The sequence below is a fragment of the Ruegeria sp. AM5 genome (assembly GCF_056540645.1).
Genome location: NZ_JBQFXC010000001.1, coordinates 618,841 through 843,494 on the forward strand (window position 1 = coordinate 618,841; position 224,654 = coordinate 843,494).

General features: G+C 55.9%; 235 protein-coding genes, 5 tRNA genes, 1 other RNA gene and 2 pseudogenes (2 of these 243 only partly in view). 106 read left to right on the forward strand and 137 right to left on the reverse strand.

From position 1 onward, the window contains the following. The 8 genes from sufB to ACR0AH_RS03145 form a co-directional block, all read left to right on the forward strand. Positions 1-277: the 3' portion of a Fe-S cluster assembly protein SufB gene (gene sufB, locus ACR0AH_RS03110; protein ID WP_170393033.1), read on the forward strand. The gene continues 1,244 nt to the left of window position 1, outside the view; the window shows 277 of its 1,521 coding nt (coding positions 1,245-1,521); its start codon lies beyond the left edge, outside the window; it ends in the stop codon at positions 275-277. Beyond that, positions 277-480, forward strand: a complete 204-nt coding sequence (locus ACR0AH_RS03115; RefSeq protein WP_170405842.1) for a hypothetical protein — start codon at positions 277-279, stop codon at positions 478-480. The genes sufB and ACR0AH_RS03115 overlap by 1 nt, the downstream gene beginning before the upstream one ends. 51 nt (positions 481-531) lie before the next feature. Beyond that, positions 532-1,287 carry a Fe-S cluster assembly ATPase SufC gene (gene sufC / locus ACR0AH_RS03120; RefSeq protein WP_170393035.1) on the forward strand — a complete coding sequence of 252 codons (756 nt, stop codon included), beginning with the start codon at positions 532-534 and terminating at the stop codon, positions 1,285-1,287. Beyond that, entirely contained in the window at positions 1,287-2,567 is a 1,281-nt protein-coding gene (gene sufD, locus ACR0AH_RS03125; protein ID WP_170393036.1) for a Fe-S cluster assembly protein SufD, read from the forward strand. Before sufC ends, sufD begins: the two co-directional genes overlap by 1 nt. Then, positions 2,567-3,052, forward strand: a complete 486-nt coding sequence (locus ACR0AH_RS03130; RefSeq protein ID WP_170393037.1) for a YIP1 family protein — start codon at positions 2,567-2,569, stop codon at positions 3,050-3,052. Before sufD ends, ACR0AH_RS03130 begins: the two co-directional genes overlap by 1 nt. After that, positions 3,049-3,615: a Yip1 family protein gene (locus ACR0AH_RS03135; protein WP_170393038.1), complete on the forward strand. Its 567-nt coding sequence runs from the start codon at positions 3,049-3,051 to the stop codon at positions 3,613-3,615. The genes ACR0AH_RS03130 and ACR0AH_RS03135 overlap by 4 nt, the downstream gene beginning before the upstream one ends. Positions 3,616-3,628: 13 nt before the next feature. Beyond that, positions 3,629-4,849: a cysteine desulfurase gene (locus ACR0AH_RS03140; protein ID WP_480590302.1), complete on the forward strand. Its 1,221-nt coding sequence runs from the start codon at positions 3,629-3,631 to the stop codon at positions 4,847-4,849. Between the two features lie 57 nt (positions 4,850-4,906). Further along, positions 4,907-4,983 (forward strand) — tRNA-Arg (locus tag ACR0AH_RS03145). A 128-nt stretch (positions 4,984-5,111) separates the two neighbouring features. On the opposite strand, the gene mepK is transcribed toward ACR0AH_RS03145, so the two are convergent. Further along, positions 5,112-5,681 (reverse strand): peptidoglycan L,D-endopeptidase MepK, encoded by a 570-nt coding sequence (gene mepK, locus ACR0AH_RS03150; protein ID WP_170509840.1) that lies wholly within the window; start codon positions 5,679-5,681, stop codon positions 5,112-5,114. Positions 5,682-6,026: 345 nt separating this feature from the next. On the opposite strand from mepK, the gene ACR0AH_RS03155 reads away from it, so the two are divergent. From ACR0AH_RS03155 to ACR0AH_RS03170, 4 genes are read left to right on the forward strand one after another with little or no spacing between them, the layout of a single operon-like run. After that, a complete protein-coding gene (locus ACR0AH_RS03155; protein WP_480590305.1) occupies positions 6,027-7,628 on the forward strand; it encodes a L,D-transpeptidase family protein in 1,602 nt (533 codons plus the stop codon). Between the two features lie 34 nt (positions 7,629-7,662). Then, positions 7,663-8,754: a UDP-3-O-(3-hydroxymyristoyl)glucosamine N-acyltransferase gene (gene lpxD, locus ACR0AH_RS03160; RefSeq protein WP_170732232.1), complete on the forward strand. Its 1,092-nt coding sequence runs from the start codon at positions 7,663-7,665 to the stop codon at positions 8,752-8,754. A gap of 32 nt (positions 8,755-8,786) precedes the next feature. Further along, on the forward strand, positions 8,787-9,044 hold the full coding sequence (locus tag ACR0AH_RS03165) for an acyl carrier protein (protein ID WP_170732231.1): 258 nt from the start codon (positions 8,787-8,789) through the stop codon (positions 9,042-9,044). Between the two features lie 8 nt (positions 9,045-9,052). Further along, positions 9,053-10,261, forward strand: a complete 1,209-nt coding sequence (locus tag ACR0AH_RS03170; RefSeq protein ID WP_170732230.1) for a beta-ketoacyl-[acyl-carrier-protein] synthase family protein — start codon at positions 9,053-9,055, stop codon at positions 10,259-10,261. Positions 10,262-10,313: 52 nt separating this feature from the next. Here ACR0AH_RS03170 and ACR0AH_RS03175 read toward each other — a convergent pair whose 3' ends face one another. Next, entirely contained in the window at positions 10,314-10,913 is a 600-nt protein-coding gene (locus tag ACR0AH_RS03175) for an invasion associated locus B family protein (protein ID WP_480590307.1), read from the reverse strand. A 440-nt stretch (positions 10,914-11,353) separates the two neighbouring features. Here ACR0AH_RS03175 and ACR0AH_RS03180 point away from each other — a divergent pair, with 440 nt between their 5' ends. Next, positions 11,354-12,901, forward strand: coding sequence for a helicase HerA-like domain-containing protein (locus tag ACR0AH_RS03180; RefSeq protein WP_480590310.1), 1,548 nt, complete (start codon positions 11,354-11,356; stop codon positions 12,899-12,901). Between the two features lie 45 nt (positions 12,902-12,946). On the opposite strand, the gene ACR0AH_RS03185 is transcribed toward ACR0AH_RS03180, so the two are convergent. The 6 genes from ACR0AH_RS03185 to ACR0AH_RS03210 all read right to left on the reverse strand — a co-directional run bounded on the left by ACR0AH_RS03185 (position 12,947) and on the right by ACR0AH_RS03210 (position 18,715). Further along, positions 12,947-13,159, reverse strand: a complete 213-nt coding sequence (locus ACR0AH_RS03185; protein WP_480438555.1) for a hypothetical protein — start codon at positions 13,157-13,159, stop codon at positions 12,947-12,949. Between the two features lie 227 nt (positions 13,160-13,386). Further along, positions 13,387-14,700 (reverse strand): branched-chain amino acid ABC transporter permease, encoded by a 1,314-nt coding sequence (locus ACR0AH_RS03190; RefSeq protein ID WP_480590312.1) that lies wholly within the window; start codon positions 14,698-14,700, stop codon positions 13,387-13,389. Then, complete coding sequence (locus ACR0AH_RS03195) at positions 14,697-15,707, reverse strand: branched-chain amino acid ABC transporter permease (protein WP_170393049.1); 1,011 nt, start codon at positions 15,705-15,707, stop codon at positions 14,697-14,699. Before ACR0AH_RS03195 ends, ACR0AH_RS03190 begins: the two co-directional genes overlap by 4 nt. Positions 15,708-15,792: 85 nt before the next feature. After that, entirely contained in the window at positions 15,793-16,623 is an 831-nt protein-coding gene (locus tag ACR0AH_RS03200; protein ID WP_170393050.1) for an ABC transporter ATP-binding protein, read from the reverse strand. Then, on the reverse strand, positions 16,620-17,408 hold the full coding sequence (locus ACR0AH_RS03205; RefSeq protein ID WP_170393051.1) for an ABC transporter ATP-binding protein: 789 nt from the start codon (positions 17,406-17,408) through the stop codon (positions 16,620-16,622). The genes ACR0AH_RS03200 and ACR0AH_RS03205 overlap by 4 nt, the downstream gene beginning before the upstream one ends. A gap of 125 nt (positions 17,409-17,533) precedes the next feature. Next, entirely contained in the window at positions 17,534-18,715 is a 1,182-nt protein-coding gene (locus ACR0AH_RS03210; protein WP_170393052.1) for an ABC transporter substrate-binding protein, read from the reverse strand. 170 nt (positions 18,716-18,885) lie between these two features. Between ACR0AH_RS03210 and ACR0AH_RS03215 the strand changes: the two genes are divergently transcribed. Further along, entirely contained in the window at positions 18,886-19,980 is a 1,095-nt protein-coding gene (locus ACR0AH_RS03215; protein ID WP_170636118.1) for a PQQ-dependent sugar dehydrogenase, read from the forward strand. 88 nt (positions 19,981-20,068) lie between these two features. Next, the gene (locus tag ACR0AH_RS03220; RefSeq protein WP_170562711.1) at positions 20,069-20,596 is read left to right on the forward strand and encodes a GNAT family N-acetyltransferase; all 528 of its coding nucleotides are present in this window, start codon (positions 20,069-20,071) and stop codon (positions 20,594-20,596) included. A gap of 20 nt (positions 20,597-20,616) precedes the next feature. Here ACR0AH_RS03220 and ACR0AH_RS03225 read toward each other — a convergent pair whose 3' ends face one another. Continuing rightward, entirely contained in the window at positions 20,617-21,621 is a 1,005-nt protein-coding gene (locus ACR0AH_RS03225; RefSeq protein ID WP_170393055.1) for a GlxA family transcriptional regulator, read from the reverse strand. A 169-nt stretch (positions 21,622-21,790) separates the two neighbouring features. Here ACR0AH_RS03225 and ACR0AH_RS03230 point away from each other — a divergent pair, with 169 nt between their 5' ends. Further along, positions 21,791-23,161, forward strand: a complete 1,371-nt coding sequence (locus ACR0AH_RS03230; protein ID WP_170393056.1) for a class II 3-deoxy-7-phosphoheptulonate synthase — start codon at positions 21,791-21,793, stop codon at positions 23,159-23,161. A 55-nt stretch (positions 23,162-23,216) separates the two neighbouring features. On the opposite strand, the gene ACR0AH_RS03235 is transcribed toward ACR0AH_RS03230, so the two are convergent. Then, complete coding sequence (locus ACR0AH_RS03235) at positions 23,217-23,888, reverse strand: PAS domain-containing protein (RefSeq protein WP_480590316.1); 672 nt, start codon at positions 23,886-23,888, stop codon at positions 23,217-23,219. 232 nt (positions 23,889-24,120) lie between these two features. Here ACR0AH_RS03235 and ACR0AH_RS03240 point away from each other — a divergent pair, with 232 nt between their 5' ends. The 10 genes from ACR0AH_RS03240 to phoB all read left to right on the forward strand — a co-directional run bounded on the left by ACR0AH_RS03240 (position 24,121) and on the right by phoB (position 33,550). Continuing rightward, the gene (locus ACR0AH_RS03240; RefSeq protein ID WP_480585057.1) at positions 24,121-25,011 is read left to right on the forward strand and encodes a YicC/YloC family endoribonuclease; all 891 of its coding nucleotides are present in this window, start codon (positions 24,121-24,123) and stop codon (positions 25,009-25,011) included. Between the two features lie 15 nt (positions 25,012-25,026). Beyond that, positions 25,027-25,668 carry a guanylate kinase gene (gene gmk / locus ACR0AH_RS03245; protein ID WP_480590319.1) on the forward strand — a complete coding sequence of 214 codons (642 nt, stop codon included), beginning with the start codon at positions 25,027-25,029 and terminating at the stop codon, positions 25,666-25,668. After that, positions 25,665-26,186, forward strand: a complete 522-nt coding sequence (locus ACR0AH_RS03250; protein WP_480590322.1) for a gamma carbonic anhydrase family protein — start codon at positions 25,665-25,667, stop codon at positions 26,184-26,186. The genes gmk and ACR0AH_RS03250 overlap by 4 nt, the downstream gene beginning before the upstream one ends. Positions 26,187-26,192: 6 nt before the next feature. Next, positions 26,193-27,224 carry an ATP-binding protein gene (locus tag ACR0AH_RS03255; protein WP_170393060.1) on the forward strand — a complete coding sequence of 344 codons (1,032 nt, stop codon included), beginning with the start codon at positions 26,193-26,195 and terminating at the stop codon, positions 27,222-27,224. A 181-nt stretch (positions 27,225-27,405) separates the two neighbouring features. Beyond that, the gene (locus ACR0AH_RS03260) at positions 27,406-28,446 is read left to right on the forward strand and encodes a substrate-binding domain-containing protein (RefSeq protein ID WP_170393061.1); all 1,041 of its coding nucleotides are present in this window, start codon (positions 27,406-27,408) and stop codon (positions 28,444-28,446) included. Positions 28,447-28,534: 88 nt separating this feature from the next. Further along, the gene (gene pstC, locus ACR0AH_RS03265; protein WP_170732224.1) at positions 28,535-30,007 is read left to right on the forward strand and encodes a phosphate ABC transporter permease subunit PstC; all 1,473 of its coding nucleotides are present in this window, start codon (positions 28,535-28,537) and stop codon (positions 30,005-30,007) included. Further along, positions 30,004-31,320, forward strand: coding sequence for a phosphate ABC transporter permease PstA (gene pstA, locus ACR0AH_RS03270; protein WP_480590325.1), 1,317 nt, complete (start codon positions 30,004-30,006; stop codon positions 31,318-31,320). Before pstC ends, pstA begins: the two co-directional genes overlap by 4 nt. A gap of 12 nt (positions 31,321-31,332) precedes the next feature. Continuing rightward, positions 31,333-32,130 carry a phosphate ABC transporter ATP-binding protein PstB gene (gene pstB, locus ACR0AH_RS03275; RefSeq protein ID WP_170393064.1) on the forward strand — a complete coding sequence of 266 codons (798 nt, stop codon included), beginning with the start codon at positions 31,333-31,335 and terminating at the stop codon, positions 32,128-32,130. A 16-nt stretch (positions 32,131-32,146) separates the two neighbouring features. Continuing rightward, positions 32,147-32,848 carry a phosphate signaling complex protein PhoU gene (phoU, locus tag ACR0AH_RS03280; protein ID WP_170393065.1) on the forward strand — a complete coding sequence of 234 codons (702 nt, stop codon included), beginning with the start codon at positions 32,147-32,149 and terminating at the stop codon, positions 32,846-32,848. Between the two features lie 12 nt (positions 32,849-32,860). Further along, positions 32,861-33,550, forward strand: a complete 690-nt coding sequence (phoB, locus tag ACR0AH_RS03285) for a phosphate regulon transcriptional regulator PhoB (protein WP_480590328.1) — start codon at positions 32,861-32,863, stop codon at positions 33,548-33,550. Here phoB and ACR0AH_RS03290 read toward each other — a convergent pair. After that, entirely contained in the window at positions 33,547-34,458 is a 912-nt protein-coding gene (locus ACR0AH_RS03290) for a LysR family transcriptional regulator (protein WP_170636113.1), read from the reverse strand. The genes phoB and ACR0AH_RS03290 overlap by 4 nt on opposite strands. A 98-nt stretch (positions 34,459-34,556) precedes the next feature. Between ACR0AH_RS03290 and ACR0AH_RS03295 the strand changes: the two genes are divergently transcribed. Continuing rightward, the gene (locus ACR0AH_RS03295) at positions 34,557-35,786 is read left to right on the forward strand and encodes an acyl-CoA dehydrogenase (protein ID WP_170393068.1); all 1,230 of its coding nucleotides are present in this window, start codon (positions 34,557-34,559) and stop codon (positions 35,784-35,786) included. A gap of 133 nt (positions 35,787-35,919) precedes the next feature. After that, positions 35,920-36,687, forward strand: coding sequence for an SDR family oxidoreductase (locus ACR0AH_RS03300; RefSeq protein ID WP_480590331.1), 768 nt, complete (start codon positions 35,920-35,922; stop codon positions 36,685-36,687). On the opposite strand, the gene ACR0AH_RS03305 is transcribed toward ACR0AH_RS03300, so the two are convergent. The 4 genes from ACR0AH_RS03305 to ACR0AH_RS03320 form a co-directional block, all read right to left on the reverse strand. Next, complete coding sequence (locus ACR0AH_RS03305; RefSeq protein ID WP_170405779.1) at positions 36,684-37,550, reverse strand: acyl-CoA thioesterase; 867 nt, start codon at positions 37,548-37,550, stop codon at positions 36,684-36,686. The genes ACR0AH_RS03300 and ACR0AH_RS03305 overlap by 4 nt on opposite strands. A gap of 49 nt (positions 37,551-37,599) precedes the next feature. Beyond that, positions 37,600-38,817 (reverse strand): serine hydrolase domain-containing protein, encoded by a 1,218-nt coding sequence (locus ACR0AH_RS03310; protein WP_480590335.1) that lies wholly within the window; start codon positions 38,815-38,817, stop codon positions 37,600-37,602. Between the two features lie 107 nt (positions 38,818-38,924). After that, positions 38,925-39,956 (reverse strand): phosphotransferase family protein, encoded by a 1,032-nt coding sequence (locus ACR0AH_RS03315; protein ID WP_480590338.1) that lies wholly within the window; start codon positions 39,954-39,956, stop codon positions 38,925-38,927. 27 nt (positions 39,957-39,983) lie between these two features. Further along, the gene (locus tag ACR0AH_RS03320; protein WP_170732219.1) at positions 39,984-40,802 is read right to left on the reverse strand and encodes an SDR family NAD(P)-dependent oxidoreductase; all 819 of its coding nucleotides are present in this window, start codon (positions 40,800-40,802) and stop codon (positions 39,984-39,986) included. Positions 40,803-40,910: 108 nt separating this feature from the next. Here ACR0AH_RS03320 and ACR0AH_RS03325 point away from each other — a divergent pair, with 108 nt between their 5' ends. The 3 genes from ACR0AH_RS03325 to ACR0AH_RS03335 all read left to right on the forward strand — a co-directional run bounded on the left by ACR0AH_RS03325 (position 40,911) and on the right by ACR0AH_RS03335 (position 43,240). Continuing rightward, entirely contained in the window at positions 40,911-41,912 is a 1,002-nt protein-coding gene (locus tag ACR0AH_RS03325; protein WP_480590340.1) for an NADPH:quinone oxidoreductase family protein, read from the forward strand. 129 nt (positions 41,913-42,041) lie between these two features. Continuing rightward, entirely contained in the window at positions 42,042-42,491 is a 450-nt protein-coding gene (gene aroQ / locus ACR0AH_RS03330; RefSeq protein ID WP_480590342.1) for a type II 3-dehydroquinate dehydratase, read from the forward strand. Next, complete coding sequence (locus tag ACR0AH_RS03335; RefSeq protein WP_170393076.1) at positions 42,488-43,240, forward strand: autoinducer binding domain-containing protein; 753 nt, start codon at positions 42,488-42,490, stop codon at positions 43,238-43,240. Before aroQ ends, ACR0AH_RS03335 begins: the two co-directional genes overlap by 4 nt. A gap of 363 nt (positions 43,241-43,603) precedes the next feature. On the opposite strand, the gene tsf is transcribed toward ACR0AH_RS03335, so the two are convergent. The 5 genes from tsf to ACR0AH_RS03360 form a co-directional block, all read right to left on the reverse strand. Further along, on the reverse strand, positions 43,604-44,479 hold the full coding sequence (tsf, locus tag ACR0AH_RS03340; RefSeq protein WP_170393077.1) for a translation elongation factor Ts: 876 nt from the start codon (positions 44,477-44,479) through the stop codon (positions 43,604-43,606). Positions 44,480-44,555: 76 nt separating this feature from the next. Continuing rightward, positions 44,556-45,356 (reverse strand): 30S ribosomal protein S2, encoded by an 801-nt coding sequence (gene rpsB / locus ACR0AH_RS03345; protein WP_170393078.1) that lies wholly within the window; start codon positions 45,354-45,356, stop codon positions 44,556-44,558. Positions 45,357-45,524: 168 nt separating this feature from the next. Then, the gene (olsA, locus tag ACR0AH_RS03350) at positions 45,525-46,379 is read right to left on the reverse strand and encodes a lyso-ornithine lipid O-acyltransferase (RefSeq protein ID WP_480590857.1); all 855 of its coding nucleotides are present in this window, start codon (positions 46,377-46,379) and stop codon (positions 45,525-45,527) included. Next, positions 46,366-47,121, reverse strand: coding sequence for an L-ornithine N(alpha)-acyltransferase (gene olsB, locus ACR0AH_RS03355; protein ID WP_170646046.1), 756 nt, complete (start codon positions 47,119-47,121; stop codon positions 46,366-46,368). Before olsB ends, olsA begins: the two co-directional genes overlap by 14 nt. A gap of 105 nt (positions 47,122-47,226) precedes the next feature. Next, positions 47,227-47,409, reverse strand: coding sequence for a DUF3553 domain-containing protein (locus tag ACR0AH_RS03360; RefSeq protein ID WP_170393080.1), 183 nt, complete (start codon positions 47,407-47,409; stop codon positions 47,227-47,229). A 42-nt stretch (positions 47,410-47,451) separates the two neighbouring features. On the opposite strand from ACR0AH_RS03360, the gene ACR0AH_RS03365 reads away from it, so the two are divergent. Beyond that, positions 47,452-48,048: a histidine phosphotransferase family protein gene (locus tag ACR0AH_RS03365; RefSeq protein ID WP_480590344.1), complete on the forward strand. Its 597-nt coding sequence runs from the start codon at positions 47,452-47,454 to the stop codon at positions 48,046-48,048. Here ACR0AH_RS03365 and ACR0AH_RS03370 read toward each other — a convergent pair. The 10 genes from ACR0AH_RS03370 to ACR0AH_RS03415 form a co-directional block, all read right to left on the reverse strand. After that, complete coding sequence (locus ACR0AH_RS03370) at positions 48,045-49,307, reverse strand: glutamate-5-semialdehyde dehydrogenase (RefSeq protein WP_480590347.1); 1,263 nt, start codon at positions 49,305-49,307, stop codon at positions 48,045-48,047. The two genes, ACR0AH_RS03365 and ACR0AH_RS03370, sit on opposite strands and share 4 nt — an antisense overlap. A 39-nt stretch (positions 49,308-49,346) precedes the next feature. Beyond that, the gene (gene proB, locus ACR0AH_RS03375; protein WP_170393083.1) at positions 49,347-50,453 is read right to left on the reverse strand and encodes a glutamate 5-kinase; all 1,107 of its coding nucleotides are present in this window, start codon (positions 50,451-50,453) and stop codon (positions 49,347-49,349) included. Further along, entirely contained in the window at positions 50,441-51,475 is a 1,035-nt protein-coding gene (obgE, locus tag ACR0AH_RS03380; RefSeq protein ID WP_170595639.1) for a GTPase ObgE, read from the reverse strand. The genes proB and obgE overlap by 13 nt, the downstream gene beginning before the upstream one ends. A 37-nt stretch (positions 51,476-51,512) precedes the next feature. Continuing rightward, positions 51,513-52,049, reverse strand: coding sequence for a GNAT family N-acetyltransferase (locus tag ACR0AH_RS03385; RefSeq protein WP_170509932.1), 537 nt, complete (start codon positions 52,047-52,049; stop codon positions 51,513-51,515). Next, on the reverse strand, positions 52,046-52,654 hold the full coding sequence (locus ACR0AH_RS03390) for a LysE family translocator (RefSeq protein ID WP_480590349.1): 609 nt from the start codon (positions 52,652-52,654) through the stop codon (positions 52,046-52,048). The genes ACR0AH_RS03385 and ACR0AH_RS03390 overlap by 4 nt, the downstream gene beginning before the upstream one ends. Before the next feature lie 95 nt (positions 52,655-52,749). Beyond that, positions 52,750-53,019, reverse strand: a complete 270-nt coding sequence (gene rpmA / locus ACR0AH_RS03395; protein WP_480590351.1) for a 50S ribosomal protein L27 — start codon at positions 53,017-53,019, stop codon at positions 52,750-52,752. Positions 53,020-53,030: 11 nt separating this feature from the next. Beyond that, positions 53,031-53,648, reverse strand: a complete 618-nt coding sequence (locus ACR0AH_RS03400) for a 50S ribosomal protein L21 (RefSeq protein ID WP_480590354.1) — start codon at positions 53,646-53,648, stop codon at positions 53,031-53,033. 233 nt (positions 53,649-53,881) lie between these two features. Next, the gene (locus tag ACR0AH_RS03405; protein WP_480590356.1) at positions 53,882-54,214 is read right to left on the reverse strand and encodes a hypothetical protein; all 333 of its coding nucleotides are present in this window, start codon (positions 54,212-54,214) and stop codon (positions 53,882-53,884) included. A 3-nt stretch (positions 54,215-54,217) separates the two neighbouring features. Beyond that, positions 54,218-54,661: a DUF2059 domain-containing protein gene (locus tag ACR0AH_RS03410; RefSeq protein ID WP_480590358.1), complete on the reverse strand. Its 444-nt coding sequence runs from the start codon at positions 54,659-54,661 to the stop codon at positions 54,218-54,220. 26 nt (positions 54,662-54,687) lie between these two features. Next, positions 54,688-55,530, reverse strand: coding sequence for a DUF2059 domain-containing protein (locus ACR0AH_RS03415; RefSeq protein ID WP_480590361.1), 843 nt, complete (start codon positions 55,528-55,530; stop codon positions 54,688-54,690). Between the two features lie 123 nt (positions 55,531-55,653). On the opposite strand from ACR0AH_RS03415, the gene ACR0AH_RS03420 reads away from it, so the two are divergent. Then, a tRNA-Ser gene (locus tag ACR0AH_RS03420) sits at positions 55,654-55,743 on the forward strand. Between the two features lie 289 nt (positions 55,744-56,032). Here the strand turns inward: ACR0AH_RS03420 and ACR0AH_RS03425 are convergent. Next, positions 56,033-56,251 (reverse strand): GDCCVxC domain-containing (seleno)protein, encoded by a 219-nt coding sequence (locus ACR0AH_RS03425; protein ID WP_480438545.1) that lies wholly within the window; start codon positions 56,249-56,251, stop codon positions 56,033-56,035. A gap of 4 nt (positions 56,252-56,255) precedes the next feature. Then, a complete protein-coding gene (locus tag ACR0AH_RS03430; protein WP_170776185.1) occupies positions 56,256-56,579 on the reverse strand; it encodes a hypothetical protein in 324 nt (107 codons plus the stop codon). Positions 56,580-56,678: 99 nt separating this feature from the next. Between ACR0AH_RS03430 and ACR0AH_RS03435 the strand changes: the two genes are divergently transcribed. From ACR0AH_RS03435 to ACR0AH_RS03445, 3 genes are all read left to right on the forward strand, one after another. Next, a complete protein-coding gene (locus tag ACR0AH_RS03435; protein ID WP_170392759.1) occupies positions 56,679-57,077 on the forward strand; it encodes a MerR family transcriptional regulator in 399 nt (132 codons plus the stop codon). A 103-nt stretch (positions 57,078-57,180) separates the two neighbouring features. Continuing rightward, entirely contained in the window at positions 57,181-58,584 is a 1,404-nt protein-coding gene (locus tag ACR0AH_RS03440) for a sensor histidine kinase (protein WP_480590364.1), read from the forward strand. Then, positions 58,581-59,228, forward strand: coding sequence for a response regulator transcription factor (locus ACR0AH_RS03445; RefSeq protein WP_170732199.1), 648 nt, complete (start codon positions 58,581-58,583; stop codon positions 59,226-59,228). Before ACR0AH_RS03440 ends, ACR0AH_RS03445 begins: the two co-directional genes overlap by 4 nt. A gap of 75 nt (positions 59,229-59,303) precedes the next feature. Here the strand turns inward: ACR0AH_RS03445 and ACR0AH_RS03450 are convergent, their stop codons facing one another. The 4 genes from ACR0AH_RS03450 to ACR0AH_RS03465 form a co-directional block, all read right to left on the reverse strand. Continuing rightward, the gene (locus ACR0AH_RS03450; RefSeq protein WP_480590367.1) at positions 59,304-60,167 is read right to left on the reverse strand and encodes a hypothetical protein; all 864 of its coding nucleotides are present in this window, start codon (positions 60,165-60,167) and stop codon (positions 59,304-59,306) included. A gap of 159 nt (positions 60,168-60,326) precedes the next feature. Beyond that, positions 60,327-61,208, reverse strand: coding sequence for a cation diffusion facilitator family transporter (locus ACR0AH_RS03455; RefSeq protein ID WP_480590369.1), 882 nt, complete (start codon positions 61,206-61,208; stop codon positions 60,327-60,329). 158 nt (positions 61,209-61,366) lie between these two features. Further along, positions 61,367-62,275: a c-type cytochrome gene (locus ACR0AH_RS03460; RefSeq protein WP_480590372.1), complete on the reverse strand. Its 909-nt coding sequence runs from the start codon at positions 62,273-62,275 to the stop codon at positions 61,367-61,369. A 13-nt stretch (positions 62,276-62,288) separates the two neighbouring features. After that, positions 62,289-62,756, reverse strand: a complete 468-nt coding sequence (locus ACR0AH_RS03465) for a cytochrome c (protein WP_170646040.1) — start codon at positions 62,754-62,756, stop codon at positions 62,289-62,291. Positions 62,757-62,842: 86 nt separating this feature from the next. On the opposite strand from ACR0AH_RS03465, the pseudogene ACR0AH_RS03470 reads away from it, so the two are divergent. Continuing rightward, positions 62,843-63,010, forward strand: a pseudogene (locus tag ACR0AH_RS03470) (helix-turn-helix domain-containing protein); the annotation flags it as partial. Between the two features lie 42 nt (positions 63,011-63,052). After that, positions 63,053-63,688 carry a LysR substrate-binding domain-containing protein gene (locus ACR0AH_RS03475; RefSeq protein WP_480590859.1) on the forward strand — a complete coding sequence of 212 codons (636 nt, stop codon included), beginning with the start codon at positions 63,053-63,055 and terminating at the stop codon, positions 63,686-63,688. A gap of 437 nt (positions 63,689-64,125) precedes the next feature. Here ACR0AH_RS03475 and cueR read toward each other — a convergent pair whose 3' ends face one another. The 10 genes from cueR to ACR0AH_RS03525 all read right to left on the reverse strand — a co-directional run bounded on the left by cueR (position 64,126) and on the right by ACR0AH_RS03525 (position 72,977). Then, positions 64,126-64,512, reverse strand: coding sequence for a Cu(I)-responsive transcriptional regulator (gene cueR, locus ACR0AH_RS03480; protein WP_170564201.1), 387 nt, complete (start codon positions 64,510-64,512; stop codon positions 64,126-64,128). Positions 64,513-64,527: 15 nt separating this feature from the next. Beyond that, complete coding sequence (locus ACR0AH_RS03485; protein WP_480590374.1) at positions 64,528-67,038, reverse strand: heavy metal translocating P-type ATPase; 2,511 nt, start codon at positions 67,036-67,038, stop codon at positions 64,528-64,530. A gap of 324 nt (positions 67,039-67,362) precedes the next feature. Further along, positions 67,363-68,091, reverse strand: coding sequence for a DsbA family protein (locus tag ACR0AH_RS03490; RefSeq protein ID WP_480590376.1), 729 nt, complete (start codon positions 68,089-68,091; stop codon positions 67,363-67,365). Position 68,092: 1 nt separating this feature from the next. After that, on the reverse strand, positions 68,093-68,566 hold the full coding sequence (locus ACR0AH_RS03495; protein ID WP_480590378.1) for a c-type cytochrome: 474 nt from the start codon (positions 68,564-68,566) through the stop codon (positions 68,093-68,095). Further along, complete coding sequence (locus ACR0AH_RS03500) at positions 68,566-68,907, reverse strand: multicopper oxidase domain-containing protein (protein WP_480590380.1); 342 nt, start codon at positions 68,905-68,907, stop codon at positions 68,566-68,568. The genes ACR0AH_RS03495 and ACR0AH_RS03500 overlap by 1 nt, the downstream gene beginning before the upstream one ends. Continuing rightward, positions 68,904-69,935, reverse strand: a complete 1,032-nt coding sequence (locus tag ACR0AH_RS03505) for a multicopper oxidase family protein (protein ID WP_480590383.1) — start codon at positions 69,933-69,935, stop codon at positions 68,904-68,906. Before ACR0AH_RS03505 ends, ACR0AH_RS03500 begins: the two co-directional genes overlap by 4 nt. A 39-nt stretch (positions 69,936-69,974) precedes the next feature. After that, positions 69,975-70,874: a c-type cytochrome gene (locus ACR0AH_RS03510; protein WP_480590385.1), complete on the reverse strand. Its 900-nt coding sequence runs from the start codon at positions 70,872-70,874 to the stop codon at positions 69,975-69,977. A gap of 9 nt (positions 70,875-70,883) precedes the next feature. Next, positions 70,884-71,471 (reverse strand): c-type cytochrome, encoded by a 588-nt coding sequence (locus ACR0AH_RS03515; RefSeq protein ID WP_480590388.1) that lies wholly within the window; start codon positions 71,469-71,471, stop codon positions 70,884-70,886. Between the two features lie 396 nt (positions 71,472-71,867). Further along, a complete protein-coding gene (locus tag ACR0AH_RS03520; RefSeq protein WP_170610614.1) occupies positions 71,868-72,317 on the reverse strand; it encodes a c-type cytochrome in 450 nt (149 codons plus the stop codon). A gap of 69 nt (positions 72,318-72,386) precedes the next feature. Next, entirely contained in the window at positions 72,387-72,977 is a 591-nt protein-coding gene (locus ACR0AH_RS03525) for a L,D-transpeptidase (protein ID WP_170625179.1), read from the reverse strand. Between the two features lie 1,100 nt (positions 72,978-74,077). Between ACR0AH_RS03525 and ACR0AH_RS03530 the strand changes: the two genes are divergently transcribed. The 8 genes from ACR0AH_RS03530 (at position 74,078) to ACR0AH_RS03565 (ending at position 82,505) form a co-directional block, all read left to right on the forward strand. Further along, the gene (locus ACR0AH_RS03530; RefSeq protein WP_170421572.1) at positions 74,078-74,632 is read left to right on the forward strand and encodes a hypothetical protein; all 555 of its coding nucleotides are present in this window, start codon (positions 74,078-74,080) and stop codon (positions 74,630-74,632) included. Positions 74,633-74,842: 210 nt separating this feature from the next. Then, entirely contained in the window at positions 74,843-75,871 is a 1,029-nt protein-coding gene (locus ACR0AH_RS03535) for a zinc-binding dehydrogenase (protein ID WP_480590391.1), read from the forward strand. A gap of 42 nt (positions 75,872-75,913) precedes the next feature. Beyond that, on the forward strand, positions 75,914-76,789 hold the full coding sequence (locus ACR0AH_RS03540) for a branched-chain amino acid ABC transporter permease (protein ID WP_170393104.1): 876 nt from the start codon (positions 75,914-75,916) through the stop codon (positions 76,787-76,789). A 4-nt stretch (positions 76,790-76,793) separates the two neighbouring features. Further along, on the forward strand, positions 76,794-77,891 hold the full coding sequence (locus ACR0AH_RS03545) for a branched-chain amino acid ABC transporter permease (protein ID WP_170509987.1): 1,098 nt from the start codon (positions 76,794-76,796) through the stop codon (positions 77,889-77,891). After that, positions 77,888-78,652, forward strand: a complete 765-nt coding sequence (locus ACR0AH_RS03550) for an ABC transporter ATP-binding protein (RefSeq protein ID WP_480590393.1) — start codon at positions 77,888-77,890, stop codon at positions 78,650-78,652. The genes ACR0AH_RS03545 and ACR0AH_RS03550 overlap by 4 nt, the downstream gene beginning before the upstream one ends. Then, complete coding sequence (locus tag ACR0AH_RS03555; RefSeq protein ID WP_480590395.1) at positions 78,649-79,422, forward strand: ABC transporter ATP-binding protein; 774 nt, start codon at positions 78,649-78,651, stop codon at positions 79,420-79,422. Before ACR0AH_RS03550 ends, ACR0AH_RS03555 begins: the two co-directional genes overlap by 4 nt. A 5-nt stretch (positions 79,423-79,427) precedes the next feature. After that, on the forward strand, positions 79,428-81,314 hold the full coding sequence (locus tag ACR0AH_RS03560; RefSeq protein ID WP_480590397.1) for an AMP-dependent synthetase/ligase: 1,887 nt from the start codon (positions 79,428-79,430) through the stop codon (positions 81,312-81,314). 30 nt (positions 81,315-81,344) lie between these two features. After that, complete coding sequence (locus tag ACR0AH_RS03565) at positions 81,345-82,505, forward strand: ABC transporter substrate-binding protein (RefSeq protein WP_480590400.1); 1,161 nt, start codon at positions 81,345-81,347, stop codon at positions 82,503-82,505. Between the two features lie 60 nt (positions 82,506-82,565). Here the strand turns inward: ACR0AH_RS03565 and rpsI are convergent, their stop codons facing one another. Beyond that, positions 82,566-83,051, reverse strand: coding sequence for a 30S ribosomal protein S9 (gene rpsI / locus ACR0AH_RS03570; protein WP_010440030.1), 486 nt, complete (start codon positions 83,049-83,051; stop codon positions 82,566-82,568). 6 nt (positions 83,052-83,057) lie between these two features. Beyond that, a complete protein-coding gene (rplM, locus tag ACR0AH_RS03575) occupies positions 83,058-83,516 on the reverse strand; it encodes a 50S ribosomal protein L13 (protein ID WP_039536983.1) in 459 nt (152 codons plus the stop codon). A gap of 239 nt (positions 83,517-83,755) precedes the next feature. Between rplM and ACR0AH_RS03580 the strand changes: the two genes are divergently transcribed. Further along, a complete protein-coding gene (locus ACR0AH_RS03580) occupies positions 83,756-84,121 on the forward strand; it encodes a nuclear transport factor 2 family protein (protein WP_170732173.1) in 366 nt (121 codons plus the stop codon). 3 nt (positions 84,122-84,124) lie between these two features. Here the strand turns inward: ACR0AH_RS03580 and ACR0AH_RS03585 are convergent, their stop codons facing one another. Then, positions 84,125-85,528 carry an aminotransferase-like domain-containing protein gene (locus ACR0AH_RS03585; protein ID WP_480590403.1) on the reverse strand — a complete coding sequence of 468 codons (1,404 nt, stop codon included), beginning with the start codon at positions 85,526-85,528 and terminating at the stop codon, positions 84,125-84,127. A 99-nt stretch (positions 85,529-85,627) separates the two neighbouring features. On the opposite strand from ACR0AH_RS03585, the gene ACR0AH_RS03590 reads away from it, so the two are divergent. Further along, the gene (locus ACR0AH_RS03590) at positions 85,628-85,855 is read left to right on the forward strand and encodes a YjiS-like domain-containing protein (RefSeq protein WP_170393113.1); all 228 of its coding nucleotides are present in this window, start codon (positions 85,628-85,630) and stop codon (positions 85,853-85,855) included. A 59-nt stretch (positions 85,856-85,914) separates the two neighbouring features. On the opposite strand, the gene ACR0AH_RS03595 is transcribed toward ACR0AH_RS03590, so the two are convergent. Then, positions 85,915-86,358, reverse strand: coding sequence for a PaaI family thioesterase (locus ACR0AH_RS03595; RefSeq protein ID WP_480590406.1), 444 nt, complete (start codon positions 86,356-86,358; stop codon positions 85,915-85,917). Positions 86,359-86,407: 49 nt separating this feature from the next. On the opposite strand from ACR0AH_RS03595, the pseudogene ACR0AH_RS03600 reads away from it, so the two are divergent. The 4 genes and pseudogenes from ACR0AH_RS03600 to gluQRS all read left to right on the forward strand — a co-directional run. Then, positions 86,408-87,202, forward strand: a pseudogene (locus ACR0AH_RS03600) (enoyl-CoA hydratase); the annotation flags it as partial. 250 nt (positions 87,203-87,452) lie between these two features. Further along, complete coding sequence (trmFO, locus tag ACR0AH_RS03605; protein ID WP_170732168.1) at positions 87,453-88,793, forward strand: methylenetetrahydrofolate--tRNA-(uracil(54)-C(5))-methyltransferase (FADH(2)-oxidizing) TrmFO; 1,341 nt, start codon at positions 87,453-87,455, stop codon at positions 88,791-88,793. A 38-nt stretch (positions 88,794-88,831) separates the two neighbouring features. After that, complete coding sequence (locus ACR0AH_RS03610) at positions 88,832-89,446, forward strand: class I SAM-dependent methyltransferase (protein WP_170595665.1); 615 nt, start codon at positions 88,832-88,834, stop codon at positions 89,444-89,446. Further along, positions 89,443-90,288: a tRNA glutamyl-Q(34) synthetase GluQRS gene (gluQRS, locus tag ACR0AH_RS03615; RefSeq protein WP_480590410.1), complete on the forward strand. Its 846-nt coding sequence runs from the start codon at positions 89,443-89,445 to the stop codon at positions 90,286-90,288. Before ACR0AH_RS03610 ends, gluQRS begins: the two co-directional genes overlap by 4 nt. A 23-nt stretch (positions 90,289-90,311) precedes the next feature. Here the strand turns inward: gluQRS and hisI are convergent, their stop codons facing one another. Beyond that, a complete protein-coding gene (gene hisI, locus ACR0AH_RS03620) occupies positions 90,312-90,701 on the reverse strand; it encodes a phosphoribosyl-AMP cyclohydrolase (RefSeq protein WP_480590413.1) in 390 nt (129 codons plus the stop codon). A 48-nt stretch (positions 90,702-90,749) separates the two neighbouring features. On the opposite strand from hisI, the gene ACR0AH_RS03625 reads away from it, so the two are divergent. Both ACR0AH_RS03625 and ACR0AH_RS03630 read left to right on the forward strand, forming a co-directional pair. After that, complete coding sequence (locus tag ACR0AH_RS03625) at positions 90,750-91,202, forward strand: iron-sulfur cluster assembly scaffold protein (RefSeq protein ID WP_170625929.1); 453 nt, start codon at positions 90,750-90,752, stop codon at positions 91,200-91,202. A gap of 54 nt (positions 91,203-91,256) precedes the next feature. Then, positions 91,257-91,895 carry a MarC family protein gene (locus ACR0AH_RS03630; protein WP_480590415.1) on the forward strand — a complete coding sequence of 213 codons (639 nt, stop codon included), beginning with the start codon at positions 91,257-91,259 and terminating at the stop codon, positions 91,893-91,895. Between the two features lie 185 nt (positions 91,896-92,080). On the opposite strand, the gene ACR0AH_RS03635 is transcribed toward ACR0AH_RS03630, so the two are convergent. From ACR0AH_RS03635 to sciP, 5 genes are all read right to left on the reverse strand, one after another. Then, entirely contained in the window at positions 92,081-92,203 is a 123-nt protein-coding gene (locus ACR0AH_RS03635) for a hypothetical protein (RefSeq protein ID WP_255612104.1), read from the reverse strand. Between the two features lie 110 nt (positions 92,204-92,313). After that, entirely contained in the window at positions 92,314-94,404 is a 2,091-nt protein-coding gene (gene recG / locus ACR0AH_RS03640; RefSeq protein ID WP_170646021.1) for an ATP-dependent DNA helicase RecG, read from the reverse strand. Continuing rightward, entirely contained in the window at positions 94,401-96,653 is a 2,253-nt protein-coding gene (gene ligA / locus ACR0AH_RS03645; RefSeq protein WP_480590418.1) for an NAD-dependent DNA ligase LigA, read from the reverse strand. The genes recG and ligA overlap by 4 nt, the downstream gene beginning before the upstream one ends. Before the next feature lie 125 nt (positions 96,654-96,778). Continuing rightward, a complete protein-coding gene (ctrA, locus tag ACR0AH_RS03650; protein ID WP_170393124.1) occupies positions 96,779-97,495 on the reverse strand; it encodes a response regulator transcription factor CtrA in 717 nt (238 codons plus the stop codon). An 84-nt stretch (positions 97,496-97,579) separates the two neighbouring features. Next, positions 97,580-97,873, reverse strand: a complete 294-nt coding sequence (gene sciP, locus ACR0AH_RS03655; RefSeq protein WP_170393125.1) for a CtrA inhibitor SciP — start codon at positions 97,871-97,873, stop codon at positions 97,580-97,582. Positions 97,874-98,003: 130 nt separating this feature from the next. On the opposite strand from sciP, the gene mnmA reads away from it, so the two are divergent. Next, positions 98,004-99,149, forward strand: a complete 1,146-nt coding sequence (mnmA, locus tag ACR0AH_RS03660; protein WP_170646018.1) for a tRNA 2-thiouridine(34) synthase MnmA — start codon at positions 98,004-98,006, stop codon at positions 99,147-99,149. Here mnmA and ACR0AH_RS03665 read toward each other — a convergent pair. The 18 genes from ACR0AH_RS03665 to ACR0AH_RS03750 form a co-directional block, all read right to left on the reverse strand. Further along, positions 99,146-99,727, reverse strand: a complete 582-nt coding sequence (locus ACR0AH_RS03665) for a cadmium resistance transporter (protein WP_170646017.1) — start codon at positions 99,725-99,727, stop codon at positions 99,146-99,148. The two genes, mnmA and ACR0AH_RS03665, sit on opposite strands and share 4 nt — an antisense overlap. Further along, positions 99,727-100,884: a lipid-A-disaccharide synthase gene (gene lpxB, locus ACR0AH_RS03670; protein WP_480590422.1), complete on the reverse strand. Its 1,158-nt coding sequence runs from the start codon at positions 100,882-100,884 to the stop codon at positions 99,727-99,729. The genes ACR0AH_RS03665 and lpxB overlap by 1 nt, the downstream gene beginning before the upstream one ends. Further along, positions 100,884-101,678 carry an LpxI family protein gene (locus ACR0AH_RS03675; RefSeq protein WP_480590425.1) on the reverse strand — a complete coding sequence of 265 codons (795 nt, stop codon included), beginning with the start codon at positions 101,676-101,678 and terminating at the stop codon, positions 100,884-100,886. Before ACR0AH_RS03675 ends, lpxB begins: the two co-directional genes overlap by 1 nt. Before the next feature lie 4 nt (positions 101,679-101,682). Next, positions 101,683-102,468, reverse strand: coding sequence for an acyl-ACP--UDP-N-acetylglucosamine O-acyltransferase (gene lpxA, locus ACR0AH_RS03680; protein WP_170405636.1), 786 nt, complete (start codon positions 102,466-102,468; stop codon positions 101,683-101,685). Continuing rightward, the gene (gene fabZ / locus ACR0AH_RS03685; protein WP_170393131.1) at positions 102,465-102,938 is read right to left on the reverse strand and encodes a 3-hydroxyacyl-ACP dehydratase FabZ; all 474 of its coding nucleotides are present in this window, start codon (positions 102,936-102,938) and stop codon (positions 102,465-102,467) included. Before fabZ ends, lpxA begins: the two co-directional genes overlap by 4 nt. A 72-nt stretch (positions 102,939-103,010) precedes the next feature. Beyond that, a complete protein-coding gene (locus ACR0AH_RS03690; RefSeq protein WP_170732144.1) occupies positions 103,011-103,595 on the reverse strand; it encodes an OmpH family outer membrane protein in 585 nt (194 codons plus the stop codon). A gap of 6 nt (positions 103,596-103,601) precedes the next feature. Next, positions 103,602-105,962: an outer membrane protein assembly factor BamA gene (bamA, locus tag ACR0AH_RS03695; RefSeq protein ID WP_170393133.1), complete on the reverse strand. Its 2,361-nt coding sequence runs from the start codon at positions 105,960-105,962 to the stop codon at positions 103,602-103,604. Positions 105,963-106,090: 128 nt separating this feature from the next. Beyond that, a complete protein-coding gene (locus ACR0AH_RS03700) occupies positions 106,091-106,219 on the reverse strand; it encodes a hypothetical protein (protein WP_255612105.1) in 129 nt (42 codons plus the stop codon). A gap of 91 nt (positions 106,220-106,310) precedes the next feature. After that, positions 106,311-107,663, reverse strand: a complete 1,353-nt coding sequence (rseP, locus tag ACR0AH_RS03705) for an RIP metalloprotease RseP (RefSeq protein ID WP_480590428.1) — start codon at positions 107,661-107,663, stop codon at positions 106,311-106,313. A 5-nt stretch (positions 107,664-107,668) separates the two neighbouring features. After that, a complete protein-coding gene (gene dxr / locus ACR0AH_RS03710) occupies positions 107,669-108,841 on the reverse strand; it encodes a 1-deoxy-D-xylulose-5-phosphate reductoisomerase (protein WP_480590431.1) in 1,173 nt (390 codons plus the stop codon). Then, positions 108,841-109,623, reverse strand: coding sequence for a phosphatidate cytidylyltransferase (locus tag ACR0AH_RS03715; protein WP_170646011.1), 783 nt, complete (start codon positions 109,621-109,623; stop codon positions 108,841-108,843). Before ACR0AH_RS03715 ends, dxr begins: the two co-directional genes overlap by 1 nt. Continuing rightward, the gene (locus tag ACR0AH_RS03720; RefSeq protein ID WP_480590435.1) at positions 109,620-110,351 is read right to left on the reverse strand and encodes an isoprenyl transferase; all 732 of its coding nucleotides are present in this window, start codon (positions 110,349-110,351) and stop codon (positions 109,620-109,622) included. Before ACR0AH_RS03720 ends, ACR0AH_RS03715 begins: the two co-directional genes overlap by 4 nt. Positions 110,352-110,360: 9 nt before the next feature. Next, on the reverse strand, positions 110,361-110,924 hold the full coding sequence (gene frr, locus ACR0AH_RS03725) for a ribosome recycling factor (protein WP_170393138.1): 564 nt from the start codon (positions 110,922-110,924) through the stop codon (positions 110,361-110,363). A gap of 184 nt (positions 110,925-111,108) precedes the next feature. Next, positions 111,109-112,104, reverse strand: a complete 996-nt coding sequence (gene acuI / locus ACR0AH_RS03730) for an acryloyl-CoA reductase (protein ID WP_480590439.1) — start codon at positions 112,102-112,104, stop codon at positions 111,109-111,111. Positions 112,105-112,154: 50 nt separating this feature from the next. Beyond that, entirely contained in the window at positions 112,155-113,249 is a 1,095-nt protein-coding gene (locus ACR0AH_RS03735; RefSeq protein ID WP_480584996.1) for a dimethylsulfoniopropionate demethylase, read from the reverse strand. 1 nt (position 113,250) lies between these two features. After that, on the reverse strand, positions 113,251-113,757 hold the full coding sequence (locus tag ACR0AH_RS03740) for a DinB family protein (protein WP_480590442.1): 507 nt from the start codon (positions 113,755-113,757) through the stop codon (positions 113,251-113,253). Continuing rightward, positions 113,757-114,461: a DUF1326 domain-containing protein gene (locus ACR0AH_RS03745; RefSeq protein WP_170393142.1), complete on the reverse strand. Its 705-nt coding sequence runs from the start codon at positions 114,459-114,461 to the stop codon at positions 113,757-113,759. Before ACR0AH_RS03745 ends, ACR0AH_RS03740 begins: the two co-directional genes overlap by 1 nt. Before the next feature lie 4 nt (positions 114,462-114,465). Next, entirely contained in the window at positions 114,466-115,257 is a 792-nt protein-coding gene (locus ACR0AH_RS03750; protein ID WP_170562820.1) for a DUF2182 domain-containing protein, read from the reverse strand. An 89-nt stretch (positions 115,258-115,346) separates the two neighbouring features. On the opposite strand from ACR0AH_RS03750, the gene ACR0AH_RS03755 reads away from it, so the two are divergent. From ACR0AH_RS03755 to ACR0AH_RS03795, 9 genes are all read left to right on the forward strand, one after another. Further along, positions 115,347-116,078 carry a FadR/GntR family transcriptional regulator gene (locus ACR0AH_RS03755; protein WP_480590445.1) on the forward strand — a complete coding sequence of 244 codons (732 nt, stop codon included), beginning with the start codon at positions 115,347-115,349 and terminating at the stop codon, positions 116,076-116,078. Positions 116,079-116,194: 116 nt separating this feature from the next. Then, on the forward strand, positions 116,195-117,595 hold the full coding sequence (locus ACR0AH_RS03760) for a selenium-binding protein SBP56-related protein (RefSeq protein ID WP_170393145.1): 1,401 nt from the start codon (positions 116,195-116,197) through the stop codon (positions 117,593-117,595). A gap of 13 nt (positions 117,596-117,608) precedes the next feature. Next, positions 117,609-118,259 carry a hypothetical protein gene (locus tag ACR0AH_RS03765; RefSeq protein ID WP_480590448.1) on the forward strand — a complete coding sequence of 217 codons (651 nt, stop codon included), beginning with the start codon at positions 117,609-117,611 and terminating at the stop codon, positions 118,257-118,259. A gap of 62 nt (positions 118,260-118,321) precedes the next feature. Continuing rightward, the gene (locus ACR0AH_RS03770; protein WP_170510034.1) at positions 118,322-118,684 is read left to right on the forward strand and encodes a DUF4345 family protein; all 363 of its coding nucleotides are present in this window, start codon (positions 118,322-118,324) and stop codon (positions 118,682-118,684) included. 36 nt (positions 118,685-118,720) lie between these two features. Beyond that, positions 118,721-119,067, forward strand: a transfer-messenger RNA (tmRNA) gene (ssrA, locus tag ACR0AH_RS03775). A 99-nt stretch (positions 119,068-119,166) separates the two neighbouring features. Next, positions 119,167-119,598, forward strand: a complete 432-nt coding sequence (locus tag ACR0AH_RS03780) for an ester cyclase (protein ID WP_480590451.1) — start codon at positions 119,167-119,169, stop codon at positions 119,596-119,598. 129 nt (positions 119,599-119,727) lie between these two features. Continuing rightward, the gene (locus tag ACR0AH_RS03785; RefSeq protein ID WP_480590454.1) at positions 119,728-120,543 is read left to right on the forward strand and encodes a chromate resistance protein ChrB domain-containing protein; all 816 of its coding nucleotides are present in this window, start codon (positions 119,728-119,730) and stop codon (positions 120,541-120,543) included. Continuing rightward, on the forward strand, positions 120,540-121,790 hold the full coding sequence (gene chrA, locus ACR0AH_RS03790; RefSeq protein WP_480590457.1) for a chromate efflux transporter: 1,251 nt from the start codon (positions 120,540-120,542) through the stop codon (positions 121,788-121,790). The genes ACR0AH_RS03785 and chrA overlap by 4 nt, the downstream gene beginning before the upstream one ends. Positions 121,791-121,866: 76 nt before the next feature. Further along, on the forward strand, positions 121,867-122,334 hold the full coding sequence (locus tag ACR0AH_RS03795; protein WP_170405597.1) for a ClpXP protease specificity-enhancing factor SspB: 468 nt from the start codon (positions 121,867-121,869) through the stop codon (positions 122,332-122,334). A 27-nt stretch (positions 122,335-122,361) separates the two neighbouring features. Here the strand turns inward: ACR0AH_RS03795 and ACR0AH_RS03800 are convergent, their stop codons facing one another. Next, entirely contained in the window at positions 122,362-122,925 is a 564-nt protein-coding gene (locus ACR0AH_RS03800; protein WP_480590460.1) for a hypothetical protein, read from the reverse strand. Positions 122,926-123,132: 207 nt separating this feature from the next. On the opposite strand from ACR0AH_RS03800, the gene fumC reads away from it, so the two are divergent. Genes fumC through ACR0AH_RS03820 form a run of 4 tightly spaced genes read left to right on the forward strand, consistent with a single transcriptional unit; the run spans position 123,133 to position 125,583 of the window. Continuing rightward, positions 123,133-124,527, forward strand: a complete 1,395-nt coding sequence (gene fumC / locus ACR0AH_RS03805; protein WP_170421467.1) for a class II fumarate hydratase — start codon at positions 123,133-123,135, stop codon at positions 124,525-124,527. Next, entirely contained in the window at positions 124,527-124,703 is a 177-nt protein-coding gene (locus ACR0AH_RS03810; protein WP_170393154.1) for a DUF4169 family protein, read from the forward strand. The genes fumC and ACR0AH_RS03810 overlap by 1 nt, the downstream gene beginning before the upstream one ends. Next, positions 124,700-124,921 carry a ribbon-helix-helix domain-containing protein gene (locus tag ACR0AH_RS03815; RefSeq protein ID WP_480590463.1) on the forward strand — a complete coding sequence of 74 codons (222 nt, stop codon included), beginning with the start codon at positions 124,700-124,702 and terminating at the stop codon, positions 124,919-124,921. The genes ACR0AH_RS03810 and ACR0AH_RS03815 overlap by 4 nt, the downstream gene beginning before the upstream one ends. A 59-nt stretch (positions 124,922-124,980) precedes the next feature. After that, a complete protein-coding gene (locus ACR0AH_RS03820; protein WP_223118083.1) occupies positions 124,981-125,583 on the forward strand; it encodes a DNA-3-methyladenine glycosylase I in 603 nt (200 codons plus the stop codon). A 12-nt stretch (positions 125,584-125,595) separates the two neighbouring features. Here the strand turns inward: ACR0AH_RS03820 and ACR0AH_RS03825 are convergent, their stop codons facing one another. From ACR0AH_RS03825 to ACR0AH_RS03840, 4 genes are all read right to left on the reverse strand, one after another. Then, positions 125,596-126,477: a fructose bisphosphate aldolase gene (locus ACR0AH_RS03825; RefSeq protein ID WP_480590467.1), complete on the reverse strand. Its 882-nt coding sequence runs from the start codon at positions 126,475-126,477 to the stop codon at positions 125,596-125,598. Positions 126,478-126,549: 72 nt separating this feature from the next. Continuing rightward, positions 126,550-127,899 carry a cytochrome P450 gene (locus tag ACR0AH_RS03830; protein ID WP_480590470.1) on the reverse strand — a complete coding sequence of 450 codons (1,350 nt, stop codon included), beginning with the start codon at positions 127,897-127,899 and terminating at the stop codon, positions 126,550-126,552. Next, entirely contained in the window at positions 127,896-129,110 is a 1,215-nt protein-coding gene (locus ACR0AH_RS03835; RefSeq protein ID WP_480590473.1) for a hypothetical protein, read from the reverse strand. Before ACR0AH_RS03835 ends, ACR0AH_RS03830 begins: the two co-directional genes overlap by 4 nt. Before the next feature lie 87 nt (positions 129,111-129,197). Continuing rightward, positions 129,198-129,950 (reverse strand): cytochrome c biogenesis CcdA family protein, encoded by a 753-nt coding sequence (locus tag ACR0AH_RS03840; RefSeq protein WP_170393160.1) that lies wholly within the window; start codon positions 129,948-129,950, stop codon positions 129,198-129,200. Positions 129,951-130,055: 105 nt separating this feature from the next. Here ACR0AH_RS03840 and ACR0AH_RS03845 point away from each other — a divergent pair, with 105 nt between their 5' ends. Then, positions 130,056-130,289 (forward strand): sulfurtransferase TusA family protein, encoded by a 234-nt coding sequence (locus ACR0AH_RS03845; RefSeq protein WP_170393161.1) that lies wholly within the window; start codon positions 130,056-130,058, stop codon positions 130,287-130,289. Positions 130,290-130,346: 57 nt separating this feature from the next. Here ACR0AH_RS03845 and ACR0AH_RS03850 read toward each other — a convergent pair whose 3' ends face one another. From ACR0AH_RS03850 to purC, 6 genes are all read right to left on the reverse strand, one after another. Further along, positions 130,347-133,178: an Rne/Rng family ribonuclease gene (locus ACR0AH_RS03850; RefSeq protein ID WP_480590861.1), complete on the reverse strand. Its 2,832-nt coding sequence runs from the start codon at positions 133,176-133,178 to the stop codon at positions 130,347-130,349. A 508-nt stretch (positions 133,179-133,686) separates the two neighbouring features. Further along, positions 133,687-135,021: a sigma-54-dependent transcriptional regulator gene (locus ACR0AH_RS03855; protein ID WP_170393162.1), complete on the reverse strand. Its 1,335-nt coding sequence runs from the start codon at positions 135,019-135,021 to the stop codon at positions 133,687-133,689. An 11-nt stretch (positions 135,022-135,032) separates the two neighbouring features. After that, the gene (locus ACR0AH_RS03860; protein ID WP_370644429.1) at positions 135,033-136,811 is read right to left on the reverse strand and encodes a sensor histidine kinase; all 1,779 of its coding nucleotides are present in this window, start codon (positions 136,809-136,811) and stop codon (positions 135,033-135,035) included. Between the two features lie 36 nt (positions 136,812-136,847). Further along, entirely contained in the window at positions 136,848-137,516 is a 669-nt protein-coding gene (gene purQ, locus ACR0AH_RS03865) for a phosphoribosylformylglycinamidine synthase subunit PurQ (RefSeq protein ID WP_480590476.1), read from the reverse strand. 26 nt (positions 137,517-137,542) lie between these two features. After that, on the reverse strand, positions 137,543-137,773 hold the full coding sequence (gene purS / locus ACR0AH_RS03870; RefSeq protein WP_010439914.1) for a phosphoribosylformylglycinamidine synthase subunit PurS: 231 nt from the start codon (positions 137,771-137,773) through the stop codon (positions 137,543-137,545). 100 nt (positions 137,774-137,873) lie between these two features. Next, complete coding sequence (gene purC / locus ACR0AH_RS03875) at positions 137,874-138,629, reverse strand: phosphoribosylaminoimidazolesuccinocarboxamide synthase (protein ID WP_170393164.1); 756 nt, start codon at positions 138,627-138,629, stop codon at positions 137,874-137,876. Positions 138,630-138,816: 187 nt separating this feature from the next. Between purC and ACR0AH_RS03880 the strand changes: the two genes are divergently transcribed. Next, positions 138,817-139,137, forward strand: coding sequence for a DUF1476 domain-containing protein (locus ACR0AH_RS03880; protein WP_170393165.1), 321 nt, complete (start codon positions 138,817-138,819; stop codon positions 139,135-139,137). 121 nt (positions 139,138-139,258) lie between these two features. Next, complete coding sequence (bmt, locus tag ACR0AH_RS03885; protein WP_480590479.1) at positions 139,259-140,272, forward strand: betaine--homocysteine S-methyltransferase; 1,014 nt, start codon at positions 139,259-139,261, stop codon at positions 140,270-140,272. Positions 140,273-140,280: 8 nt separating this feature from the next. Here the strand turns inward: bmt and ACR0AH_RS03890 are convergent, their stop codons facing one another. The 10 genes from ACR0AH_RS03890 to ACR0AH_RS03935 form a co-directional block, all read right to left on the reverse strand. Next, the gene (locus ACR0AH_RS03890) at positions 140,281-141,057 is read right to left on the reverse strand and encodes an enoyl-CoA hydratase-related protein (RefSeq protein WP_480590482.1); all 777 of its coding nucleotides are present in this window, start codon (positions 141,055-141,057) and stop codon (positions 140,281-140,283) included. 73 nt (positions 141,058-141,130) lie between these two features. Continuing rightward, a complete protein-coding gene (locus ACR0AH_RS03895; protein WP_170405571.1) occupies positions 141,131-141,586 on the reverse strand; it encodes a cytochrome c-type biogenesis protein in 456 nt (151 codons plus the stop codon). Beyond that, positions 141,583-143,547, reverse strand: a complete 1,965-nt coding sequence (locus tag ACR0AH_RS03900) for a heme lyase CcmF/NrfE family subunit (protein ID WP_480590863.1) — start codon at positions 143,545-143,547, stop codon at positions 141,583-141,585. The genes ACR0AH_RS03895 and ACR0AH_RS03900 overlap by 4 nt, the downstream gene beginning before the upstream one ends. Before the next feature lie 74 nt (positions 143,548-143,621). Beyond that, positions 143,622-144,200, reverse strand: coding sequence for a holin family protein (locus tag ACR0AH_RS03905; protein WP_170595715.1), 579 nt, complete (start codon positions 144,198-144,200; stop codon positions 143,622-143,624). Next, positions 144,191-144,802 (reverse strand): holin-associated N-acetylmuramidase, encoded by a 612-nt coding sequence (locus tag ACR0AH_RS03910; protein WP_480590486.1) that lies wholly within the window; start codon positions 144,800-144,802, stop codon positions 144,191-144,193. The genes ACR0AH_RS03905 and ACR0AH_RS03910 overlap by 10 nt, the downstream gene beginning before the upstream one ends. 148 nt (positions 144,803-144,950) lie before the next feature. Further along, the gene (gene ccmE, locus ACR0AH_RS03915) at positions 144,951-145,397 is read right to left on the reverse strand and encodes a cytochrome c maturation protein CcmE (RefSeq protein ID WP_170405562.1); all 447 of its coding nucleotides are present in this window, start codon (positions 145,395-145,397) and stop codon (positions 144,951-144,953) included. A 7-nt stretch (positions 145,398-145,404) separates the two neighbouring features. Beyond that, positions 145,405-146,433 (reverse strand): N-acetyl-gamma-glutamyl-phosphate reductase, encoded by a 1,029-nt coding sequence (argC, locus tag ACR0AH_RS03920; protein WP_170732103.1) that lies wholly within the window; start codon positions 146,431-146,433, stop codon positions 145,405-145,407. Between the two features lie 94 nt (positions 146,434-146,527). Then, the gene (murI, locus tag ACR0AH_RS03925; protein WP_170405556.1) at positions 146,528-147,337 is read right to left on the reverse strand and encodes a glutamate racemase; all 810 of its coding nucleotides are present in this window, start codon (positions 147,335-147,337) and stop codon (positions 146,528-146,530) included. A gap of 8 nt (positions 147,338-147,345) precedes the next feature. Further along, positions 147,346-148,224, reverse strand: coding sequence for a lysophospholipid acyltransferase family protein (locus tag ACR0AH_RS03930; protein WP_480590491.1), 879 nt, complete (start codon positions 148,222-148,224; stop codon positions 147,346-147,348). Between the two features lie 78 nt (positions 148,225-148,302). Beyond that, a complete protein-coding gene (locus ACR0AH_RS03935) occupies positions 148,303-151,722 on the reverse strand; it encodes an indolepyruvate ferredoxin oxidoreductase family protein (RefSeq protein ID WP_480590494.1) in 3,420 nt (1,139 codons plus the stop codon). Between the two features lie 169 nt (positions 151,723-151,891). Between ACR0AH_RS03935 and ACR0AH_RS03940 the strand changes: the two genes are divergently transcribed. From ACR0AH_RS03940 to grxD, 6 genes are all read left to right on the forward strand, one after another. Then, on the forward strand, positions 151,892-152,800 hold the full coding sequence (locus ACR0AH_RS03940; RefSeq protein WP_170393176.1) for a LysR family transcriptional regulator: 909 nt from the start codon (positions 151,892-151,894) through the stop codon (positions 152,798-152,800). 269 nt (positions 152,801-153,069) lie between these two features. Next, entirely contained in the window at positions 153,070-155,316 is a 2,247-nt protein-coding gene (locus ACR0AH_RS03945; protein ID WP_480590497.1) for a mechanosensitive ion channel family protein, read from the forward strand. Positions 155,317-155,505: 189 nt separating this feature from the next. Further along, positions 155,506-157,665, forward strand: coding sequence for a phosphoribosylformylglycinamidine synthase subunit PurL (gene purL, locus ACR0AH_RS03950; protein WP_480590500.1), 2,160 nt, complete (start codon positions 155,506-155,508; stop codon positions 157,663-157,665). Positions 157,666-157,803: 138 nt separating this feature from the next. Then, positions 157,804-158,040 carry a BolA/IbaG family iron-sulfur metabolism protein gene (locus ACR0AH_RS03955; RefSeq protein ID WP_170393179.1) on the forward strand — a complete coding sequence of 79 codons (237 nt, stop codon included), beginning with the start codon at positions 157,804-157,806 and terminating at the stop codon, positions 158,038-158,040. Between the two features lie 43 nt (positions 158,041-158,083). Then, entirely contained in the window at positions 158,084-158,374 is a 291-nt protein-coding gene (locus ACR0AH_RS03960; protein ID WP_170393180.1) for a hypothetical protein, read from the forward strand. Next, positions 158,361-158,723, forward strand: coding sequence for a Grx4 family monothiol glutaredoxin (gene grxD / locus ACR0AH_RS03965; RefSeq protein ID WP_170393181.1), 363 nt, complete (start codon positions 158,361-158,363; stop codon positions 158,721-158,723). The genes ACR0AH_RS03960 and grxD overlap by 14 nt, the downstream gene beginning before the upstream one ends. 1 nt (position 158,724) lies before the next feature. Here the strand turns inward: grxD and ACR0AH_RS03970 are convergent, their stop codons facing one another. From ACR0AH_RS03970 to ACR0AH_RS03980, 3 genes are read right to left on the reverse strand one after another with little or no spacing between them, the layout of a single operon-like run. After that, positions 158,725-159,075 carry an MliC family protein gene (locus tag ACR0AH_RS03970; protein ID WP_170405544.1) on the reverse strand — a complete coding sequence of 117 codons (351 nt, stop codon included), beginning with the start codon at positions 159,073-159,075 and terminating at the stop codon, positions 158,725-158,727. Continuing rightward, entirely contained in the window at positions 159,075-159,467 is a 393-nt protein-coding gene (locus tag ACR0AH_RS03975; protein WP_170393183.1) for a cell division protein ZapA, read from the reverse strand. The genes ACR0AH_RS03970 and ACR0AH_RS03975 overlap by 1 nt, the downstream gene beginning before the upstream one ends. Further along, a complete protein-coding gene (locus ACR0AH_RS03980) occupies positions 159,467-160,300 on the reverse strand; it encodes a coiled-coil domain-containing protein (protein ID WP_170393184.1) in 834 nt (277 codons plus the stop codon). The genes ACR0AH_RS03975 and ACR0AH_RS03980 overlap by 1 nt, the downstream gene beginning before the upstream one ends. 234 nt (positions 160,301-160,534) lie before the next feature. On the opposite strand from ACR0AH_RS03980, the gene tkt reads away from it, so the two are divergent. Next, positions 160,535-162,556, forward strand: coding sequence for a transketolase (gene tkt, locus ACR0AH_RS03985; protein WP_170732096.1), 2,022 nt, complete (start codon positions 160,535-160,537; stop codon positions 162,554-162,556). A gap of 50 nt (positions 162,557-162,606) precedes the next feature. Here the strand turns inward: tkt and ACR0AH_RS03990 are convergent, their stop codons facing one another. Further along, positions 162,607-163,407, reverse strand: a complete 801-nt coding sequence (locus ACR0AH_RS03990; protein ID WP_170510103.1) for a thioesterase family protein — start codon at positions 163,405-163,407, stop codon at positions 162,607-162,609. A gap of 87 nt (positions 163,408-163,494) precedes the next feature. Further along, on the reverse strand, positions 163,495-164,466 hold the full coding sequence (locus ACR0AH_RS03995) for a DUF808 domain-containing protein (RefSeq protein ID WP_170732093.1): 972 nt from the start codon (positions 164,464-164,466) through the stop codon (positions 163,495-163,497). Positions 164,467-164,648: 182 nt separating this feature from the next. Between ACR0AH_RS03995 and gap (ACR0AH_RS04000) the strand changes: the two genes are divergently transcribed. The 3 genes from gap (ACR0AH_RS04000) to gap (ACR0AH_RS04010) all read left to right on the forward strand — a co-directional run bounded on the left by gap (ACR0AH_RS04000) (position 164,649) and on the right by gap (ACR0AH_RS04010) (position 166,953). Continuing rightward, a complete protein-coding gene (gene gap, locus ACR0AH_RS04000; protein WP_170393188.1) occupies positions 164,649-165,650 on the forward strand; it encodes a type I glyceraldehyde-3-phosphate dehydrogenase in 1,002 nt (333 codons plus the stop codon). A 73-nt stretch (positions 165,651-165,723) separates the two neighbouring features. Further along, a complete protein-coding gene (locus ACR0AH_RS04005; protein ID WP_010439846.1) occupies positions 165,724-165,867 on the forward strand; it encodes a hypothetical protein in 144 nt (47 codons plus the stop codon). An 81-nt stretch (positions 165,868-165,948) separates the two neighbouring features. Further along, positions 165,949-166,953: a type I glyceraldehyde-3-phosphate dehydrogenase gene (gene gap, locus ACR0AH_RS04010; protein ID WP_480590505.1), complete on the forward strand. Its 1,005-nt coding sequence runs from the start codon at positions 165,949-165,951 to the stop codon at positions 166,951-166,953. On the opposite strand, the gene coaD is transcribed toward gap (ACR0AH_RS04010), so the two are convergent. The 3 genes from coaD to ACR0AH_RS04025 all read right to left on the reverse strand — a co-directional run bounded on the left by coaD (position 166,945) and on the right by ACR0AH_RS04025 (position 168,920). Next, a complete protein-coding gene (gene coaD, locus ACR0AH_RS04015) occupies positions 166,945-167,436 on the reverse strand; it encodes a pantetheine-phosphate adenylyltransferase (protein ID WP_170393190.1) in 492 nt (163 codons plus the stop codon). The genes gap (ACR0AH_RS04010) and coaD overlap by 9 nt on opposite strands. An 82-nt stretch (positions 167,437-167,518) precedes the next feature. Next, a complete protein-coding gene (locus ACR0AH_RS04020) occupies positions 167,519-167,956 on the reverse strand; it encodes a CBS domain-containing protein (protein ID WP_170405529.1) in 438 nt (145 codons plus the stop codon). Between the two features lie 61 nt (positions 167,957-168,017). Next, positions 168,018-168,920 carry a LysR family transcriptional regulator gene (locus ACR0AH_RS04025; protein WP_170405527.1) on the reverse strand — a complete coding sequence of 301 codons (903 nt, stop codon included), beginning with the start codon at positions 168,918-168,920 and terminating at the stop codon, positions 168,018-168,020. Between the two features lie 104 nt (positions 168,921-169,024). Here ACR0AH_RS04025 and ACR0AH_RS04030 point away from each other — a divergent pair, with 104 nt between their 5' ends. Together ACR0AH_RS04030 and ACR0AH_RS04035 are read left to right on the forward strand one after the other, a co-directional pair. Next, positions 169,025-170,524 (forward strand): CoA-acylating methylmalonate-semialdehyde dehydrogenase, encoded by a 1,500-nt coding sequence (locus tag ACR0AH_RS04030; RefSeq protein WP_170405524.1) that lies wholly within the window; start codon positions 169,025-169,027, stop codon positions 170,522-170,524. 188 nt (positions 170,525-170,712) lie between these two features. Further along, positions 170,713-171,312 carry a L,D-transpeptidase gene (locus tag ACR0AH_RS04035; RefSeq protein WP_170610467.1) on the forward strand — a complete coding sequence of 200 codons (600 nt, stop codon included), beginning with the start codon at positions 170,713-170,715 and terminating at the stop codon, positions 171,310-171,312. Between the two features lie 78 nt (positions 171,313-171,390). Here the strand turns inward: ACR0AH_RS04035 and ACR0AH_RS04040 are convergent, their stop codons facing one another. Next, a complete protein-coding gene (locus tag ACR0AH_RS04040; protein ID WP_170393195.1) occupies positions 171,391-171,867 on the reverse strand; it encodes a fasciclin domain-containing protein in 477 nt (158 codons plus the stop codon). Between the two features lie 71 nt (positions 171,868-171,938). Beyond that, on the reverse strand, positions 171,939-172,790 hold the full coding sequence (locus ACR0AH_RS04045) for a class I SAM-dependent methyltransferase (RefSeq protein WP_480590508.1): 852 nt from the start codon (positions 172,788-172,790) through the stop codon (positions 171,939-171,941). A gap of 135 nt (positions 172,791-172,925) precedes the next feature. Between ACR0AH_RS04045 and ACR0AH_RS04050 the strand changes: the two genes are divergently transcribed. After that, positions 172,926-174,041 carry a carboxylate-amine ligase gene (locus ACR0AH_RS04050; protein WP_480590511.1) on the forward strand — a complete coding sequence of 372 codons (1,116 nt, stop codon included), beginning with the start codon at positions 172,926-172,928 and terminating at the stop codon, positions 174,039-174,041. Positions 174,042-174,043: 2 nt separating this feature from the next. Here ACR0AH_RS04050 and ACR0AH_RS04055 read toward each other — a convergent pair whose 3' ends face one another. Next, positions 174,044-174,904, reverse strand: coding sequence for a hypothetical protein (locus ACR0AH_RS04055; RefSeq protein WP_480590514.1), 861 nt, complete (start codon positions 174,902-174,904; stop codon positions 174,044-174,046). 159 nt (positions 174,905-175,063) lie between these two features. Here ACR0AH_RS04055 and ACR0AH_RS04060 point away from each other — a divergent pair, with 159 nt between their 5' ends. The 3 genes from ACR0AH_RS04060 to mmsB are packed head-to-tail and all read left to right on the forward strand — an operon-like array spanning position 175,064 to position 178,131. Beyond that, positions 175,064-176,206: an acyl-CoA dehydrogenase family protein gene (locus tag ACR0AH_RS04060; RefSeq protein WP_480590517.1), complete on the forward strand. Its 1,143-nt coding sequence runs from the start codon at positions 175,064-175,066 to the stop codon at positions 176,204-176,206. An 8-nt stretch (positions 176,207-176,214) separates the two neighbouring features. Beyond that, positions 176,215-177,255 (forward strand): enoyl-CoA hydratase/isomerase family protein, encoded by a 1,041-nt coding sequence (locus tag ACR0AH_RS04065; RefSeq protein WP_480590520.1) that lies wholly within the window; start codon positions 176,215-176,217, stop codon positions 177,253-177,255. Positions 177,256-177,258: 3 nt separating this feature from the next. Next, entirely contained in the window at positions 177,259-178,131 is an 873-nt protein-coding gene (gene mmsB / locus ACR0AH_RS04070; RefSeq protein WP_480590523.1) for a 3-hydroxyisobutyrate dehydrogenase, read from the forward strand. A 74-nt stretch (positions 178,132-178,205) separates the two neighbouring features. Here mmsB and uvrA read toward each other — a convergent pair whose 3' ends face one another. The 4 genes from uvrA to ACR0AH_RS04090 all read right to left on the reverse strand — a co-directional run bounded on the left by uvrA (position 178,206) and on the right by ACR0AH_RS04090 (position 182,045). Next, positions 178,206-181,064 (reverse strand): excinuclease ABC subunit UvrA, encoded by a 2,859-nt coding sequence (gene uvrA / locus ACR0AH_RS04075; RefSeq protein ID WP_223118103.1) that lies wholly within the window; start codon positions 181,062-181,064, stop codon positions 178,206-178,208. Positions 181,065-181,169: 105 nt separating this feature from the next. Continuing rightward, a complete protein-coding gene (locus ACR0AH_RS04080) occupies positions 181,170-181,712 on the reverse strand; it encodes a methyltransferase domain-containing protein (RefSeq protein ID WP_480590526.1) in 543 nt (180 codons plus the stop codon). A 127-nt stretch (positions 181,713-181,839) separates the two neighbouring features. Then, positions 181,840-181,916: transfer RNA gene (locus ACR0AH_RS04085), tRNA-Asp, on the reverse strand. Between the two features lie 52 nt (positions 181,917-181,968). Further along, positions 181,969-182,045 (reverse strand) — tRNA-Asp (locus ACR0AH_RS04090). Positions 182,046-182,258: 213 nt separating this feature from the next. Here ACR0AH_RS04090 and ACR0AH_RS04095 point away from each other — a divergent pair. Beyond that, positions 182,259-182,333, forward strand: a tRNA-Val gene (locus tag ACR0AH_RS04095). 75 nt (positions 182,334-182,408) lie between these two features. On the opposite strand, the gene ACR0AH_RS04100 is transcribed toward ACR0AH_RS04095, so the two are convergent. Continuing rightward, positions 182,409-182,636 (reverse strand): hypothetical protein, encoded by a 228-nt coding sequence (locus ACR0AH_RS04100; RefSeq protein WP_170405503.1) that lies wholly within the window; start codon positions 182,634-182,636, stop codon positions 182,409-182,411. Between the two features lie 248 nt (positions 182,637-182,884). On the opposite strand from ACR0AH_RS04100, the gene ACR0AH_RS04105 reads away from it, so the two are divergent. Continuing rightward, positions 182,885-184,471, forward strand: a complete 1,587-nt coding sequence (locus ACR0AH_RS04105; protein WP_170635659.1) for an APC family permease — start codon at positions 182,885-182,887, stop codon at positions 184,469-184,471. Between the two features lie 51 nt (positions 184,472-184,522). Here ACR0AH_RS04105 and lon read toward each other — a convergent pair whose 3' ends face one another. From lon to ACR0AH_RS04125, 4 genes are all read right to left on the reverse strand, one after another. Next, on the reverse strand, positions 184,523-186,931 hold the full coding sequence (gene lon / locus ACR0AH_RS04110) for an endopeptidase La (RefSeq protein ID WP_480590529.1): 2,409 nt from the start codon (positions 186,929-186,931) through the stop codon (positions 184,523-184,525). Positions 186,932-187,164: 233 nt separating this feature from the next. After that, a complete protein-coding gene (locus ACR0AH_RS04115; protein WP_170405494.1) occupies positions 187,165-187,575 on the reverse strand; it encodes a DUF6636 domain-containing protein in 411 nt (136 codons plus the stop codon). Positions 187,576-187,667: 92 nt separating this feature from the next. Then, on the reverse strand, positions 187,668-188,798 hold the full coding sequence (gene tgt / locus ACR0AH_RS04120) for a tRNA guanosine(34) transglycosylase Tgt (protein ID WP_480590865.1): 1,131 nt from the start codon (positions 188,796-188,798) through the stop codon (positions 187,668-187,670). Between the two features lie 63 nt (positions 188,799-188,861). Next, entirely contained in the window at positions 188,862-189,773 is a 912-nt protein-coding gene (locus tag ACR0AH_RS04125) for a nucleoside hydrolase (RefSeq protein WP_170562904.1), read from the reverse strand. A 175-nt stretch (positions 189,774-189,948) separates the two neighbouring features. On the opposite strand from ACR0AH_RS04125, the gene ACR0AH_RS04130 reads away from it, so the two are divergent. The 3 genes from ACR0AH_RS04130 (at position 189,949) to ACR0AH_RS04140 (ending at position 191,575) form a co-directional block, all read left to right on the forward strand. Then, complete coding sequence (locus ACR0AH_RS04130) at positions 189,949-190,839, forward strand: SPFH domain-containing protein (RefSeq protein WP_480590532.1); 891 nt, start codon at positions 189,949-189,951, stop codon at positions 190,837-190,839. Continuing rightward, the gene (locus ACR0AH_RS04135) at positions 190,839-191,117 is read left to right on the forward strand and encodes an NfeD family protein (protein WP_170421372.1); all 279 of its coding nucleotides are present in this window, start codon (positions 190,839-190,841) and stop codon (positions 191,115-191,117) included. The genes ACR0AH_RS04130 and ACR0AH_RS04135 overlap by 1 nt, the downstream gene beginning before the upstream one ends. Positions 191,118-191,212: 95 nt before the next feature. Continuing rightward, positions 191,213-191,575: an SUF system Fe-S cluster assembly protein gene (locus tag ACR0AH_RS04140; RefSeq protein ID WP_170393211.1), complete on the forward strand. Its 363-nt coding sequence runs from the start codon at positions 191,213-191,215 to the stop codon at positions 191,573-191,575. Positions 191,576-191,878: 303 nt separating this feature from the next. Here ACR0AH_RS04140 and ACR0AH_RS04145 read toward each other — a convergent pair whose 3' ends face one another. Next, positions 191,879-192,202, reverse strand: coding sequence for a hypothetical protein (locus ACR0AH_RS04145; RefSeq protein ID WP_170732077.1), 324 nt, complete (start codon positions 192,200-192,202; stop codon positions 191,879-191,881). Between the two features lie 164 nt (positions 192,203-192,366). Here ACR0AH_RS04145 and ACR0AH_RS04150 point away from each other — a divergent pair, with 164 nt between their 5' ends. Next, a complete protein-coding gene (locus tag ACR0AH_RS04150) occupies positions 192,367-192,732 on the forward strand; it encodes a HesB/IscA family protein (protein WP_170465407.1) in 366 nt (121 codons plus the stop codon). Here ACR0AH_RS04150 and ACR0AH_RS04155 read toward each other — a convergent pair. Continuing rightward, positions 192,729-193,643, reverse strand: a complete 915-nt coding sequence (locus tag ACR0AH_RS04155) for an isopenicillin N synthase family dioxygenase (protein WP_480590535.1) — start codon at positions 193,641-193,643, stop codon at positions 192,729-192,731. The two genes, ACR0AH_RS04150 and ACR0AH_RS04155, sit on opposite strands and share 4 nt — an antisense overlap. Before the next feature lie 120 nt (positions 193,644-193,763). Between ACR0AH_RS04155 and tpiA the strand changes: the two genes are divergently transcribed. Next, positions 193,764-194,513, forward strand: coding sequence for a triose-phosphate isomerase (gene tpiA, locus ACR0AH_RS04160; RefSeq protein ID WP_170732074.1), 750 nt, complete (start codon positions 193,764-193,766; stop codon positions 194,511-194,513). 9 nt (positions 194,514-194,522) lie between these two features. On the opposite strand, the gene ACR0AH_RS04165 is transcribed toward tpiA, so the two are convergent. From ACR0AH_RS04165 to ACR0AH_RS04195, 7 genes are all read right to left on the reverse strand, one after another. After that, a complete protein-coding gene (locus ACR0AH_RS04165; RefSeq protein WP_170817714.1) occupies positions 194,523-194,969 on the reverse strand; it encodes a nucleoside deaminase in 447 nt (148 codons plus the stop codon). 65 nt (positions 194,970-195,034) lie between these two features. Further along, on the reverse strand, positions 195,035-195,346 hold the full coding sequence (locus ACR0AH_RS04170; RefSeq protein WP_170510169.1) for a DMT family transporter: 312 nt from the start codon (positions 195,344-195,346) through the stop codon (positions 195,035-195,037). A 156-nt stretch (positions 195,347-195,502) separates the two neighbouring features. Further along, positions 195,503-196,879, reverse strand: a complete 1,377-nt coding sequence (locus ACR0AH_RS04175) for a TRAP transporter large permease (RefSeq protein WP_480590540.1) — start codon at positions 196,877-196,879, stop codon at positions 195,503-195,505. After that, the gene (locus ACR0AH_RS04180; RefSeq protein WP_170393219.1) at positions 196,879-197,556 is read right to left on the reverse strand and encodes a TRAP transporter small permease; all 678 of its coding nucleotides are present in this window, start codon (positions 197,554-197,556) and stop codon (positions 196,879-196,881) included. Before ACR0AH_RS04180 ends, ACR0AH_RS04175 begins: the two co-directional genes overlap by 1 nt. A gap of 116 nt (positions 197,557-197,672) precedes the next feature. Continuing rightward, positions 197,673-198,674 (reverse strand): DctP family TRAP transporter solute-binding subunit, encoded by a 1,002-nt coding sequence (locus tag ACR0AH_RS04185; RefSeq protein WP_480438504.1) that lies wholly within the window; start codon positions 198,672-198,674, stop codon positions 197,673-197,675. A gap of 318 nt (positions 198,675-198,992) precedes the next feature. After that, on the reverse strand, positions 198,993-200,222 hold the full coding sequence (locus ACR0AH_RS04190) for a sigma-54-dependent transcriptional regulator (RefSeq protein WP_170393221.1): 1,230 nt from the start codon (positions 200,220-200,222) through the stop codon (positions 198,993-198,995). Then, positions 200,219-201,952 carry a sensor histidine kinase gene (locus ACR0AH_RS04195; RefSeq protein WP_480590543.1) on the reverse strand — a complete coding sequence of 578 codons (1,734 nt, stop codon included), beginning with the start codon at positions 201,950-201,952 and terminating at the stop codon, positions 200,219-200,221. Before ACR0AH_RS04195 ends, ACR0AH_RS04190 begins: the two co-directional genes overlap by 4 nt. Before the next feature lie 46 nt (positions 201,953-201,998). On the opposite strand from ACR0AH_RS04195, the gene ACR0AH_RS04200 reads away from it, so the two are divergent. Continuing rightward, entirely contained in the window at positions 201,999-203,180 is a 1,182-nt protein-coding gene (locus ACR0AH_RS04200; RefSeq protein ID WP_480590546.1) for a cytochrome P450, read from the forward strand. 99 nt (positions 203,181-203,279) lie between these two features. Here the strand turns inward: ACR0AH_RS04200 and ACR0AH_RS04205 are convergent, their stop codons facing one another. After that, complete coding sequence (locus ACR0AH_RS04205; protein WP_480590550.1) at positions 203,280-203,753, reverse strand: Lrp/AsnC family transcriptional regulator; 474 nt, start codon at positions 203,751-203,753, stop codon at positions 203,280-203,282. A gap of 245 nt (positions 203,754-203,998) precedes the next feature. Between ACR0AH_RS04205 and ACR0AH_RS04210 the strand changes: the two genes are divergently transcribed. The 6 genes from ACR0AH_RS04210 to infC all read left to right on the forward strand — a co-directional run bounded on the left by ACR0AH_RS04210 (position 203,999) and on the right by infC (position 208,844). Further along, entirely contained in the window at positions 203,999-204,313 is a 315-nt protein-coding gene (locus ACR0AH_RS04210) for a DUF2849 domain-containing protein (protein WP_170393224.1), read from the forward strand. Positions 204,314-204,378: 65 nt separating this feature from the next. Further along, on the forward strand, positions 204,379-206,043 hold the full coding sequence (locus ACR0AH_RS04215) for a nitrite/sulfite reductase (protein ID WP_170405457.1): 1,665 nt from the start codon (positions 204,379-204,381) through the stop codon (positions 206,041-206,043). Further along, a complete protein-coding gene (locus tag ACR0AH_RS04220) occupies positions 206,033-206,794 on the forward strand; it encodes a phosphoadenylyl-sulfate reductase (protein ID WP_480590553.1) in 762 nt (253 codons plus the stop codon). The genes ACR0AH_RS04215 and ACR0AH_RS04220 overlap by 11 nt, the downstream gene beginning before the upstream one ends. Next, positions 206,791-207,198 (forward strand): DUF934 domain-containing protein, encoded by a 408-nt coding sequence (locus ACR0AH_RS04225; RefSeq protein ID WP_170393227.1) that lies wholly within the window; start codon positions 206,791-206,793, stop codon positions 207,196-207,198. The genes ACR0AH_RS04220 and ACR0AH_RS04225 overlap by 4 nt, the downstream gene beginning before the upstream one ends. Before the next feature lie 105 nt (positions 207,199-207,303). After that, positions 207,304-208,137, forward strand: a complete 834-nt coding sequence (locus ACR0AH_RS04230) for a ferredoxin--NADP reductase (RefSeq protein WP_170405452.1) — start codon at positions 207,304-207,306, stop codon at positions 208,135-208,137. A gap of 245 nt (positions 208,138-208,382) precedes the next feature. Further along, positions 208,383-208,844 (forward strand): translation initiation factor IF-3, encoded by a 462-nt coding sequence (infC, locus tag ACR0AH_RS04235; protein WP_238528775.1) that lies wholly within the window; start codon positions 208,383-208,385, stop codon positions 208,842-208,844. A gap of 75 nt (positions 208,845-208,919) precedes the next feature. Here the strand turns inward: infC and ACR0AH_RS04240 are convergent, their stop codons facing one another. Together ACR0AH_RS04240 and ACR0AH_RS04245 are read right to left on the reverse strand one after the other, a co-directional pair. Then, positions 208,920-210,236 carry an aspartate aminotransferase family protein gene (locus ACR0AH_RS04240; RefSeq protein ID WP_170732058.1) on the reverse strand — a complete coding sequence of 439 codons (1,317 nt, stop codon included), beginning with the start codon at positions 210,234-210,236 and terminating at the stop codon, positions 208,920-208,922. Continuing rightward, the gene (locus ACR0AH_RS04245) at positions 210,233-210,985 is read right to left on the reverse strand and encodes a beta-keto acid cleavage family enzyme (protein ID WP_480438499.1); all 753 of its coding nucleotides are present in this window, start codon (positions 210,983-210,985) and stop codon (positions 210,233-210,235) included. Before ACR0AH_RS04245 ends, ACR0AH_RS04240 begins: the two co-directional genes overlap by 4 nt. Positions 210,986-211,095: 110 nt before the next feature. On the opposite strand from ACR0AH_RS04245, the gene ACR0AH_RS04250 reads away from it, so the two are divergent. Further along, on the forward strand, positions 211,096-211,995 hold the full coding sequence (locus ACR0AH_RS04250; protein ID WP_170645974.1) for a MurR/RpiR family transcriptional regulator: 900 nt from the start codon (positions 211,096-211,098) through the stop codon (positions 211,993-211,995). A gap of 47 nt (positions 211,996-212,042) precedes the next feature. Here ACR0AH_RS04250 and ACR0AH_RS04255 read toward each other — a convergent pair whose 3' ends face one another. From ACR0AH_RS04255 to ACR0AH_RS04275, 5 genes are all read right to left on the reverse strand, one after another. Next, the gene (locus ACR0AH_RS04255) at positions 212,043-212,834 is read right to left on the reverse strand and encodes an FAD binding domain-containing protein (RefSeq protein ID WP_170732054.1); all 792 of its coding nucleotides are present in this window, start codon (positions 212,832-212,834) and stop codon (positions 212,043-212,045) included. A 95-nt stretch (positions 212,835-212,929) separates the two neighbouring features. After that, complete coding sequence (locus ACR0AH_RS04260; protein WP_170510619.1) at positions 212,930-215,290, reverse strand: xanthine dehydrogenase family protein molybdopterin-binding subunit; 2,361 nt, start codon at positions 215,288-215,290, stop codon at positions 212,930-212,932. A gap of 51 nt (positions 215,291-215,341) precedes the next feature. Beyond that, entirely contained in the window at positions 215,342-215,827 is a 486-nt protein-coding gene (locus ACR0AH_RS04265; RefSeq protein ID WP_170393234.1) for a (2Fe-2S)-binding protein, read from the reverse strand. A gap of 156 nt (positions 215,828-215,983) precedes the next feature. Beyond that, entirely contained in the window at positions 215,984-216,985 is a 1,002-nt protein-coding gene (locus ACR0AH_RS04270; protein ID WP_480590557.1) for a molybdopterin-binding protein, read from the reverse strand. Then, positions 216,982-217,950 carry an XdhC family protein gene (locus ACR0AH_RS04275; protein WP_480590560.1) on the reverse strand — a complete coding sequence of 323 codons (969 nt, stop codon included), beginning with the start codon at positions 217,948-217,950 and terminating at the stop codon, positions 216,982-216,984. The genes ACR0AH_RS04270 and ACR0AH_RS04275 overlap by 4 nt, the downstream gene beginning before the upstream one ends. 206 nt (positions 217,951-218,156) lie before the next feature. Here ACR0AH_RS04275 and ACR0AH_RS04280 point away from each other — a divergent pair, with 206 nt between their 5' ends. Next, complete coding sequence (locus ACR0AH_RS04280; RefSeq protein ID WP_170510628.1) at positions 218,157-218,657, forward strand: hypothetical protein; 501 nt, start codon at positions 218,157-218,159, stop codon at positions 218,655-218,657. Positions 218,658-218,660: 3 nt separating this feature from the next. On the opposite strand, the gene ACR0AH_RS04285 is transcribed toward ACR0AH_RS04280, so the two are convergent. Both ACR0AH_RS04285 and ACR0AH_RS04290 read right to left on the reverse strand, forming a co-directional pair. Further along, the gene (locus ACR0AH_RS04285) at positions 218,661-219,917 is read right to left on the reverse strand and encodes a vWA domain-containing protein (protein ID WP_480590563.1); all 1,257 of its coding nucleotides are present in this window, start codon (positions 219,915-219,917) and stop codon (positions 218,661-218,663) included. 34 nt (positions 219,918-219,951) lie between these two features. Next, positions 219,952-220,860, reverse strand: a complete 909-nt coding sequence (locus ACR0AH_RS04290) for an AAA family ATPase (protein ID WP_170510219.1) — start codon at positions 220,858-220,860, stop codon at positions 219,952-219,954. A 146-nt stretch (positions 220,861-221,006) separates the two neighbouring features. Here ACR0AH_RS04290 and pyrC point away from each other — a divergent pair, with 146 nt between their 5' ends. After that, a complete protein-coding gene (pyrC, locus tag ACR0AH_RS04295; protein ID WP_480590566.1) occupies positions 221,007-222,044 on the forward strand; it encodes a dihydroorotase in 1,038 nt (345 codons plus the stop codon). Here pyrC and ACR0AH_RS04300 read toward each other — a convergent pair. Further along, the gene (locus ACR0AH_RS04300) at positions 222,041-223,336 is read right to left on the reverse strand and encodes an MmgE/PrpD family protein (protein ID WP_480590569.1); all 1,296 of its coding nucleotides are present in this window, start codon (positions 223,334-223,336) and stop codon (positions 222,041-222,043) included. The genes pyrC and ACR0AH_RS04300 overlap by 4 nt on opposite strands. Before the next feature lie 38 nt (positions 223,337-223,374). After that, positions 223,375-223,818, reverse strand: coding sequence for a type II toxin-antitoxin system RatA family toxin (locus ACR0AH_RS04305; protein WP_170801000.1), 444 nt, complete (start codon positions 223,816-223,818; stop codon positions 223,375-223,377). A gap of 72 nt (positions 223,819-223,890) precedes the next feature. On the opposite strand from ACR0AH_RS04305, the gene hpt reads away from it, so the two are divergent. Together hpt and ACR0AH_RS04315 are read left to right on the forward strand one after the other, a co-directional pair. After that, positions 223,891-224,439, forward strand: coding sequence for a hypoxanthine phosphoribosyltransferase (gene hpt, locus ACR0AH_RS04310; RefSeq protein WP_010439696.1), 549 nt, complete (start codon positions 223,891-223,893; stop codon positions 224,437-224,439). Further along, positions 224,439-224,612, forward strand: a complete 174-nt coding sequence (locus ACR0AH_RS04315; RefSeq protein ID WP_170421327.1) for a hypothetical protein — start codon at positions 224,439-224,441, stop codon at positions 224,610-224,612. The genes hpt and ACR0AH_RS04315 overlap by 1 nt, the downstream gene beginning before the upstream one ends. Here ACR0AH_RS04315 and ACR0AH_RS04320 read toward each other — a convergent pair. Next, positions 224,602-224,654, reverse strand: the 3' portion of a protein-coding gene (locus ACR0AH_RS04320) for an amidohydrolase (protein WP_480590572.1). It continues 1,093 nt past the right edge of the window; the window shows 53 of its 1,146 coding nt (coding positions 1,094-1,146); the start codon falls outside the window, past its right edge; the stop codon is at positions 224,602-224,604. The genes ACR0AH_RS04315 and ACR0AH_RS04320 overlap by 11 nt on opposite strands.

Consider the following 224,654-nt stretch of genomic DNA (forward strand, 5'->3'; position numbering starts at 1 on the left):
GTGCGACAGCTTGCTGATTGGCGACAAATGCGGGGCGCATACTGTTCCGTATATCGAGGTGAAGAACAACTCATCTCGGGTCGAGCACGAGGCGACTACCTCGAAGGTAGACGACGATCAGCTGTTCTATTGCCGTCAGCGTGGCATGGACGAGGAAGAAGCCGTGGCCTTGGTCGTCAACGGGTTCTGCAAGGACGTTCTGCAGGCGCTGCCGATGGAATTTGCGATGGAAGCGCAACAGCTTGTGGCAATCAGCCTTGAGGGATCAGTCGGCTGATGACACCAAAACCCCAACAGCGAATCCGAAAGGACGATGTCCTGACCGTGCTTGGCTATGCGTTGCCGGTGCTCGGCGGCCTGTTGGGGGTTGCTTACGTCAATACCAAGTACATGGACTTCATAAACCCGGTTTGGGCAGTGGGCGCAGGCGCGTTGCTTGGATGGATCATCGCCCGCGTGATCCGCAAGGTGCTGGGATAAGAACTTATCGGGGTCACAATGCGCCCCTTGCGAGATGCTAAAGGACAGAAAATGCTGGAAATCAATAACCTGCACGTCAAACTTGAGGAAGAAGACAAGCAAATTCTGAAAGGGGTCGACCTGACGGTCGAGCCTGGCAAGGTGCATGCGATCATGGGGCCCAATGGCTCGGGCAAATCAACGCTCAGCTACGTGTTGTCTGGTCGTGATGGCTATGAGGTGACCGAGGGCGGCGCGACGCTTGATGGCGAGGATCTGCTTGAGATGGAACCGGAAGAACGTGCAGCCGCAGGTGTGTTTCTGGCGTTCCAGTACCCGGTCGAGATTCCCGGTGTGGGCAACATGACCTTCCTGCGCACCGCCGTGAATGCGCAGCGCAAAGCACGTGGCGAGGAAGAGCTGTCGGCGACGGATTTTTTGAAAGAGGTTCGTGCCAAGGCCAAGGCGCTGAAAATCGACGCTGAAATGTTGAAACGTCCGGTCAATGTTGGCTTTTCGGGTGGTGAGAAAAAGCGCAACGAAATCCTGCAAATGGCGATGCTAGAGCCGAAGATGTGTATCCTGGACGAAACGGACTCGGGCCTTGACGTAGACGCGATGAAGCTGGTGGCCGAGGGTGTGAACGCCCTGCGCGATGAAGGGCGGGGTTTCCTTGTTATCACGCACTATCAGCGGCTTCTCGATCACATCAAACCTGACGTGGTTCACATCATGGCGGATGGTCGTATCGTGAAATCCGGTGGCCCCGAACTCGCGCTGGAAGTGGAAAACAACGGCTATGCCGACATCCTGGCCGAGGTGAACTGATGGCATTACCCCAAGCGAAACAAACGGCGACCGAGGAACGGCTGGCAGCGCTGACCATGCCGGATGCGGGATGCACACGCAAAGCGCGCGAAGCCGCAATTGCACGTGTACGCGCGATGGGTTTGCCCAGTCGTCGAGATGAATACTGGAAATATACCCGTCCAGACACTCTGGTCTCTGCGGAAGCTCCCAGTGCTGCTTTGTTCAAAACGGATGAACCGGCTCTGTTCCACGCGCTCGACCGACTGAAGATCGTTTTCATTGATGGCGTATTCAGCCCGGAAGAGTCTGATGATCTGTCTCTGGAGGGTGTAACGATCGATCGGCTGGAAGATATCTGTTGCAAAGATATCCATTGGGCCAAAGAGTTATACGGCGTTCTTGAAGCAAAAGGCCAAGATCCAGTGGCGCGTCCCTTGGCGGCGCTGAACACGGCCTATGCGTCAGATGGAGTTGCCATTCATGTATCCGGCAAGCCGAGCAAACCGATTAACCTGATTTATCGCCATGAATCTGAAACGTCGGATGCGATCCTGCATCACGTCGTTCGGGTTGAAAGCGGTGCCGAAGTCACGATCCTTGAAAACGGACCCGCAGCTTCGCGCTTCAACAAATGTATGGAGATCGATATCGCCGACAATGGCACACTGCATCATATCCGTGCGCAGGGCAGGGATCATCAACGCCGTGCGGCGACTCATATGTTCTCGCGGCTTGGCAAAGAATCCGTCTATAAATCCTTCACGCTGACCGTGAACGGAGTTTTAACGCGAAACGAGCAAGTCGTCGAACTGACGGGTGATGATGCGGTCGCGCACGTGGCGGGTGCGTGTGTTGGAGACGGTGATTTTCTCCATGATGACACGGTCTTTGTCACCCATGATGCGGTGAATTGCGAGAGCCGCCAAGTGTTCAAGAAGGTGCTTCGCAACGGTGCGACGGGTGTTTTTCAGGGCAAGATCTTGGTGAAGGAAGGTGCTCAGAAAACCGACGGTTACCAGATCAGCCAGTCGCTGCTTCTGGACGATGACAGTCAGTTCCTCGCAAAGCCCGAGCTCGAGATTTACGCCGATGACGTTGCGTGTTCGCATGGTTCGACCTCGGGCGCCATTGATGAAACGGCTTTGTTCTACCTGCGCTCGCGTGGAGTACCGACTGCGGAAGCAACCGACATGTTGACACTGGCCTTCCTGGCTGAAGCCGTCGATGAAATCGAGGACGAGGATCTGGCAGCTGATATCGTGTCCCGATTGCAAGATTGGCTGGCACGCCGACGCTGATGCCTGTCACAACTGATATCGTGGCCACGTATCGCGGACCGGGGCGTGTGGTGCGTCGGCTGCTTGATATGGGGCCGCGCGAAGATCGCGCATTGGCGTTTGTGATGGCGTTCTGTGTAATAGGCTTTATCGCACAATTGCCCGGCCTTGCACGGAGAGCTCATCTGGAAGGAATAGAGCTGAACATGCTGATGGGCGGGGCCCTGTTGGGCTCGGTCTTTATTCTGCCATTGTGCTTTTATCTTCTTGCTTGGCTCACCCATTTCATCGCGCGAATGATGGGGGGCGTTGGCACCAGCTATGGTGCGCGGCTAGCCTTGTTCTGGGCGCTTCTCGCGTCAGCGCCTTTGGTGTTGCTGAATGGGCTGGTGTCCGGTTTCATCGGCCCCGGGTCAGCGCAAACACTTGTGGGGCTGTTATGGGTTGCGGTTTTTCTCTGGTTCTGGTTGTCGGGCCTCAAGCAATCGCAAAAGGCTGCTAAATGAATTCCACCGCACTGCTCAACCTGGTCGTTCTGACCCTGTCCAATCCAGCCGAAGCCGCAAGACGATTGCTCGCGTTGCGGCTGGGTACGGATGTACTGTGGCTCGCCTTCTCTCTCGCGGTGATCCTGAACGCTCTGGTCCAGTCTGCGTCCAGCTTCGTCCTGCCGCTTATCAGTCCGGATGTTCAGCAATTGGCTGAGCCACTATCGAGGACGCTTTTTGTTTCTGTTGCGGCAATCATGATCAGCGTCGTGACGTTCCTGTTAGTGGGCCGCGTCCTAGGTGGAACGGGAACGTTCAATGACTTCATGACGCTGATTGTCTGGTTGCAAATCCTGCAAATTGCGGGGCAAGCAATCATTCTAGCGCTGGTTGCGGCGCTGCCGTTTCTATTCTTACCGGCCAGTCTGGCGATGCTGGGTCTTAGCCTTTATATCACTCTGCATTTTCTCAACGAGGCGCATCGATTTAAGTCGTTGGGAAAGTCGTTTGTTGTGATCCTGATCTCTGGTCTTGTGGCCGTCCCGTTTGTTCTTTGGCTGATCCCCGCTGGGTCTGTATAGGGAAGTCCTGTCTATGTATGACGTACAAAAAATCCGCGCAGATTTTCCGATCCTGTCACGTCAGGTCAACGGAAAGCCGCTGACTTATCTAGACAATGGGGCCTCCGCGCAGAAACCCCAGGTAGTGATCGACGCGATCACGCAGGCCTATGCGCACGAATATTCGAACGTGCATCGAGGGCTTCACTATCTGTCAAATCTCGCGACCGAGAAATATGAGGCCGTCCGTGGCACGGTTGCGCGGTTTCTGGGCGTATCAAACGAGAATGAGATTGTCCTGAATTCGGGTACGACCGAAGGAATCAATTTGGTCGCCTACGGTTGGGCAATGCCACGCCTGCAGGCGGGGGACGAGATTGTCCTCAGCGTGATGGAACATCACGCCAACATCGTACCGTGGCACTTCCTGCGCGAACGGCAGGGCGTGGTGCTGAAATGGGTCGATGTCGATGCGACCGGCCATCTTGACCCTCAGGCGGTAATCGACGCCATTGGCCCCAAGACAAAGCTGGTTGCTGTGACCCAATGCTCGAACGTGCTGGGCACTGTGGTTGATGTCAAAGCAATCACGCAAGGCGCCCACGCCAAAGGCGTTCCGGTTCTGGTGGATGGCAGCCAGGGCGCGGTTCATATGCCCGTCAATGTCGATGACATCGGATGTGACTTCTATGCCATCACGGGTCATAAACTGTACGGCCCGTCCAGTTCTGGCGCAATTTTTATCAAATCGGACCGCATGGCTGAAATGCGCCCCTTTATTGGTGGCGGTGACATGATCAAAGAGGTTTCAAAAGATCAGGTGATCTACAACGATCCGCCAATGAAGTTCGAGGCCGGAACCCCCGGCATCGTGCAGACCATCGGGTTGGGGGTGGCGCTTGACTATATGATGGACCTTGGCATGGAGAGCATCGCATCGCATGAGGCCGGCTTGCGCGACTATGCAATGCAACGGTTGAATGGATTGAACTGGCTGCAGGTTCAAGGCACCACAGCGAACAAAGCCGCGATATTCAGCTTTACTTTGGATGGGGCAGGGCATGCCCATGATGTTTCAACCATTCTGGACAAAAAGGGTGTCGCCGTGCGCGCAGGCCACCACTGCGCCGGGCCGCTGATGGATCATTTGGGGGTCACTGCTACCTGTCGTGCCAGCTTTGGGCTCTATAACACGACGGATGAGGTCGACACTCTGATCGATGCGTTGGAGCTTGCCCACGATCTGTTTGCCTGATCGTACTGCGGATTTGCAGTTGCACCCGGATTGGAACGAGGGTAGCTAACGGCCAAGGCACCTGTAGCTCAGCTGGATAGAGCGCTGCCCTCCGAAGGCAGAGGCCAGAGGTTCGAATCCTCTCAGGTGCGCCATTTCACCCTTGCTAGTCGTCATATTACGCAGAACTGACGGTGCACGAACCTGTTTTTCCAGGCAAAACAAAACCCCCGCCAGAACTATCTGATGGGGGTTGTGCAACAGCGAAAGATGAAATGCTCGATTAGCCGCGCCACGAGCGGATGACACCGCAATCCATGTGAACGAAATTCGAACGATAGTACTGTCCAACGCCACCGGCACGACAGGCCATCGCTGCCTTGCCCATTTGCGAGACCGAGCGTGATGACAGTCGCAGATCAGCAGCCTGACCCTTCATATGAAGCGAATTCTTGGCAACACCCCGCGAGCGGCGGCGCAGCATTGCGTTGGTTTGCGGTGAGCGGTAACCCGACAGCAGCATGTATGGCTCGCTGACATCCAGAAGGTTATGAGTGGCCGCCATGATGTCGACGGTCCTCAGGTCCACGGACTTGACTTGATCGCTGCGCCAGTCGCGCATGAAGTGGTTGACCTCTTTCACCGCGTCTTTGATGTATTTGCCATCAACCCAATAGACCATATCGATACGTTCACCGGTACGGCCGGAATACATGCGGATACGGCGAATATCACCTCCGCCGCGAAGGAAACCTGCTGCGTTGGAATATGTGGGAGCTGCAACAACTGCGGTTGCGGCGAATGCGCCCAATAGGGCACGCCGGGTCAGGCCCGAGGTACTGCTCTTGGTCATTTTTTGTTTCGTCCCGTACTGTTCCTGCCTGCACACGATGTTACGCGCGCCGTATTAATTTTTTCCCATCCCAGATGCGGGATTTATGGCACAGTAGGATTCAACAGCCAAGAAATCTTTGGTCGCAGTCAAATCAAGGGGGAAATTTCGGCAGTTTTTTGCGCAACTGATGCAAGTATGCTTGCTTTTGGCGCAGTTCGCGCGTCGGCGATGCAATCGCGCACCAGGGGTCAAAGAAGCGGTCTGGTGATGAATTTGTGAATAGACATCAGGCGCTCAGCAAAACATTATTTTCAGACGCCGCTTATAGGGCGTGACAAGTCATTGAAGAAACAGGGCCATCCTATGTCATTTGTTACCCGTGCTCGTTCAAGTGTTTTTATCGCCGCTTTCCTTGTGGCTTCGGCCTCAGTCGCGCAGGCGGGGACGGATGGCACAGCGTTTCAAATGGCCGTTGCTGAAAGTGTGTCCAACAGCCCGGCAATTGCTGAGTTTTATCGCACAAACGGGTTTGATCCGGTTTGGGTTGGCGATACGCCCGAACATGCTGCACGACGCAAAGCCCTGATCGAAGCGCTTTCGACGACCGATCTGCATGGATTGCCTGGGGCACGTTACGACGTCCAGACTTTGAAGACAAAGATGCAGGACGCGCGTAACACCCGTGATCTGGGCATGCTCGAGGCCGAGCTGACTCGGGTTTTTGTCAAATATGCCAGAGACTTGCACTCTGGTTCTGTAACGCCTTCACAGATTGATCCCGGCCTAGTGCGGGCGGTGGAACGACGCAGCGCCGCAGAGCATCTTGAACTGCTCGTTTCCAGCCAGGGTGATACCTATTTCAGGGATATGATGCCTCAATCGCGCCAGTATCTTGCGCTGTTGAAACAGAAGAAGGCGCTGGAAGCGCTGATGACACAAGGTGGCTGGGGCGAGACCGTTCCTGTCTCCAAGCTTGAGCTTGGGGACACAGGGAGCAATGTCATCAGGCTGCGCAATCGACTTGTCGCGATGGGTTATCTGAAGCCTACTGCCAGCCCAAACTATGATGATGCGCTGTTTGCGGCGGTGCAATCCTTTCAGGCTGCTCATGGTCTTGAGGCGGATGGCGTAGCTGGCAAAGGCACTATTTCCGAGATCAATCGCCCAGTTTCAGACCGCTTGAAAGCTGTTTACGTTGCGCTTGAACGGGAGCGCTGGTTACCCAAAGACCGTGGTGAGCGGCATATTCTGGTGAATCTGGCCGATTTTTCTGCCAAGATCGTCGATGACGGGCAGGTCACGTTTGAGACTCGTGCCGTGATCGGCAAAAACACACATGATCGCCGTAGCCCAGAGTTCTCGGATGAGATGGAGCATATGGTGATCAACCCAAGTTGGTATGTGCCACGCTCGATCATCACGAAGGAATATCTGCCGCAATTACGGGCCAATCCAAATGCTGTCGGCCATATCCAGATCACCGACCGCCGTGGCCGTCAGGTAAATCGTGGAGCGGTTGACTTTACCCAGTTCACTGCGCGTAATTTCCCGTTTTCCATGCGTCAGCCCCCGAGCAAAAGCAACGCACTTGGGCTGGTGAAGTTCATGTTCCCTAATAAGTACAACATCTATCTGCATGATACGCCTCAGAAATCTCTGTTCGCACGCGAGGTTCGGGCATTCTCTCATGGATGCATCCGTTTGGCGCAACCGTTCGAGTTTGCCTATAAGCTGCTGGCCAAGCAGGAAGAGGATCCTAAGGCGTTTTTCCACCGCGTTCTGAACACGGGCAAAGAAACGAAGGTTGAACTGGATAAAAAAATTCCGGTGCATCTGATTTACCGCACGGCCTATATTGGCCCCAAAGGCGAGGTGCAGTATCGCCGCGACGTGTATGACCGGGATCGCAAGATCTGGGAAGCGCTGCAAAAGGCAGGGGTGGTCCTGCCGGACGTTCAAGGGTAATCACGAGGCAAATCCCGCCACGAGGACGCCCGACATGCAGTTTACCGTTCAACAAATCGCCGATTCCCTGGGGGTCGTCGCAGAAGGCCAGACTGGTCTGACCATCTTGCGGGCAGCCGAGCCGGGAGATGCCGGGCCAACCGATCTGGCCATGGCGATGTCGCCAAAATATGCTGAAGCCTTGGAGACCGGTACAGCACGGGCCGCGGTTTTGTGGGATGGCGCGGACTGGAAAGCACTGGGGCTTGAGGCCGCCATTTTTGTGCAACGCCCCCGCATGGCGATGGCAGGGATCACCGCGATGCTGGATCGCGGGCAGGGGATTGCGCCGGGAATTCATCCATCGGCTGTCATTGATGAAACCGCCGAGATCGGGGTTGACGTAACGGTCGGCCCGCTTGCTGTTATCGGTGCGCGCGCGCGCGTCGGCGCGGGTTCGGTTATCGGCCCACATTGCGTGATCGGTATGGATGCGTCGCTTGGTGAAAACGCTCTGCTGCGCGAAATGGTCAGCATCGGTGCGCGGGCTCAAATCGGTGATCGCTTTATCGCGCAGCCGGGTGCCCGTATCGGCGGGGACGGTTTCAGCTATGTCACACCAGAAGTCTCGGGTGCCGAAAATGCGCGGAAAACTCTGGGTGATCAGGGGGATGCAAAGGCGCAAAGCTGGTTGCGCATCCATTCGCTGGGTGCGGTCGAGATTGGCGACGATGTCGAAGTCGGCTCGAACTGCACTGTCGACAACGGGACCATACGCAATACTGTAATCGGTAGTGGATCGAAACTGGATAATCTTGTCCACGTGGGACACAACACCCGAGTCGGGCAGGATTGTTTGTTATGTGGGCAAACCGGCGTTTCTGGTTCGGTCGAGATTGGTAATAACGTAGTACTGGGTGGTCAGACTGGTGTTGTCGATAATATTTTCATCGGTGATGGCGTGATTGCCGGTGGCGGCACCAAGATTCTGTCAAATGTTCCTGCTGGTCGCGTGATCATGGGCTACCCGGGCATTAAAATGGAAAGCCATACCGAGATATATAAAGCCCAACGTCGTCTGCCCCGATTGTCGCGCGACGTCGAGGCGTTGAAAAAGGCTGTTTTCAAACAGCCTTCAAGTGATTAAATCATCCCCAAGGCGAAAATCAGGGGATCGAGATGAGCATCAGCGACCGCGTCATAGCAATCATTGCCGAACAGGCCGTGCTTGAGCCTTCGGATGTGACGCCCGACAGTACGCTCGAAGAATTGGGCATCGATAGCCTGGGTCTTGTTGAGAGTATCTTTGCCATCGAGGAAGAGTTCGATATCACCGTGCCCTTCAACGCAAACGAGCCCACATCTAGCGATTTCGACATTTCGAATGTGACAGCGATCATTGCGGGTATCGAAAAACTCGTATCGGAAAAGGTCTGACCGCCGGTATGAAACGCGTCGTCATTACGGGTGCTGGCACCATTAATGCGTTGGGCCATTCCGTCCCCGACACTCTGGAAGCCATGCGCGAGGGTCGTTGTGGTATCTCCGAGCTTGAGTTTCGTGATGTGGATCGCCTGTCGATCAAGATCGGCGGTCAAGTCCGGGGTTTTGAGGCCGAGGGCCGTTTCAACCGCCAACAGATGACGCTGTATGATCGGTTCACGCAGTTCACGTTAACCGCCGCCAAAGAAGCGATCGATCAATCCGGCATTGTATTCTCGGGTGACACAGCCGCGCGGTCGGGGGTGGTTCTGGGAACGGCCGGTGGTGGCGTCTCCACCTGGGATGACAACTACCGCTCGGTTTACGAGGATGGCAAAAATCGCGTGCATCCTTTTGTCGTGCCCAAGCTGATGAACAACGCGGCGGCCAGCCACGTTTCAATGGAGCACAACCTCAAAGGCCCTAGCTTTACAGTATCAACAGCGTGTGCGTCCTCGAACCATGCAATGGCGCAGGCATTTCAGATGGTGCGCAGCGGTGCAGCGCCCACCATGGTGACCGGTGGTTCGGAGTCGATGCTGTGCTTTGGGGGCGTCAAGGCATGGGAAGGGCTTCGCGTCATGTCAAAAGATGCCTGTCGGCCCTTTAGCGCAAACCGAAACGGGATGGTGCAAGGCGAAGGTGCGGGTGTTTTTGTGTTCGAAGAATACGAACACGCGCGCGCGCGCGGAGCAGATATCCTGTGCGAGGTCGTGGGATTCGCCATGTCCTCGGACGCGGCCGACATAGTTATGCCCAGCAAACAAGGGGCAGCACGGGCCATGGCCGGGGCGTTATCGGATGCACGGCTGAATGCAAGCGATGTGGGTTACATAAATGCCCATGGGACCGGCACGGCTGCAAATGACAAAACCGAATGTGCAGCCGTTGCTGGTGTGTTTGGTCCGCACGCCGACGATCTGATGATTTCGTCAACAAAGTCCATGCACGGACACCTGATCGGCGGTACCGGCGCAGTTGAGCTATTAGCATGTATCATGGCCCTGCGCGACGGGGTGATCGCCCCGACCATTGGCTATGAAGAGCCCGACCCCGAATGCGCGCTGGATGTGGTGCCAAACGAGTCGCGTGAGGCGAAAGTTAATGTCGCCCTTAGCAATGCTTTCGCCTTTGGTGGGCTGAACGCCGTTCTTGCGTTGAAGCGTATATGAAGAAACCGCCGTGTTATCACGGCGGCTTTCTTATTCGATGTTTTTGCGGGGCTTAGTTTATGGAATCATTCAGCCCGTCAAAGCCTGCTGTGAAGCCAGACAAAGACATGTCCATATTCAGAACCTGATCTGGCAGGCGCGCAGGAACCAGCGACAGCACCGCCTTTTGGCCTGATTTCATCGCGTCGATATCACCCTGAGTCAAACCCAGTTGCGCCACGCAGCCAACCGGAATGCAGTGGTGATAATTGTAAAGCTTGCGCGGTGCCCCATCGATCGACATAGCCAATTGCGCCTGCAGCAGGGTTTCGAGCGGTACAACAACATTCGCCCAAGCAACAGCGGCACCGCCTTCGGGCAGTTTTCCGATCGAAACTTCGGCAATCGGATCACCCTGTTGGTTATTCAGGATCTGAACCATCGCGCAGGGATCGTCTTCGCCTTCGGTTTTGATGCAGGAAATATTCCATTCACCCGTTTGTTCTTTGACGTATTGCTCGCCAACACGGGGACCGGATTCACCCAGATCCAGATCGCTGCCAACTTCGGCTTCAGCACCGGCTTCAGGTTGCTGTGTGGTTTCCTGCGCAAATGCTGTTCCGCATAAAAGTGCTGCGGCCGCCACATTAAAAGGGACAAGTTTCCTGATCATGAATGCCTCATCTAACTGATCCAGTTTTTTGTTTCCTCTATCACCGCAATTCAGTGGTGTCAGGGTAAATCCGAATTCCAGACCGGGAATTGATCGTTTTTTGCCGAAATGCGTGGGAAACACCGCGATCTGCAACGAAAAAGGGAGCCGGTGGAGCGGCTCCCTTCCTGAATATTTTCTCCCCGTCGGACTGGCCGACTTAGTTATGCGCAGACGTTACGAAAGGGGAACCCGTTGGTCAACTCCTAACCCTAAAAAACTATTCTTGCGTCTTTCGGTTCTTGTAGAATTTAAAAAAAGCCGTGCCCAAAGGCACGGCCAGTCGACAGGGAGGAAGTTTGCCCCCGCAGCCAAGCCACGAGAAGCAACATTTACCCTCGCAGCGAAAGGTTAACTTTGTATGCTTGCAGCAGATCGGTAGAATTCGGGACAGATTTTCAATGGACAACAAGATCTTCGTAGGCGGTGGTGGCGACGGCTATTCAGTGGCACAGGGGCTGTCGCTGAAATATGCGAACCGCCATGGCCTGATTGCTGGTGCGACCGGTACGGGCAAAACGGTTACGCTGCAAATTCTGGCTGAAGGCTTCTCACAGGCGGGGGTTCCAGTGTTTCTGGCCGATGTGAAAGGTGACTTGTCGGGGCTGGCGCTGCCTGGAAGCGAAACCCACAAATTACACCAGGCTTTTTTGGATCGGGCCGAGAAGATCGGGTTCGGCACATTCTCTTACGCCGCGTGTCCAGTCACGTTCTGGGATCTGTTTGGCGAGCAGGGGCACCCGGTCCGAACCACAGTGACCGAGATGGGCCCACTGCTACTATCGCGACTGATGGAGCTGAGCGAGGCGCAGGAAGGCATTCTGAACATCGCCTTTCGGGTCGCAGACGAAGAAGGCATGCCGCTGCTTGACCTGAAAGACCTGCAGGCATTGCTGGTCTGGATAGGCGAGAAACGTGCCCAACTATCGCTGCGCTATGGCAATGTCTCGACATCTTCGATCGGTGCTATTCAACGCCGCTTGCTGGTTCTGGAAAATCAGGGCGGTACCAATCTGTTTGGCGAGCCTGCGTTGGACCTGGCCGACCTGATGCGGACAGATGCGAACGGGCAGGGGATGGTGAACATTCTGGCCTCTGACAAGCTGATGGGCTCTCCGCGTCTGTACGCGACTTTCCTGTTGTGGCTGCTTAGCGAATTGTTTGAAGAACTGCCCGAAGTGGGGGACCCTGAAAAACCGAAACTGGTGTTCTTCTTTGATGAAGCGCACTTGCTGTTCGAGGACGCCCCCAAGGTGCTGGTGGATAAGGTCGAGCAGGTGGCGCGCCTGATCCGATCAAAGGGCGTTGGAGTTTATTTCATCTCGCAGAATCCGGCGGACATCCCGGAAGATATTCTGGGTCAGCTGGGCAACCGGGTCCAACATGCGCTGCGGGCCTTCACCGCGCGCGACCGCAAGAATCTGCGACTTGCTGCTGAGACCTATCGTGAAAACCCAGCTTTCGATACTGAGACCGCAATCCGAGAGGTGGGCGTGGGCGAGGCCGTGACCTCGATGTTGCAAAAGAAAGGTGTTCCGGGCGTGGTCGAGCGCACTTTGATCCGGCCACCGGGCTCTCAACTTGGTCCGATTACCAAAGCTGAGCGTCAGTCGGTGATCAAAGCTTCGCCGATGGATGCAAAATACGGCAAGCGTATCGACCGCAAATCGGCGTTTGAGATTCTGCAGGCGCGCGCGGATGCCGCTGCGAATGCGGCGGAACAGGCGGAATCCGACGAAGTTCTGGAACAGCAGAGCCCGGCAGAACGCGAATACGCCTCGGCCCGAAGGTATTCGGGCAACCGCGTTGGGCGATCGTCATCTCGTCTTTCGCGCAAAAAGGATACCTTCGCCACGGCCTTGAGCGAGGCCGTGATCAAAGAGCTGAAAGGAACAACTGGCCGCCGCATCGTCAGGGGCATTCTGGGCGGCTTGTTCCGCAATCGCTAGAAGCCGGAGTGCGGCGCGCGCCGAACCAGTCGCGCGCCCATATTGTTATCGATTAAGCCGGCGCAGGCCTTCCTGTCTGCAATAATTATCCGCCTCGGGCACCGACATTTTGGTGGCCGGAAAATCGATTGCGCGGTCCCAGGTGACGCGGTCCTGGCGGTAAAGCTGACAGGTCACAACACCTTTGGGCGTCTGGACCTTGACCGGGGTGGTCTCTAATTGTTCGGGTGAGGGAATACACGCTGATAGCGTTGCCATCAGCGGGATCCCGATTGCGAAAACTCTGAGTGGTTTAATCATTGCGACTACGGTGCTCTCATCTTGGTTAACTGTCAGATCGTTACAACTCCGCACCAAACAAACATGGTATGGGGCACAGCGCGATGTGGTGGATCACGATACACCGATTTAGAGCGTTCTGACTCGCCGCACAATAAAACGCACCGATTAACGGTGCGTTAGGGGAATTTCGCAGGAAATTTTGCTTATTTCTCGGGGATCAGCCCTCTTGGACTGAATCTGAGAACAATCAAAAGAATCAGCCCCATGGTGAACAGGCGCATATGTGCGGCGCTATCGATCAGATGCGTCTTAAGTGCGCTGCCGTCAGGCATACCTGAGGTTATCAGGTTCATAAGCCACAGGCCCATGGGTTCAACCTGAACCCACAGGAACCAGATCAGGAACGCTCCCAGTACGGCACCGAAATTGTTGCCCGACCCGCCGACGATCACCATGACCCAGACAAGGAAGGTAAAGCGAAGCGGGTTGTAAGTGCCCGGCGTCAGCTGCCCGTCCAAAGTGGTCATCATCGCACCGGCGATGCCGCAGATGGCCGAGCCCAGCACGAAGATCTGCAGATGGCGGCGGGTGACATCCTTGCCCATCGCCTCGGCGGCAACCTCATTGTCGCGGATAGCGCGCATCATGCGGCCCCACGGGCTTTTCAGCGCCATCTGCGCCATCCAGAGCAGCACCAGTAGCACGATCAGGAACAGCAAAGAGTAGCCCAGCTTGACGGAAAGCGTCGAGGCAGTAACCGGATCCAGCCCTAACCACTCGGCCCTTGCAAGGAAAGATGGGTCTTGCTGCAATTCAACTTCGTAGCCAACCACCGGTGAGGGACGTGGAATGCCGTAGACGTTCTTGACACCACGTGCCAGCCAGTCCTCGTTTTTCATGACGGCGATGATGATCTCGGCGATACCAAGTGTGGCAATTGCCAAATAGTCCGAGCGCAGGCCCAGCGCCGTTTTTCCGATCAGCCATGCTGCGCCCGCCGCCAAAAGTCCCCCGGCAGGCCAAGCGAATAGGACAGGAAGGTTCAAACCGCCGATATTACCTGCGACAGCAGGATCAATCGCTTCGATCGCAGCTACGTTGGGATCAAAAATTGCGCGGTAAACAAAAAAACCTACGACCAGAATACCGATGATTGCAAAGGTTTGTGTGCGTCCCTTGGGCATTTTTTGGGCCACCATCACAGCTGCAACCACGGTTGCCGCGCCCATCAAAAGCGACAGGATGACGCCATATCCTCCACCAGACCAGGCGCCGGGGGTTGGGGGTGTCGAGACCAGCACAACCGCCAGCCCGCCCAGCGCGACAAAGCCCATGACACCAACGTTGAAGAGGCCAGCAAAGCCCCATTGCAGATTCACGCCAATCGACATGATGGCCGAGATCAAGCCCATGTTCAGGATCAGGATTGCGGCGTTCCAGCTTTGGGTGAATCCGGTCAACAGGATGAGTGCGCCGACGACCACGAAAAGCAGCGTGTTTTTGACGGGCTCGCTCATATCACTTTTCCTTTGAACAAGCCGGTTGGCTTAAACAGAAGTACGATCAGCAAAATGGCAAAGCTGACAGCGAATTTGTAATCGGTGGACAGGAACTGCACCAAACCTGACGGCTCCAGATTTTCAGGTGCCAGATAAGTCAGCACTTTCTTCCACGCGTAGGTGATCGTCACCTCAGAAAACGCGATGATGAAACCGCCTGCGATGGCTCCCAGAGGGTTTCCGAGGCCACCCACGATAGCCGAGGCAAAGATCGGCAGCAAAAGCTGGAAATAGACAAATGGCTTGAAGCTTTTGTCGAGGCCGTAAAGCACGCCCGCAGTGGTCGCCAGCGCGGCAACGATGATCCATGTGATCATCACCACGCGCTCGGGGTTGATACCGGACAGCAACGCAAGATCCTCATTGTCAGAATAGGCCCGCATTGATTTGCCGGTGCGCGTTTTGTTCAGGAACCAGAACAACAGCGCCACGGCGACAACCGCCACGATCACCGTGATGCCCTGGGAGGTCTTGATTGCCAGCCCCTCACGCAGCCCAGTCATCGCCTTGAAATCTCGCGCCGAGACGATGAAACGCGCTCCGTCCGAGAACCTTTGGTCATCCGGACCGATGATGAAACGAACCAGCCCGTTCATGATGAACATCACACCCATCGAGACGATCACCAGAATGACAGGTTTGGCCTTCTGTTCCCGATAGAAGCGATAGACCAACCGGTCGGTGATCAGCACCAGAACGATACAGCCCAGAATGGCAAAGGGCAGGGCGAGCAGAGCCGTTGGCAACGGCCCGAAACTGACGCCTGCGGCTTGCAGGCCCCAAGTGACCAGCACCGCGATCATCGCGCCAAAGGCCATCGTATCGCCATGGGCAAAGTTCGAAAACCGCAGGATGCCGTAAATCAGCGTCACCCCCAAAGCGCCCAGCGCCAACTGACTGCCATAGGCGATTGCGGGAACAAGAACGAAGTTGGAGAGCGCCACAAGGGCGTTGAGGAAGTCCATTAGTTCGTTACCTCATTTTCCAAGTTCGTACGTCTTTTTGACCTGATTTCAGAGTGATCAAACACGAGAGTAGCTGTCACTGGCGTCATCCCCCCAAGAAACTCTTGCGAACTTCTGGATCGGCCAACAGCTCCTTGCCTGTCCCGGTATAGGCATTGCGACCCTGGACCAGTACATATCCCTTGTCCGCAATCTCCAGCGCCTGACGGGCATTCTGTTCGACCATCAGGATCGGTAACCCGGTGCGCGAGACCTCGATGATCCGGTCGAACAGCTCATCCATCACGATTGGTGAGACACCGGCGGTGGGTTCGTCCAGCATCAACACCTTGGGCTGGGTCATTAGCGCACGGCCCACGGCGACCTGTTGACGTTGACCACCTGACAGCTCTCCGGCGGCCTGATTGCGTTTGTCGCGGAGAATGGGGAAGAGGTCATAGACCTGTTCCATCGTCTGGCTGATGTCGTCGCGCCGGATGAAAGCACCCATCTCTAGGTTCTCTTCCACTGTCATCGACGTAAAAATGTTCGAGGTCTGCGGGACAAAGCCCATGCCGCGTACCACGCGGTCTTGCGGGCTGAGATTGGTGATATCTTCGCCATCCAGCCGCACAGACCCTTGGCGTACGTCCAGCATACCAAACACAGCCTTCATTGCGGTGGATTTGCCCGCGCCGTTGGGGCCGACGATCACCGCGATCTCGCCCTTGTCAACGGCGATGGTGCAGTCATGCAGGATGTCCGGCCCTTTGCCATAGCCACCAGTCATGGTGTCGCCAATCAGGAAAGGACCGCCCTCGACCCGATGCGTTTCACCGCTTTTGCGATGTGCTGGAGTCATGGTGCCGACGCCATGCGTATTGGTGATCGAGGCGTCCTTGTTGCCCTTGTCGTCCTGGTAGGGGTTGTCGCTCATGCGCCCGCCTCCAGCTTGTCTTTGTTCTTAAGGCCGGTGCCTAGGTAGGCTTCGATCACGTGTTCATTGGCCTTGATCTCGTCCAGAGTGCCTTCGGCCAGCACCTTTCCCTCGGCCATACAGATGACCGGGTCGCAAATCTTGCCGATGAAATCCATGTCGTGCTCGATAACGACGAAGGTATAGCCGCGCTCCTTGTTCAGGCGCAGGATCGTGTCGGCGATGGTCATCAGGAGGGTGCGGTTCACACCAGCGCCGACCTCGTCCAAAAACACGATCTTGGCGTCGACCATCATGGTACGGCCAAGTTCCAGCAGCTTCTTCTGACCGCCCGAGACCTGACCGGCCTTGTGATCGGCCAGATGTTCGATTGTCAGGAACTCCAGCACCTCATCGGCTTTCGCCCTAAGTGCGCGTTCCTCATCCGCGATACGCTTACGCCCGAACCATGTGTTCCACAGCGATTCCCCGGATTGTGCGCCGGGCACCATCATCAGGTTTTCACGGCAGCTCATCGACGAAAACTCATGCGCGATCTGGAAGGTGCGCAGCAGGCCTTTATGAAACAGCTCATGCGGGGGCAGGCCAGTGATATCCTCACCGTCCATGTGTACCTTACCGCTAGTCGGTGGAAGTACGCCCGCGATCACGTTGAATAGCGTGGTTTTTCCGGCCCCGTTCGGTCCGATCAGACCGGTGATCGAGCCCTTTTGGATTTCCAGCGATGCCCCGTCCACCGCATGAAACCCGCCGAAATGCTTGTGCACGTCATCGACGACGATCATCTTTTCCCCTAGCCGCCGTTTTCGGCGTTTTTACCATCCCCGTTAACCGGAGTGCGGCCTTTTTTCATTGAAACAGCCCGGACACAAGGGCCGGGCTGCTTGTTTTTATGACTTTTAACCTTGGATCAACGGAAGTTGACGGTCTTGTTTTCGCCGTCGGTCACCTCGATCTCGCGATAGGAACCTGCGCTTTCACCAGGGCCGATCAGCTCAACGCCCGATGCGCCGACATAATCGATGTCCTGACCGGCAGCCAACAGCTCCAGACCTTTAGCCAGTTCTCCGGGGAAGATTTGCTCACCCGGAGCGTTGGCGACATCCATGATTTTCGCGCCGTATTCAGCGGGGTTGGTCGAACCTGCGGCCTGCATCGCCAGCATGAACAGCGCGGCGGCGTCATAGCTTTCCGGCGAGTAGGGCGACGAACCGTCAAAGCCCGCAGCTTCAGCCATGGCAAAGTACTTCTCGGCACCTTCACCGCCCGAGCCAGCGATCTGACCGAACGAGCCGTTCAGGTCGGGACCAACGTTTGCCGGCAGCGAGTCACCGATCATGCCGCCTGGCAGACCGAATGTATCAAACGCGCCGCTGTCCAGCGCCGACTGGATGATGCCCAGACCACCCTGATCCAGATAGCCGGCAACGACCAGAATATCGCCACCGGCCGAGGCCAGCGCGCCCACTTCAGCCGAGTAGTCGGCTTTGCCGTCTTCGTGCGCGGCAACGATGGTCACCTCGCCACCCGATGCCTCGAACGAGGACTGGATCGCATCCGCCAGACCCTTGCCATAGTCGTTGTTGGTGTATGTCAGAGCAATCGAGCTGATGCCACGGTCATTCAGGATGTCTGCCATTACCTGACCTTCACGCGCATCCGACGGCGCGGTGCGGAAGAACAGGCCGTTGTCTTCCATGGTCGACAGACCCGGAGACGTGGCCGACGGCGAGATCATGACCATGCCGTTCGGGATTGCGACGTTTTGCAGGATCGCGCCAGTGACGCCCGAGCAGTCGCCGCCGATGATACCGGCAACGCCATCGGCAATCATACGTTCGCCGTTCGAGGTGGCCAGACCATTGTCGATACAGCCGGTATCGGCGCGGGTTCCGGTCACGCTTGCGCCGTCGAGCAGTTTGCCGGATTCGGTGACCTCGGCCATCGCCATTTCAGCGCCCGAACCCATGGCCGGGGCCAGCGATTCAATCGGGCCTGTAAAGCCGAACAGCACGCCCAGCTTCACGTCCTCGGCCATAGCGGTACCCGCCAGCAGAGCGGTTGCTGCAGTAGCGGTAAGCAGCTTTTTCATTAGGTTACTCCCTATTTATCGTTTGAACGTCGTCGTTCTGGGCATGACCCTAGGCAAGCTGTCCGAAAAAGAAAAGTCCTAACAAAAAAGTGCTTTTGAAAGCAGCAATCCTATCTGTTTTGTTAGGCTAGGTCAGTTTGTTGCGGAGCACCACTAGGGATTGGGTCGGTATGATCAGAACTTTTGCGATTCTCATTCTGTCGTGCTGGTCGATTGCAGGCTGGTCCGATGTCATCAACACAACCGGCGGGCCGGTTCAGGTTACTCAGGTGGTTAGAGGCCTTGATACACCTTGGGCGATTGGCATTCTTCCGGATGGCAGCTTTGTTGTCACTGAGCGAGATGGCGAGCTTTTGTACGTTGCCCGAGGTGAGGCGAAGCGCATCAAGGGTCTGCCAAAAGTGGTCGCGAACGGGCAGGGCGGTCTGTTAGATGTCACCATCGCGCGTGACTTTAATCAGACCCGCGAGCTTTTTCTGACTTTCTCCAAATCGCAACGAGGCGGTGCAGGCACCGCTGTCGCTGTCGCTCGTTTATCGGAAAACGGAGAACGTCTAACCAATCTGCGCGTGATATTCGAGGCCTCTCCCGGTGGCTCCGGCGGGCGCCACTTTGGCTCTCGTGTCGTTGAAGCGAATGATGGCACGTTGTTCGTCACTATCGGTGACCGAGGTGATCGCCCGGCTGCGCAGGATCGTTCGAACCACATGGGAACGGTCATTCGGATCAACCGTGATGGTTCAGTTCCCAGTGATAACCCGTTTGTGGGCAATCCCGGTGTCCGCCCCGAGATCTGGTCGTTTGGTCACAGAAACCCTCAGGGTGCCAATTTGGATCAGCAGGGCCGGCTTTGGGTTTCGGAACACGGGGCAAAAGGCGGGGATGAGGTTAATCTGATCAGACCCGGTGCCAATTATGGCTGGCCAGTGATTTCGTATGGCGTTCATTATTCGGGTCAGAAGATCGGTGAAGGCACGTCGAAGCAAGGAATGGAACAGCCCGAGTATTATTGGGATCCTTCCATCGCACCCTCTGGCTTGATGGTCTATTCCGGGAAACTTTGGCCGGAATGGAAGGGGAATCTATTCGTTGGCTCTTTGAAATTCGACTACATTGCACGTTTGGCGGGCGATCCACTGCGTGAGGTTGAGCAGATCGAAGGCCCCGAGACCGAACGTGTTCGCGACATCGCCGAAGCACCAGATGGGTCGATCTGGTTCATTTCCGTCGGGCAAGGCGCGGTTTACCGAATGACGCCCCTCTGACGGTTTTAAACGGGGTTAGGGCGTTTGCTTCTATGCCATTCGGTCACGGTGTATCTGTTCCGGGCTTCAGGGTGATCAGGAGATTTGAATGAGTGATTTTGTAATCGAGCTTTGTGAAACAATGCCGCCAAAGCGCGAACTGAATACGATCCTGGCACAATATTACGCGCTTATCGTGCAACGAATGCAGGATATGGGCTTTGAGATTGATCCAGCGGCCCCCGAAAGCGCATTGGCGGAGTTTTGGGCGCATACAGAGGATTACCTACCCCCGAATGGATGTCTTGTGGTGGCGCGAAACGATGCCGGAGACATCATTGGATGTGGGATGCTGAAACGATTTGATCACCAAACCGGTGAACTTAAACGGGTTTTTGTGACCGAGGAGGCACGGGGGACCGGTGCCGGGCGTGCCTTGATCGAAGCCCGGGAACAGGCCGCGCGTGATATGGGTTTGAAACGCCTCATCGCCGATACGCTTACACCGAATGTCGAAATGCGCGACCTGTACCCCAAACTTGGTTTTGTTGAACTGGACTCACCAATCGAAACCACGACCTATCTGGATCAACCGATGTTACGGCCGCACCTGCACTACTTTGCGAAAGATTTGTAAGGTTTCCCTGCGGCTTTGGATTAAACAGACAACCGACCGCTCTGTGCACCGCGTTCGCGATAAGGCGTGGTGTTGTAATGCGCCCGGTAGCATTTAGAGAAATGCGACGGGCTGGCAAAGCCGCAAGCCAGCGCCACATTGATGACGCTCATATCGGTCTGCATCAGCAAGTTCCGCGCTTTATGTAGGCGCAACTCCATGTAGTAGCGCTTGGGCGAGCGGCTGAGATAGCGGCGGAACAGACGTTCTAGCTGGCGCGTCGACATGCCTACGTCCTTGGCTAGAATAGAAGGCGAGATTGGCTCTTCTATGTTCTTTTCCATCATCAGGATAACCTGACTGAGCTTGGGGTGGCGCACGCCGATCCGTGTAGGTGTCGACAAACGTTGCGTGTCCTGATCCGTACGTATCGAAGAATAGATCATCTGATCAGCGACCGCGTTGGCCAGATCTTCTCCGTAATCTTCGGCAATCAGCTTGAGCATCAGGTCAATCGAGGATGTGCCGCCTGCAGTTGTCATTCGGTTGCCATCAACCAAAAACACCGACTTGGTCAGCTCTACAGTGTCGAATTCTTCGGCAAAACTGTCTGAGTTTTCCCAATGGATCGTAGCGCGCTTGCCTTCCAGCAAACCGGCTTTGGCCAGCGTATAGGCCGCGGTGCAAAGACCGCCGATTTTCAACCCTTTACGCGCTTCGCGGCGTACCCAGTTCAGGATGCGTTTGGTGGTTGCCGCTTGTACATCGACCCCCCCGCAGATCAGGACGACGTCGTCACGCTGCAATTCGGTCAGATCAGAATCAAGATTGAAAGAAGTACCGGCTGAACAAGTCACTGTTTCACCGCCTTCGCCCGTCAAGGTCCAGGTATAAAGCTCTCGGTTGGCCATTCGATTGGCGATCCGCAGACTGTCCAAAGCCGAAGCGAATGACAGAAGGGAAAACTTGTCCAAAAGCACAAATACAAAGTTATGCGGCTTGCCTGTGCTATGATCCACAGTGACAACTTGGCGTTGCTCTTGCATGGCGAACTGTCCTTGATTCGGCGCGCACCGGGATTTCCACGGTGGCGGATATGCCAGTCACCATGCTCAAAGCTTGATTATGGCGTCAAGAGGCGCAAAAGGGATATGGCCTCTCATTCATGCATTTTGTATAGAGGCCACCTGAAATACTTCAGCGGAGATAAAAGCTATGACTGAATGGCAAAAAACGAACTGGCGCAACAAGCCCCGGGTTCAGATGCCAGACTATACCGACGCGGCCGCGCTGGCCAAAGTCGAGGCGCAGCTTTCGCAGTATCCCCCGCTGGTTTTTGCGGGTGAAGCGCGACGGCTGAAGCAGCATCTGGGAGCCGCGGGTCGTGGCGAAGCGTTCCTGTTGCAAGGCGGGGATTGCGCTGAAAGCTTTGAGCAGTTCAGCGCGGATGCGATCCGTGACACGTTCAAGGTTATGCTGCAGATGGCAATGGTGCTAACCTACGGCGCCAAGGTTCCCGTGGTTAAAGTTGGCCGCATGGCGGGCCAGTTCGCAAAACCGCGCAGTGCACCGACTGAGGTTGTGGACGGTGTGGAGCTGCCCAGCTACCGCGGTGACATCATCAATGAGCTGGCCTTTACACCCGAGGCACGCATTCCGAATCCCGACAAGATGCTTCAGGCCTATACACAGGCGGCGGCAACACTGAACCTGCTGCGGGCGTTCTCGACCGGTGGTTTTGCGGATATGAGCCACGTGCATTCGTGGACGCTGGGTTTTGCCGACGGGCAAGACGTTCAGAAATACTCTGAGATCGCCGACCGCATTCAGGATTCGATTGACTTCATGGGGGCTGCTGGCATCACCGCCGACACCACCCACGAATTCTCATCGGTGGAGTTTTACACCAGCCACGAGAGCCTGTTGCTTGAGTACGAAGAGGCGTTGACCCGTCTGGATTCGACCTCGGGCAATTGGTTGGCCGGTTCTGGGCACATGATCTGGATCGGCGATCGGACCCGTCAGCCCGACGGTGCGCATGTCGAGTTCTGCCGGGGTGTTCTGAACCCGATTGGTCTGAAATGTGGCCCGACAACCAGTGCCGAAGACCTCAAGGTTCTGATGTCCAAGTTGAATCCCGAAAACGAAGAGGGGCGTCTGACTCTGATCGCGCGCTTTGGTGCAGGTAAAGCGGGTGAGCATCTGCCGCGTCTGGTCAAAGCCGTAAAGGAAGAGGGCGCACAGGTTACTTGGGTCTGCGATCCGATGCATGGCAACACGATCAAATCCGCGACCGGCTACAAGACCCGGCCGTTTGATTCCGTGCTGCGCGAAGTACGCGATTTCTTCGGTGTACATCAGGCTGAAGGCACGATCCCCGGTGGTGTTCATTTCGAGATGACAGGGCTGGATGTCACCGAATGCACCGGAGGTGTGCGCGCGGTGACAGAAGAGGATCTTTCGGATCGCTATCACACAGCTTGCGACCCGCGCCTGAACGCCTCGCAGTCGCTGGAACTTGCATTCCTTGTCGCGGAAGAACTGACCAACCTACGTCGTGACCGCAGCAAGCGCGCTGCAAGCTGACTTCGAATACATCCTGAATTAGTAAGACGGCGGGCCTCATGCCCGCCGTTTTCATTTAGTCGTCACGTGATGATACCAACCTTAGGTGCGGTGCCCCTTTGAACGTGGTCTGGTCTTCAGCGAACCCCTCTGCTTGCTGTTGGACAGGCCTCGGAGGCTGTTGCAAATCAGAGATCGTGTTGACGCGGCGATCCGAGACGATGAAGCGACGCGGTGTTGCCCCGATGGTTCCGTCGCTGATCATGACCCCAAGAATGCGGCTGACGTCGCCCAGATCGCTTTTAAGCGGCAGCAGGATCATGCGGGCCTGAAGGCTGGTTCGTCCCAGCTTGCCTTTCGAAAGCAAGCCCAGTTCGGCAACTGCGGGGCGGGTGAGGACTTGGTCCAGAATGGATTTGACATCATCGCGGGCGCTCGGTTCGAAAAAAGCCGTTAGAGGCATACCGCGAACTTCCATGCCCGCCAGATTGTTCAGGTGACTTCCCGCCAGCCGAAACCGGGCCAAACCCGGCGCGATGCGTTCCAGTATGAATGTGTATTCGAGAATATTCTCCAGGCCGCGCGGATCGATCTGCGAGCGCATCGGAACGCCTTCACCTGTCAGCAAGGCGGTCCAATAGGCTTCGGCCTGACGGATGGGAGAAAGGCTTCGCCCGCTGTCAAATCGGTCCATTGCGATGATCTTTCCAAGTTCTGAGCCGGAACCAGTCCCGAAAAAGGTTTTCATTTCATCACCCTACCGTCAATCACTCGCGATTTTCCTAAAATGCCATCTAATGGGCAAAGCTGCGATCCGCCAGCTTTTCTGACTGTCAGATTGACACGGGTTAATACAATTTTGGAGCAATTCTTTAACGAATGGTTAACCTCTTGGCATTGATTGGGGAATGAGCAAGGTCTTGCCCCTTGCTGGTCAATGGCATTAGGTGCGACCAGTGAATTTGACGGAAAGGGCAGGCATGATCAAATCCATGACCGGTTTCGCCTCGGGCAAGGGGGCGTTTGGTCCCCATAGCTGGACTTGGGAATTGCGCAGCGTCAATGGCAAGGGGCTGGATCTACGTCTGCGGCTTCCCGATTGGTTGACAGGGTTAGAGGCCGCGCTGAGAGGCGATCTGTCGAAGCAGGTCAACCGAGGGAACATCACGCTGTCCCTTCGGATGGGACGGGAAGAATCCGCCGCGGATGTCCGGTTGAATACCCCAGCGATGGAAGCTGCGCTGGATGCACTGGCCCAGACCGAAGCGCTTGCTGGCGCGCGGGGCGTATTGTTGGCTCCCTCCAAAGCCAGTGATCTTCTTGCGTTGAAAGGGATGTTGGAAGCCGGAGCTGACGCGGATGATCCAGCCCAACTTGTCGAGCACCTGAAATCTGAGTTCGGTGGCTTGCTTGCTTCATTCATTGAGATGCGCGGTTCCGAAGGTGAAGCTCTGTCAGGCATTCTTGCGGGACAACTCGTCCAAGTCGCAAAGCTGACGGATCAGGCCGCTGATCTGGCCGAGCGTCGCCGCGAGGAAATGGCGCAAAACATGCGCGAAAATCTGACGCGCGTTCTCGACAATACGCAAGGTGCGGACCCTGATCGCGTTGCACAAGAACTGGCCCTGATCGCGGTCAAGGCCGATATTACCGAAGAAATTGACCGGTTGAAGGCCCATGTCACTGCGGCGCGTTCCCTTTTAACGCAAGACGGCCCGGTTGGGCGTAAGCTGGATTTCCTGATGCAGGAGTTCAACCGTGAGGCCAACACGCTCTGCTCGAAATCGCAGAATGCCGAACTGACGGCGGTTGGGTTGGAGCTGAAAGCGGTCATCGATCAGATGCGCGAGCAAGTGCAGAACGTGGAATAAGGACGGGAACATCACATGGCGGATCGCCGCGGTCTATTAATCATACTGTCCTCGCCTTCGGGTGCAGGTAAATCCACTCTGGCCCGCCGTTTGATGCGGTGGGATGTCGGTTTGGAATTCTCGATCTCGTCCACCACCCGCGCTCCGCGCCCGGGTGAGGAGCATGGCCGGGAGTATTACTTCCTATCCGAGGACGAGTTCAAACAGCAGGTGGCGGATGGGCAGATGCTGGAACACGCGCATGTGTTCGGCAACTTCTACGGCTCTCCTGCTGGACCGGTCCGCGAGTCCATCACACAGGGGCGCGATGTGCTGTTTGATGTTGATTGGCAGGGTGAAGTGCAGATCCGCAATTCAGATTTGGGCAAGCATGCGTTGTCGATTTTCATTCTCCCGCCCTCGATCCGCGAGCTTCGGCGCAGGCTGGAAGGGCGTGGGCAGGACAGTGAGGATGTGATCGCCAAGCGCATGTTGAAAAGCTGGGATGAGATCAGCCATTGGGGCTACTACGACTATGTTCTGATCAACGATGATTTGGATACCACCGAGGAAAAGCTAAAAACCATCGTCAGCGCAGAACGCATGCGTCGCATCCAACAGCCCAGCCTGCAGAACCACATCCGCTCGTTGCAGACCGAGTTCGAGGGCTTGTCATGACCATCTATGCCTTGGGCGATCACTCGCCGCAAATTCACGAAGACACCTGGGTAGCCCCCGACGCCAACCTGATCGGCAAAGTAGTCCTGGAACAAGGCGCTTCGGTCTGGTTCGGGTGCACCATCCGGGCCGATCACGAAGAAGTCCGTGTGGGCGCAGGCAGCAATGTGCAGGAAAACTGCGTGATGCACATCGATGCGGGCTATCCGCTGACCATTGGGAAGAACTGCACAATTGGTCACAAGGTCATGCTGCATGGTTGCACGATCGGAGACAATACGCTGATCGGTATGGGGGCTATCGTTCTAAACGGGGCGAATATCGGAAAGAACTGTCTGATCGGGGCGGGGGCGCTGATCACCGAAGGCAAAGAAATCCCCGATAATTCGCTGGTTATGGGATCGCCCGGCAAAGTTGTGCGGCAGCTTGATGAGGCGGCGGCCCAGAAACTAACGCTGAGTGCGCTGCACTATCAGGACAACATGCGCAAGTTTCGCCAAACATTGCGTCCGGTCTAAACGCGCATGACGGATACCCTGCTTGCCGAATTGGTTTCAGCCATTCCGATGCCCGCGGTGCTGGTCGGTCAGACCGAGCGTATTGTCGCCGCAAATAGCGAGGCGCGGACGCTTTTGGGGCACGCAATCGAAGGCAGGCATTTTGCCACGATCCTGCGCCAGCCTCAGGTCATCGATGCCGTCGAACAATGCCTGCGCTCGAAGCAACCCGGCAAAGCGCGGCATCTTTCCAATGATGGTGCTCAGGATACGACGTTTGAGGTGCAGTGCAGATTCGTCGGTGGGACCGAGGCGGTATTGGCGGTATTTCAAGATATCACGCATCTGGAACAGGCAGGTCAGATGCGGCGCGATTTTGTGGCCAATGTCAGCCATGAATTGCGCACGCCGCTAACGGCCTTGATGGGGTTTATCGAAACATTGCGAGGCCCCGCCCGCGATGACACCGCCGCCCGCGACCGCTTTCTTCAGATCATGGCGGATGAGGCCAATCGGATGAACCGGCTTGTGGGGGATTTGCTGTCGCTGAATCGAGTGGAAAGTGAAGAACGGGTCAGACCCAAAGAGCCATTGGAACTGACAGGTCTGATTCAATCGACCTTAAACACTCTGCGACCGCTGGCGGATGATGCCAGTGTTGTTGTTTCGTTGGATGCCCCAAACGAGTCGATCGAGATGGTCGGAGACAGCGATCAGCTTCGTCAGGTGATAACCAATCTCGTTGAAAACGCGATCAAATACGGGGGCAGCGGTGGCAAGGTCGGTGTGGTCGTAACCCTGTCTGAGCGGGATACGGCGATGCGCGGTCCTGCGGTACGTATCAAGATCATTGATCAAGGGCCCGGTATTGATGCCAAACACCTGCCCAGGTTGACCGAACGGTTCTACCGCGCAGACAGTCACCGCTCGCGCGAGTTGGGCGGAACCGGACTGGGGCTTGCGATCGTGAAGCATATCGTCAATCGCCATCGGGGCAGGTTGCGGGTGGAAAGTGAACCGGGGCAGGGAGCGACGTTTACGGTCATTCTACCACGCTGAGGGCGTGCCAAACGCGGGCTTTACTGGGGTGACGCTTCGTCAAGTTAAGAATTTCTGAGAAATTCATGAGTTGTCATGAAACCGTTACATACCTGTCACAAAAGACTTACGCAGGCGTCATAGTGCTGCGCTCAGATCATCATGGGGATGATCAGTACCCATCCTTTTCAAGGAGACTGAAATGTCCTTTGTAAAACTGTCGGCTTCTGCGCTGGCTATCGCTGCCGTCTCGGCAACCACTGCTGCTGCGCGTGACAACGTTCAAGTTGCTGGCTCTTCCACCGTTCTGCCTTATGCGTCAATCGTTGCAGAACTATTCGGTGAAAATACCGACTTCCCCACACCGGTTGTTGAATCAGGCGGCTCGTCCGCCGGTCTGAAACGCTTCTGCGAAGGCGTCGGTGAAAACACGATCGACGTTGCAAACGCATCGCGTGCCATCCGTGAAAAAGAGATTAAAGCATGCGCCGAAAACGGTGTGACCGACATCATGGAAGTCCGCATCGGTTATGACGGCATCGTATTTGCAAGCCAGCAGTCGGGTCCTGCCTTCACGGCGTTTGAGCCTGCGGATATTTACAATGCCATCGGATCGAAAGTGATGAAAGATGGCGCGCTGGTCGACAACAGCTTCAACAGCTGGGCCGAGTTCAACGCTGACCTGCCGGATGTGGAAATCGCAATGTTCATCCCGGGCACCAAGCACGGCACCCGCGAAGTGTTCGAAGACAAAGTTCTGCTGGCAGGTTGTGAAGCGACGGGCGCGATGGAAGCCATGGTCGCGGGCGGCCTAAGCGAAGATGACGCCGAAGATGCATGCCTGGACGTGCGCACCGACGGCAAATCGGTCGATATCGACGGTGACTACACCGAAACTCTGGCCCGCATCGACACCAACACCAATGGTATCGGCGTGTTTGGTCTGGCGTTCTACGAGAACAACACCGACAAGCTGAAAGTGGCTACGATGGGTGGTATCGCACCGTCGACCGAGAGCATCGCGTCGGGTGAATACCCCGTCTCGCGTCCGCTGTTTTTCTACGTCAAGAAAGCGCATATCGGCGTGATCCCCGGTCTGAAAGAATACGCCCAGTTCTTCACTCATGAAGAAATTGCTGGTCCCTCGGGCCCGCTGGCCAACTACGGTCTGGTTGCCGATCCTGAACTGGCAAAAACGCAGGACGCGATTGCCAACGAAGTAACCTTGGGTTCGGGCAGCTAATCCCTCACCCCGATCGAATTGACTGGGGGCGGCGTTTTCTGTCGCCCCCAATTTTTCCCTAATCCCGATCAAGACCTATGGGGGCGTCATGCCAATACTTTGGCTCATTCTGATCGTGCTTGCGATCGCGGCAGTCGGATATGTTTTGGGGCGAATGCGCGCCTTGCAAAGTGCCGGAGGGGACAGCCGCAATCTGCATTCTCTTCCCTCGTTTTATGGCGCGAACGTCGCACTGAAAGTCATAGTTCCCGCCTTAGGTTTGTTGATCGTCTGGCTGCTGGTTCAGCCGCTCTACGTTAACTCTCAGATCTCGGAGATGGTTCCCGAAACGGCTATCAAGGAAGGATCGTCGCGCAGTCTTGTTATGGCCGAGGTGCGTCGGACCGCAAATGGTCTGGACAGTGCCGTTGCGCAGGGACATCTCACCGAAACGCTCGCACAGGATGCGCGGGCAGATATTTCCGAGATGACCCAAAAGTTGAAGGACGCGGGTCAAGTCGTAACCTCGGACATCACGCAGACGGTTTTGCATGCAGCTCAAGCCTATCGGGCGATAAATTCAACCGGTTACGCGATCATGTCCGTCGCTGTGATACTGGTCGCCTTGGCCGGTGCTGCGTTCAGTTGGTTACAGACGCATTCTGAATATCGTGCCCGCAATGTGGTTGAGCAGGGAATTCGTGTGATGCTGCTGGCGGCTGCGTCGATTGCGATCCTGACAACGGTCGGCATCGTCCTTTCGCTGGTTTTCAATACGTGGGAGTTCTTCAAGCTTTACCCGGCATCAGAGTTCTTTTTCGGTACCACCTGGGCGCCCAGTTTCTCGGGCCGTGGCGGGGCATCAGATCTGGGTATCATCCCTTTGCTGTGGGGCACGTTCTATATCTCGTTGGTGGCGTTGTTGGTGGCCGTGCCAATCGGTCTTTTCGCTGCGATTTATCTCAGTGAGTACGCTTCTTCACGCGTGCGCTCGATCGCCAAACCGATGCTTGAGGTGCTGGCCGGTATCCCGACCATCGTTTACGGCCTTTTCGCCCTGCTGACCGTTGGCCCGCTGTTGCTGAGCGTGTTCGGGGATGATGGTTTGGGCTGGATGAAAGCCGGTACGGCGGTGATGACCGCCGGTCTTGTCATGGGCATCATGCTGATCCCGTTCGTTTCGTCGCTTTCCGACGACATCATCAACGCGGTGCCTCAGGCCATGCGTGATGGCTCTTACGGGCTGGGGGCCACACAATCCGAGACCATCCGGCAGGTCGTTTTGCCCGCAGCCTTGCCCGGGATCGTGGGAGCGATCCTGCTGGCGGCATCGCGCGCCATCGGTGAGACCATGATCGTGGTTCTGGGGGCAGGGGCCGCCGCGCGTCTGGACCTGAACCCGTTCGAGGCCATGACCACCGTCACCGCCAAGATCGTCAGCCAGCTGACAGGCGACGCCGATTTCGCCTCGCCCGAGGCCCTCGTCGCCTTCGCGCTTGGCATGACGCTGTTCATCCTCACGCTGGGGCTGAACGTTTTCGCCCTTTATATCGTGCGCAAGTATCGGGAGCAGTACGAATGACCGACGCCAGCATGCAAAATACCTCGACCTCGCTGACTGCATCCGATGCCCGGACCAAAAAACGCGCGGCTGCCGAAAAGCGTTTTCGCGCCTACGGGATCGTCGCTATCGCGACCGGACTGTTCTTTCTGATTGTGCTGTTTGCCTCAATCCTGTCGCAGGGCATCCCGGCCTTCCAGCGCACAGTGATCAGTTTAGAATTCACGCTGAGCGAAGCGCAGCGCGATGAAGCCGAAGGCACGATGTTCAAGACAAAGGCCTACTCCAATCTGTTCATTGCGGAACTGAATGAACAACTAGCCGAAAGTGGCATCACCGTGGATTTCGATCAGGATGCCATCGAGCGTCTGTTGGGCAAAATTGGGGGTACGATCCGAACCATCTATGCCGATAATCCTAGCAAGCTGGGTGAGCCGATCATGTTCGATCTGGCGGCTTCAAGCCGTGTGGATGGCTACTTCAAGGGTCGGGTGTCTCGTGACACACTGCAGGACAGCCGCTTCCTGCAACTCAGCGATCTGGATCTGGTGGACGCGCTGAAAGAAGCGGGGATCATTAAACAGGCTTTCAACTGGCCGTTCATCACTGGTGCGGACTCGGGCGTGGATAACCCCGGTGGCGCGGGTATTGGTGCCTCGGTCGTCGGTTCGTTCTTCATGATGTTGGTGGTGCTGTGCCTGTCGCTGCCCATTGGGGTCGCCGCCTCGATCTATCTGGAAGAGTTTGCGCCGCAGAATAAATTCACCGATCTGATTGAGGTAAATATTTCGAACCTGGCCGCCGTTCCGTCTATCGTGTTCGGTATCCTGGGTCTGGCCGTGTTCATCCAATTTATGCACCTGCCGCAATCGGCGCCGCTGGTGGGTGGTCTGGTGCTGACGCTGATGACCCTGCCAACGATCATCATCTCAACCCGCGCCTCGCTAAAGGCGGTTCCCCCGTCTATCCGCGACGCGGCGTTGGGGGTAGGGGCCTCGAAGATGCAGGCCGTCTTCCACCACGTGCTGCCGTTGGCCGCGCCCGGTATCCTGACTGGTACCATCATTGGTCTGGCGCAGGCGCTGGGTGAAACTGCTCCGTTGCTGTTGATCGGCATGGTGGGCTTTGTCGCCCGAGGCTATCCCGATGGCTTTTTGGCGGGCTTCACCGAGCCGAACTCGGCCATGCCGGCACAGATCTACACATGGGCCGCGCGTGCCGATGTGGGTTTTTACGAGAAAGCCTGGGGCGGCATCATCATCCTTTTGATGTTCCTGCTGACCATGAATATCATCGCTATCATCCTGCGCCGCCGCTTTGAACGCCGCTGGTAGGAGGGGTTTAAAATGAACGATATGACACGAGTGGAGAGAACCGTGGACTCCAAAGACATCAAGATCAACGCCAAGCAGGTTCAGGTCTACTACGGTGAGACCCACGCCATTAAGGACGTGAGCGTCGATATCGAAGACAAGACTGTGACGGCTTTCATCGGTCCCTCTGGCTGCGGTAAATCCACCTTCCTACGCTGTCTGAACCGGATGAACGACACAATCGACATTTGCCGGGTGCAGGGTGATATCCTGCTGGACGGTGAAGACATTTACGACAAGCGCGTCGATCCGGTACAGTTGCGTGCCAAGGTCGGCATGGTTTTTCAAAAACCGAACCCGTTCCCCAAATCGATCTATGACAACGTGGCTTACGGTCCGCGTATCCACGGCCTTGCCAAGAATAAGGCAGAACTGGATGAAATCGTAGAGAAATCTCTGCGTCGTGGTGCGATCTGGGATGAGGTCAAGGACCGTCTGGATGCCCCCGGTACCGGCCTTTCTGGTGGTCAGCAACAGCGTCTTTGCATCGCGCGCGCCGTAGCCACCGAGCCTGAGGTGCTATTGATGGACGAACCCTGTTCGGCGCTCGACCCAATCGCAACCGCGCAGGTCGAGGAACTGATTGACGAACTGCGTTCACGCTATTCAGTGGTGATCGTAACCCATTCGATGCAACAGGCCGCGCGGGTCAGTCAGAAGACAGCGTTTTTCCATCTGGGGAACTTGGTTGAGTTCGGCGAAACCGGGCAGATCTTCACCAACCCCGAAGATCCCCGAACCGAAAGTTACATCACCGGCCGGATTGGCTGAGCACAGGATAACTGCAATGAGCGAACAACATATTGCATCCGCGTTCGACCGCGACCTTGAGGCCATCCAAGCACACATCATGAAGATGGGTGGACTGGTCGAAGCCGCCATTATGGGCGCGGCCCGGTCGCTGGAGACCCGCGACGAAGAACTGGCAAATGAAGTGCGTCAAGGCGACAAGGCCATCGACGCACTGGAAGAACTGATTGACGAAGAGACCGCGCGCCTGATTGCCTTGCGTGCACCGACGGCCAGCGATTTGCGGCTGGTGCTGTCCGTGCTGAAGGTTGCGACCAACCTTGAACGGATTGGAGATTACTCCAAGAACATCGCCAAGCGAACGACCGTTCTGGTGAATGCCGGCGAAATCAACGGCAGTGCCGCCGCTCTGCGCCGAATGGCGCGCGAGGTCGAGCGGATGCTGCGCGACGCGCTGGATGCCTATATCCAGCGTGATGCTGAGCTGGCGCAGGACGTGATCGAACGGGATCTGGAAGTGGACCAGATGTATAACGGCCTGTTTCGCGAGTTCCTGACCTTCATGGCGGAGGATCCGCGCAATATCTCATCGTGCATGCACCTGCATTTCATCGCAAAAAATATCGAACGCATGGGCGATCACGTCACCGCCATTGCCGAGCAGGTCGTCTATCTCGTCACCGGCGAGAGACCCAGCGAAGCGCGCCCCAAAGCCGACAACACGTCGCAAACGATCTAGGAGATCTAAGTCATGTCCGCTTATCAACCGACGGTACTGGTTGTTGAGGATGAGTTGGCCCAAAGAGAGGTACTGGCCTATAATCTGGACGCCGAAGGGTTCCGGGTAATCCGTGCCGCTAATGGCGACGAAGCTTTGTTGCTGGTCGAAGAAGACCGCCCGGATATCATCGTTCTGGATTGGATGATGCCCAATCTCAGCGGTATCGAGGTCTGCCGCCGCCTGAAAACGCGGCCGGACACCCGATCAATTCCGATCATCATGCTGTCGGCGCGCTCAGAAGAGGTTGATAAAGTGCGCGGCCTTGAAACCGGTGCCGATGATTATGTGGTTAAGCCTTACTCGGTTGTCGAATTGATGGCGCGTGTACGGACACAATTGCGCAGAGTGCGTCCAGCGACCGTGGGCATCCGGTTGGAGTTTGACGATATCATATTGGACTCTGAGACCCACAAGGTAAGCCGCGACAACAAGCTGTTAAAACTGGGCCCGACCGAGTTCCGGTTGCTGAGCACATTCATGGAAAAGCCCGGCCGGGTCTGGAGCCGAGAGCAGTTGCTTGACCGCGTCTGGGGCCGCGATATCTACGTCGACACGCGTACTGTTGATGTTCATATCGGTCGTCTGCGCAAAGCGTTGACCCAACATGGCGGTGAAGATCCGGTGCGCACGGTGCGCGGGGCAGGATACGCGCTCGGCTAACGTGGCAGTGCTTCTTCGGTCTGGGCCTGAGAAGCAAGCCAGTGTCGAAACTCTCGCAATGATGCGTCATCCGATTTTTCGCGCGGCCAAACCAGATAATATGCCCCCATCGTCTCTATCGCGTCAGGGAAGGCTGCAACCAGCCTACCTGTCGCAAGGTCTAGTTCCACCAGATAGTTTGGCAACAGGGCAACACCCAGGCCGTGCAGCGCGGCTTGGTTGATGGTGTTGAACTGGTCGTGGACGGTGCCGGGCAGGGGATGCGGGTGCGTGACACCCATCTGTTGAAACCAGTCCTGCCAGGCGCGCGGTCTTGTCTGGATATGCAGCAGCGGCAGTTTTAGCAGATCGCGGGGTGACGTCGGAGTGCCTTTGGGTAAAAGCTCGGGCGCGCAGACGGGCAAAACCCGCTCGACACTTAATAACAAGCGATCAGTTCCCGGCCAATCAGGTTCCCCAAAATGTAAAGCCGCATCAAAGGGTTCCGAAGCAAAACTAAACGGTCGCAACCGCGTGGTCATGTTGATTGTGATATCCGGATGGCGGCGGGCGAAATCCGGCAGACGCGGTACCAGCCAGCGCATTCCGAATGTCGGCAGAATCGCCAGATTCAATGTCCCACCGACAGGGGAAATGTGCAGTTTCAGCGCCGCCTGCGCGATCTGAGACAAGGCTGGCCGAATTTCTTGTACATAGTCTTGTCCAGCCTTTGTCAGTGACAATCGCTTGCGATCACGGCTGACCAATTCTGCGTCCAAATGCGCTTCAAGCGTCTGCAGTTGCCGACTGACCGCGCTCTGCGTCAGTGCCATTTCGTCCGCGACTGCCGAGGCTGATCCAAGGCGATCCAAAGCCTCAAGCGCGCGCAGCGCGGATATAGGCGGCAGGATAGGGCGCTTGGTGTCCATCTATGCGTTTTGATCATGAAACAATGCAAATGTCTCGCTGTTTTTTGAATATTACTCAGATTATAGTTGCGCAAACCTAGTCAAGTCGGAGAAGCAAAATGAACGCTCCAGATACAAAGCCTGTCCTGCGCGCAAAAGATGCGCCTGACCTTGGACGTTTCAACTGGGACGACCCGTTTCGCTTGTCGGACCAGTTGGAAGAGGATGAACGCCTGATTGCCGACAGCGCGCGCGCTTACGCCCAGGAGAAATTGCAGCCGCGTGTCACTAAGGCTTTTGCAAACGAAGAAACCGATCCCGAGATCTTTCGTGAAATGGGTGAAATGGGGCTGTTGGGCACGACAATCCCGGAAGAATATGGTGGGATCGGTGCGAGCTACGTATCTTATGGACTGGTGGCGCGGGAAGTTGAACGGGTGGACTCCGGCTATCGCTCGATGATGTCGGTGCAAAGCTCGTTGGTGATGTACCCGATTTTCGCCTATGGCAGCGAAGAACAGCGTCGCAAATATCTGCCGAAACTGGCAAGTGGCGAATGGATTGGGTGTTTTGGCCTGACAGAGCCGGATGCGGGTTCGGACCCGGCGGCGATGAAGACCCGTGCCGAGAAGATTGATGGCGGGTATCGTCTGACCGGCAGCAAGATGTGGATTTCAAACGCACCGATCGCAGATGTCTATGTGGTCTGGGCCAAGTCAGATGCGCATGACGGCAAGATTCGTGGATTCGTGCTGGATAAAGGCACCAAGGGCCTGAGCGCACCGAAGATCGAGAACAAGCTGAGCCTGCGTACTTCGATCACAGGTGAAATTGTCATGGATGGCGTTGAGGTGGACGAGGGCGCTTTGCTTCCACATGTTCAGGGTCTCAAGGGACCGTTCGGCTGCCTGAACCGCGCACGCTATGGTATCAGCTGGGGTGCGATGGGGGCCGCGGAATGCTGCTGGCACGCAGCGCGTCAATACGGCTTGGATCGTAAACAGTTCAATCGACCACTTGCGCAGACCCAGTTGTTTCAACGCAAACTGGCAGAGATGCAGACCGAAATCTCTTTGGGACTGCAAGCAAGCTTGCGCGTCGGCCGACTGATGGATCAGGCTGAAGCTGCGCCCGAGATGATCTCGATCATCAAACGTAACAATTGCGGCAAGGCATTGGACATTGCGCGGATGTCGCGTGACATGCACGGCGGCAACGGTATCTCACTTGAGTTCCAGGTGGTGCGTCACATGATCAATCTTGAGACAGTCAACACCTATGAGGGCACGCACGACGTTCATGCATTGATCCTGGGGCGGGCGCAAACCGGACTACAGGCATTTTACTGAGGCTGCACCTATTACTCGCATAATCGGTATTATGTAAAATACGTAGCAAGCGAGCCACGACTATAGAACACACATTGGTCGTGGCTTGCCAATATGTTACGCTGTGTTTGAGAAGTAAGACACGAGCTATGCAATGGTTCTGATTGGGAAGACCGTCGTCATCACTGGCGCTGCAAATGGCATAGGTAAAGGTCTTGCCAAGCGGTTCTCAGAAGAAGGTGCGCATGTAGTCTGCGCCGATATCGACCTTGCCGGCGCGCAGGCCGTGGCGGCGCAAATTGGCGGTGATGCACTCAGCTGTGATGTGTCCAAGGAAAGTGATATTCGAACTCTGATTGAGACTGTCGAGGATACGATCGCTCCGATTGATTTATTCTGTGCCAATGCGGGAATACTCACCTTAGGTGGATTTGAAGTGCCGGATGCTGAATGGGACCGCATCTGGCAGATCAACGTGATGTCTCATGTCTGGACCGCGCGGCACCTGGTCCCAAGGATGGTTGCGCGTGGTGGTGGTTATTTGATGATCACAGCATCAGCGGCTGGATTGCTCAATCAACCCGGCGCAGCCCCTTATGGCGTAACCAAACATGCGGCTGTGGGTTTTGCTGAATGGGTCGCGATGACCTATGGCGACAAAGGTCTCAGGGTCTCAGTTCTGTGTCCACAGGCCGTTCGGTCCGAGATGATACTTGGACATGAGGATTCGGTCGCCGCGATTGACGGAATAATTGAACCTGATGAGGTCGCCCAAGCCTGTGTCGAGGCGCTGGCGGATGAACGTTTCTTGATTCTTCCGCATCCACAAGTGCTTGACTATATGCGTTTAAAAACAGAAGACTACGACCGATGGTTAGGTGGAATGATGAAGCTTAATCAAAGGTTTGCTGGCAGTACTTAGCGTTGCTTCCGTCGTCTGAGTAGGCCTTCCTGCGCGACGGACGCAACCAGTTTGCCATCCTGCGAAAAGATCGAACCCCGATTGAAGCTGCGCCCCTGCCCTGTCCACGGCGACTCCATCGAATACAGATGCCAGTTTTGAAACTGCACGGGTGCATGAAACCAGATTGCATGGTCCAGACTGGCCCCATCAATTTCACCAGTGAACCAGCTCAGCCCATGGGGCCGCATTCCGGAACTGAGCAAGCTCATATCCGAGGCATAGGCCAATAGAAGATGTTGTGTAACGGTGTCCGCGTGGTTCGCTGCGCCCATGCGAAACCAGACGTGGTTCTTGTCATCTGCCTTTGCGGGTGCAAACAGGTCCAGCGGATCGATTTCGCGCACTTCGATCGGGCGCTCGCGCAGCAATTCAGCTTTCAGCTTTTCGGGAACGCGATCCAGGTATTTTTCGCGCAATTCGTCACGCGATGGATGGTGCTCGGGCGCTTGAACGTCCGGAATCGGATGCTGATGTTCCCATCCGTCATCCTGCTTGTGAAACGAGGCCGACATGTTCAAAATTTGCTTGCCATGCTGGATCGCAACCACGCGGCGGGTTGTAAAAGAACCTCCATCGCGCGCGCGATCCACTTGATATATAACCGGAATTGACGGATCTCCGGGCCTTATGAAATAGGCGTGCAAGGAATGGCATAAACGATCCTCGACCGTCCTGTACGCTGCGGCAAGCGCTTGCGCGATCACCTGCCCGCCGAAGATACGCGTTGGTGTCTCGCCACCAGAACCGGTTCCGCGAAACAAATCGACCTCAAGCGGTTCGATATTCAGCAGATCAAGCAATATGCGTTCGGCTTCGGTCATTCGGGGCTCTCCGGCGTCTTGGCCTTTTCCGGTATCACTCAAACACCGATCATTCAACGAGCGCCGCGTGAACAAGCGCCTTTAACTCGGCTCGGGATGGATAAGAGCTGGATGGAGAGAGCTGTGTAAAAAACACTGTTGAAAGCGCGTTGACCGGATCGATCCAAAAATAGGTGGAGGCCATCCCGCCCCAGCCATAGTCGCCAACCGAGCTTGGGGCTCGGGTGGGCGCCGGGTTCAGTACAACCGCGCCTCCGATGCCAAAGCCTGTGCCTTCCATGGGTTGCTCGGCAAAGCTTTGTGGACCCATTGAGGCGATATCGCTCGGTAAGTGGTTACGATACATAAATTCTACGGTCTTCGGTCCGAGCAATCGCGCGCCATTTGCGGTTCCTTTGTTTCGCAACATCTCGGCGAACTTGCTGTAATCGTCGATGGTACTGATCAATCCGCCACCGCCAGAAAAGGTCGTTGCCGCCTCAAACGGGGACTCTCCGGCCCGATCCACCAACCGCAATGTTTCTCCACCCGATTTTGCGGCATTCAGCGCCATGGCATCGCCTTCGAGCGGGGTGTAGAGCGAGGCAAATCGGTCCCCTGCCCCATCAGGCACTGAAAACGCGGTTTCACTCATCCCAAGTGGTCGAAAGATGTGTTCTGTCAGAAACACGTCCAGCGGTTTGCCTGATACAACTTCTATCACGCGGCCAATCACGTCGATCCCGACCGAGTACTCCCAGCGACTGCCTGGCTGAAAAGCCAGCGGCAACCCTGCCAGCACTTTAACCCGATCCGCCAGCGGGCCTTGTTTCGGGGAAAAGATCAGATCGAGCTCATCCATGGCCATTGGCAAAAGGCCGGGATTGAACGGGTAGCTCAGCCCGCTGGTGTGCGTCAGCAATTGATGCAAGCTGGGTGTTGGCGCGTCCTCGGTCTGGTTCAACTGCGTTGCGCCCGGGACCAAGGCTTGCATCGTTGCAAACTCTGGCAGGAAATCGGAAACCGGGGCATCTAGATGAAACAACCCTTGTTCCACCAACATCATCAAAGCAACGGACGTCACAGGCTTAGTCATCGAATAGATCCGAACCAGGCTATCGCGCTGGAACGCGAGGTCGGTTTCAATGCAGCGGCGGCCACATGCGTGAAAGAATGCCTCTTGCCTGTTCTGGTGGATCAGAAGGGCGCTGCCTGCGTATTTCTTCTGCTCAACATATCTGTGCATCCATTGGCGGATGTGGGTCTGCGCGGTCGGATCAAATCCCATGAGGCAACTCCATCTTGATCAGGCCGATCTTGCCTTCGTAAGACCCTAGGCAACAGCGAATTCTGCCGATTTTTGCTGGATTTGTTGAAGGGCGCCGAGAATACTGCCTACGTTTTTTGCAGCGCAGATAATCCGTGTTGGGCGAAGACCGGCACATAGGCACCGAAAGCCTTAGCGCGTGCCGGGTCTGATGCGTTTCCATCCAAGGCCCGCTTGTAGACACCTTGCAGAATGCCGGCCATCCGAAAGAAGTTGAAAGCAAGGTAGAAGCCAAAATTCTCAATCCCCGTTAGGCCGCGGCGCGCGCAATACTCGGCGATGAAGTCCTGATCTGACGGTAGCCCAAGTCTTAACCGATCTACGCCAGCCAACCCCCGACCCTCCTTGCCCGGCGGCAGTTGCCACTGCATGATGACGGCCGCCAGGTCGGCATATGGATGGCCGATGGTCGATAGCTCCCAATCCAGCACTCCAATGCAGGCGCTTCCATCCGCCTCGAACATCAGATTGTCGATGCGGTAATCCCCATGAACCAGTGTTCTTTGATTATCATCCTCGGGGATCTGGCGCTCAAGCCCGGCGATCAGCTGATCCATCTCGGCGATTTTTTCGGTCTCAGAGGCGCGATATTGTTTGGTCCAGCGAGCAATTTGCCGCTCGAAATAGTTGCCTGGAGGTCCGAAATCCGAAAGACCCACCGCATCGATATCGACCATGTGCAGTTCGGCCAGTACGCGGTTCATCTCTTTCAGCACACCCGTGCGCGTCGCATTGTTTTCGCCTTTCATGACAGGGTCGACAAATGTGCGCCCTTTCAGATGCTCCATCACGTAAAAGGCAGAGCCTATGACGCTGTCATCTTCACAAAGCAGATGTACTTGCGGGACGGGCACTTTGCTACCAGCCAGCGCCGCTTGTACGCGAAATTCCCGATCCACTGCATGTGCGGATTTCAGCAATATGCCCGGCGGCTTGCGTCTCAGAACATAGGATTTGGCCGGCGTACGCAGCAGATAGGTTGGGTTCGACTGACCCACGGTGAATTTTGTAGCCTCAAGAGGGCCATGATACCCAACAAGATGCGTGTTTAGATAAGCGTCGACGGACTTGATATCCAAAGTGTTTTCAGTGTGTGTCATATATTCAGCCTGCGTATGAACCCACGGCTAAAGGGCATCGGCAAAGATATTGCCACCGGTCTGCACATTTATCCCACCGGAGACAGGGATGACCGCGCCAGTGACATAGCTGCCTCCGCGACCGCATAGAAACAACATGCAACCAGCGATATCCTCGGCCTGGCCAACCCGGCCCAGTGGAACACCTTTGCCGACGCGCGCGCGCTTGGTTTCGTCTTCGGTGGCAAAGGCCGTCATGCGCGATACGAATGGTCCCGGGGCCAGCGCATTCACCGTGACTCTGTATGGTGCCAATTCCTTAGCCATGATTTTGGACAGGTGAATAACCGCCGCTTTGGACGCGGAATAGCTGTAGGCCCCGTCACCCATCGGGACCTCACCCATGACTGAACCTACATTGACGACCCGCGCAGGATCCTCGTCGGTTGCGGATTTCATCAGAAGTGGCAGCAATTTTTGGGTCAGATCAAATACGCCTGCGACATTAACCGACATGACTTTGTCCCAAGCGAAATGAGGGAACTGCCCCATCGGCGCGCCCCAAGACACACCTGCATTATTCATCAATATATCAATCGCTTGAGTGCGACTTTTGACTTCATCCACCAACGCATCTACACCCGCCTCACTGCTGATGTCGCCAGCAAACCCTTCGGCCGAGCCTGACGCGTCCAGAGCGTTCAACTCTGTTGCAACCTCCTCGCATGCCTCGCCTTTGCGAGAAGCGATCAGTACATGCGCCCCGGCACGTACCAACGCCTCGGCCGCCATTCGGCCGATACCGGTGGCACCCCCAGTTACCAGTGCCGTCTTTCCACTGAGCGAAAACAAAGTCTCGGGCGTCATGTGCACTCCATTCAGGCGATCTGGGATTCTGGCGTGAGGTCTTCTTGACAATACGTGCTGACAATCCAACGATTTCAAAACAGGTGAAGCAAGAGGCAATTGAAAAACATGCAGGCATTACTCAGCGTCACACCAGGCGGCCCCGAGAGTTTGGAACTGACCACCCTGCCCGATCCAACCCCTGAGCCAGATGAAATTGTATTGCGTATCCGCGCCGCTGGGGTGAACTTCCCTGATACGCTGATGATCCGGGACCTCTATCAGATAAAACCACCCCGCCCCTTTGCGCCAGGTGGTGAAATCGCCGGAGAAGTTGTCTCGGTCGGAGAAGGCGTCACAGACTTCGCGCCTGGTGATCGGGTTCTGGCGCTGACAGGGCACGGAGGGTTCGCTACGCATCTGAAGCTCAAACCAGCGACTGCCGTCAAGATACCCGACGTGATGCCGTTTGAGGATGCGGCTAGCATTGTCTTCACCTACGGCACTTCATACCACGCCCTCAAGGACCGTGCGCTACTTAAGCCCGGCGAAAAAGTACTTGTACTGGGGGCCGCCGGTGGCGTTGGGTCTGCGGCGATCGAGCTAGCCAAAGCGATGGGGGCACATGTGATCGCGGCAGTCTCGTCTGAAGACAAAGCATTGTTTTGCGGAGATGTTGGCGCAGACCAGACGCTGATCTATCCACGCGATCTGGACCGCGAAGCGCAAAAGGCCCTAGCCGCCGAGATAAAGGCGCTGGCCGGGGGCGAAGGTGTGGATGTGGTCTATGATGCGGTTGGCGGAGACTACGCGGAGCCCGCCTTGCGAAGTATGGCATGGGGCGGGCGTTATCTGGTTGTTGGCTTTCCTGCCGGCATCCCGAGCATTCCGCTGAACCTGACTTTGCTCAAGGGCTGTCAGATCGTCGGGGTGTTCTGGGGCGCGTCCGTATTTCGCGACCCGAAAGGGCACGCACAGAACCTGGCCGAGTTGTTCCGCCTATATGGTTCGGGAGTGATTTCACCCCGTATCAGTGCACGATTTCCGCTAACCCAGGCGGCAGAGGCAATTGGCATGCTCGAACGGCGCGAGGCTCTCGGTAAAGTTGTGGTCACGATGGAAGATAATTGAATAGGGGATGGGATTGAGCCGATCCAGCAACCTGCGTGCGTCAATGAAGCTCTACCCATAAGAGCGAAGGTCGCTGGACGACCTTTAAATTCATGTTTATGAAAAAGGGAAGATGGGGACAGTTTGAATATGCACAATATCCTGGTTCTGAATGGTCCGAACCTGAATTTGCTTGGTACACGGCAACCCGAGGTCTACGGCGCAACGACGTTGCAGATGATCGAGTACCTGTGCGTTGCGCATGGTGAAACGCTGGGTCAAAACATAACCCATCTCCAATCCAATCACGAAGGCGCGCTAATTGATGCGATCCACGCGGCACGCGGCGCTCAGGATGGTATCGTGCTGAATGCAGGCGCATTCACGCATACATCGATTGCGCTGATGGATGCGATATCTTCGGCCGAAGTACCCGTGGTCGAAGTTCATTTATCTAACATCCACGCGCGCGAGGCGTTTCGTCACAAATCACATATCGCACCAGTCGCGATTGGACAGATCTGTGGTTTTGGCGCGCAAAGCTATGTTCTTGCACTGAACGCGATTGCCGCGCATCTGGCTGAGAGGGACACAGGATGACCCTCAAAGAGTATCTGAATTTTCTGAGCTACACGAAAACTCTGGAAGAGCTTTGGGATGCACATTGCCGCCAGATGGAAAAGTATGGCTTCGACCGGCTGTTGTATGGGTATACGCAATACCGAACGGCGACTTCGCTCGGCGATCCAGAAGACTTTGTAATCCTGACCAATCACTGCTCAGATTACTTGGAAGGGTTCCTTCAATCCGGCCTGTATTTTCACGCCCCCATGCTGAAATGGGCGCTGAACAACGAAGGCGCTGCAAGTTGGAGCATGATACAGGACATGATGTCCAGCGGGGTCATGTCGAACGAAGAGCTTCGGGTTTTTGAGTTCAATAAGTCGCGTGATATTACAGTAGGTTATACGGTCAGCTTCAACTCAGTATCGATGCGTTCCAAAGGGGCGATTTCGCTTGCGGCACGTAATCACAGCCAGGAGGAGATGGACGAGGTCTGGAACGAGCACGGCGACGACATCCTTCTGATGAACAATGTTGCCCATCTCAAAATCCTGACCTTGCCATATCATGCCCCGAACCGCGCGCTGACCAAACGCCAGCGCGAAGCTTTGCAATGGGTCGGCGACGGAAAGACCACGCAGGACATCGCGCTATTGATGGGTTTGACTTCGGCAACGGTGGAAAAACACCTGAGACTCGCGCGTGAGGCGCTTTCGGTTGAAACAACGGCACAGGCCGTGTTGAAGGCCGCGTTGCAGAATCAGATGTTTGTGATGGAAGCATGACCCTATTTTGATGCTAATTAGCATCAAATTGACCTAGGGTAAGGAATACATGACTTTCCGAATCTCCCGATAAAATTGCAAATTGATATTGTTCCGTGAGTGGTGGCTTTAGCCAGGGAACGTTTTGATCGGATCTTTGTAATACCAAAGCTCTCTGATCGCTCTGACACCGAGGCGTCTATTCGTCCACGTCTCTTTGTCGGGATTATTGAGGGGCCCTTCCATCCCCATCATGCAGGGCCCCTCAATTCACCAATCTTCGCAAGCATCGGTTCACAGGCTTTTGACATGAAAAAAACCCGGCTGCGCTATGCAACCGGGCTCGGTATTTGTTGCAGCCTCTAACCGAAGCTGCAAAAGATTTTAGCCTTGGGCTGCCTTTGCAACTTCGGCAGCGAAGTCTTCTTTTTCGACCACGATGCCTTCGCCTACTTCCATGCGGACAAAACCGGTGATGGTCGCACCCGCTTCTTTGGCGGCCGCTTCGACGGTCAGGTCAGGATTCACAACGAAGTCCTGGTTCAGAAGGGTCGCTTCGGCAACGAATTTCTTCATGCGACCGACGATCATCTTTTCGATCACCTGCTCCGGCTTGCCGGATTCGCGAGCGATGTCCATCTGGACCTGCTTCTCTTTCTCGACAACTTCCGGATCCATGTCCGCCTCGGACAGGGCCGCCGGGTTCACAGCCGCAATGTGCATTGCAACCTGCTTGCCGAAGGCTTCATCGCCGCCGGACAGAGCAACCAGAACGCCGATTTTGCCCATGCCGGTTGTCGCCGCGTTGTGAACGTATGACACGACGGTATCGCCCGACAGTTTCGACATGCGGCGGACCGACATGTTTTCACCAATGGTGGCGATCTTGTCGGTCAGGGTATCTGCAACAGACTTGCCGCCCAGATCAGCAGCCAGCAGCGCATCGACGTCATCAACACCCTCGGCTGCGTAGGTGATCTTGCCGACCATCTCCTGGAATTCACTGTTTTTCGCAACGAAGTCGGTTTCCGAGTTCACTTCGACAGCAACACCGTTGCCGCCGTTGACGTGAACAGCAACCAGACCTTCGGCTGCGGTACGGCCCGATTTCTTGGCCGCCTTGGCCAGGCCTTTGGTGCGCAGCCAGTCAACGGCTTCGTCCATGTTGCCGCCGGTTTCGGTCAGCGCTTTTTTTGCGTCCATCATGCCTGCGCCGGTCGAGTCGCGCAGTTCTTTTACCATTGCTGCTGTGATTGCCATCTTTTGGCTCTCCTCAATTCAAACGGAATTGGGGCAGGTCTACCCTGCCCCATATGTCATTTACGTGACGGGCAGCTTACGCTTCGGCTTTGGCTTCCGGCGCGGCTTCTTCAGCGGGTGCTTCTTCGGCTACGACTTCTTCAACCGGAGCTTCTTCGAATGCACCCAGGTCAACGCCAGCAGCACCCATCTGAGCGGTCATGCCGTCCAGAGCGGCACGTGCGGCCAGATCGCAATACAGAGCGATTGCGCGCGCTGCGTCGTCGTTGCCGGGGATGATGTAGTCAACACCATCGGGCGAGCAGTTGGTGTCGACAACAGCCACAACCGGGATACCCAGCTTGTTGGCTTCGGCGATGGCCAGTGCTTCTTTCTTGACGTCGATGACGAACAGCAGATCCGGAACGCCACCCATCTCGCGGATACCGCCCAGTGAAGCCTGCAGCTTGGCCTGGTCACGTTCCATGCCCAGACGCTCTTTCTTGGTCAGGCCTTCGGCACCCGATTCCATGGCTTCGTCGATCTGGTTCAGACGGTTGATCGACTGGGAAACGGTTTTCCAGTTGGTCAGCGTGCCGCCCAGCCAGCGGTGGTTCATGTAGTACTGAGCCGACTTTTCAGCGGCATCTGCGATCGGCTGAGCTGCCTGACGCTTGGTGCCTACGAACAGAACGCGGCCACCTTTTGCGACGGTGTCACGAACAGCCTGCAGAGCCTGATCCAGCATCGGAACGGTCTGAGTCAGGTCCATGATGTGGATGCCATTGCGCGAGCCGTAGATGAACGGGCCCATACGGGGATTCCAACGCTGTGTCTGGTGACCAAAGTGAACGCCAGCTTCCAGCAGCTGACGCATGGTGAACTCGGGAAGAGCCATGCTTTACTTTCCTTTTCCGGTTTACGCCTCGGCGGGGGTGAAAGAAGCGGATGCTCCAACCGGCGGGCCAGATAAGGATGTCTCCCTCAAAAAGCCCAAACCCCGCCTGCGGGTTTGAATGGCGCGCGTATACGGCAGGTTTAGCATCAGTGCAAGGGCCAAATGCCCCTATTTTTCAAGCCGCGCCAGTGAATGCGCATGACGTACCGCGTCTTCGCAATGGGCTGCCAGAGCTTTGCGGTTTTCAAAGTCGCTAACCTTAGCTGGCGCGTGGTAGATCAATTCCACGGTGCCTTGTCGACGTGACCCCAAAGTCTTAAGCAAATGCGGTCCGAAATCCATGTCGCCCCACCAGCCATAAAACCTATCGGGCTGACCTTGGGGAGCGTGAAAGATGACCGAAACCGGTTGAACATACATGAATTCCCGCAGCCCTTCAGTGAAGAACGCGGCAAAGAGTGTTGTTTTAAAAGGTAAAACTCGCTGTCCGTCGGTCGAAGTGCCTTCTGGAAAGAACAACAGCTTGTGCCCGGCTTTCAGACGTTCCTCGAAAATCCGGGTCTGCTCGCGGGCTTTCTTGCGATCACGTTCGATAAAGACCGTACCCGTCGCGCGTGCCAGCCAGCCGATGCCGGGCCATTTTGCGACTTCGGCTTTCGATACGAAATACACGCGCTTACGGGCATTCAGCGCAAAGATATCCAGCCACGACGTATGGTTTGCAACCACAGCGCCGCGTTCCTGCATGAGCGCGCCAGAGGTGCGAAATCTGATCCCGAGAATTCGAAATGCATTGCGACAAACGAACTGAGAAATGAACGGTGTCACCGGCCGTTGAACGCCATAAAGCGGTCGTTCGATGAGACGTATGGCCAATAAGACGAACAGCCCCCCAAAAACCAAAAGGGCCAGCGGCAGACCGCGAAGTATCACCAGGACCCAACCTAAGAAACCAAGCTCAATTGGATCAGGAGCGTCTTCACTTTGCCACGATGGGTCGCTCACAGGGTTATGCTCCACCATAAATACGCCGCTGACGCTCATTCATGCGGGCTGTGTCAAGGATCAGACACACATCGGTTGTGTTGAAGGCATGATCGATAAATGCCCCCTCGCCCACGAATCCACCGAGGCGAAGGTAGGCCTTGATGAGAGACGGCACTTGAACCATCGCCGCGCGCCGATCCAGCGCGTCGGGTGCCAAAAGGTCCATTGATTGAAATACCTCTGGCTGGGCCCGAACCCGCAAATCCAGCGGGGCAAGATGGTTGTGATGCAGCATCGACAGCGGCTGCGCCAATTTGCTCACGTCGGTTCCGTGGAAACTCGCGACCCCGAACAAGATCTCAATACCACGCTCAGTGACGTATGCAGCCAGACCATTCCACAGATGATACATCGCCGTGCCACCACGATAATCCGGATGCACGCACGAGCGTCCAAGCTCCAACAGCTTGCGCCCGCTTTGTTTCAGGACGGTGAGATCGTATTCATCCTCGGAGTAGAATTGCCCCAGTTCGGCAGCTCGCTCACCAGGAAGCAGACGATAGACGCCGATCACCTCTCCAGATGAATCGTCGATGGCGAGCATATGATCGAAGTATGGATCGAACTGATCCTTCTCGAGCCCCTCCTCATGATCCACCATCTCGCCGCCACCGCCCAATTCCTGAACAAACACGTCATAGCGCAGACGTTGGGCCGCCCGCAGTTCAACCTCGGTATTGGCCAATTTGACAGTGAATGAGGGGCCTTCGTCTGGCATCAAGAAAATTCCATCGATCGCGGTTGCGCGCTGATAACGCGATTGCTCGGCCAAAGGCAACAAGCCCGCGTTTTGCCCGAGTTGTTAACCTTTCCTAAACCAGTTTCACGGATCAAAGACCGGCATCAGGGCTATGCGTGTCCCGTCGATCACCACTTTCCCCTGCTCGCGAAAGTTAACGGTGATCTTGCCTCCGATATTGGACTGCACCTGTCCAACGCCCCAATCGGGGAAATCGGGGTGGCGGACAAACATGCCCGGTGCAAGAATGGCATTCAGATCTGTCATATCGGGCCTCCGGGTCCAAGGCAGATGCAGCAGGAGGTACGCATGGGCGCGTCAGACGTCAACCTGGCCGAATTGATCGGCTCTCGGATCTGTCATGATCTGATCAGCCCCATTGGGGCAATTACCAACGGGCTTGAGCTGTTGGAGATGGTTGGCGCAGTCCAAGGCCCTGAAATGGAGCTGATTTCGGGCAGCGTTGGCAGTGCAGGCGCCCGTATCCGGTTTTTCCGCGTTGCCTTTGGATCAGCAAGCGATCAGCCATTGGGTCGCACCGAAGTGGTCGAGCTTTTTAAAGATGTGGAAAAGGCCGGGCGTCTGAGGATCAGTTGGAACCTGACCGAACCTGTCCCGCGCAATCAGGTTAAACTCGCGTTTCTGGCTGTGATGTGCTGTGAAAGTGCGATGCCCTTCGGCGGCGAAGTGGAAATCGAAACTCAGGGCGACGCATGGACGGTGACTGGCGTTGCTGACAAGCTGAACCTCAATACGGGACTGTGGAAAGGGATTGGCTCGGGGCGATTTACCGAAAAACTAAGCCCGGCGCAGGTTCAATTTGCCCTGCTGCCGGACACGGCCTCGACGATGGGGCGCAGGATCACGGTAGAAACGACCGCAACCCGGGTGACACTGCGGTTTTAGTGCCGAGTGGTCCCGTTTCCGCGCACCAGATACTTAAAACTGGTCAACTGAGCGGCACCGACAGGACCGCGCGCGTGCATCTTGCCGGTGGCGATACCAATCTCAGCACCCATGCCAAACTCACCGCCATCCGCGAATTGGGTCGAGGCGTTATGCATCAGGATAGCGCTGTCGAGCCGCTCGAAGAAGTGCTCGGCGGCCGCGGAATCCTCGGTCATGATGCAATCGGTGTGGCTTGAGCCAAACTGCCGGATATGCGCAATCGCGGCGTCGATATCTGCTACGGTCCGTGCAGCGATGATACTATCTAAGTACTCTTTGCCCCAGTCATCATCCGACGCAGGAATGGTGTTCTCATTGGCCAAAACGCCTTCGGCATGCACTTCAACACCCGCAGCTTGAAGAGCAGCGATCAGATCACGGCCCAGTGTTTCTGCAACGTCTTGATGGATCAGCAAGCATTCTGCCGCGCCACAGATACCGGTGCGCCGGGTTTTGGCGTTCAACACAACATCCAGCGTCTTCTGGGGATCGGCGGCTTTATCTACATAAATATGAACGATGCCTTCGAGATGCGCAAAGACGGGCACGCGCGCCTCGCGTTGCACAAGGCCTACCAATCCTTTGCCACCTCGGGGAACGATGACGTCGACATAATCAGTCATGGTCAAAAGCTCTTGCACCGCAGCCCGGTCGCGAGTCGGCACCAGTTGAATGGCGTCTTCGGGCAAGCTTGCAGCTGCTAGCCCCTCAACCAGACAGGCATGGATCGCGGTTGACGAATGAAAACTCTCAGACCCGCCTCGCAAGATCACGGCGTTTCCGGATTTCAGGCACAATGCACCCGCATCCGCCGTCACGTTGGGACGGCTTTCGTAGATCACGCCGATCACACCCAAAGGCGTGCGCACACGCTGAATGTTGAGGCCCGAGGCCATGTCCCATTCGGCCAACACCTCACCCACAGGATCGGTCTGATCGGCGACGGTGCGCAGCCCGTCAACCATGCCCTGAACGCGTGCTTCATCCAGCATCAAGCGGTCCATCATCGCGGGGCTCAAACCCTTTTCTCGCCCGAACTCCAAATCCTTCTTGTTCGCTTCGATAATGTCGGCACGTTTGTGCCAAACGGCGTCTGCGGCTGCGATCAGCGCGGCGTGCTTGCGTTCGGCGGTGGCAAAGGCAAGCTCTTGCGAGGCTGCTTTGGCGCGCGCACCAAGGTCGGCCATCATTGCGGGAATGTTGTCGAAATCCTTCATCTCATGCGCCTTTCGGTCTCAGTTTATCAAATCACGCCCTCATAGCGCCAGATCGTCCCGGTGGATCAGGGCCGCGCGGCCTGGATAGCCTAGCGTCGCCTCGATTTCAGACGATTTACGTCCTTTGATCGCATCCGCCTCTTGCGCGGTATAGCGACTTAGCCCCTGTGCCAGCCTCCGCGCCTGCGCATCCAGAACAGCGACGGGATCGCCGCGACCGAAATCACCCGTGACCTCGACAATGCCAGCGGGCAACAGGCTTTTGCCATTGGAAAGCGCCCTTGCCGCGCCGTCATCGATCACGATCTCTCCGCGCGGTTTCATCGCCGAAATCCAGCGTTTCCGGGCTGCATGCGGATCGAGCGTGGCCGTGAACCAAGTGCAGCTCGCTCCATTTTCAAGCGTTTTCAGCGGGTTCAGGGGTGATCCTTCAGTTATCGCCATATCGCAGCCAGCAGCGGTTGCCATCTTGGCAGCCAACAGCTTGGTCTTCATGCCGCCCTTTGACAGCCCCGATCCCGCGTCACCTGCCATGGCCTCGATCTCGGGCGTGATCTGTTTGATCACGTCATATCGAGTGGCTGTCGTGTCCTCGTTGGGATTGCCCGAATAGAACCCGTCGACATCTGAAAGCAGGATCAACTGATCCGCGCCGATGGTCACGGCGATTTGCGCTGCCAGCCGGTCATTGTCGCCATACCGTATCTCATCCGTGGCGACTGTATCGTTTTCGTTGACAATCGGAACAACACCCAGGCTCAGCAGCGTTTCCAGCGTTGCACGGGAATTCAGATAACGCCGCCGATCCGCGCTGTCTTCCAACGTGACCAGCACCTGAGCGGTTTTGATCTCATGCGGCGTCAACGCTTCTTCATACGCACGGGCCAGCCGGATTTGTCCAACCGCCGCAGCGGCCTGTGACTGTTCCAGCGGCAGATTCTGCATCGGCAGGCCAAGTACACCTCGACCCAACGCGATTGACCCGGACGAGACCAGAACAACATCTGTCCCCTGCCCTTTCAGCCAAGCTACGTCCTGCGCCAGCGATTTCAGCCAATCCGACCTGAGCAATCCCGTATCCCGGTCGACCAACAAGGCCGATCCGATCTTGACCACCAGGCGGCGGGCATGGGTCAGGGTTGCCAAGGCGTGGCCTCCTCGGCGGGTTTCTGGCGCAGGCGGTTTTCATCGATCTGAGCCCGCAAGGACCGCAGCACCTCGGTCACGCCCAAATGCGCAACGCCTGACATGGTCATGACCGGGCCGCGAACGGCATCTTCCAGTTCGGCCTTGATCAGTTCGCGTTCCTCATCGTCCAGAGCGTCGATCTTGTTCAATACGGTGATACGCGGCTTATCCGCCAGCTCTCCGCCATAGGCCTCAAGCTCGGTGATGATTGTGCGATAGTCTTCGACCACAGTTTCCGAGGTGCCGTCGACCAGATGCAACAGTACCGCGCAGCGTTCTACGTGGCCAAGAAACCGGTCACCGATTCCACGCCCCTCATGTGCGCCTTCGATCAGACCTGGAATGTCGGCAACGACGAACTCCACGTTATCGACACCGACAACGCCCAGATTGGGGTGCAGCGTAGTAAAGGGATAGTCGGCGATTTTGGGCCGTGCATTGGATGTGGCAGCCAAGAAAGTTGATTTCCCGGCGTTGGGCATGCCCAAAAGACCCACATCCGCAATCAGCTTCAGCCGCAGCCAGATGGTGCGGTCGATCCCCGCCTGCCCCGGATTGGCGCGGCGCGGGGCCTGATTGGTCGCGGATTTGAAATGCAGGTTGCCAAAGCCGCCGTTGCCGCCTTTTGCCAGCAAAAATCTCTGACCAACCTCGGTCAGGTCACAAATCACGGTCTCTTCGTCTTCGTCCAGAATCTCGGTTCCGACGGGAACGCGCAGGATGATGTCGTCACCATCCTTACCGGTGCGTTGCTGACCGCGACCGGGTTGGCCGTTCTTGGCGAAGAAATGCTGTTGATAGCGAAAGTCGATCAGGGTGTTCAGCCCGTCCACAACCTCGGCCCAAACAGACCCACCCTTACCGCCGTCCCCACCATCGGGTCCGCCGTATTCGATGTACTTTTCACGTCTAAAGCTGACGCAGCCGCCACCTCCGGCCCCGGACCGGATGTAGACCTTTGCAAGATCGAGAAATTTCATAGCTGTCCCCTACTGCAAAGGCCCCATCGGCCACAAGTCAGAGTTTCTTTGTATAGGTCCAGGTGGGCACATTCGCATCGCGCGACACCGAATAGGTTTCCGCATCGCCAAGATACTGGAACCCGCAATGGGTCAGAACCCGGGCCGAGGCCGGGTTGTCCTGGAACACGCTGGCGAACATGGTCGCGTTTTCCAGCGGATTGGCGTTGACCAGCGTTTCAACGGCCAGCGATGCAATGCCGGTGTTCCAATACACCGGGGCGACCCAATAGCCGACCTCGGACTGGTTGCGATCCAGCCGGGTCAATGAAATCAGTCCGATCAGCTCCGGGCCACCATCCTTTGTGGCATCCATTGCCCAGACATCCTCGTCCCGGTCTTCGGCCATCGCGCGCATCACAAACGCTTCAATCGAGCCGGGCGGCAATGGATGCGGGATCGATGTCGTCATGCGCGCCACACGCTCATCGCCTGCATAGTGCTCAATGAGACCCAAATCCGACCGACGCAGAGGGCGAAGGTCGAACCGCTCGGTTTCAATGACCGGCTGATTTATTATTGCCTCAATTTTCATGAGTGCGTTCCTCCTCCGAACAACACAAAAAGTACGGACGCAACTGTCAAACTGGCTAACGTCCACATCAGATATTTTTCCGCAGGCCGACCTTCAAGCGCATGGGCGATCCGATCTCCTGCAAATGTCCAGATCGGGTGCAATACGATCTGGCAAGTTAACAAACAGAGAGCGATCGTGAGGGTCGCCTCAAAACTGGGTGTTCCTGTTGCCACAAACCCGGTGAAGCCTGCGATAATCATTGCCCAAGCCTTAGGGTTAAGCGGATGCACTATTAACCCCGCCAGAAAACCGGGCACTTGCTTATCCGATTGACCTCGGGAAAGCCGCAGATTGGCAATTTTCCACGCGAGCCAGCAAATATATGCAGCAGAAGCATACTTGAGTGTCTCGAACACCAACGGCGCCTGATCGGCAACTTGCATCAGGCCAAAACCAACCGGCCAGATGATCAGCTGTTTGCCCAGAATGACTCCGCCCACAAAGGGCAGCGCCGACCGAAAGCCAAAACGCGCACCTGTTCCCAGCAGGACCATATTGGCCGGTCCCGGCGTGCCGACCTGTGAGGCGGCGAAAATCAGGAAACTGGTGGTTGCGACTGTCATCGGTTCTGGTGATCACGACTGCGTTAAAACGAAAAAGGGACCGGCACTTTGTGCCGGTCCCCCATGAATTTTTCTTAAACCTTCTGGGTTTCGGCTTACTCTGCGGCCTCCGCCACTGGCAGGACCGAAATAAAGGTGCGGTTTTTAAGTCCCTTATGGAACTTCACGGCGCCATCGACAGTTGCAAAGATGGTATGGTCTTTGCCCATGCCTACGCCATCGCCCGGCCAGAACTTGGTGCCGCGCTGACGCACGATGATGTTGCCTGCGATGGCGGCCTGGCCACCATACAGTTTCACGCCAAGGCGGCGACCAGCTGAGTCGCGACCGTTACGGGAGGAACCGCCAGCTTTCTTATGTGCCATTCTCTCTCTCCTTAGCCCTGAGCCAGCTCTTTGGCTTGCTCAACCCATTCGGGTTTCACTTTGATGGTGTCGATAGCAGCAATCTGCTCGTCCGACAAGGCGGCCAGAGCGGCAAAGCTGTCGATACCGGCTTCAACCAGCTTTTTGGCAGCGGCAGGGCCGACACCATTAAGAGCAGTCAGATCGTCAGCGGCAGCAGCTGCGGCGGGTGCCTCTGCTTTGGCTTCAGCTTTCTTGGCAGGCTTTTTTGCCACCGGAGCAGCTTCGCCAGCCGGTGCCGAACCGGTTGCAGCTTTGATGCCCGACTTGTCAGCGCCCGACGACAGGATGTCGGTGATTTTGACCAGAGTCAGTTTCTGACGGTGACCAACGGTACGCTTCGAGCTGTGCTTACGACGGCGCTTGACGAACTTGATGACCTTGTCACCTTTGATCTGTTCGATCACTTCGGCCTGTACGCCTGCGCCTTCAACGAAAGGTGCACCAACAACCGGTGCGTCGCCGCCCAGCATCAGAACATCGTTGAATTGAACTTTTTCACCTGCGTCGGCAGCCAGCTTTTCAACACGGAGCACATCGCCCGCCTGAACCTTGTACTGCTTGCCGCCAGTCTTGAGGACCGCAAACATGCGTCTTTCCTTTGTATAACCGCGTTCTGTGGTCCCCGATTGGGAGTTTCCGGCTTTCGCCACCTCGAACAGCGCGCCCTTTTCGGGCTGTGTGAATGACCTTTGGCACATGCCATCAGGTCAAAGAATAACGATACCCGGCGCGGAAAGCCGGCCGGGATGCGCGCTTATCGAAGCATTCATGAAGAAAGTCAACCAAAAATCCGCAGCTTTGAGATCCGAAAATCTGCGGCTCAGAGATCCGACGCTTTCATGGCTTGCGCAACGGATTGCCCAAGCTGGTAAGAGATGCCGTTTAGCATCTCATCAAAACCCATGAACAAGGCGGAATTCAAGGCCCGACCCGCATCGGTGCGGGAAAAGGCGATGTTCTCTCGCATCTGAGACTCATTCAACGGCTGATAGGCCAATAAAAGGAACGAGTACATCCATTCAGTAGTCTCCGCCCTGGTGTTCTCATGCTGAGATAGCAGTTCCTGCAACACGGATGCATCGTCGAACAGGGCACTTTGCCCGGAGGCAAGTCCTTGGTAAAAACTATAATCGGCGCTGATGGTGCCTTGCACATTTTACTCGATCAGGTCGTTGACCTGCACATATTCATCTACAAGACGAAAAAACATGCCCTCGCGATCAGCCTGTTCGTAAGCGCTGCGTGCCATCTCTTCGATCGCGTCATCTGCAATGGCCCGGCGCGCCGAGTTTTCCAGAGAAACGATGCTTTGCCCCAGTTCGCTTTCAAAAAAGATCGAAGCTTGTTCTAGCTGCACATCGGACATCATCTCGCCAACCGACAGCGAAAGTTGTTGGTGCATCGTGCTCGGATCGTACAAATCCTCAACTTGCGCCAAAAAATAGGCTCCTCCTGAGCTGCCCAGCATCGACTCGTTGATTGCATGCCCTTGCGCCACACCTTCTTCACTAAGAATTCTCATAAAATCCAAAATATGCATCGCCTGCATCAGTCTTTCAGCACGTTCGCTTGCGGTCAGAGGCAGCGCCCAGATCGTCAAATAGAGTGCCGTAGCTAAAACTCGCATCAGATATCCTGCGCCGGGCGCAATTCGGCCATGCGGGCGGCCAATACTTCAAACCGCATCGCCATGATTTCATATTGGATCGCATTCAACAGCTCATAGACCTCCTGCATCAGAGGCTGTTCCAGAGCTTCAACATAGGCGTCGACATCCTCATCCGAGAAATCCTGGTAGGTGTAAGCCGCCCCTGCCAAAGCTGACAGTTGGAGAGATCGACGCAACTCACCTTCATTGCGTTGGATCATCGTACGCAGTTCATCTCCGCTCAGTTGCATGTCGATAATGCCAGACGCACTTGCGGCCAGTAAAAACCGCACCTGAATCTCTTGCAGCGCGCGCAGCGAGGTTCCGCTGGCGTCCACCGCACGGTTCATGCGCTTCAGGCTTTCAACACGAGATGAGCCTTCTTTTATCAACTTCGAGACGATTTCTTGCCCGGCCAGTTGTTTGGCATCATCATCGTCATCCATATGAGCGGCGTTTTCAGCAACGACCAGTCTTTGCCCCAACTCCGAGGCGTAAAACGAGACCGCGTGCACCAGCGCCTCTTCGCTAAGCGTCTGTTCAAGGATCGAGACGGCCGTTTCGTGCATCAAAGCGGTATCAAACACCTCTTCGGTCAGACGCGCCCAATCCGATCCGAAGCCGTCAGGGTCGATACCCAGCATCTGCGGGGCCGAAGCAGAGGCCTGCGCTATGCTTTCCAAGGCAACGTCAAACCCTGTCGTGGTCAGAAACGCCTCAATCTGATCCTGACTGGCGGCCTGAGATGGCGAGGCCATGACACCAAGTGAGAAAATTGGAAGGATGAGGCTGATTGCGAACTGGCGTATAAAGTAAGTCATACATATCAGCCTAGGTGTTTTCTTACCTCTGGCAATGGAAAATCCCACTATCGTCAAAATCCGGAACTTTCTGCTTGCACCCCTGCCCGTTCACCACTAAATCCCCCCCTCACAGACCCCCGCGGAGAGGTGCCGGAGTGGTCGAACGGGGCGGTCTCGAAAACCGTTGTGGGTGCAAGCCCACCCAGGGTTCGAATCCCTGTCTCTCCGCCACTATTTTGCTACCAGCAACATTCCTGAATACAGTCTCGATGCCCTACTCACGACCGAGTGCACTTGTCGTTGAGCATCGGATGGGTCCGTTTTCAAATAGATTGAAGTAGTTTTTCATTTGCCTTGCCCCAAAAAAGCTACTGTGCCCGGCGCCCTCTTTCCAATTTGTTATTTTCGGCCGAGCAGTCGTTCAAGAACCATTGCCCAACGGCTGGATCGGGCCAAAAGTATTAGATCTTTTACTCCTTCGGTATTGTCCGCAGTCAATCAATCCGACCCGTAGTAAGACCTATCCACAACAGCTATCCCCCAACTGAATTGGCGGACACGGTACAGTTGCGTAGGAACAAAAGACACAGCAATCGCCTTCTAACGGTTTCAAGACTGCCTTGCATGATTTGCATTCATAAAACCACTGGCACGAGTCAGTTGGCATTCTTTCGGTTTCAATGTGCCCACACTTTGGGCAGGTCAAAGTGCTATCGAGCACCACAGTTTGATTTGTCATTGTCTCACATCTGCATGATTAGATAGTCGTTGATTTGAGCCTCATTGAACACGATGACCCATGCCAACGCGGTAGTCGCCGTGCTTCCGACAAGCCACCATTTCAGATTTGCCAACGCCCCGTTTAGATGCGCTAAGAACCACGAAACCGCGGCCAGCGCTGTTGAGACGGCGAGAACACAGTAGCTTGCCGCCGCTATTTTTCCGAATACTGCCAACCAACTGCCGCCCAAGCCTAACAACATCATGGCCATTGGAAGAACACAGCATGTTGCGACGCCCAGAGCTGAAACCGATCCCAAGTAGCTGAGGTTCACGTATTTCTTCATCTTTTGCTCCCGAGATGCTCGATTTGATTGTGTTGAAGCACCGGTATTCAGAGCGTATAACTCCTGTAGTAACTACAGGATCAAGTGGAGGCACTTCACATGATTGCGATAGGTGAGGCTTCCCGGCAATCCGGGGTTGGCATAGAAACCATCCGCTACTACGAACGCGAAGGTATCGTACCAAGACCTGTGCGAGCTCTGAACAATCGTCGCCTCTTTTCAGCAAGCGATGTGGGAAGACTTCGATTTTTGAAGAGGTGCCGCGACCTGGGATTTCCTCTCCCAGACGCAAAGGCGCTTTTAGAGCTGTCAGAAGGAAGTGCCGAAGACTGCTGGTCAGTGAAAGAATTGGCCGAGGCGCATATTGCCAGCGTTCGAAGCAAGATTGATGAGCTCAGACGTCTGGAGCGTGCCTTGAGTGAGCTTACCGCCAATTGTGATAGTGGTAACGTTCACTGCCCGATGCTGCAAAGTCTGCGAACGATGGATGATATCTGACTCTGGACACAGGGCGGAAACTCAGGGTCTGAGATTTAGCCAGATCACCTCAGACCAAGGTCTGTGGTGCGGTAACAGATTGTAGTTCATAGTCGATTTCACGATGAGAGCGAAAGTAACTGACCTGACGATTGGCAATTGGTCGTTGTCGCGAGTCTTTCTTGCGGCAAGTATCTTCGTGATGGGTACTGCTACCGCAATCGTTGGGGTCTGGGTGTCTAATCGAATTCAGAACGCAGTCGTGCAAAACTCCGCCAACTCCGCAGCGCTGTATATGGAAAGCGTAGTTTCCCCGCTCAGCCAGGAATTGGCACATGGCGACCGCCTTTCTGAGCAGGCGAGCCTGGCGCTGGATGAGATTTTCATGACCCAGCCAATGCTTGACCGTATCGTTTCCTACAAATTCTGGAAGCAAGGCGGTGTGATTGCGCATGCCTCGGATACAGACATCATAGGAAACCGTTTCAAGCCAACGGATGATTTAAGGCGAGCGTGGAGCGGAGATATCTCCGGCTCTTTCGAAGAGCTTGATCATGCCGAGAGCGCCGCCGAGGCGGCATTGGGGATACCACTGCTTGAAGTTTACAGCCCCATCCGCGAACTCTGGTCCGGCGAAATCATCGCAGTTGCGGAGTTCTACGAAAGAGCTGACCAGCTTGAGTTAGACTTAGCCAAGGCTAGGCGAACAAGTTGGTTGGTCGTCGGCTCCGCATTTCTGGCAAGTACAATTGTTTTGTATTCCATCGTCGCAATTGGCGACAAAACAATTCGACGACAGGGGTCTCTTCTTAAACAGCGGTTGAAAGAAAGTGAGAAGATGGCTGAGCAGAATGCGCTGCTGCGGTCGCGTGTGGTCGAGGCGTCAGAAAGATATACCACGCAAACAGATCGGTTCCTCAAGAATCTTGGAGCTGAGCTACATGATGGCCCTGCGCAATACCTGTCGCTCGCCGCCCTTAGACTGGAGGCGGCGTTTTCCAAAGAGTCGGAAAGGCCTAAAGAGGCAGTGGAAATTCAGCAGTCTTTGCAAAAATCGCTGGCTGAAATTCGTGCAATTTCGCGAGGGCTGTCCGCGCCAGATATCGATAGCCTGTCACTCGTCGATGTTGTGAAGAGAGCCGTAGAGGATCACGCCGAACACAGCCCGTTGCGACCGGATATTTCATTCCTGGGTAGCCAGGCTCCGGAGTTGTCATTGTCCGACAAACTGTGCGTTTTTCGGTTCCTCCAGGAAACGCTTTCCAATGCGGCGAGATATGCTCCAGCTTCCAAGTGCACTGTTATCGCTGAGGCGCAGAACGACCGCATAGTTATAAAGGTCACAGACGACGGACCAGGATTTGACAGGTCAGAAGAAACCGCGTTGCGAGATGATGGTGGCCAAGGGCTTATGGGCTTGCGAGATCGGGTCGAGAGTATTGGTGGCAGGTTCGACGTCGCATCGAGACCGGGCGAAGGCGCCACCATAGCTATGACACTATTTCCCAGAAAGTTAGGCACATCATGACTACATCTGTCGTAATAGCCGATGATCACCCGATATTCAGGGATGGTTTGCAGCGCACGTTGGATGAAGCTGATGGCTTCGAAGTTTTAGCCGCTGGGTCCAGTGCTGAAGAGGCAGTATCGCTGGTCGGCACGCATCAGCCGGACATAGCTATTCTTGACCTCTCGATGCCCGGTGGCGGGATAAGCGCGACACGTAAAATCGCGGCAATGGCAAATCCACCCGTCATTGCAATCTTGACGGTCTCAGAGAACAGCGGCGATGTCGCGGACGCCTTGGAGGCGGGTGCGATTGGGTACATTGTGAAGGGAGTAACCGCGAGCGAACTAACCGCTTCTTTACGCAGCATCGCCGCAGGTGAAGGGTTCGTTTCTCCTGGCTTGGCCTCGCGGGTACTTCTTCAAATCAACGCTGACACCGGCATGTCTGTTAACAGCAGCATTCTAGATGACCTTACACATCGTGAGGAAGAAATACTGAGACGTGTGGCCAAAGGACTGAGTAATCGTGAAATCGCTGACGAGTTAGACCTCCAGGAAAAGACCGTGAAGCACTACATGACCGCAGTTCTGTCCAAGCTTCATGCGCGAAATCGGGTAGAGGCCGCGCTCATTGCACATGATGTTTGGAACAAGGAAGAATAGCTGCGGTCTCTTTGACGACGATGGCGACCTCTCACTAAGAGAAGCCGCCAACGGATTATCGACTGGAATTGCAGCTCAGTTGGCGACCGACTGTAACCTCCGGCGATCAGAGGCCGTTGCGTTTCTTGCAACAACAGTCCGGTTGTAAGGGTCTTTCAACTCGTAACGCCCAAACTCGATCTCCTCTTTCCAACCATTGGCATAATTTACTTCGATATTGTTGCCTTGGCGTTCGATTTTCGTGGGTCGACTTCCAGCAGTGCCGCCTTGCCCAGATGAGCGTACATTGTCGATTGAGATACCATTCGCCAAGGACCGAAGCCTTGAAACGTCAGCGCCTGTCGCGGGGCGTTCCTCAACAGTTCGGTTCTGAGCATTCTTTCTCTCATACCGCCCGTTTTCGATCTCTTCCTTGGTTCCGTCGGCGTAACGCACTTCAATGCCGTTGGCGTTTGTTTCGACCTTTGTTATCCCAGCCGAACCCGACGATTTACCCCCTGATTGAGACCGATCCTTCTTTCCGCTGCCCTTATTGGAGCGTTTGGAGTCATCGTCGTCATTATCGTCATCGTCGTCGCGACCACTTTTTCCTGATCCCGAATTGTCATCCCGGTCATCATCTCTGTCGTCGTCTCGATCATCGTCTGTATCGTCATCACGATCATCATCTCGGTCGCCACCACGGCCGCGATTACCCGACCCCGAGTTATCATCCCGATCGTCGTCGCGATCATCATCCCTGTCATCGTCACGATCATCATCCCGGTCATCGTCACGATCATCCCCGTCTTTCCCTTTGCCGCTTTTGGCAAAGGCATATGACGGTTCAAAATGTAGGCGGCCATCGTCATCAAAGGTTGGCACATAAGGCGTCGCGGCAATCAACGAAGCCAACGCCGCGGTACTTAGAAGTTGACCCAGCTTTCTTTGAATTTTCATTTTCGCCTCCAATTTTGATCGTCACGCTTCATGGCATTGGAGACAGGCTACTACCGGCCCGACTTTCCCACATCGGGCTTAGGTCTGACATATTTCAAGCCGAACGTCTTAACCAGATCAGTCAAACCAATAGATTCTTTGCAGAACCAAATGAGCAGTTCAGTGGGGATTAACCCCGTCGCCTTTCAACTCGTCATCAGGTTCGAGGTGAATGACAAAGACGGAACCCGGGTACAGACACTCTAGTTCTTCCTCTATGTCGTTACATATATCGTGCGCTGCGCTGACTGGCATTGTGCCGTCCACAACAAGGTGAAACTCTACAAAGATAACATTCGCGGATCTGCGCCCTTTGAGGTCATGATACTCTAAGGCTGCACCGAGGTTTGCTTCGATTGCATTAGAAACAGTCTGCAAGTCATGTTCCGACAGGCTTACATCCATCAGGCCATCGACGGATGCCCGAATAACTTTCCAACCCTCCCACAAGATGTTCAGCGCAACAAGAATTGCCAGGATCGGGTCAAGGATCAACCAGCCGGTGACAAGCGCTAGTATCAGTCCTGCGACGACACCAACAGAAGTCATAACATCCGTAAAAATGTGGCGGGAGCTCGCTTGCAAGGCGGGCGATCCCTCGCGCCTACCTGTCCTAAGCAAGAGGTAGGCCCATGCACCGTTCACACCCGTTGCAACGATATTGACGGCAATTCCAAGCAGCGGCGCATCCTCAAGATGCGGGTTCGGGAGCACCAGTACAGCTTCTTTGATGATCAAGAACGCCGCCAACACAATCAGCGCGCCCTCAACCACGGCTGAAAGATACTCCGCTTTTTTATGACCAAAGGGGTGGTTTTGGTCAGGAGGCTTATTGGCAACCCGAACTGCGAAATACGCCAACAAAGCCGCGACAACATTCACGGTTGATTCCATTGCGTCTGACAACAAAGCCAACGAACCTGTCAGCCACCAAGCCAACAGTTTCAGGGCCAGTACCGCAATGGATATCGGGATAGACCAAAGAGCGATTTTTTGTGTCATTTGGCCGCGACCCTCAGTCAATCATGAACAGAAACTCGGGTGATTGGTGAGCTCCGATGTTCAAAACGTAAAACAGGTGTTTGGCGAAAAGGGAATAGGTCTTACGGCATCCTATTGGCGACAGCATCTGGTCGCCGCTGCGTGGCGCCAAACGACTGTTATTCGGATGAAAGCCCGGTCGACGAAACAGGAACAGCCTTGAGGTAGGCGGCAATCGCCAAACGGTCCTCATCCGTCAGCCGTGAGGTGTTCTCGATGACCTCCACCATCTCACCACCCGCACTGTCATAGTCTGGTGTAAAGCCAGATTTTAGGTATTCGGCAATGTCTGCCTCTGACCAATCAAGCTGGTCTGAGGTTAAGCCGGGGATACGACCTTTCCCGTTTGGATTTGGTGCACCCGTCAGCCAAAGGTCTCGTTTCAGGCCCCCTAAACCATTTCGCGGGGTATGGCATTCAGCGCAATGACCCAGCGCCTCGACCAAATACCTGCCATGTTTTTGTTGGTCGGTCAGATCACCTTCAACCACCCAGCCTGATGACATGAACAAGAGCTTCCATCCCCCCAATCCGCGCCGAACGCTGAAAGGAAAACCTACGTCATGCGCAACACTTTCCGTTGCGGCCGCTGGCAGCGTGCCGAGGAATGCGTGTAGCGAAACCACGTCTTCGGCCGACATGTTGGCGTAAGAGGTATAGGGAAACGCTGGGAAATAGTGCTGCCCTTCGGGTCCGGTTCCATGGATCAAGGCACTGGCCAGATCCAGGGCAGACCAGGATCCGATACCAGTTTCCGGGTCACTGGAAATGTTGGGGGCAATGAACGTACCGAATTCCGTCTCAAACCGGCGACCACCAGCGAGCACGAGCTTGTCTTCACCGACCGCATCCGGCGATGAATGACAGGATGCGCATCCCCCCGCGTGGAACACGATTTCACCTCGGGCAAGATCTGGGTTCAAACCGTCGAGTCGTGATTGCTCCATTCGTTGAGGTCGGGTCAGCACCAAACCGGCCAACCCGACCAACACAATGACGATTGCGACAAAGAAAAGAAAGCGCCGCACCGTCAGTGCCCAATCAGTTCTTTGGAGCTCTGTATGCTTTGTGACATGCCGAACAGCTTCCGCCCAGATCGCCCATCGCTGCTTTTAGGGCATCAACATCTTGACCTGCCGCAGCCTGCATCGCAACAGCGGCGTCTGCCATGGCCTGCCCTTTTGCACCCACGTCAGGGAAGCTCTCCCAGATCGCAGGCAATGCACGGGTGGTCGGATCGGACACATTGTCAGATCCCTGGGGCCACATCGCGGATTGATCGATTTGTGTCAGCACAACAAGATTATTCGCGGCCCGAGTTGCGGCCTCGGCATCATAATCGACCTCTCCCTTAGCCATTCCGCCAAGTGTACCAAGATTGAAGGCATAGAGTTGCATGATTGAGGTGCGAGCTTTCACAGCCGGATTTTCACTTTCATGGGCGATGGCTGTGCCAATGGCGGCCAATGATAAAAGACCTGCCGCGAATACTGAGAACTTCTTCTTCATGATGTGTCTCCCTGTTTAATGCTCCGAATATTAACTTGAACGATTTTTCTTGTAATTGTTTGTTATTGGTCGTCACTTGTTAATTTATGAACAACGCAAACTGGGATGATATTCGGTACGCGCTCGCCGTAAGCAAATACGGCTCACTCAATGCAGCGGCAGCGGCACTGGGCGTCACGCATGCGACCGTGTTGCGAAGGGTGGCCGCATTCGAAGAGCGCAATAGCTGTGTGATTTTCCAGAAAAGCCCTTCGGGATACTCTGCCCTGCCCGAGGCCAGAACCGTTCTGTCGGCTATGGAAAGCGTCGAAGATGCGGTGCTATCGGTCGAACGCGCGATTGTCGGTGCAAATCAGTCCCCTACGGGCCATGTGCGAATTACATCTACAGACAGTCTTTGCCAGATTGTTCTACCTTCAATACTAAATGAGATCGCACGGCTTTACCCCGGCCTGAAGCTGACTTTGCTAAGCGGGAATAGTCACCATGATTTGTCCCGGTTAAGCGCAGACATCGCCGTGCGCCCATCGATAAAGCTCGGGGAGGGTCTGGTCGGGCAGCGTGCCGGAACACTGTCTTTCGGAGTCTTTGACGACGGCTCCCCCAATCGCAAATGGTTGAGGCTAGATGGCGCGTTAAGCCGTTCACTTCCTGCCAAATGGTTAAAAGCGAATGTCAGTGCTGACCAAATGACCAACGGGGCAGACAGTTTTTTGGTGCTTCAGCAGATGGCAGCCGCAGGAGTCGGCAAAACGTTTTTGCCTACTTTTTTTGGCGACGCGGATTCCAGACTTCGAAAGTCTCACGACATCACTCCAGAAATTCAGGTTCCGCTCTGGGTTGCGGCACTGGACGAAATTGCGAACACACCAAGATTTGCAATCGTTCAACGAGTGTTGGTTGAACGCTTAGCCACTGTTCTTACTGGATGACGCTGTTTTTTTGAAATCAAATGCGAGCATTAGGATGGAGCTTCAAGCCGATACACGACGCAGACATTTCAAACCAAAGTCTTACTAACAAGCTGTTAGGACAATGACCTCTTGATGCAGTTTGCCGGTCACTACGATAACCGAATTTGCTATCGTCTAGTTTGCGCTGTGCGGACTTGAGGTAAGGAGTGCTTTCCGCCCTAAGGGACCTAAATTCGCCTTCGATAACTGCCGGCAAAGGTTACTCGACTTTAATCACTATGACGCTTTCCTATGACACCCCCCCCACCCGCTTTTTGTGCCGAAGCCGTCCCTAGTGCTGACCCGAAGCCAACAAAACTACAATTGATAGCGCGGCACGCACTAGAGAAGAGCGGATTGCCACGTCTGAAGAAAAAGATTGCCAAACTTAGAGGCAGATCAAACAACAAGGTCAACTACGCTTGGCCCAAGTTTTTTAGAATTGGACAGTCTGGGCGGTGGTCGCCGGCGCATTCTTCGATCAGATGAGACAGTGTTTCATGCATCGCCTTCAGATCGGAAATCTTATCTTCGATCTCTTTCAGATTCTGTTTTGCAATTTCTTTCACGTCCGCGCTTGCGCGTTCTTTGTCCTCGTAAAGCGCCAGTAGCGAACGACAATCCTCAATAGTAAAGCCCAATGAGCGGGCCCGCCCGATGAAGGCCAGCTTGTGCAGTTCCTTTTCGTCGAAATGGCGATACCCATTGAGGCTCCGCTTGGGTTTGATGAACCCGATATCCTCGTAATAGCGGATGGTTTTGGCAGGCAGACCGGAACGTTCTGCTACATCTCCGATATTCACAGCGGTTCTCCTATTCTATCCAGCAGGCGCTGAACGCAGCGTCTGCTCGGTGTTCTGCGAGATCTGTTCTCGCCCAACTTTGATCGGCTTTACCCAGCGCAACCGCAGCGCATTGGTCAGGACAAATACACTGGAGAGAGCCATGGCACCTGCGGCCAAAACCGGCGATAGCAGCGGGCCGCCAAACGGATAAAGCACCCCTGCCGCAACCGGTATGAGCAGTGTGTTGTAGCCGAACGCCCAGAACAGGTTTTGGCGGATGTTACGCATGGTGCGCTGACTAATATCGAAGGCATTGACCACGCCCGTCAGGTCGCCTGACATCAGAACGACGTCAGCCGCTTCGATGGCAATGTCAGTGCCTGTCCCGATCGCAATTCCTACCTCAGCTGCCGCCAAAGCAGGCGCATCATTGATGCCATCACCCACAAAGGCCAGTTTTCCGCCATTTGAACGCAAATCCTGTAACGCGGATACTTTACCCTCGGGCAGAACTTCAGCCACGACATGATCGATGCCAAGCTGCGCCGCAATGGATTTGGCAGTAGCGGCATTGTCACCGGTGATCATCGCTACTTTCAGGCCCAGCCCGTGCAGAGCTTCGATTGCGTCCGGCGTGGTGGTTTTGATTGGGTCCGCCACAGCGATTACGGCCGCGAGAGCCCCGTCTACGGCAGCATAAAGTGGAGTCTTTCCGTTGATTGCGAGTTCAGCGCCCCGATCAGACAACGCGCCCATTTCTACCCCTTCGCGACTCATCAAGCGGTCGGCCCCGATCAGGATTTTATGGCCTTCAACTGAGGCGCTTACCCCGTAACCGGTGATCGACGTGAAGTCTTCTGGCTTGGAAAGCTCCAGACCACGGGTTTCTGCCGCGCGCACGATGGCTGTGGCGATTGGATGTTCTGAAGTGACCTCAACGGCAGCAACAAGGTGCAGAACCTCGTCTTCGGTCATTCCTTCGGCCACAATCAGGTCGGTCAGCTCCGGACGCCCTTCGGTCAGGGTGCCCGTCTTGTCCACCGCAACAACGGTGGTTTCCTGCAGCATTTGCAAGGCATCGCCCTTTCGGAACAGGACGCCCATCTCGGCAGCGCGGCCAGTGCCGACCATGATGGAAGTAGGTGTCGCCAACCCCATGGCGCAGGGGCAAGCAATGATCAGTACCGCAACCCCGGCCACCAACGCCAGGCTAAGCGCGGGATCGGGTCCGAACAACATCCATACCAGCACTGTAACAACGGCCACTGCGATCACTACCGGCACAAACCACAGCGTGATGCGGTCGACCAGGCCTTGAATCGGAAGCTTGGCACCCTGTGCTTGTTCGACCATCTGAATGATCTGGGCCAACATAGTGTCTGCGCCGATCTTTTCAGCACGGTACGTCAATGCACCCGCGCCATTTACGGTCCCCCCAACCACAGTTGCGCCCTCGGTTTTTTCGACGGGAACCGGCTCTCCGGTGATCATGCTTTCATCGACATATGACGCGCCGGTCATTACGCCACCATCCACCGCGATTTTTTCGCCCGGTCGAACGTGCACAATATCACCTACAACAATCTGCTCAATCGGTAGCTCGACAACCGATCCGTCGCGCTCAACTCGCGCTGTTTTTGCCTGCAGACCGACCAGTTTTCGGATCGCTTCACCAGTTCGACCCTTGGCGCGCGCCTCGAGGAATCGCCCGAGCAATATGAGAACCACGATCACCGCTGCGGCCTCGTAGTAGACATTTGCGGTTCCGACCGGAAGAACACCCGGCGCAAAGGTCGAGATAAGCGAGAACCCATAGGCCGCCGAAGTGCCCAGAGCCACCAGAGAATTCATGTCCGGCGCGCCTCTGAACAAGGAAGGGAATCCCTTGGTGTAGAACTGCAAGCCTGGCCCAAAAAGAACGATCGTGGTCAGAAGGAATTGCAGGTAATAGCTGTTCTGGATGCCGATGGTGCTCGCTATCAGGTGGTGCATGCCCGGAATAACATGCGAGCCCATTTCGAGAATGAATACCGGCAATGCGAGCAAGGCGGCGAAGCTTGTTCGCCGCGCCAAATGGCTGATCTCTGCCGCTTTGCGGTCGTGTGGTTCGGTCTGCGTTGCGGATCGCAGGCTCGCCGGATAGCCAGCAGACGCCGCATGCGCCGCTATGGCTTCGGGTGTTGTGACTCCCTCAGCATAACGCACAGTTGCACTTTCAGTGGCCAGATTGACCGACGCGGACAAGACGCCGCCATCGGCTTCCAGGGCTCGTTCAACGCGCCCTACACAGGATGCGCAGGACATGTTCTGAATATCCAGCGTGACCTCTGCGGTCCGCGCCGGATATCCGGCGCGGTTTAACGCATCAGCAATGGCCGCTTTATCGGCTGGATCGCGGAAATCGACCTGAACGCTTTCACTGGCGAGATTAACCGAAGCGGCATCTACCCCTGGCACATCTTTCAATGCGCGCTCGACGCGCCCAACGCAGGAAGCACAGCTCATACCCTGAACCTGGAACCGCGCATGTGAATTTTCAGTCATATTGTCACCACGTATGTTCTGCTGACGGGCAACATAAGGGTTCCAGCAAGTGGAAGGTCAAGGGATGAGGCTGACTTTCTTTCTCATCATTCATGACGACGCTAAGTATCCCGGATAGAGCTGCGGGCACCGCAAGTCAGCTATAGACAAAGCCATTGACACAGTAAGTTCCTCCGCACAGTTGGACTTTGACATGAAAAACCGCAGGGTACGTGACTTAAGCACTAATCAACTTGATCATTTCCTTGCAGCTCAGAGTCCGAGGGATACGAAGCCACGTTCGCAACATTAGTTTAGGAGCGCACATGCTGTCGTCCCTTAGTTCTATCTTGCGTCTCTGACTGCCTCGATTAGCCGGGTCATTTCATCTTCGGCGATCAGACCCGGGGCAAGCGCATCTCCAATCACAAAAGAAGGGGTGCCACTGAAGCCAAGCTGCCGGGCCAATTCCATGGACACCTGAATATGCGCATCGACTTCCGGCGCCTCCATGTCTGCGCGCAATTGATCCTCGTCCAGGCCAAGTTCCCGAACAACTTTCAGGACACTGGCCTCAGTGGCACGACCGTTCAGAGCCATAAGCGCCCAATGAAATTCTTCATATTTTCCCTGATTACGTGAGGCAAGCGCGGCGCGTGCCGCGAAGTCGGAACCTTCTCCGAGTATGGGCCATTCTCGGTAAACAACTCGGACTTCGGAATCGCCTGCGATTAAGTTTTTCACGACCGGGGCCGCGCGTTTGCAATATGGGCAGTTATAGTCAAAAAACTCGACTACGGTTACATCACCTTCCGGGTTTCCGATGACAGGCGCATTCGGATCCTGTTCCAGCAATTCACGCTGATTTTCCAAGACGTTTCCAATGGCTTCGGCTTTTGCCTGATCTTCGCGCTGTTGAAGCAATTGAATCGCCTGCATGATGATTTCGGGGTTTTCCATAATGGCTTCCAGAGCCAGCCGTTTTACATCGGAGTCAGACAATTCGTCAGCACTCGCCATAGCAGCACCAATCGACATAGTGATGGCAATTAAGCCTGCAAAAAATCGTTTCACGTCAGTTTCCTTCCGTTTGTTCTGCCTCGGTGCGCTGCTCTTGCAGCTTGCGTTCCCGATCCGGCCAACTCTCCTTGATGAAGGCAAGGATGTCCCAGATTTCCTGATCCGACAGAGTGTCCTCGAAACCTGGCATACCGCTTTTGACATTAGCGACGCCCATCTGTTTTAGTGTTTGGTACCCGCCAAGCTTTGTATAATCGAATAACAGCTTGTCGCCGTGATGCCAGGTGTGCCCTGTTCGGTCATGCGGGGGAGCTCGCAAGACGCCATCTGGATCAGGTGTCTGCCAATCTGGTTGACCCTCCAAATCTGCCCCGTGGCATGACGCGCAGTTTTCGGCGTACAAAACTGCACCACGTGCCGAATCCGCTGATGCACCGTTTTGTGCGCGCCCGCTCAGGCCCCAGCCAGCGACCGCGACAATGATCACCACAGCAGCTAGTGACACCCATTTCGCCGCGCTCTTGTTCATCACGCCACGCTCAGCCAGGTCTTCATTCCAGCGGCCTGATGCGACAGCATATGGCAATGAAACAGCCAGTCCCCCGGGTTATTCGCAACGAACGCAATCTCCCGCGTTTCCATTCGGTGAACCAGTATCGTGTCTCGCAACGGTCCCAGGCTCCCGTTCGACAGAACTTCCTGAAAGTGCGTCCCGTGCAAGTGCATGGCGTGCGCAAAGACAGTGTCGTTCTGCATCTGAATAAGGACTATGTCGCCACGCGAAACAGAAGCGAGCGGGTCTTCGGGTAACCCTGCGACTCCGTTGAATGTCCAGATCTGTCCTTCCTGAACCAACTCATTAGCGCTCATGACTTGGCCGTGTAAGTACCTTGACGCAGTCCGCCCATCGCCCCGCCTTCCATCACCAATGGAACCTTTAAGGCGTCAGAAACATCTTCAAGAAAAGAAACAGGGTTGGGTGGCAGAGCTTCGATCTCACCGCGGCTGGCAGATGTACCGCTTCCCGAAACCGGGATCTCAGCGATAACAAATGATTCATCGCGTTCGTGAAGAGTTATTTGAACGGCTTCGTTCGATTCCGCTGTGACGTCGACGATCAAGTCTGCTCGCTGTGCAGGTCCGAAAACAAGTGTTTCGAAATCTTCTGGCTGCCTTGCAGGCATGCCATCATAAGCGACCAGTTTCCCGTTTGCGCCACCTACAGACACATACATGATCCGATCAGTTGCCACGTTGACCATTCGAATTCGCAATCGCTGGTTCGTCAAAACTTCGGTCATTGGCGATATGCGCGCGTGAACGTAGTTTCCCATCCGACCTGCATGGGTCCAATCATGCATTGCACCAAAATCATCTACTATTTGAGCGTCCTTACCCAACCGCCAATCATCCAGAAGGATCGTGATGTCATGGTCCGTGTCCGGCGGGTCCGTTTCGTCGACGATGAACGCGCCGTAAAGGCCCCTGGCCACTTGTTCCGTTGACTGGTTGTGAGAGTGATACCAGAAGGTCCCCGCGTCCTTCAGAGGCAAGTCATACTGAAATTTGCCGCCGGTTGGTACAGCCTCCTGCGTAAGGCCCGGCACCCCGTCCATATTGTTCGGAACCCGCAATCCGTGCCAATGGATTGCTGTAGGCTGAGGTAGCGAGTTCAGGAGTGTCCGGCGAACCGTTTCGCCTTGCCGAGCACGAATTTCAGGGCCTGGAACACCGCCATCATATCCCCATATCTCGGTTTCCGGATAGTTGTTGGGGGCAACACGCGCCAATCCCGAACGCGCCTCGATTATTCGGGGGGCGGTAGCCGACCTCCCAATAGTCGGCACTGCGATTAGTGCCGACGTGCCTGCAACGAATTGCCTGCGATTGAGCTTCATTAGGACTTCCTTCCAAAGAATACTTGATCTCGCACTGGATTATCCCCCGTCGTGCACATCCAGCAGATAGGTCGCCATTGCCTTCAGGTCTTCGTCTGTCAGAAAGCTGGTGCCATAGTTTACGACCTCTCCCATGGCGCCGCCGAAGACATCGCCATCAGGCATGACGCCGGTGCGCAACGCGTAGGCCAGATCATCAACTGTCCACCCACGCATTTGCAGGGTCTCAAAGTCGATGGCCGGTGCCTTGTCACCGCCCGGCAGAGAGTCACTTCCCTTGAAGTGTTCCGTGTCCGAATTTCTTGCGCCAGCCAGGTTCCTCCCGGTGTGACAGGCGGCACAATGCGTGGCACCTTCAACGAGTAACCGGCCCCGGTTCCATACATCATCATTGCCCGGTACGGGATCGGTCCGCGGCGGTTCCAAAAATGCCGCCCGCCACAGCTTCAGGCCCCATCTCTGATTGAAGGGGAACACCATTTCCTGCTCTTTTGATGGTTCCGCTACTGGCGGAACCGTTTGCCAGGCGGCCCAAAGATCGGCGATGTCCTGATCCGTGAAGTTGGCATAGAACGGATAAGGAAAGGCCGGGTAGTAGGGTTGTCCGTCGGGCGACACACCCTGACGTACTGCGCGGGCAAATTCCTCGATGGTCCAATCACCGATCCCGTGATCGGGATCTGTGGTCAGGTTCGGCGAAAAGAGCGAGCCGAACGGGGTATCCAACTCCACCCCACCGGCCAAGGGCGCACCTCCTTTGGCAAAGTCTGTGTGGCAGGCGATACAGCCGCTTGCCCTTGCCAGATACGCCCCGCGGTTAACGTCACCTTGAATGTCGAGAGCTTGTAAGGGCTGGCCAATCGGCCAAGCCATCACAGCAACAAACCCTGCTGACGCCGTAACGGCGGCAGCAAGACCCAACCGTATTGTCGGCTTCATGATGCATTCCTATTCCGACCGAAATCGCGTGTGACACGCCGAGCATGTCTGGCTCAGCATCATGAACACACCATCTGCCGGCATTCCAGACAGCTGTGCTAAGTTTGGACTGCCAGCCATCATCCCGCTGCCCATCATGGAACCACCTCCCATCATGGAACCACCTCCCATCATGGATTTGCCGCCCATCATGCCGGAACCATGACCCGATCCGGACGCCATCAGCCCGTTGTCTGCCGAAAGCGCAAGGCCTTCTGAGTAGATTTCCAACTGTCTGGCTATTTCTGTAAAGGAACCCCAATCCTGCCAGATTTGCGATTTGGCCTCCGAGGGTTTGCCATCAGATCCCTCTGGAAACAGCTTAGTCATGCTCTCACCGGCGTGGCTTCCGATTTTCTTGGCTTCGCTTCGTACCGTTTGCGCATTGTAGGGCGTTTTCCCCTGCATCATCGGTGTAAGGACCTTCATGCTGTCCTTCATCGCGGACATGCCGTCCATGCGTTCTTTGACGATGCCGGTTGCGCCACCATGCGCCAGGGCGGCCGCCGCAAATAGTGAAACCAGGGCCACGCTTGTAGTCATTTTTAGAATGTTCATTTCTTTGTCCTTTTCGTCTGCTTCGACGCGCCCATCTTGGGCGCAATTCGACTCGTCAGATCAGGACACGCGGCGGTGGTGGGTCAAACGCGATAATACTAAGAACCCGGTATTGAGCTCGCGAGATCGAGTATCTTCGTTCCGTGCCTTGGGGACCAGGCGGTGTTGGACCCATCAAAAATAGTCCAACAGCGTTGCAGATCGCTCCGCCATGACAATGCCCGGGATGACCCTGCTTGACATGTTCGACGTCCGCAGAGTCGGATTGGTCAATCACATGCTGTGAATCACCGCCATGTGCATGTGCAGAATCGGCCGTTACAAGTAACCCGCCAATGGCCAGCGCAATTGACAGGATGAAGTAACGAATTGCAGTGCCCACTCGACTCGTCACCTTCAGAAAATCCCGTTTTCCTGCTGCAACTCTCTTATATACGCTACGATGCCTTTCACATCCGCGCGGGTCAAGCCATCGACCGGCGGCATGTTACCGAACTTCCAATGATGGGCTCGAACACCATTCTGGACGGCCACGTAAAATGCCTCGTCCGAATGGTGGCCTGGTTCATAGATTTTATGCACCAAAGGTGGTGCAAGGCCTTCCAGACCTGTTGCATTCGCGCCATGGCACGCCGAGCATTTTGCGTCGAATGCCACTTTGCCGACTGATGCAAAATCGCTTAGATGGTCCGGTAGATTGACGTTTTGGATTGGGTCTCCCGACGCCAGCGTCGACGTATCAGGTGTCGTCATCGAATGGCCAGCTGGTTGCTGATTTAGATTGTAGACGATTGCGACGGCACCTGCGATCGCCACACCGCCTATCATGAGTGTAAGTTTATCCATTTTACTATTTCACGTCGTTGTCAGTTACCGAGCTTAAGCGCCCGTCCAGAGAAGCCGACTTGACCATGGTCAGATCAGTTTTACCTGCGTGCCCACGGTGGCCAGTTCGAACAAGTCCGCGATCTGCTCATTGTACAAGCCGATGCAGCCATTGGAGGATCTTCTTCCGATCTTGCGTGTGTCGTTGGTGCCGTGGATCCGGTAGTATTGCCAGCTCAAATAAAGTGCATGTGTCCCCAGAGGATTCTCCGGACCCGGGCCCACATAGTCGGGCCAAGCGGGGTTGCGCTTTTTCATTGCTGGTGTCGGTCGCCAAGATGGCCCCTCAACCTTGCGAGTTACTGTGGTGTAGCCCAGCCTTGTAAGGTCTTCCGTCAGCGGCACGCTGGTTGGATACATCCGATAGACGCTCTCGTCTTCTGACCAATATTGCAGGACCTTGGACTGTGTATCGGACAGGATCACACCATTCTTAAGCGTATCAAAGTGATCCTGCCATTTAGCAACGCGGAATGAAGAAACATTGCGGCGCGTCCCTTCGGTTGTCATCGATTGGGCCCAAACGGCCGGTGCTGGAAAAAGAGTTGTCGCAGCAAACGCGGCAATCACTCCGCGTCGCGTAACAGCCTTTCTATCCCTGTTCGGTTTCATGCCTGCCATCCCAAGCGTGTATTCTTGCTCTACGACTCATTTGGGCTGTATGCCCGGTTCCCGCGCTGGAAGGTCAACAAACAACAGGTTTTGCGTAAGGGATATTTCATCTGGAATGCCGCCGCCGTGGGCACATGGGGCGGTTTCAAAGGTGGCTTCAGATCGTCAAGCTATTGTGAAGAAGAAACTATTTTTGGGTACTCACACCAAAACAACGTCAATACAGGTAGATAGCAAGCATGGAGCGTTTTCCCGAGCTTCTATCGCCTTTGTTCAGATTGCTGCCCGTTGTCGGTCCAATAACGGTAAAGAGCGCAACACCTGCGAGAGCTTTGACCTGTGTCATGGCATCGATTTCCCAATAACCTGTATGGTCGTTGGCACGCGGCCCAGATTCACTGGACACTATACTCTCGCGTAACGGTCGCCATAATAGCTTTGTCTGGATGCACGGGCAGGCACCACCTCGTTGACTGGATTAGCCTCGGAGCGGAATACTGTTACCGTACTCACCATTAAGTTGATCGCGAGGTTCTTCGCGGAACATTTGATTGAAATGACACAAGAAACGTGTGCCGTCTGGAATGCTTTACTTTCCTAGCCTACTGTTTCGAGCGAAAAAGATTTGGTGTTAGAAAGTCACGCGGAGTGGTAACAAAAAATTCCGGTTCCGCCCTAAGGATCTTCAATGGGCGTTCGGCAACCGCTGACATAGGTCACTCACCATAAATCACTTTAATGCTTTCTTGTGACACCCCTGCCCGCTTTCTGTGCCGAACCTGCCCATCTTGACGCCACAAAGCCCTTGTCTCTTAATGCAAGGACTTCTGTTTTGATGTAGAACACGGTCTCGGAAATCGTTGTGAGTGCAAGCCCACCCAGGGTTCGAATCCCTGTCTCTCCGCCATAAATCAATTCATCCTTCAAGGCTGTTTCTTTGCTTGTGTTGCGATTCCTGCAATGGATGGCATGATGTTGCCACTGCCTGCAGTGTCAATCAGCGCAGTGTGGCTCAAACCCGCAATATGCTGCAAACTCACGTGTTTTCCCCTTTGCTTTAACGTACCTTAACCCCATCTGAGCGACACATCATTTGAAGGAGACATCCAATGTCGCGTCTTTTACTTATCGTAGCCATCGCCGTTATCGGCGGAGGCGCTTACTATTTCGCCACAAAACCTGAACCAACCCCTGCCGAGCAGTTGCAATCGGCGGCTGAAGATGCCTCAGAGGCGGTTGGTGAAGCAGCCTCGGCAATACAAGAGGGCGCTGCTAATGCCGTTGAGGCGGCGACTGAACAAGCATCCGAGGCTGCGTCCTCGATTGCGGATCAGGCCTCGGAAGCTGCATCTTCGGTATCGGAACAGGCCAGCGACGCTGCTACATCTTTGACCGAGCAGGCCAATGATGCAGCCTCAGCAGCTGGCGATCAGGTCGCAGCGCTTGCCGGTCAGGGACAGGAACTGTTCAACTCGTGGGTTCAGGACGGCATGCTGACCGCGCAGAATTTCGACTATGACGCAATCGTCACGTCAGTTCAGGAAAGCGCCTTGTCTCAGGACATCAAAACACAGGTTATGAAGATCCTCGACGAGATCAAAGCGTCGCCTGAGCTGGTTGTCGCGAAGATACAGGATCTGCGCAATCTGATGACGCAGCAGTGATCAATTCTAGAACCAGCCCCAAGAGGGCTGGTTCACCCGGTCGGGATGCGACTTAATTTGCGTCACTTTACGGCATTACCCAATTGACATAGCTCACCGTGTTTGATTGCTTTCTTGAGATTGTTTTGAAAAAATAAAACCTTTTGTCAGTGTGTTACATTGTGACGATGAAGGCCTCGTGCTGAACTCGCATCAAAGAAGGATCGAACGATGACCACCCTGCCCGACACCATGTTTGCCGTTGTTCAGACGCAGGACGGATATTCCGGCACAGCCACGGGACCGACGCTGGAGAATGCCTCGGACTGGTTAGCGGAGGCTGAACTGCCTGTACCTGTCCCAAAGGCGGGACAAGTGTTGATCAAAGTGCGCACTGCCTCGGTGAATCCTTCAGATATCCATTTTATCAAAGGGGAATATGGTCAGCCGCGGGTCAAAGGCGCCGCAGCAGGGTTCGAGGGGTGCGGAGATGTTGTTGCCACCGGTACCGGCGCTGACGCCCTGCTGGATCAGCGCGTGGCCTTTGTGGCAGCAGGCTCTGGTGCCTGGGCCGAGTATGTTGTGACGCAGGCCCAGATGTGTATCCCCTTGCGCCCCGAAATCTCGGATGAAGACGGGGCGGCGCAGATCGTAAACCCGCTAACCGCAATGGCGATGGTGGATATCGCACGGGCTGAGGGCGAGGCTTTTGTGGTCTCTGCCGCCACCAGCCAGCTTGGTAAGTTGATGTGCAGCCTTGGACGGGATCTTGGGTTGAAACCGATCGCTTTGGTGCGGCGCGCCGAAACGGTCGAGATGTTAAAAGGCCTGGGTGCGGCAGAGGTGGTCGTGACCAGCGATACGGATGCGCCGACGCGGTTTGCCACGATCAGTGCAGATCTGAAACCTCGTGTTTTTCTCGACGCGGTTGCCGACCAACTGTCAGAGCAGGTGTTCTGCGCGATGCCCAATGGCGCGCGGTGGGTTTGCTATGGGAAACTCAGTACGGAAATGCCGAAGTTGACTCAGATGGGCCAGTTGATCTTCATGAGCAAACGGATCGAGGGTTTCTGGCTGACCCGCTGGATGATGGACACCCCCCCGGCTGATCAAATGCGAGTTGTCAGCGAAGTGCAGGCGCGATTTTCAGATGGGCGCTGGCGCACAGATGTTTCCGCGCGGCTTTCGCTACGGGAAGTGCTGCCAAATCTGGCGGATGCTCTGAAAAAGAGTGACGGGAAGGTGATAATCACTCCATAGTAGAACAAAGCGACGGACTTAACCGGCTTAGGGAGGGTGAGATTGGATAACGCACAGCTGCTGATTAGCGGGCTGGCGAATGGTTGTGTCTACGGCCTGATCGCCCTTGGCTTTGTACTGATTTACAAAGCCACCGAGGCAGTGAATTTTGCGCAGGGCGATTTCATGATGCTGGGTGCGTTTGTCACCATTGGCCTTACGAATACGGAATATATGGGGCTGCCCTTCTGGCTGGCGCTTCCGATTTCACTGGGGATTATGGGCGCACTTGGGTATCTGATCGATCGGCTGATCATCCGCCGCGTCTTTGGCGAAAGTCAGACTGCCGTGGTGATCCTAACCATCGCCTTGGGCTTTGTGATCAGGTTTGCAGCTGGTCTGATCTGGGGGCACGAGCCGCAAACGCTGCAGAACCCATTGGCTGGTAAGGAAATCCGGTTCGGTGGTCTTGTGCTGGGGATGGAGGACGTGGCCGTTATTGTTGTCACCGTCCTACTGACCTGGGGTCTTTATGTGTTCTTCAGCAAGACCAAGCTGGGGCTTGCCATGCAAGGTGCGTCTCAAAACCAGTTGGCGGCATATTACATGGGGATCCCGGTCAAGCGGGTTCAGGGCTTAATCTGGGCATTGGCCGGAGTTGTCGCCGGGATTGCCGGAATTTTGTTCGCGGCCAAAGGCTCGGTCGATCCCACAACTGGGCTTCTGGGGATCAAGGCATTTGCAGCAGCTGTGATCGGCGGGTTCGGCAGCTTGCCCGGCGCATTGGCCGGCGGGTTAATCGTCGGCGTAATCGAGCCCTTCGCTAGCCGCTATATCGCAGCCGGGTACAGTCAGATCGCGCCTTATGCGCTGTTGCTGGCAGTTCTGATCTTTCGACCGCATGGGCTGTTCAGCCAGGTGCGGGTCAAGAAGGTCTGATCGCATGCGGATTGTTTTCAAAACAAACTATATGCAGGACATTCGCCCTTGGAAGGATGGCTATCAGCTTAGCCTCTATCTGATCCTGTTGGCGGTCGTAGCCGCTGCGCCGTGGTGGCTGGATGATTTCTATCTTGGGGAACTGACTAATGTCCTGATCTGGGCCATCGCGGGTTTGGGCTTGATGATCCTAACCGGCCATACCGGGCAGGCCAGCCTTGGCCATGCCGCCTTTCTGGCCGTTGGGTGCTATGCCAATGTCATCCTGATTGAGGCTGGGGTGCCCTTTCTGCTGGCGTTCCCGTTGGCGGGCCTGTTGACCGGCATCGTCGGAGCAACCGTCGCTATTCCTGCCCTGCGCCTGCATGGCATCTATCTTGCGATCTTCACCCTGGCTCTGTCTGTGCTCATGGACGACATCATCGTTCTGGCCGAACCCGTCACCGGAGGTGTCGCGGGTAAATATCTGGGTGGTGTCGAAATCTTCGGACATCTGGTCGATCGTTGGGCCACCCCGGCCCCGTTTTTCTGGCTGGTGCTGGCCGTCGCCGTTATCGTGACACTGGGCTATATCAACCTATTGCGCGCGCCCTTGGGCCGCAGCTTCATCGCCGTACGAGACTCTGAGATCTCAGCGCAGGCGATGGGTGTGGATATCGCGCGCACCAAGACAATCTCTTTCGCCCTCTCCTGCGCCGTCACCGGACTAGCAGGCGCATTGATGGGTATGTTCTCTGGGGCGTTCAATAACGAGACATTCAGCGTCGTAATTTCCATCCAATTGCTGATGATGATCGTTATCGGAGGTCTGGGTTCGATCCATGGCGCGTTTTTGGGCGCAGTTGTGATCGGTTTCCTGCCGCAGTTTCTGTCGATTTCAAAGGAATACGCGGCAGCCCTGTTTGGCGGCAATACGGTCGCCATTCCGGGGCTCGAATTCGGCATCTTCGGCATGATCCTGATCGCCTTCATCCTGTTCGAACCGATGGGTCTGTATGGTCGATGGCTAAAAATCCGGACGTGGTTCGAACTGTTCCCCTTCTACCGCAAGGACATGTTCAAACGACAAAAGTCCTATCTCAAGACGGAGCGTCTGAGATGAGCTTGCTGGAGTTTGAAAACGTTACCCTGAAATTCGGCGGTCTGACTGCTGTGGATGATCTGTCCTTCAACGTGCAAGAAGGTGAGGTGTTCGCCATCGTCGGTCCCAACGGCGCCGGCAAATCAACGGTCTTCAACCTGATTTCGCGCTTCTATGATCCTTATGCAGGGGCGATCCACTTTGACGGGCATGATCTGCTGCGTATCAAGCCCTCGGGTGTCGCGGCCTATGGCGTCGCGCGGACATTCCAGAACATTGAACTGTTCGAATATGCGACCGTTTTGCAGAACCTTCTGGTCGGGCGCCACCGGCACCGCAAAACCAATCTGATCTCGGAAATTCTGTTCTCGCCCTCAGCTCGCAGGCAGGAGATCGAGAACCGAGAAAAGGTTGAAGAGATCATCGACTTCCTCGACCTCCAGGCCTTTCGTGACAAGATGATCTCGGGCTTACCCTATGGCGTGCGTAAGGTGGTCGAAGTCGCTCGAGCGTTGGCCACCGATCCAAAACTCCTGCTGTTGGACGAACCCGCCTCGGGCTTATCGGTGGAAGAGACCACAGATATGCGTTGGTGGATCGATGACATCCGGCGTCAGATGGGCATTACCGTGCTTATGGTAGAGCATGATATGGGTCTGGTCTCGGGCGTATCCGACCGGGTTCTTGCCATGGCCGACGGAGCGAAGCTTGCCCTTGGAACCCCAGCCGAAGTTCAATCTCATCCTGCTGTGGTAGAGGCCTATTTGGGCAAAGCTTCATGAACCAACCGATCCTTAGCATTCGCAATGTTGAAAGCTTTTATGGCCCGATCATGGCCATTCGTGGCGTGTCATTGGACGTGCATCGAGGGCAGGTCGTTTCAATCCTGGGCGCAAATGGCGCGGGCAAGACAACGCTGATGAAAACAATCTCAGGCGTGATGGATCCCGAAAAAGGTTCAATCACATTTGACGGTCAGCAAATACAGGGATCGGAACCTCACAAGGTCGTGCAAAATGGCATCGTCCATGTGCCCGAGGGACGCGAGGTCTTTCCACTTTTGACCGTCGACGAGAACCTGAACCTTGGGGCTTATACCCTGTCGGATAAAGGACAGATCGATCATGACCGCGATCTGGTGTTTTCCTACTTTCCTGTGCTGAAAGACCGCCGCAATCAAGAGGCTGGCACTCTGTCCGGCGGGCAACAGCAGATGCTGGCGATTGGGCGCGGCCTGATGGCTAACCCGCGTATCATGCTGCTGGATGAGCCCTCGCTGGGCCTATCGCCGCTGCTGGTGCAAGAGATTTTTGGCATTCTCAAACGCCTGAATGACGAACAGAGCATGACAATGATGCTGGTCGAGCAGAACGCCAATGCGGCACTGGAACTCGCCCATCATGGCTATGTAATGGAGATCGGACGGATCGTTATGGATGGTGCGGCTGAAACCTTGCTGCAATCCGAGGACATTCAGAACTTCTATCTGGGCGTTCAGGAAGAAGGCGCGCGAGAAAACCGACGCTGGAAACGCAAAAAGACGTGGAGGTGAGCTGGATGGACGCAAGCCCCCTGCCCCCTCAGACCAGTATCAACGGTGTGCAGTTCAACGCTACGCCAGGTCAGAGACCCCTGCGAGTCGATGGCTGTGTCACGATATGCGAGTTATTCCAGAAACGCTGTGCCGAACTGGGACCGCGTACGGCGCATCGCGAGAAGGACTTCGGCATCTGGAAATCCTACTCATGGGCCGACTACTGGCAACACGCCAAATGGATCGGGCTGGCCCTGCGCAAGCTGGGTCTGCAACGTGGCGAGGTTGTCTCGATCCTGTCCGAAGACCGCAAGGAATGGGCGTGGTTCGACATGGGCATCCAGTGTGTCGGAGGGATTGCTTCGGGCGTCTACACCACAGATTCGACCAGCCAGTTAAAATACCTGATCAATGACAGTGGCAGCCGGTTTCTGATCGTTGAAGATGAAGAGCAGTTGGACAAGTTCCTCGAAGTCGAGGCGGATCTGTCCGATCTGCTCAAGGTCATTATCCTTGAGGATGAAGGCCTGCACGACCTGGATCATCCGCGTTGCATGATGATCGAGGACTTGTATGCTCTGGGGCAGCAGGCTGAGGTCGATGAACCCGGCGCATTCGAAGCAGAAATCGCTGAAACCACGTCACAAGACACCGCCCTGCTCATATATACGTCAGGTACCACCGGTAATCCCAAAGGCGCCATGCTGAGCCATGAGAACATCATGGCCGCGATAGAGGCAGGGGCGCATTCCCTGCCCTCCCAATCAACCGACGAACAGCTATGCTTTCTGCCGCTCTGTCATATCCTCGAACGCGACGTGTCGATCTACTACCCGCTTGCGATGAAGACTACTGTGAATTTCGCTGAAAGCCCCGAGACAGTGTTCTCCAACCTGCAAGAGGTCTCTCCCGCCACCTTCACTGCCGTCCCGCGCGTGTGGGAGAAGATCTACTCGCAGGTCATGTTCATGGCGAAGGAAGCAACGCCCACAGGACGCTTCGCCTTTGCACAGGCGCTCAAGTCTGGAATGGCGCGCGCCGAATTTATCCTTGCAGGCAAACCTGTTCCAGCACCGATCGCTATGCAGTTCTGGCTTTGGGATCGGCTTGTTCTGCGCAACCTGCGCCGGATGCTGGGCTTAGATCGTCTCCGCCGAGGTGGCTCTGGTGCAGCGCCGATCTCTCCCGATTTGCTCAGGTGGTATTGGGCAATTGGCGTGCCCATTGTCGAGGGCTTCGGTATGACTGAAACCGCCGGCATAGCAGCGCTGAACACGCTTGAGGCCAACAAGATCGGCACCATTGGGAAACCTGTTCCTGGCAACGACCTGCGCATCTCGGAAGACGGAGAAATTCAGGTCAAAGGCCTCAACGTCTTTCAGGGCTACTGGCGCAACAATGCCAAAACAGCCGAAAGCTTCACCTGCGACGGCTGGCTGCGCACCGGGGATATGGGGCATATCGACGAAGAAGGTTTTCTTACCATCACAGGGCGCCTCAAGGACATCATCATCACTGCGGGCGGTAAGAACGTCACGCCCGCAGAGATCGAGAGCGGGTTGAAGTTCAGCCAGTATATCTCGGACGCGGTGATCATCGGGGATCGGCGCAAGCATCTGACGGCGCTAATCATGATCGATCAGGAAAATGTCGAGAAATTCGCACAAGAGCGCAAGATCCCCTTTTCGAACTTTTCTTCCCTTTGTGCTGCTTCCGAAGTGACGGAGCTGATCGGCGAGGAAATCGCAGCGGTCAATAAGGAATTTGCGCGGGTCGAACAGATCAAGGATTTCCGGCTGATCGACGTGTTGCTCACTGCCGAAGATGAGGAGCTGACGGCGACTATGAAACTCAAACGTGGTCTGGTGGAAAAGAAACACGCACATCTCATTGAAGATATGTACAATTAGTTAAGGGGCGACCCAACAGGGAGGAGAAGTATGAAACACTTGTTTAAGGGCCTTGCCGCAGCGACGGCATTGACTGCATCTGCCACGATCTGCTGGGCGCAAACACAAGGCGTGACAGATGACGAGATCGTCATTGGCTCAGTCAACGACCTCAGCGGCATCTTCGCTGCTGTGGGCGTTCCGGCCACCAAAGGCGCAAATGTGGTCTTTGATCGCGTCAACGCCGAGGGTGGCGTGCATGGCCGCAAGATCCGCTTTGTGGTCGAGGATAACGGCTATCAGATGCCACGCGCGATGCAGGGCTATAACAAGCTGCTGAACCGCGACAAGGTTTTCGCGATGTTGCAGTCGCTGGGTACGCCGATGAATGTTGCTGGGTTCAAGCTTCTGGACCCGAAAGGTATTCCTAATGTCGCCCCCTTGACCGCCGCGCGGCAAATGCTGCAAGAGCCGATGAAGAACAAGTTCACCTCATTCTCGACCTATTACGATCAAGCTCGGATTGGGGTGAAGTATCTGAACGGTGAATTTGGATCGCAAACCGTTTGCACCATGTACCTGCCTACTGATTTCGGTGAGGAAATTCTGGAAGGCAGCAAAGCGGGAGCCGAAGAGGCTGGCATCACTTTCGGCGCTGAGACCACCCACAAACCGGACGAGACGGATTTCGTGGGGTCCTTGAGCAAGCTTAAAGAAGAAGGTTGTGACATCGTCACGATGGCGCTCGGCGTGCGTCAGGCAATCACTGTTGTTGGAACGGCCAAGAAAATGGGCCTGACCGACATGAAGTTTCTCGGCACCTCGGCCAGCTTCCTAACCGTGGTCGCACAGGTGCCCGGTGGTGTGACCGACGGTTTCTATGCGGCGGCCTCGTGGCTGGATCTCTGGGCGCGCGCCGAAGAGCCTGCCCCGGCAGCATTTATTGCTGAATACAAAGAGGCTACGGGCGAAGACCCGGTCGGATTTTCAATGCTGGGCTATTCAGCGGCCGAGATGATGGTCAAAGCGCTTGAAGCTGCAGGTCCTGATCTGACGCATGATAGCTTCATTGCCGCGATGGAATCTCTGGATTACATGGATGAGTTGGTCGGCAACCAGATCACATATGGGCCCGATGACCATCAGGGTGCTGACACTGTATTTGTCAGCGTCGTCGAAAATGGTGCGTGGAAACTGGTTTACGAAGAATAAACCGACCAAGAAAAAAGGGCTCGCAGTTGCGAGCCCTTTCCAATTCGGTATCCGTAGCGATTAACGCTTCGAGAACTGGAACGAACGACGCGCTTTGCGCTTACCGTATTTCTTACGTTCCACAACGCGGCTGTCGCGGGTCAGGAAGCCAGCGGCTTTCAGAGCGCCACGCAGGTTGGGATCGTACAGTTGCAGCGCTTTCGAGATGCCGTGCTTGACCGCACCGGCCTGACCGGTCAGGCCACCGCCTTTGACGGTTGCAACAACGTCGAACTCACCTTCCACACCAGCAACCTGGAACGGCTGGCGCAGGATCAGCTGCAGAACGGGACGCGCAAAATACTTGTCCTGATCCTTGCCGTTTACGGTGACCTTGCCGGAACCCGGCTTGATCCAGACGCGGGCAACAGCGTCTTTACGCTTGCCGGTGGCGTAGGAACGACCCAGCTCGTCACGTACGGGTTCACGTACGATAACTTCTTCGGCCACGGTTTCAACGCCTGCGACGGCGCTCAGCTCTTCGAGAGTATTGATCTGATCAGCCATCGGTCATTAGCTCCGGGTGTTTTTCTTGTTCATGGACTTTACGTCCAGAACTTCGGGCGCTTGCGCCTCATGAGGATGCTCGGCACCAGCATAAACGCGCAGGTTGGTCATCTGCTGACGCGCCAGACGGTTGCCCGGCAGCATGCGCTTGACCGCTTGGGTCACGACGCGCTCGGGGTGTGCACCCTCAAGGATCTGCTGCTTGGTGCGCGACTTGATGCCGCCCGGGTGGCCAGTGTGCCAGTAGAAGTTCTCTTCGCGCTTCTTGCCGGTCATCTGGATTTTGTCAGCGTTGATCACGATGACATTGTCGCCCATGTCCATATTGGGTGTGAACGACGCTTTGTGCTTGCCACGCAGGCGCATGGCGACGATCGAGGCAAGACGGCCCAGAACAACGCCCTCGGCGTCGATCAGGATCCATTTCTTGTCGATGTCTGCAGGTGTTGCAGAAAAGGTTTTCATGGCAGGATAGTCCTGTTTGATGTGAAAGACCGCCCCTTGGCGGAGCGGCCCGAATTCGATGGAGGGGGTTTAGACCTACTAGTTATGCAGGTCAATACAGGCAAAGTATAATATATCTATCAATAACAATAACTTATAAAATAGGTATTATTTTACCCCAAAATTTCTTCGGCATATCCAATTTTGCGTAGCTTAGTTAAGCTAGACTCAACCAAGATCATCCAATGTCGGAGGTGGCTATGCAAGAATTGGAACAGGTTATCGCTGCCTATGGTGCGGCATGGCAGTCGACCGATCCCGAAAGGCGACTGAGCCTTCTTGAGCAGTGTTTTGCACAAACTGGTCGTTACGTCGATCCAACTGCAGAAGTTTCCGGCAGAGATCAACTCAATGCCCATATCGGAGCGGTTCTGAGTGATACAAAGGGCCGAGTTGAGCTGACCAGTGAGCCGAATTCACACCATGATGTGGTCCACTTCACCTGGCATATGATTGCTTCCGATGGGTCCATTATGGTTACCGGGCATGATTTCATTCGTCTCGATGTCGATGGCAAGATTGCACATTTGGCGGGCTTTTTTGGCGACCCTGCCCCATTGCAATAGGTACTAGACGCTTATTTGCTCGGGCGGGTTGTCCAGCAATGCGCGCAGACGCAGCATGGCGTCTTCGAACTTCTCAAGCGAGACATGCCCATTCACCGCTATACGAACGGCATTTGGCGCGCGACCATCCCGCAGCGCGAATTCATCGGCCGATCGCAGCTGAATACCTTCCCGCTCGGCCGCCCGGCTGAACGCAGCAGACCGCCAACCGGAAGGCAGATGAAGCCAGACGAAGGGAATCTCAGAATCCCAGTTTAGATCGAAGCCACCCAGGGCGTTTACCGCCACACGTACATATTCGCCCATCTTGGAGCGAACGTTTTTTGCAAGTTGCCTCGCCTCTGGATGTCCCAACAGCAACCGCGTCAACTCAGCCAAAGGCTGGGCGAGCCCGAAATACCCGTATTCTGCAGAACGCCGCAGATCGACGCTCTGCTCTTTCGGTGCGATGGCGAAACCTACCCGTAATGCTGGTGTGAGAGTTTTCGAAATTGACGAAACATGCCAGCCCCGTTCGGGTGCCAAAGCACGATAGCTGGGCGCGCGGGCCTCGCCCATGCGATAGCAATCGTCTTCGATGATCTGTAATTCATGCTTTCGCGCAATCTCGACAACTTCTTTGCGCCGCTCCAACGGTGAATGCCCGCCCGTTGGGTTCTGCACTTCGGGTGAGACGCAGATCGCCTGCGCCTTCGTTTGCCTGAGAATGTGGTCCAGCGCTTCGGGGCTTATGCCCCATTTGTCCATTTTTACCCCGACAACCTCGGCGCGCATCAACTCACCTGCCCGTCTGAACCCGGCATAAGACAAGTCCTCAACCAACACGATGGGTTTCGGATCTTTCAGAACGGTCTGGAACACAACGCAAATGCCACTTTGCCCACCATGTGTCAGTACAATGTCATCTGCATTAATTGAGCCCAGAGGAAGATCTGACAACCAGTCGGCCACAACCTGGCGCACGGGTAGGTAGGCATCTCGGGTCGGATAGTTCATAAACATCCGCGGATCGCCTTTTGCAACCTTTTCAAGGCATTCGCGGATTAATGTCACCTGCCCCACATCCGGCAAGCGTGGGCTGAACAGGCTGACATTGGATTCATATTTGTCGTCCCTCAGATGTAGCTGCCGCGACCAGACATCATCCAGAATGGGCGATCTCGGCGGGGCTACAAATGTACCACGCCCGACCTCGGCTTGTAGCAAACCTTCATCGGTCAGGATCGTATAGGCGCGCGCGACAGTGCCTGGTGTAATCTTTAATCGATACGCTAACTCACGCACCGGAGGCAGTTTCTTTCCAACCTCCAGTGTTTTGTTTTCTATCGCTTTTCGGATCGTGTCAGCGACCAGAGTATATTTTGGACCTTTGGATTTCGGTAACGCCTCTGGCCAAATTGTATCCATTACAATTCTTCCTTTGATTTCGACACAATGCTGAATGTATCAAAGCAGTGTACCGAATATTTTTACTTTGTGTCAATACAATATGAAAGGATACCCAAGATGACACGCGCAATGCACAACCCCGCCCTCTTGCTGCTGAACGACAGCCCCCGGCTGCCGCTGATCGCCGCGCTGGCCGTGCGGTTTGCGGCGTCGGTCACACAATGGGAACAACGCCGCCGCAGCCGGGTAAACTTAGGTAAGCTGGATGACAGGCTGCTCCGCGATGTCGGGCTGACCCGCCATCGGGCAGATGCAGAAGTCAGCCGCTATTTCTGGATGAAATAGACTATCCCCAGTCCCATCTAAGGGACCTCTTCCTGGCCGGGGTTTATCCCCGGCCCTTTTTACCCAAAGGCAGCAGCGGCTGAGCCTTCTGGAGGAAGCGAATAGGTCATGCTGGCCCGCGCGACGGGCTTGTCAGAGCCTTCCGAGTAAATCAGCACATCCCCGACAGCTAGTGTTCGACCTAATTTCAACAACCTACACTCAGCAATCAGGTCCGCCCCGCCTTCGGGCTTGCGCAAGAAATCCAGAGAACTGTTGGTCGTGACAGCCAGAGATTGCCGACCTTTCCGCGCCAAAACCATTGCATATACACTGACATCGGCCAGCCCGAACATGGATGGACCAGATACTGTGCCTCCGGGGCGCAGGTGACGGTCTTCGACCCTCAGGCGCATGGTGATGTTGGCTTCAGTCAGATCCTCGACGACAAAGTCATTATGAACCTGTGGAAACACCTGCGCCAGGTATTCCGTCAATTCTTGTTTATTCATTGCTAATGACATGCTTCCCCTCGTCGCTCTGCCCGCCTAGAGTTGGCCTGAACGCCAGCGGGAGGGCAAGATGGCAATTCTGGAACGTAACGATACAGGTGCGATTGCACGGCTTCGAATGAACGCGCCTGAGCGGTTGAACGCCCTCAGCGATGAAATGCTGGCGGCCCTGCAGGCAGAGTTCGATGCGCTGCGCGAAGACAAGTCGATTCGTGTTGTTGTTCTTTCCGGTGCGGGGAAAGCGTTTTGCGCGGGGCACGATCTGAAACAGATGACCCAGGGGCGGCAGGCACCCGATGGTGGGCTTTCCTATTTTCAGGATCTGTTCGACCGATGTGCCAAGATGATGATGTCCATTCAGTCCCTGCCCCAACCCGTGATCGCCCAAGCGCACGGGATCGCCACTGCCGCAGGGTGTCAGCTTGTAGCAACCTGTGACCTGGCAATCGCGGCCGAGGGTACACGGTTCGGCGTAAATGGTGTCAATATCGGCTTGTTCTGCTCCACTCCGATGGTGGCTCTCAGCCGGAATATACCGCGGAAACAGGCGTTTGAAATGCTCACGACCGGTGATTTTATCACCGCCGAACGCGCGGCTGAGCTAGGTCTGATCAATCGAGCGGTTCCCGAGAACTTGTTGGAAGATGAAACCAATGCGTTGGCCGAGAAGTTGGCAGGCAAGCTCAGCAGTGCGGTGAAAGTCGGTAAAACCGCTTTTTATCAACAGATTACAATGCGGACTGATCAGGCGTACGATTATACCGCCGAGGTAATGGCACAGAATATGATGGACCGGAATACTGAGGAAGGAATTAGTGCCTTTATCGAAAAGCGCCCGCCTGATTGGCACCAGTAACGCAATTATTTAATACATTTTTGCCGACTGTTCGCATTTTTTCACTTTTCAAAAGGGCGACACTGTGGCAAAGCTGGGTCAAGGCCAAGGCCTGACCATACTTTTGGGTCGCCGTGGGCGGAGGGTCCCTCCAGCTGGTTTCTCTCACCGGCGTTGACATTCCCGCAGCGGCGACCCCAAGAATCCCCCTCAGAACTAAAGCGATTACTGCGCATTGCGCATGGCGCTGCTCTGCCCTATTTGGCAGCACATGACAGAGACATTGCATATCGTGGGCGGCGGCATGGCCGGGTCCGAGGCCGCCTGGCAGGCAGCGGAAATGGGCGTGGATGTTGTGATCCACGAAATGCGTCCTAATGTGGGCACGTTTGCACACCAGACCGGCAATCTGGCCGAGATGGTGTGTTCGAACTCATTCCGATCGGATGATGATGAACAGAACGCAGTCGGCTTGCTGCATTGGGAAATGCGCGCGGCAAACGGGTTGATCATGACGACCGCAGATAGCCATCGCCTGCCTGCGGGTGGCGCGCTTGCGGTTGACCGTGATCCTTTTGCCGAAGCCGTAACTGCCAAGCTGAAGGCCCATCCACGGGTCTCGGTCTCAGCGGAAGAAGTAACCAGTCTACCCCAAGACGGAAAGTGGATCTTTGCAACCGGGCCGTTGACCTCGCCCGCATTGGGGGAAGCCATTCGCGCAGAGACTGGTGCCGAGGCGCTGGCCTTTTTCGACGCGATCGCCCCCATCGTCTATGCAGACAGCATTGATATGAGCAAAGCCTGGATGCAGTCACGCTACGACAAGGGCGAGACTGAGGAAGAGCGCACCGCTTACCTCAACTGTCCGATGGATCGTGACCAGCACGAAGCCTTCATTGATGCGCTGCTGGCTGCAGATAAGACCGAATTCCACGAGGGAGAGACCGCTGGTTATTTCGACGGTTGTCTGCCGATCGAGGTTATGGCCGAGCGCGGTCGTGAAACTTTACGCCATGGCCCGATGAAACCTGTTGGCCTGACAAATCCGCATCAACCGGACGTAAAACCTTATGCCGTCGTCCAATTGCGGCGCGACAATGTCTTGGGCACGTTGTTCAATATCGTCGGTTTTCAAACCAAGATGAAATACGGAGCGCAGACCGAGGTATTTCGTATGATACCGGGTCTGGAAAATGCCAGCTTTGCGCGATTGGGTGGCATTCACCGCAACACTTTCATCAACTCTCCGACTTTGCTGGACGCGCAGATGCGGCTCAAGTCTAGGCCAAATATTCGTTTTGCGGGGCAAATCACGGGGGTGGAAGGGTATGTGGAAAGCGCAGCGATGGGCCTTTTGGCAGGCCGTTTGGCCGCTGCCGAAATACTAGGCCGATCCCTTCCCGACGTACCGCAAGACAGTGCGATGGGCGCATTGATCCACCACATCACGGGCGGCGCCGAAGCCAAGACCTTCCAGCCGATGAACGTGAATTTCGGTCTGTTTCGTCCGGTCGACGGCCTGAAGGGGGGGCGCCGAGGCCGCAAGGACCGCTACAAGGCCTATACCGATCGCGCAAAAGAAGTCTGGAGCGATTGGGTAAAGCAGTGTTGACTGGACGTCGCCCCCAGCCTGCGCCTAACATGTAAGGTATGAGCGATAAGTTTCTGAAAGACACATACAATCTGAATTCTGCCCAGGAAACGCACGATCACTACCAGAAATGGGCGGCCTCATACGATGATGAAGTCGGTGAGCACGGATATGTCACCCCGGACCGTGTTGCGGCAGCATTGAAATCCTTTGTCTCAGATGCTGATGTGCCGGTGCTGGACTACGGATGCGGTACCGGGTTGTCGGGTTTAGCACTTCGCAAGGCGGGTTTTCGTGTCATCGATGGGATGGATCCAACACCAAAGATGCTGGAAGGTGCCGCTGCCAAGGGGGTTTATCGCAACTTGATAAACTTCGAAGTTACTGATCCCAACCCCATTGAGGCCGAGGCTTACTCAGCCATAACGTGCATTGGCGTCATCGGCGTTGGTGCCGCGCCGCCTGAAACCTTTGATCTACTTATGAACGCGCTGCCACGTGGCGGATATCTGGCGTTTTCCTTCAACGATCACACTTTGGCTGACCGCACTTACACCGGGCGGCTGAACGACTGGCTAGACATGGGTCACGCAAGGCTGTTATTCCGCGAATACGGTCCGCATCTACCGGGTATGGACATGAAATCAGACGTTTATGTTGTTGAAAAAACGTGACATTCACAACGCGTTTTGCGCCATCGCCAACAGGTCCGCTGCATTTGGGGCATGCCTATTCCGCGCTTCTTGCGTTTGATCAGGCACGGGCTGCGGGTGGATCATTTCTTTTACGGATCGAAGATATTGATCAATCGCGATCCAGGTCCCATTGGGAAACCCAGATCTACGACGACCTGCACTGGCTTGGACTGCGCTGGCCGCACCCGGTGATGCGCCAGTCGGACAGGCTGCCGCGATACAGAGAGGCATTGGAGATTCTCAAAAACACGGGCCTGGTCTACCCTTGCAGCTGCAATCGTGCCGATATCGAATCTGCGGCCGGTGCTCCGCAGGAAGGTGTACCCCAGTTCGGACCTGACGGGCGCATCTATCCAGGCACGTGCCGCGACCGCCCTTTGTCGGATGCTTCAGCTGGTGATGTTCTGCGCCTGAACATGCACAAGGCAATCAAGGCATCCGAACTTCGTGGATTTTGTGAAACTGGTGCGAAGTATTTGGGAACGCATGAGCTTGATGCGCACAACCTCCTGAACGCGGTTGGCGATATCATTCTCGTTCGGCGCAATATGGGCAGTTCGTATCACCTGTCCGTCGTGGTTGATGATGCGGATCAGAACATCTCACATGTGATCCGGGGCGAGGATTTGTTCGATGCCACGCAGATACATGTCCTTTTACAAGGGCTGCTTGGTTTGCCGACACCTGTTTATCATCATCACCGTCTGATCCGGGACAACAACGGCAAACGCCTCGCAAAACGTGACGACGCACGCGCCATCTCGCTTTATCGCGAACAAGGAGCATCTCCTGCTGAAATCAGAAAGATGGTGGACATTTGACCTGACCACCATCAGAGGCCCCACTATTCCATCGGCTTCATGAGTTCGACTTCGGTCCCATCGCGGACGGCCGTGTAGAAACAACTTCGCCGATTGGTGTGACAGGCTGGCCCCGTTTGGTTCACCACGACCAGCAGGCAATCCCTGTCGCAATCGACGCGAAGATCCACCAGGGCCTGCAAGTGGCCTGAGCTTTCGCCCTTGATCCAGAACGCCTGTCGTGACCGCGACCAATACGTAACCCGTCCGGTTTCCAACGTGTGCTCGATGGATTGGGCATTCATCCAGGCCATCATCAGAACCTCACCCGTCGCTTCGTCCTGTGCGATCGCGGGGATCAAACCCGCCTCGTTGAATTTCAGTGTCGACGGATCGAACAAGACTGCGTCAGCCATCGCAAAAACCTTTTGCATCCCAGAATCCCGCCATTATGTATGGGGAATGGACAACGAGGGAAAGCCATGAGCGGCGAAACCGATCTGATCAAGCTCTATTCCGGACGCATCTTGGCGCTAGCTGCGGATATTCCGCATCTGGATCGCTTGGATAATCCCGATGCGACGGTAAAGAAACGAGCCCCTTTGTGTGGATCGACCGTGACTGTAGACGTCAAGCTCGAAGATGGGCGGATCGTGGACTTTGGGCAAGACGTCAAGGCCTGTGCGTTGGGGCAGGCCTCGGCTTCGGTCGTAGGCAGCGCCGTGATCGGGGCGACGCGGGCGCAGGTCGAAACTGCACGTGATCAGCTTTCCGCAATGCTGAAGAAAGACGGCCCTGCCCCCGAGGCGCCCTTTAACGGGCTCGAAGTTCTGATGCCCGCGCGGGACTACAAGAACCGCCACGCGTCAATCCTGCTGGCGCTTGACGCGACCGCCGAGGCGATGGAGCAGGCCGAACAGGCCAACTGCGCCTGATTGGCTTTTCCATACAAAGCCGTATAGGGTGCCCCCAATGATTGGGGGGCTAACGTGAACAATTTGCTGGAACATTTTGTGACGCTCTGGGTCGTGATCGACCCGATCGGCACCATCCCCGTCTTTATCGCTGTCACTGCTGGGATCGCGACGGGTGCGCGTCGTAAAACCGCTTTACTGGCCGCGTTGGTCAGCGCAGGCATTCTGCTGTTCTTTCTGATTTTCGGGCAACTTGTGATCGAGGCTTTGGATATCGGCCTAAACTCGTTTCAGGTTGCAGGCGGAATTATTCTGTTTCTCTTCGCTCTGACCATGATCTTTGGCGAAAGCAAACAGGTGATCGAGCAGCGCCAGGCCGAAGAAGACTTGGACGACAAAATGCACAAGACCAATCCGGCCATATTCCCTTTGGCCGTCCCTTCGCTTGCGTCACCGGGCGCGATGCTGGCGATAGTGGTTCTAACGGACAACAACCGATACAGCGTCGCCGATCAGAGCATCACTGCACTGGTTATGTTGGTCGTTATTGCCATAGCGTTTATGCTGATGCTGCTGGCCGAGCCGATCATCCGGTTGATCGGGCATTCCGGCGCGGCGATCATCAGCCGCGTGATGGGGATGATCCTTGCATCTGTCGCCGTAAATTCAGTTCTATCCGCCACGATCGAAATCATCAAAACCGGACAGCTGTAAAAAGAACCGCCGCACCTTCCGGGCGGAAAGGGCGGCGGCAAGTCATGCGTTTCTCATGTAGGGTCCGGATCACCGCACGGGGCCGAGGCAGGCCCCTTCAAGGGAAATGGGACAGGCAGGTCACCCTTGACTATGACGGGGAGACAAGCGCGGTGTGATCGGCACGAGATCGCAGGCAGAAAGGCTTAGAACCCGGTTGGCAGGTGAAGGGCAACCACCAGCATCACAACCAGTGAAACCGCGCCCGCTGCATCCTGCAAAATCGTGGATTGTGAACGGGTAAAGGCAGTTTTGATCTGGCTCAGCATGGTCTCACCTCCGGTCAGGTTTAATCCTTTGTTGACCTTTTGTTCTCATATTTTAACGAGTCGGTAAAGAACTTTTTGAGAACATTTGTGGACTTAGTGGGATTTTCGGTCTAACCCACTGATATCAAACGGATCGCCTGATCCTGCTTCATAAGCCACAGAAGAACACGCGCAGCCTGCCCCCGATCCGACGTCAATTTGGGGTCTGCGGACAGCAAAGCGCGCGCATCTGATTGCGCCACCGCCATCAGCCCAGCTTGCCTTTCAAGATCAGCTATCCGGAACTTTGGCAGGCCAGATTGTGCGGTTCCGATCAAGTCACCCGCACCGCGCATCTGCAGATCGGTCTCGGCAATGCGGAAGCCGTCTTCAGTTTCTCGGAGTACCTCCAGCCGTTTGCGACCACCCTCGCTAAGCGGTGGCTGATACATCAACAAACAGGTTGAGGCATCTTCACCACGTCCAACTCGGCCCCTAAGCTGATGCAACTGCGCCAGACCAAAAATCTCTGCCCGCTCAATCACCATGATCGTGGCGTTCGGCACGTTCACCCCAACCTCGATCACCGTAGTAGCGACAAGGACTTTGGTCTTACCACTCTGAAACGCCGCCATTGCCGCGTCTTTATCGGCGGGCGGCATTTGGCCGTGTACCAGACCCACCACATCGTCCCCCAAGATCGCGCGCAACCTTTTGAAACGCTCTTCAGCTGCAGTCAGGTCCGAGACCTCGGATTCATCGACTAATGGGCACACCCAATAGCATTGTTTGCCTGCATCAATCGCACCGCGCAGATGGGCCACAACTTCGTCCATGCGTTGCGTGCTGACGACTGCGGTCTTGATCGGTTTACGACCCGGCGGCTTTTCATCCAGCACCGAGACGTCCATATCGCCGTACTGCGCAAGCGCCAAACTGCGCGGGATGGGCGTAGCGGTCATCACCAGCACATCAGCGCGTTGGCCCTTTTCGGACAGCTCCATGCGTTGGCGGACGCCAAAACGGTGCTGCTCATCAACGATGGCCAGCCTTAGGGCTTTGAATTCAACATCGTCCTGAAACACCGCGTGGGTACCGACCAATATCTGAATATCTCCCTGCTTCAGCGCGGCCAGCTTCGCTCGACGCTCAGCCCCCTTGTCGCGCCCGGTCAGGATTTCCAGTACAACTCCGGCTTCTTCTGCCAATGGACGCAGCCCTTCAAGATGCTGCCGGGCAAGGATTTCGGTAGGGGCCATCATTACCCCCTGCCCGCCAGCTTCAACGGCTATGAGCAGCGAAACAAATGCTACTAGAGTTTTTCCTGCCCCCACATCGCCCTGAAGCAACCGGTTCATCCGCGTCTCAGCGGCCATATCTGCCGAGATTTCCTCGATCGCGCGTGTCTGCGCTCCGGTTGGTCGATATGGAAGGCTTGCAAGCACCTTGGATTGCAAAGCACCGGTGCCGAGACTGACGATCCCCCGCGCTTTACGCTCACGCTGTCGTGCCAGGGCCAGCGTCAGTTGATGTGCGAGCAGCTCATCGTAAGCCAGACGTTCCCGCGCAGGCGCAAAAGGTGCTACGTCGTCCGCCCCTTGTGGGTAATGCGCCGCGTGAATAGCAGTTGTCCAATCTGGCCAATTCTGTTGTGCCACCTGAGCGGGGTCGGCCCATTCGGCCAATGCAGGTACTCGCGCCAACGCACTTTGAGCAGCTTTATAGGCAGTTTTTTGCGTCACACCCTGCGTCAGATGATAAACCGGTTCAAACTCGGGCAATTCGCCTGCGTTTTCAGGCGCGACCATATGATCGGGGTGTACCATCTGAGCCATGCCATCGAACAGCTCAAGCTTTCCCGATACCACCCGGCGTGCGCCCTCCGGCAACAGCTTCTTCAGATAGTCCCCTCGGGCATGAAAAAACACCAGTTGGAAATCCGCCTGACTGTCTTCAACATGAATGCGATATGCGCCCCCTTTGTTCCGCGGTGGTCGATGGGCGCCGATCGTCACCTCAACAGTCAGAGTCGTCGGAAGGTCGGCGCCCTGAATCGTATCGCGTCGCCGCCGGTCAATCACCGCATAGGGTAGCGAAAACAATACATCGCGCGGTGAATCGATCCCCAATTGGCCCAGAAGCTGCGCGGTCTTCGGCCCCACACCATCTAGTGTTTCAAGACCCGCAAACAGCGGAAAGAGCTGTTCAGGCCTACCGCTCATAGATCGCCAATCAGTTGAAGCCAGCTATCTTCATCCAAGGTTTCGATGCCCAGATCAGCCGCTTTTTTCGCCTTGGACCCTGCACCCGGGCCCGCCACGAGCAAATCAGTTTTCTGGCTGACTGAGCCGGACACTTTGGCTCCCAACGCTTCGGCGCGGGCCTTGGCCTCGGCGCGTGTCATCTTTTCAAGCGTTCCCGTAAACACGACGGTTTTTCCTGCGACCGGACTGTCCGACGCAGGAGCCTCTGGTGGAACAACCGTCAGATGTTTACGCAGATCATCAAATGCTTGGCGCTCCTCCGAATTGGCAAACGCATCAGATAGTGACAACCCGAGCGTGGCGCCGATTCCGTCGATACCAATCAGATCAGCCCAGGCGCTGGCGGCATCTGTCGAAACATCCATTCGCGCGAAAGCCGCGCCCCGAACTTCTTTAACTTTCGCACGCCTCGCTTCTGCAGTAGCCGCGATCCTCTCGGCGTCTTCCGCTTCATCGGCTGCACGCTGCGCAAGCGCGGCAGGCCGGGCCGTATCAATGGAGGCCGCCATTACATCCCATTCCCGATAAAACAACGCCAAATCTCGTGCACCAACTTCGCCCACATGACGAATCCCCAGAGCGAACAACAGACGGGCAAACGGTATGGTTCGCTTGTCATCGATCGCTGCAAACAGGTTGCTTGCCGATGTCTCGCCCCAGCCGTCGCGGTTTTTCAACCGGGCCAGGTTTTCGGTGTCGCGATCTTTCAACGTAAATATATCAGCGGGTGTGTTTATTGGCAGAACAGGATCGCCATAAAACATCTCGATTTGTTTTGCGCCAAGCCCTTCGATATCGAACGCCTTGCGCGATACGAAATGTTTGAGTTTTTCAACCGCCTGAGCGGGACATATCAGCCCCCCTGTGCAGCGGCGGACCGCATCCCCCTCTTCCCGGATCGCGTCGCTGTCACATTCCGGGCATTTCGTCGGGAAAGCGAAGGGCCGCGCATCATCGGGTCGTTTCGACAGATCAACATCCGAGATTTTCGGGATCACATCCCCGGCCCGATAGACCTGAACCCAATCTCCAACGCGAATATCCTTGCCTTCACGAATGACTCCGCCTTTGGCGTCCCGCCCAGCAATATAATCTTCATTGTGTAGGGTCGCGTTCGAGACAACTACCCCGCCAACGGTTACCGGATGCAGCCGCGCTACCGGGCTAAGCGCGCCCGTACGACCCACCTGAATGTCGATGGCTTCAAGCCGCGTCCAAGCCAGTTCGGCAGGAAACTTGTGCGCAATTGCCCAGCGGGGCGTGGTAGATCGGAAACCCAGCCGGGCCTGCAGACTCAGATCATCGACCTTGTATACGACCCCATCAATGTCATAGCCCAAGGTCGCGCGCTGAGCTTCAATCAGACGGTAATGTTCCAACATCTCATTAGTCGTTGAGCAACGCCTTGTCAGCGCATTTACCTGGAACCCCAAGGTTTTGAGGCGATCAATTGCGCTCATCTGAGTCTCAGCCAGCGGTGCAGACAGTTCACCCCAGGCGTAGGCAAAGAATTTCAGCGGGCGAGATCGTGTTATTTCGGAATCCAGTTGACGGAGCGAACCAGCCGCAGCGTTGCGCGGATTTGCAAAGGTCTTTCCACCTGTTTCGTCCTGACGTGCGTTCAAAGCCTCGAAATCATGGTGAGACATGTAGACCTCGCCGCGAACCTCAAGAACGTCTGGTGCACCGTCAATTCGGTGTGGAATATCGGAAAGCGTACGCGCATTTGCGGTAACGTTTTCACCGGTCTCACCATCACCACGTGTTGCAGCCTGCATCAGTTCACCCTGCTCATACCGCAGGGATAATGACAGGCCGTCGATTTTGGGCTCAGCTGTATAGGCGAGCGGTGCCTCATCTCCCAGTCCCAGATATTTGCGGATCGAGCGGTCAAAATCGGCAACATCCGTGTCATCAAACGCATTGCCCAGTGACATCATACGCACGGCGTGGGTCACTTTTGCAAACCCGTCTGAAACGCGTGCACCCACTCGTTCAGTAGGGCTGTCGGAGCGTTTCAGTTCGGGGAAACGCGCCTCGATCTCGGCATTGCGACGCTTGAGAGCATCATAGTCGGCATCCGAAATTTCTGGAGCATCTTCAGTGTGATAAAGCTGGTTTGCCCGCAGCAATTCCTTGGCGAGCCGGGCCAATTCTTCCCGTGCTTCATCTTCTGTCAGATCTGCGATTGCTGTGGTATCGCTCATGGCCCCGCCCTGTCACATCGTCTTGAAAACCAGTGATAGGACGAGGCAATGGTCAGGTCCAGTGTTGTGCTGACACGCGAGTGGATTTACCGCCCCGGACCATTGACGGTAGCAATCATATAAGATCAGGCACCTACGGCCATGCGGGTTTCACCCATGTTGTTTGCTTGCGGATCACGCAGGACGTATCCACGACCCCAGACCGTCTCGATATAATTCTCACCGCCGGTCGCATTGCTGAGTTTCTTGCGTAACTTGCAGATGAAGACGTCGATAATCTTGAGCTCGGGCTCATCCATGCCGCCGTAGAGATGGTTCAGGAACATTTCTTTGGTCAGTGTTGTCCCTTTCCGCAGGCTCAGAAGTTCCAGCATCTGATATTCCTTGCCTGTCAGGTGTACGGTTTTTCCGTTCACCTCTACGGTTTTGGCATCCAGATTTACGGCGACCTGCCCGGTGTGAATCACGGATTGAGAATGCCCCTTAGAGCGGCGGATAATCGCATGAATGCGCGCCACCAGCTCTTCGCGATGGAAAGGCTTGGTCAGATAATCGTCTGCTCCAAATCCGAATCCCTTGATCTTGCTTTCGGTGTCATCAGCGCCCGACAGAATCAGGATCGGTGTCTCTACCCGTGCTATGCGCAGTTGGCGCAGCACTTCATGGCCGTTCATATCCGGCAGATTCAAGTCCAACAGGATGAGGTCGTAATCATATAGCTTGGCCAGATCGATGCCTTCTTCGCCAAGGTCCGTCGCATACACGTTGAGATTGGCGTGTGTCAGCATCAGTTCGATGCTTTTGGACGTGGTTGGATCATCCTCGACAAGAAGTATGCGCATGTTCACTGCTCCAATTTAGGTCAAATTCTTCAACTGATTTGAGCCTGAATAAAAATGGTTAATCTGACGTTATCGTTGAATCATTTATTCACTTTCACCTTTAAGTTGTCGATATTTTTTTAAGGCCGTTACCTTCAACGCATCGATCCCGTGCTCAGCAACTGCTGAGACCCACGAGTTGAACTCTTCATCGCTGATGCCATAGCGCTTTTTGGCTTCGGACAACGAAATCAACCCATAAAGTACACCACGCACGACGATCACCTTGCGCGACGCCACCCAGCGCCGCGTATCCGCAGGAGGCAAATCGGCGCGTGTCAGCACGCTCCCGTCCGGTAGGGTGACCGACCTTGGACCTTCCACTTTGTGCAAATACATCTCTCATACCTTCTGCTGCTGCGACAAAGCTGCACCCAGCCTACTTAAAAGGGCGTGAAACCGCCCCTTGAGAGTGTCTAGAATTTTCTTATATTCTGCCGGTCTTTCTTAACCCGGACAGGAACCGCCTATGGCCCTCGATACCGAGACCCCGCTGAACTCGCTTGGCTTTGCCAAACCACCCTCGGAAACGCGGGTAGTCGTGGCCATGTCCGGCGGTGTGGACAGCTCTGTTGTGGCGGCCCATCTCGCTGATCAAGGCTATGATGTCGTAGGTGTTACTCTGCAGCTTTACGATCACGGTGCGGCGTTGGCCAAGAAAGGCGCGTGCTGTGCGGGGATCGACATCCATGATGCGCGTCGCGTGGCGGAAGAACGCGGGTTCCCTCACTACGTCTTGGACTATGAAAATATCTTCAAGGACGCTGTAATCGACGAATTCGCCGACAGCTATCTTGCCGGCGCGACTCCGGTGCCCTGCATCCGTTGCAATGAACGGGTGAAGTTCAAGGACTTGCTTGAGACCGCCAAGGACCTTGAGGCCGACTGCATGGCCACAGGCCATTACATCCAGCGAAAGATGGGCCCCAATGGCGCCGAGCTTCATAGCGCTGAGGATGCAAATCGCGATCAGTCCTATTTCCTATTTTCGACCACACCGGAACAGTTGGATTTCCTGCGTTTCCCGCTAGGCCACCTGCCCTCCAAGGACGCCACGCGCGAAATGGCCGCGCAATACGGGTTGGCGGTGGCGGACAAGCCGGACAGCCAGGACATCTGTTTTGTGCCCAACGGAAACTATGCCAGCGTGATCGAAAAACTGCGCCCCGGAGCCGCAGAACCTGGTGAGATCGTACACGCCGATGGCCGCGTTCTGGCGCAGCATAACGGGGTGATTCACTATACGATCGGTCAGCGTCGTGGGCTCGGTATCGGTGGTCTCAGCGAACCTTTGTATGTGGTCAAGCTGGATGTGGACAAGAAACAGGTTGTTGTCGGCCCCAAAGAGATGTTGGCCACAAGAACCGTTCCCGTGCGCGAGATCAATTGGCTGGGTGACGAACCGTTCACGTCAAAGAACGAATGGCATGTTTCGGTCAAAGTCCGCTCGACCCGCCCGCCGCGTGAGGCGATTATTCGCCCCCTTTCGGACACAACAGCCGAGGTTGAATTGCTGACGCCCGAGGAAGGTATCTCTCCGGGTCAGGCTTGTGTGTTCTACGAAACCGATGGCAGCCGTATCTTTGGCGGCGGCTGGATCTGGCGCGGTTACTAAATCGCGTCAGTCCACGAGTTGCTGAGGATATAGATCCCGGCACAAATCATTACGTAAGGCACCAGTTTCTCAAGCCGACGTGCGAAACCGCCAGTCATGATTGGGGATTGTGCACCCCAAAGCCCCAGCATGGTCAGCGTCAGCGCTGCTGCCACCGCGCCGGTGACACCCGCAATCCGATAGCTGGGGGCTGAGTCGGCCAATAGCGGCGCAAGCACAGCGAACGTGTCCATCGACAGACTTATGAACAGCAGCATGGTGACGAATGTCGAAGCACCCGTGGATATTTGAGGGGCCTCCTCGGTCTCCGATCCGCGGAACTGACGGATAACTCCGATCAGCCCGAGGCCAAGTGGTATCACGCCCAGATATCCAGCCCAATGTGGCACCACATCATCGACACCCAAGGCCAACAATAAGGCGGCAGCGATGATTAACATTTGCGCCAGCAGGAACCCCGCAACGGTCCGGCGCGGACCAGACACCATCATCAACGCTACAAGAGCTGCAAGGTTGTCGAGATTGGTCAAAACCTGCGCCATGAAGGCCGAAGCAGCGAAGATCGTGTGATCCAGCATCACGATTTCATTCTGTCCAAAACGGCCCTTGCCGCACGCCGACCCGGTGCTTCGCCACCGCGACCAAGACGCTCCATCGTCGTCGCCATGGCTTGATGTTGGGCGTCGGGGGTGGCGGCCACCTGTTCCAACGCCGAAGCGATCTTGTCCGGTTGGCATTCATCCAGCAGACATTCGGGTACTGTGTGTGTCTCCGAGACCAGATTGACCAGTGTGACGGTGTCCAGCTTAACCATTCGTTTTGCGATCAGCGTGGTCAGCCAGTTGAGGTTATAGGCGATCACCATCGGTGTTGCCTGCGCGGCCAGTTCCAATGAGACCGTGCCGGATGCAGCCAATGCAAGATCAGCTGCGGCAAACGCTGCCTGTTTCTGCGCTTGCGCGTCGTCCGAGGGCAATTCCCGCGGATCGACAACTATCGGATTCCCCGGCCAGTTCCGAACCTGTTCGACGACCGCATCAACCATATGTGCAACTGCGGGCACGACCACGCGCATACCGGGACGGTCTTTCAGAAATTCCTGCAAAGCAGCGCCAAAGATCGGAGCCAGCCGCTCGACCTCACCCCGTCGAGAGCCGGGCAAAGCCAGCACGATGGGCGCGTCGCCCAGATCGTGAGCCGCGCGGAATCGCTGGATATCCTGATCGGACGCAATGGGTTCGTTCACAACCGGATGGCCGACAAAGTCACACTCCATCCCTGCCCGCTCCATATAAGGCGGTTCAAAGGGTAACAGCGCAAGGACGTGATCGATTACTTTCGCCATCTTGTCTGCGCGCCCCGGTCTCCAGGCCCAGACGCTGGGGGCAACGTAGTGGACAGTGCGAATCTCGCTGGAGGCCTTTACCAGCTTAGCCACACGCAACGAGAAATCCGGGCTGTCGACAGTGATCAGTACATCAGGCTTCGTGTCTAGAACTGCCTGAGCAGTCTCAGCGATACGGCGTTTCAGGTGAAAGAACTTGGGCAGAACCTCGACCAACCCCATAATGCTGAGTTCGGACATGGGAAATCGGCTGGTCAGCCCCTGCGCCTGCATTAGCGGCCCGCCAACCCCATCAAACTGCACCTCTGGCAAAAGGGTACGCAGACCTTCCATCAACGCGGCCCCCAAACGGTCGCCCGAGGGTTCACCGGCGACCAGAAATACGCGCATCAGACCGTGCGCTCGCGGACATAAAGAAACAAACCAAGGCGATTGCATTCATCAATCACGCGGTCGCGCTGCAAAACAATGACGCCGCCCTTTTCGATGACAATGCCCGACAGGCCCGCCGCGACAGCCCCCGAAACGGTGTCGGGTCCGATGGCAGGCATATCTGCGCGGCGATCCTGATCTCGTTTTGGACCCTTGTACAGAATGCCACCGCCCGCGTCGGGGCGCTGAGTCAAGGATTGCAGCATCCATGCGGTGCCATAGATGCCCTCGATCGCCAACGCTTGGGATTTCAGTACTACGCAAGCCTGACCGATATCCGCCGTCCCCATGTTGCCCAGGATTCCTGCCGCTCGATCTGCGTCGGCGTGATCAGCTTCAGAAGGTTGGGCTTCGGTCAATGAGCCAAGAGGCGGCAGCAAATCCGGTGCGATCTCATGCGCCGCACGGACCGTCAAACCGGCATCCTCAAATATACCAATGACCGCGCGCAATGCGCCGTCGTCACCGGCCATGATGGCCTTTTGCAGGATCGGCACCAGCGGCATCGTCGCCGCATCAATGCGAGCTGGATTGACAGTCGGACGACGCACTGCCCCTGCCATGCAAATCTCGGTCACGCCGCGGGCTTTGAGATCGGCGACGAAGCTACCCAGTTGCTCCAATGGAAAAACCAAGTCGGTGGTCAGTGTATCGGGCTCAAACCCTTCCAGAGCGCAGATCAGCGGGCGGTTTGGCAGACAATTGACCACCTCGTCTGGTAAAGCGCCAGTTCCTGCGATCAATGCCAGCATTGGCCTACTTCCTCGGGGTCAGGAACGAACGGTCTGTTTGCCCCGTCACAAATTCGACGATCTGGCGCACATATTCGTTGTCTGCATCCTCGCCCAGCCGGGTGGCGCGATCCATGAAGGTGCCGTCTCCTTCTGACAGTTCCTTGAAGGCCGCGCGCAATGCCGAGATATCCTCACGCGTTACACCACGCCGTTTCAAACCGACCAGATTCAAGCCATCCAGCTCGCCCCGAGGCGCCTGAACAAGCCCATATGGGATCACATCATTCGGGACCATCGTAAGCGCGCCAATGATGGCACCGCGACCTACGCGCACGAACTGATGTAAGCCCGAAATTCCGCCAACGATGACGTCATCCTCGATAATACAGTGACCAGCCGCGCCAGCGTGATTCACCAGAATGACCCGGTTGCCGATTTGTACATCATGCGCCACGTGGACACCGGCCATCAGTAAGCAGTCATCGCCAATCCGGGTGATACCACCGCCGCCATCCGTGCCGGTGTTGATGGTCACATGCTCGCGAATGCGATTGCGTTCACCGATTTCAAGGCGTGTGTTCTCACCACCGAATTTCTTATCTTGTGGGATTTCACCGACTACTGCGAAGCTAAAAATCACTGTGTCATCACCAATTGACGTATCGCCGGTGACTACGACATGGGATTTCAATTCGACCCGATCGCCCAGACGGACCTGCGGACCGATATGGCAGAATGGACCAATCGTACAACCCTGCCCGATCTGCGCACCGTCTTCGATAATGGCGCTGGGATGAATACCGCTCATGTTGTTTTTTCCATGTCCCAGTCGACATAGGCCGAAAATTCAGCTTCGGCAGCAACCTCGCCCTCGACTGTCGCGCGGCCGCTGAACTTGAAGATCTTGCCACCTTTCTTACCGCGTACAGTTTCGACATGCATTTCGAGAACATCGCCTGGTACGACCTTGCGGCGGAATTTGCATTTGTCGATATTCATGAAATAGATCAGCAACTCGCTGTCGATGACATCCATGCCGACACCCAGCATAACCCCTGCAGTCTGCGCCATCGCCTCGACAATGGTCACGCCAGGCATGATCGGAGTTCCGGGGAAATGGCCCTGAAAGTGCGGCTCGTTCATGGTGACATTCTTGATGCCCACCGCTGATTGATAGCCATCGATATCCACAACCTTGTCGACCAGCAAAAACGGATAGCGATGCGGCAATATACGCTGAATCAGCTGAATGTCGGCGCTCTTGGTTTCCGTGGTCATGGTGCGGATGTCCTGTTCTGGATGTCTCTTTCAAGCGTGGTTAGCAATACCCGTACCCAAGGGCAAGCCAGCCTATTCGTTGTTATTGTTTTCAAGTGTAGCGCCGTCGCCGATTGCGGCATCGATCCTGGCGATCGCAGCGTTGGTAATATCTGAGGCGTCCGTGCTTAGAACCACATTGGACCGCTCGATCACGATCGAGGCGCCAAATTCGCGCAGCAATTCGATCAGCACCGGTTGCGCCATTTCAAAAAACTGACCACGCGCCTCTTCGCCGCGCCGCGCTAATGCGTCCAGTTTGGCGCGCTGGCCGTCACGGTGTGATTGAACTTTCTCGTCAAAAGCTTCGGCAAGCGGGCGAAACTCGTTCGCCGAAAGATCTGACCTCTTTTCGGTCAGATCTTTTTCTTCCTTGCTCAACTGCGCCACAATCCGTTCGTTTTCTTCAGCCAAAAGGGTGCTTTCGGCTTCAATCTCGCGAAAGACGCGCTGCCCAAAGGCGGAATCTGCAAACAAACGCTCACTGGAGATTGTCAGAACGTCTGTTTGTGGCACGCCCAATTGCTGCGCACCCAGCGGCATTGCTACAGCTACAAGTACCAAAACGCACAGGGCCCTTAGCGGGCCCTGCAGGATGTTCTTAACTTCGGTGATCATTCGCGATCAGAACCTGGCTTGAACGGTCAGGTCAAAGCTTTGCTCTTTATCGAAGTCCTCTTTCTTGAGGGCCTGCGAGAAGTTGAAGCGAAGCGGACCAAACGGTGTTTCCCACAGTACGGATACCCCTACAACATGCCGGATCGAACCGCTTTCACCAACAATATCAGCGCCAGCGGTGTTGACGTTGTTGAGATTGTAGAGGTTTCCAACATCGTAGAAGACGCCGCCACGCAGCCCCAGTTCTTCGGGCAGCCCCAGCGGGAAGTCCGATTCGAAACGAGCAACCCAGTAGTAGTTGCCGCCGATGGCATCGTCCTGCCCGTTCGAAAGGTCACGCGGCCCGATACCAGCAGGCTCAAACCCGCGGAATGTGCTAGGACCTAGAACAAACCGGTCGAGCGTGCGGCTGAAATCGTCCCCGGTCCAGTTCAGTGCACCCAATTCAAGCGTCGCGCGCAATACGACTTCTTCGTTGAGGACGCGTTTCTGGGCTATCGCCCGTGCCGTGGTTTTGAAGAATTCATTGTCCCCGCCAAGACCAGCAGCATCCACGCCGACTTCGAACAGGACGCCCGCTGTGGGGTTCAGGCCACCAATACGGCTATCGTATACGTAGGATACACCCAGAGAACTGCTGGTTCGTTTCCCCTGATCGATCTCTGATGAGATGACAGCGCCGTTCCGCTCATTGCTCTGCTGGGTCATTTCGCTGCGATCCCAACCATAGCGAAGACGCAGCGCCGACAATTCACCGATCGCGTAGCTCAGCTGTGGGCGGAAGAACACTGTTTTTGTGTCGTAGCTGGCAAAGCTCGAGTTGGTGCTGGCCAGACCAAGCCCAAGATCAAAGCGTAGCTTACGGCCCAGCAGATAAGGCTCGGTAAAGTTGATAACGTACTGCTCAGAATCCTGAGCTGTCGACAACGTGATACCCAGGTTTTGCCCGCGGCCGAGGAAGTTCGATTCATTCAATCCGATTGCGATCCCGAAACCGTCCGAGACCGAGTAGCTACCACCCAGGCTCAACGAACCGGTGGGTTGTTCTTCGACATCCACGTCCACGATGACCTGGCTTGGCGACGATCCCTCGCGGGTTTCCACATCAGCGACTGAGAAGAAACCCAAGGCGCGAATACGTTCGGCGCTCTGGCGGATTTCACGGGGATTGAAGGGGTCGCCTTCAACGGTATCGAATTGACGGCGGATCACACGGTCTAGGGTGGTTGTGTTCCCCTCGATATCGATGCGTTCCACAAAGATACGCGGGCCACGGGTCAGCACGAACTGGACATCCAACGTCAGATCGCGGGGATTACGCGTTACCCGGGGCTCGACCCGCAGGAAATCAACGCCGTTTTTCAGCCCCAGACGCTCCATCCGCGCGATCGAGTTCTCAAGCACCGTCGGAGAGTAAATTACACCTGGTTTGACTTTCAGAGCCGCCTGATAAGGCGCTGGGTCCACACCCGGGATCTCACTGACGGTCGTAATCTGACCGAACGAGAACCGCTGTCCTTCTGTGACGTTCATAACCAGAAAGAATGCATCCCGTTCGCGGGTGAATTCGACATTGGCACTATTGACGCGAAAATCGATATAACCGCGTGACAGGTAGAAATCACGGATCACCTGTTTGTCGAATTCGATTCTGTCGGCAATGAAGGTGTCGCCGCGAAGGAAGGTCCGCAGAATGTTCGCCTGCTTTGTTTCAAGCACGCGGCGCAGGCGACGGTCCGAAAACGCGCGGTTTCCTACAAAACTGACGCGCTCGACCTCGATTGTCGTTCCTTCGGCGACTTCGAACACCAGATCGACACGGTTATCGCTGCGACGTATGATACGCGGGATAACCGTCGCGGATACGCGGCCCTGCGCCGAATATACTTCGGCAATCAGGTCAGCGTCCGCTTCGGCCTGTTGAGGCGTGAAGACGCGGCGGGTTTGGGACGATATCGCTTCGAGCAGGAGATCGTCTTTTACGCGGCGATTGCCCTCGATGCTGATCTGGTTGATGGTCGGGTATTCCTCGACCGCGATGACCAACGTACTGCCACGCGGTGTAAGTTCGACTGTTTCAAAAACACCACTGTCAAGCAAACGCTGGAAGGCATCATTCAATTGTCCTGCCGTAACAGTCTGCCCCGGTTCGATTCCGGTGCGGGCGATAATCGTCGAAGTCTCGATCCGTCGATTGCCCTCAACCTCGAAGCTGTTGATGGTGTAGGATTGCGCCTGCGCGGGCTGCGTCAGAACCAGTAAACCCGGTGTAGCAAAAAGGAAAAAGAACGTTAGTGCCTGCCACAAAATGTTGCTTTTCCGCCCCCGCGAGCCGCAGTATGTGCCCGTGCGCCTGCTGTCAGTCATTTTTATCACTACCCAGAATTTTCAGCCTTTAGCTGCTGAGTAGCCCGATTGTGGGGCCATGTCAAAAGACGAAAAAGCAAAAACGGCCCATAAGGCCGTTGCACGTAAGTCAGACATGTTCAGGAGAATCACAAACCGAGCAGATAACCACCAACAGCTAGGGCCAGTGCGGTCACGGCAAAGCTGAGCAGCATATCCCAGTTCAACTGGAACAGGACGCTGACACTCTGATAGGATTTTTGAAACGCCTTGGTCATTGAACTCAAGCCTACACTTATCGATGCACCCCAATAAGATAGGCTTGAATTGCGGCAATTTTGCGTCGGAACGGTGCCAAGATCGCCTTAATCAGCAGAACAGATCATTACTGACCGAGAAAAGCATCAATGACAGGATTAGTGTGACACCGACCCCCATCAGTACCCTCAGCGCTTTATCACTGGGTGGTCTACCAGACACAGCTTCATAAGCGTAGAATAGCAAATGCCCCCCATCCAAGGCTGGGATCGGGAACAGGTTCAGCAACCCGACCGCCGTTGACAATACGGCGATGAAGAAGATGAAGTTCTGAGCCCCCTGGCTGGCCATAGCACCCGAGGTTTCGGCAATACCGATCGGCCCGGAAATGTTGCAGGTGCTGATCGCTCCGGTGATCATGTGCCACATTCCCGACAGTGAGCCTTCGATGATGCGCCCGGTTTGGACCACGCCACCTTCGATCGAATCCCAAATGCCCGCTGGAACGGTTTCGGGATCGATCATCATGCCGCCGACGATACCGATGCGCCAATGGGTGATGAAACCACCATCCGACGTCGGCTCGTCGGTGCGTCGGGGCGCAAGTGCAAATTCTAAATCCGCCCCGTCGCGCCATACATCCAATAGCAATACGCGCCCGTTCGATCCTTCGACATGTTCCTTAAGCTGCTCGAACGCAAAGATCGGATCACCGTCTACCGCCGTGATTACGTCGCCTTGCTGCAACTGTATGTCCATCGCTGCACTGCGCGGCGTAACCTGTTGGATTAGCGGTGGAAAGAGCCAAGGTGCCACGACCTCAGTGGTCTCTCCATCTCGGATAACCGTATAGTCCAGCTCTGGTTCTACAGGCAGCGAATTGATGAAATCGGACCAGTTGCTTGCGTTATCGAAATCCGGTGTTGGAACGCCTGCGATGGCGATAACCTCATCGCCCTCCTGCAGACCCTGAATTGTACCAGGCAACGGCTGCAGTGCGCCAACAGTCAAAGGTTCACGGGAAACACCCTGCGACCAGAAAATCAGGCCAAACACCAATATCGACATCACGAAATTAAAGACCGGCCCTGCCGCAACAGTAGCCGCACGCGCCCAAAGCGGGGCGCCGTGCATGGTGCGGCGCAGCTCTTCCGGGCTTTGTGCAGAGATCTCACTCATCGCGTCTACGTCTTTGCCGGACGCGGCATTGGCATCCCCCAGGAATTTGACATAACCGCCAAATGGCAGCAACGCGACCTGCCAGCGAGTGCCGCGCTTGTCTACGCGGCTCCATAGAACCGGGCCGAAACCGATCGAGAACACTTCGGCATGAATGCCAGACCACCGACCAACGATGTAGTGGCCGTATTCGTGCACCGCGACAATCACTGAAAGCGCAATAACGAAGGCTATTATCGTGTAGAGCAGATTGCCAAATTGCGGGATCAAAGAGAGTATGTCCAAAAGTTCTATCCTGCTCGTTCCAATACGGTTTCATCGACCCACTGACGTGCGAGATGGTCCGTTTGCTGTACATTATCAAGGGTCAATGGTGCATCAATCAGGCTGTCTGAGGCCTCAAAGCGCTCCAACACGGCCGACACCGTGTCTGCCATATCCAAAAAACGTATCCGGTTTTCTATAAAGTGGTCCAATGCGCGCTCTTTGGCGGCGTTGAAGATCGCACCGGACAAGCCGCCGCGCTGCATCACTTCGCGGGCAAGACGCAAAGCCGGGTAACGCGCTTCATCCGGTGCATGAAATCGCAACTGACCCAGTTGCGCGAGATCCAGACGCGCAACTGGTAAATCGCGCCGTTCGGGCCAATGCAGCGCGTACCCGATGGCATGGCGCATATCCGGAGCCCCCAGATGCGCCATCAAGGCGCCGTCCTGAAATCCGACCAGTGCGTGAACGATGGATTCGGGGTGCACGAGGACTTCGATATTCGATGGGTTAACGCCAAAATATTCTTTGGTTTCTATAACTTCCAATGCCTTGTTGAACATAGATGCGCTGTCGATCGTAATCCGCTGTCCCATGTTCCAGTTCGGATGACTCGATGCCTGTTCAACAGTTGCTTTGGCCAGATCGCCAAGCGGCCAATCCCGGAACGCTCCACCGCTTGCGGTGATAATGATCCGTTCGACGCTAGTCATATCCTCGCCCACAAGCGCCTGAAAAACTGCCGAATGTTCGCTATCCACGGGCAATAGCGTGGCGCCATGCGCCCGAGCCGTTTCCAGAACCAGCGGCCCGGCACAAACCAGCGTTTCCTTGTTGGCAAGCGCGAGTGTCGCCCCTTGTTTCAACGCTTCGATCCCCGGAGCCAATCCTGCGGAACCGACAATCGCCGACATCACCCAATCCGCCGGTCGCGCCCCGGCCTCGATCAGAGCGGCCTGCCCCGCAGCCGCTCGCACTCCGCTGCCGGCCAATGCGTCACGCAGATCATCGAGTTTGTCATCAAACGCAGTCACCGCCACGTCAGCATCCAGGCGCACCGCATCGCGTGCAAGCTGCGCGACGTTGCGTCCACCGGTCAACGCGACCACGTCATAGGCATTCGGATTTCTTGCGATCAGATCAATCGTATTCTGGCCAATGGAACCAGTCGCACCAAATATAGATACCCTTCGCATCACATACCTCCAGGCGCGTAAAACAGCCCTGCGAGCAACACAAAGACTGACGCGCCCATCATCCCATCAAACCGATCCAGAAACCCGCCATGACCGGGGATAAGGTTTGAGCTGTCCTTAACGCCAAAGCCACGTTTTGTCGCGCTTTCAACAATATCACCGATCTGGCTGGCCATAGAGGCAAGAACCGAGACAACGATAAAAGCAATGCCGAAACCGGCATAGTGCGCAAAAACTGTTCCGACCAGCGCCGCGGCAACCCAGCCTCCAACCGTACCGGACCATGTCTTCTTGGGGCTAACTCTGGGCCAGAACTTAGGTCCGCCAAGCGTTTTGCCCACAAAATACCCGGCGACATCCGTGGCCACGACCACGAGGATCAGCCAAACCATCCATCCGAATCCCAGGTTCTCTCGGATCGATATGAATCCCAGCCCCGACATCGCGATCCAAAGGGCAAACAGGACGTATATCCCACGCGCACGGCTGATCTGTCCTGCTCCTACCAATGCCGGGGCCACCAAACATGGAAGCTTGTATAGCGGTGGTAGATGATAGCTTAGAACCACAGCGAACCCGGTCAGTATCGCCAGCTGAATCGCGACACCCTGACGTTCTGGGTCGATCATCCGGATCAGTTCCCATATCATCAGACCGCAGACGGTGCCGATAAATATCTCAAACCACAGGCCGCCTAGCCAAACTTCGACTGCCGCAATAGTCACAAGAACCGAAGCCGACAAAACCCGGGCAGTCAGATCAGACCATCGGCCATCACTCATGCCGGGACCGCTCCAAACCGCCGTTCACGCGATCCATAGTTGCGGCACAGCCGTTCCAGTTCTGCAGCGGTGAAATCAGGCCACAGAGTATCGATGAATTCGTACTCGGAATAGGCAGACTGCCACAGCAGGAAATTAGAAATCCGCGCTTCACCACTGGTACGGATCACCAAATCGGGGTCTGGCAGAACGCGCGTGTCCAGATATTTGGGCAGAGTTTCCTCGTCCACGTCCTCGGGGCGCAGAATGCCATCGGCAACGTCACGTGCCAAACGTCTGGTCGCGCGCGCCACCTCGTCACGACCGCCATAGTTCAAGGCAACGGTTAGATGAACCAGGTCATTGTTCTGTGTTTCGCGTTCAAGCGTATCCATCAGCTCGGTCAACTTGGCATCCAGCCGAACTCTATCCCCAATGAAACGGACCCGAATGCCGTTATCTTTCAAGGTCTTGGTCTCTTTGACGATGTAACGGCGAAACAAGCTCATCAGGCCTGCAACTTCGACCTGAGTGCGTTTCCAGTTTTCAGTCGAAAACGCAAATACTGTCAGATACTTGATCCCTAAACCTGGGCAGGCCTCGACCACCTCACGGACGCGGCGCGCACCTGCATGATGGCCAAACAATCGAGGCCGCCCGCGTGACTGTGCCCAGCGACCGTTGCCGTCCATGATGATAGCAACGTGGCGCGGCCCTGAAATCGGAGAGGTATCGGGATCCTTTGGCATATCCGAGGCTCAGACCTGCATGATCTCGGCTTGTTTGGTCTCGAGCGCATCATCGACGGATTTGATCATGGTATCCGTCAGCTCCTGAACCTCGGTTTCCCAGAATTTCTGATCGTCCTCGGACATGCCGTCTGCCTTGGCCTTTTTGATCTGGTCCATGCCATCACGGCGCACATTCCTGATCGAAACCCGTGCGCTTTCTGCATATTGACCCGCGACCTTGCCGAGCTCGCGACGGCGTTCTTCGTTCAGTTCGGGAATCGGCAGCATGATGATGGTACCATTCAGTTGCGGGTTAATACCCAAACCGCTTTCCCGAATGGCCTTTTCAACTTTGCCGACGAGGCCCTTGTCCCAAACATTCACGGTTACCATGCGCGGTTCAGGGACGTTCACGGTACCAACCTGATTGATCGGAGTCATCGCGCCGTAAGCATCGACCATGACGGGCTCAAGCATTGAAGCCGATGCACGACCGGTCCGCAGCGAAGCGAATTCAGTTCTGAGGTTGGCCATGGCACCGTCCATGCGGCGTTTCAGATCATCGGTATCGAGTTCGAAATCATCAGACATGCTGCTCACTCCCCGTCTTCAGGTGATGTTCGGATGGGTCTTAAGCCATCACAAATGGGATGTATAGCAATCATGGTCACGAAATGTGGCAATGGCCAGAACTGTTTCCGGCATTTCGGCCTCATTCCCGACAATTGGGTCGGCCGGATGCATGCTCCGGCCGATCCGTTGTCTGTTTTGTCTATCAAGCGTTCACGTTTACCACGACGCGCCCTTTTACCTGACCTTGCAGAATGTCCGCTCCCAACTGGGGCAGATCAGAAAGGGTTGCTGCATGGACCATCGCCTCAAGCTTATCCATGGGCAAATCGGTCGCGATACGCTTCCAGGCACGGACCCGGTTGTCGTATGGCTGCATCACGCTGTCGATGCCCAACAGATTAACACCGCGCAGCAGGAATGGGATCACGGTTGCGGGCAGCGCCGCACCACCGGCAAGGCCAACCGCAGCTACCGAGGCCCCATACTTCATCTGCCCCAGCACGCGGGCAAGCATCGCTCCGCCCACCGCATCAACACATCCGGACCAAGTTTCACTTTCCAGCGGACGCTTGGTGGTCTCGTTCAACTCGTCACGCGGGACAATTGTGGTTGCACCCAGTGATTTCAGGTATTCTTCGGTTTCAGGACGCCCGGTCACAGCTGCAACCTCATAGCCCAGATGGGCCAAAATGGCCGTCGCGACCGAGCCGACACCTCCTGCGGCACCTGTGACCAACACCGGGCCATGACCCGGCTGCAAACCTTGATCCTCCAGCGCCATGACGGCCAGCATAGCGGTGAACCCGGCAGTGCCAACTGCCATCGCCTGCCGTGTATCCAACCCATCCGGCAACGGCACCAGCCAATCTGCCCGCGCGTTTGCTTTTTGTGAATAGCCGCCCCAATGCGCTTCACCTACGCGCCAGCCCGTCAGCACGACCTTGTCGCCAGGTTTGTAGCTTGCATCCGAGGACTGCTCGACCGTGCCCGCATAATCGATGCCCGGAATATGAGGATAGCTACGCACCAGACCACCGCCTTTGGGCGACATGCACAGGCCGTCCTTGTAGTTCACCGTTGAATATTCAACGGCGATCGTCACTTCTCCATCCGGCAGCGTATCCAGAGAAATCTGCTTCACCGAAGCGCTTGCGAGGCCACTTTCTTCATCTTTTTCAACGACAAGTGCATTAAACATGAACTTACTCCTTCTATTGCCTCAATCGGCTGTGTTCCTGAAACAAGGGCTTAGCGCCAGAATTTTTCCTGCACTTCGGCCCATCGCATTCCATGTTCGGTCATCAATTCAATCCGCGTACCTGGCGCCCAATGGGACCGGTCGACCATTCCAATGGCTACATTCACTCCAAACTCGGGTGAATACGCAGCCGAAGCCACCTGCCCGACCTGCCGGCCCCCGGCCATCAGCGGCCAAGATTCGGTGCACGGTCCGATCTCACCTTCAATGACAAGCGGACGGATCTGCCGGGGCGGACCGTTTTTCGCCTGATCCGCCAAAGCGGCTTTGCCGATGTAATCCAGCGGAGAATTGCAGAACCGTGCTAGCCCGCATTCATAGGGCGTATTCTCGCGCCGCATGTCCGACCCGAAACTCAACAGACCGCTTTCAACACGCTCAATCCCGTTTGGGCAACCTGCCCGCACGTTCAGGTCTCGGCCATTAGAAAACAGCGTGTCCCATAGTGGCATGCCATAATCCGTCCCTTCGACGTATATCTCGAACCCGCCTTGTTTCGACCAGCCTGACCGGGCGACGACGAATGATGTATCTTCAAACGCCAACCGTTTATATCGAAAGAACTTTATATCCCTGACTTCATCACCAAAGACGCGCGTCATCAGCTCGTCCGCCTTGGGGCCTTGTACCGCCAAGGGCGACACATCCGGCTCAGAAATATCGACATCCAGCCCCAGCGCAATCACGATTCCCAGAGCAAACTGCCAAAGGTCACCATCGGCAACCGACAACCAATAGTGATCATCCGCCAGTTTGATCGCAACAGGATCATTCAGCATGCCGCCATTGTGATCTACTATCGGCACATAATAGCACTGGTTCGCCTGCATTTTGTCCATATCGCGCGGGCTGAGCATCTTCATCAGCCGCAACGCATCCGGGCCTTTGATCTGTACCTGCCGCTCACACGAGACATCCCAGACCTGAACATGCTGTTTCAGATGCGCCGCATCAGCCTCGACGCTTTCAAAAGCCGTCGCAAGCAGCATGTGATTATAAACGGTATACCCTGTGACGCCTTCGGCCTCGACGCCCGGAGTGAATGGGGTTTTGCGCACGCGCCGGTTCGGTGAGATGACTGCCATGTCAGAAATCCTCTGGCAGAAAGACAAGATCGCTGACAGGTGCCTGCGAACCAGCCTCGGTCAGCATTTGGTGCAATTGTCCGCGATGATGTGTCTGATGATTGAACATATGAATGACGCATTGCCAGTAAGGCTTTGTTACGTCGTTCTCTTTTGCAGCCGAGTACCACGTGAACGAACCGCTCAGGACATCATCCCCCAACGTATTGGCCCATCTGGCAATACGGGCGTCAATCGTATCGCGCAGCGGCAGCCAGTCGGCCATGCCAGTGCAGATCGAGACACTCTCAGGAATGCCGCCACCTGGCCCCGGTCCCTTGTCAAACCGGGAAATCCAGATCCAATCCCCCCAAAGCAGATGATTGGCAGTTCCCATGATCGACCCGAAAAAAGCGCCGCGATCCCGTGCCAATTCTTCGTCTGAAAGAGCTTTGAGAAAGCTCTTTAACTGGTTGTTTTGCCAGTGGTTATATCGCGCCATTTCACGGGCATAGGCACCGGTTATCATTACTTAGGCCCGTGCCAGTCAATCGGGCAGATCTCGGCTGACTTGCCGCCGAAGTCCCATACGCGACCATAGTCGCGCACCTTGGATTTCGTGCCTTTTGCTACAATGATGTCCGGCCCCATCCAGTATTTCGAATTTGAAACCATCACCGGGTGCTCTGGGTCTTTGCCCGCAAGCATTTCGATCTCACCCTGAATCTTGCGCCCTATCATGATCCGGCGTTTGGTGCCGTCCCTTTCGATCTGAACCGGTGCACGTTCAGCCCCTATGATCTCGCTGACCAACATAGTGAACAGCCCGGTTGTGCCACCTGCCTGACCGCTGAATATCTGCAACAGTCCATTGTAAGCCTTGCCGCTGGCACGTTCATCCACATAAGCCGCGACTTTCCACTGGCCTTCGCCCATGCGTCCGGGGATATCAACCAGCAGACCTACATTCAGACCGGACAAATCTTCGCCTTCGTAATGGCCTTCGTCGATCGCGATACCCATCCACGCGTGGCAATGCCCTTCGGTCGGAGGGTGTGCACCCAGCGAAACCACGCATGGGCAGAATACGTCGCACGAACAATTCAGGATCAGTTCACCCTTAACCGCCCAATCGGTCGGGCTCATCTCACGCCGCTTGGGATTTGGCATCCGGCTGTCAATTCTTTGACTGACCGGCAGCTTGTCTGCATCCGGTTTTCTATTTTTAGCCATCGACTTATCCTCCGTAAACAATGTGATGAGCGAGCAGTGCAAAACCACCCGCAATCAAGACGAATCCCATAGGACGGGTCACGGCGTGCCCGATCTGGGGAAGTTTTTCCAATACCATGAACAGGGTCGCCAGCCCCATCCAGAGCAGGCTCATGACGCCGCCGACAAAGCCCAACGCCATGAAGCCCCAGCAGCAACCGACACAGAACGCACCCAGTCCGACGCCCATGCGTACACCGCCGCCGAATCCGGTTTTCCAGTGGCCCAGAAAATACGTCATCGGTGCATGGCAAACACCGTGGCAGACTTCTTTCGCCCGAGAAAACTGAAAGGCACCCACGGCGATCAACAGGCCGGCGGCCAGATATGGCGATTTAGCGATTCCCAACATATCAACCGCGCCGCCAAACAGCAGCGCCAATTGCAGGCCAGTGATCAGCGCAGCGAAGCCCACCCAAACTATGAAGTATCCGGATAGAACGCCCAGCCACCCTGCCCGCGTACCGTTCGCGCTGCGGATCAGATCATCATAACTGCGCAACGTGGGCACCAAAGTCGGCAGCATCATGGCCGCCATCATGATCGCCCACATCCAGAAAAGTGGGCCGAACTCGGCCATGGGCATATACATGTCCATACGCGGATCCATGGCCGCCATCGCCTGACCCATCGGTCCGGGTCGACCGATCCAGTCCACGTCCATATCGCGGCTCATTGAGACCATCATCCACCACGACCAAAGGATCGTGATGTAGAAGCCCAACCAAAGCGCGCTGCGGAAAATTGAGCGACTCACTTGCTCCTCCCGACTCAACTCTCTTGCTTTTCAAATGTCAGACTTTTAAATGTCAGACAAATAAAAATTACGCATCGCCGAAAACAACCATGAAAATCGACCCTCAGAGTACTGCAGATCTATCCGCTCAAATTGCTCAGGCGATCCGCGACGCCATTATCTCGGGTCGGCTGATCGTCGATGAGCGTCTGCCATCAGAATCTGAGTTGGCCGATCAGTTCAAAGTATCACGGCCTACGGTTCGCGAAGCATTGAAACGTCTGGCAGCGCAGTCCCTTATCCGCACGCAACGCGGGGCATCGGGTGGTGCGTTTGTGAACCGGCTGAGTTTTGAGGACGCCTATTCCCAACAAGTCACAACCTCGACACTGCTGCTGTCGATGAACGCAGTCAGTTTCGACACCGCATGCGAAGCGCGTTATGCGCTCGAACGTGCATGCGCTGCTTTGTCGGCACAACGTCGTACCGCGGATCAACTCGCCACCATGCGGGCCGAGATTTTTCGTCAGGCGCAACCAGGTCTCACTGATGAGGCTTTCTGTGCGTCCGACGTCGCCTTTCATCGCGCGCTTGTGGATGGCGCGGGCAACCCCGTTCTGTCCTACCAATTGGCCGGTGCGGTCGAGGCTATGCAACCTCTGATGAACATGATTACGTTCACGGCTCGATCCCGCGAAGAGATCATCGCCTTTCACAGTGACATCACAGACGCACTGGAAGCGCGTGATGCCGGCCCGGTCGATGCGGCATTGATCAAACTTGAGGCCTATACACGGCAACTGGCGCAGGACGTGGCCGAAAGACGACGCAAACCCGCCTGACCACAGGCAAAAAGGAACGAAGGACGGCGAGGTGCCCGAGCAGGCAGCATGACATCCGGCGTTAAGACCGGAACTTCCAACATGAATTGAAGATCAATGACTTACGGGAGGACGTTATGAACCAAAGACCGGACCCAACCTTTTACCCATCAGCCAAACTGGCGATGGAGGGCCCCACTGAAACGCTTGCATTCACGTTGATGCTAAGCCCTGATTTTTCCCAACCAGACGGTTTGGCCGTCGTGAACGTAGATCCGACTTCGGATGATTACGGAAAAATTGTCCATCAAGTGATCATGCCAGAGAAAGGCGATGAGTTTCACCATTTCGGGTGGAACGCTTGTTCCTCTGCGCTGTCACCGCTTAGTGGCCATGCGTTTCTGGAACGCCGCTACCTCATTGTTCCTGGCATACGATCCAGCCGGATCTACATTATCGACGTCAAGAACCCGCTTGAGGCCAAGATACACAAGATCATCGAACCCGAAGAAGTTTTTGCAAAAACTGGATATTCCCGCCCGCACACGATCCATTGCGGACCGGAGGGGATCTACGTGAGCACGCTTGGAGGCGGTGGCGAAGACGGCACGGACGGCCCTCCGGGCATTTTCATCATGGATTGCGAGAGCTTCGAGATCATCGGGCGCTACGAGATCGAGCGAGGTATCCAAGACAAACACTACGATTTCTGGTGGAACCTGCCACGCGACTATATGGTCAGTTCGGAATGGGGACTGCCTCCGCAATTCGAAAACGGCATAGTGGCCGAGGATCTGCTTTCGAACAAATACGGGCACAGCATCCATTTCTGGAACCTACGCAGCCGGACCAATATTCAGACCATCGATCTGGGTGAAAATCACCAGATGGCCCTGGAAATCCGGCCCGCTCACGATCCGGTCAAACAATATGGGTTCTGTGGTGTGGTGGTTGACACGACCAACCTGCAGGGCGCGATCTTTACTTGGTGGCGTAATGATGATGGCACCTTCGAGGCCAAGAAGACCATCACGATCGATCCGCAGCCCGCTGATCCAGATGACTTGCCTGAATTGCTGAAAGGCTTCTCTGCCGTTCCGCCACTGGTCACGGATATCGACCTCAGCTTGGACGATAAATACCTTTATGTGGCCTGTTGGGGCACGGGTGAGATGCATCAATACGATGTCTCTGATCCGATGAACCCGACCCTTGCGGGCAAAGTCGAGATCGGGGGGATCGTCAAGAAAACAAAACATCCCAACGGGCAAGACTTTGGTTACGGGCCGCAGATGGTTGAAATCAGCCGCGACGGAAAGCGGGTATATTGGACCAATTCGCTTTATTCCACTTGGGATGATCAGTTCTATCCCGGTGAACGCGGGGCTGCGATGGTCAAGGCGGATGTTGGCGAGAACGGGGGCCTGACATTGGATCCGAAGTTCTGGGTCGACTTCCCGGACGGATATCGGGCCCACCAAATCCGGCTTGAGGGTGGAGACTGTTCAACCGATAGTTTCTGCTACCCATCGGTCTGAGTTGGAGACTCTGATGACATCAACGGCTGGTCTCTGGCTGGCCGTTGTGCTTAGCGGCGCTTATCATGGCCTGAATCCCGGAATGGGCTGGCCGCTTGCGGTATCTTCGGCGCTGATGGAACAACGGCCATCAGCTTTGTGGCGCGCATTGACCGCCCTGGCTGGTGGTCATTTCGTCGCCATGCTGGGGGTCCTACTGCCATTTGCTATGATGGCAGTTCTGGTTGAATATCAACGCGAAATTCGTATCGGCGCTGCGCTGATTGTGATCACAATGGGTGTTTACATCGCCATAATACGCCGGCATCCCCGGATGTTGTCGCGCGTACCGCCAAGCAAATTGGCACTTTGGTCGTTCCTCGTTGCGCTGGCACACGGCGCGGCGTTGATGTTGGTTCCGATTTATCTTGGATTGTGTGGATCAGACGAGCTGGAAACGGGCCAGATCGCAGTCTCTCAGATCATGGCGAGCAATGGCCTGCTCGTACTGACGGTCGCTGCACTTCACACAGCCGCCATGATTCTTGGCGGAGGCATTCTGGCCTTCGCCGTCTATCGCTGGCTGGGCCTTCAATTTCTGTCACGCAGCTGGTTCAATCTGGAACTTGTCTGGGCTCTCAGCCTGATCGCGGTCGGAGTTATAGGCTTGTGGTCAGCGATTTAGATGCTTTTCTTTACATAGTGCTGCGCTAGACTCTGCGAGCAGAGCAGAAAGGGAAAAAGTCCATGATCGCAACCCTTAACGTGATTGCCGCCTTGCTGACCGTCGGCTTTGGTTTGTTCGGATTTCTGGCCCCGGCCTACACAGCCAACGCGCTGGACCTAGCCCCCACCAAAAGCACCATGGGACTTAGTGAGATGCGAGCCTCGGTTGGCGGGTTGTTCGTGGTGACAGGTGCCGTGGTTCTCTGGCTCAACACACCGATGGCATATGCCATGCTGGGCGTTGTTTATGCAGGGGCGGCGTTGGGTCGGTTTGTGTCTTTGGCTCTGGATAATCCCCCGTTCGTCAAGGCGCTGACTTTTGGTGGAATCGAGCTTGTTCTGGCCCTTTGGCTTATTCTTGCCAACATGAACAGAGCCGCTTAACTTATTGAATTTGATATAAGTCAACTTTAGCATTCCGGGTTTGCATCCGACCACGTCCTAACCTATATATGAGGGGTCCTTCGGGACTATGGACATAAACGCGCTCGTAATAAGCGGATCGGACCCGGGGGCGGTACCCGGCGGCTCCACCAACATCCTTCGTTTGAGGATCATGGGGCCGAAATAGGATCGACGAACGTCTAAAGGGGTTAGCTTTGTCTCGGCTGTCTGCCACCGTTACCGGCGAAACTAGTACAATTGCAAACGACAATCGTGCTCCGGTTGCAGTTGCTGCGTAAGCAGTAGCAAGACCGAAACTTAAGCCCTTGCGCCTAGCCGCGTAAGGCGGGGTTCGCAGGTACCTGGCAACAGAAACCTGCATTTTACCGATTATGTCTGCTCCATGCCCATAACTCACCTGGGATTCAGGGTTTATTCACTTCTCTGCTTCATCTTCCTGAACAAGCGACAGGAGGGCTGAGATGACGAATTCTGACAGGCTTAGGGCGTGGTATTCAGAGGTCTGGGAAAAAGGCAATACCGATGCAATCGATCAGTTTTTTGCCCCGGATACGATGGCCGAAGGGTTGATACCCGAAATGCAGGTTGGCGCGGACGACTTTCGCGATCTGGTCATGGCGTTTCGTCATGTTCTGGGCGAGATCACAGTCGAACTGCCGAAGATCATCGAAAATGGTGATTGGGTCTCTGGTATTCTGCATGTCCGCACCTTCCGGGCCGATAACGGTGCCCCGCTTGAAGTTACCGGACAAGTCATGGCGCGCTTCAAAGGGGACAAGATGGTCGAGGCCTATAATCAGTTTGATTTCATTACACTTTTTGAACAACTGGGGCAGTTCCCACAGGATACCCTTCCGGTTTGCATGACCGGGCAAAGGTTGGACTGGGCCTGATAAACTTGACCGCAAGCTTGACCCATCCCGCATTTGCGCGCTAGCAGAGGATCAAGGGGTAAGCTTGCGAACACCCCGTGAGGCGGCAGCCCAAGTTCGCATGTATCCAAAGCAATAAGGAAACATGCAATGGCTGCCCCCAATGCAATTACACCCCGACAACTCTTGCGCCTGATCGGTACGCCTCAGGCTCCTATCCTGTTTGATGTGCGCACAGATGGGGATTTCGACGATGATCCCTCCCTCATACCCGGCGCATTCCGAATGCCATATCAAAATGTTGATTGCATAAGAAATCATACCGGCGATCATTCTTGCGTAGTAATTTGCCAGAAAGGCAAAAAGCTGAGTCAGGGCGTTGTTTCATGGCTGCAGGCTGAAGGGGTGGTGGCAGAATTTCTGAAAGGTGGAATGTTCGCCTGGCGCGCTATGCCGGGCGCAATGGTCGTGCCTGTGCCTGCCCTTCCTGCAGTTGCAAAAGGCAACACGGTCTGGGTGACGCGGCACCGCCCCAAGATTGATCGCATCGCGTGCCCCTGGCTGATCCGCAGGTTTGTCGACAGGCGCGCTCGGTTCCTGTTTGTAGCACCGGATGAAATTCAGGGGGTTGCCGAGCACTTCGACGCCACACCCTTTGATGTTGAAGGAACTGATTGGAGCCATCGCGGCGACAATTGCACCTTTGACACGATGCTGGATGACTTCAAGCTTCGATCTGAGCCTCTGGACCGCATGGCCACGATCATACGTGCCGCCGATACAAACAGGCACGATCTGGCGCCTGAGGCCGCCGGGTTGCTGGCCCTTTCGGTCGGCTTGTCGCGCCAGTATCGGGATGACCAACAACAATTGCAGGCTGGAATGCACATCTATGATGCACTCTATCGCTGGGCGCGCGATGGCTCTAGCGAGACGCATGACTGGCCCGCGGGTCACGGCAGATGACCCCTTCATATCAAGAGTTGATCAGGGTGTTTGGGCGCATCGGGCTGCTGTCCTTCGGCGGCCCCGCCGCCCAAATTTCACTGATGCATCAGGAGCTGGTCGAAAAGCGCCCCTGGTTGGACGAACAGACCTATCTGCGCGCGCTTTCCTTATGCATGCTGTTGCCAGGTCCCGAGGCCATGCAGCTTGCCACTTATGCAGGTTGGCGGCTGCGCGGCGTGGCCGGAGGGTTAATCGCGGGCTGTTTGTTTGTAATGCCAGGTGCTCTGGTGATCGCGCTGCTGGTATTGCTTTATGCGGCCTATGGTACATTGCCTTTGGTTCAAGCCGGGTTCTTGGGCATCAAGGCCACGGTGATCATCATCGTCCTGCAAGCATTACGGAACCTTTCGAGGAAAGCGCTTACAGACGTCGAGCACCGGGTTATCGCGGGCCTAGCCTTTTTGGGGATCTTTGTCTTCAACCTGCCCTTCCCGCTAATCATACTGTGCGCTGCCGTTTGGGGATTCGTGACTTCGAAAGACGACAAGCCCGTTGCCGTTCAAACCAGCCCAACACTTGCCAATCCTGTTCGCACAGCGGTTTTCTGGCTTATTCTTTGGCTGGGGCCGTTGTTTGTTCTGTCTTTGAGCGGTCAGGAACTGCTCAGCGATCTGGGCTGGTTCTTTGCCCGCCTTGCGGTTGTAACTTTTGGCGGTGCCTATGCGGTGCTGGCCTATATGACCCAGACCGTGGTCGAAACCTACCAATGGATCAGCACGGACCAGATGATCGACGCGCTAGGTCTGGCCGAAACCACGCCTGGGCCACTGATTCTGGTGACTCAGTTTGTGGCCATGCTTAGCGGTCAGATTGCCGGAGGCGCCTCGCTGGCGTTTGCGGCGGGCATTGTCGCTTTATGGGCGACGTTTGTACCGTGTTTTCTGTGGATTTTTCTTGCAGCCCCGCATCTGGATAGAATCGCCGAGCGTCCGCGTCTTGGGGCCGCGATGCACGGAATCACAGCTGCGGTCGTCGGAGTGATTCTCAACCTCTCCGTGTGGTTCGGGCTAAACGTCTTGTTCACCTCAATTCCGGGGTGGCATTGGGGACCAGTTTCTCTCCCCCTACCCGACCTTTCGTCGCTTGAATTCAGCGCACTTGTGCTGACCGTTCTGGCTGGCCTGTTGATTTTCCGTATGAAATCCGGTTTAGCAACCACACTTGGTATCATGGTTCTGGCCGGACTAGGCATGCAGATTTTGTAATCAATACAGCCCAGCACAGCCTTTCGTTTCCGTCCGAATGAACTATGCTGGGATTAACCACTTTCGAGGATCAACCATGTCGCAAGACATCGACTACGGGAATCTGATGCACACGGCCATGCGAGGCCTGATCAAGACCGTCCTGACCGACGTGTCCGAAACCGGCCTGCCCGGTTCGCATCATTTCTTTATCACTTTTGATACACGGCATGAGGGCGTTGAGTTGGCCGATTGGCTGCGTGAGCGCTATCCAGGCGAGATGACGATTGTCATGCAGCACTGGTTCGAAAACCTCGAAGTCGGTGACGATGGCTTTTCGATTACGCTGAATTTCGGGGATGCGCCGGAACCCCTTTACATCCCCTATCTGGCGATCAAGACCTTCGTGGATCCTTCGGTTGAGTTTGGCTTGCGCTTTGAAAGCCCAGAAGACGAGGACGAAGAGATCCATGTGACGGAAGAAGCCCCGATTGAGCTTGAGGCCGAAGAGACGGAACCTCAGCATGATGCGGATGTGGTCTCGCTGGACAGCTTCCGGAAATGACCCAGAAAACCCCGCTTGATGCGGGGTTTATTCTTTTTGAAGGAATGTCTCGACCGAGCGCGACTTAACCCCATCGCGAAACCGGGAAAATGACAGGTCGAGCCCGCCATCAGCTAGTGTCCGGTCAAATTGCTGAAGCTCATAGCCACCGTTTTCGGCTATGAACAACGAAAACACCGTCAGAGTATCTCCTTCGATCCGCCCCCAAACAAAGGGTTCCCCTTTCATCGGGTCAAGCGGCACCTCATGGCCAAACACATTTCGCTTCATGGCCGCAGAATAAACATCGGGCCGATCCGAGTTTTGAAAATCAACCGAGTATTTCTCATCCTTGATGCGACCGTCGGCTTTGTAAGTCGTGGTGGTCCAACTCACGTTGAAGCCCCCTTTAATTTCCTGAATCGAAACGCTCATATCCCGAGGGGTCGCCGTACCATCCGCATCAACAACGTCGGCCGAACCGGTATAGTCACCCACGAACGGCTCGATTCCCGTCGCCTGAGCGTGTTGCACAAATACTGCCAGCCAAAAACTCGCGGCAAACAATAACGCAAGCGTATACAAAGGGCTTTTGAGAAGTGACACGCGCATGGTTGCCTCCGTCAGGGTTATTGTCCCATCTTAACTTTAGCCCGCCGACGTACAATGGCACTGTTTTCGCTAACAGAAATTATTTGTAGCTGTGCCGCGTCTATACCTTTGCGCGGCCCAAGTTTAAGGTGCGCTCAACTGGCCGATTGCGCCACAGCCTTGCTGCGGGTAAACGGCATACGACTGCATACCAGACCGGAGCGACCGATGTCTCAAACCCGCACTGAATCCGACAGCTTTGGCCCGCTTGAGGTGCCTGCCGATAAGTACTGGGGCGCGCAAACGCAGCGTTCGATCATGAACTTCCCCATCGGCTGGGAAAAGCAGCCCGTCGCCATCGTGCGCGCGTTGGGTGTGATCAAAAAGGCCTGTGCAATTGAAAACAAAGCCATCGGCAAGCTGGACGCCAAGATCGCCGACGCGATCATACAAGCGGCAGGTGAAGTGTTCGAAGGCAAGTTTGACGACAACTTTCCTCTGGTCGTATGGCAAACCGGCTCGGGCACGCAATCCAATATGAACTCGAACGAGGTCATTGCGAACCGCGCGATTGAGATTATGGGTGGCGAGATTGGCTCGAAAGATCCCGTTCACCCGAATGATCACTGCAATATGGGTCAATCCTCGAACGATACTTTCCCCACCGCGATGCACATCGCCACAGCGATGAGTGTGCGCGATGTGTTGATGCCCGGGCTTGAGAAGTTCGCCTCGGCGCTGGAAGCCAAGGCAAAAGAGTTTGCCGGTATCATCAAGATCGGCCGCACCCATACGCAGGATGCCACGCCGTTGACGTTGGAACAGGAATTCGGCGGGTATGCGCATCAAATTCGTCAGGGCATTGCGCGTGTAGAAGCTGCAATGCCCGGTATCTATGAACTGGCTCAAGGCGGTACTGCTGTGGGTACCGGTTTGAACACGCATGGCGGCTGGGATGAGGCTGTCGCCAAGAATATGGCCGATATCACCGGCCTGCCCTTTGTGACCGCGCCGAACAAATTCGAAGCTCTGGCCGCACATGATGCCATGGTCTTTTTGTCGGGCGCTTTGGCCACGATTGCCGGTTCCTGCTACAAGATTGCCAACGATATCCGTCTGTTGGGTTCGGGGCCCCGCTCAGGATTGGGTGAGCTTATCCTGCCCGAAAACGAGCCCGGTTCCTCCATCATGCCCGGAAAGGTGAACCCGACACAGGCCGAAGCGCTGACTCAGGTGGCCGCGCATGTGATGGGCAACGACGCAGCAATGAAGTTTGCAGGCTCGCAGGGCCATTTCCAGTTGAACGTCTACAACCCGATGATGTCCTATAACCTGCTGCAGTCGATCCAGCTGCTCGGCGATGCAACCGACAGCTTTACCGAGCGAATGCTGTTGGGCATCAAAGCCAACGAGCCACGCATCGACAAGCTGATGAAGGAATCCCTGATGCTGGTGACTGCTCTGGCACCGACAATCGGGTATGACAACGCCACGACCGTCGCCAAAACAGCGCACAAGAACGGCACAACACTTAAGGAAGAAGCCATTGCGTTGGGCTTTGTGGACGAGGCTACGTTTGATGCGGTTGTACGGCCCGAGCATATGATTGGACCCAAGGACTGATGGGTAAACCGGTTAACCTGAACCGGTTTCGAAAAGAAAAAGCGCGGGCTGAAAAAAAGGCCCGCGCGGATGCAAACGCTGCGAAACACGGACAATCCAAAGCCGACAGGACCGTTGTAAAGCTGCAGCAAGACCGGCAGCGCCGGGACCTTGACGGTCACAAGGTCGACGAATGAGTGGACGTCCTGTCAAACGCTCCCTGACCTTGCAAGGTCATCGAACATCCGTTTCGCTTGAGGATGAGTTCTGGCAAGCCTTCCGTGATATCGCGCGGGAAAAAGATATCCCAATCAATATCCTGGCGGCAAATATTGATGCAGAGCGCGACCCGGAAACCGGACTGGCTTCGGCCATTCGTGTCTTCATTCTGAAATGGTATCGTCAAACCGATTGAGTACTTGATTTCAAACAATCGCGCCGCTTATCTTCGCGGAGAACAAAAAGGGTACATTCATGAACGATTTGGCAACGGGCCCAGATGGAAAACCTCGGTGTTCGTGGTGCAACGCCGCCCCCGAATTCTTTGACTATCATGATAACGAATGGGGATATCCGGTTTCCGATGACAGACGACTGTTTGAGAAACTGTGCCTCGAGAGCTTTCAGTCAGGCTTGAGTTGGCGCACCATTCTGTCAAAACGCGAGAATTTCAGGGCAGCGTTTAGATACTTTGATTTTAACAAGATAGCAGAATTTTCTGATGCAGATATCAATCGACTTCTGCACGACAAAGGCATCGTGCGACACCGCGGCAAGATTGAAGCCGTGATCAACAACGCCCGCCGCGTGCAGGACCTAATCGCTGACGAGGGATCATTGGCCGCTTATGTCTGGAGGTACGAGCCTTCGGCGCCACCCGCCCCGCAAAGCGCTTCCACATCGAAAGAATCCATCGCGATGTCGAAAGATCTGAAAAAACGTGGTTGGAAATTCGTAGGCCCCACCACGATCTTTGCCTTTATGCAGGCCATGGGGTTGATCAATGATCACGCCAAAGGATGTGTCATGCGCGAAAAAGCGGCGCAATTACGCCGCGATTTCATCAAGCCCGAATAGATTACCCCGCGATCAGATCGAGGCGCGGTAGATATTGTCGATATTACCGCCGAGCGCTGCATTGAATTCTGCGTCAGATTGCTGTTTGGACAGCCCTTCGGTCAGTGCGCGCGAAAACGACGCGATCATCTTGCTGTTTTGGCCAAGCAGGTCGCAGGCCTGCTCGGTCGAGTATCCGCCGGACAGCGCCACAACACGCAGGACGCGCGGGTGATCCGCCACCTCATCATAAAGGTTGGCCTGGCTGGGTATGGTCAGCTTCAGCATCACTTCCTGACCCTCGACCAATTGATCCAGGTTCTTCAGAATTTCTGATTTCAGAATGTCCTCAGCCTCGGCCTTGGTTTCCGAGTGGATGTTTACCTCAGGCTCGACAATTGGGACCATTCCCGCATCAGTGACAACGCGTGCGACCTGGAACTGCTGCGCGACAACGTCGGCAATGCCCTGAGCATTGGCTTCGTGGATAACTGAACGTTCCTTGGTGCCAAAAACACCATCCGCCTTGGCCAACGTCTCAGCCAGCCCCGGAATTGGCTTCATCATCTGAACACCGTTGGCCTGATCCTCAAGCCCTTTGTCGATTTTCAGAAATGGTACGATACCTTTTTCGGACCACAGGTAATCCGCGACCTTCTTGCCGTCGATTTCTTCACCCAAGGTCCGTTCGAACAGGATCGCACCAATCACTTTATCCTTGGTGAAATCGTCAGCCAGAATGATCCGCGCGCGCATCTTCTGAATCTCGCCGAACATCTCTTCGTCTGATCCGTAGTCCGATGCTTCAACGCCGTACAAAGCCAGCGCTTTCGGGGTTGAACCGCCGCTTTGGTCCAGTGCTGCGATAAATCCTGCGCCTTCGGACATCTGCGCGCGCTGTTCTGCTTTCGACATAACTCAATCCCGTTCAATATGATTCCGCATTTTCAAACCGCATACAGCATGCCGAAGAGCGATGGTAGTTTGTTAGCGCTCAACCAAGCGCAACCAAATTCCGTCCTTCGATCTGACCGTCAAATGCGCGACCGGTACCGGCGTTTCGCCGTGAATTGTTTCGAATCGATAACGGCGCAACAGCATTGACAAGATCAAAGGCCCTTCGACCATCGCAAACCCCGCACCCGTGCAGACACGGGGGCCAGCCGAAAACGGAATATAGGCCTCGCGCTGGCATTTCTTTCCGTTCTCCGTCGTCCATCGTGTGGGATCGAAATCGTCCGGCCTGTCCCAAAGCCGCTCATGTCGATGCAAATGCCAGGGGCTCACAACGATCTGAGAGCCCTGCGGAACATCCCGATCACGGAAGCGTTCTGGGCATGTCGCCTCGCGCACCATCATCGGAACTGGTGGATACAGACGTAGAGCTTCGCGAAATACATCGCGGCTGAGTTTCAATTGGGACATGGTGGAAAAATCAGGCGTGTCCAGGGCCTGCGCTTCTTCAGCCAGTTTATCCTGCCAGTCCGGATACAGTGCCATCAAATAGAGCGTCCAGGCCAGCGCCGATGCGCTGGTTTCATGCCCCGCCAAAAAGAAGATGGCGACCTGATCGACCATTTCCTGCGCATCAAACCGGTCTCCGGTTTCCGGGTCTGTAGTCGTCATGATCTTGGTGGCCAGATCATCGGGGGCCGACCCGTTTTCGATTGCTATAGCGCGTTCATCCGTCAATCGGCTGATCAGATCCCGAATCTCGCCGGCGGTTTGGCGAGTTTTGCGAGAATGAAATCGGGGCATCCAGCTTGGAACCGGCACGAATGCGGCCAGGTTCAGCAAGGGCTGTTCGCGCTGATAGATTCGGAATTTATCGAAGACCTGCGCGGCAACCTCATGTTCGATAGGAACCGAAAACAGGGTACGGAAAATCACATCCGCCGCGACATGGCTTGTGATTTCTTCACATTCCACCCTCTGCCCAACTCTGCCTGAAAGCCGATCCGCACAAGCCTGCGCCGCATTTAACATTGCGGGAAACGTGTCTTTCAAACGTCCGCCTTCAAAGGCGGGATCAATGATCCTGCGCTGCCGTTTCCAGACTTCGCCATTGGTCAGGAACACGGACCGGCCCAATAAGGGGCGTAAGCCTTCGCTGATGCGATTTGATTTTGGAAACGCATCCAGGTGCTCTTTCAGAACTGCGCGGATCAGATCGGGTTGGTTGACCATATACGAGCGAAAGAACGGCGTTCGGAATTCAGCCATCCACGCTCGATATAGACGCTGGGGCTGAGCAGACAGCAAGTCTTGCCGAAACAGACGTAGATACCGCCACAGCGAGACCTTATCTGGTCGTGCTTCGGGCTTTGGGGGCGTCATGCTTCCACCGCGATGTATTTCGAAACAGCCCGCTCAATGCGCGATCGTGATGGGGCGCGCCTTTCAAACCGCTGTTTCAATGTTTCAGGACCTGCGGTGATGCGGAAATAGTCATAAAGTCCAGGTTGATCGAACGCACAAAGATATTGAAAGTGCAGGCGAAAAAAGCGCCAACGCAATTGCTGCCATCGCGCGTGGGACAGTGTTTGGGTGAAGGCCGCAGAAAGAACCAGCGGCCCGCATTTTTTGGGGCCAGCGACGCCGCTGACCGCGACCGGATCGCACAACGCAAACGCGCAGCCATCCCCTGGTGCAGAGACATCGATCCAAGTCATATCCGCGCGTTCGGACAGATATTTAAGATCAGCGCGAAGCGTGTGTGCCTGCGGTAGAAACGAAACCATTGGCACCACCTGCCCCAAGGTCAGAAAGGATAAGACTGGCTTATCCTGTATACCGCCCCGTCGTCGTAAAACATCTGCCAACACTGACACACCAAGATGGGCGCCAGAGCTGTGACCTACGACCAGCACCTCATCGGTGTCTGTGTCCAGCGTCTCTGTGATCAGGTCAGAAAACTCCCGCAGCCTCGATTGCAGAACTTGCGAATACGCGCCGTATAGCTTCGCCGAGTGGGCATAGTCATGCATAAGGTAATAAGCGAACAGTCGATTATCGATCTTTCGGAACGATTGCATCAGAGCATAGATTACCCCGGCAGCAGGTACCAAAGACCACCACCCAACGAGTGGTTTCAATACAGAGACTAAACCCCAAGCAATCAACAACGATGCAAAAAGCTGCAGCAGCAGCATTGCCACCGGGTATAGCGCCGCAATTACGGGCCCCTTGCGCAGCTGCATCAGCCGCCAAAGCGTACCGGTCGAGATATATATCCAGGCGGTTCTCGCCAGTTGCAGATAGGTTGCCGGTATCGATTGAGCCATGCTGTCACGCACGATATCCGACCAGACCAGAACCTGAACATCTGCATCAACAGGACTGCCGTCCTGCTGAGAAGTCACCTGCCAGCCGTAGGGACCTTCGCCCGTCCTAGCGCTAATATCGATCTGGTATCCCGATATCTCAGCCTGGGCGCCCCCCTCTTTGCGGTAGAGCTCTCGATATCGGCGCGGATGAATCGGGTCGTAGCCGGGAATGTAAAACACCCGGCGTTTGCGCACCTGCGGATTGGATTGCTGACTGCTCATTACCCGGCCCTCTGCGCCAAAGATTAGCGTAGCGTTGACGCCAAGGTAAGACCTGGCGTCTATCCATCCGCGTTTAAAGCCAGAGGGTTAACCGAGGTTTGCCAAAGCCGGAAATGTTTCCAGCAGCCACCAGCTGAATTCGGTGAACAAACCGGTGACAAGCATGATGCCAACAAAAAGCAGCAGCCCGCCCATCACCTTCTCGATTGTGCCCATATGCGGTTTGATGCGGTTCATAACCGCCATAGAGCGGTTCAGGAACATCGCAGCCAGCAAGAATGGAATGCCCAGGCCTGCCGCATATACGCCAAGCAATACGGTGCCACGCGTGACTGATGCTTCGGAGGCGGCCAGCGACAAGATTGCACCTAATTGTGGGCCGATACACGGCGTCCAACCGAAGGCGAAGGCCAGTCCCAGAATATATGCCCCGAACACAGATCCGCTGGAGTCACCCGTATCAACGCGTGCCTCACGATCCAACAAAGGAATACGGAACACGTTCAGAAAGTGCAGGCCAAAGACAATGACGACAGCGCCCGAGAGTTTGGCGAAAAGCACCTGATTCTGAAGAACAAACGCCCCAAAGACCGAGGCTGTAAAGCCTAGCAGCAGGAACACGGTCGACAGACCCAGAACAAAAAACAGTGCCGCCAGGGTCGCCTTGCGCCGCGCGCGCGCCTCATCCTGCATCTCGTTGATAGTCACACCGCTCATATACGCGAGGTACGGTGGCACAATCGGCAGCACGCAGGGAGATAGAAAACTTATCAACCCGCCCAGCATGGCGATAAACATGGCAGGCAGAAGGCCCGCGTCTATGATCTCAATTCCGAACATGACTCAGCACATAAGTTATCGCGCGGGTTTCGTCACGAGGCCATTCGGTCACATCCTCGTGGTTGCGCGCTGGACAGTATGGCTCGTTAGAAATATCTCAGCCCCATGACCAATGAGATTGAAACACTGGATGCGTTGGGATTGTTGTGCCCCCTGCCTGTTTTGAAGGCTCGGAAGCGCCTGAAATCCTTGCCTGCGGGGGGTATGCTGCGCGTGCTGGCCGATGATCCAGCCGCGATTATCGACGTACCGCATTTCTGCACCGAATCTGGCCACACACTTGTCTCGCAAGACACAGTGGATGGTCATCAGATATATGTGATCCAAAAATCGGCCTGAGGTTTCTTTGGAACGCACGCTAATGAAAAAAGGCGGGCCAGTTGGCCCGCCTTTTTCTTACTGTCCCAATGACCACCACCCTCGGCGCTTTGGCTTGGCCGGCGCGGGTTCGGGTTCGTCTGCCACTGCCTCCAAGACCGGCTCTGGGGTGGCAGCCTCAATGACTTCGGGTTCTGCTGCCACGGTCGATTCTTCGGCTTCTTCGGCAACCAGTTCAGGCGCTTCAGCAGATTCCTCTGGCACTTCTTTGGCGACTTCAGAAGCCGACGTTGCTTCGGCGATCTCAAGCTCTGATGGTGCATCAGCACTATCTGGCTCAGCGGCTGGTTCGATGCTTTCAGACTCATCGGCTGGCTCTTGCTGTTCAGCCTCGGCGGCCTTAGCATTGACCGGCTCTTTCTCCGGATCGGAGTTCGCATTATCCGCTTCGGTCTGCGTCTCGCTTGCTTCGACTGTGGCCTCAGTATCCTTTTTGCGTCGACGCGGTGCCCGGCGCTTTTTGGGTTTGGCCGCTTTCTCGGCATCTTCCTCAGCAACGGGCTCAGCCTCGGTCTGCTTGGCCTCGACGCTCTCAGCTTCGTTGCTCGCGTCGGTTACACTGTCAGCGTCAGACTCGTCCGCATTGCCATCCGGCGCGTCACCATTGCCCGAACTCTTCTTGCGCCGGCGCCGACGCCGTTTACGCTTGGGCTTAGTCTCTTCCTCGGTCTGAACCGCAGTTTCTTCTTCGTTTTCGTCCTCATCCGTGGCGTCGACCATATCCATCAGCGACGCATCAACCGATACCACCGGCGCAGTTGCTTCAGGAACAACGCGGCTAGCGGTCTTGAACTTCTCCATCGAGAAGTCGGGGCTGACCAAATGAACGTCCCCTTCGATCCGAACCGACAAACCATACCGCGCTTCGATCTGCGCGATGTGTTCGCGTTTCTGGTTCATCAGGAAGTTGGCGATGCTAACCGGGCAACGCACCAATACCTCACGCGAACGGCGGCGAGTGCCTTCCTCTTCAATCTGGCGAAGGATTGACAGTGCCATATTGTCGTCCGACCGGATCAGGCCGGTACCATGGCAAGACGGGCATGGCTGGGTCGTCGCCTCAAGCATTCCAGGACGCAGACGCTGACGGCTCATTTCGAGCAGTCCAAAGCCCGAAATCCGGCCCACCTGAATACGGGCACGATCCGTTTTCAGCTTGTCTTTCAGTCGTTTCTCAACGGCCGAGTTATTTTTGCGCTCGTCCATATCGATGAAATCGATCACGATCAGACCGGCCAGATCGCGCAGACGCAATTGGCGCGCCACTTCTTCGGCGGCCTCCAGATTGGTCTTCAACGCGGTTTCCTCGATCGAACCTTCTTTGGTCGCCCGGCCCGAGTTCACATCGATCGCCACCAGCGCTTCGGTCACGCCGATCACAATGTAACCGCCGGATTTCAGCTGAACCGTCGGGTTGAACATCCCCGCGAGATAGCTTTCGACTTGATAACGCGCGAACAGAGGCAGCGCGTCCTCATACCGTTTCACGTTCTTGGCGTGCGACGGCATGATCATCTTCATGAAGTCTTTGGCGATACGATACCCGCCCTCGCCTTCAACCAGAACCTCATCGATGTCGCGATTATACAAGTCGCGGATCGAGCGTTTGATTAGGTCGCCTTCTTCATAAATTTTCGCAGGCGCAATGGATTGCAACGTCAGCTCGCGGATCTGCTCCCACAGTCGTTGCAGGTATTCATAGTCGCGCTTGATCTCTGATTTTGTCCGCTTGGCACCCGCCGTACGAACGATCAGACCCGCGCCCGTGGGCACGTCGATTTCAGCGGCAATGTCTTTCAGTTTCTTCCGGTCAGCGGCATTGGTGATCTTGCGGCTAATTCCGCCGCCCCGTGCGGTATTGGGCATCAGTACGCAGTACCGACCCGCCAAAGACAGATACGTGGTAAGTGCCGCACCCTTATTGCCGCGCTCTTCCTTGACCACCTGCACCAGCAGGACCTGACGCACCTTGATAACTTCCTGAATCTTGTAGCGGCGCGGGCGTGGCTTGCGCGGAGGACGGATATCCTCGCTATCGTCTTCGTCCGCCACCGACTCGATGGTATCGTCTTTCGAAGCCGCGTCAGCGCTTTTGCTTTCTGTCTCGCCATGCGCCTCGGGCTCATCACCAGAAGCCTCCGCCTCTTCTTCGTCAGACTTGGCTTCGACCTCATTCGAAGGTTCTTCTTGGTCGGTATCAGTTGCTTCGACAGGTGCGTCTTCCGCTACCTCAGCAGTCTCTTCTGGCGCTTCCGCCTGCTGATCTACATCTTCGGACTCGGCTTCTTCGGTCGGAGCTTCTTCAGCAACAGGCTCGGCGGCATCCTCAGGCTCTTCCACCGGCGTCTCGGCAACGATTTCCATCGGAGACGTCCCTTCGGGCACCTCCGTCTCTTCACCGTCATCCAGATCGATGGTTTCCATTCCGGTCGGCTCTGAGGAAACCTCCAGCGTCTCAACCGGATCGTCCGTCTTGACGTCAGCGGCCTTTGAGCGCGAACGCGACCGGCGCTTCTTGGGCTTTGTTTCCTCGGCCTCATCCCGCGCCTTCATCGCCTCGGCATAGGCGCGCTCTTCCTCCATCAGCGCCTCGCGGTCAGCGACGGGGATCTGGTAGTAGTCGGGATGTATTTCGGAAAACGCCAGAAACCCGTGCCGGTTCCCGCCGTAATCAACAAATGCCGCCTGTAGCGACGGCTCAACCCGTGTTACTTTTGCAAGATAGATGTTGCCAGCAAGCTGGCGTTTGTTTTCGGATTCAAAGTCAAATTCCTCAACCTTGTTTCCGTCGACCACCACAACGCGGGTTTCCTCCGCGTGGGTGGCATCGATAAGCATTTTCTTAGCCATGTGTCCTTGGTGCACCGCGCCAAACGCGTTGTCCTGACCCGTCCAGGCGGACAGGCGCTTTTGGGGAGGTGTCTTGTACGGGCGATATCGGACGGCGCGCGGCAGGGTCTGGCGCTTTGGCCCCCTGCCCGTATACTCAATCGTTGCGCGCGCGTCATCGCGGTTCTTCTCCGACAGGCGCATCTATATGCGGCCCGCCCATTTATTCCTTTCACCCGCATAGACGGGTTCAGGCGTTCATCTGCCCCATTGGGGCATAATCGGTCTGCCGCGCCGCGCGGGATCTATCCTCACCATCAGCTCAGCAGCGAAACTCAAAACACGGGGCTTGCAGGCACAAAAAACCCGGCCCGTTCGATCACAATAAAAGCAGTCCTGTGGAAAAGACAATGGGCAAACTGCATCGCGACCCAAGAACGCGCCGAAGAGTCCCTTCATCTGTTCAGAAATATCCAGGGGTTGAATTGAACCGCAGGCTCAAGAGGGGGGCCAGCCCCCTCCTCCACCTTCACAGGTAATCCGAACGCTGCAACCCGTACTTCGCCATCTTTTCGTTCAGTGTCCGGCGTGGCAGGCAGAGTTCTTCCATCACCGAGGCGATCGATCCCTTGTGACGGCGCATCGTATTGTCGATCAGCATCCGCTCGAAGGCTTCAACATATTCCTTCAGCGGCTTGCCTTCAGTTGTCATCACAGGCTGCATCTCTTCGTGATCCGACATCAGCAGCGAAGCAATTGTCCCCGACCCGCGCCGCGACTGCAGCACCGCACGCTCAGCAATGTTGATCAACTGCCTCACATTCCCGGGCCACGGGGCCTGAAGCAGCTGAGCCGCTTCCTGCGCACTGACCTGAGGCGCGTCGCAGCCATATTCCTCTGCGAACTGTTCGCTCAGACGGGTGAACAGCGTCAGGATGTCCTCACCCCGCTGTCGCAGCGGAGGCATGGTGATGCGCAGCGCCGCCAACCGATAGAACAGATCGGGACGCAATACATCTTCTGAGGTTTTGCCCGCTTCCTGCAGGTTCGAAATCGCAACGATCCGCGTTTCCGCAGGGGTGCCCTGCTCATTCATAACGCTCAATAGACGGGCCTGCAGCGTGTCGCTCAGCGCTTCGACATCCTCGAGTACTAGCGTACCGCCTCGGGCCTCTTCGATGGCGGGCAATTGTGTGTCCTCGGGCAGCATCGGACCAAACAGGCGCTTTGACAGCGCTTCTTCCTCTAGTGCTGCGCAGGAAACCAGGACGAATTTCTTACCCGCCCGGCTACCAACCGCGTGCAATGCATGCGCCACCAAAGTCTTTCCGGTTCCGGTTTCCCCATCGATCAGGACATGACCATCCGCCTGCCCTAGATCCAGAATATCTTCACGCAACCGCTCCATGACGGGGCTGGCACCGATCAGCTTGTTCATGATCTGCGTACCGCCAGACAGCTCACGCCGCAGGGCTCGGTTGTCGAGCGTCAGACGACGCGCATTGCTGGCGCGTTTGGCCAGTTCGGACATGCGATCGGGGTTAAACGGCTTTTCAAGGAAATCGAACGCCCCGACACGCATCGCCTCTACGGCCATTGGCACGTCGCCATGTCCCGTGATCATGATCACCGGTAGCGTGCTATCGGCCCCCATCAGCTTTTTCAGCAGTTGAATGCCATCCATTCCCGGCATCTTGATGTCAGAAATCACGATCCCGGGGTATTCTGGCCCCAAGACCTTGAGCGCATCCTCGGCGCTTGAAAAGGTTTCGGTGTCGTACCCCGACAAAGCCAGCCACTGGCTGATCGACTGGCGCATGTCCTGTTCATCATCCACGATGGCGATTTTCATGGCCTGTGCCATAGTCACTTCCTCTATTCCGCGGCCTCAAGGCCGTCGCTTCCCAATATGGGCAATTGCATCTCAAACACCGCGCCACCCTGTTGGCCGTTGCGCGCGGTCAGCCGTCCGCCATGGTCGTTCACGATCCCGGACGAGATGGCAAGCCCCAGACCAACGCCGTCCCCCGGGCGTTTGGTTGTATAAAACGGCTCGAACAGGTTTTCGATATCCTCGATCCCGTGGCCATTGTCCCGCACGGTCAGTACCGCAGTTTCACCTGCAGCGAGAATGATCTCGACATCCGGCTCATCCACAGACTTGGTCGCATCCAGCGCATTGCGCAAGAGATTGACCATAACCTGTTCGATCCGCATCCGATCACCCATCACTATAACAGGTTCTTCGGGCAAAATCTGGGTTATCTTCACATGCCGCTGACGCAGCTGCGGTTCCATCATCGACAGGGACGAGGCCAGCGCTTCGCCAAGATTTACTGGCGAAAACGCATCTGCACCTTTGCGCGCATAGGATTTGAGTTGGCGCGTGATCGCTCCCATCCGCTCGATCAATCCGTCGATCCGCCCAAAGCTGGCTAACGCCTCTTCGGGTCGGTTTCGACGCAAAAGCAGACGCGCGCCGGCCAGATAAGTTTTCATCGCAGCCAGAGGTTGATTTAACTCGTGACTGACTGCCGCAGACATCTCTCCAAGTGCTGCCAGTTTTGAGCTCTGGGCAAGGGTTTGTTCGGCAACTTCCAGCGTCTTTTCAACACGTTCACGCTCAGCGATTTCCCGCTGCAGCCTTACGTTCAATGCGCGAAGCTCCGCCGACTCGCGCTGGAACAAGGTCATGCGCAACGTCGCTCTGCGGCTGAGCGCATAGAAGGTCAGTGCCAGAAGAATCGCAAAGGCCATGATCTCAAGCGCCAGAACGCTGTTCACCCGCTCGCGGATCGACGAATAGGTGGTGAACGAGGTCATTTGCCAGCCCCGGAACGGAATGCGGGTCTCCATCCGCATCACAGCCTCGCCCTGAAGATAGGCATCGGGGGGCAAAGCGCTCCAATCGGTTGTGGCTCGGATTGCGCGCTGAATCGCGTTCTGAGGGGGCTGGCGCAACATGGCACCGCTTTCATCTAGACCTCGCCACTGAGGCTCGGTCGAGAGGATGATCGTACCAGTGCTGTCTGTGACCATCACCGCGTCAGAAATACCAGCCCAGGCGCGTTCAAATTTCTGCAAATCAACTTCGACTACGATCACGCCAAGGATCTCTGCATTCGCCTCGATTCGCCGCGAGTAGACAAAGCTGTAACCGCCGGATTCACGTGGAATGACCGAGAATATAGTGGCATTCGACCGGATAGCATCGATGAAGTAAGGCGAGTTCCGGTGGCTTTCCTGCAACCGGTTCCGGTCGGTTGCAGCACGTGTCAGGCCATCCCCATCCAGCAAAACCAGCGAGGCCGCCCCGATTTCTTCAACGAAAGAGATCAGACGCTGGCTAGACAGCGTGTAATCGCTGGATTGCAGGGCCGAAATCAGGGTGGGGTCACGGGCAAGCAACTGCGGCACGATGGCGTTGCGCCGCAACTCACTCAGCAGGTTGCCGGAATACAAGGCTAACCGCAGTTCGGCGCGGTTTCTGGTCGATTCGGTGAAGCGACTGGTTAGCAGACTGTTGGTGATCCACACTGTGGCGACGGTAGCAAGCAGCAACAAAAACACGGCAAGACGCAGCCGCCAGCCCATAGGCGCGCCGCGAAACCGGTTCAGAAACCCTTTGCTGTCTGCTTGATCTTCCGCGCTCATGTACTGACGCTACGCGTCTCGACTGATGACCTCAAGTCACGCGGGCGTCAGCACCCTGGCCAATGCGCGGAAGAGCGCCGTCCCGTCAGTGCCTCCGTGGCCCGAATCCGCCGCTCGTTCTGGGTGGGGCATCATGCCTAACACGCGCCGGTTGTGCGATAAAATCCCTGCAATATCGTCGCGCGAACCATTGGGATTTTCGGCATATGTGAAGGCAATGCGATCCTGATCCTTCAACTCGGCCAAGGTCTCATCGTCTGCGAAATAATTGCCATCGTGATGCGCAATCGGGATATCGATCACATCCCCGGCATTGTATCCTTCAGTAAAGGCGCTATCGCTGGTTTCGACCTTGAGTCCGATCGTTTTGCAGATGTATTTCAGACCGGCATTGCGCAACAGCGCGCCAGGTAGAATTCCGGTTTCGGTCAGAACCTGAAAACCGTTGCAGATGCCGACGGCATAGCCACCACGCTCGGTATGCGCGGCCAGCGCTTTACAAATGGGCGATTGCGCCGCAATCGCGCCGCAGCGCAGATAATCGCCGTAAGAAAACCCACCCGGCACACCGACGATATCTATACCCTCGGGCAGCGCGGCATCCTTGTGCCAGACCATATCGACGGAAAAACCGGCCTGCTCGAAGGCAACAGCAAGATCACGATCGCAGTTGGAACCGGGGAAAACGATGACGGCTGCGCGCATGGCGGACCCTCCTAGGTCAGAGAAACTTAGAGCAGTTCGATCTCAAAGCGTTCGATGACCGTGTTGGCCAACAGCTTTTCGCACATCTTGGTTACGTCCGCCTCGGTCGCGCCGTCTGCCAGTTCCAGATCGATCACCTTGCCCTGACGGACACCTTCGACCTGATCAAAGCCCATCGCACCCAATGCGTGACGCACAGCCTCGCCCTGCGGGTCCAGAACCCCGTTCTTGAGCATCACATGCACACGTGCTTTCATTTTCGAGAACTCCACTGATGGACCGCGCATCGATCCGTTTCGTTGGGCGCGGGATACCCCGCTTGGGCTTGTCGGACAACCCTGTCGATATGAGACAGGATCAGTTGATCAGCGTTGGTTTTGTGACATTGCTTTTGGGCAGAACGCCAAGACGGCGGGCGACCTCAGAATATGCATCAGTCAGACTACCCAGATCACGGCGGAACACATCCTTGTCCAGCTTCTGACCGGTTTCGATATCCCATAGACGGCAGCTATCGGGGCTGATTTCGTCCGCAATGATCAGTCGTTGGAAATCGCCTTCGAACACGCGCCCGATCTCGATTTTGAAATCGACCAGACGAATACCAACCGCCAGCATCACGCCGCTCATGAAATCATTAACGCGCAGTGCAAGGCTCAGGATATCGTCCATATCCTGCTGGCTCGCCCAGCCGAATGCCGCAATGTGCTCTTCGGTCACCAACGGATCACCCAGCGCATCGTCCTTGTAGCAGTATTCAACAATCGGGCGCGGCAGTTGAGTACCCTCGGCGATACCGAGGCGTTTGGACATCGATCCGGCGGCATAGTTGCGGACGATCACTTCCAGTGGAATGATCTCACAATTCCGCACAAGTTGCTCCCGCATGTTCAGACGGCGAATGAAGTGCGTCGGAACTCCGATCTGGGCCAGACCGGTCATGAAGAATTCGCTCAACCGGTTGTTCAGAACGCCCTTTCCATCGATCACGTCTTTCTTCTCGGCGTTGAAAGCTGTGGCGTCATCCTTGAAGTACTGCACGATGGTGCCCGGCTCGGGACCTTCATACAGGATCTTGGCTTTACCTTCGTAAATCTTCTTGCGACGCGCCATGAGCGACCTTTCCAGTCTGGGGAAAGGGAATGAGTCCCTTCACGTTGGCGCCCTCATAGTGCAAGCCCCGCTTTCCCGCAAGTTCGCAACCCCGAGAGGCTTTGACGCAGCGCAAATACCTTGCGCACAGGGCGTCGTATAGTCATATCATCAGAAAAGAACATCTAACCCAAGAGGTCCCCAACCAATGACCACATTCGACGAACGTGAAGCCGCGTTTGAAAACAAATTCGCTCATGACGAAAAGATGCAGTTCATCGCTCGGATGCGCCGCAACCGATTTATGGCCGTATGGGCCTCGGCGCTGAAGGGCGAGACCGTGGAACAAGCCCGTAAATACGGGCAGGAACTGGTTCATACCGATCTGCAAAATGTCAGCGAAGACGATGTTGTCGAAGCGGTCAAAGGCTACCTCGGCGATCTCGCGGATGAGGCTAAAATCCGCGAGAAGATGGTCGAACTTCTGGTCGAAGCCAAAGAGCAGGTGATGGCAGAAGCCGAGTCCTGATGCCTGAGCTGCAAAACTCATGATCTTCATGAGTTTTATGAATTTGATTTGACGCCCCGGTCGTGAGACACGGGGCGTCTCATATTTTTACGGGCTGTGGCCCCAATTTTGGAATACTCCAATGACAAACGCGCTCAGCAACCTTTTGGAAACCGTCGACGTCATTCTGGCGGATGGCGCGACCGGGACGAACCTGTTCAACATGGGCCTGCAATCAGGCGATGCGCCGGAATTGTGGAACGTCGATGCGCCTGACAAGATTCGTGCTCTGTATCAGGGCTCGGTCGATGCCGGCAGTGATCTGTTTTTGACAAACACATTTGGTGGAACAGCCGCGCGTTTGAAGTTACACGAAGCCCAGAACCGCGTGGCCGAGCTGAACCGTACTGGCGCTGAACTGGGTCGCGAAGTCGCTGATAAAGCAGGCCGCCCAATCATCGTGGCCGGATCCGTTGGTCCGACCGGCGAGATCATGGAACCTGTCGGTAGCCTCTCACACGCCGAAGCCGTCGAGATGTTTCATGAACAAGCTGAGGCATTGAAGGCCGGAGGCGCAGATGTTCTGTGGCTTGAGACCATAAGCGCGCCGGAAGAATTCCGGGCTGCGGCAGAAGCGTTCGCTCTGGCAGATATGCCGTGGTGCGGCACCATGAGTTTTGACACGGCTGGCCGCACAATGATGGGTGTTACATCTTCTGATCTCGCAATGATCGTGGAAACTCTGCCCAATCCTCCGGTTGCGTTCGGGGCGAATTGCGGCACTGGTGCCTCGGATATACTGCGGACGGTACTTGGGTTCGCTGCCCAAGGAAACGAACGTCCACTGATTTCCAAGGGCAACGCAGGGATCCCGAAATATGTGGACGGTCATATCCATTATGATGGAACGCCTGAACTGATGGGCCAGTACGCCGCCATGGCGCGCGATGCAGGTGCAACGATCATTGGCGGTTGCTGTGGCACTATGCCTGCGCATTTGCGCAAAATGCGCGAGGCGTTAGATAACGGTCCGCGCGGCGAGCGCCCGACCCTGGATCAGATCGTATCGGCGCTTGGTCCGTTTACCTCAGCCTCAGATGGCACTGGGGACGAGGCCGTTCCCGAACGGCGCACTCGTCGCCGCCGCCGGGCCTGATTGAATGATCAGCGCCCTTCGAATTTCGCAGGGCGCTTTTCAAGAAAGGCTACGACGCCTTCGGCAAAGTCTCGGGTACGTCCGCATTCGCCCTGCAGGTGGGCTTCGGCCGCAAGTTGCTGAGGTAACGTTCTATCGTAAGTTCCCCGGATCGCTTGTTTGATCGCGCGAAACCCAGAGGTTGGGCCATTCGCCAAATACGCAGCTCTCTTGCGCCAATGAGCGTCGAACTCATCATCTGCAACCGCTTCCCAGATCAATCCCCATTCATCCGCCTGGCGCGCGCTGATCTTGTCTGCAAACAACGCTGCACCCATCGCTTTGGCAAACCCCATCTGACGCGGCATGAACCAGGTGCCGCCTGCATCGGGCAGCAGACCGATCCGAGCGAAAGCTTGCAGGAAATAGGCGCTTTCGGTTGCGATCACCACATCCGCGCAGAGCGCCAAGTTGGCCCCTGCCCCGGCTGCTGGCCCATTTACCGCCGCAATTGTTGGTACCGGGCAATCATAAACTGCCTCAAGCATCGGTTCGTATTCGTCCCGGAGTGCGCGTTCGAGATCGATCTTGCCTGTGCTCGACGCGTCGCCCAGGTCCTGACCCGAACAGAAGGCGGGTCCTGTCCCCGTCAACACGATCGCGCGCGCACGGCGGGCCGCGTCTTTCATTGCGTAGGTGATTTCGGCCCGCATCTGCGTCGTCAGTGCATTCATCTTGTCCGGTCGGTTCAACGTCAGAACCGCCAGATCATCGGCTATGTCCAGAAGGACTGCTTCGTATTCCATGCAAAACCTCACCTGCGCAGCGTTTTGCAAAACACTGGCGCAAATGTGGAAAAAGGAAAAGAAGAACCGCGCGTCAGTCTTCCAGAATTCGGCGCAGACGCTCTTGTTCTTCCTCACTAAGGCCTTCTGAATGCGCTACTTCCTGATGCTGCGCACGCTTGCGCAAAAAGTTCCACCCCATGCCGGCCGCTATCAGCAGCATGACGGGAGCCGACAGCCATAACAACAGATTGGCGCCGGTCGCGGTAGGTTTCAGCAGCACATATTCGCCATAGCGATCAACGATGAAGTCCACAACTTCTTGATCAGTATCCCCCGCAACCAGACGTTCTCGCACCAAGATACGCAGATCACGCGCAAGTTCAGCATTGCTTTCGTCAATGCTTTCGTTCCGGCACACCAAGCAGCGCAGACCGGTACTGATATCCCGTGCTCGTGTCTCGAGCGCCGGGTCGTCAAGCACTTCATCCGGCTGAATAGCCATGATGGGGGATGCAATCAGCAGAAGGATAACAAGCAGGCGCTTCATTCGGCAGGAACCCCGCTTGCAGGCGTTTTCCGTGCACCGGCTGCAACACGGAAACGGCGATCCGACAGGCTGAGCACACCGCCCAGAGCCATGAGGATACATCCGCCCCAAATCCAGTTGGCCAGAGGTTTGATATAGGTTCGCATCACCCAGCCGCCATCAGCTTGTTGATCCCCGATCACAACATATAGATCGCGCAGAAAGCGGTAGTCGATTGCAGCCTCAGTTGTCGGCATCCGTGCCACAGGGTAGTCGCGCTTTTCCGGGTTAAGGGTCGCGATATAGCGCCCGTCCTTCTCAACAAGCACATCCGCCATGGTTGAGAAATAGTTCGGCCCCTGTACCTGACGCACATCTTGCAACGTCAACGTAAACTGCCCCACATCAAAAGGCTGACCCGGTTGAGCGACACGAATATCCTCCACTTCCCAAGCGGTTAGGCCTGCGATGGCAAACATGGTGACACCCAAACCACTATGGGCCACCGCCTTACCCCAGTCTGCGCCGGGCAGTCGAAACAGGCGTCCAAAACTGCCTTTGCGGCCAGTGCGGCTCCAAAGATCGACGATGGCGCCGAAGGTGATCCACGCCCCCAGGAACAAGCCCACGGGTCCCAATGCGCTGCGTCCGGTCTGCATCACCCAGACCAGTATCGCGATCGTGACCGCCAGCACAAATACATAGCGCAAAGACCATGTCGCCCGGCTTAGCTTGCCCCGCTTCCAAGGCAGCATTGCGCCGACGGGAAGAACGATTCCGAGGGCGACCATGAATGGTGTAAATGCAGCATTGAAGAACGGCGCGCCCACCGAGAGTTTTCTATCGAACGCCATCTCGGCCACCATTGGCCACATTGTGCCAAAGAATACGACAAAACAGCTAACTGCCAACAAGATGTTGTTCAGAACCAAAGCACTTTCGCGGCTGACCATTCCGAAGACACCCTTCGCCTCCATCGCCTGCGCGCGTGCAGCAAACAGGGTCAACGCACCGCCGGTAAAGATGATCAGGATGAACAGGATAAATACGCCACGCTCAGGATCATTGGCAAAAGCATGGACCGAAGTCAGCAGCCCCGATCTCACGATAAAGGTCCCGATCAGAGAAAACCCAAACGCGATAATCGCAAGCAAGATCGTCCAGCTTTTCAACGCCTCGCGTTTTTCCACCACGATGGAGGAATGCAATAGAGCGGCCGCCAGTAGCCAAGGCATAAAGCTGGCGTTCTCAACAGGATCCCAGAACCAGAACCCGCCCCAGCCCAATTCGTAGTAGGCCCACCAGGATCCAAGCGCGATACCGATCGTCAGGAAGACCCAAGCCGCCAATGTCCAAGGCCGAACCCAACGCCCCCAAGCCGCGTCCACCCGGCCCTCGATCAATGCAGCAACGGCAAAACTGAACGCCATGCTGAGGCCGACATAGCCCAGATACAGGAATGGCGGATGGAAGGCCAAACCGGGGTCCTGCAGCAGCGGGTTCAGGTCCCGTCCATCGAACGGAGGAAGAGGCAGTCGGTCAAACGGGTTCGATGTGAAGAGGATAAAGGCATAGAAAGCCACTCCGATCGCGGCCTGAACGGCCAGCACCCGCGCCTTTAAGGTCGGAGGCAAGCCAGCGCCGAATATGGCGGCCATCGCGCCGAATATCGCTACAATCAGGACCCATAACAGCATCGAACCTTCATGGTTTCCCCAGGTCCCGGTGATCTTGTAGAGCATCGGTTTTGCCGAATGGCTATTCTCGACCACGATCCGCAACGAGAAGTCAGACGTGGTAAACGCCCAGACCAGCGCACCAAAGGAAAAGGCGGCCAAGATGAACTGCGTGATGGCGGCCGGTTCAGCGAAAACCATCCACCCGTTCCAACGGTTGGCAGCCCCGATCAACGGCACCACAGTTTGGACGATGGCAACGAGGAAGGCTAAGATAAGTGCGAAATGGCCGAGTTCTGTAATCATGGCCTGCTTATACTGCGGCACCGGTGCAAGTGCCATTCACATTCGCCTCGGATCACCGCACATAATGTCGCGCCTCAGGTCTTTCGTAGCCGCTTCCAGTCCTCCAATGCAGGGTTCGAATCCGGCTGGTTGACTGCTTCGGCCAACGATGCGTCCGAGCCAGTATCGGCGACACCCGGACTGTCATCGCGCAACCCGCGGATCGTTTCAAGATTGGCGATCACCTCAGGCGCCCTCAGCATTGTCGCGCTGATTTCTCTTTGAAAATCCTGCGCTTTGATCTGATGCCGCGCGCCAAAGTAAAACGACACGATCACCCCTAACAGCCACCACAGTGGCTCTGGCACCAGCGCAATTCCCTGCATACGTGCTGCGAACCACAGCGGATCGATCATGGCGGCCAGAAACAAACCCAATGTTCCCAAAGCCAGCGCCGGTCGCGGAAGGCGATTCAGCCCATCCATGAATCGATCAAACCTGGTTTTGCTTGGAGCTTGGAATTCAGTGCCGAATTGCGCCATGGCCGCACCGCGCAGTTCGACAGAACGCTCGGCACCGCTTTCTACATTTTCGCGAAACACTTCCGCAGTTTCGCGAACCACATTGCGACCTCCGCCAAACAAGAGCGCCAACAAACCCGAGATCAAACCCATCCTGAAACCCTTTTCTGAAACGCGTCCTCGCTCAGATGATACTTGGGCGATAAAAACTCTTCGGCACGCTTGATCCATCCGCCTTTGCCGCCCGCGCGATTTCTGGCATATTTGCGAAGAGCGATCCGCCGGTCTGCTAAACGGAAGTAATAGTTTCGTCTTGCGACCCCATAGGCATCGCGAAACACCAGAGGCTTTGGACTAGCCGCCTCGCGGCTCGCCTGCGCAGTCTGAGGGCCGATGACCCCGTCAACCGTAATGTCATACTCCATCTGCCACAGCAGGTTCTGCAGGATTTTCACCGCTTGAGCTCCTGCATTGACGTACATGTCGAACACGGATGCCTGTACGGCTTCCGGCAGCACCTGAAGGCGTGGTTTCTCAAAATAGTGTTCCAGAAAAATATCGACGGCCTGCGCTTTGCTAAGCATGCGCACGTCTTGTTGCGTCACCGAACCATCTCGGTCCAGATCGAGACCCAATCGGCGCATGGTATAGATCGTCACACCGTATTTCGTGGCACCACCGGGATCATCGGGATCATCCACAAAACCACCTTCCCGCGCCACGATCCCTTTTGCAATCTGCCGCACTGTCCGCATTGCCGCCCCCTCTGCCAAACTTTGGTAAACGGTCGGACAATTTCGTTAACACCACTGCAAAACAAAGGGCGCTGCCTACCTTAGCACGCAACGCCCCGCTTCTTCTGTTTAGAAATTTTAACGCCAATGGCATTCAGCGATGCTGCATTCAGCTATCGCCTGATTCCTGATAAACGCCTTGCTCTTTTAATGCGTCCACAACCTCTTTGGGCATGTAGGTTTCATCGTGTTTCGCAAGGATTTCAGTGGCTTCAAAGACTCCATTCACATAACTTCCGGTGCCCACCATACCCTGATTTTCCGAGAACAGATCAGGCAGAACACCGGTAAAAGCGACCTTTACGCTTTCACCGCCGTCGGTCACGACGAAATGCACAGTCTCACCCTGCCCGCGAATGATCGAACCTTCTTCGACCAATCCACCGATACGGAACACCTCGGTCGGTTTCGGCGGTTCTGCAATCACCTGACTGGGTGAGCGGAAAAAGTTGATGCCATCACGCATCGCATATCCGATCAGACCCGTCGCCAGTATCAGGGCCGCAACAGCCACTAGAATGACTTGTACACGACGACGTTTCTTAAGCGTTTTCATACCGTCCTCACGGGAACAAGGGGGCCATCATCAGACCCAGGGTTTCATCCTCACCTAACATCAGGTTGGCGTTCTGCAAGGCTTGCCCGCTGCTACCTTTTGTCAGGTTATCCAATGCTGCCACCACGATTGCACGGCGTTCGATCCGATCTCCAACGACACCGATATGGCAGAAGTTCGACCCCCGCACATGGTGGGTTGAGGGCGTCTCGCCAAATGGCAGCATCTCAATAAAGGGCTCGGCTTCATAGGCCGATTGAAGTGTCTCATACACGCTCTGCGGGTCACCCTTTACATAGGTTGTGGCCAGAATACCCCGGTTGGCTGGGATCAGGTGCGGTGTGAACTGCACATGCACGGTTCTTCCAGCCAGTTCCGTGAATTCCTGATCAAACTCGCCCAGATGCCGGTGCGTCCCGCCAACGGCATATGCGTTCGCCCCTTCACTGAGTTCTGCGTGCAATAGATTCTCTTTCAGCGCCCGACCTGCGCCCGAGACCGCGCATTTCAGGTCCAGAATAATGTCATCCAGATCAATCACACCCGCCGATATCAGCGGACGCAGCACATACTGACCCGTCGCGGCATTGCATCCGGTCCCGGCAACCAGCCGAGCGCCGCGGATTTCGTCACGGTAGAACTCGGTCAGACCATAAACCGCCTCTTCCTGATGCCCAAGCGCGGCATGTGAATTCCCATACCACTTCTTGTATTCGTCGCCATCGCGAAGTCGAAAATCTGCTGACAGGTCAACAATTTTCAAGGTGTTGGGCAGTTCGCGAATGACTTCCTGACTGGTCTTGTGCGGCAGAGCGCAGAAACACAGGTCGATTTGGCTAAAGTCGATCTCGGAAATCTTGCAAAGCGCCGGCAAATCCATATGGCGCAGATGCGGAAATACCTGCGCCATTGTCTGTCCAGCCTTCCGCTCGGCGGCCAGAGCTTTGATTTCCATACTCGGATGCCCGGCGATCAGCCGCACGAGTTCCGCGCCGGTGTAACCAGAAGCGCCAAGAATTGCGATTTTGTGGGTCATGTCAGACCTCTTTCATTCATGTGTCACATGGGGTGACCGCCGCTGTGACGGTCAACGAATTACGGAATCGGAAAAGCGCCGTCCTTGACCTAGGTCAGGCGGCTTCAAAGGTGATTTGTCGTCGGAGGAACTGAGTCGCGCGATCCGTCACAACGCCCGGCTTACCCGTTGTCAGGAAGCCATCAGTGCCCTCACCCAGCATATTCGGATGCCGTTGCAAGTAGTCTGCAAGGCTTTCCGCAACCAGATCACCCTGGCTATAGACTTTCACATCCGGTCCGAGCGCCTGCTGAAACGTCTCTGCCATCAGCGGGTAATGCGTACAGCCCAGAATGGCTGCTTGCGGTTCCGGCATCTTGCGCTTCAGAGCATCCACATGGCTGCGTACCAAAGCCTCGGCCAAGATCATGTCGCCCTCTTCGATGGCGTCCACAACCCCGCCGCAGGCTTGCGCCTCGACATCAACCCCTATCGCCCGAAACGCCAGCTCCCGCTGAAACGCACGGCTCGACACTGTCGCGGGCGTCGCAAACAGCGCAACATGCTGCACCTGAACCTCACGCGGTGGAGAGTTGTCGCCCCATTGCCGTTCAGTCAGCGCCTCAATCAAAGGCACAAATACGCCCAGTACACGCTTTCCTTCTGGCACGCCCGCTTCTTGCATCCGACGCAGGGCGGCGGCGCTTGCGGTATTGCAGGCCAGAATCACCAGATTGCAACCGCGATCCCAAAGGTCCTGCACAGCGTTTCGTGTCAGGTTAAAGATATCCTCGGCATCGCGCACACCATAAGGCGCATGCGCGCTGTCCGCGAAATAAAGGAAATCAACGTCGGGCAGACGTTTCTGCGCGGCGTTCAGGACGGTCAAACCACCCAATCCGGAATCAAAGATACCTACTGCCATTTGCCCCTTCAGGCGCGATGCCGTTCCTCGAATTCATAGCCATAGTCATAAGACTTCAATGGCTCTGGAGACAGCTCATACGTGGCTTTGCGCAGGAAATCCATCATCTTGCGCGTATCCTTGCCCAGCGGGTCCAGAATGTCGCGCCCAATGGGGTCTCCTACAACCACTCGGACAGGGGTATCGACACGTTTCTTGAACTCTTTGATCAGCAACCCCATCCGCAGAGTGTTGTGTAGATGGCTGGCAATCTGGAACAAACGCGAGGTGTGACCATCGAAGAAAACCGGCACAACGGTCGCATTGGATTTGGCAACCATCCGCGCTGTAAATCCGCGCCACCCTGGATCCATCGGATGAGAAAATGGCTTGGCCGCAGTGCTGACGGTGCCACCCGGGAAGATCCCGATTGCACCACCATCGCTTAGGTAGTTCAGAGCGGTTTTGCGGGTCGCAAGATTCAGCTTCATCGCATTTTTTGTGGCATCAAACGAAATAGGCAGCACGATGCTGTTCAGGTCTTCAGCTTTGCGAAAAACATGATTGGCGAGAATGCGAAAGTCTGTCCGAGTCTGAGACAGGATGTGTCCCATTATTAGCCCGTCTAGAATGCCATAAGGATGGTTCGCAATCAGGATCAATGGCCCATCTTTTGGGATGTTCGACAACGCACCGCCAACCACGTCTAATGTCAGCCCATATCGATCCACCATTACGGACCAAAAATCACGCCCCTGTGCGACCTCCTGCTCATACCCGTCAGCGCGGCGGATAAGACGCAGACGACCGGTCGTGTTTTCCATCAGCTTGATCACTATACGCCCGCTCCGCGTTTCTGCGGAATGGGCGTAAGAGATGTCACGAGCGACGTGATGACGCGAGGGCATTGGCTACTCCGGTTTGCTGCCGCTTAGATAAGGCCGGGTAGACATTTTGCATAGGTTTGATGACAAGCTTGTAAAGCCTCACTCTGCCGCAGCTTTCATCTGAGGCCCGCCATCGCGAATAACAGCCAACAATTCCTCGCGCCGTTTCGCAGCCTTAGCCTCATTGGCGACCAAAACCGGACCGAAACCGCGAATGTCCAATGGCAGAGCCGCAAGGGCCGCGATCGCATCACTGGTTTCGGGCGTCAGACTGGGCAAAACCTCTTTCATGTCCTTTTCATACTGGCGGATCAGAGCACGCTCCATTTTGCGCTCTGTCGTGTAGCCAAAGATATCCAGCGGAGTGCCGCGCAAACCTTTCAGCTTGGCTAGAACCTTCAACGGACCAAGAAACCACTCTCCGAACGCTTTCTTGGCCGGGCGTCCATTGTCGCCCTTCGTCCCCAGGGTTGGCGGCGCAAGATGGAAGGTCATCTTAAAGTCACCATCAAACTCGGCCTCCGCCTTCTGGCGACTGTCGAGCAGCAATCGGGCGACTTCATATTCATCCTTATATGACAAAAGCTTATGGTAGCCTTTGGCAATAGCCTCACGAACGTGTTGATCTTCAACGCTGTCGACGAGCTTGCGATAACGTTTCGCCAACCGCTTATTCTGATAGTCGATCAGGTGCGCAGCGCGGAAATCGATCACTTGATCGAGGGTCTTTGGCAACTCTTCCACGTTGGGGCGCAAAATATTAGCCACGTCGTCAGGGTGGGTCACCGCCCAGCGACCAACTTCAAAGGCGCGTTTGTTGCGCTCGACCGCCGCACCATTCAACTCAATAGCACCCATTATCGCTTGGTGACTGATCGGTAGCAGACCACGCTGCCAGGCTGCGCCAAAGACCATCATATTGGAATAGATCGAGTCGCCCATCACGGCTCGCGCCAGATCGGTGGCATCGAAAAGGGACACCCCATCTTTCAACCGCGCCTGCAGCGCAAGCTGCAATTGATCGCTGGGGATTGTGAATTCTGTATCGCGCGTGAAGTCACCGGTGATAATCTCATGACTGTTCACAACGGCGCCGGTCTGGCCGGTTTGCGTGAGGCCAAGCGTCTTGGCCCCGGCCGATACCACCAGATCACCGCCGATCAGCGCATGCGCCTCGCCGGTGGCAACACGGATCGCGCTGATATCTTCGGGCCGGTTGGCCAGACGGCAATGGATATGTACGGCGCCGCCCTTCTGTGCGAGGCCAGCCATTTCCATCATACCGGCACCCTTGCCGTCGATTTGTGCGGCTTGCGCCAGAACCGCCCCGATGGTGACAACGCCTGTGCCACCAACGCCGGTGATCACGACATTATGGGTGCCGTTGATCTGTGGCAAAACGGGGTCCGGTAGGTCGGGCAAGTCGAGGTCGGTCGTCGCCTCTTTGCGGATTTTCGCCCCTTCAACGGTTACAAAAGACGGGCAGAACCCGTTCAAGCAGGAAAAATCCTTGTTGCAGCTTGACTGATCAATCGCACGCTTGCGGCCAAGTTCGGTCTCTTTCGGTACGATGGAAACGCAGTTCGACTGAACGCCGCAATCTCCGCAACCCTCACAGATATCGGTATTTATGAACACTCGCTTATCGGGGTCGGGGAACGTGCCGCGCTTGCGTCTCCTGCGCTTTTCAGCTGCGCAGGTCTGGACATAAACAATGACCGATACACCATCGATTTCGCGGAATTTTTCCTGAACCTGCATCAGTTTTGAACGCTCGAACGTCTCAACGCCCGAAGTCAACGCACCAAAATTCACATCTTCTTTTTCGTCGTAAACGACAGCGACGTTGCTGACACCCATCGCGCGGACCTCGGCGACGATGCGTTCGGCACTTAGCCCACCTTCGTTCTCCTGACCTCCGGTCATCGCAACGGCGTCGTTATAGAGGATCTTAAAGGTGATATTTGTACCTGCAGCCAGTGCCGCCCGGATCGCCTGCACGCCGGAATGGTTATAGGTGCCATCGCCGAGGTTTTGGAACACATGTTGTGTGGTTGAAAACGGAGCCTCGCCAATCCAGTTCGCCCCTTCGCCGCCCATCTGGGTGAAACCGGTGGTTTCGCGATCCATCCACTGCACCATGTAGTGACAGCCAATCCCGGCATAGGCTCGGCTGCCATCAGGCAGCTTGGTTGAACTGTTATGCGGACATCCAGAACAAAAGTATGGTAAACGCACCGCGATTTCCTGCGCATTGTCAGCCCGGCGCGCTTCGGACAGCGCCTCCAGTCCCGCACGAACGCCATCTGTATCGCGCCCCTCTTCGATTAGGATCTCACCCAGCTTCTCGGCAATCATGATCGGGTCAAGCGCCCCTCGGGTCGGGAACAGTTCTTCGCGGTGCAGCGTCCCCGCGCCGCCTTTGTACCAGCCATAAACACGGCGCCCACGACGGTCGTCAAAGATCGCTTCTTTAACCTGAACTTCGATCAGCTTGCGCTTTTCCTCGACGATCACGATCAGATCCAGCCCCTCAGCCCAATCGTGGAAGCCCTTCATATCCAAAGGGAAAGTCTGACCGATCTTATAGGTGGTAATGCCTAGCCGTTCGGCCTCATCCGCGTTGATGTTCAGCAGAGACATGGCATGAGTCAGATCAAGCCAGTTCTTACCCGCCGCCACAAACCCAATCTTGGCGCCCGGTTTTCCCCAGACCCTCTTGTCTAGCTTGTTGGCGTGCGAAAAGACCTCTGCCGCAAAGCGCTTGTGGTCAATTACGCGCGCTTCCTGCAGATGCGGCGTATCACCCAGCCGAATATTCAGCCCACCCTCTGGCATATCGAATTGAGGGGTGACCAGCTGCATTCGGTCAGGGCGGCCATCTACGACGGAAGTCACTTCGATCGTGTCTTTCATCGTTTTCAGCCCGACCCAGACCCCGGCGAAGCGGCTGAGCGCAAATCCATAGATGCCATAGTCCAGGATTTCTTGCACACCTGCCGGGCTGACCACGGGCATATACATGTCCACCAGTGACCATTCCGACTGATGTAAAACGGTGGAGCTTTCACCCGTGTGGTCATCGCCCATGGCCATCAATACACCGCCATGTTGCGCCGTGCCCGCCATATTGGCATGGCGCATCACATCACCGGATCGATCTACGCCCGGCCCCTTGCCATACCAGAGTCCAAAAACACCATCGAATTTTCCGTCGCCACGCAGCCCCGCCTGTTGGCTGCCCCATAATGCGGTTGCGGCCAGATCTTCGTTCAATCCGAATTGAAAGGTGACATCCTTTTCGGCAAGTTGCTTTTCTGCACGAGACATCTGAAGGTCTACAGCCCCAAGCGGAGACCCCCGATAGCCTGTGACCAGACCTGCTGTGTTCAATCCCGCCGCAGTGTCTCGTACTTTTTGCATCAGCATCAAACGCACCAGTGCCTGCGTGCCGTTCAAAAGAACCGGGCTTTTGGACAGGTCGAACCGGTCGTTGAGTGAAATTTTCGGCTGACTCATCTGACGTCTCCCCTCGTCGGATTAGTGTGCTTTATTCTCGTGCATATTAGGTCATAAATACTGACCTGTATAGTGATTTTACTCTATTCCGTAACGATTTCCGGGTTTCATTGTGGAATTTGTTACCTGTTTCATATAGGGCTGCGCGAGGATAACGAAAGTTGCGGCGATGGATTGGGACAAGCTCAGAATATTTCACGCGGTTGCAGACGCTGGCAGCCTCACACACGCGGGAGACAAGCTCAATTTATCTCAATCCGCGGTGAGCCGTCAGATCCGCGCGCTTGAAGAATCACTCGATGCAACCTTGTTCCACCGCCATGCACGCGGCCTGATTCTGACAGAACAAGGCGAATTGCTGTTCGATGCCACGACGGCCATGCTGAAACGTCTGGATGCCGCTGCAGCGCGCATCCGGGATAGTGAAGATGAGGTCTTTGGCGTACTGAGGGTGACCACCACCTTCGGGTTCGGCACGCTGTGGCTCGCCCCGCGCCTACCGAAGCTCTATGAACAGTATCCTGACCTCAATATCGACCTCATGCTTGAAGAGCGGGTATTGGATCTGCCAATGCGTGAAGCCGATGTGGCCATCCGCATGAAAGAGCCCAGCCAGGCCGATCTCGTGCGCAAACGGCTGATGACTGTGCAGATGCTGCTCTATGCAACGCGCAGCTATTTGGATGCTCATGGTGGGGCGCCTGAAACGCTGGAAGACATTTCCAAGCACCGATTGATCTGCCAAACGCCCGCAGCCCCTCAGGTTGGGGCAAGTGCGTCGATGGTTCGTCACCTTATGACATACAATCCCGGCTCGTTGCTGACCGTAAACAACTATTTCGGCGTTCTTCAGGGCGTGCTGCATGATCTGGGTATCGGAGTACTTCCTGATTATGTGACAGAGGACTTCCCGGATCTGGTCCCCGTCATGTCAGACATCGAAAGTGCTGATGTGCCGGTTTACCTCGCCTACCCCGAAGAATTGCGTCATTCCAAACGGATAGCGGCATTTCGGGACTTTGTGCAGGATGAGATAATCGCCCATCGCAAACAGCTAAGGCAATTGGGCAAGCTATAGCCATGCACTCAAAGCATAGCGGGCATGACGCCGGGGTCTGCTAATAGACCTTGATCGTTAATAAACTGATCCCTAAATGAGCACATGAAGGCGGTGATGCTGAAACGCTCATCATCTTCATACCTCCCTGTTGGACTACGGCCGAGCTTAGTGCTCGGCCTTTTTTTTGCGCCAGGCTGATGCAATTCAGTGGAAAGCACTGGGAAAATCCAACGCGTAGGCCTATGATCCCGAAAAAACACCTAAATTTCGTGTTCGAGGGCTAATTCATGTTCCACTCATTCCGCCTATTGTTGGCGATGATTTCAGTCTTGTTCCTGGCCGTGCCACTTCATGCACAAGACACAAGCACAACCGCTACAGTTGAAATTCCCGAAGATCTGACGCCAGAACAGGTTGATGATCTGGTTGCGCGCATGTCTGACGACCAGGTACGGGCAATCCTTCTGGAACGCCTTGACGCTGTTGCCGAAAAGCAAGCGGCGGAAAAGGAAGGTCAGGAAGACCCGCTGACCGAGCTCAATGAGATCTGGGCAGAAATGGTCGCATCCTGGACACATGTTCTGACCACAGTTCCCAATATCATCAGTGCGCAAATCACTGCATTTAGCAATTTCTCTGACAAATTGGGGGGCGCTGGTGTTCTGACGCTAATGGGGCTGGTGCTCTCGGTCCTGATAGTCGGCTTCATTGCTGAGAAGCTATTCATTTTCCTGACCCGCCGCTGGCATGAGGCAACCGAGCCCTCGGGTGACGCTGATCTCAGAGGCGCTGTAAACTACCTGTTCCGCCGATTTTGCCGCGAAATTGCAGGGCTTATCGTATTCTACGTCGTCATTCGGGCGATTGGCCGAGGATTGCTGAGCCCCGAGCAGATCATCTATGCAGCCCCATTTGTATTCTACCTAATCTGGGTGCCGCGTCTGGGGGCAGCAGTCTCGCGCTTTGTTCTTGCGCCGCAAAAGCCACAATTCCGATTGGTAAACATTGACGACCACTGGGCAAAATACCTGCATCGCAACCTGATCGGTCTGCTGATCCTTATCGGCTTTACCTTGTTCGTACTAAGGTTCAACGCGCTGAACGGGGTTACCGGCGATCAAACGCGCATCGGTTTCTGGCTGAACGCTGCAATCCACGTCTATATTGGCATAATCGCCTGGACAGCGCGCGAAGGTTTGTCACAGATGATGCTGGGTACCGACCCGGACCACACCAAGTTCGACGAAGAAGTCGCGCGGTATTACCCGTATTTTGCAATCGGCGTTTCTGTCGTGATTTGGCTGCTGGTCGAATTCCTGGTGGCACAACGCAACCCGGCGCTGATCCGCGTGTTGTCCGGTGGAGCGCATTTCACAACCATGTTCTGGCTGTTGATTGCACCTGCACTTGATACATTGATACGTGGTTTGGTGCGTCACCTGCAGCCGCCAATGTCGGGCGAAGGGCCATTAGCAGAACGCGCCTATCGATCGGCCAAGCGCAGCTATATTCGCATCGGTCGGGTGATTGCTGGCCTCTTCGTCGTCTTCATGATTTCCCGTGTTTGGCAGCTTGATCTGCGCCATGTTGCGTCCGCAGGTATCGGTGCCGAAGTTGGCGGCGCAATCATCGAGTTCCTGCTGATCATCGCTGTCGGCTACATCCTGAACGAGATCGTCTCGCTATGGATTAACCGTCGTCTGGCCAAGGAACAGACAGCGGCCGAGGAGCTGGATGAAGAAGCCGGCGGAGAAGGTGGCGGCGCAGGTGGTTCGCGTCTGGCGACCGTCCTGCCCTTGTTGCGGATTACCGCACAAGTCACCATCTCGGTGATCTTCGGCCTACTAGCCCTGAGCGCCTTGGGCATCAACATCACGCCGCTGCTGGCTGGTGCTGGTGTTTTGGGTCTGGCCATCGGCTTTGGTGCGCAGAAACTGGTGGCCGATATCGTAGGCGGCATCTTCTTCCTGATCGATGACGCATTCCGCGTCGGCGAATATGTCGATGTCGGCGGGACCATGGGAACGGTCGAGAAAATTTCGATCCGCTCAATGCAGCTTCGCCACCATCGTGGTCCAGTCCACACTATACCTTATGGCGAGATTCAAAAGCTCACCAACTTCAGCCGTGACTGGGTGATCATGAAGTTGAAATTTACTGTGCCGTTCGACACCGACCCCAACAAGGTCAAGAAGATCTTCAAGAAGATCGGTGCCGAGATGATGCAGGACGAGGTTCACAAGGATGGTTTCCTGCAGCCCTTCAAATCTCAGGGTGTGTTCGACTTTGACGATGTCGGCATGATCATCCGCGGAAAGTTCATGGCCAAACCGGGCAAGCAGTTCACCCTGCGCAAGGAAATCTTCAACCGGGTGAAAGCCGCGTTCAACGCAAACGGTATCGATTTTGCCCGCCGCGAGGTGCGTGTCGCCATCCCGGGGCTGGATGAGGCCGAGAACATGACCGAAGAACAAAAAGCAGCCGTCGGCGCAGCCGCCGCTGATGCGGTCAACAAGGGGCAAGACCCCGCCTGACACCGAGGCTTCGACACGTTTCAGCCGCTAGCTGAAACCACGCCTTAAGCATTAGAAATCGGAACCGGTCTTGTGGCCGGTTCCGTTTTTTATTGTCTGATAGCCCCTGTGCGGGTTTGGCCCTTTCCTCAGGCGGCCCATTGCCCTAAAAGGCCCGCAATCTCGGCCCACTTGGACACAGGACAGAAGATGCAAGAGCCCGCCATCACACCCGATCTGATTGCCGCACACGGGCTCAAGCCCGAGGAATACGACATGATCCTCGAGATCATCGGGCGCGAGCCGACCTTTACCGAACTTGGCATCTTCTCAGCGATGTGGAACGAGCATTGTTCTTATAAGTCGTCGAAGAAATGGTTGCGCACGCTGCCAACCTCGGGCCCTCAGGTCATTTGCGGCCCCGGTGAGAACGCGGGCGTCGTTGATATTGGCGACGGTCATGCCGTAGTGTTCAAGATGGAGAGCCACAACCACCCCTCGTATATCGAGCCCTATCAGGGCGCGGCGACCGGCGTGGGCGGCATTCTGCGGGATGTCTTCACCATGGGCGCGCGGCCCATCGCCTCGATGAACGCGTTGTCCTTTGGTGAGCCCGGCCACCACAAGACGCGCCAGCTGGTGAATGGCGTGGTGGAAGGCATTGGCGGCTACGGCAACTGCTTCGGCGTGCCTTGCGTGGGTGGCGAAGTTCGGTTCCACCCGGCCTATAACGGCAACTGCCTTGTGAACGCGTTTGCCGCTGGTCTGGCTGACAGTGACAAGATTTTCTACTCGGCCGCGTCCGGCGTTGGGATGCCCGTCGTTTATCTGGGTGCAAAAACCGGTCGTGATGGCGTGGGTGGTGCGACCATGGCATCGGCCGAATTCGATGACACCATCGAAGAAAAACGCCCCACCGTTCAGGTCGGCGACCCCTTCACCGAAAAGCGCCTGATGGAGGCGACGCTGGAACTGATGCAGACCGGTGCCGTGATCTCGATCCAGGACATGGGCGCAGCGGGCCTGACCTGTTCTGCCGTGGAAATGGGCGATAAGGGCGGCCTTGGTGTGCGCCTTGATCTGGAAAACGTGCCTCAGCGCGAAGAGAACATGACGGCCTATGAGATGATGTTGTCGGAGTCTCAGGAACGCATGCTGATGGTCCTCAAACCCGAGCTTGAGGCTGAGGCCCGCGCCGTGTTCGAGAAGTGGGACTTGGACTTTGCCATCGTTGGCGAAACTATTGCCGAAGACCGTTTCCTGATCATGCACAATGGTGAGGTCAAAGCCGATCTGGTCCTGTCAAAACTGTCCTCGACCGCGCCTGAATACGACCGCCCGTGGGAACCAACCCCGGAAGCCGAAGAATTGACGGATGTCCCCCAGATCGATCCGATCGATGGTCTGCGCGCCCTGCTCTCTTCGCCCAACTACGCGGGCAAGCAATGGGTCTATGAACAATACGACACCATGGTCATGGCGGATTCGACCCGCACGCCGGGTCTGGGCGCTGGCATGGTCCGTGTGCATGGCACCGACAAGGTGCTGGCCTTCACCAGCGACGTAACCCCGCGCTATGTCCGCGCAAACCCGGTTGAGGGCGGCAAACAAGCGGTGGCCGAGGCTTATCGCAACCTGACTGCCGTGGGGGCCAAACCGCTTGCCACCACAGACAACCTGAACTTCGGTAACCCCGAAAAGCCCGAAATCATGGGCCAGTTCGTCGGCGCGATCCAGGGTATCGGTGCCGCCGTTGGCGCGCTGGATATGCCCATCGTGTCGGGCAACGTCTCACTTTATAACGAGACCGACGGTCAGGCGATCCTGCCGACGCCCACCATCGGCGCGGTCGGCCTGCTGCAACATTCCGATGAGATTATCGGCAACGAAGTGCGCGAAGGTCATGTCGTACTGGTGATCGGTGAGACGAATGGTCATCTGGGTCAGTCCGCCCTTCTGGCCGAGGTTTTCAACCGGGAAGATGGCGACGCGCCGCATGTCGATCTGGACGCGGAACAGCGCAATGGTGAGTTCATCCGCGCCAACCGCGAAATGATCAAGGCTTGCACCGATCTGGGCGACGGCGGGCTTGCTTTGGCGGCTTTTGAGCTGGCTGAGGCCGCCGGCGTTGGTATCTGCCTCGACGATGCGTCGACCGAGTTCCTGTTCGGCGAAGATCAGGCCCGCTATCTGGTCGCCTGTAACTTTGATCAGGCCGAGGCGCTGATGATCGCGGCCGGTCAGGCCGGTGTCCCGCTGGTCTCGGTTGGCCGGTTTACCGGTGACAGCGTGAAGATCGGCAATTCCGAAGCCCCGCTGGCTGAACTGACCGAGACCTTCCGTCAGAGCTTTGCCGCCGCGGTCGCCTGATAAATCGTCTCTTCCGAATTCCAGAATTCCCGCGTCTTCCATAGGCGCGGGATTCGCGTATCTGAAAGATGCTCGACATCTTGCACGCCCGCTCCCATCACTCTACATCTTGGGAAAGACCTACAGGAGTGAACCTACATGCCGATGAGCGCCCACGAGATTGAAACCCTGCTGCGCGAAAGCTTTCCCAATGCGGAAATTCAGGTTGGTGGCAGCGATGGCGTGCACATGTCCGCCATGGTCGTGGACGAAAGCTTTCGCGGCAAAAACCGCGTTCAGCAACAGCGTGCGGTTTACGCTGCGCTGAAAGGCAAGATGGATGGATCTGATGGGGAATTGCACGCGCTGGCGTTGACGACGAAGGTACCTGAATGACACAGAACTACTTTCAAAAAAGCGCCTAAGTGGCTTTGAAAAGATGAGTGGCTGGCCCTTCTGGATATCTCTTCTTGGTGCATTGATAGTTGTCGCCGCCCTCATCGAAGCCTATGTCAAACGCAACAGAAAACGAAAACTGTCGGATATGCGCCCTGACCCCGATACGCTTAGCAAGGTTGGGGGAATTGAACGATACGGGCTTGATCCGGTGACGCTTGCACAAGCAGAACACCGGCGGCTTGAAGAAGAAGGATGGGCACCTGAACTGCCCGATAACCGAACGACCGCCGCGCAAGCGGATGAAAAGGAAAAGCAAGATGAGCGACGTTAAGACCCAGATCGACGAAACCGTCAAAGCCAACGATGTGGTGCTTTACATGAAAGGCACCAAAGAGATGCCGCAGTGCGGGTTCTCATCCCGGGTGGCCGGTGTTCTGAATTACATGGGTGTCGAATACACCGATGTGAACGTTCTGGCTGACGAAGCTGTGCGCCAGGGCATCAAGGACTACTCCGACTGGCCAACCGTACCTCAGCTTTATGTCAAAGGCGAGTTTGTCGGCGGTTGCGACATTATCACTGAAATGACGCTGTCGGGTGAGCTAGACACACTGTTCGATGAAAACAGTGTGGGCTATAACAAAGACGCTGCGGACAAAATCCGCGAAGCAAACGCGTAAGCTATCGGCTGCTACAGTCCTTGAACAATACGAGTTCCGGGGCTGTGTCGCCTTCGGCCTGATGGCTGATCGTGGCATCCCACCCCTTGGAGCGCAGGGTGTATGTCCCTGCCCCTCCGACGGATTCATACCGGATGCCCGAGCCGCTTGGAACCTGTTTCATGGGGATCAACTGATCATCGATCATCATCGCAGCCGCCCCATCGCCATTTGAGGCGTTAAAGTAGGACACCGGCACTTGCGTGTTGTTTTCACAGGTAAACGTCACGGACAGAATGTCGATATCGGCCTTTGCCATCGTGCCAGTCAGCGAGACGACGGCCGCGCAAAAGGCCATTCGGGCGATCGGCATTAGGCCGTCCTTTCTTCAATGACTGCCGCCAGGGCTTCGGCGCGCGCCGCCATTTCAGCCAGCGTATCCGTGACAGATGGCGGCACTACCGCGACCTCGATCCGTTCAGGTTCCGGCTGCGGTTGGCTGCGGAGCCGCTTCAATTCGGTCTCCAATTCAACCAGCTTGGCCTCGGCCAGTTTCATGCGATCTTCATGCGCGGCTGCCTTGTCTGCCAACATGAGTCCCGCCATCAGCAGCATCCGCGATTCCGGCATACGTCCGATCTGGTCCGACAAAACCTGAGCCTCATCATCCAGCAGTCTGGCTGCCGCTTGCAGAAACGGTTCTTCACCGTCCTGGCACGAGACATCAAAGCCGCGGCCACCGATATGAATGGTTACTTCGGGCATTATTCCACCTCTCCCTCGGCCAGATTGGCATGACTTAGCAATGGCTCAAGCCGAGCCAGGACCGCATGCGCTTCGGCTGCGTCCGACGCGCGCGCGGCACGTATGGCTTCTAATTCGGCTGTCGTGGCCCGGTTCAGCATGTCAGCATCCGTGACACCGTCCTCTGCGGCGGCGCGTAATTCATCGACAGCGCTTCGGAGCTGATCGTTTGCATTGCGAAGCCGTTGCAAATCATCATCCAACCGGGACATCGCGGCCCCATGGCTAGCCCGTTCCGCGCGCAGCATCTCAAGCTCGGCATTGAGTTCGGTTAACCGCTCGCTATCGACCAGTTCAGCCCGCAGACGCGCCAATTCGGCCTCCATCTCTTCCGCGCGATCCGCGATTGGGGTCAGTTTCTCGACCTGCGCGCGCAACGTATTGGCCTCTTCTGCGGCGCCCTGATGTGAGCGCAGAGTCTCAATCTCTGCCTTCAAGCCCTCGACTTCGTCCGTGTTTTCAAGCGCAGCCTTGGCATCCGCCAACTCGGCCCGCGCAGCCTCAACCGTGGCGAGCTGAGAAGTCGCCTCGGCCAATTGCGCACGCAGCGCATCCACTTCCGAACTCGGTGCCGGTTGCGCACGCAGCGCGTCAATCTCTTGCGCGTGCCTCTCTTTGATCGTTTTCAGCCGTTCCTCAAGCTGGGCATTGGCCACCCGCTCTTCTTCAAGCGCCGTTCGCAGCGACGTATCATCACCGGCTGCGGATCCAGCATCGTGCAAGGCCTCGACACCATTACCGATCCGCTCCATCGCGGTGATAATACGGCGTTGTAGTTCTTCGATCTGACTCATGCCTGTGTCACCTCTTTATCAAGGTTCGTTCTGATATTCGCCTACCCGAATCAAAAGCGGCGGCGCTCAGCCCTAGTCTAACGGAATGCGACAGAAAATACCCACTGTTTGGTTTCAACCACTTGCACACCGCTCTTGAAGCGCCAATTCGGTGTGCCACGCGGTTCTGCTTGCACTTTGACAATCGGATGGTATTCAGCGCCCATCTGCCCGTAAACCAAAGGAACAACGCCCGTGGACCTGACTGCGCTGCGCAATGCCAACCCCGAACACTGGGACAAGGCTGCGGCCATCCGCACCCTGACCCTCGACGCTGTCGCCGCCGCCAATTCCGGCCATTCCGGTATGCCGATGGGCATGGCCGATGTTGCGACCGTATTGTTCGAAAAGCACCTCAAATTCGACGCCGCTGCCCCGAACTGGCCGGACCGCGATCGGTTCATCCTATCGGCGGGTCACGGTTCGATGCTGGTCTATTCGCTGCTGTATCTCACCGGTCATGGCGATGTTACGCTGGAAGAGATCAAGAACTTCCGTCAATTGGGCGCTAAAACTGCCGGGCACCCCGAGAACTTCCTGATCGATGGTGTCGAAACCACTACCGGACCTTTGGGTCAGGGCATTTCGAATGCCGTTGGCTTTGCGATGGCCGAGGAAATTCAGCGTGCGCATTATGGCAAGAAGATCGTTGATCACTATACCTACGTGATTGCGGGCGACGGCTGCCTGATGGAAGGCGTCAGCCAAGAGGCGATCACTTTGGCCGGTCGCCACGAGCTGAGCAAGCTGATCGTCTTCTGGGATAACAACAACATCACCATCGACGGCACAGTCGACATCGCCGACCGCACCGATCAGGTGCGCCGTTTTGCGGCCTCGGGCTGGCATGTGCTTGAGATTGACGGCCACGACCCCAAGGCCATCGATGCGGCCATCATGCAGGCGAAGAAGTCGAACAAGCCGACGATGATTGCTTGTGAAAGCCACATTGCACTGGGTCACGCGGCGCAGGACACTTCAAAAGGCCATGGCGCTCTGACCGATCAGGATCAGTTGAACGCCGCCAAAGAAGCATATGACTGGCCGCATGATGCGTTCGTCATCCCTGCTGAGGTCAAAGCCGCTTGGGAGGCCATTGGTGCACGTGGCAAAGCCGAGCGCGCAGCGTGGGAGGAGCGTTTTGCGCAAGTCTCCGAACGTAAACAAGCCGAATTCAACCGCGCCTATGCGTTTGAGGCGCCAAAGAAGCTGGCCGGCGCCATCCGGTCGTTCAAGAAACAGATGTCGGAAGACCAGCCAAAGCTGGCCACACGCGCCTCTTCAGAGAAGGTGTTGAATGTCGTTAACCCGATCATGCCCGAAACCATTGGCGGCTCGGCTGACCTGACTGGATCGAACAACACCAAATCGGCTGATATGGGCGTGTTCCTTCCGGAAAACCGCAAGGGTCGGTATATCCATTACGGCATTCGTGAACACGGTATGGCCGCTGCTATGAACGGTATGGCGCTGCATGGTGGCATTCGCCCGTATGGCGGTACGTTCATGGCCTTCACCGACTATGCGCGGCCCTCGATGCGTTTGGCTGCACTTATGAAGATCCCGACGGTGTTTGTGATGACCCACGACTCGATTGGTCTGGGCGAAGACGGTCCGACGCACCAACCGGTGGAACATCTGGCGATCTCACGCGCGACGCCGAACACTTATGTGTTCCGCCCAGCCGATACGATTGAGACCGCCGAAGCCTGGGAATTGGCGCTGACCTTCAAGGATAGCCCCTCAGTCCTGTCGCTGACCCGTCAAGGCGTGCCAACTGTTCGGACCCAGCACAAAGCCAAAAACCTGACCGCGCAAGGCGCCTATGTATTGGCTGACGCAGAAAACAAGCGTCAGGCGATTCTGATTGCCACAGGTTCCGAGGTTTCGCTGGCGATGGAAGCTAAAGCAATACTTGAGGCCGAAGGCATCGGCACTCGGGTCGTTTCCATGCCCTGTATGGAGCTGTTTGCCGAACAAGACGAAGCCTACCGCAAGCGCGTATTGCCTGCGGGAGCCGTCCGCGTCGGTATCGAGGCTGCGGTTCGCGCCGGAGGCTGGGACCGTTGGCTTCTGGGCGAGCGTGGTCGCGAGGCCAAGGCTGGGTTCATCGGCATGTCCAGCTTTGGTGCGTCGGCACCCGCCGGAGAGCTCTACAAGCATTTTGGCATCACGACCGAGGCAACAGTCGCCAAGGTCAAAGAACTGCTGGGTTGAACCTACCCAAATTAGTCAAAAGGCCTCGGTTAAAACCGGGGCCTTTTTTGTTAGACGAAAATTATTACTGACTGCATACCATCGACAATTAGATCACCATCGGTGTTCCACATCCGCATGACCTGAGAGCTGTAGCCGTCATGTCCAGCTGTCAATTGATGTTCCATCAACCACCATCCATCGCGAGTATGAATATCCTCGGACAGCACGTTGAAAATCCAGTTCATTGACGAGTTGTTTCCCGGCTTCTTCAATGTCGGGAATATGGCCGGTGGCAATAGGTCCGCAATTGCGATCAACCCTTCGATCCTATCGCGCATATCGGCATCATTATGGCGCGCCCAAACCTTCACATAGCCACGCTCTGCACCAGCAAATGGCCGCGCCCCGTCGATCAACCGAACGTCGAAGTTCTCAAGAAATGCGATGGGAAGTTTTGGCAAATCTGGCGGGAAATAGTGTTCTGTGATCTCTGGCTGTATCTCTGCCTTAGCCGGATGTTCGAACGCCACATGGCTTTCCTGTGCCTTGCCAAACGTAAATGTCCCAAGCGCGGCTGTATTCCCCTCAATCCTTGCTCGTGTATTGATCGTTGTGACATTCCGCCCATTGCGAAGCACCTCGGTTTCGATCAGCGGAGGTGAACCGATGGGCGCGGTAAAATTGATCAGGGCCGAGCGTAATGGCGGCAGAACATCGACCGCATTTCTCGCAGCAGCCAGCAGCAAGGCAGACGAGAAGCCGCCATATGTTGTGCGGCCTTGCATCCAGTTTGGCGGCACCGGGAACTGCAGCATCCCGTTCAACCGATCTGAACTGGCAAGGACTTGGGAAAGGCTGAGTTTAGTCATCGATCTCACACCGGGTATGCTTCGAATGGAACTTACCCCGCTCTTACCGTTGTGCCAGATGAAACCTCACGTCACATGATCCTGATTTCAGTGTTTATTCGCAGATCCCGAAATCGCGCTGATCGCGGGGGACAGCAGCTTGGTTGCCACCGGTATCAGCGCCAGCCCATAGGCCAGACCGAATACACCATCCATCGTCGCCTTCGCGATCCACTTTACCGCGCCTGCCCATTGTTCAGACACAGCATGACTCGCAGCATTTGCCCAGTCGTAAATGTGATGGCCCAGCCAGCCAAAGCCCAGGACCTCCATACCGTGGATCATGATCGACCCGCCGACCCACAGCATCGCAGCAGTACCAACGATAGACAGAACTTTCATAACAACGGGCATCGCTTTGACGAGGCCCCTTCCCGTTCCGCGCCCTATCGGCGTCGGCGCGTTTTGCGCCAAATACAGGCCGACATCATCCATTTTCACGATCAGAGCGACCGAGCCATAAACGGCGACGGTGACCCCAACGCCCACAACGGCCAGCGTAGCGGCTTGCATCCACACATTCGGCGCTTCAATGGCCGCCAAAGCGATGGTCATGATTTCAGCAGACAGGATAAAGTCAGTCTTGATCGCACCCTTCACCTTCTTTTCTTCCAGATGGCCAGGATCAGGATTTTTCATATCCTCTTCGATCGCGTGGCTTCCGTGTGGGAACAGGACATGAAAAATCTTTTCGGCCCCTTCAAAACACAGATATGAACCACCGAGCATAAGCAGTGGTGTGATCAACCAAGGCGCAAAATTGGCTAGTAGCAATGCCACTGGCAACAACAGAATGATCTTGTTGAAAATCGATCCGCGCGCGATGCGCCAGATGATCGGCAGTTCCCGCGCCGGGGCAAAACCCTGAACGTATTTGGGCGTCACGGCCGCATCGTCAATGATCACACCCGCAGTCTTGGCCCCAGCCTTGCCGGCAGCGGCCACCACATCGTCCACCGAGGCCGCCGCAACCTTTGCAATGCCCGCCACGTCGTCCAACAGGGCCAACAGACCACTCATCGCGCTTCCTTTCCATTCATCTGTTCGATCGGACCCTACCTGATCCAACGGCTAGCGCAAGCGTTAGCGCAATCGGCGCAGGTTTGCGCTAACACCTTAAAAATATGCCATTTTTGCCCTTTTGAGATTCAATATTCGCGGCTATATGGCCTGCAACGCAAGCGCATTTTTGGAGACGTCGGATGACCATCAAGGTCGGTATCAATGGTTTTGGCCGCATCGGCCGCTGTACTCTGTCGCACATCGCCGCATCGGCGCGCAACGACATCGAAGTGATCAAGGTCAACGCCACCGGCCCGCTGGAAACCTCGGCGCATCTGTTGAAATACGACAGCATCCATGGACGTTTCCCACGCGACGTCTCGGTCGAAGGCAACACCATGGATCTGGGTCGCGGCCCGATGGAGATGTTCTCGACCTACGATATGAACGAGCTGGACTGGGAAGGCTGCGATGTCGTTCTGGAATGCACCGGTAAATTCAACGACGGCCTGAAAGCCAAAACCCATCTTGAGCGCGGCGCTGGTAAGGTTCTGCTGTCGGCTCCCGGCAAAAATGTCGACAAGACCATCGTATTTGGTGTGAACCACAACAGCCTGACCGCAAACGACAATATGGTGTCGAACGGTTCTTGCACCACCAACTGCCTTGCTCCGCTTGCCAAGGTTCTGGACGAAGGTATCGGCATCGAGCATGGCATCATGACCACGATTCACGCCTATACCGGCGACCAACCGACGCTGGACCGTCGCCACAGCGATCTTTATCGCGCCCGCGCTGCCGCCATGTCGATGATCCCGACGTCCACTGGCGCCGCTGCGGCACTGGGAGAGGTTCTGCCGAACCTCAAAGGGCGCCTGGACGGCTCGGCCATCCGCGTGCCCACTCCAAACGTCTCGGCCGTTGATCTATCATTCCGCGCCTCGCGCGACGTCACTGTCGAAGAGGTCAACGCCATCGTCGAAGAGGCAGCGAAAGGCCCGATGCAGCGCGTTCTAGGGTATGAGCCCGCGCCGCTGGTTTCGACCGATTTCAACCACACCGAAGAAAGCTCGATCTTCGCGCCGGATCAGACCCGTGTGGTCGACAACCGTATGGTGCGCGTGCTGGCGTGGTATGACAACGAATGGGGATTCTCGGTGCGTATGGCGGATGTCGCCGTCGCGATGGGCCGCCTTAACTGACCCTTTGGACATAGCTTGTACCTTTATTCCCGCTCAGGTTATCTGAGCGGGCATTTTCGTTCAGGGCGCAGAAATGACAAATCAAATCGCCATCTGGCTTGGAATCCTAATTCTGGGCGGTCTGATGCTGGACGTGGCACTATTCGGCACCGAACACCTGCTGTTCCTGGGCAAGAAGCTCTACGATTTCCTGGATTGGCTCGCCTTCTGGCGCTGACAGAGGTTTTTCTTGACTTTCGCGCCAATCTGGCTTTGTTAGCGCTAACCATCTATGGACCATGTTCTGACGGAGCGCATTATGACACTCAAGCTGGCAATCAATGGATTTGGACGGATCGGGCGCGGCGTTCTTCGGGCCGTCATGGAATCCGGACGTACTGATGTTGAAATCATCGCAATCAACGATCTGGCAAAGCCCGAAATGAACGCACATCTGTTCGAGTTCGACAGTGTGCATGGACGCTATTCCAAACCCGTAAGTCTGACTGATGCAGGTCTGGATGTGGGTGCTGGGCCCGTCCGGCTGACCAGCGAGCGTGATCCCGAAGCACTAGACTGGTCTGATGTGGATGTGGTTCTGGAATGCACCGGTGTTTTCCGGACCCGTGAAGCAGCTGAGCGGCACCTGAAAAACGGATCAAAGAAAGTGTTGATCTCGGCCCCTGCCCGTGGCGACGGCGGCGTGAAGACAGTCGTGTTCGGCGTGAACGATCATGAGTTAACCGCCGACGATATCGTTGTTTCCAATGCCTCGTGCACCACCAACTGCCTGTCGCCGGTCGCGGCGGCTTTGGACGCAGGACTAGGTATCAAACACGGCAACATGACCACAGTTCATGCATATACGGCCAGCCAACCGGTTCACGACACTGCAGGCAAAGACCCCTACCTGTCGCGCGCAGCTGCGCTGTCGATGATTCCGACGACAACTGGCGCGGCATCGGCTGTTGGTCTGGTTCTGCCGCAGCTTGCTGGTAAGTTGACCGGGCAAGCCATTCGTGTCCCCACGCCCAATGTTTCAGTCGTTGATCTGGTTGCTGAGGTTTCGCGACCGACGACCGAAGAAGAGGTCAATGCCCTCTTTGTAGATGCCGCCGCCAAAATCCCCGGTGTGCTGGCGGCCGAGAATCGCCCCTTGATCTCGATCGATTTCAACCACGACTCGCACAGCTCGACGGTTTCACTGGCTGAAACCAAAGTAACTGACGGCACATTGGTTCGTGTGCTTGCATGGTACGACAACGAATGGGGCTTCTCGAACCGGATGCTGGACACTGCCGCCGCGATGGGCGCGCTATCCTAACCGCTCTTTCAAGGCGGAATTGACGCGGGGCGTGACGAATTTTGACACGTCCCCGTTCAATCTGGCGATTTCTTTGACCAGTTTCGACGCAATGGCTTGATGCCGTGCCTCTGCCATCAAGAACACGGTCTCAATCGAGTCGTCCAACGCGCGATTCATCCCAACCATCTGGAATTCATACTCGAAATCCGCAACCGCACGCAGTCCGCGCACGATGATCTGAGCGCCTACATCGCGGGCGCAATCGATCAGCAGGTTTTCAAACGGATGCGCGACAATCTCAGTGCCAGTCTGCTCGGTTAGATGGGCGCATTCGGCCTCGATCATCGCGACACGCTCTTCCAAAGAAAACAGCGGGCCCTTGTCCCGGTTGATAGCAACACCAATGACGAGCTTATCCACCAGCGCAGCCGCGCGGCGAATAATGTCTATATGACCCATGGTGATAGGGTCGAAAGTACCGGGATATAATCCAACCCGCATTGGGCTCTCCAGCGCAACAATATTTCTGCGCAAGCAAACATAACTTTGCCGCAGGTGCAAGAGGCTGAAACAGCCCCCGCGTTCAGTGCCCCATGATCATGCCCTCAAGCGCGTCTTTTTCCATAGCAAGTTCAGCCAGTTGCGCCTTGACCGCATCACCCAGCGTAACGATGCCGACCAGTTTGCCATCTTCCAATACAGGCATGTGGCGAAATCGACCTTCGGTCATCTGGGACAGGATAGACTCAACAGTATCCTGCTGGCTGGCGGTCACAAGTTGCTTGGTCATATAGTTGCTAACGGGTTTATCCAAGCATCCGCTGCCGCTGGCAGCCAACTCGCGAACAATGTCTCGTTCGGATAAAATGCCCGCTGCCGTCTGCCCCCCATCCTCGGAAATGACCACAGTACCAATCCGCTTTTCCGCAAGAATCTCGGCAGCCTGAGAAACGGATGCCGTTGGCTCGACCGTCTCCACACCGCCGCTGGCCTTGGATTTGAGAATGGCCTGTACAAGCATAAGCGAAAACCTCCGGAATTACGTACTGTTTTCCAAAGCGTTGCCGGAATGTGTGAATGTGTCAAGGTGAAGCTTCGCGCTCAAGCCGCGCTACTTCGTCCCGTATTCCGCGCGTCAACGCCTCGGCAAAGCGGTTCAACCGCTCATTGCGCTGATCGCCCTGATGGCGGACCAGATAGAACCCCCGGGTCAGACTGACCTGATCCGTCAGGATTTTCTGCAATCCCCGATGGAACGGCAATGTGAAATCATGTGCCACGCAGACCCCTGTTCCCAGCGAAACTTGTCGCAGCTGAACGGAAACAGAGTTTGATGCAAGCGCGACACGTTCAACACCAATGTCGTTGAGATAGTCCAGCTCGCGGTCGAAAATCATGTCCGGAATATAGCCTATCATCCGATGCCCTTTTAGATCCTCGATGGATCGAATTTCGGCGTGACGACTCAGGTATTCCTTCGTTGCGACCATATGCAGCCGATAGTCGGATATCTTCTGCACCAGCAGTTTCCCTGCGGTGGGCGCACTGACTGTTACCGCCATGTCGGCCTCTCGCCGGGATAGGTTGATGATGCGCGGCAACGCCAGGATCTGAATGTCGAGATCAGGATTGGCATCGCTGATCTTGGCGCAGACCTGTGGCAACAGGTAATTGGCACTACCATCCGGGGCACCAATTCGGATCTGACCGCTTAGCGATTTGGCAGAGCCTGACATGACACCAGTCGCTGCACGCATAGCTTCTTCCGCCTGCAGCCCATGCTCCATCAGGCGTTGTCCTGCAGTCGTCAACACATAGCCCTGCTGTGATTTCGTGAACAACACCGCGTCCAATGCCGCTTCGAGCCGCGCGATTCTGCGCCCGACTGTCGCCGGGTCTATCTTGAGAACCCGCCCCGCACCCGAAAGGCTTTCATCGCGCGCGACCGCCAGAAATACCCGCAAATCATCCCAATTCGGCGTCATGCTCTACCCTTTGCATTTTTGCAAAACTGATTTGAAATATTGCCTCTGTTCAGGTGATTTTCGCAAGTCTATTCTTCGCGCAACTTAATCCGGAGGAGTTTGCAATGCAGAACCTGACCCATTTCATCAACGGCGAAAATGTCGCTGGCACATCTGGCCGCTTTGATAATGTATTCAACCCAGCAACGGGTGAAGTGCAGTACCAATGCCCGATGGCCAGTGTCGCCGAGACCACCGCTGCGATCGAAGACGCTGCAGCAGCTCAGGTCGCTTGGGGCGCAACCAACCCGCAGAAGCGCGCGCGCGTTATGATGGCGATGGTTGGCTTGATGAACCGCGACATGGACAAGCTGGCCGAGGCTCTCAGCCGGGAACATGGCAAGACCATTCCCGATGCGAAGGGTGACTTGCAGCGTGGTCTGGAAGTGATCGAGTACTGCATCGGCGCGCCCCAGATGCTGAAAGGTGAGTTCACCGACAGCGCGGGCCCGGGCATCGATATGTATTCGATGCGTCAGCCGCTGGGCGTGGTCGCTTCGATCATGCCATTCAACTTCCCCGCAATGATGCCGCTTTGGCACGTTGGCCCGGCACTGGCCTGCGGCAACGCAGTTGTTCTAAAGCCTTCCGAGCGCGACCCCTCTGTTCCATTGATGCTGGCAGAGCTGTTTGTCGAAGCTGGTCTGCCCAAGGGCGTGTTCCAAGTCGTAAACGGTGACAAAGAGGCCGTGGACACCCTGCTGGACAGCGAAATCATTCAGGGCGTGTCGTTCGTGGGTTCAACCCCGATCGCGCAGTACATCTATGCTCGTGCAACCGCCAACGGCAAACGCGCGCAGTGCTTCGGTGGCGCCAAGAACCACATGATCGTTATGCCTGACGCCGATCTGGATCAGGCTGCTGACGCGCTGGTCGGTGCGGGTTTTGGCGCGGCTGGCGAGCGCTGCATGGCGATCTCGGTTGCCGTTCCTGTGGGTGAAGAAACCGCAGACGCACTGATCGAAAAACTGATCCCGCGCGTAGAAAAGCTGAAAGTCGGCCCCTACACAGCGGGCGACGACGTAGACATGGGTCCGGTTGTTACTGCTGCCGCGAAAGAGCGTATCCTTGGCCTGATCAACTCGGGCGTTGAGCAGGGCGCGAAGCTGGTTGTCGACAACCGCGACTTCAGCCTGCAGGGCTATGAGGACGGCTTCTTTGTCGGCCCGCACCTGTTCGACAACGTCACACCCGAGATGGACATCTACAAGCAAGAGATCTTTGGCCCGGTCCTGTCGACCGTACGCGCGGGTTCTTATGAAGAGGCGTTGAAACTGGCGATGGATCATGAATACGGCAACGGCACTGCGATCTTCACCCGCGACGGTGATACGGCGCGTGACTTTGCCAGCCGTGTGAACATCGGCATGGTCGGCATCAACGTTCCGATCCCGGTTCCGCTGGCCTACCACACTTTTGGCGGCTGGAAGAAATCGATGTTCGGCGACCTGAACCAGCACGGTCCGGACAGCTTCAAGTTCTACACCCGCACCAAAACAGTGACATCGCGCTGGCCGTCGGGCATCAAGGAAGGTGGCGAGTTCAACTTCAAAGCGATGGACTGATCATTCAGCTTACAAATCAGGAAACCCGGCCCTACATGGGTCGGGTTTTTTCGTGCATACGCCAGTTGCTGCCTGATCGCGTACCTCACAAGAAATTCAGAGGTCGCCCTCTGGAAAAAGCAGGCAATCACTAATATTTTATCGGTAATTCAACTATCCGAGCAGCTCATAACTCCCTGGAGGCAACCTTGTCCCAAAATCGTTTTACCCGTCGTCACGCCCTTTTGGGCGCTGCATCGCTGATTGCGGCCCCTGCTATCGTGCGTGCTCAAAGCACTGATGCTTTCCCACAGACCGAGGAAGCAATCAGCACGCAGCTTCCAGTACGTCGTAACATTTCATCGTTCTCGCAGCAGAATTGGCAGGATCACTTTGACGAGTTGGGCGTCGGCGCATTGTTGGCCGATATCACCAGCCGGGCTGTTCATTACTGGGGGCCGGATGGAACCTACAAGCTGTACCCCAGTTCTGTCCCGATGAGCGAAGAGCTGACCAAGCGCGGCTATACCAAAGTCACACGCAAGGCGGAGAACCCAAGCTGGACACCAACCCCATCAATGCGCGAGCGCGATCCCTCGTTGCCAATTCGCATGGAGGGTGGTGAACCTGGAAACCCATTGGGAACTCGCGCTATGTATCTTGGCTGGCCTGCCTACCTGGTTCACGGCACCTATGATACCCGCAAGATTGGACGTCAGAGCTCGTCCGGCTGTATTGGTCTCTATAACCAGCACGTTGAAGAGCTGTATCCGCTGGTAAAGGTCGGTACTCAGGTACGTTTGGTCTAAACGGCGAGTTTCTACACGAAACACAAAAAAGCCCCGTCCATCAGGAACGGGGCTTTTGTTTTCGTGAAGGTGGTAGATTTATTCGGGAATGATCACTTCGTCGACAACGTGAATGACGCCGTTGCTGGCTTCGATGTCGGCCTGCACAACTTTGGCACCATTAACTTTCACGCCATTTTTTGCGTTCACGCTTAGTCGGTCGCCTTGCACGGTCAGAACCTTCGCGCGCTTTCCTGCAATGTCGCCGGACATCACTTTGGCTGGCACGACATGGTAGGTCAGGATCGACACCAACTGGTCCTTGTTTTCTGGCAGAAGTAGGGTTTCAACAGTGCCTTCAGGCAGAGCTGCAAAAGCCTCATCCGTGGGTGCAAAGACGGTGAAGGGCCCATCGCCTTTCAGCGTATCAACCAGGCCCGCGGCCTGAACGGCAGCAACCAGGGTGTTGAATGACCCGGCAGCAACTGCGGTATCTACGATATCAGCGGCCTGCGCCTTGACGGGCAGTGCAAGTGCAAATGCGGCGGCAGCGCCCATGAATGTGCGGCGGAACATGGCTGTTAACTCCTCTCCAGCTTGTTATGGAAAGGGTTACGGGCCTGGGTTCGAACCGGATCACACAGAAATCAATTTTCTTTGAGCTGAACCCAGATGCTCTGCGCACGGCCCTCTTCTAGAAACGGCAGCGCTGCGACGGCGTCGGGGCGATCCTGCTGCAGGTAATGTCCGGGCCAAAGCATTGAATAGAAACCGGATTGCAGCAAGGCATGCAACATGTATTGCTCACCCCATCCTGGGCAGTCATAGAAGAACCGTTTGGGATATTCATAAGGCAGAAAAACATCGTGGACATGAATGACAACGCCGGGTTTCAGCGCCGGAATGACCCGACAGAATAGATGGGCGACATCGTTGCTCATCCGAACCACATGGCTTGAATCGATGAACAGAACATCCCCAGCGTCAAGCTGATCGAACAGCGCGGGATCTACTTCTTCCAGTCGCTTCTGCTCAAACTGATCGACGACATGGGCGATATCTGCGCGCGGGTACGGATCAATTGCCGTGATCGTCGTATCCAAACCACCATCTATGATCGCCTGCCGCGTCACGCGGGTAGAGTTCCCACAACCGACCTCGATCACGCGCTTGGGCTGAAAGCGGCGGATCATCAAGTAAAGCGCATCCGCATCCGGGCTATCGTAATATCCGTTGCCGGTGTGATAACCGGTTTGGTTTCGCGCCGGGTCCTTCAACGCAGCAAGCTCATCGGCATGGCGCGTATACTCTTTGATCAGTTGCGCGATATCGAATCCGTCCATCCCCGGTGACAGGGCATAGGCAGCCCTGTTCAATCCCCCTGCCCGTTCGAACGCTTCGAGCCGCGCCCGTTCATCCTGTTCTGTAACCTTGTCGATCAGCTTAACGCCCAACTCATCCAGGGCGGCATTGATCTGCGGAAATTTTCTGGGTTTCACGAGGACGGCTCCACATTGCGTTGCGCCCGCTCTTTACCTGTGCACGCAGGACCTCTGCAAGAACCGACAGGTCAAACCCTTGGCAAAACGCTAATTTCCGTATTCACTGATGTGAATTGACCAACGAGGGCCGCCATGCAGCAGGAATTCACGATCGGCATTGAAGAGGAATACCTGCTGGTCGATCAAGACAGTCTGCAGCTCGCCGAGGCGCCCGCAGCATTGATGGAAGCTTGTCAGGCAGATTTCGAAGGCCAGGTCAGCCCGGAATTTCTGCAGTGCCAGATCGAAGTCGGGACCCGCCCACATGCTACGATCAGATCGGCGCGCGAAGATCTAAAGCGCCTGCGTTCTTGTGTATCAAAACGTGCGTCCGAGTATAATCTGGCTCCGATCGCGGTCTCTTGCCATCCGTTTGCGAACTGGAAAGATCAACACCATACACGGAAAGAACGCTATGACGCCCTGCAGCATGCTTTGGGCGGCGTGGCGCGGCGGATGCTGATCTGCGGAATGCACGTGCATGTGGGCGTCGAAGATCAAGCCTTGCGCGCCGACCTGGTACCCCAGCTTTCTTACTTTCTGCCCCATCTGCTGGCGTTGTCGACCTCGTCTCCTTATTGGAACGGCGAAGACACCGGGCTTTCCTCCTATAGGCTCACCGTGTTCGACAATCTGCCCCGGACCGGTCTGCCCCCGGTGTTCGGCAGTTGGGGCGAATACGAACGCACCACCGGCGTGCTGGTCGAACTCGGCGTTATCGAGGATACCTCGAAGATCTGGTGGGACCTACGTCCATCTCACCGGTTCCCCACCCTAGAAACACGCATCATGGACGTACAGCCAAGGCTTGAACATACGCTTTCTCTTGCAGCGCTAGTGCAGGCGCTGACGCGGATGCTGTGCCGCCTGAAAGACCGCAATCTTCGTTGGCGGCAATATGATAAGTTTCTGATCGGCGAAAACCGTTGGCGCGCGCAGCGCTACGGTGTGGGCGAAGGTCTGATCGATTTCGGTGATCGCTCAATCAAGCCGATGGCTGAACTGATCGGAGAGCTGATGGGCATGTTGGCCGAAGACACTGAGGCATTGGGCACTATGACCGAACTCGCCCGACTTCGGCAGATCGCAGAAAATGGAACCTCCGCCACCCGCCAACGCCGTGTTTACGCTGAAGCTTTGGCGCGCGGGGATGATCCGGGCATGGCGGTGGTCAAGCACCTGATCGAGGAATTTCACGCCGACCTTTAAAGTCAAACCGCCGCCAAAATCTCTTTGATCCGGTCCGCTATGGGTTCATACAAATCGCGATCCGTCCAGTATCCGTTATGCGAAAGCGGGTTCCACGACGTAAAGATTTTGCCCGCATTGATCGGCTTATCCTTCAAGGCCCCACTTTGAGCGAGCTGTTCATAGCTTGGCGCGCTTTTGCCCAATGGAAAACCCAAAACATCATGCTTGTCATAGTAGTTTCGCCACCAGGTCGAAAACTGCAACGCAGGCGGCAGCGCGCGGTTCGGGGCCATGATCGGAAAAATCTCATTCTCGGGATATGCGAACAGAAAAATCGGAATATTGCACCCAAACGTCACGAGGCCAGCAACGGTTTTCATGTTTTCAACATCTGTCGGATGAACCGGTGAACCACCCTGGCGCAGATGTCTTTGCATGTCATAAATATAGTTCGACATTATGTGCCCACCCAGCGAATGCGCCAGGATCAGTACAGGCCCCTGTGGTCCGACCTGGTATTTGACGACCCCCATCACATTCTCGATTTTCTTGTGGATCGCCTCATAGATCTTATCGCCATCATCCGGGGTTGGTCGGTAAGAAGCAGCATCCGACAGATTGCACACTACAAACTCGCGCAGCTTGTCGTATCCAAGGCTGCGGTTGACCTTGCGCAGATATGCCTTTTGCCGCCCTTGCAGGATCTGTGCCCAGACCACCTCGTGCCAGATCACATCATCCATATCCGCGCCGACCCGGTTCGAAACGCGTCGTTTCAGCCCTTTGGAAAACGTTGGGGTCGTGGATGGGGGCTGGTTCTGAGGATTGTACTGGCTGCCCATGCCGTGAATCGCGATAACAGCAAGCTTGTGTGACGACATAAGAGTACTCCGTAATGATCAAGAAAGCAGAATTCCCGTAGTATACCTCACCGTCCAGAAATCCCCTAAATCGCCGGGTTTGCCGTCATTGAAAAATTTCTGTAAGGATTGAAGAATAAAACGCTCGTTCAATTCTATAGCCATCAGGAAGCACACGTCATGGATTTCGCGCTGACCGAAGAACAAACGGCCATTTTCGACATGGCCTACGCCTTTGGCCAAGACCACATCGCCCCCTTCGCGCGTCAGTGGGAAGCAGACGGAACCATCCCCAAAGAGCTTTGGCCCAAAATCGGCGAACTAGGATTTGGTGGACTTTATGTCTCGGAAGAGGCTGGTGGTTCTGGCCTGACGCGATTGGATGCGACACTGGTGTTCGAAGCGCTATCGATGGCCTGTCCCTCGGTCGCGGCGTTCCTGTCGATTCACAACATGTGCGCCAAAATGCTGGACAGCTTTGGCAGTGACGATCTGAAGTCCCGCATTATGCCAAGTATCCTCAGCCTCGAAACCGTCCTCAGCTACTGCCTGACGGAACCCGGATCGGGATCGGACGCTGCGGCGCTGAAAACGCGCGCTGAACAGACCAATGAAGGCTTCACGCTCAACGGCACGAAAGCGTTCATTTCCGGCGGCGGCTATTCGGATGCCTATGTCTGCATGGTGCGCACGGGTGAAGACGGCCCTAAAGGAATCTCTACCGTCTATGTCGAAGACGGCACGCCGGGCCTGAGTTTCGGTGGTCTGGAACAAAAAATGGGTTGGAAAAGCCAGCCAACCGCGCAAGTTCAGTTTGACGATTGCAAAATTCCATCCGGCAATCTGGTCGGGGCTGAAGGCGACGGTTTCAAATACGCGATGATGGGGCTGGACGGTGGCCGCCTGAACATCGCCTCCTGCTCGCTGGGGGCAGCTCAGAACGGTCTGGACATGACGTTGCAGTATATGTCCGAGCGCAAGGCCTTTGGACAATCGATCGATCAGTTTCAAGCGCTGCAGTTCCGACTGGCAGATATGGAGATTGAGCTACAGGCGGCGCGCACATTCTTGCGTCAGGCAGCGTGGAAACTTGATCAAGGCGCACCGGACGCCACAAAATTCTGCGCGATGGCCAAGAAGTTCGTAACCGAAACCGGATCGAAAGTCGTGGATCAGTGTCTGCAATTGCACGGTGGATATGGCTATCTGGCTGATTATGGCATCGAGAAACTGGTGCGGGATCTGCGCGTGCACCAAATTCTGGAAGGCACGAACGAGATCATGCGCGTGATCGTTGCGCGCCAGATGCTCTCCAATCGCTGAGGTCTTTGATGTCCGATATTGACATTCGCACCGCAGGCCGTGCCGGGCGCATCACGCTGACACGACCACACGCCCTGAACGCCCTTAGCTATGAGATGTGCATGGCCATCGATACCGCTCTGCGCAACTGGCGTGAGGATGATCAAGTCGATCTGATCATTCTCGATGCCGAAGGCGACAAAGCCTTTTGCGCTGGCGGAGATATTGCTGAGCTATATGCGACCGGCACCAAGGCGGACTATGCTTATGGCCAAACGTTTTGGCGCGACGAATACCGCCTGAATGCCTTGATTTTTGAGTACTCAAAACCAGTGATCAGCTTCCTGCAAGGTTTCACCATGGGTGGCGGGGTTGGCATCGGGTGCCATGGCAGCCATCGAGTGGTTGGAGAAAGCTCAAAGATCGCGATGCCGGAATGCTCAATCGGGCTGGTTCCTGATGTGGGCGGATCGCTGATGTTGGCGCTGGCGCCGGGGCGATTGGGCGAGTATCTGGGTACCACCGGCCACCGCATGGGGCCCGGAGATGCGATCTATGCCGGGTTTGCCGACCATTTCATTCCCCAAGAGCATTGGGCGGGGCTGATAGACCAGTTGGAAGCCTCTGGACGGGCGGAACTGGTGGATGAGCATGCAGTGCCCACACCGGATAGCCCCTTGGCTGAAATGCAGGGCGAGATCGACAGGCTATTCAGCGGAGAAAGCCTTGGCGATATCCTGAACAGCTTGCGCAGCGATGACACAGAATTTTCGACGAAAATTCTCGGCACACTGCAGCGAAACTCTCCTATCTCCATGGCTTGTGCTGTCGAGATGTTGCATCGGCTGCGCGGAACCAACCTGACATTGCAAAAAGCGCTGGATCTGGAGTACCGGTTTACCTATCGCGCGATGGAGCATGGCGATTTTCTGGAAGGCATTCGCGCCCAGATCATCGACAAGGATCGCAACCCGAAATGGCAGTTTGCTGATTTGGATGTGCCTGCAGTCGCGGTGTCCAAGATGCTGCAACCGCTCGGTGCGGATGCACTAAGCTTTTCAGAGGAGTAAGGGATGAAAATCGCATTCATAGGGCTTGGCAACATGGGCGGCCCGATGGCGGCCAATCTGGCGCGCGCGGGTCATGACGTGATCGGATTTGATCAAGTTGATGTCGCCGTTGAAGGCGTGGCCATGGCGTCTTCCGGCGCTGCCGCAGCTGCGGAAGCCGACGTGGTTATCACCATGCTTCCCAACGGGCAAATTCTGCGCGCTGTGGCCGATGAAGTTGTCCCTGAAATGCAAGACGGCGCGGTTCTGATTGACTGCTCTACGGTCGATGTCGACAGCGCCCGCGCAGTGGCGCAGCAAGCTGCTCAGGCTGGTCTGCTATCAGTCGATGCACCTGTATCCGGCGGGATTGGTGGGGCCGCTGCAGGCACTTTGACCTTTATGGCCGGTGGATCTGACGCAGCTTTTGCCAAGGCGGCTCCGTTATTTGAAATCATGGGGCAAAAAGCGGTTCACTGCGGTGAAGCTGGCGCGGGTCAGGCCGCCAAAATCTGCAACAACATGATTCTCGGCGTGACGATGATCGCGACCTGCGAGGCATTTGCGCTTGCTGATAAATTGGGACTGGACCGGCAAAAGATGTTCGATGTGGTCAGCACCTCGTCAGGGTACAGCTGGACAATGAACGCCTATTGCCCTGCCCCAGGCGTTGGACCCCAAAGCCCATCCGACAATGACTATACCCCTGGTTTCGCCGCCGAGCTGATGTTGAAAGATCTACGCCTCAGCCAACAGGCCGCCGAAAGTGCGAATGCCGATACGCCCATGGGACAGGTTGCGACAAAGCTCTATGAATCGTTTGTCGAACACGAAGATGGCTTGGGGCGCGATTTCAGCGCCATGCTGCCACGTTTTGAGAAGCGGTCCAGAGACTGAACAACCTCAGAACGCAGCGCTCTACGAAGCACCAGAGAAGAAAATTCGCAGCATTTTCTTCTCTCGCTCTGTTCCTATTCGGCAGCTACGGCTTGCCCATCCAGCATTGGCTTCAAATAACGCCCAGTGTGGCTACGCTCACATTCAGCGACGTCTTCGGGCGTACCCTCAGCCACAATCTGACCTCCGCCATCGCCACCTTCCGGGCCAATGTCGATTATCCAGTCGGCGGTTTTTACGACATCGAGATTATGTTCGATGACAACAACAGTATTTCCTTGGTCGACCAGTTCGTGCAGGACTTCCAACAGTTTACGTACGTCCTCGAAATGCAGACCCGTTGTGGGTTCGTCCAGAATATACAGCGTTCGACCCGTTGATCGCTTGCTCAGTTCTTTAGAGAGCTTTACACGCTGCGCCTCACCACCGGAGAGCGTGGTCGCCTGTTGACCAACTTTGATGTAGCCGAGCCCAACGCGAGCCAAGGCATCCATCTTGTCACGGATCGATGGCACCGCTTTAAAAAACTCCTGCGCATCTTCCACTGTCATATCAAGTACATCCGCGATGGACTTACCCTTGAACTTGATCTCAAGCGTCTCACGGTTATATCGCGCGCCTTTGCAGGTTTCGCAGGTGACATAAACATCAGGCAGAAAGTGCATCTCGATCTTGATGACGCCATCACCCTGACACGCTTCGCACCGGCCGCCTTTGACGTTAAAGCTGAACCGCCCGGGCTTGTATCCACGCGCTTTGGCTTCTGGCAACCCGGCAAACCAGTCTCGGATCGGGGTGAAAGCCCCGGTGTAAGTCGCTGGATTTGAACGTGGAGTCCGGCCAATGGGTCGCTGGTCTATGTCGATCACCTTGTCCAGATGCTCAAGCCCTTTGATCGTTTCACAGGGCGCCGGTGTCTGGCGAGCGCCGTTCAACCGCATCGAGGCGGTTTTGAACAAAGTCTCAATCGTCAGCGTCGATTTTCCACCGCCAGACACACCGGTCACACAAACAAATTTTCCGAGCGGAAATTCGGCCGTCACGTTCTTGAGGTTGTTTCCCGTCGCCTTAACAACGGTCACTTTCTGCTTCTTTCCCTTTCGCCGCTCAACTGGCACCGGGATCTCGCGTGTGCCCGAAAGATATTGACCGGTGATCGAGGCCGCATCGCCGGCGATATGCTCGGGCGTACCGTGGCTGACCACCTGTCCGCCATGCACTCCTGCACCGGGACCGATATCAAACACATAATCCGCCTCGCGAATGGCCTCTTCGTCATGCTCAACGACGATGACCGTGTTGCCCTGGTCACGCAAATTCTTAAGCGTTCCCAGCAAACGATCATTGTCGCGTTGGTGCAGACCAATCGATGGCTCGTCGAGCACATACAATACCCCGGTCAGGCCCGAGCCGATCTGGCTCGCCAGACGGATACGCTGACTTTCACCTCCGGACAGGGTGCCACTTGAACGAGACATCGTAAGATATTCTAATCCAACATTATTCAAAAAACCCAACCGCTCGCGAATTTCCTTGAGAATTGCGCGCGCGATCTCGTTCTTTTGTGCGCTCAGATGATTTGGGGCATCCTCAACCCAGGCCAGCGCCTCGCGAATCGACATTTCGACGACCTGCCCGACGTGCAAACCCGCGATCTTGACGGCCAGCGCCTCAGCACGCAGACGGTAGCCTTTGCATGTGCCGCAGGGTCGGTTGTTTTGATAGCGCTCGAATTCTTCGCGAATCCAGGCGCTGTCAGTCTCGCGATAGCGGCGCTCCATGTTGGGGATGACGCCTTCAAAGCTTCGGGTAACCTGATAGACGCGGCCACCTTCATCATAACGGAACTGGATCTCTTCATCACCAGACCCGCGCAGAAACACCTGCTGGACTTTCTTGGGCAAGTCCTTCCAGGGAGTGTTCTTGTCAAACTCGTAATGTCGCGCGATAGCTTCGATCGTTTGCAGAAAATACGGTGATTTACCCTTCCGCCAGGGCGCAAGCGCCCCGTCATAGAGTTTCAATGTCTGGTCCGGCACGACCAGACGTTCATCAAAGAACAGTTCGACCCCAAGCCCGTCGCAATCGGGGCAAGCCCCAAAGGGCGCGTTGAATGAGAACAGGCGCGGCTCGATCTCGGGGATGGTGAACCCACTGACCGGGCAAGCAAAATTCTCACTGAATGTGATCCGTTCCGGGTCGCCCTCCTTCGGTGCGGTTTCGAGGATTGCGATCCCGTCCGCCAGATCCAGTGCGGTCCTTAGGCTGTCGGCCAGGCGTGTTTCCATGCCTTCTCGTACCACCAGACGATCGACAACGACGTCGATATCGTGGCGGAACTTCTTGTCCAGTGTCGGCGGCTCATCCAATTCATAGAACTCACCATCTACCTTGACGCGCTGAAAACCCTGCTTGCGCAGCTCAAGGAATTCTTTCCGATATTCACCCTTCCGATCACGAACGATGGGGGCCAGCAGATAGCCGCGCGTGCCCTCCTCCATCGTCATGATCCGGTCGACCATGTCCTGCACCTGCTGCGCCTCAATTGGCAATCCTGTGGCCGGGCTGTAAGGCGTACCAGCACGGGCAAAGAGCAAGCGCAGATAGTCGTAGATCTCGGTTACAGTGCCCACGGTCGAACGCGGGTTTTTTGAGGTCGTCTTCTGCTCGATCGAAATCGCGGGGCTTAGTCCGCTGATGTGATCCACATCGGGCTTCTCCATCATATCGAGGAACTGGCGCGCATAGGCCGACAGGCTTTCGACATAGCGGCGCTGCCCTTCGGCATAGATCGTATCAAATGCCAAAGAAGACTTTCCCGAGCCCGACAGGCCAGTGATCACCACCAGCTGATCCCGTGGGATGTCGACATCAATGCTCTTGAGGTTATGCTCGCGCGCACCGCGCACCTCGATATTCTTCAGCTCAGCCATTCAGGCCCCCAACAACCAACGTCACTCAGAGATAGGCGAGAGCGGCTGAGTCTCCAACCAAAAAATTAGAACAAAGTAAGAACAGGCGATTTTTCGACACTCGGCTTAAGCACTGGTTTTCTTAGCCAGAGCCCATGCGCAGATTGGAAAATCGGGATCGTTCTCCAAATTGTCTATCTCAGGGTCATAAACAGGAGGCCATTCAAGTTCGAGATTGCGCAAAGCGGCATGCCGATTGCCCCACTGTTCGGCCCGGATGAGATCCGGGTCGAACCCACACTCAGTGAGCAGGTTTTTCAATCCGCGCGCAGACCAGCGCGAACAGTCATGCGGAGCAGCGTGAAACGGAATGAAGAACGGGACGGCAAGCCAGAAATACCCTCCGGGCCTTAGCATCTCTAGCACGTTCAGCGTGGCTTCAACCGGGCGATCCAAGTGCTCCCACACCTGATTGGCCAAAACCAGATCGACCTTTCGCACCTGCTGTTGTTTGTTCAGAACGGGTCCGGTGCAGATATCATGTTGCTTATGCCAAATCTGTTCATAGCTGCAAAATCCAAATTGCTTACCCCACGAACCAGAAATCTCAATGACATCAAGTGTTTCCGGCTTCAGGCCGCGGACCCACTGCCGGCTGCGCCGTGCCATGATAACTCGATTTAGACTGGTCACTGCTTGCCCCTGATGTTTTGCAGGCAATAAATCATAAGATCAGTAAGATGTCGGCACAAAAAAACGCCCACAAGGGCGTATGACTTTCTAAATCGAAGGAAAATGGCGCGGTTGACGGGGCTCGAACCCGCGACCCCCGGCGTGACAGGCCGGTACTCTAACCAACTGAGCTACAACCGCGCATTTAGGGTCTATGTGCGATCCGTTTGCCCGGATCAAAGGCTGGCAGCGATGGCGCGGTTGACGGGGCTCGAACCCGCGACCCCCGGCGTGACAGGCCGGTACTCTAACCAACTGAGCTACAACCGCCCACTGCCCGTTCATCTCTGAACGTTGGGGTGTATTATGGCTACACCCCGGCATCGTCAAGCGGCGTTTTCAAGTTTTTTGCTCGAACCTGATTTTTTCCGATCTATCCGACTTGGCGGGCAATGTGTGAAAACCGGATTTCGTCTGACGCGCTGCAATTTGAACCCTTTGAACTTGCGGCGAAACACAAGCCGCTGTATCAAACGCCGCTATGGGTGATTAGCTCAGTGGTAGAGCGCTTCGTTCACATCGAAGATGTCAGGAGTTCAAATCTCTTATCACCCACCATATTATTCAAATGCTTATGCGGCATAGTTGAAGCGTTTTGGAACCATTTGGTTCAACGCTGCGTGCACAATGCTGTCATCCTCCGACATACACGCCGGATTTAGGACGATAAAAAACCTTTTGGTCATGCAGACGCCCCAGAAGGTCGTGTGCCTTGCGCACAAAGTCTTCACGGGTTTCCCGTTCTTCTACCCTCTCGTCAACAGGGACATTCGATCTGGACGCTATGGCATGACGCATGGCCTCTTCGATTATATCCATATCTTCGACCGAAAGCTCGAACATATCATTGTACAGAGGCATCCTGGGTTCTCCTACCTTGGCACAGACGACCAGCGTGCCTCATGTTCCGAGTCGATTCCACTTCAAATACCTATTGCCGGCGATCGCGTTTCGAAGAACACGCCCAGCAGGATTTAGAAGATGAATCGGGCAGACCTCGTTTTCGCGAATTTTCTGCATGATATGTGGCACTTGCCATGTTTCCCGTGGCCTGCTTATCCTGATGTCATAGCCACCAATAAGGCACCCCTCTTTGGGCGAGAAATAACATGGCGAAACTGAAGCGGGAAATTGGCCTGGTCGGCCTGACCTTCATTTCGGTTGGAGGAATCATTGGGTCAGGCTGGCTTTTCGGCCCCCTACTCGCCGTGCAACACGCAGGCCCCGCCGCGGTTCTTTCTTGGATTATTGGCGCCGTTGCGATGTTCATACTGGCAATAACCTTCGCCGAGATTTCAGCGATGTTACCTATCCCAGGCGGAATCGCACGCGTCCCTCAGTTCTCACACGGCAACATCGTGTCGATGGCGATGGGATGGACGGCCTGGATTGGCTACAACACCACCGCTCCGATCGAAGTTGAAGCCATGCTTAAATACCTCGCGCCCTACGCGTCATGGCTCCACGCCGCGGATACCGGCGAACTGACCGGCGCTGGTGTTTCGGTCGCCTTGCTGTTCATGTTGCTGTTCGTCGCTGTGAACGCACTGGGCGTAAAATTTTTTGCACAGGTAAATGCAACGCTGACCTGGGCCAAGATTGCCATTCCGATAGTATTGTCCGTGTTGTTGATCGCGACCCGCTTTGACGTGCAGAATTTCTCCGCCCCTGACGGTTTCGCCCCCTACGGCCTGAAAGGCATCATGGCCGCAGTATCAACCGGTGGGGTGATCTTTTCCTTTATAGGTTTCCGACATGTTGTTGATATGGCAGGAGAAGTTCGAAACCCAAAATTCGACATCCCGGCCGCTCTGGTTCTATCCATTGTATTATGTGCCTTGATCTACCTTGGATTACAGGTGGCCTTTATCGGCGCGCTTGATCCCGCGATGATCCGCAATGGTTGGGCAAGCCTCAACTTTGGCGGACAAGGTCCCTTGGATGGCGTCATAATGTCCGTCGGGATATTGTGGTTCCTCAGCTTGCTGAACGTCGGGTCGGTCATCGGCCCGTTTGGCAATGGGTTGGTTGCAACAGGATCGAACGCTCGTATCGCTCTGGCCCTGTCGCAAAACGGGTTCCTGCCGAAACGTTTGCAGATCTTGTCATCGTTCGGAGTACCGCTTTGGGCCTTGGCTCTCAACTTTCTGATTGGCACTCTGTTTTTACTGACGGTCCCGTTCGCAACCGTAATCGCCCTGAACGGGGCCGCCATTGTGCTTTCATTCGCGGTCGGCCCAATCGCCGTGGTGTGCTTACGTGATCTGATGCCTGACCGCCCGCGCTCAATCCGTATTCCCGCCGTCAAACTTGTCGGGCTCACGGCCTTCGCGATCTCAACCCTGATCGTCTACTGGAGCGGATGGGACACGGTCTGGAGGCTGGGAATTGCACTGCTCATCGGCATGGCGCTGCTGCTGATCCGCTTTCACAATCGGCTCGATGAAATGGACGCAACCGAGGCGCTTTGGCTGATGCCCTATTTCTGTGGTTTGGGGCTGATCTCCTACATGGGTCAGTTTGGAGAAGGCGCGCAAAAGCAGATCCCGTTTGGTTGGGACATTGTGCTGTGTGCGGCATTTTCGGCGGTGATTTTTGCGCTCGCCGTACGCTCGGCGCTGTCAGACAAAAAATTCCAGGCTTACATCGAAAACGAAGAGGTGCTGGACCCGGCCAAACCTGTCATTGGACTTTGAACAAAAAAAGGCGGGGCATGACCCCGCCTTTCTAATTAATCTGTTTCAGGCTTAGTGGGCTGTTGCCGACGGCCCTACCCCTTCGGCCGCCTTGGCGGCAGCGGCAGCGGCCTCTTCAGCGGCCTCATCCCACTCAATTGACTCGGGCTTACGTATCAACGCCTGCTCTAGTACCTCCGAGACGTGTTTGACCGCGATGATCTCCAGCCCTTCTTTCACGTTGTCGGGAATATCTGCCAGATCCTTTTCATTCTCTTCGGGAATGAGGACGGTCTTGATCCCGCCACGCAGGGCAGCCAGCAGTTTTTCTTTCAGCCCGCCAATCGGCATCGCGTTGCCGCGCAGCGAAACCTCGCCTGTCATGGCGATGTCCTTGCGCACAGGAATACCGGTCAGGACCGAAACAATCGAGGTCACCATAGCCAAGCCCGCAGACGGACCATCCTTTGGCGTCGCACCATCGGGCACGTGCACGTGGATATCGATTTTGTCGAACTGCGGCGGTTTAACCCCGATCTGAGGCGAAATTGATCGGACGTAAGACGACGCCGCGTCGATCGATTCCTTCATCACATCGCCCAGCTTACCAGTGGTCTTCATCCGCCCTTTGCCGGGCAGTTTCAGAGCCTCGATATGCAGCAGATCACCACCGACCGAAGTCCAGGCCAAGCCAGTGACTACACCAACCTGATCGTCCTGTTCAGCCAAGCCATAACGGAACTTGGGCACTCCAAGAAAATCATCCAGATTGTCGGGCGTCACCTTTACGGTCTCCGCCTCTTTCTTGATGATCTTGGTCAGCGATTTCCGCGCCACTTTGGCGATTTCGCGTTCGAGGTTCCGCACACCCGCCTCGCGGGTATAGGTGCGGATGATCGATTGCAGCGCCTCATCGGTCAGCTCAAACTCCTTGGCTTTCAGACCATGGTTTTTGACCTGTTTGTCGATCAGGTGTTGCTTGGCGATCTCGCTCTTTTCCTCTTCGGTGTAACCGGCCAGCGGGATGATCTCCATCCGGTCTAGCAGAGGCCCAGGCATGTTGTAGCTGTTAGACGTGGTCAGGAACATCACGTTGGACAGGTCATATTCGACCTCAAGATAATGATCCATGAACGTGTTGTTCTGTTCCGGGTCCAACACCTCCAGCATCGCCGAGGCTGGATCGCCACGGAAATCCTGCCCCATCTTGTCGATTTCATCGAGCAGGATGAGAGGGTTTGTGGTTTTCGCCTTCTTCAGCGCCTGAATGATCTTGCCGGGCATCGACCCGATATAAGTCCGACGGTGGCCACGAATCTCAGATTCGTCGCGCACACCACCCAGCGAGATGCGAATGAATTCGCGCCCCGTGGCTTTTGCGACCGATTTACCCAGCGAGGTTTTACCCACACCCGGAGGGCCAACAAGGCACAGGATCGGGCCTTTCAGCTTTTTCGAGCGCTGCTGAACCGCCAGATATTCGACGATCCGCTCTTTGACTTTCTCAAGTCCATAATGATCGGCGTCCAGAATGTCCTGCGCGCGACCCAGATCCTTTTTAACGCGAGATTTGGTGCCCCACGGCAGTGACAGGATCCAGTCCAGATAGTTGCGCACAACGGTCGCTTCAGCCGACATGGGCGACATGTTCTTAAGCTTTTTCAGCTCACCTTCGGCCTTTTCGCGCGCCTCTTTCGACAGCTTGGTCTCGTTGATCTTGGCTTCCAGTTCGGCAACTTCGTTGCTGCCGTCCTCACCATCGCCAAGCTCCTTCTGAATGGCTTTCATCTGCTCATTCAGATAGTACTCGCGCTGCGTCTTCTCCATCTGGGATTTGACGCGGGTCTTGATCTTTTTCTCGACCTGCAGAACCGACATTTCGCCCTGCATCAGGCCATAGACCTTCTCAAGCCGCTCGCTCACCGAGAGCGTCTCAAGCAGTTCCTGTTTCTGTTCAACCTCGATGCCCAGATGACCTGACACAAGGTCGGCCAACTTTGCAGGCTCGGTGGTTTCACCAACAGCGGCCAGCGCTTCTTCGGGGATGTTCTTGCGCACTTTGGCATAGCGCTCGAACTCATCGGCGACGGTGCGCAGCAGTGCTTCGGTCGTGGTGACATCGCCCGGAATCTCGGTCAGATACTCGGCGCGCGCTTCGAAAAACTGATCGTTTTCAAGGAATTCTGTGATCTGCACCCGCGCCTGCCCCTCGACAAGCACCTTCACGGTGCCATCGGGCAGTTTCAGCAGTTGCAGCACGTTGGCCAGAACGCCCGAGCGGTAGATACCGTCGATTTCCGGATCATCCTCACCAGGATCAATCTGGCTGGACAACAGAATTTGCTTGTCATCCTGCATCACCTCTTCCAGGGCGCGGACCGATTTGTCACGGCCCACGAACAGCGGCACGATCATATGTGGGAAGACCACGATATCGCGCAGCGGCAGGACGGGGTATGAGGAATTCAGAGGCTCTTGCATGCTCTATCCTTATCATTGGCAAGACGGCGCTGGTCCCTGATTCAGGCAACCTTTGGCCATCTCCTGTCTTGGACGATAAAGGTGGGGCACCTGTTCCCCCATTTCAACCTCATCGTCGTTTGTCGTGATGCAGCATGACCGGATGATTTGGGGACTTCAAGGCATCCGACAGACATATCCACCGATTTTAGCGAACCCAGCATTAAAACGGGCAACAAATCATCCAGCGTGGATCAGAACACCCTCTGCTTAGCTCGGGACAAAAAGAAGCCATGACCGACTTCGTTTCTACATTCCAAGCCCTTTTTCGAGGAATGGCAAACGAACCCGCCAAACTCTCCAGTTACGCCGTAGTCTGCACGGTCAAATCCATCCCGGTTATGGCTGACTGGTTGGCACAGCATGCGGACGGCGCCCGTATTGGTCATGAAAAAATCATGTCCCCAGTCCGACTGACAATCCGCCGGGCGCGGGAACGCAGGCGCACCACTCCGCTCAATTATAGTGCAAGACAGGTCCGAAACACTCGCCCCCTGCCCGACGACACACTGAATATTCTCGGACGGGGTTTCGAAGGTCCAGACATCCGCAAGAGATGTCGATGCGCAAAGAACGATTGCGATAGAAACAATAAAGCGAGGCATTGAATCCTCCTGAACAAAACAAATGAAAATGGTAAATAATGCGCGAACAGTATAGCAAAAAATACCGCGTTTGTCACCGCAATGGCCACAATCTACAGCGGTTCAATATCGCCTTGCTCCCGAAGCGCGTGGAATTGCGATTGCCACTCTGCGAATGTGCCCTGTGAAATCGCGTCCCGCATTCTCTGCATGATATCCTGAAAGTAATGCAGATTGTGCCAAGTCAGCAGCATGCCCGAGATCATCTCATTCGAGCGGAACACGTGATGCAAGTAGGCGCGAGAATAACTTGAACACGCGGGGCATGTGCAGTTCTCATCCAGCGGGCGTGGGTCGTCAGCATGGCGGGCGTTCTTGATATTGACCACACCATAACGCGTGAACACCTGCCCGGTGCGACCCGACCGCGAAGGTAGAACGCAATCCATCATATCTATCCCACGTGCAACGGCACCTACGATATCATCAGGCTTGCCTACGCCCATCAGATAACGCGGTTTATACTGGGGCAAGAAGTCAGGCGCATAGTCAAGGCAGCTGAACATGGCCTCCTGCCCCTCACCCACGGCAAGGCCGCCGACGGCGTAGCCTTCAAAACCGACCTGCTTAAGTGCCTCGGCACTTTCTTCCCGAAGATCTTGTTCCAGCCCGCCCTGCATGATCCCAAACAGGGCATGTCCAGGGCGGTCTCCAAACGCTTCACGTGACCGTGCAGCCCACCGCATCGAAAGGCGCATGGACTCGGCGATACGGTCGCGATCGGCGGGCAGCGCAGGGCATTCATCAAAGCACATGACGATGTCCGAGCCCAAAAGCCGCTGGATTTCCATCGACCGTTCCGGCGTCAATTCGTGCTTCGAGCCATCGACGTGAGATTTAAAGGTCACGCCCTTCTCGGTAAGTTTGCGCAGACCGGCCAGCGACATCACCTGAAATCCGCCAGAATCCGTCAGGATGGGCCGGTCCCAGTTCATGAACTTGTGCAGGCCTCCCAAACGATCGATACGCTCGGCCGTTGGGCGCAGCATCAGATGATAGGTGTTGCCCAACAGAATATCGGCACCCGTGGCGCGCACACTTTCCGGCATCATCGCCTTGACGGTCGCGGCTGTGCCCACAGGCATGAACGCTGGCGTCCGCACCTCACCGCGCGGCGTGTTGATCACGCCTGTGCGGGCCTTGCCATCGGTGGATTTCAGGTCGAAAGAAAATCGCTGGGTCATGGTAACGCCTTGGATCGCTGAACCGGGCAGGCTTTGCCCGATCTGCAAGGGCATTGCAACCCGTCAGGGCAGCGAGGCTACACGGTCCGTAAACAGGCGCACCACCCCTGCCCCATCGACATCCCGGCACACTCGCACTGGTGGCCGTGCAGGGTCAGGACGAGTCGCACCGATTTCAGCCCCGTCCAACGCCACCTGCAAACCCGTTTCGACCATTTCGAACATCGGTTCATGGGTGCAGGCGATAACGGCAGTCGAGTCATGCAGTCCGCACCCTTCAAGCCCACCGATCTCTTTATAGAACTTTAAATAGAAGCGCGAGATATCACGCAGAAAACCACCCATGTCAGGGGAACGTTCAGCGAGCGCCTCAAAATCAGCGGTCTCGTAGAGCGTTTTCAGAGTCACATCCAATCCCACCAGAATCGTAGGCGGCGGCGCGGCAAAGACTTCGTCTGCAGCTTTGGCATCGTGATAGATATTCGCCTCGGCATGTTCGGTGATGTTGCCCGGGCAGTACACGGCCCCGCCCATGATGACGAGCTTGCCAAGATTCTCTGCAAACTCAGGGTCCAATCGCATGGCATCAGCGATATTGGTCAATGGCCCAACCGCGCATACGACCAGCTCTCCGCGATGGCTGCGCGCCATGTCGACAAGAAACTCTGCGGCGGACAGGGCGTGGTTTTCACCGATCTCTTCAATCTGGGTCAGGTCACCAAAGCCTTCGGGGCCGTGCACATGTTCCGAAGGTGAATGCGCGATCTCTCCCAATGCGAAGGGCGCGCCTTGGGCCACGGGAATGCCGAGCCCCAGTTTGTCCACCAGAAATCGCGCATTGCGGCTGGATTGATGCACATGGGTGTTGCCGAACACGGTGGTCAGGCCGATCAGGTCAATTTCGGACGCAGCGGCGGCATAGGCAATGGCCATTGCGTCGTCGATGCCGGGGTCTGTATCGATAATCAATTTCATCCTCGTCCGATAACGCAAACACCAGTGGGATGCAAAGCTGCCACAAAAGGGAATTTCTGGCCTGTATGAACGCTTTCACAGATTTGCATTCCAGCCTGTACAATCCATACCAGAGTTGAAATTGAGCGATTCAATCCCCATATGTATACCATAGTACACAATAAATGAGGACAGTATGATAGAAGACCAGATTATCGGACTGATTACTTCGAACATTATCTACCTGCTGGCAGCGGCGCTTATTGCCATTGTCATCTTCAAGGGCATCAAGATCGTGCCTCAATCCGAGAAATACGTTGTTGAACGGTTTGGCCGCCTGCATTCGGTGCTTGGGCCCGGGATCAATTTTATCGTTCCTTTTCTAGATGTTGCCCGCCACAAGATATCCATCCTTGAGCGTCAGTTGCCAAACGCAACGCAAGACGCAATTACCAAGGACAATGTTCTGGTGCAGATCGATACTTCGGTGTTCTACCGCATTCTCGAGCCGGAAAAGACGGTCTATCGCATCCGCGATGTCGACGGTGCGATTGCAACGACTGTAGCCGGTATCGTCCGCGCCGAGATCGGTAAGATGGACCTGGATGAAGTGCAATCGAACCGGGCGCAACTGATTGAACGTATTCAGGAAAGCGTAGAAACCGCTGTTGACGATTGGGGGATCGAAGTAACCCGCGCCGAGATTCTGGACGTAAATCTTGATCAGGCCACTCGTGACGCGATGTTGCAGCAATTGAACGCCGAACGTGCCCGCCGCGCGCAGGTGACCGAGGCCGAGGGCCAAAAGCGTGCCGTTGAGCTGCAGGCAGATGCCGAACTTTATGCGGCAGAGCAGACCGCCAAGGCCCGCCGAATCTCGGCTGAGGCCGAAGCTTATGCGACTCAGGTCGTAGCAAAGGCCATTCAAGACAACGGGCTGGAAGCGGCACAGTATCAGGTTGCGTTGAAACAGGTGGAATCGCTGAACGCCCTAGGCAACGGCACCGGCTCGCAGACCATCGTTGTGCCTGCAAACGCACTTGAAGCCTTCGGCAATGCCTTTGACATGCTTAAAGGAGGAAAATGATGGCCGATCCTTTCTGGCTGACGTGGTGGATTTGGTTGGCCGGAGCGCTTGCTCTGGGCATCCTTGAGGTCGCGCTGCCCGGCTTCATTTTCCTGGGTTTTGCCATCGGTGCAGCCATTACCGGAGTGGTTTTGCTGATCCCTGGCCTCACGCTATCCCTGCCCGTTCTACTGTTGATATTTGCTGTTCTGTCACTGGTCGCATGGCTGGTTCTGCGCCGTATGTTTGCCCTGCCGCACGGTCAGGTCAAAACCTTCAAGCACGACATCAACGACTGATCTGTCGTGGCGCTCAAATCAGGCGCCACGGCACCTCTGGACGCTGCCCGGCACTTTCCCTATATAATTTCTCAGGTAACAGACCCGAGGCATCAATGACCCACCCCAGTGAACAGTTCGAAGGCAGCCCCCTGATCGCTCCCTCGACCATCGATCACCCGCTCTACGAACCCGTGGTCGAAGCTTGCCGGACGGTGTTTGACCCAGAAATACCAGTCAATATCTACGATCTCGGTCTGATCTATACGATCGACATCACCGGAGAAAACGCGGTCAAGGTGATCATGACCCTCACTGCGCCAGGCTGTCCTGTCGCAGGCGAAATGCCCGGTTGGATCGTGGAAGCTATCGAACCCGTTGCTGGCGTCAAAGAGGTCGACGTCGAACTGACTTGGGAGCCACCTTGGGGCATGGAAATGATGTCAGATGAAGCCCGGCTTGAGCTGGGTTTCATGTAACTCTCGACTTACTCACAAAAACATGGCGATGTTACAAAACGGTGTACTGCGTGTTACTTAACCGTTTTCATGTTGTCACAATGCTGGGTCACAAGGTCCTCAGGTACTGACCCAGTGATTAAGCATGCGTTTTTCGATCTGCTGGACGTGCTGGCGCAGGATGTCGAGTAGCGGGCGTCTTATCCGATTGCCCCGCTAAATTGACATACTTCGTGAATTGCATGGGCCTCTGACCATAGCCATCCCCCATTCAATGGGCCCATTCCGGGCCGCTCTTGCCCGAGAGCGGCCCTTTTTGTTTGATTATTCTAAGTTACAGGTCGATTTGATTTCAGCAGCGCGCGCGTCCAGCTCTTTTATATAGTCGCCTGACAGCATCTTCAGGTGCTTGCTCTCGGTTCCTGTGACGAGACCCAGCAAGGCACCGGCAGGGAGGATCGAGAACACGCTTTCAGCCTGCTGGTCCTCGGCATGTTTCTTTTCAGCTGCGATTGCGCGCAGATCACCGGGTGCGGTAGCACAGTTGACCGGGTGCCGTTTTGTGTCATCTATCGCAAATGCCGCAGACGCGGACGCCAACAACATAGATGTGAAAATGGCGGCTCCTGCCCAGTTCTGCGCTCTCATCGATCCAAACCTCTCTGGAATGCCTGTCCTTTACTTCAGATACGCTAAAGCTTTGCGCACCATCGTGACAACCCTGCGCGGAGTGTGTATTTGAACAGGCTCTCTCTTGAGCCCGGCGCGTGTCGGCCTTAGATTAGAGATAACGCGCGATAACGGAGCCCACCATGTTTGGCATTCCCGGCAAACAAGCCGTGACCATGACACCTAAAGCCGCTGAACAGATTGTTCGGCTTATGAAATCCGGCGGTCACACCGGATTGCGCATCGGCGTCAAGAAAGGCGGCTGCGCGGGGATGGAATACACCATGGACTACGTCGATGATGCCGACCCGAACGACGAAGTGGTCGAGCAGGATGGCGCGCGTGTTATGATCGCCCCCATGGCACAGATGTTCCTGTTCGGAACCGAGATCGACTACGAGGTTTCACTGCTTGAGGCCGGGTTCAAGTTCCGGAACCCGAATGTAGTCGATGCATGCGGATGCGGAGAATCGATTAAGTTCGACGAAACCTTGGCTGAACAACGCTAACTCGCAGCTTTTAGGTGGACGTAGGTCTCATTAAATCGCCGCGTCAGGTGCTCTCCGGCGCGGATCGTGGCGTATGAACCCGGCGGCGCAACATTTGTGTCGTAAGAAGGATTAAAGAACAACGGAACCGAGATCCTCTCGTTCACGCTGCCTTTGACTCTATGCTCGGTCGCTTTGACTTCTCCTGCCGTCCAAAACTCCAGCATCTCCCCGAAATTGATTATGAATTGTCCCGGCGTGGCGTTTACAGCTTGCCAATCGCCATCAGACATACGAACTTCCAGACCCGGTGTGCCGTCCGTGGCCAGCAAAGTCAGGCAGCCATAATCCGTATGCGCGCCGATACCAAAGTCCTTTTCCCCTGCCCAATCAGGACGTTGCGGACAGAAGTTACCGCGCAGCAGCGCCATTGGCGTATCAAAGGCCGCATCAAAACTGTTTGCATCCCTACCGATGGCAATCGCAATCGCGCGCAAAACGCGAATGGCAACTGAGCAGGCGTCTGAATAGTAACTCTGGATCGTTCTCCGAAACGCGTCGGCCCCGTCTGGCCAGAGATTTGGGGCATACACACTTAATCCACGCCCCGCATAGGGATCATCGGCTGGCAGTTCAAAACCGCTATCAAAGACTTCTTTGAAATCCGGGTTCGCCCTGAGATCCACCTGTTCGGAACGCGGCGCACCCCAACCGCGGTTGGCACCCGTAGCTGCCATATCGACGCTCTGCTTGATCTCATCGGGTTGACGAAAAAAATCGCGATAAGTGTCGATCACCTGCTTCACACGGGCGGCATCAAGGCCGGAATTGAAGATCGTTAGAAATCCGATCTGGCGAACAGCATGTCTCAGCTTTTCCATCTCAGCTGGATCACGCAGATCCAATTTGGCGAGATCGAGATCGTCTATCATGCCATCCTCCGCAACAACGCGCGCAATGTGTCCTGACAAGTAGCGCTATGCAACCGGAATTGTCAGCCCCGCCTGCGGGTGATATCCGAGGGTTCAAAGCAGAAAACCGGAGGGATCGCGATGCGGCGTAAGTTGGCGGCAGGCAACTGGAAAATGAACGGAACTGGCGTTGCGCTGAGCGAGTTGGAAGCGTTGAAAGCCTCGCACCCATCTTCTGCGGTAGAAATCCTGATATGCCCACCAGCCACTTTGCTTCATCGCGCGGCAAATACGGTTGAAGGTTCGGGCATTACCGTTGGTGGCCAAGACTGCCACGCGGCGCTCTCGGGTGCGCATACCGGGGATCTGAGTGCCGAGATGCTGTTGGATGCAGGGGCAAGCTCAGTGATTCTTGGCCATTCCGAGCGCCGTGAAGATCATGCTGAGCAGAACGAAGACATCCGTGCCAAAGCCCGCACCGCCATGGATGCAGGCCTGAAGACGATCATCTGCGTTGGTGAAAGCCTTGAACAGCGCGAAGCAGCAAATACTCTGGATATCATCGGTGGACAGATGTCGGGTTCGATCCCGGATCAAGCGACAGGCGAGAACCTGATTGTCGCATATGAGCCGATCTGGGCCATCGGCACCGGTAAGGTTCCAACTTTGGAAGAGATCGGAGAAGTGCACGATTTCATACGCGCACGTCTGGAACGCCGATTTGGCGAAGGTGTCGGCCGGTCAGTCCGCCTGCTGTATGGCGGATCGGTCAAACCCGGTAATGCTGCCGAGATTTTCGGCGTTTCAAATGTTGACGGAGCGTTGGTGGGTGGCGCCAGTCTGAAAGCAACTGATTTCTCGGGCATCATTCAGGCGCTTGAAAGCGCCTGATCGCCAACCTCATTCGGCAATATCTTCGGCCCAAAGCGCGGGCTTCTCTTCGATAAAACGCTTCATCAATGCAATGCAGTCCGGGTCATCTGCGATGATGACCTCGACACCACGATCGCGCAGGAAGTCCTCATTGCCGCCAAAATTCACGGTGTCTCCGATCACAACACGCGGGATACCGAACTGTACGATCGTGCCAGAACACATCATGCAAGGCGACAGCGAGGTATAGAGCACAGTATCGCGATAGGTCTTCTGCCGCCCTGCCTTGCGCAGCGCATCCATTTCCCCATGGGCAATCGGGTCGCCCAGTTGGACACGCTGATTACGCCCTTGCGCAACGACCTCACCACCCCGCGCAAGCACTGAACCGATTGGGCAGCCTCCTTCGTCAAATCCAGCTTTCGCCTCATCATAGGCGACGCGGAGCAAGCGTGCATCGGTGTCGGTCAGCATATGCAGGTGTCCTTTGTTCGGAGTTGTTTCGCAAAGCTGCCCGACACCACAACGGCGGTCAACGCTTAGGCCAGTTTCATGATGACCAAACCCGTCACGATTAGAATCGCAGCGCCGATCCGCATGGGCGTCAGCGCTTCACCCAGGAATAGGATGCCAACAGTGAACGCCCCTACTGCGCCGATCCCGGTCCAGATCGTGTAGGCGGTGCCAAGCGGTAGATCCCGCATCGCCATTGCAAGCAGGCCAAATGACCCGATCATCGCAACACCCATGATCGCCGTCGGCCACAGCCGCGTGAAACCAGCGGTCTGCTTCATCGCGACGGCCCAGACGATTTCGAGCAGGCCAGCAAACAATAGTAATATCCAGGGCATAAGAACACCTCACTTTCCGAGATCGGGTCGTCCCGAATAATCGTCCATGATGGTGAGGTCGTCCTCTGACCCTCAGATATGCGTTTGGGCATCAGTTTCAAGACAAAAAAACCGGGCGGATTACACCGCCCGGTTCATATGCTCGGTTTAACCGATCTAGTTGGTTATGATCTCAGGCCCCATGAATGTGTTGGGCAGGAATGTCGAAATCCACGGGATATACGTAACCATGATGAGGAAGACGAACAGCACGGCCAAGAACGGCAACGCTGCCCTCACAACACTCATCATCGGCATACCCGCCACGCCAGAGGTTACGAACAAGTTCAACCCGACCGGAGGCGTGATCATCCCGATCTCCATGTTCACCACCATGATGATGCCCAGATGGATCGGATCGATGCCCAGCTCGATGGCAATCGGGAACACCAGGGGGGCCACAATGACCAGCAGACCTGAGGGCTCCATGAACTGGCCACCGATCAGCAGGATCACGTTGACTACAATCAGGAAAGTCACTGGCCCCAGACCCGCCGATAGCATAGCGCTTGCGATATGCTGGGGCACCTGCTCATCCGTCAGCACATGTTTCAGGATCAGCGCGTTGGCGATCACGAACAGCAGCGTGACAGTCAGCTTGCCGGCCTCGAACAGCGTATGCTTGGTGTCGGGGTGCACAAAGGCCGTGATCAACGCATAGGGTTTCTTGAGCAGCGAGATGTTCTGCGCATCCCCTTCAGTGCTGAGCGGACCCATATCCTTGTAGACAAAACTTGCGATCAGGAACGCATAGACGGCAGCAACAGCCGCGGCCTCGGTCGGGGTAAAGATACCTCCGTAGATACCGCCGAGGATGATGACGATCAGGAACAGACCCCAACCGGCCTCGCGTGCTGACGTGAAGACTTCGCCCCAACCTTTCCAATCGCCTTTGGGAAGATTCTTGACCTTGGCCATGACGTAAATGGTGATCATCAGCATCAGACCGGCCATCAAACCCGGAATAACGCCCGCAAGGAACATCCGCCCGACCGAAACCTCCACGGCTGCCGCATAGACCACCATCACGATTGATGGCGGAATCAGAATGCCCAGTGTCCCTGCGTTACAGATCACACCGGCGGCGAATTCCTTGGAATAGCCCACCTGACGCATGCCAGCGATGACGATCGACCCGATTGCGACAACTGTCGCCGGAGATGAACCCGACAAGGCCGCAAACAACATACACGCGAAGACGCCAGCAATTGCCAGACCTCCGGGCAAGTGCCCCACACAAGCGATCGAGAACCGGATGATCCGCCGCGCCACTCCACCTGTAGTCATGAAAGATGACGCGAGAATGAAAAACGGGATAGCCAAGAGGGTGAAATGTCCCTCAAACGCCTCGAACAGCGTGCCAGCGACCGAAGCCAATGAGCTGTCGGAATAGATCAGCAGGAATAGGGTCGAGCTGAGACCAAGTGCCACCGCAATCGGAACTCCGATCAACAATAGGCCAATGACCATCGAGAAAAGTAGTACGACGTCCATCAGTCATGCTCCCCCTGCTGGGCGCGGACTTCTTCGATCTCGTCCTCAACCTCGTGGCTAGCTACAAGGCGATCAGTTTCACCGCGCCAAATCTGTACTGCGACCTGTGCAAAACGGATCACCAGCAGCAACATCGAAAGAGGCAGTACGAAATAGGGAACGACCTTGGGCAGTTTCTCGTAATATTCGCCATAGTTGATCATATCTTCCAGAAACCGCAGCGGCGCGACCATCGGGATATCATCAACTTCATAGAAGCTCTGGCTGCGCGCGCTCATGTCAAAGCCGGTCGGAAACCAGCGACCCGAGGTTGGCGGCAGATCGGCAAACACTGCCCAGTAGTCATACGACCCCTTGAGCAGGAGCAGAGAAAACACCAGACAGCAAGCCACGGCTATCAGCGCCAAAACCCGGCGTGGCGCGGGGGCCAGCATGTTAAGGATCGCATCAACACCCAGATGTGCATGCTTCTTCACTGCATAAGACGCACCCAGCAGCACCAACCAACCGAAGGTGAATACTGTCAGTTCCAGCGCCCAAAGAATGTTAGAATTGAATACAAACCGCGCGATCACATTGGCGAAGGTGACAATTGTCATCAGACCCAACAGGCACGCAATCATGGTTTCTTCGATATGGTCGACCAGCCCGCCTTGGCCGGGTTTCGCACCAGACATCTCTCTGTCCCCGCATTTTTTTGATGAGAGTGGTGGGAGTGTGGCGGGCCACTAAGGCCCGCCCAGCCTATGCGTCCATAACTCCCCAGTCCCCGGACGCGTGGCTTGAACCGGTATCAGAACCCGGCGTTGATCGCCTGTGCGGCGTCGATCTTGTCCTGACCAACGTCACCGGCAAATTTATCCCAGACTGGCTTCATCGCATCGACCCAGGCCTGGCGCTGCTCGGGGTTCAGTTCCCGGATGATGCCCCCTGCGTCAGTGATCGAAGCCTTGGCAGCTTCGTTTACGGAAAAGGCCTCCTTGTTACGGGTCTCGGTCACTTCGGCGAGAATCGTCAGGAATTGATCGCGAACTTCAGGCTCCAGGCTGTCCAGCCAGTCAACTGAGGTTACAACCAGATAATCGATGATACCGTGGTTCGTTTCTGTGATGCCGTCCTGCACCTCGAAGAACTTCTTGCCGTAGATGTTCGACCAGGTGTTTTCCTGCCCGTCAACAACGCCCTGTTGCAGAGCACCGTACACTTCTGAGAACGCCATCTTCTGAGGGCTGCCACCAATTGCTTCCATCTGGGCAACCAATACGTCCGATGACTGAACGCGGAACTTCAGGCCGTTCGCATCCGAAGGATCTTCCAACGGCTTGTTCGCAGACATCTGCTTCATGCCATTGTGCCAGAATGCCAGCCCCTGAAGGCCGCGGCGCTGCATGCTGTCTTTCATCGCCTGACCATCAGCCGAGGCTTGGAACGCATCCACAGCATCGATGTTCTTGAACATGAACGGCAGATCGAACAGGCGGAATTGCTTTGTAAATTTCTCGAACTTCGACAGCGAGGGCGCGGCCAACTGCACGTCGCCCTGCAGCATCGCTTCAAGAACCTTGTCATCGTTGTAAAGAGTGGAGTTCGGATAAACCTCCATGCACATCACGCCGTTCATCTCGTCATTGACGCGCTGCTCAAGCAGCGAAGCGGCGATGCCCTTGGGGTGTTTGTCCGTATTGGTCACATGCGCAAACTTCACGACGATCTCGCCATCATCGCAGGCTGCTACACCAGCGGTCGCTGTCACGGACAGTGCGATTGCGGTTGCTGCCGTTGTCAGGAATTTCATCAGTCTTATCCTCCCAGACTTCCCTAAAACTTCCATCGAGCGCTCAATCAGCGCCGTATGTTGCGGAGTGAACCGAATCGGCTCCTCACTCTCAACATTTTGTTTAGATGTTGCTGAAATCTGTTTTTTCCAAATAATTTCTTACGGTTAAATGATGTTCGTTATAAATCTGGTGTTTCGGCAGAACTACGCTGTGCGATTTTTCGCACAGGCAGTCAGCACCTTGTGCGAATTTCCGCACAATATCCGAATCGATGCGAGCGAATCGCTCGCTTAAGACGCAGCGCAACCGCAGCCCGCCCAGGCGGAAGCGTTTTGCTAACGACGATAGTCTTCTGGCCTGATGTGGTAGCGGGTCAGCTTGTCATAAAAAGTTTTGCGCGGCAGCTTCAGTGCTTTGGCGGCATCCGCAGCCTTGCCATTGTGGCGCCCAAGGGCTGCAATCAGCAAAGACCTCTCAACCCGCGCCAATTGTTCGCTCAACCCCAGATCAGCGGCCTGTGCAACCTCATCCGGCATCCCCAACACAAACCGCATTGCCGCCGACATCAACGATCGGGCATTGCCCGGCCAATCCTGCGCCATTAGCGAGGCCAGATGCTCGGGTGTCACTTCAGGTTCCGCAATCCCGGCCTGCTCAGCGGCCTGCGCCACATAGCGGCGAAAGATGACGGGGATATCCTCGGGCCGTTCTGACAGGGCCGGGATTCGCACTCGCATGACATCCAACCTATAGAACAGATCGGCATTGAATCTTCCTTGTGCAGTAAGGTCCGACAAATCGGCCGTTGCCCCCGCGATGATTCTGGCTTCCGTCCCTTGTTCGATCAGTTCCAGCGCGGCGTATTGCGTGGCATCCGACATCGCCGAGATCTCATCCAGATACAGCGATCCGCCTGCCGCGTCCTTGCAGACACGCAATAAATCATCCGGGTTCAGGCCTGAGGCAGGGCGTTTGACAAATGGCCCCTGTCCAACCGGAGACATCAGATGGACAACTTCAGCGACCTTTGAAACTCCGCTACCCGCTGGCCCGGTAACCAGTACCTCGGCCCGTGTTGGCGCTACGCTCCGCACTCGCTCACGCAAGGCCTCGGCTTGATCTGACAACCCAAACAGCATGCGTGCTGCGGGATCGCCACGCTCAAGTTCGCGCCGTTGCTCGCGTTCCTGCAGAATTTCTGCGCGCGCTGCGAAGGCTCGCTCCAGTACCGCCAATAAGTCCGCTGCTGCACAGGGCTTTTCCAGAAAATCAAATGCTCCCTGCCCCATGGCCTGTACCGCCATCGGGATATCGCCTTCGCCTGTCAGCAATACCACCGGAAGCTCAGGATCAACCTCGCGCGCGTATGCGAGCAGATGAAACCCATCCCGCCCCGGCATGCGAATATCCGAGATAATCACACCGCCGAAGTCACGATGAATATGATCCTTTGCGGCCACGAAAGATCCCGCGGTGACCGGTTCATACTCGGCCAATTCGAGGGTTTGCGCCAAGGCCTCACGCACGGCGGCATCATCATCGACCAAAAGCACTTTGCGGATCATGCTGCCTCATCTTCTTCAAAGGGTTCCAGTTCAACCTTGAATTCAGCACCCTCGTCCGTGTTGGCACCGCGAATATCCCCCCCGAAGCTCTGAACCAGACCGTAGGATATCGACAGCCCCAGACCCATCCCCTCGGACGACCCAACCGTTTTTGTGGTGTAGAACGGCTCAAACACGCGGTCGGGGTCCTCGATGCCGGGTCCGGTATCCCGCACCGACACGCGAATAGGCTTCCCCCCTGACAGAGTGACCAATATCCTGCGCGTCGGTCGATCGACCATCGCATCCGCTGCATTATTGATTAGGTTGACAAACACCTGTACCAGTCGCACCTCTCCACCCCAAGCATAGACCGCATCCTTTGGCGGCACCCACTCCAACGCGACATTCTCATCGCGCAGGCGCGCCTCGGTCAATTCGGTGGCAGTGTTCAGAACCTGGACCAGATCAACGCGCCCCATTGGTTCGCTTTCATTTCTCGCAAAAGCCCGCAGGTTCTTGATGATCCGCGCCATGCGTGCGGCCATATCGGAAATGCGGCTCAGATTTTCGCCAGCTCTCTGGTCCTTGCCGCGCTCAAGAAAAGCAGATCCGTTGTCGGCAAACTGCTGAATCGCCATCAAGGGCTGGTTCAATTCATGACTGATGCCTGCCGACATCTTGCCCAAAGCGCTCAACTTACCAGCCTGAACCAAATCGGCCTGCGCTTGTTTGAGCGCGGCTTCCGCCTCCTGCCTCTCGGCAACTTCGTGACGCAAAGCGCTATTAGCCGCCGTCAAAGCGCGCGTACGTTGCGCGACCCGGCTTTCCAGCACGGTGTTTGCCTCTGCAAGTGTCCGACGGCGTTCCGAGGCCAGAAACAACAAAGCACCAAAGGCGAAACAGATCGCCGCAACCGCCGCCGCCTGCAACCCCGCCAACCGGCGCGCCGGAGCGACATCCACCAGCATCTCTGCGGTCATCGCAATCACCGGAAGATCGAGCGTCAGATGAAGGGCGCGACGGGGCAGATAGCGACCCCAATTGAGCTTCCACACTTCATATCCCGCAATCCAGGTTGAGGCGAAATCGACATTCTCACCTTCGGGTGACATCAGGCCCTGCTGCCCTTGCCCGCGGCGCCATAGTAGCAGATCCGATCGGTTCGAGATAAAGACAACCCCATCCGTATCAACGAAAAACACCGCATCGGTACTGCCGCGCCATGTTTGTTCCACATCCTGCACATCGGCCAGAACCATCAACGCGCCTTCTATTTGGCCCAAATCCCCGAATGACGGGGCCGCGTATGAATAAATGCGGTCACTGCTTGCGTCTTCGACCCCATGTGCGCTGCCCAAGGCCCCCTGCATGGCGCGCTCGAAGGCCGGATGTGCGGACATGTCGCGCTGCGTCACCGGTTGGGCCGCGACAAGAACCTGACCCTCCGGATTCAGGTACATAACGTTAACGGCAGCGGTTTTGTCTGCCACATCCAGCAGCACCTTTCGGGCGGCCCGTTGCTGTTCTAATGTTTCTAGCTCCTGCAAAGCAGGATGATCCGCCATCAAGGCGGCCACTTCCTGATAGACCTGCATTTGCGTGCTCAGACGGTCGGCAGCCAGTTCTAAATCGGCCTCGGCCTTCTCGCTCAGTTGCGACAGGGCCTGACGATAGCCATATGTCCAGACCGCCGCTGACAGCAATCCGACCGCGCATAAGAAACCGGCTATGATCCAAAAACGTTGCATATCTAGGGTCTTGCATTCAGCAGCCGCCATGGCAAGTCTGCACCGCATGAAGACGCTGACCCAATCCCCGACCGACCCGGCATTCGTGCAAAACCCATACCCTTTTTATGACAGCGCACGTCAGTCGGGCGATCTGTTCTACTGGAAAGACTACGGCCTTGTCGCGGCTGTCTCGCACAAAGCGGTGCAAACTCTGCTGCGCGATCGACGCTTCGGGCGTGAAATCCCGGCGGAACTTGCAAACCCCGGCCCCGATCACCTTGCACCCTGGCTCAATGTCGAATCCCATTCGATGTTAGAGCTTGAACCCCCGCGTCATACCCGGCTGCGCTCCCTGGTCCTGCGGGCGTTCACCTCGCGCGCCATCACAGCGCTTGAAGGGTCCACAGAACAGTTGTGTCACGATTTGATCAAGGAATTCCCCGACGGCCCCTTCGATCTGCTGGACGCCTATTGCACCCAGGTCCCCGTGATCACGATCTGCCGTCTTCTAGGTGTGCCCGAGGAGATGGCGCTGCAACTACTACACTGGTCGCACGCCATGGTGGCCATGTATCAGGCAAATAGGACACGCCAGACCGAAGACGAAGCCGTCAGTGCCACACAAGACTTCACCGCCTATCTCGAAGAATATATCGAAAAACGCCGCACCGACCCTCGTGACGACCTGATCACACGGTTGATCGCCGCAGAGGAGGATGGCGAAAAGCTCTCACGCGAGGAACTGATCACGACTTGCATTCTGTTGCTGAATGCCGGTCACGAAGCAACCGTGCACGCCATCGGAAACGGCGTGAAGACGGTGTTGGCGACAAAGACGCAGCAGCAAGTCCTGACACCCGAAACCGTCGACGGTGCAATCGAGGAAATGCTACGTTTCGATCCTCCACTCCACATGTTCACACGGTATGCCTATGAAGATATTGAACTCTTCGGGCACGGCTTTGCGCGTGGTGACGAAGTCGCCCTACTTTTGGGTGCCGCCAATCGCGACCCAGCTGTGTGGTCCCGGCCCGACACATTCGACCCGATGCGGGAAATCAGCGCCAATACCAGCTTTGGCGGCGGCCTCCACTTCTGCGTGGGCGCCCCATTGGCCCGGCTGGAAATGCGGGTCGCACTTCCCATCCTATTCCAACGATGCCCAAAACTAAAACTGACAACACGGCCGCAATATTCGGACAGCTACCATTTTCATGGCCTAACCAAACTCATGGTAACGGCCTGACCTCTCACCCGGCCTAGAAATCCAGATCCGTTCTTCATCTGGCCATAAATATCTCGGGGGAGTCGCCCTCGGGCGACGGGGGCAGAGCCCCCACTCAAGCTACCCGACAGATTTCAGCGGCAGCATCGTGGTCGATTTGATCTCTTCCATCGAAAGCAGAGCCGTGACGTTATGCACCCGCACCTCTGAAATCAGGGCCTGATAAAAAGCATCATAAGCGCGTGCATTCTTGACGCGGACTTTCAGAATGTAATCAATGTCTCCTGCCAACCGGTGCGCCTCCTGCACTTCCGGGCGATCGCGTAGGGCTTTCAGGAACTTCTGCTGCCATTCCGCTTCATGCTCCGAGGTGCGGATCAGTACAAAGAATGTGGCCTCGAATCCCAGCGCTTCGGCATCCAGCAAAACGGTCTGCTGGCCGATGACTCCTGCCCCCCTCAGCTTGCGAATGCGATTCCAGACCGGCGTCTTGGAACTGCCGACACGAGCCGCGATTTCGTCAAGCGACTGGCTCGCATCCCGTTGCAGCTCGGCTAGAATTTTCCGATCCGTGTCGTCTATCCGCACCGACATTCCAATTTCCCTTCCAATTTAGAACAAATCTTCTTCTGGCCGTCGCAAGGGGAACATATGTTCTTATTTCTTAGCGCATATGGCGATCTGGCGGGAATATTTCCTATATTGGCACTCAAGTCAATTCAGTCACGAGATGATCCGATGCAGGTCGAACATACAAATTCGCGCATTCACAAACCCGGCGTCGCCCGAGTTGCGCAATACCCGCACATAATCTCGGTTTTCAATAAGGAGCTTGCCTGATGGCCCGCGCTTTTACCCCCAAAGTCGTCACCGCCAACGACTTGTTGGAAGGTGATGTGATTTACCAGACCGAAGATGACCGGTGGTCGCGCGAGTTGTCCGATGCCGAACTGATCACGGACGAAGCCCACGCTCAGGTTCGTCTGCTGGATGCCGCGCGTCAGGCCAACAAGATCGTCGGCGCCTATCTTGCCGACGCGGTGGCCGGAGAAAACGGCCCCGAACCCACCCATTTTCGGGAGGATTTCCGCCGGACTGGTCCGTCCAACTATGCCCACGGCAAACAGGAAACCTCCCCGCAGCCTCGGGCCTGATCTCAGGCCATTCTCTCTCCCCTTCAAGGCCCCGGGTCCGGGGCTGCAACTAAGGACAGCTAAACATGTATCGCTACTCCGAGTTCGACACAGCATTTTTGGCAGAACGCAACGCGCAGTTCCGTGCGCAGGTTGAGCGTCGCATTGACGGTTCGCTGACTGAAGACGAATTCAAGCCACTGCGCCTGATGAATGGTCTGTATCTGCAATTGCACGCTTATATGCTGCGGGTCGCTATTCCATATGGCACGCTGTCCAGTGCTCAGATGCGTCAGCTCGCTTTGCTGGCCGAGAAATGGGACAAAGGTTACGGCCATTTTACCACCCGTCAGAACATTCAGTACAACTGGCCGAAGCTGAACGACGTGCCGGATATGCTGGACGCACTGGCCGAGGTTGGCATGCACGCCATCCAGACCTCGGGTAACACCATCCGCAACGTGACCGCCGATCATTTCGCCGGTGCCGCCGCGGATGAGGTCGCTGATCCGCGCCCCTATGCCGAACTGCTGCGCCAGTGGTCAACCGACCACCCTGAATTCCAGTTCATGCCGCGCAAATTCAAGATCGCCATCACCGGCAGCGAGAATGACCGCGCCGTGATCAAGGCGCATGACATCGGTCTGCAACTGGTCGAGCGTGATGGTGTTCTGGGTGCCCGCGTCATCGTTGGCGGTGGTCTGGGCCGCACGCCCATGATCGGCAAAGAGCTATCGGAATTCGTCGCCTTTGACGACCTGCTGGCCTATCTTGAGGCCACCGTTTCCGTGTGGAACCAGATCGGCCGTCGCGACAACAAGTACAAGGCGCGCATCAAGATCACCGTGCACGAGCATGGCATCGACGCCATCCGTGCCAAAGTGAACGAGCGATTCCTGAAGGTTCGCCCGCAATTCAAAGGCGCGGATATGAGCCTGCTGGAAGAAATCAAAGGCCACTTTGCGCCTCCAGCCTTCCGTGATGGTTCGGTTGCCTCGTTCGAGAGTGCCTACACCAACGATCCGGTCTTCCGTTCGTGGGTCGACACCAACATCGCGCCGCACAAGAACGCGGACCACGCGATCGTCACGATCTCGATCAAGAAGCACGGCCAGACGCCGGGCGATGCGACTGCAGAGCAGATGCGCGTGATGGCCGATCTGGCCGAAGAGTTCGCCTACGACGAACTGCGTATCAGCCATGAGCAGAACGTAATCCTGCCGCATGTCCACAAATCCGACCTGCCCGCGATCCACGCAACGCTGAAAGAACACGAGCTGGCCACCGCAAATATCGGCTTGATCAGCGACATTATCGCCTGTCCCGGTATGGATTACTGCGCACTGGCGACGGCACGTTCGATTCCCGTGGCGCAGGAAATCGCGACCCGGTTCGAAGACCTGAAACTGGAGCATGATATCGGCCACCTGAAGATCAAGATCTCGGGCTGCATCAACGCCTGTGGTCACCACCATGTGGGTCACATCGGCATTCTTGGCCTGGACCGCGCTGGCGTCGAAAACTACCAGATCACTCTGGGTGGTGACGGTACTGAATCCGCAGCCATCGGTGATCGTACTGGCCCGGGCTTCGCCTATGACGAGATCGTTCCGGCGGTCGAGCGCATCGTCGACACGTATCTGGAGCAGCGCGACAGCGCGGAAGAGACCTTCTTGCAGACCTATCGCCGCGTTGGCATGGCACCGTTCAAAGCGGCGCTTTACCCCGAGGCACAGGCCAATGCCGCTTGACCTGATCCAAACGGAACTGGGGGCTGACCGCGCCGAACTGACCGAAAAGGTCGAGGCGCTGAACGCCCGCTTCCGCCACCACAGTGCCCATGATGTGATGCATGGCGCATTGGACGAGATCGAGGAGCTTGCTCTGGTCTCCAGCTTTGGCGCAGAATCGGTGGTGTTGCTGCATATGGCTGCAGTGATCGACAAGATGACCCCAGTGCTGTTCGTGGACACCCAGATGCTGTTTGCCGAAACGCTGGAATACCAGCAGGAGGTCAGCGAGCGTCTGGGCCTGCGCAATGTGCAGATCATCCGCGCCGAGGATGAAGATGTTCAGCGCGACGATCCTTATGGCGCGTTGCGTCTGAGTGACACCGATGCCTGCTGCAACCTGCGCAAGACCTTCCCGCTGCAGAAAGCTCTGACCGGGTATTGTGGCTGGATCACCGGGCGCAAACGGTTTCAGTCCGGCACCCGTGCCGCGCTGGACTTTTTCGAGGTCGAGGACGGAACCGGTCGGATCAAGGTCAACCCCTTGGCCCACTGGGCGCCCGAGGATGTGCGCGCCTATATGGAAGAAAACAACCTGCCCCGGCATCCGCTGGTGGCCAAAGGATACCCCTCGATCGGCTGTGCGCCCTGCACTTCGCCGGTCAAAGAAGGCGAAGACCCCCGCGCCGGGCGCTGGCGCGATCAGAACAAGGAAGAATGCGGCATCCATTTTGTTGATGGAAAAATGGTGCGCATCGGAGAGAAAACATGAACGTAATCGTAAACGACGAGGGCTTTGCCCCCGATGATTGGACCGATGGCTATGTCACGCTGGACGATGCAGCGAATGACGTGGTTGCACTGGATATCGCCTCGGACACTGACCCCGATGAACTGTTTGACCGCCTGGGCAGCGCCCAGATGGTGCGCGTGGACTTTCCATCCTCAGCGGATGGGCGCGGCTTTACGATCGCGCGCGTTCTGCGTCTGAAAGGTTATACAGGTCGCCTGCGGGCAAAAGGCCATGTTCTTGCAGACCAATACGCCATGGCGCGTCGTAGCGGCTTTGACGAAGTCGAAATTGATGACACCTTGGCGAACCGGCAGCCCGAAGATCAGTGGCTGGCCCGGGCCAATTGGCAGGACAACAACTACCAGGCCCGCCTGCGCGGCTGACCCGCCATCGCCAACCTGTGATACGAAAGGGGCAATCTGCCCCTTTTCCTGACTTGGATCAAAGATTAAACGGAGATGTCGGTTTAGCAGACCGGTAGTGAAACGATGACAGAGATGAAACCCGTGAGTGAAGCAACCGCCGTTAAGGCCCCTGTCCTGCCCGATGCCCAGACCGTGACCGAGGTCAAGCACTGGACCGACCGCCTGTTTTCTTTCAAGGTGTCGCGCCCGGCTTCCTTGCGCTTTCGCTCGGGTGAGTTCGTTATGATCGGCCTACTGGGCGACAATGGCAAACCGCTGTTGCGCGCCTATTCCATCGCCTCGCCTTCATGGGATGAGGAACTGGAATTCTACTCGATCAAAGTGCAAGACGGCCCGCTGACCTCAAAACTGCAGCACATCCAGCCTGGTGATCAGATCATCCTTCGGCCCAAACCCGTCGGCACGCTGGTGCATGACGCATTGCTGCCAGGCAAGCGCATCTGGTTCTTCGCTACCGGCACAGGCTTTGCGCCCTTCGCGTCGCTGCTGCGTGAACCGCAGACCTATGAGGATTATGACGAGGTTATCATCACCCATACCTGCCGCGACGTAGCTGAACTGGATTACGGTCGCGAGTTGATCGAGAGCGTCAAACAGGACGAGTTGCTGGCCGAACTGATTGGTGACGGTTTCGCCGACAAGATTCGCTATTACCCCACCACCACGCGGGAAGAGAGCCCAAAGATGGGCCGTATAACCGAGCTGTTGAAAGACGGCACCGTATTTGCCGATCTGGGCATCGAAGGTGGTATCAAGCCAGACACTGATCGCGCGATGGTTTGTGGCAGCCTTGCCTTCAACCATGACATCAAAGCAATTCTGGAAGAGTTCGGCCTGCGAGAAGGCGCCAATTCCGAACCCAAGGAATTCGTGATTGAAAAGGCATTTGTGGGCTAATGGGGTTTGCCGGTGGAGTTATCGACACCCTAAACCGGCAAAAACTCACGAAATTCATGGAAAATTCATGCGGCTTGCAATTTATGCCGCTTGAAACACCTCTCAGCCCGGTCTAAATTCCGGGCTCGAAATTCTGCAATCATCAAAGGAATGAACCCATAGCCCGCAGACCTCACAACGCGCCGCCACAGCGAGATACCGGCCCGCGCGTCAATGACAAGATCCGTGCTCCCGAAATTCGCCTGATTGGCGCCGAAGGTGAAAATGTCGGGGTGGTTCATCCCGCAAAGGCCATGCAGATGGCCGCCGATGTCGGCCTCGATCTGGTTGAGATTTCGCCCAACGCGAACCCGCCGGTCTGCAAAATCATGGATTTCGGCAAGTTCAAGTACGAACAGCAGAAACGCGAAAGCGAAGCCCGCAAGAAGCAAAAGATCATTGAGGTGAAAGAGGTCAAGTTCCGGCCCAACACCGACACGCATGACTATGACGTCAAGATGCGCAACGTGTTCAAGTTTCTTGAGAACGGCGACAAGGTCAAAGTCACCCTGCGTTTCCGGGGCCGCGAGATGGCGCACCAGAACCTGGGGCGTGAGCTGCTGGAACGTGTGGCCGAAGACGTCAAGGATCTGGGCAAGATCGAGAACATGCCCAAGATGGAAGGCCGTCAGATGATCATGATGATTGGCCCGCTGCCACAGAAGTAGGTTTTCTTTTTGTAGAATGACAAAAGCCCCTCCGAAATCGGAGGGGCTTCTTTGTTTTCTGGCTTCTCGCCTAAATCAGATCACCGAGGATATCGCCCGATCCAGCTTGTCTACAAGCTCGACCAGTTGGTCATCTTCGATGATAAAGGGCGGAGCCAGTAGAATATGGTCGCCGTTGCGTCCATCACGCGTTCCCGACATCGGGTAACAGATCAATCCCTCGGCCATCGCTGCCTTCTTGATTTTGCCCGCCACGCCACGCGATGGATCAAACGGGGTTTTCGTATCCCGATCCTCGACCAACTCAATTCCTCGGAATAAGCCGCGGCCCCGTATGTCCCCGACATTCGGGTGTTGGCCAAACTTGTTTTCCAACATGCTCTGCAATTTGCCCCCCATTACGCCGGCCCGCGCTGGCAGGTCACGAGAAGTAAGTTCCTGTACAACGGCAAGCGCAGCCGCAGTCGCAACCGGATGACCGATATAGGTGTGGCCATGCTGGAAGAAGCCCGATCCATCCCGGATCGCATCATAGATTCGACCCGAACACAGCATGGCTCCGATAGGCTGATACCCTGCCCCCAACCCTTTGGCGATACAAAGAATATCTGGCGCGACATCGTCATGATCACAGGCAAACAAATGCCCGGTACGACCCATGCCGCACATTACTTCGTCGAGGATCAGAAGAACGCCGTGTTGATCGCAAATTTCACGGATTCGCTTGTAGTACCCCTCGACTGCCGGAACAGCCCCAAGCGTCGCACCAACCACCGGCTCTGCCATGAAAGCCATGACCGTTTCAGGCCCAAGGCGCAGGATTTCTGCCTCCAGCTCATTCGCAACGCGCTGACCATATTCAAAACTGCTCTCATCCTCAGGCTTTTCGGCGTACTCATAGCAAGGAGCGATATGAGTCATCTCGATCAGCATCGGTGCAAACTGCGCCCGCCGCCATTCATTGCCACCCGCCGAAAGTGCCCCCAAAGTGTTGCCGTGATAGCTTTGCCGACGCGCGATCACATGGCGGCGTTCTGGCTGACCGGTTTCAAGATAATACTGCCGCGCCAGTTTGATAGCAGCCTCGGTCGCCTCTGACCCGCCCGAGACAAAGTAGACCCGGTCCAGATCGCCGGGGGCGTGTTCAATCAGCAGATCAGCCAGTGCCTCTGCCGGTTCCGAGGTCATAAAGCCGGTATGCGCAAACGCAATCTGCGCCACCTGATCCTGCACCGCTTTGACCACAGCGGCGTTGGAATGGCCGAGGCATGAAACGGCAGCATCCCCGCAATCCAAATAACGACGGCCGGTTGAATCGATCAGATAACAGCCGTCACCACCAGCGGCCTCAGGCAGTTCCGACTTGGTGTGACGTGGAAATACGTGACTCATGTCGAAGTCCTTTTCAGAAGATTAATGAGCGCCGCGACTGATGCAGCATTGTCTGCCCAAGCCTGGCCATTCGGACCTGCAAGGCTGTTTTCGAAACCCACGCGCACATCGCCACCCAACTGCGCGGCCTTTTGCAGGCACGCATGCTCCTGCCCTCCAAAGGCACAGACCATCCATGGATCAGCGCTGTGCGGAAACACATCCAGATCATTCGGACTCGATTCTTTCGCCGTGGCATAGCGACCAAGGACAAGCAGACGGTCGACCTGATCCGATTTTACCACCCCTTTAGCCTGCCAATGGGTCAGTAACTCGACGTCAGCGACATCATAGAGGATATGCTGAACACGAGTCCCTTGTTCCGCGCATAGTGCGTAGACCTTTGGCGCAAGTTCGGGCGACCGTGCAATCTCGCGCACCGAAATCGAAGCCCAGTCCGGGCGCACATCTTGCAAACAAGCAAGTTGTGCTTGAACGCTGAAAACGCCAGCAGCTTCTGTCGTAATCTGGATGTCCATGTCAGGGGCCGCAGCACGCAGTTCAGCAATGGTTTCACAATACAAACCCGCATCAAGCGAATGCTGACCCGCCTGATCACGAACATGCAGGTGCAGGCCTTGCGCACCTGCCCGATTGCAGGTCTTCGCAGCTTTGACGATTTCGTCCGTTGTGATCGGCAGCGCAGGATGATCCCCATGCCCCCGCCGCGCCCCGTTCGGAGCCACCAACACATATGGCCTTCTCGTCATCCTCAAACCAGTCCCAGACATTCCGTCACCTGTTTTTTACGATCCCGAATTAAACACCTCGCTCACGTTTTCAATTTGCATTCTTCATAACATTTGTTTTTTCTTACCAAATGCAACACACCTCATCCCAACTGACCGAGCAGCTTCGGCACGAAATCGACACCCTGCCTCAGCAAATGCAAGCCGCAGCGAAATACATCATCGACCACCCTGGCGATTTCGGGCTCGACCCGGTTCGGCTTACCGCCGAAAAGATCGGTGTCAGTTCAAACGTTTTGGTGCGGTTGGCACAACGCATGGGATTCGACAGTTTTGAGTCGTTCAGACGACCCTTTCGCCAAACCCTTGTCACAGACCGAGAAGATCGGCTGGGTCAGGGCTGGCTGGATCGCATGAAATCGGGGGGCCAATTCAGCGCCGCGCAAGCTGGGTTTGCGCAAAACGAACTGAACGTCGTAGCCCGCTCCTTGCGACTGGCCGATCCTGATTTGATGCAACAGGTCACGGAGTACATGATTGCAGCTAATCGCTGTTTCATAACCGCGACCCGGGCTAGCTATGCTTTGGCCTATTATCTCCACTATGCGGGTCGGATGGCACACCCAGGATTTCAGCTTATCCCGCGACATATGGGATCAGCCATCGATGATTTGCTCGAGGCCGATGAAGCGGACTGCCTTTTCGCTATTACCGTTCACCCCTATTCCTCTGACACCATACAATCCATGCGTTTTGCGCGTAAACGCGGAATGCGCATCGCGTTATTGTCGGATAGCGACGTCATCGCCCCTGGTGTTGACCCTGACATCGTGCTGCCTGTCAGTACCCGCGCGCAACATCACTTTTCCAGCTTCTCCGGAGCGATGGTAGTGCTTGAATGCCTGCTGGGTCATCTCTTTGCCGCAGGGGGGTCAGCCGCGCGTGACCGCGTGGAACGCTATCAGACGGCCCGAGAAGACACCGGCGCCTACTGGCGCCCCGCCAAGCCCCCAAGAGTTCGGAAAGAATAAAGAGCCCCGGCTTTCACAGAGGCTCTCAACGCTGATCAACAATCAGATCAGCTGCAAGCTTCGACAGCCCGTTTCGTCATAACAGTGACCAGATGCGCCCGGTACGTTTTGCTGCCGTGCAGATCACCAATCATGTTCATCGGATTAATGTGCAGCCCCATCAAAGCGTCCGCGCGGAACTCTTTGTTCAGGGCCTCCTCAGCCTCTGCCCAGCGGAAAACTCCGTCCTCGCTTGCGCCGGTTACTGCAACTCGAACGCCATTGGCAAACCGGGCAAGATATACCCCGACCAACGCAAACCGAGACGCGGGCTGCAAAAACTTCTGATAACTCGCCGCCTGAGGCACGGGGAAACGCACCGAAGTGATAATCTCGCCCTCTTCCAGAGCTGTCGTAAACATGCCCTGAAAGAAGTCATCCGCCGCTATCTGGCGATTATTGGTGACAATGGTCGCGCCTGAACCCAGTACTCCCGCCGGATAACAGGCCGCTGGATCATTGTTGGCAATCGAACCGCCAATAGTGCCACGATTACGCACCGCAGGATCACCGATCTGGCCGGCCAGCGCTGCCAGCGCCGGATAGTTACCAACAGCTTCAGCGGCCACATTTGCGTGGGTTGTCGCACCGCCTATCGCTACCGAGCCATCATCCTCGACGCAGACCCCTTTCATTTCAGCGATTCCATTGACCGAAACCAGCTTGGATGGCGCGGCCAACCGCTGCTTCATTGTGGGGATCAGGGTTTGCCCACCCCCCAATGCCTGCGCATCCTCAACTCCCAACGCAGTAACCGCCTCAGCGATGGTCGAGGGTTTCTCAAACTCGAAATTGTACATTTCGTTCTTCCTTTCCGAAAAGCGCGGATCCGCCCTTCATCTGGCTATAAATATCTCGGGGAGCGCGAGGGGCTGGCCCCTCGCACCCGAACCTCTCAACCATGCATTGCTGTCCAAACACGCGACGGGCTCATCGGCATGTCAATGTGATCAACAGCCTTTCCACCCGAGTTCAGCGCATCCAGAACCGCGTTGACTACCGCAGGCGGCGAGCCAATCGCACCAGCTTCACCGCAGCCCTTCACACCCAACGGGTTGTGCGTACACGGCGTCTGGCTGGAATGGTCGACTGCATAGAACGGCAGATCATCGGCGCGTGGCATCGCGTAATCCATGAAGGATGCGCTCAGCAACTGGCCATTCTCGTCATAGGCGCAATTTTCCAACAAAGCCTGACCGATACCCTGACCGATACCGCCATGTACCTGACCATCCACAATCATCGGGTTAACGATGTTGCCAAAGTCATCCGCAGCGGTGAAGGCTTCGATGGTCACCTGTCCAGTCTCGGGATCCACCTCAACCTCGCAGGCATATGCCCCCGCTGGGAATGTGAAGTTGGCCGGGTCATAAAATGCGGTCTCCTCCAGCCCCGGCTCAACCTCCAATGGGAAGTTGTGCGGTACATAGGCTGTCAGAGTCACATCACCCCAGGCCACCGACTTGTCAGTGCCCGCGACGCTGAACTGGCCGTCCTTCAGCTCGATATCGGCCTCGGACGCCTCGAGCAGGTGGGCCGCGATCTTCTTGGCCTTGTCGATGACCTTTTCGGTCGCCTTAACCATGGCCGAACCACAGACCGCCAGCGAGCGTGAGCCATAAGTGCCCATGCCGAACGGGATCTTCGAGGTGTCGCCATGCACAATCTCGACCATCGACTCGTCGATGCCGATCATGTCGGCCACTACCTGCGGGAAAGCAGTCTCATGCCCCTGCCCGTGGCTATGTGCACCAACCATGACACTGATAGAACCAGTGGCGTTTACCCGAACCGTAGCTGCATCATAGAGCCCTGCCCGGGCCCCCAGCATACCGACGATGTTCGAGGGCGCGATGCCGCAGGCCTCGATATAGCAATTGACGCCTAGACCACGCAGCTTGCCATTGGCCTCGCTTTCCGCCCGCCGCGCGGCAAAGCCAGCCAAATCAGCAGCAGCCTCAAGCTTATCCATCGTCCCGTTGTAATCCCCGGTGTCGTAGGTCAGCGCCACCGGTGTGTCATACGGGAACTGGGTGATGAAATTCTGGCGACGCAGGGCGATCGGATCGACACCCAGTTCACGCGCTGCCTTGTCGATGACGCGCTCCAACTGATAGGTTGCCTCTGGCCGACCCGCACCGCGATAAGCGTCCACCGGCACTGTGTTGGTGAACATTGCCTTCACGTTCACCTGAATGACCGGCGTCTTGTAGTTGCCCGCCATCAGAGTGCCATGCAGCCAAGTCGGAACCGAGCTTGAGAAGGTCGACAGATACGCGCCCAGATTGGCGTAGGTGTTGGTGCGAAGGCCTGTGAAGTTATTGTCCGCGTCCAAAGCGAGCTCAATCGTGCTGACGTGGTCGCGGCCCTGCGCATCCGACATAAACGCCTCGGACCGGCTGGCGGTCCATTTGACCGGGCGGTTGCAGGCCTTGGCAGCGAACGTACAGAACGCCTCTTCCGCGTAGTGGAAAATCTTCGTGCCAAATCCACCACCAACATCAGGCGCTACGACACGCACTTTGTGTTCAGGCAAGCCCAGAACAAATGCGCACATCAGCAGGCGGATCACATGCGGGTTCTGCGAAGTGGTGTAGAGCGTGTACTCATCCGTACCCCGGCTGTACTCGGCCACCGCAACGCGTGGTTCCATTGGGTTTGCGACCAGACGGTTATTGATCAGGTCCAGAGTGGTGACATGGGCCGCGTTGGCAAAAACCTCATTGACCTTGTCATTGTCTTCTTCGCCCAGATGCCAGTCATAGCAGATGTTGTTCTTCAGATCCTCATGGATAAGCGTCGCGCCATCCTGCGCTGCGGCTTTCATATCCAGCACGGCGGGGAGCTCTTCGATATCCACTTCAATCGCTTCCGCCGCATCGCGGGCGAGTTCAAGGCTGTCCGCGACAACGGCAGCGATGGGATCGCCTACATGTCGGACCTTGCCTTGCGCCAGAATGGGATGCGGTGGTTCCTGCATCGGGGCGCCATGACGGTCGGTTACTTCCCAGCCGCAGGGCATTCCGCCCACGCCTTCAAAGTCCTTGCCGGTGAACACCTTCACAACCCCCGGCATACCCTCGGCGGCAGATGTGTCAATGTTGGTGATCCGGCCATGCGCGATGTCGGACCGTAGGAAATGCACATAGGCCTGGCCATGTACGTTGATGTCGTCGGTGTAATTGCCTGCTCCGGTCAGAAAGCGTACGTCCTCGCGCCGCTTGGAACTGGCTCCGATGCCACTGTCTTTGGGCATTGCTTGTTCTCCTCCGTGGAAAAGAATTTTCGTCGAAAATTCTTAACCGCCTCACTCGGCGGCGATGCTGGAAACGTCTTGACCCGATGCGGCCATGATTGCCTTGACGATGTTGTGGTAACCTGTGCACCGGCATAGGTTACCCTCAAGGTATTTACGAATTTCGCCTTCGGTCGGGCGCGGGTTATCCTTGAGCAGTGCTGCAGCGCTCATCACCATGCCCGGAGTGCAAAACCCACATTGCAGCCCGTGATGATCCTGAAAGGCCTGTTGGATCACGTTCAGCGTGCCATCTTCGGCCGCCTGCCCCTCGATCGTGCCCACATCCGCGCCGTCTGCTTCCAGCGCCAGCATGTTGCAGGATTTGACCGCCTCACCATTCACGTGCACCACGCACGCGCCACATTGAGCCGTGTCGCAGCCAATATGTGTGCCTGTCAAATTCAGGTGGTCGCGTAGAAATCCGGATAATAGAGTCCGCCCTTCAACATCACCGCTGACGGCAACGCCGTTCACGGTCATTGAGACCTTGGTCATAAGATCCTCCCCTTTTTTTGGCTTATTTGCTAAGCCAGAGTTAAACACGGTAAATTTCGTTTGAGAACAAAAATATTTGCCTGATTTTTCCGCAGTTTCGCTGATCAGCCTTCTAACAATGATGCGTCTACCAAACAGGGCAAAATTGCCGTTGCGTCATTTACTCTTGGCAGCGCGGGGCTGTGGCCGCGTCGGGATTTCTTTTAGCAGCCCACCGACACCCATCCCTGCGATGTCCGCGCCCGTCGTTTCGATTCCGCAAGCAACGCGGGACAAGACCCAATCCGCCCCGTTCAATGCTGGTGAGCGCGCGCATCCGGGCAAACCGATGATGGGGCGCTCGCCGGAAGATCCCAAAAACAACAGGTTCCCCGGATCGACCGGCATTCCAAACCGGTCGACGATACCCCCCGCCGCCCGCACAGAAGCAGGCGCCACATCATCTTTATCCGACGTGGCCGATCCGGTCAGGATCATGACGATCTCACCCCGAATGGTCGAAATCGATGCTGTTAAGTCGCCCATCCGATGCGGCACCACCTGAACATCTGACAGATTCATACCCAAAGCCTCAACCCGGCTACGAATAGCAGCGATACCTTTTTCATTAGATGGCCCGCCAGCAATGTCGGTAACGATGAGACCCGCGTTTTCGTATTTGGGCACCGATAACCGAATAGCGTCCTGCGCATGACGGGCCGCACTCTCAACGTCGGATCGAGGTACGGCATAAGAAATCACCTTGATCGTCGCGACCATGCCGCCAGCCGCCATCTGCTGATATTGCGGCACCGTGGCAACCGTGATCATCGGGTTGACCTGATTGAACTTTTGCAAGGCATCGGTATCCAGCACCGCGACGCCTGGTCCATTTGCTAAAAGGTTGACCCGGCCTGTAAAGGCTTCGGTGACACGCAGATTTGCCTGTGCGGGACTTGGCGCAAGCGCTTCTGCCAGCAGCGCTGCGGCTTCGTCCTCATGGCAATCACCTTGCTCCAGTCTGGCGACTGTGACCTCGGTCAGACCGGCTTGGTGCAACTCGGCTATGTGCTCGGACGAAAGCGTTATACCTTTCCTAAGCTTGCGGTTTCCCGCTTTGACGGAATGGGCCAATATCGCGCCGTAGGCGTCGGAAACGGGTACCGGACCAAACTTCACGCTCTGCCTCGCAGGACCGCCGTCATCTGCGCCAGAATCGCAACGGCTATCTCAGACGGTCCAGCCGCCCCGATATCGAGCCCAACAGGTCCGTGAATCAGTGAAATCTGGTCATCGTTGAACCCGGCCTGCTTCATCCGCTCCACGCGTTTGGCATGTGTGCGCTTAGATCCGAGTGCGCCGATGTAGAACACATCGGCCGCCAAACCGGCCTGAAGCGCGGGGTCATCAAGTTTGGGGTCGTGGGTCAGCAACACAAGCGCCGTGCGCGAGTCGAGACCCAGCTTTGATACAGCCTCATCCGGCCAATCCGTCAGGATGGTTTCTCCGGGAAAACGTGCGTCCGATGCGAAGGCCTCGCGCGGATCTATAATCGCCGGGTCATAGCCCGCGATCCGGGCCATCGGCACCAGAGCTTGGGCGATGTGCACCGCTCCCACCACTATCAACCGTAGCGGTGGGTTGTGGACAGCGACAAAGGTTTGCCCATCCTCTTCGAACCCGGACCTGTCCATACGCAAGCGTTCGGAATAGGCATTACGGCGCAACGCGCGCTGGCCCGTCTCGACGTTGACTTCATAGGCCAAGGGTACGCGCCGCGCCCGTGCCGCGACCAGTTCGGCCAGCATTGGTTCGGGCAGGACCTTGCCGACCGGTTCAACCAAAACCCTGATCGTACCGCCGCAGGCCAGACCGACTGCAAACGCATCCTCGTCGCTTACACCGAACTCTAGCAGCCTTGCCTCGCCTTCCTCTATGGCTTCCAGCGCTTCGACGATCACGGCACCTTCGACGCAACCACCAGAAACCGAGCCTTCGATCCGACCATCGCCCGCAATGACCAACTGCGCGCCTACACGGCGCGGCGCGCTGCCCCAGGTCTCAACCACGGTGGCCAAAGCCGCACCCTTCCCGGCGCGATACCATTTTAGTGCGGTTTCCGGGCTGCTATCGAATCGTTCCATTTAGACCTCCGGCCTTGCTTGGGTTCAACATAGTCAGCTTTGGAGCAATGAAAAGCGCTCAGCGGGTCGATCTTGTGGCGCTAACAAGCCGATTTTGAACTCACATTCACAAATTGTTGAATGTTGGAAGGCGTCATTCTAGCCTGCATGCGATTCCGGGGCCTATTCGGGATCGTCCCAACATATTTCATAGCGGAGACAAACAGTTGAAACGCATTCTTACACTCGGAGCAGCGATCGGCCTGTTGACTGCCAGCACCGGCTGGGCTGACACATTTCTGAAATACGGTGAGGTCGAAGGCTGGAAGGTTTTCATCGATCAGGACAAGAAATCCTGCCTTATCGAAGCGGTTGATGACGCTGAAAATGTCGTGCAGATGGGCCTGACCGAAGATCGCGGCGTTGGCTACGTTGGTGTCTTCACCAAGGCCAAAACCAACATCAAGAAAGGCGAGAAAGAGGCTGTTGCCATCCTTATCGGCGACAATATTTATGTCGGAGAAGCCACCGGTATGAAGGGCAACATCACCAAGGGCTATTCGGGCGGGTATGTTCTGTCAGACGACCCTCAGTTCGCAGATGATCTTGCCAAGAAGAAGGTGATGGTCGTTTTCCCGGAGAAAGAGTTCGCCTTCACCGTTGACCTGACTGGCACTTACAAAGCCATGGAGATGGCAAGGAAGTGCAATGAAGAGCAGCTTTCGTAACAGCTAGTCTGAAAGCGCGGACATCAGCCGCGCTTTCTGCCCCTGATCATCTGGTTGCGAAATCACGGCGGCCAGATCTTCCAGCGACGCAATCGAATGCCCGGCGCGGAAGCTGTCGACATGTGGAAGCATTGTCGCCACACCCTGAGCTTTCGGTGCGAACCCGTCCCAGCGCAACAGAGGGTTCAACCAGATCAAGCGTCGTGACGACAGGTGCAAACGCTCGATTTCCTTTTCCAGCATCTCGGGATCGCCCCGCTCTAACCCGTCGGTGATCAGCAACACGACCGCCCCCTGCCCCATGACACGCCGCGACCAGTCGCGGTTGAACTGATGTAGGCATTCTCCGATCCGGGTTCCGCCTTCCCAGTCCTGCGCTTCGGCCCCAGCAGCGGCCAGCGCTGCATCGACATCACGTTGATGCAGATGGCGGGTGATGTTGGTCAGGCGCGTGCCAAACGTGAAGGCGTGCACTTTGGCCCAACCTGCGCCTTTGGCATTCGAAACCGCGTGTAGAAAGTGCAGAATGATCCGACTGTATTGGCTCATCGACCCGGATATATCGCACAACGCCACCAAATTCGGCCACCGAGGTTTGGGTTGCAAGTGCGCGATATCGCGTAGTTCGCCACCCTGCCGCATCGCTGACCTAAGTGTCCGAGCGCGATCAACGCGGTGACCGAGGTGACTGGCCTGACCTCGGCGAGACTCGATGGGTTTTACCGGTAAGTTCAGGCGCGACAGCATGCGTTTGGCCTGGGCGATCTCGGATGTACTCATCTGTTCGAAATCGAGGTTGCGCAAGCGTTCTTCAGATGACGCGGTTTGGGTTGCGTCGATCTCGATCTCGCTTTCCTCTTGTTGCTCGGTTGATTCTGGCAAGTCGCGTTCGACGCCATCCAATAACGCCTCAGCCGCGCGCTTTTCAGCCGCATCCGCTTTGCGCTCCTCCTGAACACCGCGAATGGCGGGCAGCATCATGGACATCATATGTTCTAGATACCGCGGATCGCGCCAATAGAGGCGGAAGACTTGCGCAAAAACCGTTCGATGTTCCGGCCGGTTCACGAAACAGGCATGCAGCGTCCAGTAGAAATCTCGTTTCTCGGTGAACCCCGCAGCCTGCACGGCGCGGATCGCGTCAACCACGCGCCCAGTTCCTATCGGCAGTCCGGCCTTGCGCAAAGCGCGCGCAAAATGGGTGATGTTCTGGGCCAGTTTGGGGTTGTCCGGGATATCGAGTGGGAGTTGTTCGGCCATCAAACCCCCAAAGTATTTTCGAGCATATGAAGCATCAAGCTGGTTCGAGATCGGCTTTCGCCTGATCCAGAATGCGTTTGGCCTCGGACCCCTGCAACTTTTGGATGTCGTCCTGGTATTTCAGGATGGCACCCAACGTATCGCCGATTACTTCGGGACTGAGGTTGATAACGTCCAGCGCCAGCAGGCACTTGGCCCAATCGATAGTCTCGGCCACCCCCGGTTTCTTGAACAAATCTTCAGTGCGCAAGCGCTGAACAAAGGCGACCACCTCACGGCTCAGCGCTTCTGCCGCTTCCGGCGCTCGGGCGTGCAGGATTTCGATTTCGCGCGCAAAGTCAGGGTAATCAACCCAATGATATAGGCAGCGGCGTTTCAGCGCGTCATGTACTTCGCGCGTGCGGTTCGAGGTAACGATCACAATGGGCGGTTCTGGAGCTTTGACAGTACCAAGCTCGGGGATCGTGACCTGAAAGTCACTGAGCGCCTCCAGCAAGAAAGCCTCAAAGGGTTCGTCGGTCCGGTCCAATTCGTCAATTAGCAGTACAGGTGCCCCAGTAGCATCCGGGCGCATGGCCTGCAGCAAGGGGCGCTCGATCAGATAATCATCCGAGAACAGCTCGGTCTGCAACGCGCCTCGGTCCGCCCCACCCGACGCTTCTGCGGTTCGGATCGCCACCATCTGGGCGGGGAAATTCCACTCATACACAGCGGAAGAGGCATCAAGGCCTTCGTAGCACTGCAACCTGATCAGGCGCCGCCCCAATCCTGCGGCCAGCGCCTTGGCGATCTCAGTCTTGCCGACGCCCGCCTCGCCTTCCAGAAATAGAGGTCGACCAAGTTTCAGCGAAAGAAACACAACCGTCGCCAAAGCCCGGCCACAGACATAACCCTCAGAGCCCAAAAGCTCTTGCACGGCATCGATGGAGTTTGGCTGTGTCATGAGTTCCCCTTTTTCCTGCGCCCCAACAGGTCATGACCACAACCAGAGGTCAAGACCACCATCCGTCAGTGACTTACGGCGATCTGTCTCATCGGCAAGGGCAAGAGGGTCTTTCACCACCCAAGCGGCTGTGTTAGCCGGGGGCCATGACCCAATCCCTGACGATCCGCCGCCCCGATGACTGGCATTTGCATCTGCGCGATGGCGCGATGCTGCAAGCCGTCTTGCCTGAAACCGCGCGCCATTTTGCCCGTGCCATCATCATGCCGAATCTGGTTCCGCCCGTTGTCAAAGGTGACGACGCAGCAGCTTATCGGGACCGCATCCTTGCTGCTCTGCCTGAGGATATGACGTTTGAGCCGCTGATGACGCTCTACCTGACCGAAGACACGGACCCGGCGGATGTGGCCGCCGCACATGCAAGCGGATTGGTCAAGGCGGTCAAGCTTTACCCGGCTGGGGCAACAACCAACTCGTCTTCTGGCGTTCGCGATTTCGACAAGGTGCGCCCGGTGCTGGAGAAGATGGCCGAGATCGGTCTGCCGCTGTGTGTGCACGGCGAAGTCACGGATGCCGAGATCGATATCTTCGATCGTGAGGCGGTGTTCATCGACCGCGTTCTTGATCCGATTCGCAAAGCAACACCCGGACTGCGCGTGGTGATGGAGCACATCACGACGTCAAACGGCGTGGATTACGTCAAGGCGAACGAGAAAGATCTGGGTGCGACGATTACAACGCATCACCTGATCATCAACCGCAACCACATTCTGGTTGGCGGCATCAAGCCGCATTACTACTGCTTGCCGGTCGCCAAGCGCGAAGAGCATCGGCTGGCGCTGCTGACCGCCGCGACATCAGGCGATACGCGTTTCTTCTTGGGCACAGACAGCGCGCCGCACACGGATGCTAACAAGGAAATGGCCTGTGGCTGCGCCGGCTGTTTCACTGCAACTAATACAATGTCACTGCTGGCCGAAATGTTCGAGCGCGCAGATGCGTTGGACAAGCTAGAGGCGTTCGCGTCACTCAACGGCCCGGCCTTCTATCGCCTGCCAGTGAACGAAGAGACCATCACGCTGACCAAAGGCGATGAGGTCGTCTATCCGACCAAAATCGAAAGCGGCGACGGCCCCGTGACCGTATTCGATCCGGGCTTTCCGCTGCATTGGCGGGTCACTTAATCGGTTAACCTGTCAGCCAAATCCGCTGCGCGCCCGCCGGTGCGCAGCATCGACCAGATGGCGTCCGCCTCATCCCCCCCGATCAGCTTCGCCGCTTTCTCCCTGACGCGATCTTCGCGATCCGATAGAGACATCGGTGCCAGCAGATCATGGCTGGCCTCGCGGCGCGCGCCGTCCCGGCGTAACAGGGACAGATGGGCTTGTGTCTCGGATAGACTCTCATCCGCCTCGACCGTGATCCGGTCCCTTAAGGATTGCAGTCTTGGATCAGCACAAATCTTGTCGGAATAGCTCCCTGGCAGAGCTGTATCGTAGCCCATTGCCTGCATTGCGATCACGGTACGATAGGAAAACTTCGCTCCTAACCCACTGGTCGGCTGCAGTTGATTGCACACGCTCATCCAGCGGGGGTGGGTTTTGATCTTGATCTCGGCCACCTCAGGCTCGGCGACGTCGAGATCGCGCGCAGCCTCGAGCGCCGCGTGCAGGCCATGGCAGCAAGCGTGGAATTTGTGGCTGATGCTTTCGAACAGCCACTCGTCCCCCAAACCATCAAGCGCAGCAGCTAAATCGTCAGCTCCCAAATGTGTCGCCCCAAACCCAAACGGGCCTTCCAATGCGTCAGCACCGGGTTGAAAACCGTTGCGGATCAACTGGGCGGCCTCAACCCCGTTCGAGGCCGCAAGTCCAGCGTTATAGGGTTTACCCATGGTCCCGAACTGTGATTTCTGCCCTGAGGCCCGGGTCGCGGTTAGCCCCAACAGGTCACGCATCTGCTTTACGTCAAATGCCATAATCCGACCCGCAGCCACCGCAGCCCCAAACGCGCCAGCCGTGGCTGTTTGGTGAAAACCAGCCTGATAATGACCACGACCAAGCCACAAACCGATGCGGATCGATAACTCCATTCCCACTAGCGCTGCCTCAAGCAGATCGACCAGAGGTCGGTCTTCCCACGCAGTAAGAGCAAGGGCTGCAGGAAAAACAGCAACCGATGGATGACCGATATGAGCGAAATGCGTGTCGTCATAATCAAGCGCATGAGAAATGGTACCATTCACCAGCGCAGCTGCACGTAGCGGCGCATCACCGCCTCCGAACAAACGCGCCTGTGCGGCACCGCTCTCGGAAAGAACCATCTGACGTATGATGCGGGAAACCGGCTCATCTGCGCCTGCCCGCCCCACAGCAAGCCAGTCCAACGCGGATAGAGATGTCACGATACGAGCCTGCGCCGTGGTCGACACAGAACCAGCAGCAAACTCGGCAAGGGCAGTTGTCAAATCGGTCATGTGGCGCAGTCTAGCGCGCGCCGCTCGGGCGTAAAGCCTCAGCCGTACAGGACGGCAGCACGTTGTTCGAATGCTCGGACGATACGGTGCATGGCTTCGTTGAAAACCACGCCAATGATTCCTTGCAGAACCGCGTTCTTGAATTCGAAATCAACGTGGAACGAGACGTTGCAGCCATCAACTGTATCCTCGAATTCCCAATCCGAGCGCATGTATTTGAACGGACCGTCCAGATACTCGGTATCGATCCGTTTCAGCTCATCAAATAGCGTGACCCGACTGCCAAAGCGTTCTCGGAATACCTTGAATGAAATCACCAGATCCGCCTCCATCACCTTGCCATCTCCGGCTTGATAGGTCCGACGGATGCGGGCCGCAGCGCACCATGGCAGGAACTCGGGGTATTTCGCCACATCCGCGACCAGATCATACATCTGCTGAGCGGTGTAAGGCAGCGGGCGGGTCTCGGAATGGGTTGGCATGATATCCGGGATTAACTGGTGACAATGGCGCGTGATTTCGTATGTTGCGCGCCAAAGATCAAGGGGGCAGCGATGAGCCAGCGCGCATATGTGATAGATGAGATGATCTCGGCCAAGGCAATTGCTGCCCGGATCGAAGAGCTTTGCCGCGAAATAACGGCTGAATTCGGCGGCACCGACAAGCTGGTCGTTGTCGGCCTGCTGCGCGGCAGCTTCGTCTTTATCGCTGATCTGGTGCGTGAGCTGGACCTGCCCATCGAGGTCGATTTTCTGGAGGCATCGTCCTACGGAGACTCGATGGAAAGCAGTCGAGAAGTTCGTATTCTTAAGGACTTACGCGGCGCCATTGAAGGGCGCGATGTTTTGGTAGTCGAGGATATCGTGGATACCGGCCATACCCTGAATCATGTCTCCAAGCTGCTCCGTACCCGCAAGCCGCACCGGTTGAAATCCATCGCCCTTCTGGACAAACCCAGCCGGCGCGAGGTTGATTTCCGCTCGGACTGGATCGGGTTTGAAATCCCTGATGAATTTGTCGTGGGTTATGGCATCGACTATGCGCAGCGCAATCGCAACCTGCCGTTTATCGGCAAGGTTCGATTTGTCGAAGATCAGGACTGATGAGTCTGCGCCACTTTGTTCGCATGTCAAAATGGGGGCGAAACCCGCCCTCGGAACGGCGCGTGAAACTGGTGTTTGGCGCGATCCTTATCTGCCTGATGATTGCCGGAATTGAATATATGGGGTGGTGGCCCGAATGGGCAGAAAGCCAGCCCAGAAAACTCAGGCCTTGAGCGTTTGTTCGATAGCAGCCAGAAAAATATCTGTCCCGATCG

Bases quoted from the DNA above. Each gene is read 5' to 3' on its own strand.
- ACR0AH_RS03115 (WP_170405842.1), top strand. From the start codon at position 277: ATGACACCAAAACCCCAACAGCGAATCCGAAAGGACGATGTCCTGACC.
- sufC (WP_170393035.1), top strand. From the start codon at position 532: ATGCTGGAAATCAATAACCTGCACGTCAAACTTGAGGAAGAAGACAAG.
- sufD (WP_170393036.1), top strand. From the start codon at position 1,287: ATGGCATTACCCCAAGCGAAACAAACGGCGACCGAGGAACGGCTGGCA.
- ACR0AH_RS03130 (WP_170393037.1), top strand. From the start codon at position 2,567: ATGCCTGTCACAACTGATATCGTGGCCACGTATCGCGGACCGGGGCGT.
- ACR0AH_RS03135 (WP_170393038.1), top strand. From the start codon at position 3,049: ATGAATTCCACCGCACTGCTCAACCTGGTCGTTCTGACCCTGTCCAAT.
- ACR0AH_RS03140 (WP_480590302.1), top strand. From the start codon at position 3,629: ATGTATGACGTACAAAAAATCCGCGCAGATTTTCCGATCCTGTCACGT.
- mepK (WP_170509840.1), bottom strand. From the start codon at position 5,681: ATGACCAAGAGCAGTACCTCGGGCCTGACCCGGCGTGCCCTATTGGGC.
- ACR0AH_RS03155 (WP_480590305.1), top strand. From the start codon at position 6,027: ATGTCATTTGTTACCCGTGCTCGTTCAAGTGTTTTTATCGCCGCTTTC.
- lpxD (WP_170732232.1), top strand. From the start codon at position 7,663: ATGCAGTTTACCGTTCAACAAATCGCCGATTCCCTGGGGGTCGTCGCA.
- ACR0AH_RS03165 (WP_170732231.1), top strand. From the start codon at position 8,787: ATGAGCATCAGCGACCGCGTCATAGCAATCATTGCCGAACAGGCCGTG.
- ACR0AH_RS03170 (WP_170732230.1), top strand. From the start codon at position 9,053: ATGAAACGCGTCGTCATTACGGGTGCTGGCACCATTAATGCGTTGGGC.
- ACR0AH_RS03175 (WP_480590307.1), bottom strand. From the start codon at position 10,913: ATGATCAGGAAACTTGTCCCTTTTAATGTGGCGGCCGCAGCACTTTTA.
- ACR0AH_RS03180 (WP_480590310.1), top strand. From the start codon at position 11,354: ATGGACAACAAGATCTTCGTAGGCGGTGGTGGCGACGGCTATTCAGTG.
- ACR0AH_RS03185 (WP_480438555.1), bottom strand. From the start codon at position 13,159: ATGGCAACGCTATCAGCGTGTATTCCCTCACCCGAACAATTAGAGACC.
- ACR0AH_RS03190 (WP_480590312.1), bottom strand. From the start codon at position 14,700: ATGAGCGAGCCCGTCAAAAACACGCTGCTTTTCGTGGTCGTCGGCGCA.
- ACR0AH_RS03195 (WP_170393049.1), bottom strand. From the start codon at position 15,707: ATGGACTTCCTCAACGCCCTTGTGGCGCTCTCCAACTTCGTTCTTGTT.
- ACR0AH_RS03200 (WP_170393050.1), bottom strand. From the start codon at position 16,623: ATGAGCGACAACCCCTACCAGGACGACAAGGGCAACAAGGACGCCTCG.
- ACR0AH_RS03205 (WP_170393051.1), bottom strand. From the start codon at position 17,408: ATGATCGTCGTCGATGACGTGCACAAGCATTTCGGCGGGTTTCATGCG.
- ACR0AH_RS03210 (WP_170393052.1), bottom strand. From the start codon at position 18,715: ATGAAAAAGCTGCTTACCGCTACTGCAGCAACCGCTCTGCTGGCGGGT.
- ACR0AH_RS03215 (WP_170636118.1), top strand. From the start codon at position 18,886: ATGATCAGAACTTTTGCGATTCTCATTCTGTCGTGCTGGTCGATTGCA.
- ACR0AH_RS03220 (WP_170562711.1), top strand. From the start codon at position 20,069: ATGAGTGATTTTGTAATCGAGCTTTGTGAAACAATGCCGCCAAAGCGC.
- ACR0AH_RS03225 (WP_170393055.1), bottom strand. From the start codon at position 21,621: ATGCAAGAGCAACGCCAAGTTGTCACTGTGGATCATAGCACAGGCAAG.
- ACR0AH_RS03230 (WP_170393056.1), top strand. From the start codon at position 21,791: ATGACTGAATGGCAAAAAACGAACTGGCGCAACAAGCCCCGGGTTCAG.
- ACR0AH_RS03235 (WP_480590316.1), bottom strand. From the start codon at position 23,888: ATGAAAACCTTTTTCGGGACTGGTTCCGGCTCAGAACTTGGAAAGATC.
- ACR0AH_RS03240 (WP_480585057.1), top strand. From the start codon at position 24,121: ATGATCAAATCCATGACCGGTTTCGCCTCGGGCAAGGGGGCGTTTGGT.
- gmk (WP_480590319.1), top strand. From the start codon at position 25,027: ATGGCGGATCGCCGCGGTCTATTAATCATACTGTCCTCGCCTTCGGGT.
- ACR0AH_RS03250 (WP_480590322.1), top strand. From the start codon at position 25,665: ATGACCATCTATGCCTTGGGCGATCACTCGCCGCAAATTCACGAAGAC.
- ACR0AH_RS03255 (WP_170393060.1), top strand. From the start codon at position 26,193: ATGACGGATACCCTGCTTGCCGAATTGGTTTCAGCCATTCCGATGCCC.
- ACR0AH_RS03260 (WP_170393061.1), top strand. From the start codon at position 27,406: ATGTCCTTTGTAAAACTGTCGGCTTCTGCGCTGGCTATCGCTGCCGTC.
- pstC (WP_170732224.1), top strand. From the start codon at position 28,535: ATGCCAATACTTTGGCTCATTCTGATCGTGCTTGCGATCGCGGCAGTC.
- pstA (WP_480590325.1), top strand. From the start codon at position 30,004: ATGACCGACGCCAGCATGCAAAATACCTCGACCTCGCTGACTGCATCC.
- pstB (WP_170393064.1), top strand. From the start codon at position 31,333: ATGAACGATATGACACGAGTGGAGAGAACCGTGGACTCCAAAGACATC.
- phoU (WP_170393065.1), top strand. From the start codon at position 32,147: ATGAGCGAACAACATATTGCATCCGCGTTCGACCGCGACCTTGAGGCC.
- phoB (WP_480590328.1), top strand. From the start codon at position 32,861: ATGTCCGCTTATCAACCGACGGTACTGGTTGTTGAGGATGAGTTGGCC.
- ACR0AH_RS03290 (WP_170636113.1), bottom strand. From the start codon at position 34,458: ATGGACACCAAGCGCCCTATCCTGCCGCCTATATCCGCGCTGCGCGCG.
- ACR0AH_RS03295 (WP_170393068.1), top strand. From the start codon at position 34,557: ATGAACGCTCCAGATACAAAGCCTGTCCTGCGCGCAAAAGATGCGCCT.
- ACR0AH_RS03300 (WP_480590331.1), top strand. From the start codon at position 35,920: ATGGTTCTGATTGGGAAGACCGTCGTCATCACTGGCGCTGCAAATGGC.
- ACR0AH_RS03305 (WP_170405779.1), bottom strand. From the start codon at position 37,550: ATGACCGAAGCCGAACGCATATTGCTTGATCTGCTGAATATCGAACCG.
- ACR0AH_RS03310 (WP_480590335.1), bottom strand. From the start codon at position 38,817: ATGGGATTTGATCCGACCGCGCAGACCCACATCCGCCAATGGATGCAC.
- ACR0AH_RS03315 (WP_480590338.1), bottom strand. From the start codon at position 39,956: ATGACACACACTGAAAACACTTTGGATATCAAGTCCGTCGACGCTTAT.
- ACR0AH_RS03320 (WP_170732219.1), bottom strand. From the start codon at position 40,802: ATGACGCCCGAGACTTTGTTTTCGCTCAGTGGAAAGACGGCACTGGTA.
- ACR0AH_RS03325 (WP_480590340.1), top strand. From the start codon at position 40,911: ATGCAGGCATTACTCAGCGTCACACCAGGCGGCCCCGAGAGTTTGGAA.
- aroQ (WP_480590342.1), top strand. From the start codon at position 42,042: ATGCACAATATCCTGGTTCTGAATGGTCCGAACCTGAATTTGCTTGGT.
- ACR0AH_RS03335 (WP_170393076.1), top strand. From the start codon at position 42,488: ATGACCCTCAAAGAGTATCTGAATTTTCTGAGCTACACGAAAACTCTG.
- tsf (WP_170393077.1), bottom strand. From the start codon at position 44,479: ATGGCAATCACAGCAGCAATGGTAAAAGAACTGCGCGACTCGACCGGC.
- rpsB (WP_170393078.1), bottom strand. From the start codon at position 45,356: ATGGCTCTTCCCGAGTTCACCATGCGTCAGCTGCTGGAAGCTGGCGTT.
- olsA (WP_480590857.1), bottom strand. From the start codon at position 46,379: ATGGTGGAGCATAACCCTGTGAGCGACCCATCGTGGCAAAGTGAAGAC.
- olsB (WP_170646046.1), bottom strand. From the start codon at position 47,121: ATGCCAGACGAAGGCCCCTCATTCACTGTCAAATTGGCCAATACCGAG.
- ACR0AH_RS03360 (WP_170393080.1), bottom strand. From the start codon at position 47,409: ATGACAGATCTGAATGCCATTCTTGCACCGGGCATGTTTGTCCGCCAC.
- ACR0AH_RS03365 (WP_480590344.1), top strand. From the start codon at position 47,452: ATGGGCGCGTCAGACGTCAACCTGGCCGAATTGATCGGCTCTCGGATC.
- ACR0AH_RS03370 (WP_480590347.1), bottom strand. From the start codon at position 49,307: ATGAAGGATTTCGACAACATTCCCGCAATGATGGCCGACCTTGGTGCG.
- obgE (WP_170595639.1), bottom strand. From the start codon at position 51,475: ATGAAATTTCTCGATCTTGCAAAGGTCTACATCCGGTCCGGGGCCGGA.
- ACR0AH_RS03385 (WP_170509932.1), bottom strand. From the start codon at position 52,049: ATGAAAATTGAGGCAATAATAAATCAGCCGGTCATTGAAACCGAGCGG.
- ACR0AH_RS03390 (WP_480590349.1), bottom strand. From the start codon at position 52,654: ATGACAGTCGCAACCACCAGTTTCCTGATTTTCGCCGCCTCACAGGTC.
- rpmA (WP_480590351.1), bottom strand. From the start codon at position 53,019: ATGGCACATAAGAAAGCTGGCGGTTCCTCCCGTAACGGTCGCGACTCA.
- ACR0AH_RS03400 (WP_480590354.1), bottom strand. From the start codon at position 53,648: ATGTTTGCGGTCCTCAAGACTGGCGGCAAGCAGTACAAGGTTCAGGCG.
- ACR0AH_RS03415 (WP_480590361.1), bottom strand. From the start codon at position 55,530: ATGACTTACTTTATACGCCAGTTCGCAATCAGCCTCATCCTTCCAATT.
- ACR0AH_RS03425 (WP_480438545.1), bottom strand. From the start codon at position 56,251: ATGACAAATCAAACTGTGGTGCTCGATAGCACTTTGACCTGCCCAAAG.
- ACR0AH_RS03430 (WP_170776185.1), bottom strand. From the start codon at position 56,579: ATGAAGAAATACGTGAACCTCAGCTACTTGGGATCGGTTTCAGCTCTG.
- ACR0AH_RS03435 (WP_170392759.1), top strand. From the start codon at position 56,679: ATGATTGCGATAGGTGAGGCTTCCCGGCAATCCGGGGTTGGCATAGAA.
- ACR0AH_RS03440 (WP_480590364.1), top strand. From the start codon at position 57,181: ATGAGAGCGAAAGTAACTGACCTGACGATTGGCAATTGGTCGTTGTCG.
- ACR0AH_RS03445 (WP_170732199.1), top strand. From the start codon at position 58,581: ATGACTACATCTGTCGTAATAGCCGATGATCACCCGATATTCAGGGAT.
- ACR0AH_RS03450 (WP_480590367.1), bottom strand. From the start codon at position 60,167: ATGAAAATTCAAAGAAAGCTGGGTCAACTTCTAAGTACCGCGGCGTTG.
- ACR0AH_RS03455 (WP_480590369.1), bottom strand. From the start codon at position 61,208: ATGACACAAAAAATCGCTCTTTGGTCTATCCCGATATCCATTGCGGTA.
- ACR0AH_RS03465 (WP_170646040.1), bottom strand. From the start codon at position 62,756: ATGAAGAAGAAGTTCTCAGTATTCGCGGCAGGTCTTTTATCATTGGCC.
- ACR0AH_RS03475 (WP_480590859.1), top strand. From the start codon at position 63,053: ATGGAAAGCGTCGAAGATGCGGTGCTATCGGTCGAACGCGCGATTGTC.
- ACR0AH_RS03485 (WP_480590374.1), bottom strand. From the start codon at position 67,038: ATGACTGAAAATTCACATGCGCGGTTCCAGGTTCAGGGTATGAGCTGT.
- ACR0AH_RS03495 (WP_480590378.1), bottom strand. From the start codon at position 68,566: ATGAACAAGAGCGCGGCGAAATGGGTGTCACTAGCTGCTGTGGTGATC.
- ACR0AH_RS03500 (WP_480590380.1), bottom strand. From the start codon at position 68,907: ATGAGCGCTAATGAGTTGGTTCAGGAAGGACAGATCTGGACATTCAAC.
- ACR0AH_RS03505 (WP_480590383.1), bottom strand. From the start codon at position 69,935: ATGAAGCTCAATCGCAGGCAATTCGTTGCAGGCACGTCGGCACTAATC.
- ACR0AH_RS03510 (WP_480590385.1), bottom strand. From the start codon at position 70,874: ATGAAGCCGACAATACGGTTGGGTCTTGCTGCCGCCGTTACGGCGTCA.
- ACR0AH_RS03515 (WP_480590388.1), bottom strand. From the start codon at position 71,471: ATGAACATTCTAAAAATGACTACAAGCGTGGCCCTGGTTTCACTATTT.
- ACR0AH_RS03520 (WP_170610614.1), bottom strand. From the start codon at position 72,317: ATGGATAAACTTACACTCATGATAGGCGGTGTGGCGATCGCAGGTGCC.
- ACR0AH_RS03525 (WP_170625179.1), bottom strand. From the start codon at position 72,977: ATGGCAGGCATGAAACCGAACAGGGATAGAAAGGCTGTTACGCGACGC.
- ACR0AH_RS03530 (WP_170421572.1), top strand. From the start codon at position 74,078: ATGTCGCGTCTTTTACTTATCGTAGCCATCGCCGTTATCGGCGGAGGC.
- ACR0AH_RS03535 (WP_480590391.1), top strand. From the start codon at position 74,843: ATGACCACCCTGCCCGACACCATGTTTGCCGTTGTTCAGACGCAGGAC.
- ACR0AH_RS03545 (WP_170509987.1), top strand. From the start codon at position 76,794: ATGCGGATTGTTTTCAAAACAAACTATATGCAGGACATTCGCCCTTGG.
- ACR0AH_RS03550 (WP_480590393.1), top strand. From the start codon at position 77,888: ATGAGCTTGCTGGAGTTTGAAAACGTTACCCTGAAATTCGGCGGTCTG.
- ACR0AH_RS03555 (WP_480590395.1), top strand. From the start codon at position 78,649: ATGAACCAACCGATCCTTAGCATTCGCAATGTTGAAAGCTTTTATGGC.
- ACR0AH_RS03560 (WP_480590397.1), top strand. From the start codon at position 79,428: ATGGACGCAAGCCCCCTGCCCCCTCAGACCAGTATCAACGGTGTGCAG.
- ACR0AH_RS03565 (WP_480590400.1), top strand. From the start codon at position 81,345: ATGAAACACTTGTTTAAGGGCCTTGCCGCAGCGACGGCATTGACTGCA.
- rpsI (WP_010440030.1), bottom strand. From the start codon at position 83,051: ATGGCTGATCAGATCAATACTCTCGAAGAGCTGAGCGCCGTCGCAGGC.
- rplM (WP_039536983.1), bottom strand. From the start codon at position 83,516: ATGAAAACCTTTTCTGCAACACCTGCAGACATCGACAAGAAATGGATC.
- ACR0AH_RS03580 (WP_170732173.1), top strand. From the start codon at position 83,756: ATGCAAGAATTGGAACAGGTTATCGCTGCCTATGGTGCGGCATGGCAG.
- ACR0AH_RS03585 (WP_480590403.1), bottom strand. From the start codon at position 85,528: ATGGATACAATTTGGCCAGAGGCGTTACCGAAATCCAAAGGTCCAAAA.
- ACR0AH_RS03590 (WP_170393113.1), top strand. From the start codon at position 85,628: ATGACACGCGCAATGCACAACCCCGCCCTCTTGCTGCTGAACGACAGC.
- ACR0AH_RS03595 (WP_480590406.1), bottom strand. From the start codon at position 86,358: ATGTCATTAGCAATGAATAAACAAGAATTGACGGAATACCTGGCGCAG.
- trmFO (WP_170732168.1), top strand. From the start codon at position 87,453: ATGACAGAGACATTGCATATCGTGGGCGGCGGCATGGCCGGGTCCGAG.
- ACR0AH_RS03610 (WP_170595665.1), top strand. From the start codon at position 88,832: ATGAGCGATAAGTTTCTGAAAGACACATACAATCTGAATTCTGCCCAG.
- hisI (WP_480590413.1), bottom strand. From the start codon at position 90,701: ATGCAAAAGGTTTTTGCGATGGCTGACGCAGTCTTGTTCGATCCGTCG.
- ACR0AH_RS03625 (WP_170625929.1), top strand. From the start codon at position 90,750: ATGAGCGGCGAAACCGATCTGATCAAGCTCTATTCCGGACGCATCTTG.
- ACR0AH_RS03635 (WP_255612104.1), bottom strand. From the start codon at position 92,203: ATGCTGAGCCAGATCAAAACTGCCTTTACCCGTTCACAATCCACGATT.
- recG (WP_170646021.1), bottom strand. From the start codon at position 94,404: ATGAGCGGTAGGCCTGAACAGCTCTTTCCGCTGTTTGCGGGTCTTGAA.
- ligA (WP_480590418.1), bottom strand. From the start codon at position 96,653: ATGAGCGATACCACAGCAATCGCAGATCTGACAGAAGATGAAGCACGG.
- ctrA (WP_170393124.1), bottom strand. From the start codon at position 97,495: ATGCGCATACTTCTTGTCGAGGATGATCCAACCACGTCCAAAAGCATC.
- sciP (WP_170393125.1), bottom strand. From the start codon at position 97,873: ATGTATTTGCACAAAGTGGAAGGTCCAAGGTCGGTCACCCTACCGGAC.
- mnmA (WP_170646018.1), top strand. From the start codon at position 98,004: ATGGCCCTCGATACCGAGACCCCGCTGAACTCGCTTGGCTTTGCCAAA.
- ACR0AH_RS03665 (WP_170646017.1), bottom strand. From the start codon at position 99,727: ATGCTGGATCACACGATCTTCGCTGCTTCGGCCTTCATGGCGCAGGTT.
- lpxB (WP_480590422.1), bottom strand. From the start codon at position 100,884: ATGCGCGTATTTCTGGTCGCCGGTGAACCCTCGGGCGACCGTTTGGGG.
- ACR0AH_RS03675 (WP_480590425.1), bottom strand. From the start codon at position 101,678: ATGCTGGCATTGATCGCAGGAACTGGCGCTTTACCAGACGAGGTGGTC.
- lpxA (WP_170405636.1), bottom strand. From the start codon at position 102,468: ATGAGCGGTATTCATCCCAGCGCCATTATCGAAGACGGTGCGCAGATC.
- fabZ (WP_170393131.1), bottom strand. From the start codon at position 102,938: ATGACCACGGAAACCAAGAGCGCCGACATTCAGCTGATTCAGCGTATA.
- ACR0AH_RS03690 (WP_170732144.1), bottom strand. From the start codon at position 103,595: ATGATCACCGAAGTTAAGAACATCCTGCAGGGCCCGCTAAGGGCCCTG.
- bamA (WP_170393133.1), bottom strand. From the start codon at position 105,962: ATGACTGACAGCAGGCGCACGGGCACATACTGCGGCTCGCGGGGGCGG.
- ACR0AH_RS03700 (WP_255612105.1), bottom strand. From the start codon at position 106,219: ATGACCAAGGCGTTTCAAAAATCCTATCAGAGTGTCAGCGTCCTGTTC.
- dxr (WP_480590431.1), bottom strand. From the start codon at position 108,841: ATGCGAAGGGTATCTATATTTGGTGCGACTGGTTCCATTGGCCAGAAT.
- ACR0AH_RS03715 (WP_170646011.1), bottom strand. From the start codon at position 109,623: ATGAGTGATGGCCGATGGTCTGATCTGACTGCCCGGGTTTTGTCGGCT.
- ACR0AH_RS03720 (WP_480590435.1), bottom strand. From the start codon at position 110,351: ATGCCAAAGGATCCCGATACCTCTCCGATTTCAGGGCCGCGCCACGTT.
- frr (WP_170393138.1), bottom strand. From the start codon at position 110,924: ATGTCTGATGATTTCGAACTCGATACCGATGATCTGAAACGCCGCATG.
- acuI (WP_480590439.1), bottom strand. From the start codon at position 112,104: ATGTTTAATGCACTTGTCGTTGAAAAAGATGAAGAAAGTGGCCTCGCA.
- ACR0AH_RS03735 (WP_480584996.1), bottom strand. From the start codon at position 113,249: ATGGCAGTCATCTCACCGAACCGGCGCGTGCGCAAAACCCCATTCACT.
- ACR0AH_RS03740 (WP_480590442.1), bottom strand. From the start codon at position 113,757: ATGATAACCGGTGCCTATGCCCGTGAAATGGCGCGATATAACCACTGG.
- ACR0AH_RS03745 (WP_170393142.1), bottom strand. From the start codon at position 114,461: ATGGCTAAAAATAGAAAACCGGATGCAGACAAGCTGCCGGTCAGTCAA.
- ACR0AH_RS03755 (WP_480590445.1), top strand. From the start codon at position 115,347: ATGAAAATCGACCCTCAGAGTACTGCAGATCTATCCGCTCAAATTGCT.
- ACR0AH_RS03760 (WP_170393145.1), top strand. From the start codon at position 116,195: ATGAACCAAAGACCGGACCCAACCTTTTACCCATCAGCCAAACTGGCG.
- ACR0AH_RS03765 (WP_480590448.1), top strand. From the start codon at position 117,609: ATGACATCAACGGCTGGTCTCTGGCTGGCCGTTGTGCTTAGCGGCGCT.
- ACR0AH_RS03770 (WP_170510034.1), top strand. From the start codon at position 118,322: ATGATCGCAACCCTTAACGTGATTGCCGCCTTGCTGACCGTCGGCTTT.
- ACR0AH_RS03780 (WP_480590451.1), top strand. From the start codon at position 119,167: ATGACGAATTCTGACAGGCTTAGGGCGTGGTATTCAGAGGTCTGGGAA.
- ACR0AH_RS03785 (WP_480590454.1), top strand. From the start codon at position 119,728: ATGGCTGCCCCCAATGCAATTACACCCCGACAACTCTTGCGCCTGATC.
- chrA (WP_480590457.1), top strand. From the start codon at position 120,540: ATGACCCCTTCATATCAAGAGTTGATCAGGGTGTTTGGGCGCATCGGG.
- ACR0AH_RS03795 (WP_170405597.1), top strand. From the start codon at position 121,867: ATGTCGCAAGACATCGACTACGGGAATCTGATGCACACGGCCATGCGA.
- ACR0AH_RS03800 (WP_480590460.1), bottom strand. From the start codon at position 122,925: ATGCGCGTGTCACTTCTCAAAAGCCCTTTGTATACGCTTGCGTTATTG.
- fumC (WP_170421467.1), top strand. From the start codon at position 123,133: ATGTCTCAAACCCGCACTGAATCCGACAGCTTTGGCCCGCTTGAGGTG.
- ACR0AH_RS03810 (WP_170393154.1), top strand. From the start codon at position 124,527: ATGGGTAAACCGGTTAACCTGAACCGGTTTCGAAAAGAAAAAGCGCGG.
- ACR0AH_RS03815 (WP_480590463.1), top strand. From the start codon at position 124,700: ATGAGTGGACGTCCTGTCAAACGCTCCCTGACCTTGCAAGGTCATCGA.
- ACR0AH_RS03820 (WP_223118083.1), top strand. From the start codon at position 124,981: ATGAACGATTTGGCAACGGGCCCAGATGGAAAACCTCGGTGTTCGTGG.
- ACR0AH_RS03825 (WP_480590467.1), bottom strand. From the start codon at position 126,477: ATGTCGAAAGCAGAACAGCGCGCGCAGATGTCCGAAGGCGCAGGATTT.
- ACR0AH_RS03830 (WP_480590470.1), bottom strand. From the start codon at position 127,899: ATGACGCCCCCAAAGCCCGAAGCACGACCAGATAAGGTCTCGCTGTGG.
- ACR0AH_RS03835 (WP_480590473.1), bottom strand. From the start codon at position 129,110: ATGAGCAGTCAGCAATCCAATCCGCAGGTGCGCAAACGCCGGGTGTTT.
- ACR0AH_RS03840 (WP_170393160.1), bottom strand. From the start codon at position 129,950: ATGTTCGGAATTGAGATCATAGACGCGGGCCTTCTGCCTGCCATGTTT.
- ACR0AH_RS03845 (WP_170393161.1), top strand. From the start codon at position 130,056: ATGACCAATGAGATTGAAACACTGGATGCGTTGGGATTGTTGTGCCCC.
- ACR0AH_RS03850 (WP_480590861.1), bottom strand. From the start codon at position 133,178: ATGGCTAAGAAAATGCTTATCGATGCCACCCACGCGGAGGAAACCCGC.
- ACR0AH_RS03855 (WP_170393162.1), bottom strand. From the start codon at position 135,021: ATGGCACAGGCCATGAAAATCGCCATCGTGGATGATGAACAGGACATG.
- ACR0AH_RS03860 (WP_370644429.1), bottom strand. From the start codon at position 136,811: ATGAGCGCGGAAGATCAAGCAGACAGCAAAGGGTTTCTGAACCGGTTT.
- purQ (WP_480590476.1), bottom strand. From the start codon at position 137,516: ATGCGCGCAGCCGTCATCGTTTTCCCCGGTTCCAACTGCGATCGTGAT.
- purS (WP_010439914.1), bottom strand. From the start codon at position 137,773: ATGAAAGCACGTGTGCATGTGATGCTCAAGAACGGGGTTCTGGACCCG.
- purC (WP_170393164.1), bottom strand. From the start codon at position 138,629: ATGGCGCGTCGCAAGAAGATTTACGAAGGTAAAGCCAAGATCCTGTAT.
- ACR0AH_RS03880 (WP_170393165.1), top strand. From the start codon at position 138,817: ATGACCACATTCGACGAACGTGAAGCCGCGTTTGAAAACAAATTCGCT.
- bmt (WP_480590479.1), top strand. From the start codon at position 139,259: ATGACAAACGCGCTCAGCAACCTTTTGGAAACCGTCGACGTCATTCTG.
- ACR0AH_RS03890 (WP_480590482.1), bottom strand. From the start codon at position 141,057: ATGGAATACGAAGCAGTCCTTCTGGACATAGCCGATGATCTGGCGGTT.
- ACR0AH_RS03895 (WP_170405571.1), bottom strand. From the start codon at position 141,586: ATGAAGCGCCTGCTTGTTATCCTTCTGCTGATTGCATCCCCCATCATG.
- ACR0AH_RS03900 (WP_480590863.1), bottom strand. From the start codon at position 143,547: ATGATTACAGAACTCGGCCATTTCGCACTTATCTTAGCCTTCCTCGTT.
- ACR0AH_RS03905 (WP_170595715.1), bottom strand. From the start codon at position 144,200: ATGGGTTTGATCTCGGGTTTGTTGGCGCTCTTGTTTGGCGGAGGTCGC.
- ACR0AH_RS03910 (WP_480590486.1), bottom strand. From the start codon at position 144,802: ATGCGGACAGTGCGGCAGATTGCAAAAGGGATCGTGGCGCGGGAAGGT.
- ccmE (WP_170405562.1), bottom strand. From the start codon at position 145,397: ATGAAAACGCTTAAGAAACGTCGTCGTGTACAAGTCATTCTAGTGGCT.
- argC (WP_170732103.1), bottom strand. From the start codon at position 146,433: ATGACCCACAAAATCGCAATTCTTGGCGCTTCTGGTTACACCGGCGCG.
- murI (WP_170405556.1), bottom strand. From the start codon at position 147,337: ATGGCAGTAGGTATCTTTGATTCCGGATTGGGTGGTTTGACCGTCCTG.
- ACR0AH_RS03930 (WP_480590491.1), bottom strand. From the start codon at position 148,224: ATGCCCTCGCGTCATCACGTCGCTCGTGACATCTCTTACGCCCATTCC.
- ACR0AH_RS03935 (WP_480590494.1), bottom strand. From the start codon at position 151,722: ATGAGTCAGCCGAAAATTTCACTCAACGACCGGTTCGACCTGTCCAAA.
- ACR0AH_RS03940 (WP_170393176.1), top strand. From the start codon at position 151,892: ATGGATTGGGACAAGCTCAGAATATTTCACGCGGTTGCAGACGCTGGC.
- ACR0AH_RS03945 (WP_480590497.1), top strand. From the start codon at position 153,070: ATGTTCCACTCATTCCGCCTATTGTTGGCGATGATTTCAGTCTTGTTC.
- purL (WP_480590500.1), top strand. From the start codon at position 155,506: ATGCAAGAGCCCGCCATCACACCCGATCTGATTGCCGCACACGGGCTC.
- ACR0AH_RS03955 (WP_170393179.1), top strand. From the start codon at position 157,804: ATGCCGATGAGCGCCCACGAGATTGAAACCCTGCTGCGCGAAAGCTTT.
- ACR0AH_RS03960 (WP_170393180.1), top strand. From the start codon at position 158,084: ATGAGTGGCTGGCCCTTCTGGATATCTCTTCTTGGTGCATTGATAGTT.
- grxD (WP_170393181.1), top strand. From the start codon at position 158,361: ATGAGCGACGTTAAGACCCAGATCGACGAAACCGTCAAAGCCAACGAT.
- ACR0AH_RS03970 (WP_170405544.1), bottom strand. From the start codon at position 159,075: ATGCCGATCGCCCGAATGGCCTTTTGCGCGGCCGTCGTCTCGCTGACT.
- ACR0AH_RS03975 (WP_170393183.1), bottom strand. From the start codon at position 159,467: ATGCCCGAAGTAACCATTCATATCGGTGGCCGCGGCTTTGATGTCTCG.
- ACR0AH_RS03980 (WP_170393184.1), bottom strand. From the start codon at position 160,300: ATGAGTCAGATCGAAGAACTACAACGCCGTATTATCACCGCGATGGAG.
- ACR0AH_RS03990 (WP_170510103.1), bottom strand. From the start codon at position 163,407: ATGACTAAACTCAGCCTTTCCCAAGTCCTTGCCAGTTCAGATCGGTTG.
- ACR0AH_RS03995 (WP_170732093.1), bottom strand. From the start codon at position 164,466: ATGAGTGGTCTGTTGGCCCTGTTGGACGACGTGGCGGGCATTGCAAAG.
- gap (WP_170393188.1), top strand. From the start codon at position 164,649: ATGACCATCAAGGTCGGTATCAATGGTTTTGGCCGCATCGGCCGCTGT.
- ACR0AH_RS04005 (WP_010439846.1), top strand. From the start codon at position 165,724: ATGACAAATCAAATCGCCATCTGGCTTGGAATCCTAATTCTGGGCGGT.
- gap (WP_480590505.1), top strand. From the start codon at position 165,949: ATGACACTCAAGCTGGCAATCAATGGATTTGGACGGATCGGGCGCGGC.
- coaD (WP_170393190.1), bottom strand. From the start codon at position 167,436: ATGCGGGTTGGATTATATCCCGGTACTTTCGACCCTATCACCATGGGT.
- ACR0AH_RS04020 (WP_170405529.1), bottom strand. From the start codon at position 167,956: ATGCTTGTACAGGCCATTCTCAAATCCAAGGCCAGCGGCGGTGTGGAG.
- ACR0AH_RS04025 (WP_170405527.1), bottom strand. From the start codon at position 168,920: ATGACGCCGAATTGGGATGATTTGCGGGTATTTCTGGCGGTCGCGCGC.
- ACR0AH_RS04030 (WP_170405524.1), top strand. From the start codon at position 169,025: ATGCAGAACCTGACCCATTTCATCAACGGCGAAAATGTCGCTGGCACA.
- ACR0AH_RS04040 (WP_170393195.1), bottom strand. From the start codon at position 171,867: ATGTTCCGCCGCACATTCATGGGCGCTGCCGCCGCATTTGCACTTGCA.
- ACR0AH_RS04050 (WP_480590511.1), top strand. From the start codon at position 172,926: ATGCAGCAGGAATTCACGATCGGCATTGAAGAGGAATACCTGCTGGTC.
- ACR0AH_RS04055 (WP_480590514.1), bottom strand. From the start codon at position 174,904: ATGTCGTCACACAAGCTTGCTGTTATCGCGATTCACGGCATGGGCAGC.
- ACR0AH_RS04060 (WP_480590517.1), top strand. From the start codon at position 175,064: ATGGATTTCGCGCTGACCGAAGAACAAACGGCCATTTTCGACATGGCC.
- ACR0AH_RS04065 (WP_480590520.1), top strand. From the start codon at position 176,215: ATGTCCGATATTGACATTCGCACCGCAGGCCGTGCCGGGCGCATCACG.
- mmsB (WP_480590523.1), top strand. From the start codon at position 177,259: ATGAAAATCGCATTCATAGGGCTTGGCAACATGGGCGGCCCGATGGCG.
- uvrA (WP_223118103.1), bottom strand. From the start codon at position 181,064: ATGGCTGAGCTGAAGAATATCGAGGTGCGCGGTGCGCGCGAGCATAAC.
- ACR0AH_RS04080 (WP_480590526.1), bottom strand. From the start codon at position 181,712: ATGGCACGGCGCAGCCGGCAGTGGGTCCGCGGCCTGAAGCCGGAAACA.
- ACR0AH_RS04100 (WP_170405503.1), bottom strand. From the start codon at position 182,636: ATGCCTCTGTACAATGATATGTTCGAGCTTTCGGTCGAAGATATGGAT.
- ACR0AH_RS04105 (WP_170635659.1), top strand. From the start codon at position 182,885: ATGGCGAAACTGAAGCGGGAAATTGGCCTGGTCGGCCTGACCTTCATT.
- lon (WP_480590529.1), bottom strand. From the start codon at position 186,931: ATGCAAGAGCCTCTGAATTCCTCATACCCCGTCCTGCCGCTGCGCGAT.
- ACR0AH_RS04115 (WP_170405494.1), bottom strand. From the start codon at position 187,575: ATGCCTCGCTTTATTGTTTCTATCGCAATCGTTCTTTGCGCATCGACA.
- tgt (WP_480590865.1), bottom strand. From the start codon at position 188,798: ATGACCCAGCGATTTTCTTTCGACCTGAAATCCACCGATGGCAAGGCC.
- ACR0AH_RS04125 (WP_170562904.1), bottom strand. From the start codon at position 189,773: ATGAAATTGATTATCGATACAGACCCCGGCATCGACGACGCAATGGCC.
- ACR0AH_RS04130 (WP_480590532.1), top strand. From the start codon at position 189,949: ATGATAGAAGACCAGATTATCGGACTGATTACTTCGAACATTATCTAC.
- ACR0AH_RS04135 (WP_170421372.1), top strand. From the start codon at position 190,839: ATGGCCGATCCTTTCTGGCTGACGTGGTGGATTTGGTTGGCCGGAGCG.
- ACR0AH_RS04140 (WP_170393211.1), top strand. From the start codon at position 191,213: ATGACCCACCCCAGTGAACAGTTCGAAGGCAGCCCCCTGATCGCTCCC.
- ACR0AH_RS04145 (WP_170732077.1), bottom strand. From the start codon at position 192,202: ATGAGAGCGCAGAACTGGGCAGGAGCCGCCATTTTCACATCTATGTTG.
- ACR0AH_RS04150 (WP_170465407.1), top strand. From the start codon at position 192,367: ATGTTTGGCATTCCCGGCAAACAAGCCGTGACCATGACACCTAAAGCC.
- ACR0AH_RS04155 (WP_480590535.1), bottom strand. From the start codon at position 193,643: ATGATAGACGATCTCGATCTCGCCAAATTGGATCTGCGTGATCCAGCT.
- tpiA (WP_170732074.1), top strand. From the start codon at position 193,764: ATGCGGCGTAAGTTGGCGGCAGGCAACTGGAAAATGAACGGAACTGGC.
- ACR0AH_RS04165 (WP_170817714.1), bottom strand. From the start codon at position 194,969: ATGCTGACCGACACCGATGCACGCTTGCTCCGCGTCGCCTATGATGAG.
- ACR0AH_RS04170 (WP_170510169.1), bottom strand. From the start codon at position 195,346: ATGCCCTGGATATTACTATTGTTTGCTGGCCTGCTCGAAATCGTCTGG.
- ACR0AH_RS04175 (WP_480590540.1), bottom strand. From the start codon at position 196,879: ATGGACGTCGTACTACTTTTCTCGATGGTCATTGGCCTATTGTTGATC.
- ACR0AH_RS04180 (WP_170393219.1), bottom strand. From the start codon at position 197,556: ATGTCTGGTGCGAAACCCGGCCAAGGCGGGCTGGTCGACCATATCGAA.
- ACR0AH_RS04185 (WP_480438504.1), bottom strand. From the start codon at position 198,674: ATGAAATTCCTGACAACGGCAGCAACCGCAATCGCACTGTCCGTGACA.
- ACR0AH_RS04190 (WP_170393221.1), bottom strand. From the start codon at position 200,222: ATGATCCGCAAAGTGCTTTTGGTCGATGATGATGCCGCCGTGCGTGAG.
- ACR0AH_RS04195 (WP_480590543.1), bottom strand. From the start codon at position 201,952: ATGCAACGTTTTTGGATCATAGCCGGTTTCTTATGCGCGGTCGGATTG.
- ACR0AH_RS04200 (WP_480590546.1), top strand. From the start codon at position 201,999: ATGAAGACGCTGACCCAATCCCCGACCGACCCGGCATTCGTGCAAAAC.
- ACR0AH_RS04205 (WP_480590550.1), bottom strand. From the start codon at position 203,753: ATGTCGGTGCGGATAGACGACACGGATCGGAAAATTCTAGCCGAGCTG.
- ACR0AH_RS04210 (WP_170393224.1), top strand. From the start codon at position 203,999: ATGGCCCGCGCTTTTACCCCCAAAGTCGTCACCGCCAACGACTTGTTG.
- ACR0AH_RS04215 (WP_170405457.1), top strand. From the start codon at position 204,379: ATGTATCGCTACTCCGAGTTCGACACAGCATTTTTGGCAGAACGCAAC.
- ACR0AH_RS04220 (WP_480590553.1), top strand. From the start codon at position 206,033: ATGCCGCTTGACCTGATCCAAACGGAACTGGGGGCTGACCGCGCCGAA.
- ACR0AH_RS04225 (WP_170393227.1), top strand. From the start codon at position 206,791: ATGAACGTAATCGTAAACGACGAGGGCTTTGCCCCCGATGATTGGACC.
- ACR0AH_RS04230 (WP_170405452.1), top strand. From the start codon at position 207,304: ATGACAGAGATGAAACCCGTGAGTGAAGCAACCGCCGTTAAGGCCCCT.
- ACR0AH_RS04240 (WP_170732058.1), bottom strand. From the start codon at position 210,236: ATGAGTCACGTATTTCCACGTCACACCAAGTCGGAACTGCCTGAGGCC.
- ACR0AH_RS04245 (WP_480438499.1), bottom strand. From the start codon at position 210,985: ATGACGAGAAGGCCATATGTGTTGGTGGCTCCGAACGGGGCGCGGCGG.
- ACR0AH_RS04250 (WP_170645974.1), top strand. From the start codon at position 211,096: ATGCAACACACCTCATCCCAACTGACCGAGCAGCTTCGGCACGAAATC.
- ACR0AH_RS04255 (WP_170732054.1), bottom strand. From the start codon at position 212,834: ATGTACAATTTCGAGTTTGAGAAACCCTCGACCATCGCTGAGGCGGTT.
- ACR0AH_RS04260 (WP_170510619.1), bottom strand. From the start codon at position 215,290: ATGCCCAAAGACAGTGGCATCGGAGCCAGTTCCAAGCGGCGCGAGGAC.
- ACR0AH_RS04265 (WP_170393234.1), bottom strand. From the start codon at position 215,827: ATGACCAAGGTCTCAATGACCGTGAACGGCGTTGCCGTCAGCGGTGAT.
- ACR0AH_RS04275 (WP_480590560.1), bottom strand. From the start codon at position 217,950: ATGGAACGATTCGATAGCAGCCCGGAAACCGCACTAAAATGGTATCGC.
- ACR0AH_RS04285 (WP_480590563.1), bottom strand. From the start codon at position 219,917: ATGGCCGAACAACTCCCACTCGATATCCCGGACAACCCCAAACTGGCC.
- ACR0AH_RS04290 (WP_170510219.1), bottom strand. From the start codon at position 220,860: ATGACACAGCCAAACTCCATCGATGCCGTGCAAGAGCTTTTGGGCTCT.
- pyrC (WP_480590566.1), top strand. From the start codon at position 221,007: ATGACCCAATCCCTGACGATCCGCCGCCCCGATGACTGGCATTTGCAT.
- ACR0AH_RS04300 (WP_480590569.1), bottom strand. From the start codon at position 223,336: ATGACCGATTTGACAACTGCCCTTGCCGAGTTTGCTGCTGGTTCTGTG.
- ACR0AH_RS04305 (WP_170801000.1), bottom strand. From the start codon at position 223,818: ATGCCAACCCATTCCGAGACCCGCCCGCTGCCTTACACCGCTCAGCAG.
- hpt (WP_010439696.1), top strand. From the start codon at position 223,891: ATGAGCCAGCGCGCATATGTGATAGATGAGATGATCTCGGCCAAGGCA.
- ACR0AH_RS04315 (WP_170421327.1), top strand. From the start codon at position 224,439: ATGAGTCTGCGCCACTTTGTTCGCATGTCAAAATGGGGGCGAAACCCG.